A 227889-nucleotide genomic window follows, 5' to 3' on the forward strand; every position below is an offset into this window, starting at 1 on the left:
GGGGGGCCGCGGCCTGGCGGGCCGGGGGCCCCGGCGTCTTTGGCGGGGCGCCACAAGTCGCCCCCGCGCCCCCCGGGCTCGGGGGGGGGGGGGGCCCCCCCCCCCCCCCCCCCGCGCCCGTGTCGTCCGGTGCGGGCGGTGGACGTCAGTGCTTGAAGGTGTCCTTGCCCTTCTCCTTCGCCTGACGCGCGTCGCCCTTCATCTGGTCGGCCTTGCCCTCGGCGGTCATCCGCTCGTTGCCGGTCATCCGGCCCATGGCTTCCTTCGCCTTGCCCTTGGCCTGTTCCTTCATGGCCCGGGACTTCTCTTCCTTCGCCACGTTCCTCACTCCTGCAAGGTTCGACGTCGCTGCCATGGATCGGGTGTCCCGCAGGCCGCGGGTCAAACAGCGGGATCGGGCCCCAGGAACTCCGGAACCACCGGCCCTCGCGTGCCGCGAGCACGGGAGCTGGACGTGGTCGATCACTGCTCCTTGCGGGCGACGGCGAAGACGCGGCGAAACGGGAACGGGGTGCCGTGCGGGCCGGGCGGGTACGCCTCGCGCAGCGCGGCCCGGTAGGCGTCCAGGAAGGCGTCACGGCGGCCGGGGTCGTCGGCGAGCGCGGTGAGGACGGGCCGCAGGCCGGTGCCCTTCACCCAGTCGAGGACGGGGTCCTCGCCGGACAGCAGATGCAGATACGTCGTCTCCCACACGTCCGCCGCGCAGTCCAGGGCGGTCAGGCGGGCCAGGTAGTCCCGCGGGTCGTGCACGGCGTCGGAGTGGCGCAGGACGTCCGCGATGCCGTGGCGGGCGGCGAGGTCGCGCATCAGACGGTGGCTGGGGGCGTCGAAGTTGCCGGGGACCTGGAAGGCGAAGGTGCCGCCGGGGCGCAGGCCGGCCACCCAGGAGCCGAAGCGGTCGGCGTGGCCCGGCACCCACTGCAGGGTGGCGCTGCTGACGATCAGGTCGTACGGCTCCTCGGGCGTCCAGGTGCCGACGTCGGCGTGGGCGAAGTCCAGGCGGCCGCCGCCCGAGGTGGGGCCCTCGTGCTCGGTGTGGGCGCGGTCCAGCATCGCGGCGGAGTTGTCGAGGCCGGTGATGTGGGCGGTGGGCCAGCGGGCGGCGAGCAGGGCGGTGACGTTGCCGGGGCCGCAGCCGAGGTCCGCGATACGGGGCCGGTCGCCGGGGAGCGGGGGGATACGCGCCAGGAGGTCGGTGAAGGGGCGGGCGCGGTGATCGGCGTGACGCAGGTACTGGGCCGGGTCCCAGGTGGGGGTGGGGGTGTCGGCTGCGGACATGGCGGGTGCCTCCTGTCTTCCGGGTTCCACCCTGCCTCCCGCTTTATCTTGACGTCAAGAGACTTCACATCGACACAACCACTACACTGATCGTCATGGAGGACGAGGTCGATCGGCTGGTCGCAGCGTGGCGCCGGGAGCGCCCGGACCTCGACGTGGAACCACTCGAGGTGCTCAGCCGGGTGAGCAGGCTGGCCCGGCATCTGGACCGTGCGCGCCGGCTGGCGTTTTCCGAGCACAGTCTGGAGCCCTGGGAGTTCGACGTGCTGACCGCGCTGCGGCGCGCGGGTGATCCGTACCAGCTCTCGCCGGGGCAGTTGCTGACGCAGACGCTGGTCACCTCGGGCACGATGACGAACCGCATCGACCGGCTGGCCAAGAAGGGCCTGGTGGAGCGGCTGCCCGACCCGAGCGACCGGCGCGGGGTGCTGGTGCGGCTCACGGCCGAGGGCCGCGATCGGGCCGACCAGGCGCTGGCGGGGCTGCTCGCGCAGGAGCGGGCGATCCTGGGGGAGCTGTCGGGTGGGCAGCGTTCCGAACTGGCCGGGTTGCTGCGCAGGCTGACGGCGCCCTTCGACAACATCCCGGGGTAGCGCCGGGGCGGCGCCGCCGGGGTCGTGCCGGATGCGATGCCGGGTGCGGCGCCGTCGTGGCTTGTCGCGCAGTTCCCCGCGCCCCTGAGGGGGTTGTCCTTCGCGGCGTCGACGACGTACCCGCGCCGGGGCAGCCAGGGTGCGGCGCCGTCGTGGCTGGGCGCGCAGCTCCCCGCCCCTGGAAGCCGTCAGGCGCTGGTCGTGGCCTCCGGGAGGATGCGGGTCTGGGGGTCCAGGTCGACCGGGCCCACTCCTGCCCGGCGGGCCAGGGCGACCGCCGCCAGGGTGGAGTGGACGCCCAGCTTGCCCAGGACGTTCTGCATATGGGTGCGGACCGTGTGCGGGGAGAGGAACAGGCGTTCGGCGACGGCCTTGCGCCCCAGGCCCGCCACCATGCAGCGCAGCACCTCCCGCTCGCGCGGTGTCAGCGACTCCACCAGCCGCTCGCTCTCCGTACGGTGCTTGCGGGCCGCCGTCAGCTCGCGCAGCACCCCCGTGAGCAGCGCGGGCGGCAGATGCGTCTCGTCCCGCAGCACCCCGCGGATCACCGTGAGCAGCCGGGACAGCGAGCAGTCCTTGGCGACCCAGCCGGACGCCCCGGCCTGGAGGGCCAGCGCGGCCCGGCGCGGGTCGTCCTTCTCGGCGAGGACGACGGTCCGTACGGCGGGCTGCGCGGAGCGGACGCCCGCCACCAGCGAGATGCCGTCGACCAGCCCGTCCTCGCCCACCTCCTGGACGGGCGGGGCGGGCCGTATGCCCGGCATGGCGCCGCCCAGGTCGGCGTCGACGAGCAGCACGTCGAAGCGGCGCCCCTCGGCGGCCGCGCGCTCCAGGCTGCGCAGCGCGGCCGGACCGCTGCCCGCGGCGGAGACCTCGACATCGGGCTCGGCCGCCAGCGCGGCGGCGAGCGACTCGGCGAAGATGCGATGGTCGTCGACGACCAGGACTCGGATGCGAACCACGAAACCCCCTTCCCCAAGCTCCCGAAGAGCAGGGGATACCCCATCGTCATGAGGACGACACCGGGAGACGAACACGGTCGCGGGCGCGACGCCCGAAGCACGTGGGCACGCACGGCCGCCGCCGTGCAGGAACTGCTACCCCCCACTTCGGGCGTCGAACCCGACTGTCTCGCCCCCTGATCAGCACCGGCCCCCACCGGTGCTGCTCATCAGAGTACGGGCGGGGGGCAGGAGCGGAAGCGAATTTGCAGAACTGGTTCGCCGACGCGTTTATGGTGAGCCGCATGTTTCGTCTGGAGACAGAAGTCGACACTTCCCGGCGGGATCTGCTCCGGCGGAGACTGCGGGACACCAACACGGCGGCCTCCCCGGTGCTCCGCGCCCTGCGCGGAACCCCAGGTGAACGCGAACTTCCGCTCCATGTGTGGGCGTTGGACGACGCGGGCGCCGTGGCCGGGGGTCTGGTCGGCCACACCTGGGCGACCTGGCTGCACGTCACGTATCTGTGGGTGGACGAACGCCACCGCGGCGCCCGGCTCGGTTCGCAACTGCTCGCACACGCGGAGCGCGTCGCCCGCGACGAGCGGGGCTGTGCTTCCGTGCGCCTGGAGACATGGGACTTCCAGGCGCCGGAGTTCTACAGGAAGCAGGGGTACGACGTGGTGTGCGTGATCCCCGACTATCCGCCGGGAATCACCGAGTACACGCTCACCAAACGGCTGCGCTGAGCGCTCAGCGCAGCCGCCGCGCGCCCGCCGCCGGCACCGCCTCGAACACGCGCGGCGCGGTGAAGCCGGCCGCGGCGAAGGCGTCCTCGACGGCCTTGGTGACCGCCTCGACGTCCCCGGCCTCGGTCAGCACGATCGCCGAACCGCCGAAGCCGCCGCCGGTCATCCGGGCGCCCAGTGCCCCCGCGGACAGGGCCGCCTCGACGACGAGGTCGAGTTCGGGGCAGGACACGCGGAAGTCGTCGCGCAGCGAGGCGTGACCCTCGGTCAGCACGGGGCCGATCGCCCGGGTCTCGCCGGACTCCAGCAGGGCGACGACCCGCTCGACGCGCTGGTCCTCGGTGACGACGTGCCGGACCAGGCGGCGCACCTCCTCGTCGTCGCCGATCCGGGCGAGGGCCGCGTCCAGTTCGGCGTAGGGGACGTCCCGCAGGGCGTCCACGCCGAGGAGCGCGGCGCCCTTCTCGCAGCCGGCGCGGCGCTTGCCGTACTCGCCCTCGCTGTGGGAGTGCTTGACCTGGGTGTCGACCACGAGCAGCCGCATGCCCTCCGCGGCCAGGTCGAAGGGGATCTGCCGCTGGGAGAGGTCGCGGGTGTCCAGGAAGAGGGCGTTGCCGGCCTCGCAGCAGGCGGACGCCGTCTGGTCCATGATGCCGACGGGGGCGCCGACGTAGACGTTCTCCGCGCGCTGGCACAGGCGGGCCAGCTGCCAGCCCTTCAGGCCCAGGTCGTACAGGTCGTTCAGGGCGAGGGCGACGACGACCTCCAGGGCCGCCGAGGAGGACAGGCCCGCGCCCGCCGGGACGGTGGACGCGAGGTGGATGTCGGCGCCGGCGACGGCGTGCCCGGCGTTGCGCAGCGCCCAGACCACGCCGGACGGGTAGGCGGTCCAGCCGCGGTCGGTCTCGGGGGCGAGGTCGTCGACGCGCAGCTCCACGACCCCGCCGCGCACGTCCTCGGAGTGCAGGCGCAGCACGCCGTCGTCGCGGCGCGCGACCGCCGCGACCGCGGTGTGCGGCAGCGCGAACGGCATCACGAAGCCGTCGTTGTAGTCGGTGTGCTCGCCGATGAGGTTGACCCGCCCGGGCGCGGCCCACACCCCCTCCGGCTCGGACCCGTACAGCTCCCGGAACCGCTCCGCGACCGCGGCCGCCGTGTCGACGCTCATCCCCTGATCCTGACCTTCCCTGCCGAACCGGCCTCGACGGCCGATGAGTTGACCGGCCGCTCAGCCGTAGAACCTAACTGGTGCGCTGCGCGAACTCCCACGCGTCCGCGACGATGCCCGCGAGGTCGGTGCGGGACGGGTTCCAGCCGAGCCGCTCGCGGGCGGTGGCGGCGGAGGCGACCAGGACGGCCGGGTCGCCGCCCCGGCGCGGGGCCACCATCTCGGGCACCGGGTGCCCGGTGACCCGGCGGACCGTCTCGATGACCTCGCGGACGGAGAATCCGTTGCCGTTGCCGAGGTTGCAGATGAGGTGCTCGCCCGGCACGGCGGCCTTCAGGGCGAGCAGATGGGCCTCGGCGAGGTCGGCGACGTGGATGTAGTCGCGGACGCAGGTGCCGTCCGGCGTCGGGTAGTCGTCGCCGAACACGGAGATCGACTCACGGCGGCCCTGGGCGACCTGGAGGACCAGCGGGATCAGGTGCGACTCGGGGTCGTGGCGCTCGCCGTGCTCCCCGTAGGCGCCGGCGACGTTGAAGTAGCGCAGCGACACCGCGGCGAGGCCGTGGGCCGCCGCCTCGCCGGTGATCATGTGGTCGACGGCGAGCTTGGAGGCGCCGTAGGGGTTGGTGGGCAGCGTGGGCGCCGACTCGACGATCGGCACCTCGGCCGGCTCGCCGTAGGTGGCCGCCGTGGAGGAGAAGACCAGGGTGCGCACGCCCGCCTCGCGCATGGCGCCGAGCAGGGCCATGGAGCCGCCGACGTTGTTCTCCCAGTACTTCTCGGGCTTCACGACGGACTCGCCGACCTGGGAGGAGGCGGCGAAGTGCAGGACGCCGTCGAAGGAGGCGTCCAGCCACTTGGCGGCGTCGCGGATGTCGCCCTCGACGAACGTGGCGCCGGCGGGCACGCCCTCGCGGAAGCCGGTGGAGAGGTTGTCGAGGACGACGACCTCGTTCCCGGCCTCGAGCAGGTGCCGGGCGACCACACCGCCGACATAGCCCGCGCCGCCGGTGACCAGAAACTTCCCGCTCATCTAACTCGCTACCTCTCGCAGTCGCTCGGCCGCGCGCTCCGGCGGCACGTCGTTGATGAACACGTTCATGCCGGACTCCGAACCCGCGAGGAACTTCAGCTTGCCGGACGTACGGCGGATGGTGAAAAGCTCGAGGTGCAGCGCGAAGTCGTCGCGCACGACGCCGTCGGACTCCGCCGACCGGCCGAACGGCGCCTGGTGCCAGCCGGAGATGTACGGCGTGGGCGGCTCGCCCTCGCCGAAGATCCGGTCGAAGCGCCTCAGCAGTTCCAGATAGACCTGGGGGAACTCCGCGCGTGCCGCCTCGTCGAGGGCGAGCAGGTCGGGCACCCGGCGCCTCGGGTACAGGTGGACCTCGTACGGCCAGTGCGCGGCGTACGGCACGAAGGCCACCCAGTGTTCACCCTCCAGGACGACCCGCTCCCCGGCGAGTTCGCGCTCCAGGACGGCGTCGAAGAGGTTGCCGCCGCCGGTGGCGGCCTTGTGCCGCGCGAGCGAACGCAGCATCAGGGCGGTGCGGGGCGTGGTGAAGGGGTAAGCGTAGATCTGCCCGTGCGGATGCCCGAGGGTGACACCGATCTCGGCGCCGCGGTTCTCGAAGCAGAACACCTGCTCGACGGCGGGCAGCGAGGACAGCTCCGAGGTGCGGTCGGTCCAGGCGTCCAGGACGAGGCGCGCCTGTTCCTCGGTCAGATCGGCGAAGGAGGCGTCGTGGTCGGAGGTGAAGCAGACGACCTCGCAGCGCCCGGAGTCGCCGGCGAGGGACGGGAAGCGGTTCTCGAAGACGACGACGTCGTAGGAGGAGTCGGGGATCTCGCTGAGCCGGCCGTCGCGGGAGGGGCAGAGCGGGCACTCGTCGGCCGGCGGGTGGTAGGTGCGGCCCTGCCGGTGGGAGGCGATGGCGACGGCGTCCCCGAGGAGGTCGTCGTGGCGGATCTCCGACGTGGTGACGGTGGGCTCCAGCGGGCGGCGGTCGACCGCCTGGCGCACGGTGTCGTCGCGCAGGTCGTAGTAGACGAGCTCCCGACCGTCCGCCAGCCGGGTCGAGGTCTTCTTCACGCGGGACTCCACACTTGTCCGAACCTTCACCCAACAGAATCAAACATAGCAGAACACAACTCACCACGGTCGGTCAACATCACGATCAAACAAAAACCGTCACTCGAAGTGTTCAATTGCTGAACACGGCGGCGTAGGTTCCGCTCTGGATCGATTCGCTAAACGAAGCGAGTACATATGGAAACCCCCACATACCCCCCCACCTACCTCGCCGCGGAGCTACAGCTCCCCACGAACTGGCTCGACTACACGCTGCTGGGCATCTACTTCGCCGTCGTGCTGGGCATCGGCTTCGCCGCCCGACGCTCGGTGAAGACCAGCCTGGACTTCTTCCTGTCCGGGCGCTCCCTGCCCGCCTGGGTGACCGGCCTGGCGTTCATCTCCGCCAACCTGGCCGCCACCGAGATCCTCGGCATGGCCGCCAACAGCGCCCAGTACGGCGCCTACACCGTCCACTGGTACTGGATCGGCGCCATCCCGGCCATGGTCTTCCTCGGCCTGGTGATGATGCCCTTCTACTACGGCAGCAAGGTCCGCTCCGTGCCGGAGTTCCTGCTGCTGCGCTTCGACCGGGCGGCCCATCTGCTCAGTTCGATCCTGTTCGCCTTCGCCGCCATCCTGATCGCCGGGGTGAACCTGTACGCCCTCGCGATCGTGGTCGAGGCCCTGCTGGGCTGGCCGCAGTGGGTGGCGATCGTGGTCGCCGGCTTCTTCGTGCTGGCGTACATCACGCTCGGCGGTCTGTCCTCGGCGATCTACAACGAGGTCCTGCAGTTCTTCGTGATCCTGGCCGCGCTCATCCCGATCACGGTGCTCGCCCTGAAGAAGGTCGGCGGCTGGGACGGCCTGAGCGACACCCTGACCAAGGCCCACGGCGACGACTTCGTCACCGCCTGGGGCGGCACCGGCATCGGCGACGCCAACCCGCTCGGCGCCAACTGGCTGACGATCGTCCTCGGCCTCGGCTTCGTGCTGTCGTTCGGCTACTGGACGACCAACTTCGCCGAGGTCCAGCGCGCCCTGTCCGCGAAGAACCTCTCGGCGGCCCAGCGCACCCCGCTGATCGCGGCCTTCCCCAAGATCTTCATCGTCTTCCTGGTGATGATCCCCGGGCTGGCGGCCGCCGCCCTGGTCCCCGGCTTCGGCACCGAGGAGTCCGGCTACCAGTACAACGACGCCATCCCCTTCCTCATGGAGGGGCTGCTGCCCAACGGTGTGCTCGGCGTCGCGGTGACCGGTCTGCTGGCCGCGTTCATGGCCGGCATGGCGGCCAACGTGTCGTCCTTCAACACCGTGTTCACCACGGACATCTGGCAGAAGTACGTGGTGAAGGACCGCGAGGACACCTACTACGTGCGCTTCGGGCGGCTCATCACGGCCATCGGCGTCATGGCCTCCATCGGCACGGCGTTCCTGGCCTCGTCGTTCTCGAACATCATGAGCTATCTGCAGACGCTGTTCTCGTTCTTCAACGTGCCGATGTTCGTGGTCTTCATCATCGGCATGTTCTGGAAGCGGGCCTCGATGAAGTCGGGCTTCTGGGGACTGCTGGCCGGCACCACGGCGGCGATGGTCAACTACTTCGTCCTCTACAAGCAGGACGTCATCTCCATCCCCACCGACCAGGGCGCGAACTTCGTCTCCGCCATCGCGGGCTTCGTGGCCGGCGCGGTCGTCATGGTCGCCGTCTCCCTGTTCACCGCGCCCAAGCCGGCGCACGAACTGCAGGGCCTGGTCTACGGCACCCGCTCCCCCGGCATGTCGGAGCCGCCCGCCGAGGGCGACGACGCCTGGTACCGCAGGCCCGCCCTGCTGGGCTGGGGCGCCGTGATCCTGGCGGCCGTCTGCTACATCCCGTTCTCGTTCTGACCAGGAAGGTCCTGACCCACCATGACCGACCATCCCGAGCACCCCGACCGCCCGCGCCACCCCGGCTGGTCCGAGGAGGACGTGCAGCGCGAGGTCACCGAGCTGCAGGAGAAGTCCGAGACGGCGGCCCGGCTCTTCGACATCCGGCGCATCATCGGCGGGCTCTTCGTCGTCTACGGCGTCATCGTCACGATCGTCGGCATCACCGACGACGACGCCGCGATCGACAAGGCCGAGGGCGTCAACATCAACCTGTGGACCGGCCTGGGCATGCTGCTGCTCGGCCTGTTCTTCCTGGCCTGGCTGAAGCTGCGGCCCACCGCGCCGCCGCCCCCGCCGGTCGCGCCGGGCGACGAACCGTCCGAATGACCCCGCCGGGGCGAGCGGCGTCCGCCCTCGCCCCCCCCGCGGCCCCTACGGTTCCGGCGGCGCGTGGGGGCGGGGCGGCGGGCCCGCCCGGTCGAGCAGGCCGGTGCGGGCCGCCAGCGCCGCCGCCTCCAGCCGCGACCCGACACCCAGCTTCATCAGGACCCGCTGGACATGGGTGCGGGCCGTCGACGGCGCGATGCCCATGCCGGCGGCGATGAGCCGGGTGTCCTCGCCGTCCGCGACCCGGACCAGCACCTCCACCTCCCGCGGGGTGAGCATCTGGAGCAGCCGCTGCCCCTCGTCGTCCGGCTGGGCCGCCGGGTTGAGCAGCTCGCTGAACGCGCCCTGCAGCAACTGCGGCGCCACCGCCGCCTCACCGGCCCGCGCCTTCATGATCGCCCGCTCGACGCCCTCGATGCGCTCGTCGTGCCGGACATAGCCGGAGGCCCCGGCCGCGAACGCCGCCGCGATCCCCCGCGGGCTCGGCACCGGTCCGAGGACCAGCACCGCCACCTGCGGCCGCTCCCGCTTGATCCGCACCACCGGGTCGAACATGCCCGGCTCCGCCGGTGTCGCCGTCCCCAGCAGACACACCTCGGGCGCCCGCGTGATCACCAGCTCGGCCGCCCCCGCGGCCGGAGCGGCCGCGGCCAGCACCCGATGCCCCCTCAGTTTCAGTGCCGAGGCCAGCGCCTCGGCGAGCAACCGGTGGTCGTCGACCACCATCAGCCGCACTCCCATCGAGCAACCCCCCAGTCCCCCCAATGGATCTCCCGCCATGCCCGGATCGGCTCGTGCCGGTCCGGACGCCCCACTATGGCCGCCCACTGGTCCGCGCGGACAGAAGCCCCCTCCCGGCTCCCCCGCCCTTCATGCCCCCGGAAGCTACACGCTTGTTCGACGTCGCGCGCCCCCTACCGGCGATAAGTGCCCCGGAACGGCGGAATTTCCGGCTTTCCCCGCACGCCGGGGACCGCAGGCGATAAGCCGGCGGCCCCGCTCCTGACCAGGAACGGGGCCGCCGGATGCGGAAGGGGCGCGCGCGTCAGCCCTTCGCGCCGAACGCGATCACATGCCACCGCTGCTCGCCCGAGCTCCCCAGGGAGCTGGCGAACCGGGACGACATGTACAGATGGCCCTGGGAGTACAGGAGTTCGGCGTAGTCCGGCGACATCCGCGTCTCGATGTCCCGGACCGTGCGCGCGGCCGGGTTCTCCAGGAGCCTGGTCTCCTTGAAGCTGCCGCCGTCGATGCTGACGATCTGGCCGCCCTTGTCGTACGGAGGCCGCTTGTAGGCGATCACGTCGCCGCCGTCCATGCGCAGCGGCGTGATCGTGTAGCGGTCGCCGGCGTCGGCGCGCTGCCCGGTCTGCTTGCCGCTGGCCAGGTCGAAGGCGACGATCTCGTTGGTGCGGCCGTACTCGCCGCCGCCGGAGTGCTCCTTGGTGGCCGCGTACAGCCGGTCGTTGCCGACGACGACACCGGTGCACGCCTCGATGGTGGTGACGCCGGAGCAGCGGGCCGAGAACTTGTCGGCGGGCAGCGGGATGCGGATGCGCAGCTTGCCGGTCTTGTTGTCGATGGAGAAGACGTCCGAGATGCCGATGGCGTCGGACTCGCCGACCTCGGCGGCCACCACGAGCGGGTCGGTGGAGACGACGCTGGCGTACTCGACGCCCTCGGCCATCTTGTACTCGGAGATCACCTTCCCGCTCTTCGGGTCGACGGTCTGGATGTGGAGCTGCGGCTGGTCGTAGCTGCCGCACTTGCGCACGGTGACCAGCTTGGGCCCGCCGGCGTAGCCGAGGTCGTAGCAGTCGTCGTCGGCCTTCGGCGACCACAGCTGCCGGCCGGACTCCAGGTCGAAGGCGGCGCCGCCGCTGGTGCCGCCCGCGGCGACGGTGCCGCCGCTGACGGTGAGGTTGTCGAAGCGGAGCTCACGGCTCCCTGTCCTGGCGGTCTTCGTCCACAGCTTCTTGCCGGTGTCGAGGTCGATCGCCGCGACCTGGCTGCAGCCGTGGGACGGCTTGTCCTTGGTCGGCTTCGCGGGCTGGAAGGCGATCGCCGTGAGGTGCCCGTCGGTGATGTGCCGGCTGGCCTGGCAGACCGGTCCGGGCAGCGGGATCGTCCACAGCTTCGTGCCCTTGTCGGGGTCGTAGCCGACGACCTCGGAGACACCGCTCTTGACGTATGCCTTCTCGGTCAGCCACGAGCCGGCGACCACGACGCTGGTGTCCTCGTCGACCTTGGGCGACGGGACCTTGAACAGCACGTCGGCGTTGGCGTCGGAGGGCACCTTCTCGGTGCCGTCGGGGGTGTCCCCGCCGCCGCCCTGCCCGTCGTCGCCTCCGCCGCCGGTGCCGCCGCTGGAGCTGGCCGTCTCGTCCTTGCCGCCGTCGTCACCGTTCTTGAACAGGTAGATCCCGCCGACGACCAGGGCGATCACCACGACCACCGCGGCCGCGATCACCGCGATCCGCGAGCCGTTCGAGCCGCCGCCGGACGCGGTGACGGGCTGCGTCGCGTAGGGCTGCGGCTGCTGCGGATACCCGTAACCGGGCTGCTGACCGTACGGGTTGGGCGTCGGGTACGGCTGGGGCTGCTGGGCGTACGGGTTGGGCTGCTGGCCCGGGTAGCCGTACGGCGGCGTCGGCGGCTGGGGCTGCTGCGGTGCCTGCGGGTAGCCGTAGCCCGGCTGCTGCGGCGGACCGGCCGGCGGCTGCGGCGGGCCCTGCGGCGGCTGCGGCGGCTGGTACTGCGGGCCGGGCTGCTGGGGCGGCTGGTCCTGGGGCGGGCCGAAGCCGCCCTGCGGGGGCTGGTTCGGCGGCGGGGGCGGCGGCTGGGTCATGGCGGGGGCACCTCGGGGAGGGGGGACGGGAGCGCGGCGGACACGGCGGAGGCGCGGGTGCCGGGCACCCGCGCCGAACTCACTTGCCGTAGGCGAGGATCAGCTTCTCCTTGGCGTCGTCCCTGCCGCTGAGGCGGGTGCTCGACAGGTAGAAGCGGCCGTCGACCCAGTCGTACGCCTTGGAGAAGAAGCCGTTCTCGATCCGCGCGGCGCTCACCGGGTTCTGCAGGAGCTTCGCCGGCTCGTGACCGCCGCCGCTCAGCGGGATCGACACGACCTGGCCGCCCGCGTCGTACGACGGCGTGACGTACGCGACGAGCTTGCCGTCCTCGACCTTGACCGGGAGCATCGTCTCCTCGGCGGGCGACTTGGCGCGCCACTTCTCCTTGCCGCTGTCCAGGCTGATCGCGACGATCTCGTTGGCGGCGGCGATGGCCTTGGTCGGCATGTACAGCGTGTCCTTGTCGGCGACCACACCGCCGCAGCCCTGCAGGGCCCGCTCCAGGATGGCCCAGCCGCACTCGGCGCCGATCTCCAGGTCGACGGAGACCTGCGAGCGGCGCTTGCCGCTGGAGGTGTCGAACGTGGAGATGTTCCACGTCTTCTTGTCCTTGTTGGTGCTGTAGACGACCAGCGGGTCGACGGAGAAGACGCGGGCGACCCGCCATCCCTCGTCGATCTTGCGCGTCCACTTGGCCTTGCCCGTCGCCGGGTCGAGGGCCTGGATCTCGTCGTGCTCGCCGGAGCCGCCGGCGTCGCAGGACGCCACGCCGACCAGGGCGTCGCCGCCCGCGAAGGCGTCGGGGAAGCACTTGTCGCCGTAGCGCTGCTTGTCCCACATCTTCTTGCCGGTGCCGACGTCGTAGGCGGTGCCGGACTGCGAGCGGCCCACCATCAGCGTCTTGCCCGTGATGGACATCTCGACCTTGAGGGTGGTGTCGAACAGGCCGCCCTCGGCGACCGTGCCCTTCCAGCCCTTCGCGCCGGTGTTCAGGTCGATCTGCTGGAGCTGGTTGCACTTGGCGCGGTCGCTGCTGCCGCTCATGTAGGCCACGACGACCTTGTCGTCGGACGACTTCTGCGCGGTGACCGAGCAGATCTTCTCCGGGAAGGAGATCGGGTCCCAGGCGGCCTCGCCGTCGGCGACGCGGTAGCCGAAGACCTGCTTGTACGCCGCCTTCACCGCGGTCTTGTCGGTGATCCACATGCCGGGGGCGTCGGCGCCCGAACCGGGGGCGTCGGGGGCGGGCTTGTACCAGAGCACCTTGGCCTCGCCGGCCTGCCGGCCGCCGTTGAGGTTCTCCGGGTCGGCGCCGCCGCCGCTGCCGCCGTCGCCCTCGTCGTCACCGGTCGGGGACGCGGAGCCCTTCGGGTCGTCGGACTTCTGCGCGATCGGCTTCTTCGGGTCGTCGTCGCCGCCGCTGCTGGTCACCGCGTACACGGTGCCGCCGATCACCGCGAGCGCGGCGACGGCCGCGACGACGGCGAGGGCGGGCTTGCCCTTGAACGGGTTGCGCGAGCCGCCGGGCGGCGGGGTGCCGGGCGCGCCCGGGTACTGCGGCTGGCCGGGGTAGCCGTATCCCGGCTGCGGCGGCTGGCCGTAGGGGCCGGGCTGCTGGGGCTGGCCGTACGGGCCCGGCTGCTGGGGCGGCTGGCCGTACGGGCCGGACGCGTAGGGGCCCGGCTGCTGCGGGGGCTGCTGCGGGTAGCCGTAGCCGGGCTGGGGCGGACCCGCCGGCGGCTGCGGCGGGCCCTGCGGCGGAGGAGGCGTCTGGGGGGCGCCCTGCGGCGGGGGCGGAGTCTGCGGGGCACCGGCCGGCTGCGGGGCGCCGAAGCCACCCTGCCGCGGATCCTGCGGTGCGCCGAAACCGCCCTGCGGCGGCTGGTTGGGCGGCTGGCTCATGAGCGGTCCCCCTTGGTGGGCCGGTGCGGTGCCACGTCCTGTGCCGTCGCGATCTCGCCACACCGGCGTTTCTCAGACTGTCCTCAGCGGCCTTTCTATCACCCGTCACCGAGGGCGCACCGGGCCCCGCCCACCCCTGTACCCAAGGGAGGACCGGCCTGTGATGCCCTCGTTATGACCCTTCACGGGCTCTTCACGTGCGGGAGCCCGACTGCTGTGCGACGGCTACGCGTCCTCGGCGAGCTCGAGCCAGCGCAGCTCGAGTTCGTCCCGCTGGGTGGCCAGGTCGCGCAGTTCCGCGTCGAGTTCGGCGACCTTCGCGAAGTCGGTGGCGTGCTCGGCGATCGCCGTGTGCAGCGCGGTCTCCCGCTCGGAGAGCTTGTCGAGCTGCCGCTCGATCCGCTGCAACTCCTTTTTGGCGGCCCGCAGATCGGCGGCGCTGCGCTCCGGTACGGCCTTCTCGGCGGCCGGGGCGGACGCGGCGGCGGCGACCTGGGCGGCCTCCATGCGGTGGCGGCGCTCCAGGTACTCGTCGATGCCGCGGGGCAGCATCCGCAGGGTGGCGTCGCCGAGCAGGGCGAAGACCCGGTCGGTGGTGCGCTCGACGAAGAACCGGTCGTGGGAGATGACGATCATCGAGCCGGGCCAGCCGTCGAGGAGGTCCTCCAGCTGGGTCAGGGTCTCGATGTCGAGGTCGTTGGTGGGCTCGTCGAGGAAGAGGACGTTGGGCTCGTCCATCAGCAGCCGCAGCAGTTGCAGCCGCCGCCGCTCACCGCCGGAGAGGTCCCCGACCGGCGTCCACTGCTTCTCCTTGCCGAAGCCGAACGTCTCGCAGAGCTGACCGGCGGTCATCTCGCGGCCCTTGCCGAGGTCGACGCGCTCCCGCACCCGCTGCACGGCCTCCAGGACCCGCCAGTCGGGGTCGAGTTCGGCGACCTCCTGGGACAGGTAGGCGAGCTTGACGGTCTTTCCTACGGCGATCCGCCCGCCGGCCGGCTGCGTCTCCCCCTCGGTGCGCGCGGCCTCGGCCATGGCCCGCAGCAGGGACGTCTTGCCGGCGCCGTTCACCCCGACGAGGCCGATGCGGTCGCCGGGGCCGAGCTGCCAGGTCACGTGCTTCAGCAGGACCTTGGGGCCGGCCTGGACGGTGACGTCCTCCAGGTCGAAGACGGTCTTGCCGAGCCGGGAGGAGGCGAACTTCATCAGCTCGCTGCTGTCGCGCGGCGGCGGCACGTCCGCGATCAGCTCGTTGGCCGCCTCGACGCGGAACCGGGGCTTGGAGGTGCGGGCGGGGGCGCCGCGGCGCAGCCAGGCCAGCTCCTTGCGGACCAGGTTCTGCCGCTTGACCTCCTCGGTCGCGGCGATGCGCTCGCGCTCGGCCCGCGCGAAGACGTAGTCGGAGTAGCCGCCCTCGTACTCGTGGACGACGCCGCGCTGGACGTCCCACATGCGGGTGCAGACCTGGTCGAGGAACCAGCGGTCGTGGGTGACGCACACGAGAGCCGAGCGGCGTTCGCGCAGGTGCTGGGCGAGCCAGGAGATGCCCTCGACGTCGAGGTGGTTGGTGGGCTCGTCGAGGACGATCAGGTCCTGTTCGTCGATGAGCAGCTTGGCGAGCGCGATCCGGCGCCGCTCGCCACCGGACAGGGGGCCGATGACGGTGTCGAGTCCCTGCGGGAAGCCGGGCAGGTCGAGGCCGCCGAAGAGGCCCGTGAGGACGTCGCGGATCTTGGCGTTGCCGGCCCACTCGTGGTCGGCGAGGTCGCCGATCACCTCGTGGCGGACGGTCGCCTCGGGGTCGAGGGAGTCGTGCTGGGTGAGGACGCCGAGCCGCAGCCCGCCGGAGTGGGTGACCCGGCCGGTGTCGGGCTCCTCCAGCTTGGCGAGCATCCGGATCATGGTCGTCTTGCCGTCGCCGTTGCGGCCGACGACGCCGATGCGGTCGCCCTCGGAGACGCCGAGCGAAATCCCGTCCAGCAGTGCACGGGTGCCGTACACCTTGCTGACGTTCTCGACATTGACCAGATTGACGGCCATTTCTCTCCTGCCCGGTGGATCGATCAGCTCTCCAGCCTAGGCCCTGCCGGGGAGCGGTCGGGACGCGAGGAGACGGTCACTCTTTGTGATGACGCGATCGGAGACGGGCGGCTACCGTAGGTGGCAGGCAGCAGGATCCCGTCCATGGGAGGAATCATGACCGCCGAACCCGTGAAGCACCGCGTCCGGTGGCCGGTGCCGCCGCAGGACGGCTACACCGTGGACGACCTGTTCACGCTGCCCGATCTCCCGCCGCACACCGAGCTGATCGACGGAAGTCTGGTTTTCGTGAGTCCGCAGCGAGATTTCCACAGCGTCGTCATCGACCTGCTGGTCAACGGGCTTCGTCAGACCGCGCCACCCGGGTTCAGGATCAGGCGGGAAATGACCGTCGTCCTTGATCAGCGCAATGGGCCCGAGCCTGACGTGAGCGTCGTCCGCACCGACGCGATCACCGGGTCGGGCCAGACGCGCTACGCGGCGAAGGACGTGCTTCTCGCCGTCGAGGTCGTCTCCCCGGACTCCGAGTCACGGGACCGCACCACCAAGCCACAGAAGTACGCGACCGCAGGCATCCCGAGCTTCTGGCGCGTGGAGGAGAACGGCGCGAGCGGCAAGCCTGTCATTCACGTCTACGAGCTCGATCCCATGACGCAGTCCTATGTGCACATGGGCATGCACCGCGAGCGCATCAAGGTCGACAAGCCCTACTCCATCGACATCGACCTGACGGCCATCGACGAACTCTGAGGGTCGGCCGTCAGACCACCGTGGCCCCCGGCACCGGCCCCGACGCCCTGCGTACATCCCGACAGATGCCGGAGCCTCGCAGCGCCGCCGCGACGGCCTCCGCCGCCTCCGCGCCCCGCGCCAGGAACGCCGTCGTCGGCCCCGACCCCGACACCAGCGAGGCCAGTGCCCCCGCCGCGCGCCCCGCGGCCAGCGTGTCCGCCAGCTCCGGGAACAGCGACAGCGCCGCCGGCTGAAGATCGTTGGAGACGGTGGCCGCGAGCGCTTCCGCGTCACCCTTGGCGAGCGCGCCGAGCAGTTCCTGCGACGCCACCGGCTCCGGGATCTCCCGCCCCTCCGCGAGCCGGTCGAACTCCCGGAAGACCGCCGGTGTGGACAGCCCGCGTGAGGCCATCGCGAACACCCAGTGGAAGGTGCCGCCGACCTCCAGTTCCGTCAGTCTCTCCCCGCGCCCGGTGCCGAGCGCGGCCCCGCCGACCAGGCTGAACGGGACGTCGCTGCCCAGTTCGGCGCAGATGTCGAGGAGTTCCTCGCGTGAGGCGCCGGTGCCCCACAGGGTGTCGCAGGCGAGGAGGGCGGCCGCCCCGTCGGCGCTGCCGCCCGCCATGCCGCCGGCGACGGGGATGTCCTTGGCGATGTGCAGGTGCACGTCGGGGGTCAGGCCGTGGCGGGCGGCCAGCGCCTCGGCGGCGCGGACGGCGAGATTGGTGCCGTCGAGCGGGACCTGCGCGGCGTCGGGGCCGTCGCAGGTGACGCGCGGGCCGCCGGGCGAGGGCGTCGCGGTGACCTCGTCGTAGAGGCCGACGGCGAGGAAGACGTTGGCGAGGTCGTGGAAGCCGTCGGGGCGGGCGGCGCCCACCGCGAGCTGGACGTTGACCTTGGCGGGGACGCGGACGGTGACGCTCACTGCTGGCCCTGCTCCTTGTGCTCGGCGATACGCGCGAACTCCTCGACGGTCAGCGACTCGCCGCGCGCCTGCGGGGAGACGCCGGCGGCGACGAGCGCGGCCTCGGCGGCGGCGGCGGAACCGGCCCAGCCGGCGAGCGCGGCCCGCAGCGTCTTGCGGCGCTGGGCGAAGGCGGCGTCGACGACGGCGAAGACCTCGCGCCGGGACGCGGTGGTGGCGAGCGGCTCCGTGCGCCGCACCAGCGACACCAGGCCGCTGTCGACGTTCGGGGCGGGCCAGAAGACGGTCCGGCCGATGGCACCGGCCCGCTTGACCTCGGCGTACCAGTTGGCCTTCACGGACGGCACCCCGTACACCTTCGAGCCGGGGGCGGCGGCGAGCCGGTCGGCGACCTCCGACTGCACCATGACCAGGGTGCGTTCGATGCTCGGGAAGGTCTCCAGCATGTGCAGCAGGACCGGGACGGCCACGTTGTAGGGGAGGTTGGCGACCAGCGCGGTGGGCGGCGGGCCGGGCAGCTCGGTGACGTGCATCGCGTCGGAGTGCACCAGCGCGAACCGGTCGGCGCGCTCGGGCATCCGGGCGGCGACGGTGGCGGGCAGCGCGGCGGCCAGCACGTCGTCGATCTCGACGGCGGTGACCCGGTCGGCGGCCTCCAGCAGGGCGAGCGTGAGGGAACCGAGCCCCGGGCCGACCTCGACGACCACGTCGTCGGGGCGGACCTCGGCGGTGCGGACGATACGGCGGACGGTGTTCGCGTCGATCACGAAGTTCTGGCCGCGCTGCTTGGTGGGGCGCACACCGAGGGCGGCCGCCAGTTCACGGATGTCGGCGGGGCCCAGGAGGGCGTCGGGGGTGGGGCTGCTCACCCGACAAGGGTACGGGGCGCCGCCGGGCCGGAACGCCGGAGCGGGCCCGGCGCCCGTCTCACCGGTGCAGGCGCTGCCCGCAGTGCGGCCAGGGGCTGGTGCCCTGGCGGACGTACAGCTTCTTGGCCCGCATCGTCTGTTCCGCGGGCGGGGCGTCCTGGGGGCGGCCCCGGCCGCCGAGGCGCTGCCAGGTCTCGGTGTCGAACTGGTACAGGCCGCCGTACGTCCCCGAGGAGTCGACCGCGTCGGGGCGGCCGCCGGACTCGCAGGCGGCGAGGCCCTCCCAGTTCAGCCCGCCCGTGGAGTCCGTGGACACCGGCAGGGGCTTCGTGCCGACCTTGACGATCTGGGTCTGCGGCCGGCGCACCAGCTCGGTGCCGGTGCGCCGCGGCTTCTGCCGCACCCCGTTGACGGTGCGCAGCGTGTACGTGATGCGGCGCAGGCCCGCCCGTCCCGGCTGCTCGACGACCTCGGTGCCCCGGAACACGGTGGGGTCCTCGACGCGCCGTACGTCGAAGGGGATGACCTCGTCACGGATCTCCCGGCCGCCGGTGATCCGCAGCACGGTCACCGCCTGCCCGTCGCGGGGGAAGTCCCCGGCCCGCGCCGAGGTGGTGTCGTCTCCGCGCAGGGTGACTCCGGCCTGTTCGACGACCTCGGCGACGGTCGCGGCGTTGGTGCGGACGGTGCGGGCCCGGCCGTCGGCGAGGACCGTCACCGCGCGTTCGGTGCGCACGTCCAGGGTGAGCCCCTCGCGTCCGATGCGCTTCGAGCGCGGCACCGACAGGTACGCGCCCTCGGTGCGCACCCCGAGCTCCCTCAGCGCCGCCTCCACGGTGTGCGCGGTCGTCCACACCTCGCGCCGGCGGCCGTCGAGGGTGAGCCGCAGGGGGCGCCCGTGGCGCACCGAGACCTCGTCGCCGCTCTCCAGCGCCGATCCGGCGGGCGGGTGCACCACGTCGTGGGCGCCGACCTCGACGCCCTGGTCGGCGAGGAGCTCGGTGACGTCGTCGGCGAAGGTGTGCAGGGTGCGCGGGGTGCCGTCGACGGTCAGCTCGACCGCCTTGTCGCTGGCGACGAAGGCGCTGGTGCCGCCGGCCAGGAACGCGACGACGAGGGCCTGCGGGACCAGCCGGCGCATGGGTCCCTCGACCCGCTCGACGGTCCGGCCGCGCCGGCGGTGCGCGGCCCGCCGCCCGGTCCGGTGGTCCGCGCCGGGCGCGTACGCCCCTTCGGCCACCTCGTACGCCGGGCGGTAGGTGTCCGCGTACGGCTCGGGCCCGCCGCCGCCCCCGTACACGGTGTCGTGACGTTCCGTGTGCGTCTCGAAGGCGGCCGGCGTGCCGTAGGGCACCGTGGGAGCGGTGTACGGGTCGAAGCCGCCGTACCCCGGGGGGTACGGGGACGGGCTCGGTCCATACGTCTCGAACTGCGCGTTGCTCACGACGACGCTCCAGCGGAGGGGTCCGTTCAGGGCCACCAGAACCTAGCGGAGCGCCGGGCGGTCACCAAGGCGACGCGGCTACGCACCGTAATTTTTACGGGCGTTGGGAGCCGGGAGGGCCGTCGGGCGGGTGTCAGTTCGGGTAGGAGAAGGCCCGTGCGGTGTTCGATCCCAGGGCCGCGGCCAGCGTGTCCTCGTCGATGCCGCGCACCTCGGCCATGGCCCGGACCGTGATCGGAATGAGATACGGCGCGTTGGGCCGTCCGCGGTACGGGGCCGGGGTGAGGAAGGGCGCGTCGGTCTCCACCAGGAGCAGTTCCAGTGGGGCCACCGCGACGGCGTCCCGCAGGTTCTGCGCGTTCTTGAAGGTGACGTTGCCGGCGAAGGACATGTGGTAGCCGGCGCGGGCGCACACCCGGGCCATCTCGGCGTCGCCCGAGTAGCAGTGGAAGACGGTGCGCTCGGGGGCGCCCTCCTCCTTGAGGATGCGCAGGACGTCGTCGTGGGCGTCGCGGTCGTGGATGACGAGGGTCTTGCCGTGCCGCTTGGCGATCTCGATGTGGGCGCGGAACGACGCCTCCTGTGCCCGGACGCCCTCGGGGCCGGTGCGGAAGTGGTCGAGGCCGGTCTCGCCGACGCCCTTGACGTGCGGGAGCGCGGCGAGCCGGTCGATCTCGGCGAGCGCCTCGTCGAGCGCCGCCGTGCCCCCGGCCTCGCGCGCGCCCTGCCGGGACCACCCGTCGGGATCGCCGTGCACGATGCGGGGTGCCTCGTTGGGGTGCAGGGCGACGGTGGCGTGCACGGCGTCGTAGGCCGCCGCCGTCTCGGCCGCCCACCGCGAGCCGCGTACGTCGCAGCCCACCTGCACGACGGTGGTCACCCCGACGGAGGCCGCCTTCGCCAGGGCGTCCTCCACGCTGCCGGACTGCATGTCGAGGTGGGTGTGCGAGTCGGCGACCGGCACCCGCAACGGTTCCGGCGCGGGCGGGGCGGCGTGCTTGTCGGCGGCGTTCGAAGGCATGCCCCGATCCTACGGAAGGGGCCCGCCGGGCCGGCCGGGTGCCGGGTCAGCCCGCCTTGCGGTGGAAGACGTGCAGAAGGTCGGAGAGCTGCCAGTGGTGCGGCGCCTCGCCCGCCTGCGCGGGGACGGCCGGGGACGGGGCGGGCCCGGGGCGGCGCAGGGAGTTCTGCGCGGACGACACCCGCCCGGCCCGCATGATCCGCACCACGTGCCCGTCGCAGTTCTGGCAGGCGGGCCGGCTCAGCGGCGACGGCACGACTTGGCCGTCGGCCACGTACCGGACGAACTCCCGGCCGTCCCCGTCGTGGTGGTGCTCTATCTCGTACGACTGCTCCCAGCCGTGCCCGCAGCGCATGCACGCGAACGAGTACGACTCGTGGACGACGGCGGTCGCGGCGCCGTGAAGGCCCGGGATCTGTGCGCTCTCACTCATGCCGGCTCCTGGGGTCCGCTGGGCTGGGACGGTCGGCGTCCCACGACCCAGTGGACTCCCCGGCGGCGGCGAGCGCACGCGATCTGTCCAGTGTTGGCGGTGAATTGGCCGTTCCTTGCAGAAACGCCCGAGTCGCTTTACCCCGGCATGGGGCGCCCGCGCACCCGCGCATACGCCCTGCTCACACCACCTTCACGCCTCCGCCTTCTTGGCCGCCACGACGGCGTCGAAGACCTCCCGCTTGGGCACCCCGGCCTCGGCGGCCACCGCCGCGATCGCCTCCTTGCGCCGCTCCCCCGCCTCCTCGCGGATACGGACCCGGCGCACCAGCTCCGCCGCGTCGACCTCCTCGGCGCCCTTGTCCGGGGCCCCCTCGACGACGACGGTGATCTCCCCGCGCACACCCTCGGCCGCCCACGCCGCGAGCTCCCCGAGCCCGCCCCGCCTGACCTCCTCGTACGTCTTCGTCAGCTCCCGGCACACCGCGGCCCGCCGCTCGGGGCCGAACACCTCGGCCATCGCGGCGAGGGTGTCGTCGAGCCGGTGCGGCGCCTCGAAGTAGACGAGCGTGCGACGCTCCCGCTCGACCTCGGCCAGACGCGAGCGCCGCTCGCCGGCCTTGCGCGGCAGGAACCCCTCGAAGCAGAACCGGTCCACGGGCAGCCCGGACAGGGCGAGCGCGGTCAGCACGGCGGACGGGCCGGGCACGGCGGTGACCCGGATGTCCTTCTCCACGGCCGCCGCGACCAGCCGGTACCCCGGATCCGACACGGACGGCATGCCCGCGTCGGTCACCAGCAGCACCCGCGAGCCCTCCAGCAGCGCCTCGACCAGCTCGGGGGTGCGCGCCGACTCGTTGCCCTCGAAGTACGACACGACCCGCCCGGACGGCTGCACCCCGAGCGCCTGGGTGAGGCGCTTCAGGCGCCGGGTGTCCTCGGCGGCGACCACGTCCGCGCCGGCCAGCTCCTCCGCGAGCCGGGGCGGCGCGTCCTGGACGTCGCCGATGGGGGTGCCTGCCAGTACAAGGGTTCCTGTCACGTTTCCAGTCTCGCAGGGCGCATCCGCGCGACTGTCACAGACGTGTTCCCTACGATGGCGCGGTGACCAGTACCGCGTCCTCCACGGACACCCGGCAGGGCCAGGCATCGCACGAGCAGCGGCCGTCGTGGCAGCAGCGGCTGCGCCGATTCGGCTACTCCGCCGCGCCCGGCGGCGACGTACGCGACCGGCTCGTGCCGCCGTACGTGGCGCCCAGCCCGCGGATGTGGCAGTTCCTCGGCGTCTCGGGCCCGCTGGCCGGCCGGATCACGCGCTGGTCCGGGTGGGGCGGGCCGCTGCTGGTGACGCTGCTGGCCGGCGTGCTGCGCTTCTGGCACCTGGGCAGCCCGAAGGCGGTGATATTCGACGAGACGTACTACGCCAAGGACGCCTGGGCGCTGATCCACCGCGGTTTCGAGGTCAGCTGGGACAAGAACGCCAACAAGTCGGTCCTGGAGCTGGCCGACAAGGTGCCGATCCCGACGGACGCGGCGTACGTCGTGCACCCGCCGGTGGGCAAGTACGTCATCGGGCTCGGCGAGCTGATGTTCGGGTTCAACCCGTTCGGCTGGCGCTTCATGACGGCGCTGCTCGGCACGCTCTCGGTGCTGATGCTGTGCCGCATCGGCCGCCGAATCTTCCGCTCCACGTTCCTCGGCTGTGTCGCGGGCGCGCTGATGGCCGTGGACGGGCTGGCGTTCGTGATGGCCCGCACCTCGCTGCTGGACGGGGTGCTGATGTTCTTCGTGCTGGGGGCCTTCGGGTGCCTGGTCATCGACCGGGACCGGGCGCGCGCGAGACTGGCCGCCGCGCTGCCGGTGGACGCCGACGGGCGGGTCCGCCCCGACGCGCACCTCGCCGAGACCCTGCGGCTCGGCCGGCGCCCCTACCGCTGGCTGGCCGGTCTGCTGCTGGGCCTGGCCATCGGCACCAAGTGGAACGGCCTGTACTTCCTGGCCGCTTTCGGCCTGATGACGGTGCTGTGGGACGTCGGCGCCCGCCGGGTCGCCGGCGCGGGCCGCCCGTACCGGGCGGTGGCCCGCCACGACCTCGGCCTGGCGTTCCTGGCGACGGTGCCGGTGGCGATCGTCACCTACCTCGTGTCCTGGACGGGCTGGATCCTCTCCCCCACGAACGGCAAGGGCGGCTACTACCGCGACTGGGCGACCGCCAACGGACGCACCAGCGACTGGTCGTGGCTGTTCCCCGACTGGTGGCTGAGCCTGTGGCACTACGAGAACCAGGTGTACGACTTCCACGTCGGCCTGTCCTCGCCGCACACCTACCAGTCCAACCCCTGGAGCTGGATCGTCGACGGCCGTCCCGTGTCCTTCTTCTACGAGTCCCCGCTGCCCGGCGCGGACGGCTGCCCCTCCGACGCGGGCGGCAAGTGCGCCCGCGAGGTCCTGGCGATCGGCACGCCGGTCCTGTGGTGGGCGGCGGCCGCGGCCGTCCTGTACGTCCTGTGGCGCTGGCTGCTGCGCCGCGACTGGCGGGCCGGCGCCATCGCCTGCGGCGTCGCGGCCGGCTACCTCCCCTGGTTCCTCTACCAGGAACGCACCATCTTCTTCTTCTACGCCATCGTCTTCCTCCCCTTCCTGTGCCTGGCCGTGGCGATGCTCCTGGGCGCGATCATCGGCCCACCCCGCTCCGGCGACACCCGCCGCGTGATCGGCGCGACGGCGGCAGGCGTCCTGGTCCTGCTGATCGCCTGGAACTTCATCTACTTCTGGCCCCTGCACACGGGCACGTCGATCCCGATCGACGAGTGGCGGTCGCGGATGTGGCTGGATACGTGGGTCTAGCTGCGCAGACACGCCGCGAGGGCACGGCAGTCAGCCGTGCCCTCGCGGTCATTGTTGGTCGTTGATGGCTGTCGTCGGTCACCCTCGGACGGCCCGAGCGCGGCCCGACGCTGAGTCTCGGCAGATTTACAGCGGGCCGGGTTCGGGGCTGAGCTGCGGTTCCTCGCCTCTGGCCGCTCCCGGGGGACATATGGGGCATCAAGTGCACTCCCCCTGCGGCTCTACCTTGCTGAAATCCGTGCCTAGCGCAGGCTGTTGAGCCCATGGTCCATGTATGGACCACGCCTACGCTGTCGAGACGCTCACTGACTTTCTTGAAGACGTAAACGTCCACGTCTCGAAACTAGAAACCGCCAACAGCGACCAGAGCGGCAGCAGGTACTGGCCAGAGTGGCCCCAGGACCTCGCAATCGAGCTAGTGAGTGCTCGCAAGATCATTGATGCCTACGCTCCACAAGCTCTTGCCGAGTTGGGCCAGTACAACCCAGAGGGCATCGGGTACTGGCAACTCGTACGTTTGGCGGCGGCCGAAGCCTTGGGGCACGCCAAGCACGCAGACGAGATTGCGGCGTTCCTGCGGCCCGCGTCACCTCTTATCCAGGCGGACGCGCTCCACCCCTGGGTCTGGGAGCCAGCCGCGCCGCTCTGGGCCGCCGAAGCTCATCAAGACGCCGTCCTCGCCGCCGCTCGCACCGTCAACCGACGCTTCAGCAGAAGCTGGGGCGCCACGACATCGGCGAGAAAGACCTCTGCATGCAAAGTTTCGACATGAAAGCGCCTGAGGAGAGCAAACCGCGCCTCCGTTTCAACGGGGATCGAAGCACCCCAACCTGGAGGGCCCGCCAGGACGGCGCAAAGTACACCTCGGCCGGGGTCTTCTTGGCACTCCGGAACCTCGCGGCTCACGAGGACGAGGTGAACTGGACCCAGCAGGAAGCGTTGGAGTACCTAGCGACCTTCTCGGTCGTAGCCCGCTGGATCGAGGAGTGCGTCGTCGAGACGGCGTCGTGAGCGCTCCGAGTAGGGAAGAGCCGTCACCTGTCGTTGCCAAGCGCCCTCGCAAGGCTCACAGACAGCCCAGCCGTTGGCAGCGAACCGAAGGGCATCCGGCTACTCCTCTGGAGTGCACCCATGCTGTCGATGCCATAGGGCTTCAGCAGTGGAGATATAGGGGGTCAAGTTACCGATCAAATTCGAAAATAATGCAGCCAGAAAGCGTCATGAGTTGTGCGCCGCCAAAACATTCTGCACAAATAGCGGTCTAGCTTCATCATATAGCGCAAGTGTGCAAAAAGCACCCACGGACCTGCAATCATGCTGTTGGCATACCTGTGCGAAGGGACGCAAGCGAAGCATGATTGACCTCCCGGCTCTGCCGATCGGGCCCAAGTACATGACTATCAGTCCAGAAATGGCTGAGCTCTGGCTGACTCACTGCAACCCAGCGCATAACCGAGTCCTCTCCGATACCGTGTATGAACGGTATGCGAAAGCTATGAGCAATGGGGCATGGAGGACAACACACCAGGGCATCGCTTTCGATAAAGATGGAATGCTGCTTGATGGGCAGCATAGGCTGATGGGCATCAAGCTCTCCGGTGTTTCTGTCGAAATGCTCGTCATCCCTAACTGCGAGGCGGAGACCTTCGACGTACTCGACTCAGGGCATCGTCGCCAAGCGGCTCAGCTTCTCAAGATCCCCCACAGGGTCATCGTCGCTGCGGCGGCCCGGATCATCGGGCAGATGTATAAAATGTGGGATCCTGTCACCCTCTTCGATGGTTTCTACGATACGAGAGCCGCCACCTCAGATATCCTGAGAGCTGTTGCGGCATGGCCAGAACTTACGACCATGGCTCCCATCGCCGCCGCATCGTATCGGGCCTCCGGAATTAACCAGCCCACCCATCTGGTGGTTCTTGCTCAAGCGGCACGAACTGAGTACGCAGACAAGATCGAAGATTGGGCCAACGGCCTGATTTCGGGCGCCAACATGGACGCAAAGGATCCTCGCCTAGTACTCAGGAATAGGTTCTTCAGGGATCGCGTGGTGCTTGGCACGAGCGGAGGACGTCGGGCCTCTTACAACTTGATCGCCAAGTCTTGGAACAGTTGGGCGCAGGGGAATCTTATGGGGACCCTTAAGACCCTTGACGGCGAGGGAATTATTCCTGTGATTGGGACTGATAAATTCAGGCCTTGATCAGGTAAAGTAAGTTGTACCACGCTGGGAGCACGACGGTTTCCAACGCCAGTCGGCTCCCCGCGCGTCCATCCCGCGTGACATGCGCCTATCGCCTTTAGCGTGCGCGCGGCCCCAGGTGACCAGAGTTGGCCACGGCGGGAATCGCGGAGCTCCCGTGGCGCCGTCACTTCCGCTCTGCGGTATCTGCCACGAGTCGGCTTGTAAACCCGGCGTCGCGCAGACGCTCATACGCTGCGGCCACGTCATCGGGTACAGGCTGCTCGATCATGAACCCCTGTCGCGGGCTAGATCATGAGCCGCTGCTGCGCGCCGGCCAACATGTCGATGACCAGGCGTGCATCTCCGATCGAGTCGACGTAGTCAGCCAGGGTCATAGGTGTAGACGCGCTGACCCACTCGACTTCGGGCCACAGGTTGCGTGCGGTCGCGTAGGCCCGTCGCTCCTCATACGGCTTGCTAACCAGCAGGACGGAGGACACGGCGGCCCCGCGCTCTTCGAGGAGTGCGCGGGAAAAGCGGATGTTCTCTCCTGTGTTCCAGGCCCGCGGCTCCACGAAAATGGCGTCAGCCGGCACCCCCAGGTCCGTCGCCCGCTCGCGGTAGTGCTCGGCCTCGCCACGCGGCATGCGGTCGCGTGTGGTGCGGCTGGTCGCCCCGGTGAAGACGATCAACGGCATCATGCCGCGGTGGTAGGGATCAGCAGTTGTGTCCGCGACTCCGAGGTCATGACTGCCGAGTCCGATCGCGACAGAGCATGGGCGCAGCTCGTGCCCCATCTGCTGGAAGCCCCAGAGCCGTTGAGCGTCGGCCCATGCCTGTGCTGAGATCACTTGCTCTTGCCCTCCGCTTTCGCTGAGTCGGGGACCTTGAAGTCGTACGTCCAGGCGAAGCGCGTCGCCGCGTGAACGCCGATGGCGAACTCCACCACGGTGCCGTCGGCCGTGTACGTCGTCCGGTGCAACTCCACCACCCATTCGCCTGGCGCGAGCTGGAGCAGCTGGGCTTCGTCCGCCGTGGGGACTCGCGCGAACAGGGTCTCCTGCAAGTGGTCAATCTCGTACCCAGCGTCGTAGAGGACACGGAAGCCACCGCCCCGGCCGGCGAAAGCATCCGGGCTCTGAGCCAGTACCTCGGTCACAGCGATCTGGGCTTCACGCTCCGGACGTACACGCACCTGATGCCGAGCAGCGAGGGACGCACCCGGAAGGCCGTCGACAGCCTCTACCTGGCGTCGAGCACGCATGATCACGGCCCAGGGACGGCCCAAGCCGCCTGATCCGGCCCCGGCCAGAGGTAAACGCCCTGGTCGGAGCCCCAGGGGTCCGGATCATGCAGACTTCATCTACTTCTGGCCCCTCCACACGGGCACGTCGATCCCGATCGACGAGTGGCGGTCGCGGATGTGGCTGGATACGTGGGTCTAGGCCCTCTTCACCCCGTCGATCTTCGGTCACACGTTCGGTAACCGTCGGTCACAAAAGGAAACACCCCCCACAGTTCTCCCCCACGCCACCTACAGTGCGGAGGACGGAACGGGGAGGGGATCATGGCCAAGGGGGTCAAGGTCGCGGTCGTGGGCGGGGTGTTCGCCCTGATGGTGGGCGGGGCCGGGTACGGCGCCTACAACATCGTGTCGGCGTTGGACGGGGGCGGCGCCACCGGTGCCGGCGGGGCGGCGCGGTCCGGGCCGCCGGACGCCGAGGAGGTGGCCGAGACCACCGAGGCGTTCTTCGGCGCCTGGGAGAAGGGCCAGGTCGAGCAGGCCGCCGCACGGACCAACAACGACGCGGCCGCCGGCGTCCTCCTCCACGCCTTCGGCAAGGGCGCGCACATCGGCGACGTGAAGATCACGCCGGGCAAGGCCAAGGGCACCACCGTGCCGTTCACGGTGGACGCGAAGGTGTCGTACGGCGGGAAGTCCGCGCCGCTGCGCTACGCGAGCCGGCTCACCGTGGTGCGCGGGGTGAGCACCGGCAAGGCGCTGGTCGACTGGCAGCCGTCCGTGATCCACCCGGACCTGCGCAAGGGCGACACCCTGGTCACCGGCGAGGCCGCGAGCCCGCCCATCCAGGCCGTCGACCGGAACGGCACCGAGCTGACGAAGGAGAAGTACCCCTCGCTCGGCCCGGTCCTGGACACCCTGCGGTCCCGCTACGGCGACAAGGCCGGCGGCGAGCCCGGTGTCGAGCTGTCGATCCGGCACACCGTCACCGAGGCCCCGGACACCTCGCTGCTGACCCTCTCCAAGGGCAGACCCGGCAAGCTGCGCACCACGCTCAGCGCCAGCGTCCAGGCGGCCGCCGAGAAGGCCGTCGAGAAGTACGGGCAGTCCTCCGTCGTCGCGCTCAAGCCGAGCAGCGGCGAGATACTCGCCGTGGCCAACCACCGTGAGGACGCCTTCGACGCGGCGTTCCAGGGGCAGGTCGCCCCCGGTTCCACGATGAAGATCCTCACCTCGGCCATGCTCATCGACAACGGCCTGGCCACGATGAACGGCCCGGCACCCTGCCCGGACACGGCGGTCTGGCAGAGCCAGACCTTCAGGAACCTGAAGGGCATGAGGCCCGACGAGGGCCCCGGCGCCACTCTTTCGGCCGCCTTCACACGTTCCTGCAACACGGCCTTCATCAAGCTCGTCGGCCGTGACGGGGTCACGGACTCCTCACTGACGGCGGAGGCCGAGCAGCGGTTCGGGATCGGCCGCGACTGGCGGACCGGCATCAGCTCCTTCGACGGCAGCGTCCCCGCCTCCGGCGGCCCGGACCGCGCGGCCAACGCGATCGGGCAGGGCACGGTCCAGATGAACCCGCTGACCATGGCGTCGGTGACGGCGACCGCGATCACCGGCACGTTCCGCCAGCCGTATCTGGTGCCGCGCACGCTCGACGACCGCGACTTCGCGACCGCGTCCGGACTGCGGCCGGGCACCGCGAACCAGATCCGGCAGATGATGCGGCTGACCGCGACGCAGGGCACCGGCGCGGCGGCGATGCGCGGGCTGGGCGGCGACATCGGCGCGAAGACCGGTTCGGCCGAGGTCGACGGAGAGGCCACCTCGGACAGCTGGTTCGCGGCGTTCCGCAACGACGTGGCGGCGTCCGCGCTGGTCCAGCAGGGCGGGCACGGCGGCGACGCGGCCGGTCCGATTGTCGCAGCCGTGCTACGAGCGGCAGGCTGACCTCACCCTCGGCGCCCGGGGACTCTAGGCTGTCGTCGTCGTTGTGCGTGAGGGCAGCGGGGCGCCGGGGACCCTGGGATTCGTGAGGGAACGGAAAGCAGTGGGCAGAAGAAAGCGCGTCGCCGAGCGGCGGAAGACGAACCCGGCCGTGCTCGGCGGGATGATCGCCGTCGTCATCGGTGGCGCCGGGTTCGGCGTCTACGCCCTGTACGGGGGTGGAGCGGCGGCCGACACGCAGTCGGCCTCCGCCGAGCAGCGGGCCAGGAAGGTCAGGACGGGCCCGCTGTCCGGCAAGGAGGTCACCACGGCCGCCGAGGCGTTCCTCACCGCCTGGCAGAAGGGGAAGGTGGCCGAGGCGGCCGCCGCCACCGACGACAGCGCCGCCGCGAAGGCCCTGCTCACCGGCTACTCCAAGGACGCCCGCATCAAGGACGTCACCCTCACGGCGGGCCCCCGCGCCGGCGACAAGGTCCCCTTCTCGGTGAAGGGCACCGTCACCTACAAGGGCACCAGCAAGCCCCTCGCGTACGACAGCGCCCTCACCGTCACCCGGCGGGCCGAGGACGGCAGGCCGCTGGTGAAGTGGCACGCGGCGGTCGTCCACCCGGAGCTGAAGGACGGCGACCGGCTCGTCACCGGCGCGTCCGGCAAGCCCCCGGTGAAGGCGCTCGACCGCGACGGCGGCGAGCTGACCGTGAAGACCTACCCGTCGCTGGGTTCGGTCCTGGACGGGCTGCGCGAGAAGTACGGGGACAAGGCCGGCGGCACGGCGGGCGTCGAACTCCAGGTGGTCCGCGGCAAGGAGTCCCAGAAGGCGGAGCTGTCCGACACCACCGTGCTGGAGCTGAGCAAGGGCACGCCGGGCACGGTGAAGACGACGCTGAGCCCGGCGCTCCAGGCGCTCGCCGAGCAGCAGGTCGCCGCCAAGGAGAAGGCGTCGGTGGTCGTGCTGCGGCCCTCCACGGGCGAGATCCTCGCGGTGGCGAACTCCTCGCACGGCTTCAACACCGCGTTCCAGGGATCGCTGGCCCCCGGTTCCACGATGAAGGTCGTCACCTCCTCGCTGCTGATCGAGAAGGGCCTGGCGTCGGCGGACAAGCAGCACCCCTGCCCGAAGTACTTCACCTACGGGCACTGGAAGTTCCAGAACGACGACAAGTTCGAGATCAAGGGCGGGACGTTCAAGGCGAGCTTCGCCCGGTCCTGCAACACGGCCTTCATCAGCCAGGCGCCGAAGCTGGACGACGACAGTCTGACCAAGCAGGCGCAGCAGGTCTTCGGTCTCTCCCTCGACAACTGGTCGGTGGGCGTGCCCACCTTCGACGGTGCCGTGCCGGTGCAGTCGCAGGCGCAGATGGCGGCCGAGCTGATCGGTCAGGGCGGGGTGCGGATGAACCCGCTGAACATGGCGTCGGTGTCGGCGACCGTGAAGCAGGGCACCTTCAAGCAGCCCTATCTGGTCTCCCCCGAGGTGGACGGGCGGACGCTCGCGAAGGCGTCCCGCACGATGTCCGCGTCCACGCTGGCCCAGCTGCGCGATCTGATGGGGTACACCGCGCGGTACGGCACGGCGGCCGAGGCGATGGCGGGGGTCGGCGGCGACGTCGGCGCGAAGACCGGTTCGGCCGAGGTCGACAACCAGAAGAAGCCCAACGGCTGGTTCACGGCCTATCGCGGCGATCTGGCCGCGGCGGGTGTCGTGCAGGCGGCCGGGCACGGCGGTTCGACGGCCGGCCCGATCGTGGCGGCGCTGCTGAAGGCCGGTGGCTGAGGCTCCGGTGGTTGAGGTTCAGCTGTGCACGGGTTCCGTGGCGGCCAGATAGGTCCGCCGCAGGAACCGCATCAGCGCCTTCGTCTCGAACTGGACGACCGAGACGCCCTGCGGGGAGTGGAACTCGACCACGGCCTGCACCCGGCCGCAGGGCCACACCCGGATCTCACCGCTCCCGGCGGGGGCGCGCAGCCCCTGCTCCAGCAGGGTGCGCGAACACGTCCAGTCGTGGGTGTCGCCGCCGGGCAGCCGGATGTGGACGACGCGCGGATCGGTGTCGGGGTCGTAGCGCAGGACCACGGGGACCGCGTCCTGCTCCGCGGCCAAGGTGTCCGCGTCGGTGACGATGTGGGCTCGTGCGTACTGCTCGACTACGGACATCGGACGGCCCCTAACCCGCGTGACCTGACGCGTGACCTGTGCGAAGGCTGTGCCTCCGCTCCTTCTCCAATGTCGCACATCTTCCCGATTCCGCTCGTCGTAGCCGGATCGGGCTCAGATGTGGGCGGAATCATGCGGCGCCCGGCGGAATCATGCGCCGCCCGCGACCGGCGTGGCCGCAGTGAACACCCACTCGCTCTTGCAACCCGTTCGCATTAAGCCACTATCATCGAACGGTGCACGTACCTGACGGATTCATAGACGCCCCCACCTCCGCCGTGACCGGAGTGGTCGCCGCGGCCGCGGTAGCCGTGAGCCTGCGCGGTGCCCGGCGCGAACTCGACGAACGCACCGCCCCGCTGGCCGGACTCGTCGCGGCGTTCATCTTCGCCGTCCAGATGCTCAACTTCCCCGTCGCGGCCGGCACCAGCGGCCATCTGCTCGGCGGCGCCCTCGCGGCGATCCTCGTCGGGCCCTACACAGGCGTGCTGTGCGTGTCGGTGGTCCTGCTCATGCAGGGCATCCTGTTCGCGGACGGCGGCCTGACCGCACTCGGCGTGAACATCACCAACATGGCGATCGTGACGACCGTCGTCGCCTACGCCGTCTTCCGGCTCCTGGTGAAGGTGCTCCCCCGCGGCCGCCGCTCGATCACCGTCGCCTCGTTCGCCGCCGCCCTGCTGTCCGTCCCGGCGGCCGCCCTCGCGTTCACCCTCATGTACGCGGTCGGCGGCACCACCGACGTCTCCCTCGGCAAGGTCGCCACCGCCATGGTCGGCGTGCACGTCCTGATCGGCCTCGGCGAGGCCACGATCACCGCGCTGACCGTCGGCGCCGTCGTCGCCGTACGCCCCGATCTGGTGTACGGCGCCCGTGACCTGCGGCAGCGGCTGAGGCTGCGGGTGAACGGCGAGCTGGTCGACGCGCCCGCCGCCGAACCCGCCCCGGTCGCCGCGCGCTCCCCCCGCAAGGTGTGGGCCGTGGGCCTGGTCACCTCCCTCGTCCTCGCCGGCTTCGTCAGCTTCTACGCCTCCGCCAGCCCCGACGGCCTGGAGAAGGTCGCCGCCGACCACGGCATCGACAAGAAGGCCGAGGACCACGCCGCCGCCGACTCCCCGCTCGCCGACTACGGCGTCAAGGACGTCACCGACGCCCGGCTCTCCGGCGGTCTCGCGGGCGTGATCGGCGTCGGGGTCACCGTCGTCGCGGGCAGCGCGGTCTTCTGGGCCGTGCGCCGCCGCCGTACGGCCCATCCCGCCGACGTCTCCCCGGCGAGCACGAGCGGCGCCTGACATGGGAGCGGGGCACGCGCACCGGCTCTACCGGCACGGGCACTCGCCCGTGCACGGGCTGCCGCCGCACACCAAGCTGGCCGCGACGTTCGCGTTCGTCGTCGTCGTGGTCTCCACACCGCGCGAGGCGATGTGGGCGTTCGGCCTGTACGCGGTGCTGCTCGCGGCCGTCGCCCGCACCGCGCGCGTGCCCGCCCGGTTCCTGCTGAAGCGGCTGCTGATCGAGGTGCCGTTCGTCGCGTTCGCCGTACTCATGCCGTTCGTGGCGGAGGGCGAGCGCGTCGAGGTGCTGGGCCTGTCGCTGAGCGTCGGCGGTCTGTGGGGCGCCTGGAACGTGCTGGCCAAGGGCACCCTCGGGGTCGCCGCCTCGGTGCTGCTCGCCTCCACCACGGAACTGCGGGAGCTGCTGCTCGGCCTGCAGCGGCTGAAGCTGCCCCCGCTGCTCGTGCAGATCGCGTCCTTCATGGTCCGCTACGGCGACGTCATCGCCGACGAGATGCGGCGCATGCGCATCGCCCGTGAGTCCCGCGGCTTCGAGGCGAAGGGCGTACGGCACTGGGGTGTGCTCGCCAAGTCGGCGGGCGCCCTGTTCATCCGCTCCTACGAGCGCGGCGAGCGGGTGCACCTGGCCATGGTCAGCCGCGGGTACGCCGGGACGATGCCGGTGATCGACGAGGTCACCGCGTCCCGCGCGCAGTGGACCTACGCGCTGACCCTGCCGCTTTCCGCCCTCGTCGTCTGTCTGCTGGGATGGACCCTGTGACCGCTTCCCTCGAGGTCTCCGGCCTCGCCTTCGCCTACCCCGACGGGCATCAGGCCCTGTTCGGCGTGGACTTCTCCATCGAGCGCGGCGAACGGGTCGCGCTGCTCGGCCCGAACGGCGCCGGCAAGACGACCCTGGTCCTGCACCTCAACGGCATCCTGAGCGGCGGCACCGGCACCGTGCGGGTCGCCGGGCTGCCCGTGGGCCGGGAGCACATGGCGCAGATCCGGCGCCGGGTCGGCATCGTGTTCCAGGACCCGGACGACCAGCTGTTCATGCCGACGGTCCGCGAGGACGTGGCGTTCGGGCCGGCCGCGGCCGGTCTCAAGGGGCCGGAGCTGGAGGCGCGCATCGACCGGGCGCTGGAGCTGGTCGGCATGGCGGAGTTCAAGGACCGCCCGCCGCACCACCTGTCGTTCGGGCAGCGGCGCCGGGTCGCGGTCGCCACCGTGCTCGCGATGGAACCGGAGATCCTCGTCCTGGACGAGCCGTCGTCCAACCTCGACCCGGCCTCCCGCCGCGAACTGGCCGACATCCTGCGCTCCCTGGACGTCACCGTCCTCATGGTCACCCACGACCTGCCGTACGCGCTGGAGCTGTGCCCCCGGTCGCTGATCCTGAGCGAGGGCGTGATCGCGGCGGACGGCCCGACCCGTGAACTCCTCGCCGACGACGCGCTGATGAGCGCCCACCGGCTGGAGCTGCCCTACGGTTTCGACCCGCGCTCGGTGCCCACGGGCGCCTGACCGCGGCCCCGCGCGCGAGACGTCGGCCACACTTCGGAATCGAAGGTCGCGCACCCATGTTGGACTGGACACCGCAGGCGCCACGGGGGCGCCGGGTGGTCGGTCGAGGGAGCACGGACGTGGACGTGAACGGCACAGTCGCCGAGGGCTTCGAGCCGGTCAGGGAAGCGTTCGCACGGAACTTCACCGGGCTCGGCGAGCGCGGCGCCGCCGTCGCCGTGTACCGCGACGGGCACCGGGTCGTCGACCTGTGGGCCGGCACCCGGGACGTCGACGGCACCGAGCCCTGGCAGCACGGCACCGCGCAGGTCGTGCGCTCGGCGACCAAGGGCGTCGCCGCCGCCGTGGCCCTGCTGCTGCACCAGCGCGGGGAACTGGACCTGGACGCGCCGGTCGCGGCGTACTGGCCGGAGTTCAAGGCGCACGGCAAGGAGCGGCTGCTGGTCCGGCATGTGCTCGGGCATCGCGCGGGCCTGCCGGTCCTGGACGTGCCGCTCACCCCCGAGGAGGCCCTGGACCCCGAGCGCGGCCCGGCGGCGGTGGCCGCGCAGGCGCCCGTGTGGGAGCCCGGCACCGGCCACGGTTATCACGCGCTGACGTACGGCTGGCTGCTGGACGGGCTGGTGCGGCGGGTCACGGGCCGCTGGGTCGGTGAGTGGCTCGCCGAGGAGGTGGCGGGCCCGCTGGGGCTCGATCTGTGGCTGGGGCTGCCGGAGGAGGTGGCCGGCCGGGCCGGCCGTACCGGGCGGGTGGACGGGCCGGAGCCGGCGGGCGCGCTGCGGGCCCGGCCGAAGCGGTCGGTGACCGCGGCCTACGAGGACCCGCACTCGCTGACCCGCCGGGCGTTCGCCGCGATCAGCCCGTTCCCCGACCAGAACGACCCGGCGTACCGCGCCGCCGCGCTCCCGGCGACGAACGGTGTCGCGACGGCCGACGGGCTGGCCCGTTTCTACGCGGCCCTGATCGGCGAGGTCGACGGGGTGCGGCTCCTCGACCCGGCGACGGTGGAGCTGGCCCGCGCCGAGGAGTCGTCGGGCCCGGACCGCGTCCTGGTCGTCAACACCCGGTTCGGACTGGGGTACATGCTGCACGGCACCGCGTCCCCGCTGCTGGGCCCCGGCTCGTTCGGGCACCCCGGGCGCGGCGGCGCCCTCGGCTTCGCCGACCCGGAGACCCGGATCGCCTTCGGCTATGTGACGAACGGCTTCCGGAAGACGGTGACGGCGGACCCGAGGGCGCAGGCGCTGATCCGGGCGCTGCGGACGTCTCTCGGCGCCTAGGAAACATCCCTCAGACGTGGATCGGGTGCGAGGTGCGCCCGGACGCCGAGTCGATCTCGGTGTGCGCCTTGGTGAGCATCTGCATGGCCAGCTCGTTCAGCGCGCGGGCTCCGGCGATCTCCTCGCCGACGCGGGGCTGGTAGGGGTCCGTGTGGTGCCGGCTGGCGTGCCCGTGGGCCCGTACCTCGGTGCCGTCGGGGAGCCGGACCATGGCGACGGCCCGCGTGTGCTGGTCGTCGTCCTCCATGAACTCCATCTCGACGTGCCATCCCACTGCGGTGTGCATCATGACGACCACCTCCGGAAGACCTGCTTCCAGGGTGCTCCCTCAGGGACGGGCTCGCCAGAAGAGCCCGGCTCAGACGGCGAGGGCGAGGAGCCCGAGGTCGGCCAGGAGAAGGGGTGTGTAGAACAGCAGGAGGGTCGGGGTGAACCAGACCTCCCGCCAGGGCATGGCGCCCAGATGGGAGGCCACGTTCATCGACAGCGGCTCGACGGTGCTGCCGGGCCGGCGGACGTCGTCGTAGAGGCGGCGGTAGGCCCGTTCCTGGCGCAGGAAGAAGCAGTCCAGGTACCAGAAGCACACCAGCGGGACCACGCCGACGGCCGCGAGGTGCCAGCTCAGCCGGCTCGCGGACAGGGCGAGCAGACCGGCGGCCAGGGTGAGGGCCCAGCCCTTCACCAGGAACGAGTTGGTCCCCAGCCGCGTGATGGTGGCCTGGATGAACTCCAGGTGCTTGATCCGGTCGGGATGCAGGGGCTCCCGGTCGCCGACCCCCGCGTCCGACCCCTCGCTCAGCGCCGTCACTGTCCGCCCCCTCGGTGAACCGTCCGCCGGGACGATCGTAGTGCGCAGGCAGGTCCGAGGGGGCCGGTACCGGAGGGTCGAAGGACCGGTTCCGGACGCCGTGTTCGCCCCGGCCGGTCCGCGTTTGAACGAGACGGGTACGGCAACCCGGGATCAGGTGACCTTCGGCACCGGGCGGTGCTGCCTCTCCGCCCATCTCCCCGCCCTCGCCACCCTGTCGGCCCTGCCGGGCCCCGGCGAGGTGCTGCGGTCCGGGGTGCGGCTGGCTCCCGCCCTGCTGCGGTCGGCGGCCATGGCCACCCGGTGGTCGCGCGCCCCGCACCCCGACGACCTGGCGGCCGTCCATCTGGAACTGGTCACGCTCACCGAGGACCGCGCGGTCGTCACCTGGTTCACCGGTGTCCCCGGCACGGACGACGGTGCGGGCCGCCCGCTGCCCGCCGTCACCGAGGGCGAGGTCGTCTACGGCACCCACCCGTCCCGGCTGCACCGGGTCGCGTCCGGTGACCGGCCCACCGCCCACCACCAGGTCGAGCTGACCGGTCTGGAGCCGGGGCAGACGTACTACTACCGGGCCCGCTCGCGCGGGGTCGCCGCCACGCCCACCCCGCTGCACCTGGTGCGCGGCAACGCGGTCGGCACCTCGGCGTTCGGGCTGGGCAGCCGCGGCGGCCCGTACTCCTTCACCACGCCGCAGCCCCCGCCCGGCCGGCTTCTGCTGTCCCTCGCGCTCTGCAACGACCTGCACCTCGGCGAGACCACCGCCGGGCTGGTCGGCGGGCTGCCCCTGCTGCGCGGGGTGCCGCAGCGGGCGGGCGGCGCGCCGTACCCGGAGCTCATGAGCCGGGCGCTGGTCGAGGAGGCCCGGCGGCGCGGGGCGGACGTGCTGCTCGCCGGGGGCGACATCTCGGCCTGCGGGGCGGCGCACGACCTCGCCGAGGCCCGGCGGATCCTCGACGGCTTCGGCACGCACGGGCGGGACTACTTCGTCGTGCGCGGCAACCACGACCGGTCGGCGCAGAACACGTTCGCCGCCGCGTTCGTGGACGGCGGCGGCCCGGGCTACTTCGCGCACGACCTGGGCGGGCTGCGCGTCGTCGGCCTCGACACCTATGCGAAGGCCGGGAACGGCGCCGACGCGGGCGGTCTCGGACCGGAGCAACTGGCCTGGCTGCAGGACCGGTTGAGGGAGCAGCCGGACCAGCCGACGCTGGTGTTCGGGCACCATCCGCTGACCGTGCGGGACTCGGTGTTCCCGGTGACCCGCGGGCACTGCCTGGACCGCCGGCAGGCCGGTGCCGTCCTCGACGCCTACGCGGACGCGCCCGGCGTCTTCCTGCACCACGCCGGCCACACGCACCGCAACAAGCGCACGGTGCTGGCACGGGCCCCGCACGTCACCCAGCAGGAGGTCGCGGCGGCCAAGGAGTACCCGGGCGGCTTCACACTTCTCCGTGTCCACTCCGGCGGCTACGCCCTGAACCACTACAAGGCGGGCGATCTGGCGGCCCGTCAGTGGAGCGAGCGCAGCCGGCGCGTGGCGGCGGGCCTGTGGCCCCACCACTCGCTGGGCCGCTCGGTCGCCGACCGCAACAGCATGACGGTCCGTGACCTGTCGGGGATCGCGGGACGGGCCTGAGGGACCGGCCGGGTCATCCCGCGTGCAGCATCAGCCCGATCCCGGCGACCAGCAGGAACGCGGCCGCGATGCGGGGCGCTCCGAAGCGCTCCTTGAAGAAGACGGCACCGATGGCGGCGCCGACGATGATGGAGGACTCCCGCAGCGCCGCGACCGGCGCCAGTTCGGCCCGGGTCTGCGCCCACAGGACCAGGGCGTACGCGGCGACGGACAGGGCCGCGCCGAGCAGCCCCAGCCTCGCGTACGGCCGGAGCGCGGCCACCGCCGATCCGCCCCGGCGCGCCAGCGTGAACGCGGGGATCACGAGGCCCTGGAGCAGCATCAGCCAGGCGATGTAGCCGAGGGACGACCCGGACGCGCGGACGCCGAGGCCGTCGAGCAGGGTGTACGCGGCGATGGTCAGCCCGGTGGCGAGGGCGGCTCCGATCGCGGCCCAGTCGGGGCGGCGGCCCCGCAGCCCCCACAGGGCGACCCCGGTCAGTCCCGCGCAGGACAGCGCGATCCCGGCGGCCGCCCAGCCGTCCGGCACCTCGTGGGCGAACACGGCGGCGAGGACGGCGACCACGAGGGGCGCGGTGCCCCGGGCGATGGGGTACGCCTGCCCGAAGTCCCCGAGCCGGAACGACGTCATGAGCAGCGCGTAGTACAGGACGTGGACGAGCGCCGAGGCGAGGAGGGACGGCCAGGCGCCGGCGGCCGGGAACGTCCCGAAGGGCATGAGGGCGGTCCCGATGAGCGCGCCGCCGCCCGCGATGAGGGTGAACCCGACCAGCTTGTCGGTGATGCGGTGCGCGATGGCGTTCCAGCCGGCGTGGGTGACGGCCGCGGTCAGGACGGCGGCGGTGACCAGGGGGGTCACTGCTCGCGCACGTCCACGAGGGCGGCGCCGGCGTGGGCGACGAGGTCCTTGGGCTCGATCGGGAAGACGGCGTGCGGGTTGCCGGCGGCGGCCCACACCACGTCGTGCTCCAGCAGCGACCGGTCGGCGAGGACGCGGGTGCGGGTGCGGTGCCCGAAGGGCGGCACGCCCCCGATGGCGTATCCGGTGGTCTCGCGGACGACGTCGGCCTTGGCGCGGGTGACCTTCGCGGCGCCGAGTTCCTCGCGCACCCGGTCGAGGTCGACGCGGGAGGCGCCGTCCATGAGGACCAGGACGGGGACGCCGTCGGCGGCGAAGATCAGGGACTTGCAGATCTCGCTGAGCTCGCAGCCGATCGCGGCCGCGGCCTCGGCGGCGGTGCGGGTGGCGTCCGGGAAGCGGCGCACGCGGGGCAGCAGTTCGCCGAGGCCCAGTTCCCGCAGGGCCTCGGCGAACCGGGGGTGGGCTCCGGAGCCGGTGCTGTCGGTCGTCGTCATGCACGGCACGCTAGCGGTGCGTGTACGGGCCACGCGAGCCCGTTTCGCGAGCCGGACCGGCACGGCGGAGGCCGGTGAGGGCGCCCCGTCCCCACGGAGCCCTCACCGGCCGGTCCTGATCAGTGGCCGCGGGTCACACGAGGGCGGGCGCGCGGTCCGCGTCCTTGCCGTCCCCGGGGGTGCGCAGGCCCTCGCCCTCCACGTCCACGTCGGGCAGGGCGCGGTCCAGCCACTTCGGCAGCCACCAGGCCCGCTTGCCGAGCAGGGCGAGGACCGCCGGGACGATGGCCATGCGGACGACGAAGGCGTCGAAGAACACCGCGATCGCCAGGCCGAAGCCGATCATCTTGACCATGGACTCGCTGGAGCCGATGAAGCCGGCGAAGACCGCCATCATGATCACCGCGGCCGCGGTGACGACCCGGGCGCCGTGCCGGAAGCCGGTGACGATGGCCTGGCCCGGCTTCTCCCCGTGGACGTACGCCTCGCGCATCCGGGTCACGAGGAACACCTCGTAGTCCATGGCGAGGCCGAAGACCACGCCGACCATGAAGATCGGCATCATCGACATGACCGGTCCGGTCTCCTCGACGCCCAGCAGGCTCCCGAACCAGCCCCACTGGAAGACCGCGACGACCGCGCCGAGGGCCGCGAGGACGCTCAGCAGGAAGCCGAGGGCCGCCTTGAGCGGGACGAGGATCGAGCGGAACACCACGATCAGCAGCAGGAAGGCCAGGCCGACGACCAGCGCGAGGTACGGCAGCAGGGCGTCGTTCAGCTTCTGCGAGACGTCGATGTTCATCGCGGTCGAGCCGGTGACCAGCACACTGGCGTCGCTGTCGGCCTGGATGCGGGCGCCCTCGTCGCGGATGGAGTGCACCAGGTCCTCGGTGGTGACCGACGACGGCTTGGCGTTCGGGATGACGGTGATGGTGGCGGTGTCGCCGGCCTTGTTGGGCGCGGCCGGCGTCACGGTGGCCACGTTGTCCAGCCGCTCGATGGTGCTGCCGACGTCGCCGAAGACGGCCTTCGGGTCGTCGGTGCCGCGGGCGTCGACGACGACCATCAGCGGTCCGTTGAAGCCGGGCCCGAAGCCGTCGGACAGCAGGTCGTAGGCGCGGCGCTGGGTGGTGGACACCGGCTGCGAACCGTCGTCGCCGAGCCCGAGCTCCAGGGAGGTCGCGGGGACGGCGGCCGCGCCGAGCCCGAGCACGCCGAGCAGCAGCACGGCGACGGGGCGGCGGACGACGAAGCTGGCCCACCGGGTGCCCATGTTGGGCTTCGCGGTGCCGGACGCGGCCTTGCGCTCTGCGCGCCGGCCACCCATCCAGCGGCTCTTGGCGCCGGCGGGGCGGACCTTGCGGCCGGCGTACCCGAGCAACGCGGGGATCATCGTCAGGGCGATGAGGACCGCGATCACGACGGTGCCGGCGGCGGCGATGCCCATCTTGCTGAGCATGGGGATGTTGACGACCGACAGGCCGACGAGGGCGATGACGACGGTCAGTCCGGCGAAGACCACCGCGGAGCCCGCGGTGCCGACGGCCCGTCCGGCCGCCTCCTCGCGGTCACGTCCCTCGGCGAGCTCGGCCCGGTAGCGGGAGACGATGAACAGGGCGTAGTCGATGCCGACGGCGAGGCCGATCATCGTCGCGAGGATCGAGGTGGTGGAGCCGAGTTCCAGCGCGGCGGCCAGGGCGCCGATCGTGGAGACGCCGATGCCGACGCCGATCAGGGCGGTGAGCAGCGGGAGTCCGGCCGCGACGAGCGAGCCGAAGGTGATGACGAGGACGACCGCGGCGATCGCGATGCCGATGACCTCGGTGGCCCCGGTCTCGGGGGCCGTCTGGAGGGCGTCACCGCCGATCTCGACGGTCAGTCCCGCGTCACGGGCGTCCTGCGCGGCGTCCTCGAGTGCCTCGCGCGAGGTGTCCTCGAGCTCCATGCCGGAGACCTTGTACTTCACCGACGCGTAGGCGATCGTGCCGTCCTTGCTGACGGCGTTCGCGGTGTACGGGTCGGCGACGGAGGCCACCTCGGAGCCGTCGGACAGCTCCCGGACGGTGTCCTTCACAGCCGTCCTGTTCCCGGCGTCCGTCATCTTCTGGCCGTCGGGGGCCTTGAAGACGACCCGGGCGGTGGCGCCGTCGGCGCTCATCCCGGGGAAACGTTCGTCCAGCAGATCGAAGGCCTTCTGGGCCTCGGTGCCGGGGATGGAGAAGGACGTGCTGCCCGCGCTCGGGGCGGTGGCGGCGCCGACCCCCGCGAGGGCGAGCAGCGCGACCCAGATGAGGGCGACGAAGTGGCGTCGCCTGAAGGCGAGCCGGCCGAGTTTGTACAGGAACGTGGCCACGAGGGCGTCTCCCGGTCAGGTCGTGGGTTGGTTCTGGGCAGGGGTGATCAGCCCGACGACGTGAGCGGTTACGTCAGGAAGGGGCTTGCGTGAGGGGACTCGTCAGCTGACGGGGACGCCGAGGGCGGGGAGGACGACGGCGTCGATGTAGGAGGTGAGGAAGGCCTTCGTCGGCGGCATGTCGTCGATCAGCGTGCGCGTGGCGAACGCGCCGACGAGCATGTGCACGACGTAGTCGAGCGCGGGGCGGTCGGCGCGGACCTCGCCGCGGTCGACGGCCCGTCGCACGATCCGCCGGAACTCCTCCATCTCGGGTTCGATGAGGAGTTCCTTGAAGGCCTGCAGGAGGTCGGGGTTGCCATGCACCGCCATGAACAGACCGCGCATGAGCGCGGCGTTCTGCTGCATGGTGCAGTCGTCCTCCTGGGACGTGAGGGTGTGGAGGTCGCCCCGCAGGGATCCGGTGTCGATCTCGGAGACGTTGCCCGGCTTGGTGTGCCGGATCGCCTTGACCACCAGCTCCGGCTTGCCGCCCCACTGGCGGTAGAGCGTCGCCTTGCTGGACCGGGTGCGGGCCGCCACGGCGTCCATGGTGAGGGCGTCGTAGCCGACCTCCCGGAGCAGGTCGAGCACGGCCGCGTACAGCTCGGCCTCGCGCTCGGGGGTGATGCGTGAACGTCGTGTCGTGGACACCTCGGTCATCGCTGCCACCCTCCTCCTCCGAACGATACGGTTTCGTACACCTAAGACGATAGCGCACCTCCTAGCGAAACGAAACGGTTTCGTTCGTGTTCTGGGTCACGGGCGGCGATTCCCGGCCACGCGGGTCCGGCACCCCTCCGAACGGGCGGTATGTCACGAGTTGCCCCTGCCAGTCCCCGGGCGAAGCATGGGGAGGTGAGCTACCTGCGCCTACCGCACCTGAGCGGCGACCTGCTGTGTTTCGTGGCCGAGGACGACCTGTGGCTGGCCCCCCTCGACGCCCCCGGCCGGGCCTGGCGGCTCACCGTGGACCGCGCCAAGACCGGCCACCCCCGCTTCTCCCCCGACGGCCGGCACATCGCGTACACGAGCTGGCGCACCCTCGTCCCCGAGATCCACCTCGTGCCCGTCGACGGCGGCGCCGCCACCCAGCTCACCCACTGGGGCTCCAGCGACACCCAGGTGTGCGGCTGGGACCCCGACGGGAGGATCCTCGCCGTCGGCTCCCACGGCGAGCCCTTCTCCCACTACACCTTCGCCCACCAGGTGCGCCCCGACGGCGACCCCGGCCGCAAGCTCCCCTGGGGCCCCTGCTCCGACATCCAGGTCGCCGACCTCGACGGCGAGCGCCGCACCCTGCTGCTCACCGGCACCCCACCGCACGAACCGGCGTACTGGAAGCGCTACCGGGGCGGCGCCACGGGCCGTCTGTGGCTGCACTGCACCCGCCTGCTCGCCGGCCTCGACGGGCATCTGCACTCCCCCATGTTCGTCGGCGACCGCATCGCCTTCCTCTCCGACCACGAGGGCGTCGGCAACCTGTACTCCTGCGCCCACGACGGCTCCGATCTGCGCCGGCACACCGACCACGACGCCTTCTACGCCCGGCACGCCGCGAGCGACGGCACCCGGGTGGTGTACCAGTGCGCGGGCGACCTGTGGCTCGTCGACGACCTCTCGGCCGGCTCCCGGCCGCGGCGGCTCGACGTACGGCTGTCCGGTCCGACGGCCGGACGCCGCCGGTACCAGGTGCCGGCCGCCCAGCACGTCGACGGCGTCTCCGTGGACGAGACCGGCCGCGCCAGCGCCGTCGTCGTCCGCGGCAGCCTGTACTGGCTGACCCACCGCGACGGCCCCGCCCGCACCATCACCGACACCCCCGGCGTACGGGTCCGCCTCCCCGAGATGCTGGGCTCCGTCGGCCAGGTCGCCTACGTCACCGACGCGGACGGCGAGGACGCCGTCGAGATCGCCCACCTCCCCCGCGCCACCGGCGACCGCGAGCCGCGCCGGCTGGCCTCCGGGGAGCTGGGCCGGGTCCTGGAGATGGTCGCCGACCCCACGGGCGAACGGCTCGCGATCGCCGCCCACGACGGCCGGCTGCTGCTGCTCGACGCGACCGAGGACTCCAACGGGGAGGTCACCGAGCTGATCCGGTCCGTCAACGGTCCCGTGCGCGACCTCGCGTTCTCCCCCGACGGCGGCTGGCTGACCTGGTCCCACCCCGGCATCGGCCGCTCCCTGCGCCAGATCAAGCTGGCCCGGATGAAGGACCGGCTGATCGTCGACGTCACCGACGGCCGCTTCGAGGACGAGAGCCCCGTCTTCACCCGGGACGGCCGCTATCTGGCGTTCCTGTCCTGGCGGGGCTTCGACCCGGTCTACGACGTGCACACAGGCGACCTGTCCTTCCCGCTGGGCTGCCGCCCCTACCTCGTCCCGCTGTCCTCGGCCACCCCCTCACCGTTCGCCCTGACCCCGGAGGGCCGGCCCGCCGCCGGGGGCCTCGACCCGCTGACCGACGAGGAGGGCGGCGACCCCGGCACGACGACCGTGGAGACCGAGGGACTGGCCAGCCGGGTCACGCCGTTCCCGGTGACCGCCTCCAAGTACTCCTCGCTGCACCCGGTCGCCGGCGGCGGACTGGTGTGGCTGCGCTGGCCGATCTCGGGCGCGCTCGGCGAGACCTTCGCCAACCCCGACGACACCAGCGGCCGGCCCACCCTGGAACACTTCTCCATCGGCAAGGCGAAGAAGACCGAACTGGTCGGCCACCTCGACTGGTTCGCGGTCAGCGGCGACGGCACCCGCCTGGTCGTCGTCGACGAGGGCGACCTGCGGGCGGTCCCCGCGAGCGAGTCCGGCGACAGCGACAGCACGGTGTGGATCGACGTCCGCCGCATCCTGCACGAGGTCGACCCGGCCGCCGAGTGGCGCCAGGCGTACGCCGAGGCCGGACGGCTGACCCGGGCGTACTTCTGGGACCCCGGCATGTGCGGCATCGACTGGGACGCCGTCCTCGACCAGTACCGCCCGCTCGTCGAACGCGTCGCCACCCCCGACGAGTTCGCCGACCTCCTCCGTGAGGTCCTGGGCGAGCTCGGCACCTCGCACGCCTACGTCACCGCCGCCCGCCGCAACGAGGGCCCGCCCCACTACCAGCGCCGGCAGGGCCTGCTCGGCGCCAACCTCGTGCGCCGCGACGACGGCTGGGCGGTCCGGCGCATCCTGCCCGGCGACTCCTCCGACTCCAAGGCCCGCTCCCCGCTGGCCGGCACCGGCATCCGCGAGGACGCTGTCCTCACCCATGTCGACGGCCGCCCGGTCGACCCGCGCACCGGCCCGTACCCCCTGCTCGCCGGAGCCGGCGGCACCACGGTGGAGCTGACCTTCACCCCCGCCGAGGGCGTCGCCGGCCGCGCCCGCCGCGTCGCCGTCGTCCCCCTCGTCGACGAACGGCCCCTGCGCTACCAGGACTGGGTCACCAAACGCCGGGCCGTCGTCCGGGAACTGAGCGGCGAACGCTGCGGCTATCTGCACATCCCCGACCTCGGCGGCTCGGGCTGGGCCCAGTTCAACCGCGACCTGCGCAGGGAGATGTCCCGCCCCGCCGTCATCGTGGACGTGCGCGGCAACGCGGGCGGCCACATCAGCGAACTCGTCGTGGAGAAGCTGACCCGCACCATCCTCGGCTGGGACCTCACCCGCAACGCCCAGCCGGTCTCGTACGCCTCCAACGCGCCGCGCGGCCCGATCGTCGCGCTCGCCGACGAGGCGACCTCCTCCGACGGCGACATGATCACCGCCGCGTTCAAGCTGCTGCGCCTCGGACCCGTCGTCGGCCAGCGCACCTGGGGCGGCGTCGTCGGCATGACGGGCCGTCACCGCCTCGGCGACGGCACGGTGATCACCGTCCCGATGAACGCGGCCTGGTTCGACGCCTACGGCTGGTCCGTCGAGAACAAGGGCGTCACCCCCGACGTCGAGGTCCTGCGCACCCCCCTGGACTGGGCGGAGGGCCGCCACGCCCAGCTCGCCGACGCCGTCGAACTCGCCCTGGAACTCCTGGAGTCGCATCCGGCGGCGACACCCCCGGACTACTCCCACGTACCGGACCGGTCCCGGCCGAAGCTGCCACCGAGGACCACGCCCTGAGAGCGCGCGAACGCGGGGCACCCACCAGAGCCGGGGGCACCCCGCGTGTCAGCGAACCGACCGACTACCGGTCGTAGTCGAGGTCGAAGCGCTCGTCGTCCTCGCGCTCACGCATGCGGTCCGGCTCCTCGTCCCGCTGGGGCCGCTGCGGACGGCCCCGCTCCGGCTGCTCCTGCGGACGGCCGCGCTCCTGCTGCCCGTGCTGGCGCGCACGCTCCTGGAGCTGCTCGGACTTCTCCTTGAACTGGTCCTTCATGCCCATGTGGGTTCACTCCCGTAGTGGGTCGGATCGGCCCCTCGCTGGGGCCTCGACCAGATTCACACGGGCCGTGACCCTGCGCATGTCGATCAGTCACGCCGCGTAGTGCTGGCCTGTTCGTCGGCCGCGCCACCCGCCCCGACCAGCCCCGTCCGCATGCCGTCGAGCCGGTCCGCGAACCGCCGCATCTCCCGCTGGCCCACCGTCCCGATGAGCGCCGGCAGATACCCGCGCACCCCCTGCATCCCGCGCAGCCACCACTGCCCGTACACATGACTGGAGCGCCGCTCGATACCGGCCACGATCCGGTCGACCGCCGGGCCCAGCGGGTACGTCTTGTTCGACGGCCACGGCAGCCGCTGCCTCAACTCCCGCATCACGTCGTTCTGATCGGCGCCGCGCACCATGTCGGTGTCCGTCCACGACAGATAGCCGACACCCACCCGCACGCCCCTGTAGCCGACTTCGGCCCGCAGGCTGTGCGCGTACGCCTCCACACCGGACTTGGACGCGCAGTACGCCGACATCATCGGTGCCGGGGTGATCGCCGCGAGCGAGGCGATCTGCAGCAGATAGCCACGGCTCTCCATCAGCAGCGGCAGGAACGCCCGCCCCGTCACCGCCGACCCGATCAGGTTGACCTCGATGACCCGCCGCCAGGACTCCGGGTCGGACTCGACGAACGGCCCGCCCGTCGCCACACCGGCGTTGGCGACCACGATGTCGACCTTCCCGAACCGCTCCTTGACCTCCCGCGCGACCCGCGCCATCGCCTCATGGTCGGTGACGTCGGCGTGCCAGTGGTCGCTGTCGCCGTGCAGCCGCTCCGACACCTGCTTGAGCTCGTCCGGCTCCAGACCCACCAGCGCCACCGACGCGCCCCGCGCGGACAGCTTGCGCGCGAGCAGTTCCCCGACCCCGCGCGCCGCTCCGGTGACGACGGCGACCTGGCCCTCAAGGCTCACCCTGCTCATGCACCCTCCTTGACCTGCGTGACCTGCGTGACCCGCGTGACCTGCTCGGCCCGCGCGTACGTCGTGACGAGTTCGCGTATCTTCCCGGTGACCAGCTCGGGTGCCTCGATCGGCGTCATGTGCCCGAGCCCCTCGAGCTCGGTCACGCCGATGCAGTGCGGCAGCGCGGCGGCCAGCGACCGGGCGTGCACCGGCGGGGTGAGCCGGTCGGCGGTGCCGACGACCACCGCCGCGGGCACGGTCAACTCCCGTATGCCGTGGTCGAGATCGAGCAGGGCCAGCACCTGCGACCAGGCGTGCCGCACGGTCCGCGGGCAGGCGTGCACGATCCGCGCGCACGCCTCCACCATCTCCGGAGCCGAACGCGGGCCCATCGTCGCGTACTTGAGGATCGCCCGGGCGACGGCCGTCACCGGGCCGAGCGGAGCCCGCGACCCGAGGAGGCGCCCGGTCAGCCGGGTCCGCAGCCGGCCCGCCCGCAGCGGCAGCACCGTCGACTCGGCGACCAGCCGCGACGCGCCGGTGCTGCACAGCAGGACGGCGGCCGCGTGCTCACGGAAGGCCGGGCGGGAGGCCGCCGCCAGCACCGTCATCCCGCCCATCGAGTGCCCGGCCACGACGGCCCGCTCGCCGGGGGCCAGTGTGGCCCGCAGGACGGCTTCCAGGTCGTCGGCGAGGACGTCCGTGCCGCACACCGCGGCGGCAGGGCTGCGTCCGTGACCACGCTGGTCGTACGCCACGACCCGCAGGTCCACGGCGAGTGCGCGTATCTGCGCCGCCCAGAAGGCCGTCGAGCAGGTCCAGCCGTGCGCGAGCACCACGGCCGGCGCCCCCTCCGGACCGTGCACCTCCACATGCAGCCGGGCCCCGTCGGCGGACTCCACCGTCAGCTCACGGACGGGCACAGGCGGCGCGTACGGCCCCTCGGCGACGCTCGTCCGGCGGCTCACGCGGACACCTCCGCGCTCTCGCCGCTCTGCGCGCGCTCCGGCGCCGAGGGCCGGACGACGGCGTACTCCGCGAGGTCCACGCGGCGGGTGGCCCGCCGGAACTCCGCCGTCGTACCGGGCCACACCGTGGTGTTGCGGCCGTTGGCGTCCAGGTACCAGCTGGTGCAGCCGCCCGTGTTCCAGACGGTCCGCGTCATCCGCTGCTGCACCCGCCGGTTCCAGGCGTGCACCGCGCTCGGCCGGGCGTCCAGCGCCACCCGCCCGCCGAGGACGTCGAGCTGGCGCACGAAGTCCGCCAGGTAGTTCAGCTGGGACTCGATCATCAGGATCATCGACGAGTTCCCCAGACCCGTGTTGGGCCCGATGATGGTCATCCAGTTCGGGAACCCGGCGGCGGACGCGCCGCGCAGCGCCTCCATCCCGCCCTTCCACACCTCGGCGAGCGTCCTGCCCTCCGCCCCCACCACGCGCTCCGCGATGGGCATGTCGGTGACGTGGAACCCGGTGCCGAACACGATCGCGTCGACCTCGGCCTCGCTGCCGTCGGCGGCCACGAGCGTCGAGCCCCGGATCTCACCGAGCCCGCTCGCGACGACGTCCACGTTGGGCTGGGCGAGCGCCGGGTAGTACGAGCTGCTGAGCAGGATGCGCTTGCAGCCGATGCGGTAGTCGGGGGTCAGCTTGGCCCGCAGCTCCGGGTCCTTGATCGCACGGCCCATGTTCCGCTTGGCCAGGCCCTCGATGAAGCCCAGCTCGTTCGGGTGCTTGGTGAACGCCTGCACCTGGAGCTCCCGGATGCCCCACAGCAGACCCCGGCGCACCCGGCTGGTGAACGGCAGCGCCCGGTGCAGCGACCGCTCGGCCCCGCTGATGGCCCGGTCCATACGGGGCATGACCCACGGCGGGGTGCGCTGAAAGAGAGTGAGCCGCTCCACCTCGGGCTGGATGGACGGCACGATCTGGATGGCGGACGCGCCCGTGCCGACCATGGCGACCCGCTTGCCGCGCAGGTCGTAGTCGTGGTCCCAGCGCGCCGAGTGGAACACCTTGCCGGGGAAGGAGTCCAGGCCGGGGATCTCGGGGATCTTCGGGTCGGACAGCGGCCCGGTGGCGGAGACGACGAGGTCGGCGGAGAGGTCCCCCTGACTGGTCTCGATGTCCCAGCACAGCCGCTCGCCGTTCCACGTCATCCGCTTCACCTCGGAGTCGAAGCGGATGTGCGGCCGCAGCCCGAAGGTGTCGGTGACGTGCTCCAGATAGGCCCGGATGTGCTCCTGCCCGGAGAAGGTGCGCGGCCACTCGGGGTTGGGCGCGAACGAGAAGGAGTACAGATGGGACGGCACGTCACAGGCGCAGCCCGGATAGCTGTTGTCCCGCCAGGTGCCGCCGACGCTGCTCGCCCGCTCCAGGACGACGAAGTCCGTGACGCCCTCGCGCCGCAGCCGTACGGCCGCTCCCAGCCCGCCGAACCCGGACCCGATCACCGCGACCCGCACATGTTCGCGTTCGGCCATGCGTGTGCCTCCCTGCTCCACCGGAACCATGCCAGTGAACACTGGCATGGTGGGGAGCGTAGAGCAGCGCCGTACCGACCGGTAGGGGGCGGCCGAGGAAAGTTACCGCCGGTACGAATTAAGGTGCCCGAGTGACCGAGAAGCGTGAGTACCGCATGGAGGAGCTGGCCCGGCTGGCCGGCATCACGGTGCGCACCCTGCGCTTCTACCGCGAACGCAAGCTCATCCCCCCGCCCCGCCGCGAGGGCCGCATCGCCTGGTACGACGACCACCACCTGGCCCGCCTGCGCACCATCGCGGCCCTCCTGGAACGCGGCCACACCCTCACCGGCATCGCCGAACTCGCCGAGGCCCTCGACCACGGCCGCGACGTCGCCGACGTCCTCGGCGTCACCCCCACCGAGGAGGAGCCGGTCCGCCTCACCCCCGAGGAACTCGCCGCCCGCTTCGAGGGCCAGGTCACCCCCGAGAACCTCGCCGCCGCCCTCGACCTCGGCTACCTCGGCACCGACGGCGACGAGATCGTCCACATCAGCCGCCGCCTGCTCGACGTCTCCTCGGCCCTCGTCCGCGAGGGCATCCCCCTCGCCGAGGTCCTCGACGCGGGCCGCCGGGTCCGCGAACACGTGGACGCCATGGCCGACATGTTCGCCGACCTGGTCCTGCGCCACGCCGGCGAATCCGACCTCCCCCGCCTGCGCCCCCTGGCCCGCAGCGTCGTCGAGGCGGAACTCTCCCTGGCCCTGGACCGCCGGCTGCGCAAGCAGAGCTCCAGCGACACCTGACACATCCCTGGCGCCTCGATCCCTCTTTTCCCGGACATTCACTCCATCGAGGCCGAATCACGGAAACGGCGGACGGACACGGGTTCGCACTCCGAAGGTGGGAACGAAAGACCCCGGCGGCTGTCCTACCAGCCCCGGGGCGTGGCCGACACCGCTAGGAGTGCCGACATGGCCGAGCCTATCCCCCTGCCCATCTCACGCCCGTCACTTTCGGAACCCATCCCAGAGCGCCCGCGGGCAGTGGCCGTTCTCCGCCTGAGCAACCTCACCCGCGCGACCACCTCGCCCGGCCGCCAACGCGCGGTCATCCAAAGCTGCGCTGATCGGCTCGGCTACGCGCTGATCGCCGAAGCGGTGGACTTCAACGTCTCCGCCCGCACCACCACCCCCTTCGAACGACCCTCCCTAGCGACCTGGCTGCGCTCCCCTGACGACTACGACGCCGTCGTGTGGTCACACGTGGACCGGGCCACCCGATCCGTCGCCGACATGACGAAGTTGATCGCATGGGGACGTCAGAACGACCGAACCCTCGTCTTCGCCACACCTGACGAAAAGGGGCCGCTCGTGGTGAGTCCCGCGACGAACGACGCCACGATCCGCCGATGCCTCCGACTCGCCCGGATCGCCGAACAGGAAGCGAACACCCTGTCGGCGCGCCTCACGAGCAGCCACGAAGCCCTGCGCGCCGCCGGCCGCTACGGCGGCGGACTCGTGCCCTTCGGATACCGCAAGGCACCACACCCCTCCGGCATCGGATGGGCTCTGGCCCCCGACCTCGAAGCCGCCGCCATCGTGCACACGATCGTGGACGAGGTACGGTCCGGGCTCTCCCTCGTCGCCATCGCACGCAAGCTCAACGAGGCTTCGGTACCCGTACCTCGCGATCGCCACGCCCAACTCCAAGGTCGCCCCATGGGGGGCCGACGTCACGGGCGCCACTTCGAACGGTTCCGCTGGACGGCGGGCACACTCTGCAAGGTGCTGCGCAGCCCTTCCCTGATGGGCCATCGCGTGCACAACGGCCAGACCGTGGGCGACGCCGCCGGACTGCCGGTCATGATCGGCCTCCCCCTGCTGACAGCGGACGAGTTCCGCACCCTTCAGGACACGCTGCGCACCCGCTCCAACGGCTCACACCCCAAGAGCCGTCCGACCGCCCTGCTGACGGGCGTAGTCCACTGCGCGGCGTGTGGCGGGCGCATGTACTTCGCCGCGCGCAAGAACAAGCCGTACGGCGACTACGCGTGCCGTGCGACCGCACGCGGCGAGCTGTGTGCCTCACCCGCCGGGATGCGCTCGGACTGGCTCGAGGACTACACCGTCGACCACTACCTCCGGACCCTCGGCCCGACGGCTCCCGTCTCCCGCGCCGATCTCCTTCGCCACGGCGTCCGCGTCACAGTCTCCAAGAGGGCCCGCGATGAAGCGCTCGCAGGGCGGACCGGACCGGACACCTCTCGTCTGACCTTCACGGCGGCGGTGAGCCACGCGGACGCACAACCTCGCTGAGGTCTGCCGGGCATAGGCGCGGGCGCCCTTTCGGGCCGGCCCGCGCCCTCGCTCAGCTCTCGAACACCACGCTCACCGGAGCGTGGTCGGACCACCGCTCCTCATGGGTGGCGGCCCGCTCCACGTACGCCTTGACCGCCCGCCGGGCCAGCCCAGGAGTCGCGACGGCGAGGTCGATTCTCCATCCCGTGTCGTTATCGAATGCCCGTCCCCGGTACGACCACCACGAGTACGGGCCCTCCACGTCCGGGTGCAGGGCGCGGACCACGTCGACGTAGCCGCCCTCGGACGGGTCGAAGACGCGGGTGAGCCAGGCGCGTTCCTCGGGGAGGAAGCCGGAGCTCTTCTGGTTGCCCCGCCAGTTCTTCAGGTCGGCCTTGTCGTGCGCGATGTTCCAGTCGCCGCAGACCAGGACCTCGCGGCCGTCGGCGGCGGCGCGTTCGCGCAGGTCCTTCAGGTGGGCCAGGAACTCGGTCATGAAGCGGTACTTCTCGTCCTGCCGCTCGGTGCCGACCTCGCCGGAGGGGAGGTAGAGGGAGGCGATCGTCACACCCGGCAGATCGACCTCGGCGTAGCGGCCACTGGCGTCGAACTCGGTGGAGCCGAAGCCGACCCGCACCCGGTCGGGCTCGCGGCGTGTGTAGAGGGAGACCCCGGCGCGGCCCTTGGCGGCCGCGGGCGCGTGCAGGACGTGCCAGCCTTCGGGGGCGCGGACGGGCTCCGGAAGCTGCTGCGGCTCGGCCCGGACCTCCTGGAGGCACACCACGTCGGCATCGGTCGCGGCCAGCCACTCCACGAAGCCCTTCTTCGCGGCGGCCCGCAGTCCGTTCACATTCACAGAGGTCACAGTGAGCACCCCGGCACTTTACCGGCACACTGGACGCTGTCCGGTTCTGGAATGTCCCAATCTTGAATTGATATACGGTATTCAGCATGCATATTCGCCCGGTTCCCTTCGACCACCCCGACGCGGTCAAGCTCAACGACCAGGTCCAAGCCGAGTACGCCGTCCGCTACGGCGACGACGGTGACGCCACGCCGCTCGCGGCGGCCGACTTCGCGCCGCCGCGCGGCCTGTACCTGATCGCGTACGACGCGCTCGGCGTCCCGGTCGCCTCGGGCGGCTGGCGGTCGCAGGACGAGAACGGCGAGGGCAACCAGGACGGCGACGCCGAACTGAAGCGCATGTACGTGGTGGAGGACATGCGCGGACGCGGGATCGCGCGGCGCATCCTGGCGGCGCTGGAGGAGGACGCCCGGGCGGCGGGGCGCCGGCGGATGGTGCTGGAGACCGGGGCGAAGCAGCCGGAGGCGGTGGCCCTCTACACGTCGAGCGGCTACGAGCCCTGCGGGAAGTTCGGCTACTACCGCTTCCACGAACTGAGCCTCTGCTACGCCAAGGCGCTGTGAGCCCTGGCACACACGGCGGGTGACCGGGGGTCAGACCCCGGCGCCCGCCGCCTCGTCCGCCCCCGAGACATGTCAAAGCCCCGGTCGGGAGATCCCTACCGGGGCTTTGAGCTGCGTGGACCTGAGGGGATTTGAACCCCTGGCCCCCTCGATGCGAACGAGGTGCGCTACCGGACTGCGCCACAGGCCCTTGCAACGAGTGAAACTTTAGCACCCCGATCGGGGTGCTCGGAAATCCGTTGCCGGGTGGTCACTCGTTGGCCGCGCGCGGCCGGTCGCCGTCCTCGTACTGGTCGAACAGCGGGGTCCGGCCCCGCTCGCGGGCGCGGCGGGCGGACGCGGCCCGGCGGGCGTCGCTGCGCTCGCCGCCCTCGGCGCGGTCGTCCTCGGGAGCGGCGGGGGCGTCGGCGGCCAGGGCCTCGTGCTCGTGGCCGACGGCGCTGGAGCGGGCCGAGCTCCACGCGTCCGGTGCGCCGAGGTCGACGTCGGAGGTGGCGCGGGGGGCGACGGGCGCGGTCACGTACGTCGGCAGCGGGACGGGCACCGGGTCCCAGCTGTCGCCGTGTCCGGGACGCCGCTGGCGCTCGCGCTGCTGGTCGACCCACTCGGCGTGGTCGGTCTGCTCGACGAGGGCGCGACGGTCGGCGGCGAGCGCGGACAGGTCGGTGCCGGTGTCGGGTCCGGCCCCTTCGTCGGACTCGGCGGGGCCGGGTGCGGCGTCACTGGGTCCCCGGCGGCGGTTCTGGCGGGCGTGTTCGCGTACCCGCTGGGCGGCGGCCTCGGCGTGGCGCCGGTCCATCTGGTAGGCGAAGCGGCGCCGCTCCTGGGAGCGCAGGTAGGCGATGTACCCGCTGAGGAGGACGGCGGGGACGCCGGGTGCCCACAGGAAGGCGAGTCCGCCGACGGCGGCGACGATCGCGCCGAGGGTGAACGCCATGAAGAGGAGGACGGTGGTGCGCCGGCGGCGCGCGAGGACCTTCAGGCGCCGGGCCCGCGCTGCGGCCGCCTCCTCGGAGGGGGACCTCCGGGGGGCCGGTACGCGCTTGCGGGCCTGGGCCTCGGGCTCCCGGGGGGTGTCGCGGGTGGGGTCGGGGTGGGCCGGGTCCGGGCGTGCCGGTGCCTGGGCCGCCGCGCCCGCCTGGGTGTGCGGGCGGGTCGGGGGCACGGCGAAGGCCCGGACGTCCACCGACTCGGTGACGTCCGGGTCGTCCGCGCCGGGCTCCCCGTCGCCGGTGGAGCGGGCGCGCAGGTCCTTGGCGTACCGGCGCTCCATGCCCGCCCGTCCGGACAGCAACCGGATGGCCGTGCTGAAGCGTTCCGTCGGACGGGCCTCGTTCAGCTCGTCCTGCCTACGGAGCCACATCGGCACCAGGTAGGCGGCCCAGGCCCCGACGATGACTGCGTAGATGAGGCCGCTGCTGCTCACGCCTCACACGGTAGAGGGGTTTGCGTGAGGCCATCCGCCAATTGAGCCGGTGTGTCGCACGATCTGGCTGATATTTCGAACTTTTTTTGTGACCGATGCGATCAGCAGCCCACCGTGGGCGCGAATTTCACGCCCTCAGCCGGTCATCCACCGATCAATTTCGAACATATATTCAATTCCCGGGGTTACGCGGGATTCCCTCGTGTGTTCTGCGGCTTGGCGGGCGGGGTGGCCTGCGCACGGGTGCGGTGCCACCGCCCGAGCAGTCCGTCCGGGACCTCTTCCGCAGTGAGGGCGAAGACGAGGTGGTCGCGCCAGGCTCCGTCGATGTGCAGATAACGCGGGCGCAGTCCCTCTTCACGGAATCCGAGTTTCTCCACGACCCGGCGGCTGGGCCTGTTCTCGGGGCGAATGCAGACCTCGATGCGGTGCAGCCCGACGGTACGGAAACAGTGGTCCACGACGAGCGCGACGGCGGTCGGCATGACCCCGCGGCCCGCGACGGACTCGTCCACCCAGTAGCCGACGTGCCCCGAGCACATCGATCCCCAGGTGATCCCGGCGACCGTCAACTGCCCGACGAGGCGCCCCTGGTACTCGATGACGAACGGCAGCATGCGGCCCGCGTTCGCCTCGGACCGCAGATGCCGGACCATCTGGCGGTAGGTCGGCCGGTGCACGATCGGCCCGCTGGGCGTGGGCGGCGGGATGGTCGCCTCCCAGGGCCGCAGCCAGTCCCGGTTGCGCCGGTTGACCTCGCGCCAGACCCGCTGGTCGCGCATCTTTATCGGCCTGAGGACGACGTCGCCGTCCCTCAGTTCGACGGGCCAGGTTGGGCTGTTCAGCTCGCACCCCCACTGCTCGGTCCGGGGTGGTCGCCGCCGCGGAGCTGGTCGACGGCGTGGATCAGGAGGGGTTCCAGGACGGCGAGACCGTCCTTCACCCCGCCGCTGGAGCCGGGCAGGTTCACGATCAGCGTGCGCCCCGCGACCCCGGCCAGTCCCCGGGACAGGGCGGCGGTGGGCACCTTGTCCCGGCCGTACGCCCGCACGGCCTCCGCGATGCCGGGGACCTCGCGGTCGATCACCGCCCGGGTCGCCTCGGGGGTGCGGTCCGTGGGCGAGATGCCGGTGCCTCCGGTGGTGACGATCAGGTCGTACCCGGCCTCGACGCCGGCGCGCAGCGCCGCCTCGACCGGATCGCCGTCGGGCACGACCTGCGGGCCCTCGACGGTGAACCCGAAGCGCTTCAGGCCGTCGGCGATCAGTGGTCCGCCCCGGTCCTCGTAGACCCCGGCGGCGGCCCGGTTGGACGCGGTGACCACGAGAGCGCGATACGTCATGGCCGGCTCCAGTCGCCCGACTTCCCGCCTGTCTTCTGCTCCACCCGTACGTCCGTGATGACCGCTCCCTTGTCGACCGCCTTGACCATGTCGATCACGGTGAGCGCGGCGACGGTGACCGCGGTCAGCGCCTCCATCTCGACGCCCGTGCGGTCCGTGGTCCGCACGGTGGCCACGATCTCCACGGCGTCGTCCGCGACCGACAGGTCCAGTTTCACACCGGAGAGCGCGAGCGGGTGGCACAGCGGGATCAGGTCGGGGGTGCGCTTGGCGCCCATGATCCCCGCGATCCGGGCGGTGGCGAGGGCGTCGCCCTTGGGCATCCCCTCGCCCCGCAGCAGTTCGACCACGCGCGGCGAGACCAGGACGCGTCCGGCGGCGCGTGCCGTGCGTGCGGTGACGTCCTTCGCGGAGACGTCGACCATCCGGGCGGCGCCGGCCTCGTCGAGGTGCGTGAGGTGGTCCTGCGGGGGTGGGTTCTGCGTGCTCATGCTGGTGTGGCGCTCCCGGTCCGGGCCCGTCGCGGTGCGGCGCACGGGCCTGCTGTGCGCGACACGGTACCGCCAACCAGGGACGGTCAGCCGAGCAGGACCACCTCGACCTCACCGCCCGGTTCGACGCTCTCGGCGTCCTCGGGGACGACGATCAGCGCGTCGGCCTGCGCGAGGGCGGCGACCAGATGGGAGCCGGCGCCTCCGACGGGCCGGACCTCTCCGTCGGCGTAGGTGCCGCGCAGGAACTGCCGGCGCCCCTTGGGTGAGGTGAGCGCCTGGTCGGCGGCGAGGGTGGCCCGGGTGCGCGGCCGGTGGACGTCGGTCAGCCCCATCAGGGTGCGGATCGCGGGGCGCACGAACAGCTCGAAGGAGACGTACGACGACACCGGGTTGCCCGGCAGGGCGAGCAGCGGGGTGTGGTCGGGGCCGATCGAGCCGAAGCCCTGCGGCTTGCCGGGCTGCATGGCGAGCTTGCGGAACTCGACGCCGCTGCCGGGCTCGTCCTCGTCGCCGACGTGCGCCAGCGCCTCCTTGACGACGTCGTACGCGCCGACGCTGACGCCTCCGGTGGTGACCATGAGGTCGGCGCGCACGAGCTGGTCCTCGATGGTGTCGCGCAGCGTCTCGGCGTCGTCGGCGACGGCTCCGACGCGGTAGGCGATGGCTCCGGCGTCGCGGGCGGCGGCCGTGAGGGCGAAGCTGTTGGAGTCGTAGATCTGGCCCGTGCCGAGGGGTTCGTCGGGCTGGACGAGTTCGCTGCCGGTGGACATGACGACGACCCGGGGGCGGGGCCGCACCCGGACGGTGCCGCGGCCGATGGCGGCGAGCAGGGCGATCTGCGGCGGGCCGAGGATGGTGCCGGCGCGCAGGGCGCGGTCGCCGGCCTGGACGTCGCTGCCCGCGGCGCGGACGTGCGCGCGGGCCTCGGCGGGCCGGTGGATCTGCACGGTGCCGGTGGCGCCCTCGGGGGCCTGGCTGCGGGCGCGCATCCCGCTGACGGGGCCCTCGCCGAGCCCTCCGTCGGTCCACTCCACGGGGACGACGGTCTCGGCGCCGGGCGGCAGCGGGGCGCCGGTCATGATGCGGACGGCCTGGCCGGGGCCGACGTGGAGCAGTTCGGCCTGGCCCGCCGCGGCGTCCCCGACGACCTCCAGGACGGCCGGGAACTCCTCGCTCGCGCCCGCGACGTCCGCGACCCGCACCGCGTACCCGTCCATGGAGCTGTTGTCGAACGGCGGCAGGGAGACCGGCACCGTGACGTCGTCGACCAGGACGCAGCCCTGGGCGTCGAGGAGCTGCAGCTCGATGGGTTCGAGGGGGCGGACGGTGGCGAGGATGTCCTGAAGGTGTTCGTCCACGGACCAGAGCTGGTCGTGGCCGGCGGGACGGGGCGCGGCGGTGCTCAACTCGCTACATCTCCTCGGCTACGTAACTGCGGAGCCAGGTCCGGAAGTCCGGGCCCAGGTCCTCACGTTCGCATGCGAGTCGGACAATGGCACGCAGGTAGTCGCCGCGGTCGCCGGTGTCATAGCGGCGGCCCTTGAAGACGACGCCGTGCACGGGTCCGCCGACCTTCTCGTCCGCGGCCAACTGCTGGAGGGCGTCGGTCAGCTGGATCTCGCCGCCGCGGCCGGGCTCGGTCTTGCGGAGTATGTCGAAGATGTGCGGGTCGAGGACGTAGCGGCCGATGATGGCGTAGTTCGACGGGGCGTCGGCGGCGGCCGGCTTCTCGACGAGGTCGTGGACCTTGACGACGTCGCCGTCCTCGGTGGGGTCGACGGCGGCGCAGCCGTAGAGGTGGATCTGCTCGGGCTCGACCTCCATGAGCGCGATGACGCTGCCGCCGCGCTGCTCCTGGACCTCGACCATCCGCTGGAGCAGCAGGTCGCGGGGGTCGATCAGGTCGTCGCCGAGGAGGACGGCGAAGGGCTCGTGGCCGACGTGCGGGGCGGCGCAGAGCACGGCGTGACCGAGGCCCTTGGGGTCGCCCTGGCGTACGTAGTGCATGGTGGCCAGGTCGCTGGACTCCTGGACCTTGGCGAGCCGTTCGGCGTCGCCCTTCTTCTGCAGGGCGGACTCGAGTTCGTAGTTGCGGTCGAAGTGGTCCTCGAGCGGCCGCTTGTTGCGGCCGGTGATCATGAGGACGTCGTCGAGGCCCGCGGAGACGGCCTCTTCGACCACATACTGGATCGCGGGCTTGTCGACGACCGGCAGCATCTCCTTGGGAGTGGCTTTGGTGGCCGGCAGGAAGCGGGTTCCGAGACCCGCTGCGGGGATGACAGCCTTGCTGATCCGAGGGTGGGACTGAGTCATGCCGGACACCTTATCCGGAGCCTTGGTATGGAATCTGAGGCTCCGGTTATTTGGCTCTCATATGAGCACATTGGGAAGGGTACGGGAGCGAGCTTTGACTCACTTCGGACAGGGCACCGAGTCTGCCAAACGGACGTTGCGGCGAGAGCTCCTCGCGGTAAGGGGCAGGTTGACGGCGGATGACGTGCGGGAATCGGCTCAGGCGCTGGCCCGGCGCGCGCTGGAGCTGCCCGAGCTCGCGCGGGCCGGCACCGTGGCCGCGTACGTGTCCGTGGGAAGCGAACCCGGCACCCTCGCGCTGCTCGACGCGCTGCGCGCGCGGGGCGCGCGCGTCCTGCTGCCCGCCCTGCTCCCCGACAACGACCTGGACTGGGGCGTCTACACCGGCCGGGACGACCTCGTCCGCGTCCAACACGGCGGGAGGATGGCGCTCTTGGAACCCGCCGCCCCGCACCTCGGCCCGGACGCCGTGACCGAGGCCGACGTGGTGCTGCTGCCCGGCCTCGCCGTCGACGTGCGCGGGATGCGCCTCGGCCGCGGCGGCGGCTCGTACGACCGGGTCCTCGCGCGGCTGGAGAGCGCGGGCGTCCATCCGGCGCTGGTGGTGCTGCTGTACGACGCGGAGGTCGTCGGGCGGGTCCCCGAGGAGCCGCACGACCGTCCGGTGGACGCGGTGGTGACACCGTCCGGGGTGCGCCGCCTCCCGGGGTCCTGACCGGCACCCCCACACGCGGACGGGCCCTCCACGCGCGCGTGGAGGGCCCGTCCGTGTCACCGGCGGGTCAGGGCCGCAGCACCAGGGTGTCGCTGGTGGCCTTGTCGACCGCCTGCTTCGAGAAGGACCAGTCGAGCAGCTCGCCGTCGGCCCACTTGTCCGTCTGGTCGGTGTAGTGGGAGTGGTAGGCGTGCCCGGAGGCGCCGGTGAGGTTGATCCACTTCGACTTGTCCAGGTCGCCGAGGTTGACGACCATCCGCATCGACGGCACCCACACGACCCCGTAGCCGCCGGCCGCGTTCCAGCCGCTCGCGTTGACCGTGGCCTCGCCGCCGCTGAGCTTCCAGGGGCCGCGGTTCAGGGCGTACTGAAGGAAGCCCGGGCCCTCGGTGCCGAGGGTCTGGTTCTTCAGGAACAGGCGGTGCAGCCGGCCCCAGCTCCAGGTGTCGATGTCCTTGCCGAGCTTGGCGGTCAGCTCCCAGCGGGCGTCGACCATGGCCCGCGCGAACAGGTCGTCGCGGTTGCGGTCGGCTCCGACGCGGGGGCCCGCGTCCGGCGTCGTCCACCAGTCGCTGTCCGGGTCGTCCATGAGGTTGCGTACGACCTCGAACCAGCGGTCGCCGCCGTCCGGCTGCGCCTGGTCGGCGTCACGCTCGCCGCACTCGCGGACCTTCTGCACCTCGTCGGCGGGGCCGGTGGTGTTGACCGGGTCGACGTACAGGCACTGGCCCTTGACCCGCAGCTCCTTGGGCAGCTTGTTGCCGAAGGCCAGCTTGAGGATGTTGCGCCACACCGAGTTGAAGTAGGCGGCTGCCGCCGAGTCGGCGTCCTGGGTGTAGTCCCAGCCCTCGAGCAGCTCCTGCGCCTCACGGACGTCCGGGTCCGCTATGTCGATCTTCAGGAGCTGGGGCACCAGCAGCTTGGCCATCTCGCTGCTGTTGTCGAGCTGCATCTGCCGCATGTCGTCGGTGGAGATCTTGCCGCCGCCGTCGATCTTCGACTGGATCAGGTCGTTGATGCGCTGGCTGCGCGCGCCGTAGCCCCAGTCCGTGGTGAGCGTGTAGGGGTACGCCTTGTCGACGACGGCCTGGTTGGCGGTGACGATGTAGCCGCGCTTCGGGTTGTACTCGTACGGCAGTTCGTCCTGGCCGATGTAGCCGGTCCAGCGGGACCGGGGGTCCCAGCCGGGCGCCGGCACCGAGCCGTCGTAGCCCTTCGCGCGCGTGGGGATCTTGCCGGGCAGCGTGTAGCCGATGTTGTCCTCGCGGTCCGCGTAGATCAGGTTCTGCGAGGGGACGTCGAACAGGGCGGCCGCGGAGCGGAAGTCCTTCCAGTTCTTCGCCTTGTCCATGGCGAAGACGGCGTCCATGGTGGTGCCCGCGTCCAGCGCGGTCCAGCGCAGCGAGATGCCGTAGCCGTCGCCCCGGTCGGGGGCCGCGGTGTCCACGGTGGCCTTCTTGCCGACCTTGACGAGCTCGGAGCTGCGGTCGGACAGCAGCGGGCCGTTCTTCGTGGCGCGGACGACGATCTTCTTCGATTCGCCGCCGGCGACCTTGATGGTCTCCTGGCGGGTGGTGAAGGGCACCGTCTTGCCGCCGTACAGGTAGCCGTCGCCGGACAGCTTCTCCAGGTACAGGTCGGTGACGTCGACGCCGGAGTTGGTCATGCCCCAGGCGATGTCCTGGTTGTGGCCGATGACCACGCCCGGCATGCCCGCGAAGGTGTAGCCCGCCACGTCGTACTGGCAGGAGGCGGAGACCGCGCGGCAGTGCAGGCCCATCTGGTACCAGACGGACGGCAACGAGGCCGACAGATGCGGGTCGTTCGCCAGCAGCGGCTTGCCGGTGATGGTGTGCTTGCCGCCGACCACCCAGGAGTTGGAGCCGATGCCGTTGCCGTTCACGCCGACGGCGGTGGGCAGCCCGTCCAGGACGTCCTGGAGGCCGGCCAGCTGGCTCTGCAGGCCCGTGGTGCCGGACGACCCGGAGGTGCCGGCCGTGCCGCCCGCGGTGCCGGTGGCGCCGCCCGTGGTGTCCTCCGGCCCGTACGTCCCGGTGACCTCGTCGTAGCGGCCGGTCCGCACGATCGGCTTGTTCCGGCTGTACGGGTACTGCGGGTACAGCTCGGCGATCTGCTTGGGGCCGAGGCGGCTGGTCATCAGGGCGCGGTCGATCTCGTCCTGCATGTTGCCGCGCAGGTCCCAGGCCATCGCCTTCAGCCAGGCGATCGAGTCGACCGGCGTCCACTGCTCGGGCGCGTAGTCGTTGGTGAACCCGAGGGCCGCGTACTCCAGGGAGATCTCGGCGCCGTCCTTGCCCGCCAGGTAGGCGTTGACGCCCTTGGCGTACGCCTGGAGGTACTTCTTCGTGGCGGGCGACAGCTTGGTGTCGTACTCCTGCTTGGCGATCCGGTCCCAGCCCAGGGTGCGCAGGAACTCGTCGTTGTCGACCTGCCCCTTGCCGAACATCTCCGACAGGCGCCCGGAGGTCATGTGCCGGCGGACGTCCATCTCCCAGAACCGGTCCTGCGCCTGCACGAAGCCCTGCGCCATGAACAGGTCCTCGTCGGAAGAGGCGTAGATCTGCGGGACGCCGTAGCCGTCCCGCTTGACGTCGACCGGCCCGGACAGGCCGTCGAGCGTGATCGAGCCCTTCGTCTGCGGGAACGACGCGCGGACGGTGCTGATGGACCAGTAGGCACCGCCGGTGACACCCGCGATGACGGCCAGCACCAGGACCAGGACGAGCAGACGCGCTCTGCGCCCCTTCTTCCTGCCGGACTTGCCGGGCTGCTGACCCGTGGAGGCGGTGGTGTTCGGGGGCATCGCTGTCCTTGCTGTCCTAACGCGAGCGGCAGACGGTCCTGGAGTGCTGGAGCAACCATAGGCGCAGGGCCCGGTCGGACTTGACGCGGAGTGGGCAACCCGAGCGGACGGACGTTCGATCATGCCCCCATGAGCGTCAAGAAATCGTCAAGAGTTAGGTAAGGTAATGAAGTAGTTGGGTGCGGAGCACCGCCACTTCGTGTCCTATGTTCATGAGCCCCCGCGCACGTACACGTGGGCCAGGGAAGGGAACGGCCGCTGACTGTCCACGACCTCAACCAGCTTCTGCTCGTCTGCTCGCTCGTGCTGCTCAGCGCCGTCGCGGCGGTCCGCATCTCCTCGCGCAGCGGTCTCCCCAGCCTGCTCGTCTACCTGGGCATCGGCGTCCTCATGGGCCAGGACGGCATCGGCATCCGCTTCGACGACGCCGAGCTCACCCAGGTCATCGGCTACGCCGCCCTGGTCGTGATCCTGGCCGAGGGCGGACTCGGCACGAAGTGGAAAGAGGTCAAGCCCGTCCTGCCCGCCGCCTCCGCGCTCGCGCTGGCCGGCGTCACCGTCAGCGTCGGCGTCACCGCGTCGGCGGCGCACTACCTGGTCGGACTGGACTGGCAGCAGGCGCTGATCATCGGGGCCGTGGTCTCCTCGACCGACGCCGCCGCCGTGTTCTCCGTACTGCGCCGCATCCCGCTGCCCTCCCGTATCACCGGCACGCTGGAGGCCGAGTCCGGCTTCAACGACGCCCCCGTGGTCATCCTCGTCGTCGCCTTCTCCCACCGCGGTCCCATCGAGCACTGGTACGTGCTGCTGGGCGAGATAGCGCTGGAACTGGCGATCGGCGCCGCCATCGGCCTCGCGGTCGGCATGCTCGGCGCCTGGGGTCTGCGGCATGTCGCGTTGCCCGCCTCCGGCCTCTACCCGATCGCCGTCATGGCCATCGCCGTCACCGCCTACGCGGCCGGCGCCATGGCCCACGGCAGCGGATTCCTCGCCGTCTACCTCGCCTCGATGGTGATGGGCAACGCGCGCCTGCCGCACTGGCCGGCCACCCGCGGCTTCGCCGAAGGGCTCGGCTGGATCGCCCAGATCGGCATGTTCGTCCTGCTCGGGCTGCTGGTCACCCCGCACGAACTGGGCGACGACATCATGCCCGCCCTGATCATCGGCCTCGCGCTGACCATGCTGGCGCGCCCGCTCAGCGTCGTCGTCTGCCTGACCCCGTTCCGGGTGCCCTGGCGGGAGCAGGCCCTGATGTCCTGGGCCGGTCTGCGCGGCGCCGTGCCCATCATCCTCGCGACGATCCCCGTGGTGAGCGGCGTCGAGGGCAGCCAGCGTGTCTTCAACATCGTCTTCGTGCTGGTCGTCGTCTACACCCTGATCCAGGGGCCGACCCTGCCCTGGCTCGGCCGCAAGCTGAACCTCGGCGAGGGACCGGAGGCCGCCGACCTCGGCATCGAGTCGGCACCCCTGGAGCGGCTGGGCGGGCACCTGCTGTCGTTCGTGATCCCCGAGGGGTCCAGAATGCACAACGTCGAGGTCGCCGAGCTGCGCCTGCCGCCCGGCGCCGCCGTCACCCTCGTCGTCCGCGACGGAAGATCGTTCGTCCCGCAGCCGACGACCGTGCTGCGGCACGGCGACGAACTCCTCGCCGTCGCCACCGACCCGGTGCGCGACGCGGCCGAGCGCCGGCTGCGCGCCGTGAGCGCCGGCGGCAAGCTGGCCGGCTGGCTGGGGACGGACGGGCTGCGCCGCTCCTGAGTCGCGTCCGGCCCGTTCCGGGGATGCGCAGGCAGGGGGCCGGGACGTGCTGGCTTTCACAGGGGCACGGGGTGAACGCCCTGTACAATGCAGGTGACCCAGATCGAACCAACTCTGCCTGACGCAGAGCTGGCGCGACCGTATGGCGGCCGGGACGCCCCTCCTCATCGTGGGCGCCGGTATCTACCGCAGTTCCGCGCAAGAGGACAGCTCTCGGCGCCGCCCCCATCCGGGGGTGCCGCGCTACCAGGCGGCAGAAAGGCACGGGCCGTGGCATCCACGGTCACCGGAGAGCCGTCGAAGGACTCGGCCTCCACCCGCCCGGGATACGGGCAGCTGCTGCGCACCCGCGGCGCCTGGACGTTCCTGCTCCCCGGCTTCGCGGCACGCCAGCCGTTCGCGATGCTCACCATCTCCATCGTGCTGCTGGTCCAGCACACCACCGGCTCCTACGGCGCGGCGGGCGCCGCCGCGGCCGTCACCGGCGTCTCCATGGCGGTGTTCGCGCCCTACAGCGGCCGGCTCGCCGACCGCTACGGACAGCGCGCCGTGCTCGTCCCCGGCGTCCTCGTGCACGCCGTGTCCGGACTGACCCTGACCGCTCTCGCCCTCGCCCACGCGCCGCTGTGGGCCCTGTTCGCCGCGGCCGTGCCCACCGGCGCCTCGGTGCCGCAGGTCGGGCCCATGGTGCGGGCCCGCTGGGGCGTGAAGCTCCAGGACTCGCCCCTGATGACGACGGCCGCCGCCTTCGAGTCCGTCACCGACGAACTGACCTTCGTCGTCGGGCCGCTGCTGGCCACCGCCCTGTGCACGGCCGTCGACCCGGCCGCCGGCCTGGTCACCGAGGCCACGCTCACCCTGGTGGGCGGCCTGCTGTTCGCCGCGCAGCGGGGCACCCAGCCGGCCGTCACCGGAGGCGGGCACACGCGTGTGGAGCACGGTTCGGCGCTGCGCGTCCCCGGGGTGCGCGTGCTGATCGTGACCTTCCTCGGCATCGGTTCGGTCTTCGGCGGCATGCAGGTCTCCCTGGCCGCCTTCACCGAGTCGATCGGCCGCCCCGGCCTGAACGGCGTCCTGTACGGCACCTTCGCCGCGGGCAACATGCTCGCCGGCCTCGTCTGCGGCGCCATCGCCTGGAAGGTCGCGCCGCAGCGCCGCCTCCTCGTCGGGTACGCCGCGCTCGCGCTGGCCGCGTCCGGGCTGTGGGCCGCGCACTCGGTCCTCGTGCTGGCCGCCCTGGGCCTGCTGGTCGGCATGTGCATCGCGCCGTCCCTGATCACCGGCTACACGCTCGTCGAGAGCCTGGTCCCGGCCGGGGCCCGCACCGAGGCGTTCACCTGGCTGACCGGCGCCGTCGCGCTCGGCCAGGCCGCCGCCGTCACGGTCGCCGGACAGCTGGAGGACCGCCTGTGGGGCGGGGCCGGTTTCCTGGTGCCGATGGGCGGCACACTGCTGGCCCTGGTCACCCTCGTCGCCCTGCGCTCACGGCTCTCGGCGCGGGCCGCCGGCCGCACGGTCGCGCGTGGCGTGGGTCACCGCGTGCCGGTGGCAGTGGACTGAGAGGCCGGAATACGTCACTATGGATCGTCGTTAGCACTCATCGAGTGAGAGTGCCAGGAGGAAGACAGTGCCGACCTACCAGTACCAGTGCACCGAGTGCGGCGAGGGCCTCGAGGCGGTGCAGAAGTTCACCGACGACGCCCTGACCGAGTGCCCCAACTGCCAGGGCCGCCTCAAGAAGGTGTTCTCGGCGGTCGGCATCGTCTTCAAGGGCTCCGGCTTCTACCGCAACGACAGCCGCGGCTCCTCGTCGAGCAGCTCGCCGGCGTCGACGAAGTCGTCGTCCTCCACGTCGTCCGACTCCTCGTCGTCGACGTCGTCCTCCTCGTCCTCCTCGGACAAGAAGGCGTCGAGCAGCGGCACCTCGTCCAGCAGCTCCGCCGCGTAGCGCGGACCACTTCTTACGGGACCCTGTCGTCGTACGGCGGCGGGGTCCTCGGCGTGTCCGGGGGCCGTCGGGGGCGGTTAGGGTGCGGACATGGCGAACAAGGTGAACGCCGAGCTCGGCGTGATCGGCGGCTCCGGTTTCTACTCCTTCCTCGACGACGTGACCGAGGTCCAGGTCGACACCCCGTACGGACCGCCCAGCGACTCCCTCTTCCTCGGCGAGATCGCCGGCCGGCGGGTCGCCTTCCTCCCCCGGCACGGCCGCGGCCACCATCTGCCGCCGCACCGCATCAACTACCGCGCCAACCTGTGGGCGCTGCGCTCCGTCGGTGTGCGCCAGGTGCTCGGTCCGTGCGCGGTGGGCGGTCTGCGGCCCGAGTACGGCCCCGGCACGCTGCTCGTGCCGGACCAGCTGGTCGACCGCACCAAGTCCCGGGTCGCCACCTACTTCGACGGGCTGCCGCGCCCCGACGGCACCGTGCCCAACGTGGTGCACGTGTCGCTGGCCGACCCCTACTGCCCCACCGGCCGCGCCGCCGCGCTGAAGGCCGCGCGCGGACGGGACTGGGAGCCGGTGGACGGCGGCACCCTGGTCGTCGTCGAGGGGCCGCGTTTCTCCACCCGCGCCGAATCACTGTGGCACCAGGCGCAGGGCTGGTCCGTGGTCGGCATGACGGGCCACCCGGAGGCCGCGCTCGCCCGTGAGCTGGAGCTCTGCTACACCTCGATGACCCTGGTCACCGACCTGGACGCGGGCGCGGAGGCCGGCGAGGGCGTCTCCCACGACGAGGTGCTGCGCGTGTTCGCGGCGAACGTCGACCGGCTGCGCGGAGTTCTCTTCGACGCGGTGGCGGCCCTGCCGTCGAACGGCGAACGGGACTGCCTGTGCGCCGGGGCGCTGGGCGGGATGGATCCGGGGTTCGCGCTGCCGTAGGGGGCCTGAGCAGGGGGCGGAACGCCTCCTTCGGGGGGCCGGGTTTTCCACAGGTCGTGGGCTGTCCACGGGCTTCGGCGGGCGGCGGCGGAATACCGGATGGTGGCTTCGCAAGCCGTTCCGTCCGGTCCGTCCGGTCCGTCCGCACCGTTCCCGCTGGTGGTGATCCCGTGTCCGTCGCTCCCCCTGCCCCCCGATCCCCCTCCTCCCCTTCCTCCCCGTCCTTCTCCTCCCGCTCTTCTTTCTCCTCCCGCTCCTCGTCGCAGCGCTCCGCGCTGCCGCCGGGGCCCGACGCTCCGGCCACCCGTGAGGTGCCGTACTTCGAGCCGGTGCGGGTCCGCGGCTCGGGCGCCCGGCTGCGCCGGCTCGTACGGCACCGGCGGCGGGCCGTCGCGGCCGGGCTGGCCATGACCGCGGCCGCCCTGGTGGCGGCGGGACCGCGCGAGGCCAGCGACGGAGCGCGCGGGCATCCGGCGCAGGGCCCGGCGCGACCGCACCCGGTCGCCGAGCGGGTGTCGGCGCCGGTGCGGATCGCCGACGCGGCCACCGTGCGGCTGCTGCGCCCCGGCGACCGGGTCGACGTGATCGCCGCCGAGGAGAACGGGCCCGGCGGGGACGCCGAGGTGGTCGCGCTCGGGGCGCGGGTGACGGAGGTACCGGAGCCGCTGGACGCCGCCGGGGAGAGCGGGGCGCTGGTGGTGCTGTCCGTGCCGCGTCCCACGGCCGCCCGGCTGGCGGGCGCGAGCGCCACGGCACGGCTGGCGGTGACGCTGTGCTGAGCCCGGTCAAGCGTCGGAGCGGGTCCCGTCCCCCCGAAGAGGAGGCCGATTGGACAGAATGGCCGAACGCTGACGTAGGTTGCGGAGCGATCCGTTCCCCAAGTCGCGTGCCCGAGGAGTGCCCCCCAAGTGAGCGAGAACAAGGAACCGAGCGTCTGGCAGGGCTTCAAGACCTTCCTGATGCGCGGGAACGTCGTCGACCTGGCGGTCGCGGTGGTCATCGGCGCGGCCTTCACCAACATCGTGAACGCGGTGGTGAAGGGCATCATCAACCCGCTGGTCGGCGCGATCGGCACGAAGAACCTCGATCACTACAGCTCGTGCCTGACCGGCTCCTGCAAGGGCGACGAGGGCATCCAGATCCTGTGGGGCTCCGTCCTCGGCGCCGGCCTCAGCTTCGTGATCACCGCGGCCGTCGTCTACTTCCTGATGGTCCTGCCCATGTCGAAGTACCTGGCCCGGGTGGAGGCCCGCCGCAAGGCGAAGGAGGGCACGCAGGAGGTCCTCGAGGTGACCGAGCTGGAGGTGCTGAAGGAGATCCGCGACGCGCTGATCGCGCAGCGCGGATCGGGCCACGACCAGCGATAGCGCGGCGGCGCCCGGGCGGCGCGGCCCCGGTTCGCGGGCCTCAGATGTGGTGCGGCGGCTTCTCGTCGAGGAAGCGCTTGAGGTCGGCCGCGCTGTCCCCGGCCGGCCGGTCGCCCCACCCGCGGTCCGTGTCGTCCGTGGACTGCTGGTCCAGCGGGTCGTCGAAGATCAGCGCGGGCTTCGGCTCGCGCGGCTCGGAGGCGGGGGTGCTGCTCATGACTCCAGGGTACGGCCCCGCCGTCGCGGGCCCACGGCCCCGGCGGCGGGGGCGTTCGTCCGGGCCGATGGTGAAGTCCTGCGGGGGCTTGTGCGCGGGTCGTGCGCCGCGGACGCGTATCCGCGCCCCATCTGCTGTGCTTGACCCCATGACGACCAGTTCGAATCCCGCGCCGGACTCCCGCCGCCCGCCACGACCCGGGCGGCCGCTGCGCCGGCTCTCGGCCCGGGGCCGTGGTGAGGCACACCGGGTCGCCACCCCGCTGGAGCTCTTCTTCGACCTGTGTTTCGTCGTGGCCATCGCCCAGGCGGGCGTCCAGCTGGTCCACGCGGTCGCCGAGGGGCACGCCGGTGAAGGCATCCTCGACTACGCGATGGTGTTCTTCGCCATCTGGTGGGCGTGGATGAACTTCACGTGGTTCGCGTCGGCCTACGACAACGACGACGTGCTGTACCGGATCGTCACGCTGATCCAGATCTCCGGCGTGCTGGTCCTGGCCGCCGGGGTGTCCGAGACGTTCCAGGACCACGACTACGCGGCGGTGCTCGTCGGGTACCTCATCATGCGGCTCGCCCTCGTCTGGCAGTGGCTGCGGGTGGCCAGGTCGAGCTCAGGTCCCGAGCGGATGATGGCCCTGCGGTACGCCGGCGGTGTGCTGCTCTGCCAGATCGGCTGGGTGGGTCTGGTGGTGCTGCCCGAGGACGCCCGGGGCTGGTGGTTCCTCGTCATGGTCGTGCTGGAGCTGTGCGTCCCGGCGTACGCGGAGAGGATCCATCCGACGTCGTGGCATCCGCACCACATCGCCGAGCGGTACGGGCTGCTCACCATCATCGTGCTGGGCGAGACCATCGCGGCGGCCACGGTCGCCGTGAAGACCGGCATCGACGAGAACGACGCGCTGGGCGAGCTGCTGCCCATCGCGGCGGGCGGCCTGCTGATCATCTTCTCCGCGTGGTGGATCTACTTCGTGGTCCCGATCCACGGGCATCTGCGCTCCAACCGGCAGTCCTTCCTGTGGGGTTACGGCCATTACGTGGTGTTCGCGTCGGCGGCGGCGATCGGCGCGGGCCTGGAGGTGGCGGTCGAGCAGACCCTCCACGAGGCGCACATCTCGACGCTGGCCGCGACGGCGGCGGTGACCCTGCCGACGGCGCTCTATCTGCTCACCGTGTGGGCGCTGCACGCGCGGCACTTCAAGGTGGGCATCGCCCAGCAGCTGGTGCTGCCGACGACGGCCCTGCTGGTCATCTGCTGCACGTTCCTGCACGACTGGGAGGTGTTCGCGGCGGGGCTGGTGTCGGCGGTGGGCGTGGCCGTCGGCGAGACCCTGACGGCCCGCGGAACGGCCCGCCCGCGCGCGACGGCGACACGGGAGCCGGCCGCCTGACGGTCCCGGCGCGGCGGGCCGGGCCTGGACGACACTGGGCGCATGACAGTTGACGCTCTGACGGATGTCTCCGGACTGCGGGTGGGCCACGCGACGCGCACCGGGGACGGCTGGCTCACCGGCACGACGGTCGTCCTCGCCCCGGAGGGCGGGGCGGTGGCCGCCGTGGACGTGCGCGGCGGTGGTCCCGGCACGAAGGAGACCGACGCCCTGGACCCGCGCAACGTGGTGCGGAAGGTCGAGGCGATCGTCCTGACCGGGGGCAGCGCGTACGGGCTGGACGCGGCGACCGGGGTGATGGCGTGGCTGGAGGAGCACCGGCGCGGTGTGCGGGTCGGGCCGGATCCGGCGCACGTCGTGCCGGTGGTGCCCGCGGCCTGTGTCTTCGACCTGGGGCGCGGCGGCGACTTCCGGGCGCGGCCGGACGCCGGCACCGGGCGCGCGGCCGTGGAGGCCGCGGCGGCGAGCGAGGCCGGGGCCCCGGTGCCGGAAGGCTGCGTGGGCGCCGGGACCGGTGCCACCGTGGGGCCGGTCAAGGGCGGGGTCGGGACCGCGAGCACCGTCCTCGACTCGGGGATCACGGTGGCCGCGCTGGTCGTGGCCAACGCGGCGGGGTCGGTGGTGGAGCCCGGGACCGGCGCCCTGTACGGGGAGTTGCTGCGCGGCCGGGTGGACCTCCCGGACGCCGGTGTGCACGAGGCCGCGCGCCGACGGCTCGCCGAGCTCGCGGAGACCAACGCGCCGCCGCCGCTGAACACCACGCTCGCGGTGGTGGCCACCGACGCCGACCTGTCGAAGGCGCAGGCGCAGAAGCTGGCCGGCACCGCCCACGACGGCATCGCACGGGCCGTGCGGCCGGTGCACCTGCTCAACGACGGGGACACGGTGTTCGCCCTCGCCACGGGTGACCGCCCCCTCGATCCCGAGCACCCGCTCGCTCTCAACGACCTCCTCGCGGCGGCCGCGGACACGGTGACCCGGGCGATCGTCCGGGCCGTCCGCGCGGCCGAGTCGGTGACGGGCCCGGGCGGAGTGTGGCCGTCGTACAGGGAGTTGTACGGGCGCTAGGTGGAGGCGCCGCGCCTCCCCTTCGAATGGCCACATCGCGCTCACGATTGTCGCGGTTCTGTCACGTGATGGCGTTCACGGCGCACAGGGGGAACCCGGTTCCGAGCGGTGGCCTCTTCCACCCTGATACGGAACGGAACCAAACAGAACTCGCGAACGCCGAAAGAGGGAGCAGATCGTGACAACGCCGGACATGACAGCGCGACGCACAGTGGGGGCCTGTGCCGCCCTGGTGATCGGCGCCCTGACCCTCACGGCCTGCGGTGGCGGCGACGGCGGCAGCGGGGCCGGCGGCGACGGCAAGGGCGGCAAGGGGTCGTCCACGGCGTCCGCGGCGAAGATCGTGATCTCGGCGAAGGACGGTTCCACGGGGGCGTCCATCAACACGACCGGTGTGCGGGTCAGCGGGGGCAAGCTGACGGCCGTACGGATGAAGGACGCGAAGACCGGGCGGGACGTGCCGGGGTCGCTGTCCTCCGACGGGACCGGCTGGCACCCCGGCAAGCAGCTGGAGCGCGGCACCAGGTACGAGATAACGGCCACCGCGAAGGACGCGGACGGCCGGGGCGCCACCGCCGACTCGACCTTCACCACGGTCACCGCCGCCGACAGCTTCATCGGCACCTACACCCCCGACAACGGCACCACGGTCGGGGTGGGGATGCCCGTGTCGTTCACCTTCGACAAGGCGATCAGCGACCGGAAGGCCGTGCAGTCGCACATCACCGTCACCTCCAGCAGCGGGCAGAAGGTGGTCGGGCACTGGTTCGGCCAGAAGCGCCTGGACTTCCGGCCCGAGGACTACTGGAAGGCCGGTTCCAAGGTCACGATGAAGATAGACCTGGACGGCGTCGAGGGCGCCGACGGCGTGGTCGGCGTGCAGAAGAAGACCGTCGCCTTCACGATCGGCCGCTCGCAGGTGTCGACGGTCGACGTGAACACCCAGACCATGACGGTCGTCCGGGACGGCAGCACGATCAAGTCGGTGCCGATCTCGGCGGGCAGCTCGGAGTTCTCCACCTACAACGGGCAGATGGTGATCTCCGAGAAGTTCAAGCAGCTCCACATGGACAGCCGGACGGTCAACCTGGCCGACGCGTACGACATCAAGGACGTGCCGCACGCGATGCGGCTGACCCGGTCGGGCACCTTCATCCACGGCAACTACTGGTACAACCAGGGCAACCCGCCGTTCGGCCGCCAGGGCACCAGCCACGGCTGCGTCGGCCTGCGGGACGTGAAGGGCGGCCAGGGGGACACCCCGTCCAAGTGGTTCTACGACAACTCGATGCTCGGGGACGTGGTGATCGTCAAGAACTCCCCCGACAAGAACGTGACGCCGGACAACGGCCTCAACGGCTGGAACATGCCGTGGAGCGAGTGGACCGCGGGCAGCGCCGCCTGATCGGCCCGCCCCGCCCTGAACCGCACGTCGGACAGGGTTTCTTGACGGTTCGACGGGCCGCGCGGGAACTTCTCGCGCGGTCCGCGCGTTTCACCGGACGTACGTTTTCTCGGTTCCCGGACATGATGTCCGACCGAGGGGCTACGGTATGCACCCACAAGGTGACATGCAGCAACGCCGGGAGAAACCTTGAGCGTTCCGTACGAGACCACAGCGTACGAACCACCCGAGTCGCCGGAGTCTCCGGAGGAGCACCTCGCGCGACTCCTCGGCCGTGCCCTGAACTCCTTCGAGCTGCCCGACGAGACCCTGCGGCGCCTGGACTGCGCGCTCGCCCACGACAGTTCGCTGCACTCCGCGCACCACAGCGCGGGGCTGCACCGCGAGACGTACCGGCACACCTGGCTGCTCGCCGACGGCTCGGCGCTCACTCTGTGGGAGCTCGTGCACAACACCGCGCGTGGCGGCGCCCCGCAGAACGAGGTGTACGTGGACGAGGAGGAGCTGCGTGCCGCGACCGAGCGGCTTCCGCTGCCCCCGGACGCACCCGACTTCGAGCTGCCGGTGACCGTGCAGCTGACGCCGTCGGCGGCGCCCCGGCGCGGATATGTGCCGGAGGACTCGGCGGACCACGCGCGGCGGCTGCTGCGCCGCGCGGAGAACGCGGACCGGCCGGGCCGTGAGACCGCCGCCCTGCTGGCCACGGCGTGCGGGCACCGGATCATGCAGGCGTTCGGGCGCCCCTGGCGGTCGGCGCGCGCGGGCCTGAGCTTCTCGCTCTACGAGCACGCGTTCCTGCTGCGGGACGGGGCGGAGGTCTCGCTGTGGGAGGTCGAGCACACGGCGACGCCGGACGGGCGGCACATGTGCGAGGTGTACGTCAGCGAGGAGGCGGCGCGGGCCGCGATGCGGCGGCGGGCGGCGCAGGTCTCCTGAGAAACCCGCGGGCAGCCCACGGCGCGCTCAGCGGCCGGTGTTGAGCCGGTGGACCAGGCCGGCGAAGGCATCGCGTTCCGCCGGGGTGAGTTCGACGGCCTCCCGGTCGGGGGCGGTCTGCCGCTGCTGCGGAAGCCCTGCGAGCGGCTGGTCGGGGGCCCACCGCGGGTTCACGGGTCGGTAGCGGCGCAGCAGGCGTACGAGGCCCGTCACCCACAGCACGGCCGCCAGGGCGAGGACGACGGGACCCAGGAGCTGGAGGATCGAGACGTGCTCAGGCATGCCTCCCAGTAGACACCACGGTCCGGGCCGTATGACCCGGACCGTGACGTATCTCGCAGGTGCCGTGAACGACGCACAGCGCCTCAACTGGGGCAAGCGGCGCCCCTCTCCGCCGCTGGCCCCTTCCTCTCAGGCCACGACCGGCCGCTGCCCGGCGCCGGTGTCCGAGGTGCCGGGGGCACCGGCGGCCGGGGCGCCGTCGGGTGCCGTGCGGCGCATGCCCTTGAGCAGGACGACCAGGCCGGCCGTGACCGCCGTACCGGCCGCGATGGCCAGCAGGTAGAGGAACGGCTTGCCGATGAGGAAGGTGACCCAGACGCCGCCGTGGGGTGCGCGCAGGGTCGAGCCGAAGGCCATGGTGAGGGCGCCGGTGACGGCGCCGCCCGCCATGGAGGCGGGGATGACGCGCAGGGGGTCGGCGGCGGCGAAGGGGATGGCGCCTTCGCTGATGAAGGAGGCGCCCAGCACCCAGGCGGCCTTGCCGTTCTCCCGCTCCGTCGGCGTGAACAGCCCGCGGCGCAGGGTGGTGGCCAGGGCCATGCCCAGGGGCGGGACCATGCCGGCCGCCATGACGGCGGCCATGATCTTCATGGCGGAGTCGCTCGGGTCCTGCACGGCGATGCCCGCGGTGGCGAAGGCGTAGGCGACCTTGTTGACGGGGCCGCCGAGGTCGAAGCACATCATCAGGCCGAGCAGGACCCCGAGCAGAACGGCGTTGGAGCCGGACAGACCGCTGAGCCAGTCCGTCATGGCCTTCTGCGCCTCGGCGATGGGCTTGCCGATGACGACGAGCATCAGGAAGCCGACGACCATGGAGGACAGCAGCGGGATCACGACGACGGGCATGATGCCGCGCAGCACCGGGGGGATGTCGACGCGCTGGACGGCGAGGACGACACCGCCGGCGAGGAGGCCGGCGACGAGGCCGCCGAGGAATCCGGCGTTGATGGTGAAGGCGATCATGCCGCCGACGAAGCCGGGGACGAGTCCGGGCCGGTCGGCCATGCCGTAGGCGATGTACCCGGCGAGGACGGGGATCAGGAAGCCGAAGGCGACGCCGCCGATCTGGAAGAGCAGGGCGCCCCAGCTGTCGGCCTGCCCCCAGGCGAAGTGCTCGGTGACGGGTGCGGCCTCGTCGATCCGATAGCCGCCGATGGCGAACCCGAGGGCGATCAGCAGGCCGCCGGCGGCCACGAACGGGACCATGTAACTGACGCCGGACATCAGCCATTTGCGCAGCCGTGTGCCGTAGCCGTCACCGGGTTCACCGGCCCGGTCGACGGGGGCGCCCGGCCGGGCCTCCCGGGTGGTCTCGCCGCGGGCGGCCTTCTCCCTGACCTCCGCGATGAGTTCGGCGGGCCGATTGACGCCGGCCTTGACGCCGACGTCGACCGTGGGCTTTCCGGCGAACCGGTCCTTCTCGCGAACGGCGACGTCGTGGGCGAGGATCACGCCGTCCGCGGCGGCGATGACGGCGGGGTCGAGCCGGGTGAAACCGGCCGATCCCTGGGTCTCGACGACGAGTTCGACGCCCGCGTCCCGGCCGGCGCTCTCCAGGGCCTCGGCGGCCATGTAGGTGTGGGCGATGCCGGTGGGGCAGGAGGTGACGGCGACGATCCGGAAGGGCCGCTCGGCGGTGCCGGCCTCGTCGCCGGCCTCGTCGCCGGCCGAGGTGTCGGTGGCGGGGGCCTGTTCGCCGCGGATCAGCGCGGCCGCCGACTCGGCGTCCCGGGCGGCGCGCAGGGCGTCCGTGAACGCGCTGTCCATGAGCTGGCGGGCGAGCGACGACAGGATCGTGAGGTGGGCGTCGTCCGCTCCGGCCGGGGCGGCGATGAGGAAGATCAGGTCGGCGGGCCCGTCAGCGGCGCCGAAGTCGACACCGGCGGCGCTGCGTCCGAAGGCGAGCGTCGGCTCGGTGACATGGGCGCTGCGGCAGTGCGGGATGCCGATGCCGCCGTCGAGGCCGGTGGGCATCTGGGCCTCGCGGGCGGCGACGTCGGCGAGGAAGCCGTCCAGGTCGGTCACCCGGCCCTGGGCGACCATGCGCTCGGCGAGGGCGCGTGCCGCGGCCTCCTTGGTGTCGGCGGTCAGGTCGAGGTCGACCAGCTCCGCCGTGATCATGTCGCTCATCGCGGGCTCCTTCGCACGCGTATCGCCCCGGGAGTCCGGTGGGCGGGGGTGGGGACGGGGAGGAAGAGAAGTGCGGTCGTGCCGTTCATGACGCGGGCTCGGTGAGGGCGCGGCCGGCGGGGATGTCGGCCGTGACGGTGACGGCCGTCGGATCGAGGTCGGCGGGGGTGGGCATCACGCTGCCGGGAAGCCGTACGGCCGCGGCACCGTGCGCGACGGCGGAGGCGAGGGCGTCGGGGCCCTGGCCGCCCGCGATGAGGAAGCCGGCCAGGGAGGCGTCCCCGGCGCCGACGTTGCTGCGGACGGTGTCGACGGGTGCGGTGCCGAACCAGGTGCCGGCGTCGTCGACCAGCAACTGCCCGTCGGCGCCCAGGCTGGCGAGGACGGCGCGGGCGCCCAGCTCGCGCAGCCGCTCGGCGGCCTTCACCGCGTCGCCGAGGGTGGTGAGGGGGCGTCCGACGGCCCGGGCGAGTTCCTCGGCGTTGGGTTTCACCACGTCGGGCCGGGCCCGTACGGCTTCGAGGAGGGCCGGTCCGGAGGTGTCCAGGGCGATCCGGGTGCCGTCGGCGTGCGCCCGGGTGACGACGTCGGCGTACCAGGTGGCGGCGAGGCCACGGGGGAGGCTGCCGCAGCAGGCGATCCAGTCGGCGGCGCGGGCCTGGGCGCGGACGGCGTCGAGGAGGGCCTCACGCTCGGCGGGGCTCAGTTCCGGGCCGGGGGCGTTGATCTTCGTGAGGACGCCGTCGGTCTCGGCGAGGGCGATGTTGGAGCGGGTGGCGCCGGCGACGGGGACGGGGGCGACGTCGATGCCCTGGGCATGGAGGAGGTCGGCGACGAGGGCGCCGGGCGCGCCACCGAGGGGCAGCACGGCGACCGTCCGCCGGCCGGCGGCGGCGACGGCACGGGAGACGTTCACACCCTTGCCGCCGGGGTCCATGCGTTCCCCGGTGGCGCGGACGACCTCGCCGCGGTCCAGGGCGGGCACCTCGTACGTGCGGTCGAGGGACGGGTTCGGGGTGACGGTGAGGATCATGCGCTCGTTTCCAGGCCCGGGTGGGGGGACGTTCTCAGACACGCTGCACTTCCGTGCCGCCGTGCTCGATGGCCGCGGCGGTCTCGGGTGCGAGGCCGGTGTCGGTGATCAGCAGGTCCACGTCGCCGAGGCCGCCGAAGCGGGCGAAGTGCTCCTGGCCGTGCTTGCCGGAGTCGGCGAGCAGGACGACGCGGCGGGCGGCGGCTACGGCGGCGCGTTTGACGGCGGCTTCGGCGAGGTCGGGGGTGGTCAGCCCGTGCCCGGCGGAGAAGCCGTTGGCGGCGACGAACAGCACGTCGGCACGGATCTCGGCGTACGCGCGCAGCGCCCACGCGTCGACGGCGGCGCGGGTGCGGTGCCGTACGCGCCCTCCGACGAGGTGGAGCTGGATGCCGGGATGGTCGGCGAGGCGGGCGGCGATGGGCAGGCTGTGGGTGACGACGGTGAGGGACGCCTCGAGCGGCAGGGCGGCGGCGAGCCTGGCCACGGTGGTGCCGGCGTCGAGGATCACGGTGCCGTCGGTGGGGAGTTCGGCGAGGGCCGCCTTCGCGATCCTGTCCTTCTCGTCGGCCGCCGTGGACTCGCGTTCGGTGAGGTCCGGTTCGAAGTCGAGGCGCCCGGCGGGGATGGCGCCGCCGTGCACCCGCCGGACGAGCCCGGCCCGGTCGAGCGCCTTGAGGTCCCGCCGGATGGTCTCGGCGGTGACCTGGAACTCCTCGGCGAGCGACAGCACGTCCACCCGGCCACCGTCCCGGGCCAGCCGGAGGATCGCCTGCTGCCGCTCCGGTGCGTACATGTCCGTTCTCCTTCGCCGCATGCCCGAGTGTGTGGTTTCGAAGGTGAGATTACGCCCGGACTCCGAGGAAGTAAACGGATTCGGATGCGAACGGGCATGATCGGGCACGATGAGCTATCCGGCGGCGGGAGGGGAGACGACGAAGGGCCCGCCCAGGTCGCTCGCGCCTGGACGGGCCTTTCGCATCGGTGACTCAGCCGACGAGCTGGGGAGCCCTCTCGCCGGACCGCTCGTCCTCCAGGACCTCGGCCCCCGGGCCTTCGCCCTCCCCCGCTCCCGCGGGCCGCGCCGGCAGCGCCCACATCAGCAGGAAGATGACCGCCATCACCGCCGCCACCCATCCCAGCGCGTGCTGGAAGCCGTCGGCGAAGGCGGTGCCCGCCGCGGTGGGGGTCGTGGCCTCGGTCAGGCGGTCGTCGACGACGCCGTAGAAGACGACGGAGACCAGGCCGAGGCCGAGGGCGTTGCCCATCTGCTGGACCGTGTTGATCAGGCCGGACGCCGAACCGGCGTGCTCGCGCGGCACCTCGGAGAGGATCGCGTCCGTCAGCGGGGCCACGATCAGGCCCATGCCGGCGCCCATCACGATCAGGGGCAGGGCCATCTGCCACGGGGCGATGGCGAGGCCGTAGCGGCCGGCCTCCCAGATGTAGAGCAGGATGCCGGTGCCCATGAGCAGCGCGCCCGCCTGGAGCACCGTGCGGCCGAAGCGCGGGACGAGCTGCTGGACGGACAGACCGGCCGCCGTGGAGACGGCGATGGAGAACGGGATGCCGGTGAGGCCGGCCTTCAGCGGGCTCCAGCCCAGCCCGAACTGCATGTACAGCGTCCACACCAGGAAGAAGATGCCGAGCGCCACGCCGAACACCGTCTGGACGGCGATACCGGCCGCGAAGCTCTTCACTTTGAACAGGGAGAGCTCGACCAGCGGGGAGCCGTCACGGGCGCCCTTGCGCCGCTCGTACGCCACCAGCGCCCCCAGCACGACGAGCGAGCCGCCCATCGACAGGTACCCCCACAGCGGCCAGCCCAGCTCGCGGCCCCGGGTCAGCGGGTAGAGCAGCATCAGCAGGCCGAGGGTGACCAGGGCGACGCCCACCAGGTCCAGCTTCAGGGCCTTCGGGGCCTTGGACTCGGTGATGAAACGGCTGCCGAGGATCAGGCCGGCGATGCCGACCGGCAGGTTGATCAGGAAGATCGGGCGCCAGGCCAGCCCGAAGAGGTCGCCCTCCGTCAGGAGCGCGCCGAGGAGCGGGCCGCTGACCGCGCCGAGGCCGACGATCGCGCCGAACAGGCCGAACACCTTGCCCCGTTCGTGCGCCGGGAAGGTGGCGTGGACGATCGACAGCACCTGCGGCACCATCAGCGCGGCCATGGCGCCCTGGAGGATGCGGGAGGCGACCAGCATCTCCGGGTTCACGGCGAAGCCGCACAGCGCGGAGGCGAGGGTGAAGCCGCCGATGCCGATCAGGAACAGCCGCTTGCGGCCGTGGATGTCGCCGAGCCGGCCGCCCGTGATCAGGCCCGCGGCGAAGGCGAGGGCGTACCCCGCGGTGATCCACTGGATCTGGCTGAAGGTGGCCCCGGCCTCGCGCTGGATCGACGGGATGGCGATGTTGACGATCGTGACGTCCACGAGGTCCATGAAGGCCGCGGTCATCACGATGGCCAGCGCGAACCAGCGGCGCCGGTCGGCCGGGGCCGTGGTGCCCTCGGTCCCCGTGGCCTTGGCCGTGGGCCCGTCCGTCGTGGCCTTCGCCGCCGGCCCGTCCGTCGTCGTCGTTCGCGTCGTTCGCTGTCGCGGTGTCGCTGTGGTGCGCTCGCCTGAGGTCATGTTCCGAAGCTACGGGCCGATTAGGTCAGATCGTGTCCTAGACGTGCGGCATCCTCGAACTCATGACGACGGACACTCCGGCACGGCTGCTGACCCTCCTCTCCCTCCTCCAGACGCCCCGTGAGTGGCCCGGCGGTGAACTCGCCGACCGGCTGGGGGTGTCCCGGCGCACGGTGCGGCGGGACATCGACCGGCTGCGGGAACTGGGCTATCCCGTGCAGGCGACCAAGGGGTCCGACGGGGGCTACCGGCTCGTCGCGGGCAAGGCGATGCCGCCGCTCGTACTGGACGACGAGGAGGCGGTGGCGATCGCGGTGGGGCTGCGGGCCGGCGCCGGGCACGCCGTCGAGGGCGTCGAGGAGGCGTCCGTGCGGGCGCTGGCGAAGCTGGAGCAGGTGCTCCCGGCGCGTCTGCGGCACCGGGTGAGCACGTTGCAGGCCGCCACCACGCCGCTGGCCAGCGGGGACGGGGCGAGCATCGCGCCCGAGACGCTCACCGTGATGGCGTCGACCGTGGCGGGACGGGAACGGCTGCGGTTCGCCTACCGGGCGAAGGACGGCACCGCGTCACGGCGCCTGACCGAGCCGTACCGGCTGGTGTCGACCGGGCGGCGCTGGTACCTCGTCGCGTACGACCTCGACCGGGGCGACTGGCGGACGTTCCGGGTGGACCGGGTGAGTGAGCCGTTCGCGACGGGGGCGCGGTTCGCCCCGCGGGACCTGCCCACGGGGAGCGCCGCCGAGTATCTGCGGCAGTCCATGTGGGGGTGGGCGGAGTCGTACGCGTTCTCCGTGACGTTCGCCGCGCCCGTGGAGTTCGTCGCCGCGCGGCTGCCGGGGTGGCTGGGCGTGCCGGAGCCGCTGGAGGACGGGCGGGCCTGCCGGGTGCGGGGGACGAGCGGGGGCGCCCCGGAGTGGACGGCGGTGCGGCTGGCGATGGTGGGCTGCGAGTTCACCGTCGAGTCGCCGGAGGAACTGGTGCGGTCCGTGGCGGAGTTGGGCGGACGGCTGAGCCGGGCGGCCGCCGGCTGAACGGGGTTGCAAGAAGGCCGGGTGCCGGGCGGCTCCGCTAGCGGGCCTCGCGGCCCCTCCCCCACGGGAAGCCCTTCAGCGCGTCCAGGTTGGCCAAGGCGCGCGCTCTCGGCCCCTCCGGGCCGTTGGCCGGGGCCTCTCCCGTGGCCCAGGTCTCCACGGCCACGCGGACCGCGGCCGCGGCCACCGCCGAGGGGAAGGCCAGGTCGGCGGCAACGTTGTCGCCCGGGCAGCGCTCCGCCAGCACCTCGGCAAGGCGGGCCTCGGTGGCATGACAGACCTCCGCCCACACCCGGTGCAGGGCGGGGTCGTGGAGGGCGAGGCGGACCAGGGTGCGGGTCCACTCCCAGGAGGCGCCGGAGACGCCCTCGCCGGGAGTGAGCGTGTACCGGACCGCGTGCTCCAGTGCCTCCGGCACCGACAGGGCGGCGGGGGCGTCGCGGACGGCCCGGGTCCAGCGGTCGGCGCCGTCCGTGTAGAGCGGGGCGACCGCTTCCTCCTTCGTGGCGAAGTAGCGGTAGAAGGTGCGCGGCGCGACTCCCGCGGCCTGCGCGATGTCCTCGGCCCGGGTCGCCTTCAGTCCCTGCCGGACGAAGAGGCCGGCCGCGGCCCGGGCGATGTCGGCTCGGGTCGCCGCCTTGCGTCGTTCCGTGAGGGAGGCGGTGGCCGGGGGCGGTGCGGGGGTGGGGCTGCTCACGTCCTGCAGGCTATGCCTGTGTGACACAATCTGCCATCCGAGGGGTCACCCCGTGGTTCAGGTACGGGGTGGCCCTTTGTCCGCTCGCTCGCACACGGGGGGCGGACATGGGTGGAGCCGGGCCCCGGCACCCAGGGGGGATGGGCGCCGGAGCCCGGCTCGGGGAAAGTCCCGGCGCCGGGGGGAGTGCGTCGGGACGCGGTCCGCGGGCGGGAGTCGAACTCCCTTGCCCTGAGGTCTTGTTCCCTGGGCCCTGGGGGTTGAAGCAGCGTTCCGCGGCCATGTTTGCGCGGTCTTTCGCCACCCGGCGCACGCCCCTCGGCGGCGCCGCCCCCACGGCCGCGTGCGTTACGCGGCCGCGTCGAAGCCGGTGCTGCGCGCCAGCTTCTTCAGCTCCAGCAGGGCGTGCTTCTCGATCTGGCGGATGCGCTCGCGGGTCAGGCCGTGCTCCTTGCCGACCTCGGTCAGCGTGCGCTCGCGCCCGTCCTCGATGCCGTACCGCATCTTGATGATGGACGCCGTGCGCTGGTCGAGGCGGCCGATCAGGTCGTCCAGCTCCTCGCTGCGCAGCAAGGTCAGGACGGACTGCTCCGGCGAGACGGCGGAGGTGTCCTCGAGCAGGTCGCCGAACTGGGTCTCGCCCTCGTCGTCCACCGACATGTTCAGCGAGACGGGGTCGCGTGCCCAGTCCAGGACGTCGGTCACGCGCTCCGGGGTCGAACCGAGCTCGGCCGCGATCTCCGCGGGCTCCGGGTCGCGCCCGTGCTCGCGGTTGAACTCGCGCTGCACGCGGCGGATGCGGCCCAGTTCCTCGACCAGGTGGACGGGGAGGCGGATGGTCCGGGACTGGTCGGCTATGGAACGGGTGATGGCCTGGCGGATCCACCACGTGGCGTACGTGGAGAACTTGAAGCCCTTGCGGTAGTCGAACTTCTCGACCGCGCGCACCAGGCCGGCGTTCCCCTCCTGGATCAGGTCGAGCAGGGGCAAGCCGCTACGGGGGTAGCGGCGGGCCACGGCGACGACCAGACGGAGGTTGGAGCGGATGAAGACGTCCTTGGCCCGCTCGCCCTCGGCGACGAGGGCCTCCAGTTCCTCACGGGTGGCGTCCGCCTTGGACTCCTCGTACCCGTCGAGGACCTGCTGTGCGAACACACCCGCCTCGATGATCTGCGAGAGCTCGACCTCCTTCGCCGCGTCGAGCAGAGGCGTACGGGCGATCTCGTCGAGGTACATGCCGACCAGGTCGCGGTCCGCGATCTCGCCGCCATGGGCGCGAACACTGCTGGCCGCGTCGACGGCCTCGCCGGTGGCGGACTGACGACGGGCGACGGCACGGGTTGCCATGCGTGCTCCCTTGCGATTGGGCTGGCGGGTGGTCCTTGAACGCTTGGGACTCTTCTCGAGTGCCCTGCATTCGATGGGAACAACGACTTGAATCAGGACAGAATTCCCAACCCGCCCCCCTATTTATCTGATCTTGCAGTATCCTGCCGGGCCACACGTGCGGCCCCTCGCCGTCCGGGCCGCGGAACCGCAGGTCAGACGGGATTCGCCGGGTTTCCGTGCCGTCGCCGCCGCCCTCGGGGGCGAGCTGATGAGATCTCGCTCACACCGGCGCCGTCGGCCTTTCGGGGGAAGGGCCGACGCCGTCGTCCGCCCTCGCACCCCTGAAGACGGTCCGCGCCCGCGGAAGGTTGCCGGGCCGAAGGGCCCGGCTCCGCCTCAGCCGAACTGCACCGAGCGTTTGGCCAGCCCCATCCAGAAGCCGTCGATCACCGACTTCTGCCCGTCCAGCTCCCCGGCCGCCTCGGCGGCGCCCATGGTGACGAAGAGGGGGGCGAAGTGCTCGGTGCGGGGATGGGCGTAACGGCCGGCGGGGGCCTTGTGGAGGAAGTCGAGGAGCGCGTCCCAGTCGCGGTGCTCCAGGGCGCGTCGTCCCCAGTCGTCGAACTCCACGGACCAGGCCGGTATTCCGCCCTGGCGCAGGGCCGCGAGGTTGTGGGTGAAGAAGCCGGAGCCGATGATCAGCACGCCCTCGTCGCGCAGCGGGGCCAGCTTGCGGCCGACCTCCATGAGCCGCACGGGGTCGAGGGTCGGCATGGAGATCTGCAGGACGGGGATGTCGGCGTCGGGGTACATCTCGACGAGGGGGACGTAGGCGCCGTGGTCGAGGCCGCGGTCGGGGATGTCCTGGACGGGGACGCCGGGGGCGCGCAGCAGCTTGCGGACGGACTCGGCGAGCTCGGGGGCGCCGGGGGCCGGGTAGGTCACCCGGTAGTAGTGCTCGGGGAAGCCCCAGAAGTCGTACACGAGCGGCACGGGCGCGGTGGCGCCGAGGGCGAGCGGGGCCTCCTCCCAGTGCGCCGAGACGACGAGGATCGCCTTGGGGCGCGGCAGCCCGGCGGCCCAGGCGGCGAGTTCGCCGGGCCAGACGGGGTCGTCGGCGAGCGGCGGGGCGCCGTGGCTGAGATAGAGGGCGGGCATGCGCTCCTGGGCGGCGGCGGACATGGCGGGCACTCCCTCCGAGCCCCGGCGGGAGCCGGGTCTCCTCTCCGTCGAAGCACTCCGGCCACCGGGAACGGACGCCCCGGCCGGCCGAGTGCTTCAAATCTAAAACGTTTGTCTCCCTGACCGTACGCCGAGATAGTTCAAAGTTCAAGAAGAGTGCTCGTACAGTGGAAGGCATGAACAGCGCATCGACGTCCGCCTCCGTGGAGGAGTCCCCCTGGCTCACCGACGACCAGCAGCGCGTGTGGCGCTCGTACGTGGAGGCGACCACCCTGCTCGACGACCATCTGGACCGTCAGCTCCAGCGTGACGCGGGGATGCCCCACCTCTACTACGGGCTCCTGGTCGCGCTCGCCGAGTCCCCGGAACGCCGGCTGCGGATGACCGAACTGGCGAGGTACGCGAAGATCACCCGCTCCCGGCTGTCGCACGCCGTCGCCCGGCTGGAGGGCAACGGGTGGCTGCGCCGCGAGAACTGCCCCGACGACAAGCGCGGCCAGTTCGCGGTGCTCACCGACGAGGGCCTGGAGGTACTGCGCCGGACGGCGCCCGGGCACGTACGGGCCGTGCGGCAGGCCCTGTTCGACCGGCTGAGCCCGGAACAGCAGAAGGCCCTCGGCGAGATCATGAAGATCGTCGCCGAGGGCCTGCAGCCGAGCGAAGCGGGTGCGGACCTGCCCTGGCTGCGCTGAACCGCTCGTTCCAGCGAGCCGGGGCAGGTCCTTCGCGGCGTACGGACGGGGCGTCCCCTTCCCCGTACGCACGCCTGGTCCCTTCGGGGTACGGCCGTCACGGCCGCGGTCACGCGAGCGTCAGTGCGTCAGTGCGCGACGACCGGCACCGGGAGGTCCTCCTCGGCGCCCTCCTCGGAGGACGCCACCGCCGTGCCGCCCGGACGGCCGGCGTTGACCAGGGTCAGGGCGATGACCGCGGCCGCGGCCAGGATGCCGACGGCGAACCAGATGGCGCTGGTGTAGCCCTGCACCAGGCCCTGCGCCTGGACCAGCTGCTGCTGGGACCGGCTGGAGGCGCCGGCGATGTGGTCGGCGATGTAGGACGTGGTCGCGGAGGCGGCGATCGTGTTCAGCAGGGCCGTACCGATCGCGCCGCCCACCTGCTGCGAGGTGTTGACCATGGCCGAGGCGACACCGGCGTCCTGCGGCTTGACGCCGAGGGTGGCCAGCGACATGGCCGGCATGAACGCGGTGCCCATGCCGAGGCCGAGCAGCAGCATCGCGGGCAGCAGGAGCGCGGCGTACGAGGAGCCGATCTCCAGCTGGGTCAGCAGCAGCATGCCGACGGCGGCCACCAGGAAGCCGGGGCCCATCAGCAGCCGCGGCGCGACCCGGGTCATCAGCCGGGCGCCGATCTGCGTCGACCCGGTGATCATGCCCGCGATCATCGGCAGGAAGGCGAAGCCGGTCTTGACCGGCGAGTAGCCCTTCACGATCTGCAGGTAGTAGGTCAGGAACAGGAACAGGCCGAACATCGCGATGATCGCGAGGCCGAGCGAGAGGTAGACACCGCCGCGGTTGCGCTCGGTGACCACGCGCAGCGGCAGCAGCGGGGCCTTGACCCGGGACTCCACGACCACGAAGGCGAGCAGCAGCACGCCGGAGGCGACGAACATGCCGATCGTGGTCGGGTCGCTCCAGCCCTCGGACTCGGCACGGGTGAAGCCGTAGACCAGCGAGACCAGGCCGAGCGTGGACAGGATAACGCCGGGGATGTCGAGCGTGGAGCGGTTGCGGCCGCCCTGCGGCTCACGGATGACGTACCAGGCGCCGAGCGCGGCGACGACGGCGAACGGGATGTTCACGAAGAACGTCCAGCGCCAGTCCAGGTACTCGGTCAGGAATCCGCCCAGGATCAGGCCGACGGCACCGCCGCCACCGGCGATCGCGCCGTAGATGCCGAACGCCTTGGCACGCTCCTTGGCGTCGGTGAACATCACGGCGAGCAGGGAGAGCGCGGCCGGGGCGAGCAGCGCGCCGAACGCGCCCTGCAGCGCGCGGGCGCCGAACATCATGGCCTCGTTGGTGGCCGCACCGCCGAGGGCGGAGGCGGCGGCGAAGCCGCCCAGGCCGACCACGAAGGCCCGCTTGCGGCCCCAGAGGTCGGCGATGCGTCCGCCGAACAGCAGCAGGCCGCCGAAGGCGAGGGCGTAGGCCGTGACGACCCACTGCCGGTTGCCGTCGGAGATGCCCAGGTCCTGCTGGGCGGAGGGCAGCGCGATGTTCACGATGGTCGCGTCCAGGACGACCATCAGCTGGGCTATCGCGATGAAGGCGAGCGCCTTCCATCGGTTCGGATCGACCGCGCCGAGGGCGCCGCCGGGAGCCTTCACGGTTGTTTCAGACATGGGTGTACCCACTTCGGGACTTCGTGACGGAAAAAGTGAAAGGAAAGGGGACGGCTCGTCGGCTGTGACGGCCGCTGGACTACGGCTGTGCGGGTGTCGACCCCCGTGGTGCCCCGGACTCATCGGCCGGTGTGCCGGCGGGGCGGGCAGGTCGGAACGAACGATTCGGGTCGGTCAGGACTCGGTCAGGACATGGGCTTCGGTCGGAACATGTGCGTGTGCTTCGGTCGCAACCTGTGCATGTGCTTCGGTCGGGACATGTCCTTCGGGACGGGTCGCGTCAGGCCTTGCGCAGGTCCTCCATGGTCAGTGCCGTACCGGGAAGGACGGAGCGGGCCGGGGCCCGCAGCCCGTCCAGGAACAGCTGCAGATGGCGGTGGACGTAGCGGTCCGCGATGCCGCAGCCGGTGCCGGCCGGGGGCCGGCTGAGCTGGGCCGCGGCGATCATGACGTCGCCGACGTCCACGTCGGACCGGAGCTGCCCCGCCGCCTTCGCGCGGTCCATGATCGCTGCGACGAGGCTCTCGCACCGCTCGCGCGATGCCTCCAGGTCCGGATGGTGCTGGTCGAAGGCGCTCTGGACCATCGGGCACAGCGCGCTGATCCGCTCGTCGGCGGCGGTGTGCACGAAGCGCTCCAGAGCCTCGAAGGCATCCCCTGTCTGCGCGAGCGCCAGCTCGGCCGCCGCCACCGTACGGTCCATGACGGAGCAGACGACCTCACGCACCAGCGCGTCGCGGTCGGGGAAGTTGCGGTACACCGTGGCGTTGCCGACGCCGGCCCGGCGGGCGACGTCGTCGAGCGGCACGTCGGGGCCGTGCTCGACGAACATCTCGCGGGCGGCGGTGACGATCCGCTCCCGGTTGCGCAGGGCGTCGGCACGGGGCCGGGTTGCCTTGCGCACTGCGGGGGTGGCGGTCTCCACGGTGTCCTCCTCGTCTCCTGTGATGCTTGGCGTCCGGTTCCCCCGGGGTTTCCTGCCCCCGTTTCGACGATCCGGGGAAGTGCTCCCCGTTTCGCACGGACACAGGTCTAAACGGGGAGACGGTCCCCGGTTATTTCCCGCCCCCGCCTCTTATTCCTGTGACCTGGGTCACATCTCCGAACCCGCCAAGCGGCGCCTGGCCACAAGGCCGCCGAGCGGCGCGGAACCCACACGTTCGGTCTCCTCCAACGCGCGCGCCCGCATCCCCCGACACAGGGTGATCGAGAGGGTGCAGCGCGCGGTCCGGCGGGCTGCCATGGACTGAGAGGGCCCATGCATGCAGCCGTACCGCCGGATACGTCCCCGCCGTGTGGCCGCCCTCGCCTCCGTCACCGCCCTGATCATGGCGGTCGGCACCTCGGCAGGCACCGGGCACCTCACGGCGGGCACCTCCACGGTGGCCGGGGCCGGACCCATATCCCCGGAGCACTCCACAGCGCTCGGCCCCTGCATGATCAGCGGCCCGCCGGCGGTCCAGATGTCGGAGGGCGTGCCCACCCCGCGCGGCTACGCCCGCTCCACCGGTACCGTCCGGGCCCTCACCCTCATGGTCGACTTCCCCGACGCCCCCGGCACCGGCAGCGCCCTCGACCGCTACGGCGAGTTCTTCCCGCAGACCCAGAAGTGGTTCCGCACCAGCTCCTACGGCCGCCTCGACTACCGCGCCGAGACGCCGGTCACCGACTGGCTGAGGATGCCCAAGTCGTTCCGCGAGTACGGCATAGAGCGCGGCGCCCCCTTCGACCCCGGGTACCGCCGGCTGGTCCAGGACATCGTGGTCGCCGCCGACGCGCGCGTCGACTTCACGTCGTACGACTTCCTGAACGTCCTCGTCACCCCGAACGCCGGCCCCTCCGCCCTCGACACGGTCCTGTCGGTGACCTTCGCCGGCAACGTGGAGGCCCCCGTGGCCGACGGCGTCTCCGTCACCAACGCCTCCTTCGTGTACTCCCGCCAGGACGACGGCTCCGGCTCCTACCACCGCACCGGCTACCGGGTCCTCCCCCACGAGAACGGCCACGTCTTCGGCCTGCCCGACCTCTACACCGCCGAGGGCGGCGGCGCGGTCGGCCACTGGGACATCATGAGCGAGGACTGGGGGGCCAACAACGACCTGCTCGGCTGGCACAAGTGGAAGCTGGGCTGGCTGGACGACACCCAGGTCCGCTGCGCGGCCGCCCCCGGCACGGACGAGTACACCCTGACCCCGCTGGCCCGCGAGGGCGGCCCCAAGCTGCTGTTCGTCCCACTGGGCCCGCACTCCGGCTACGCCCTGGAACTGCGCACCCGCGAGGGCAACGACGAGGCCGTCTGCCGCCCCGGCGTCCTCGTCTACCGGGTCGACGCGGACGTCGACACCGGCATGGGCCCGGTGAAGGTCCAGGACTCCCAGGAGGACAGCGGCGGCTGCACCCGCAGCCCGAACGTCCACGCCGAACTCTCCGACGCGACCTTCACCCCGGGCGAGGAGTTCCGTGACGACAAACGGGGGGTGCGGGTCGCGGTGGTGGGGGTGGAGGAGGACGGGGGGTACCGGGTGCGGGTGACGCGGGAGCGATGACGTACGGCGGTGACTCATGGCGGTGCCGCATGGGGTGGCGACCCTCCTCCCCCTCCGAGCTGAACGGCTCACCCGTCGTAGGGCCGGACGGCGCGGCCCTCCCGGAGGGTGAACCCCCACCAGGCGAGCTGGTCGAGCAGCACGGCGGCGGCCTTGGCGGTGCCGTCCTCGTCGTGCGGGCGCCCGTCGTCGTCGAACCGCTCCCAGGCCATGTGGAAGCTGACGGTGTCGCGCAGGGTGACGGCGTGCAGCTCGGCGAAGACCTGCCGCAACTGCTCCACGGCCCGCTGCCCGCCGGCCATCCCGCCGTACGACACGAACCCGACGGGCTTGGCGCGCCACTCCCGGTAGACGTAGTCGATGGCGAGCTTGAGGGCGGCGGGATAGCCGTGGTTGTACTCGGGCGTGACGACGACGAACCCGTCGAGCCCGCCGACGCGCCGGGCGAGGGTCGGGGCGTCGGACTGCTCGAGGGTGAGCTTGAGCTCGTCGGCGAGCACGGGTTCGGACAGATCGATGACATGCGTCTCCATGTCGTCCCGCCGCCCGATCTCGGACAGGAACCACCGGGACACCTTGTCGGCGAACCGCCCGGGCCGAACACTGCCGATGAGCACACCGATCTTGAGGGGCGCGTGGGACATGGGTCTCCTCGTTTCTCGTGGGCCCTCTGGTGGGACCGACACGAGAAACGTAGAAACTCAACTTAACTTGAGGTCAAGCGCCCGGGCCGGCGCCATGCTCGCGCACCCAGGAACCCGACCCTGACCAGCGGAAACAAGAACGCTCCCACGAGGGATCGAGCATCCGCTAGGCTAGTCGCCGGATCTTCCACGATCCGCGCCTTCGTAGCTCAGGGGATAGAGCACCGCTCTCCTAAAGCGGGTGTCGCAGGTTCGAATCCTGCCGGGGGCACCAGCCAAAAGGCCCCGGACCGATCATGGTCCGGGGCCTTTGACATCCACTTCTGACATCAACGAGGGCGGTCACTGACGACCGGGACGCCTCCGCAGCAGTCGGTCCATGTGGCTCATGGCCTCGCGCTGGGTGTCCTGCACGACGTGCGTATACACGTCCATGGTGATGCTGATCTGGGAATGGCCCAGGATCTCCATCACGACGCGGGGCGCGACTCCAGCCGCCGTAAGGAGAGTCGCGGTGCCGTGCCGGGCGTCGTGCAGTCGGATCACGCGGAGGCCGGCGAACTGGGCGATGCGGGTGAAGGAGCGATAGACGTTCCGCGGCTCGACCGGGCGGCCGGTGCGGGTGGTGAAGACGTAGTCCGACTCACGCCAGGTCTCCCCCGCCTTGGCGCGAGCAGCTGTCTGCCGCCGTCGGCCGCCCTCTTCCTGACCGGTCGCGTCGCGCAAGGCGGCACGCGATCGCCGCCCTGGTCGACGACCTCGATGCGCACGAGATCGTCACCGAGGCCGATCACGACAAGGAACCAGCCGCCGACCGATCCGCTCAGCGTGTGCCGCACGGCGTTGGTCGCGAGCTCGCTCACGACCAGGACGGCGTCGTCGACAGGCCCTGTTCTTGCAGCAGGACAGCGATGAAGTGACGGGCATGCGCCACTTGCTCAGGCAGCCCAGGGAAGGCGCGGCACCACTTGGAACGCATGGGACTCTCCTCACCTACGTCTAGGGGGCTAGACAGCCCAGCGGAAGAGAATTCCTATGCGCGACCAACAGGCCAGGCATCATGAGGAATTATTCCTCTAAGGGGTGAGGACGTCTCCCAAGTCGCGGGACTCCCTCATCAACCGCACCAGCAGCTCCCGCACCTCACCGCCGAAGACCGCAGCCCGCTCGAAGTGGCCGAACGTCTCCTCATACGTGGCAACTACATCGGCATCGTCGGACACGCGCTCACTGTTGAAGGCCTCCAGCACGACGGCCCGCCGATCGCACAACGTGAACCCGTGGCGAGGCAGGACAGGCACCGGCCGCCGCCACGGGATGACCCCAAGCTTCACCGTGCTCAGACTCTCGACCGCCAGCAACCGGTCGAGCTGGGCCAGCATGAGGGCCGGAGTCCCCGGCCAGGTCCGCAACACAGCTTCCGTCAGCACGAACACCGACTTCCGCCCAGGCTCGTACCGGACGCTCTGCCGATCCACGCGAGTAGCGATGGCCCGGCCAACTTCTCCAGGCATCGCAGTCGGCGCGCTCTCGAAGACGTGACACGCATACTCCGCGGTCTGCAGCATGGCCGGGAGAACGACACATTGGAACGAGCGCACCAGTTGAGCGGACCGAACCTCTTCATCAACCGTCATGCCGACCGGCGTAGCGCCGCTCGTCGGTTGGTCAGGGTCGGACGCAGCTTCCACCGCGGCCAACAGCTCCCGGACTTCACCCGCAGTCGGCTCGTCGAGCCCGAGAGCACGCGAGAGCCTGTCGAGTACATCGACACTCGGAACCATGCGCCCGGTCTCGACTTTGGACACGGTCGGTTATCCCACCCCAGCCCGCTGCGCCAACACGGCACCCGTAAGGCCGGCCTCTGCACGAAGCCCACGAGACGCGCGCCGAGTAACTTCGTTCGCTCCCGCCGTTCACTCCCCATGCCCAGGGTTCTACACCACTTGCCAGTAGCAACCGGGACTGCGAGCCGCTCCAACCGTCGGCAGGGGCCGAACTGTCAAGCATCTACCGGGACCGGACACGCCCGTAGCCCGAGTATGATTCAAACTTTCTCTACTGGTTCAAGGCGGCTCGCTCCGCCCCCCGCGCGCGGCACGGCCCCCGGCCGGGCCTGCGCTCCTGTCTACGCCCCGCTCCAGCCCGTCCGGCGCCCGTGCCGCGCTCAAAGCAGGCAGCCACCTGATGCCAGAGAAGAGGTACGTCGTGGCTGCAGCGGTCGGCTCCGCGGCTTTACGGAGCCACTTTGGCGCGAGCCTCGAAGATCATGGCCCCAACGTCGTGCTTTACCGGGCAGGTCCACAGACTGCCCGACGCGCCGGAAGCTTACCGGGTCATGATCACTCGCGCCAAAGCAGCGCCATCCCAAAGCCGCTCCACCGACCTCGTCACGCTATAAGAGCCTAGCTTTCAAGAGCGGCAAAGACCCTTCGTAGCATTTCGGCGAGTTCCGAAGTATCACTGCGAGTCATTCGCCCTGGGAACCATTCAACAAAGACCTCGTAGGTTCCACGCTGGCCGGGATGCCGCGTCGCCTTATTCCGGTAAGGCTGGATCGCCTGATCAACTCTTCTATTCAGGATCCTCCTCATTCTGTCGTTCTTTACGTTCTCCATGGAGACGCGGCTAGTCGGCGCTATGCGCAGGACCAGCAGTGGGCGATACTCGCGCCCGGCAAGCTTTTCACGCCATTCAATGGACGCTTCCCATGCGCCCGACGCGCTAAGAAACGACGCGACTTCATCTTGCCTTTGGGCTTTGCGGGTAATCTGGAACGCAAGCTCCTTTGCGTACTGACTAGTGCTAATTTTGGCGTCCAGCTCTGTATGCTGGAGATCGTTATAAACCTCCCCGAGGCGGCCCACCACTTCGGAGAATTCCTGAATACGCTGACGAGGATCAAAGCTCACGCAATCCTCATAAACTTTCATGAGCTTCGACGCCGACTCATTCGAACAGGAACCTTTAATTGCATTATTAAGGTTCTCTGCATTCCCTGTCACATTGAGCGGATCGGGATCACGATTAATGAAACAGAAAGCAAGAAGCTGCCCGAATGAGAAGATATCAAGAGTTGGCTCGCGACTGTAAGCCGCCTTAGGGTCGAATGCAATGTACTGCTCCGGGGCGGCGTAGTATACGACTCCCATTGCACTCTTGGTTGCTCGCTGAGTCTGGGTGCTGAACCAAGCTAGATCAAAATCAGTAAGGTAAGGGAGGTATTCGCCGTCATCCGTGTACCGGCAGACAATATTCTCCGGCTTAATGTCGCGGTGAATTACACCATGTGAATGCGCATGCTCGATAGCCTCAGCCGACTTCAGAAGAATAGCCAGAATTTCTGCGGGAGAGAGGAACGTGCCGGGCTGCAATTCTCGCAAATTGCTGCCGTCGACATAGTCCATGACGAAGCCAGTCGGACAGTCGCTGTACCGATGCACTCTCACAATCTGAGGGTGAGCCAGCAGCTGCATGGCGTCGTAACCGTTTCGGAACCGCTTCACCTTCTCGCGGTCATGCAGCTCGTGTGGATGGTAGACCTTGTAGGCGTAGACGGAGCCCTCGCCCTCTTGATCCTCCACCTTAAAAACCGAACCGAACCCTCCCGCACCAATTTGTTTTGTTACGATCCCTTCTCTGGTCTTCGTCCCGGCTTCAATCAAGCCAAGCTCGGTCTGGTAACGCGTGAGTGTATCGCGTGCCTGCTTATACTTCACGCGAGTGGCGAGGCCTTGAATTCTATCCTTTTCATCGAACCACTTTGAGATGTTCTCTAGCCTGCGGCATGAGGCGTAGTGCCCAGTACTCCGCCAAGTGTTGATATCAAATCCGGACTTGAATTTATTGTAAGAGTCCAGGAACTCCTGAGCCTCCAGCTCATAACGCTCATACTCCGACTCTGGAGGGGGAGGTGCGAGTTCCGGCGTGAACCCACTACCAATCAGGAGACGACCACGAACCCGGCCTCCAAAAATGGGCAACTGGTCGTGATCCGAGCTACTTTGGGACATTTCACGCGAAATCACTTCATAGATGCTGTGAGCAGTTACGCTACCTGTATGGTCCGCCGCAGCGCCAGTCAACGCATAAAGCAGGTAATAAGTGAAGATGCCATGCCCGAGGTTATTCACTTCCCAAGCGGTTTGATTTTCAGAACAGGCTGCAACTACAGCCGACGACGATTCGGTCTGCCGCACGACCTCCAAAATTTCCGAATTACGCAGATTCGAGACATGCATAACCGATCCACTGCGACTGGTCACCGCTCCACCTGAGTGACAGCAGTCAAGAAGCACGAAAACTTGAGAGTCTTGAGTGCCACTTGGTTCTAGAATCCGGAGGACATCTGGAAGGGGGACGCCTTCATCAAAATCTCGATTATCAAAAGTTACGATGTAGTGTCCGAGCTCCGTAGAGGCTCCGTGGCCGGAGAAGTAAAAAAGAAGCTTGTCTGCTCCAGAGTTTTTGGCATCGACAAGCCATCTCAAAATATTAGTTTTTGTGGCTTGCTCATTTTGGAGGAGCGTCACATTGAATCCGTACTCCGGCATCTCCAGAATTGCTGCGACCTGATCCGCGTCATGAGCGCAGCATGAGAGCTTCGGCCAGCGATCTTTGTAGGTGTCGATCCCCACAACCAAAGCGAGTGCCAGCCCCACTACCCCTCCTTGTGATGTATGACACATCACTCTAGTGCGCTGCGCGCCGTGTGACTAGGTACTCCGATTCAGGGATGTCGCAGCCATGGACGGCCAGCCGAGCGCAGCGGGGCCAGACAAGCGGTACCTCGCCGCGTACTGCTGCCCGTCGGCGCCTCAACGCTGCGGAGCGAGTGGATGGCTCCGCTGACGGCTGCTCACCGCCGCACCACAACCGCACCAGATCGAGCGGGGAACAGTGGGGAATCACGGTGAACGCAGCCAGGCTCGATGGGAACGCTCGGCAAGCGTTCGCAGCTTCACAAGCTGAGGTCTGACCGCTCACGTGGCCCTTCAGTCCAGCCAGACGAGCATCGCGTTGTCCGCCCTGGCAGCAGCCTCGAAGAACTGTGTGAGGCCGTCGTACCAAGGACGCCCCGCACTCCCGCGAGCCCGGCTCACTCCATTCGAACGGATACACCTCAGCGCTGGTCAGTTCGGTAGGGTCCACGCCGCTGATGAGCTGGCCATAGTTGGTAGCCCGCAGAGCTTCCGCCGCGAGCCGGACCCGCTCAGGCCGCAGGTACCTCGGAGGCCCGTAGCCCCAATCCTCGTCCTCGGCGAACAGCTCCTCCCCGTAGCCTACGTTCACGGGGAACCCGGTGCGTGCCAGGAGGAAGCGGAGCATGCCCCAGGTCTTGTACGTGGTGAAGTGGCGTGCTTCGGCCGGCACAGGCTCCGTCTCCTCCTCGGTGTCCTGGACCTCTTCGACGAACTCCAACGCCCAGTCAGGGTCTTGGATCGCTCGGTCGAGCTCAGTAGCCGTGACACGCAGGTACTCACCGATCATGCTCATGGCCGGAGACTAGGCGAGGCCACTGCCAACGGCCGTCGGACGGACTGTCTCAGTTTCCGTCCCATTCAGCCTGGTTCACCGGCGTTCAGCCGAAACCCGGAGCAACTCCAAGCCTGGTGCCGAGCCGTCGATGAACGCAGGTGAACGCCCCTGCACACAACCCACCGCCTCACCACCAGAGTTGGAAGGCGTGCGCCCAGCACCGAGAGCGCGTCAGTGACACGGGCCTCAGTACCGGTGTCAGTCCTGGCCTGTACGGTCCTGCCCATGGCTGAGAGACTGACTACGAACTGGCGGCACGGCATAGCCGAAGAAGCCGAGGAGCTGCTTACGGCGACCAACGCAGTCCTCGACGCCTTTGAGCACGAACTTCCGGGACTTGGCGAGGCCAGCGATGAACCGGTCTTTGCGGTGGTGGAACGCTTCGTCTTGGCCCTCAACGAGGTGAACGACCCAACAACGGCGGCGCCTTCGAAACCGACGAACGAGAAGAGCTGTGCGATTTCATCGACGAGTCGCTCACCGAGCACGGCGTCGATGTGGTCGCCTTAACCGCCCGCCACGGCCTCGGTCGGTATCAGCTCACAAACAAGTGGCGGAAGTGGTAATGCGACTCAGCCGCACGATCCGCTGAACATCGCATGACTCCGCACCACAAGCGCACCAGATCGGGCGGGGAACAGCGGGGAATCACGGTGAAGGCAACCAAGCTCGACCGGAGCGCCCACCATCCGTCCGCCCAGGTCAGCGCCCGGGACCGTTCGCATGTGATCGCAGCTTCCCAAGCTGGTGGTCTACCGCCCGCCTTGACCTCGTGTGTACGCCCTGATCGGCTGGTCCCATGGCCACCGGCCCGAGCGAGTACGACAAGGCGATGCCGATAGTGGCGGCCCATCTGGCGAAGGTCGAGCGGGCAGTCAGCCGGACCGTTCCTCTCACGCCGGGCAGCCATACGCGACGGTCCGGCAAGCCCTCCTCGAAGCACTACGGCAGGAAGAGGCCCAACGAGTCATACCGCAGGTCGTCGACTAGTTCGCCCGGCGGATCTCTGAGGAGGCGGAGCAGCTCCCGTTCTGACATCCACAGCTGACATCAACGACGGTGGTTAACAGCAGCCCTGAGCGGCTGACGACGGCCTCAAGTCGCGCCGTTCCAAGTGCTGTAAGGCCCCGGTGATCGAACCTCTAAAGCGGGTGTCGCAGGTTCGAATCCTGCCGGGGGCACCAGCCAAAAGGCCCCGGACCGATCATGGTCCGGGGCCTTTTGACGGCACCGATGGACGGCAGGGGCGCGACGCCGACAGCCGTCAGGCCGCATGGCAGTGCCGTGCCGGGCATCGCGACAGACACAGTGCGTCAGTAGCCGGTGCCGCGTTTGACCTGGGTCCGCTCGGTGGTGTGGGTCGCTCCCTTGTCGTCCAGCGTGCGGCATGCGTCGGCGATGTCCTGGGCCAGGCGGTCGATCTGTTCGCGGCTCAGAGTCTCCTTGACCAGGGCCCGCATGATCTTCACCCGTTCCGCGTTGGGCGGGAGGGTGTAGGCCGGCACCATCCAGCCACGCTCGGCCGAGAGCTGCCAGGCGAGGTCGGACTCGTCGTAGGAGTGGTCGCCGGCGAGACGGAAGGCGACCAGGGGCAGCTGTTCGAGGTCGCTCCCGATCACTTCGAAGCGGCCGCTGCCGCGCAGGTTGTCCGCCAGTGCGCGGGCGTTCTTCTGCATCATCTCCATGACGTAGGTGTAGCCCTGGCGGCCCAGCCGCACGAAGTTGTAGTACTGCGCGAGCACCATCGCAGCACCGGTGGAGAAGTTGAGCGTGAACGTCGCGTCGGTCTTGCCCAGGTAGTTCTCGTGGAAGACGAGGTCCTTGGGGAGGTCGGCCTGCTCGCGGAAGACCAGCCATCCGATACCGGGGTAGACCAGTCCGTATTTGTGTCCCGAGACGTTGATCGAACGGACTTGTTCGAGCCGGAAGTCCCATTTCGAGTCCGGGTAGAGGAAGGGCCACACGAATGCGCCGCTGGCACCGTCGACGTGGATCGGAATGTCCAGGTCCCGCTTTTTGCGCACGTCCCGCAGGAGTTCGTCGATCCCGGCGACGTCGTCCTTGTGGCCGGTGAAGGTGGTGCCGAGGACGGCGACGACGCCGATCGTGTTCTCGTCGAGGTGTGGCTCCACGTCCTCCGGGCCGATCGTGTACTTGTCCTCCGCAAGCGGCACGATCCTGGGCTCGACGTCGAAGTAGCGGCAGAACTTCTCCCACACGACGTGGACGTCACCGCCGAAGATCAGGTTGGGCCGGTCGGTCGAGAGGCCCGCGGCCTGGCGGCGCTCGCGCCACTTCCACTTCAGCGACAACGCGCCGAGCATGATCGCTTCCGAGGAGCCCTGGGTCCGGCATCCAGTCGTCCTGCCGGGCGCGTGGAAGAGGTCGGCGAGCATGCGCACGCAACGCTGCTCGATCTCGGCGGAGATGGGGTATTCCGCATGGTCGATGAAATTGCGGTGCAGGTTCTCGGCGATCAGCCGTTGGGCTTCCGGCTCCATCCAGGTGGTGACGAACGTGGCGAGATTGCGCTGCGGGTCGCCCTCCATGGCGAGATCCACGTCCACGAGCCTCATCGCGTCCGTCGCCGTCATGCCTTCCTCGGGGAAGGTCTCGGAAGGAGCGGCCACCGTCAGGAATCGGTTACCGAAAAGTTCCGAGTTGTCACGTTTAGTCATACAGTGGATTCAACAGCGCGGGCCCCGCCTCAGCGGCGAGACACACCGCGTGGTCAGCGACGCCAGCCCTGCTGAGGGCGCCCGCCCCGCAGGCCCGGGCTCCCCGAAGAGTCAGAGAAGGTCACGCCAGAAGAGGGCGGTCGCTCGCGGGTTCCAGCTCTCGTCGACTTCACCCCGCACCTCGTCGAACTCCTGGTGCATGTAGTCGGCCAGATCCAGGCCGTAATAGATGATGTCGGTCTGCCACACCGAGAGCACCGGATGCCCGAGTGTGCCCGTCCTCCGGAGGGACGTTGACCGGGAGCCCGTTCACCGTAGTCGTGCTCAACGCTGGCAGTGGTGGCTCACGCATGACCGCGGTGGGCCGTCCGGCTTTCCCTCCGGTGATCATCACGGGCGGCCCTCACAGTGATGGGGTGGGGTCAGGGGTTACGCAAAGGGGTAGGGCTCGCTTGTCAGGGCTCGCCAGGCTCGGCGGATGCGGCGCGGGCGTCGGTTGTGCAGGTCTGCCAGAACCTCCAGGACGACCAGCTTGAGGGCGTCGTCCTGCGCGGTCAGTGCCGCGTGCCAGGCCCTGGTCAAGTCTTGGACGGCGGACCTGTGGTCCCCGGCCCTTACGGACGCCCGCGTCGCGAGGGCGTGAACCAGTGATTGCCCGTCGTCCTCCTCGCGGAGAGTGCTTGCCAGGTCCACCGCCTCGTCGGCCTGGACCAGTGCTTCGGCGTGGCGCTCGAGGTCGTTGAGCGTGTCCGCCAGGTTGTTCAGCGACTGGCACAGGGCGAGGCGATGGGTGGGCTGGGTCTGATCCAGCCCCCGCCGGATGTGGACGGCATCCGAGATGCGCGTGAGGGCCTCCTGGTGCTGCCCCAAGGCACTCGAGCTCATGGCGTGCTCGTGCAGCACCGCGCCGAGCAGATCGCGGTGAGCGGCTTCGTCCGCTTCCCGAAGCAGGGCGCGCAGTACCTCCGCCGCCTGCGTGAAGGGTTCGACCGCGCGGTCCGGGTGGCCGTTCCCGTCGAGGACCCGTCCATGGGTGAAGAGTGCGGTGGTCCAGTCGCCGCGCAGGTCCGGAAGGTCCTCGGGCGTCGACGCGACCAGCTCGGCGAAATGCCCGGCGGCGCTCTCCGCGCAGTGGATGGCCTCGGGGCCTCGGCCCATGTCGTCGTGGATCAAGGCGAGCAGGTGCAGGGCCTTCGCCAGCTTGCGGCGCAGGACCGCACCGCCGGACTCGACCAGCCTCTGGAGGATCGCGGCAGCTTCCGCCGCGAAAGCCATGGCCTCCTCGTACTCCTCCAGTTCGTGCAGGACGTCGGCTTGGGCCAGGAGGGTCTCGGCGAGGTCGGGCTCAGTGGCGTCCGGGCGAGGGTCGGCAAGCTTGCGGTAGATGTCGATCGACTCGTCGTAGACGTCGTGCGCCTTGTACAACTGCCGGCTGTCGAGCAGGCAGTCGCCCAGGTTGTGGAGCGCGCCGGCGAGCGCGGGCAACTCGACGCCCGGGGAGAAGGCGGAGAGGGTCCGATAGAGCGCCACGGCCTCTGTGAGCCGCTCGACGGCCTCGTCGTGGCGGCCGAGTCGCCGAAGCGCCGCCCCGCTGTTGTTCAGTACGTCCGCCAGGAGGTGGAGGTAGCCCTCGCCGTGGCGTTCCACCAGGTCACGAGCCAGGCGCAGGGCTGTCTCCGCGACCTCGGCCGCCTCCTGCGCCTGCCCGAGCTCGGAGTGGGCGGCGCTGAGGTTGCCCAGGGCCCGCACGAAGGCGTCCCGGAACCGGTCGCCGTCGTGGGCGTCGAGGTCCTGGAAGGCGCGCACCGCCTCCTCGGCGGCAGTCAGTGCGCCGGCGTGGAGGCCGGCTCCGGCGCGGATCGCCGAGAGGTTGTGCTGAGCGTTCGCCAACCGGTACAGACATTCCACCCGGTCTTCGTCGGGGGCCTCGTCGTGGAGTGCTGCCGTCAGCTCCAGCGCGTGTTCCGCGGCGTCGACGGCCTCCCGGTGACGGGACAAGTCGTTCAGCACGTTCCCGAAGTTGGTCAGGGCGGTGGCGTAGAGCTGCCGGTGCTCAGGAGGGCCGAGGTCGACCCGGCTCAGCAGATCGCAGCTGCGGGCCGCCGCGTCGTGGCCTTCCTCGGGGAAGCCGGCATGGGAGTAGGCGCAGGCGAGGGTGTTCAGCGCCGAACCCAGCTCCGGGTTCGACTCCGGGTCCGCATCCGCCAGTTCCTCGTACATCGCGACCGCCTCGGCGGCGTGCACGAGGGCCGTGTCGTGCTGGTTGACGGCGGACAGCCGCAGCGACAGGTTGTGCGTCAGCTGGGCGACCGTCTCCGTGTCCGGTTGCTCCTTGCCCCGCTCCGCGTCGAGGGCCGCCCGAGTGCTGACCACCGAGAAGGCGGCCAGGGTCAGGCTGCTGTCGGGCAGATGGTCGAGGACGGACTCCTCCAGATCGAGCCCCGACCCGACGGCGGCACCGCTCACCTCGCTCAGCACCTCGACCAGCATGGTGTCCTGCAATTGCGTCGCGACACCGATCGCCGGCGGCAGCCTGGTGGCAGGGTCGGCAGCCAGCAGGGCAGCCATCGCCTGCCTCACGTGGGGGTACCGCGGCGCGGCCCGTCCCAGCACCGTCAGCGCGCGCGTGACCTGGGTCCCCCGCACGACCGGTGCGACCCACTCGACGAACTCCGGCTGGTCGAGGAGTGTCGCCGCCACCAGATCCTCGCCGAGCCGGTCCGGCCGCAGCGGGTTGAGGGCTTCCGGACCGGGATAGAGGGAGCCGAGCCAGCGCAGGTGGCGCTCGACGACCTCGTAGCCTTCGCCGTCGAACGTGGGCAACGCGGTGAACAGTTCACGGGCCTGTGCTGTGCTGTGCGCCGTGAACAGTGTGGCGGCCGAGACCACCTGGTCGTGACGCAGTCGACCGGGGGTCGGCAGCTCGTGCGGCACCGCGGCTGCCGCCCAGTAGCGTCGCTCGTGGTCGAGCACGCGCAGCAGCGGATCGCGCCGCGCCCGCGCCCCGTCCGGTGCGGCTTCGTCGAGGAGAGCCGCCAGCGCGGCGGCGTGCACGTCCAGCACGCGGTCGTACCGCGGCGAACCGAGTGCGTCGGGGGCGGTGGTCGACGGCACGGGGTACCCCAGCCGGGCGGCGAAGGCCTCCAGGGCCCGGACGTACTCGGCGAGTCGATCGGTCGGCTCGGTGACGACCGGCGGCAGGGCTCGCTCGGTCAGGTCGGTGAAGAGCAGCGAGACGCGGTCGTCGCGGTGGCGGCGGAGCAGATGCGGCCACACGCCGGAGGACCTGGCGAGCAGGAGCAGTCGCGCCGGTCCCTGCTCGACAGGCCGGGCGATCAGTTGTGCCGCGACGTCCGCGATCTGCTCGGTACGGGCTTCGGCGTAGTCGATGACGACGAGGACGGGACCGCGGAACTCGCGGACGCGGTTGAGCACCGGCGCGGGTACTTCCTCGGCGAGCAGACCCGCCGTCCATCCGTCCGCCTTCGCACGCTGGACGACCTCGTTCGCCAGCCGGGTCTTGCCCTGGCCGCCCGGGCCGGTCAGCAGGCGGGCGGCGAGGCGGTCCGGCCCGGCCAGCCAGTCGCTCAGCCGGTCCAGTTCGTCATCGGTCCGCCGGAAAGGGACCACGCCGTAGTCGGCATGGAGGAGCAGGCTGGGCAGAGGGTCGGGGGGCACGTCGCGCTGAGGGGGAAAGAGGTCGGGGAGCAAGAGCTCCGGAACCAGATCGGTGACGCCCTCCACTAGGCGCCTGACGTCGTCCCCGAGGGCCCGGTGGGTCACGTGTGCCGCCTGGCAGTGGGCCAACCGCGCGATATCCGATGGGAGTTCACGGTCCTCGACGGGCGGTGCCCCGTCGAGGAGGACCTGTACCACGGGGATGCCGCGCGCGAACGCACGGCGGATCTCGCGGCGGACCCAGTCGTCCTCCCGGTCCACCAGTCGTCGGTCGCTGTCCGGGTCGCGAGCGAACCAGTCCGGTCCTATGAGGACCAGCAGGATCCGCGTCTCCTCCAGGGCTTGCCGGATCGCCTCCGGGTAGAGGTCGCCGGGCCGCATGGACACACAGTCACGGAAGACGCGTTCCGGGCCGAAGGCACGCTCCAGCAACTCGTAGCACGCTGCGGCGGCGTATCCCGCGTCGGCTGTGCGGTAGTTGACGAAGACGTCGACCACTGAGGGCTCCGTTCACTCGCCCCCATGGTGGCACTGGCGAGGCGATGACCGGACCGAAAACCGCCTGCCCCCTACGGGTCCTGCGCGACCGGTGGCAGCGGCCAGCCGGCGCAGGCCACCAACTCGCCGCCGTCCTCGGTGAGGAAGAGCAGGGTGGTCCACGTCCGGTCGGCCGCGTCGATCAAGCCCGTGCGTACGGGTCGGCCGTGTTCGCGGACGCGTTGCACCGCCCGTTCCAGGCCGAGGGGTTCGATTCCCCGCCTCCGCATGCGCTGAAGACGGAGGTTGAAGACCCCCGCGTGTCGACCTGCCGGCTGTGCCTCGTCCGCCACCCAGTAGGTGCCGCCGGCGCGCAGGGTGGCCAGAGCTTTCGCGGACGCCTCGTCGGCACCGGACAGGAGTGCCGCCAGCTCATGCCGTTCCATGGTGTCTTTCGCTCGGGCCGCAGGAGGACATCAGTTGCTCGCCAGGACGACGAAGAGGCTCACCGCCACCACGGCCAGCCAGAGGAGCGCCGCGGTGATCAGCGCGCAGCCCAGCGCTCCCGTGGTGCAGCCGATCGCGGTCCAGCCGAGTTTCGTCGCTCTCCTCGCTCGCTGGGCGGCCTCGCGTTCGGCGCGGTCGTCCGTCCATGAGCTTTCTCGATCGATCATGCGTCCCCCCTTCCGGCGGACCCTACCTGCCGAACTCATCGGTCGGTCGGGCCAGTACGGTCATGTTCGGTCCCACTCCCGGGGCTTTCGAGTCCAGTAGGGGGACCTCTTGAACCCGTGGGTGTCTGGCCGTGCCGTGTGCGCGTGTGCCGTTGTCGTCGCGGCGGGATTTCTGCTCGTCTCGTGCAGCGGGGGTGAGGGGGGTGACAGGGGGCGGTCTGCCCCCTCGGGCTCGGCCTCGGCGCCTTCCGCACGGGGCGGCGATTCCTCGGAGGCGTTCGAGGAGCAGGCTCGGGCCGCGCTTGCCGCCGTTGGGGAGGGGGCGGCGCCCGTCGCCAGTGGTGTCGAGCGTGTCGTGGACGGGGTGCATACCGAGCCGGGGCTGGATGAGGGGCGGACCTACGCGGTCAGTCTTGTGTGTTTCGGGGAGGGGGGCGGGCGTGAGGTCGTGACCTTCGTGCCGCCGCAAGGTGGGGCTGAGGTCGCCGTGCCCTGCGACGGGGCCGTCGTGCGGCAGCGGGTCGTGGCCCGGGGGACGGGACGTCTCGATGTTCAGGGGGTCGCCGGGGCGGCCGGGGCCATCGCATGGAGTATCGACCGCGTGCAGTGAAGAGCGGCGTTCCCACAATATCTGTGTTCGCCGCGACAGATATGCGCGGGTCAATCGGGATAGGAATTCTGACGCTTCCGTCCGTTCCGGGATATTGGCTCCGCATCGGCAGCTTCGGCGTGCTACTGTCGTTATCAGTTGCAGGTGTGGTTGCCAGTGGATTTGTTTCCGACGGGGTGATCGACACGGCGACATGGAATGCGCACAGGGCGTTTTCCTGCCACCGCCTCCGAAGGAGAAACAAAATGGCTACCGGTACCGTGAAGTGGTTCAACGCGGAAAAGGGCTTCGGCTTCATCGAGCAGGACGGCGGCGGCGCCGACGTCTTCGCCCACTACTCCAACATCGCCAGCCAGGGCTTCCGTGAGCTGCTGGAGGGCCAGAAGGTGTCGTTCGACATCGCGCAGGGCCAGAAGGGCCTGACGGCGGAGAACATCGTCGCCGCCTGACGTCGGCACCGACGCATACTTCGCAGCTGGGGCCCGCACCTCTGGGGTGCGGGCCCCAGCTCGCTGTTTTTCGACTGAATTTCTTCGTCTTTCTTTTCGGCGATCGCCGTTGATGGGCCCCTTTTGCGCCCGTCCGGCTCGCCCCTCGACTTTCGGCTCGTATCGAGATTCTCTGCGCCGCTTCTGTGCTGCGGGAATTCCTTGCCGCGTGCCCCGAACGGAAGGTTCCGCATGCAGCGTTCCCGCATGTCCAGCACACCCCGCACATCCAGCGCCTCCCGCACGTCCCGCACCCCTGACCGTTTCCGGCGTGGCTCCGGTCCCCGGCGTCCCGGCGGGCGTCGGAGCGACGAGTTCGCGGTGCCGGTGACCAGGACGCCCGCCCTGCCCGCCGTCACGTCGTTCACCGACCTCGACATGCCGGGCCAGTTGATGGCCACGCTCAGCCACGAGGGCGTGTCCGTGCCGTTCCCGATCCAGGCGGCCACCCTGCCGAACTCCCTCGCCGGGCGTGACGTCCTCGGCCGGGGCCGCACCGGCTCGGGCAAGACGCTCGCGTTCGGCCTCGCCCTTCTGGCCCGCACGGCAGGACGGCGTGCCGAGCCGAAGCGGCCGCTCGGCCTCGTCCTCGTCCCCACCCGTGAACTCGCCCAGCAGGTCACGGACGCCCTCGCCCCGTACGCCCGTTCCGTGGGCCTGCGCATGGCGACGGTCGTCGGCGGGATGTCCATCGGGCGGCAGGCCGGTGCGCTGCGTGCCGGTGCCGAGGTCGTCGTCGCGACGCCGGGACGGCTCAAGGACCTCATCGACCGGGGCGCCTGCCGTCTGGACGACGTCGCCGTCACCGTCCTCGACGAGGCCGACCAGATGGCCGACATGGGCTTCATGCCCCAGGTCACCGCGCTGCTCGACCAGGTGCGGCCCGACGGGCAGCGGCTGCTGTTCTCGGCCACCCTGGACCGCAACGTCGATCTGCTGGTGCGCCGCTATCTGAGCGACCCGGTCGTCCACTCCGTCGACCCGTCCGCCGGCGCGGTCACCACGATGGAGCACCACGTCCTCCATGTGCACGACGCGGACAAGTACCGGACGACGACGGAGATCGCGGCACGCGACGGCCGCGTCATCATGTTCCTCGACACCAAGCACGCCGTGGACAAGCTGACCAAGCACCTGCTGAGCAGCGGCGTGCGGGCCGCGGCGCTGCACGGCGGCAAGTCCCAGCCGCAGCGCACCCGGACCCTGGCCCAGTTCAAGAACGGGCAGGTGACCGTGCTGGTCGCGACCAACGTCGCGGCGCGCGGCATCCACGTCGACAATCTCGACCTGGTCGTCAACGTCGATCCGCCGACCGACCACAAGGACTATCTGCACCGCGGCGGACGGACGGCCCGTGCCGGTGAGTCCGGCAGTGTCGTCACCCTGGTGACGCCCGGCCAGCGCCGGAGCATGAGCCGGCTGATGGACGCGGCGGGCATCAACCCCCGGATCGCCCAGGTGCGCTCGGGCGAGGCCGAGCTGAGCCGGATCACCGGGGCACAGGCGCCTTCCGGTGTCCCGGTCGTCATCGCCGCGCCCGAGGCGTCCCGCCCGCGCGGTGCGTCCTCCTCGTCCCGTGGCCGCCGGGGCCGTACCGGGCGCGGTGGTCCCGTGAAGAGCCCGGACGCGCGCCGGCGCGCGTCCGGGTTCGGTTCAGCCGCGTAGGAGGACCCCCGCCCGTTCACCCCGGTGCCTCGGCGCCGTGACCGCCCGCCCGACCCCCACACCCGCAGGAGCAGCCATGACGACGGTCCAGCCGCAGTACCGGACAGCACACCGCTCCCCCGTGGCCGGGGCCGACGGGCAGGACACGGCCGGGCCCCGGGTCCGGGACGACATGACGGTCGAGGTCGCGCTGTCCCTCATGGCCGGCGCCCGCGTCGACCACCTCGTCCTGTGCGACGCGGACGACCAGAGCACCGGCCTGGTCACCCTGGCCCGGCTCGCCGTGCTGCGGCGCAGCCCCGCCTACACGGACCGGGTCCGGCTGCGGGACCTCCCGGAGGCGTCGGTCGCCGCCTAGGCGGGGCGGACGGGGTCGTCCACACCTCGACGTCCCCCGCGCCCCGAGCCGAACGGAGCCGTACCAGCCGTACGACGCTGCGCAAGGGCGGCGGAGCATCGGGGCGGGCTCATGGTGTTACATGTGATGCGGGGCCCTGGTGCCGGTCGGCGCCGGGCCCCGTGACGCGTTGTACATCGAGGTGACATGGCAGATTCCCCGCTCAGCGACCGGCTGGACGACGACGACTACCCCGCGTACACCATGGGCCGGGCCGCCGAGATGCTCGGCACCACACCGGGTTTCCTGCGCGCGCTCGGCGAGGCGCGGCTGATCACGCCGCTGCGCTCGGAGGGCGGGCATCGCCGGTACTCGCGCTATCAGTTGCGGATCGCGGCCCGCGCCCGTGAACTCGTCGACCAGGGGACGCCGATCGAGGCCGCGTGCCGGATCATCATCCTCGAGGACCAGCTCGAGGAAGCGCAGCGCATCAACGCCGAGTACCGGCGCGCCGCCGAGGAGGCGTCCGGCGGCTCCGCGGGCTGACCGCCCGGGGAGGGGTCAGCCCAGCGGGTTCGTCGTGGCGCGCAGGGTGGACAGGACCGGGCCGTACATCCGGGCCTTGATGGTGCCGACGGTGTCGCCCGCCTTGTTCACCTGGGCCTGGGCGAGTTCGATCGCCGTGGAGCGTACGGCGTCCTCGGGGACCGCCCGGTCGACGATGCCGGCGGCGGCCGCGTCGGCGCCTCCGTAACGGCGGGCGGTGACCATCGCCTCGTGTGCCGTCCGGGGCGTGAGCCGGGACTGGATGAGGGCGGACATGCCGGGCGTGAAGGGGATGCTGATGTCCGCCTCGGGCAGGCACCAGTAGCCGCGGTCGGCGCGCATCACCCGGAAGTCGTGCGCGAGGGAGAGCATCGCGCCGGCGGCGAAGGTGTGGCCCTGGAGGGCGGCCACGGTCACCAGGGGCAGGGACAGCACGCGCGCGAACAGCTGGTGCACGGAGACGACGTAGTCGTGGTAGTCGTCGGCGTGGGCGGTGAGCCACTCCAGGTCGAGCCCGTTGGACCAGAACTTGCCCGTCGCGGCGGTGACCAGGGCGCGCGGGCCGTCCGCCTTCTCCACCTCGTCGAGTGCGGTGCCGACCGCGGCGATCCAGTCGGGGTGGAAGCGGTTCTCGCCGTCCCCGAGGTCGAGGACGAAAACGTTTTCCTGGCGGTCGAGCGACGGCATGGCGGCTCTCCTTCGAGGCGAGCGGGAGGGGCGGGAGGGCGAACGGCGTGTGAGCGACCGCTTAGTAACTTATGGCGGGCGGCATAGCCCGCGCAAGGGGCGGGACCCCGCGCGACGCGGACAGGCCGCCGGCAGCGCCGACCCCCAGAACGCCGACAAGGGGCCCGTCCGCTCGCGCGGGTCGGGCCCCTGGTCGGTCTTCGGGGGTGATCGTGGAGTCGATCGCACCTCGGGCGCTGACGCGCCCTCTCGGTGGACCGGCCTGGGGCCGGGTGTTCCTCACGGCCCGCACTCCACCGGCCGGTCGCCGCCCCGAGGGGCGTGCCGCGGAAAGCCGTTCCTCCGGCCGGACCTCAGAACGCGCTGTTGTTGCAGCCCATGGACGAGCCGAGGTGGGTGTTCTGCGCGCCCGCGTCACCCTCGCCGTTGAGCGCGTTGGCCAGGGCACCGTTCAGGATGCCGACCTCACCGAGGACGTCGAGGTTCAGGTCGTGCGAGCGGCAGTTGGAGCTCTGCAGGACGCTGACCTTGTCCCCGCCCTTCTTGCCGCCGTGGCCGTCGAGACCCTGGGCGGAGGCGGTGCCACTGGCCAGGATTCCGGCGCTGCCGAGGGCGACGACCACGACGGCGGCCTTGCGAAGCTTGTGCATGTCATCTCCGGAGAGGTGAGGGGGGTGCGATCCGCGAGAGATCGACTTCGTACAGTTACGAGAGGCTAATGTGACGAAATACGACATGTCGGTACGACTCGCCGGTGATCGTCATCTTTCATCACCCGCTCGGAGAGGCTGCCCACGGCCTCGTCGCGCTCCTCGCGGACCCGGAGCGTGGAGATGACCTCGGCGTCCACCGCGGTGCAGCGGCTCGACCTCGTGGCCGTGGGCGCCGGGGAGACGGATCAACCCGCCCCTCAGGAGGAAGTGGAAAGTCCCCTCTTCGGCGCCCAAGTGCCGCTCCCGGTCAGGGAGTAGCCGTGGCCGTCACCTTCTCCCGCGAGCGGTGGTGGGCCGTCGCGAGGGCTAGGGTGATCGTGAGGGAGGCCAGGGCCATGCAGGTCATCGCCGTCGCCGGGGTGGTGAGTTGGGCGAGCGTGCCCGCCAGGGCCGCGGCGACGCCCTGCATGGTGAGCATCCCGGCGCCGCGCAACCCCAGGGCGTGCCCGGCGAGTTCGTCGGGGGTGAGGGCCATCAGGCGTTCCTGCTGGGCCAGGGTGGCGCCGAAGCCGACGGAGGCGACGCACACCGCCAGGGCGGACCAGGGCAGGCCGGGGCGCAGGGCGAACAGCAGGTACGGGGTGGCCAGCAGGGTCAGGAGCGGGATCGGCAGGCGCGGGCGCAGGGCCGGCGGCACGAGGCGGCCGACCGTCAGATCGCCGGTGAACATGCCCAGCGCCGCACAGGCGAAGAGCGCACCGGCCGCTCCGGGGTCGTAGGAGACGTAGAGGGACTCGCAGCCGACGATCAGGCCGTTGGGCAGCCACATGCCGAGGTAGGCGAGGCGGCGGGGGCGCGAGGACCACAGCAGGGCGTTGGTGCGCCAGGTCTCCGCGACGGACGGGCGGCCCGCGGCGCGCGGCGGACGGGCGGTCAGGCCCAGCCGCAGGACGAGCGACGCGAGGGCGTACAGCACGGCCGCGAGGAGCAGACAGGCACGCGGGGACAGGACGGCGAGGAGGGCGCCGCCCGCCGCGAAGCCGACGATCTGCACCAGCCCGAAGACCATGTTGAACACCGAACGGCCCAGGACGAAACCGCCCTTGGGCAGGATCTCGTTGAGCAGTCCCCCGCTCACCCCGCCACCCAGCGAGGAGACCAGCCCCTGGACGAAGACCACGCCGAAGGCCGCCCCGAGCGGCAGGCCGGGCAGCGCCTGCACGGCCGCGCAGACGGCGAAGGCCAGGGCGATGCCGCTGAGTGCCGCGCGCGGCGGGAGCCGGTCGGCCGCCGACAGCAGGAAGGTCGCCCCGAGCATCTGCGCGAGCTGCGGCCCGAACATGCTGACCGCCGAGAGCAGCGGCGAGTCGGTGGCCCGGTAGACGAGCGTGGCGAGCGCGAGCCCGCCGATCGTCAGGGCCGCGCCCTGGGCGGCGGAGCCGAGGAAGAACGGCGTGAACTCACGGGTCCGGAAGAGCTCGCGGTAGCTGCGCATACGGGGAGTCTGCGAGGGTGCGCGCGGCGGCCGTACTGTTTCGCGCGCACGCGAAACGTCGGGAGGGTGCTCGTGGGGTGGTGGCAGCTCAACGCGGACACGCTGGCGCGCAGCCGGTTCGTGCTCTCCCCGTTCGCGGAGACGTTCGCGAGTCTGCGGCTGCTGCACGCCGGCACCCCGGCGCACCCCGGTGAGCGGGCGTGGCTGCGCGCCCACCTGCCCAGCTACCGGGCGCTCCTCGCGGCGGACCCGACGACCGCCCGGCTGGTGGGCGCCGCGCTCGGCCGGTCCTGGATCGCCGACTTCGTCACGCCCACCCCGCGCCACGGGGAGGGCTTCGAGGACGTCGTCGCCCGGGTGCGGTCCGCCGACCCGGCCGCCGCGCGCGCCCACCTCGCCGTCTCCCTCGGCGGGCCGCTCCCCGCGGAGCTGGACCGTGACGACCTGCCCGAGCGGGCCGCACGCCTTCTGGAGCACGTCTGGACCCGGACCGTACGGCCCACCTGGGAGCGGCGCCGCCGCGTCCTGGAGGCCGACGTGGCCGCCCGGACCGCGCGGGCCGGCGAGGGCGGCTGGGCGGCGGTGCTGGACTCCCTGCGGCCCGGCCAGACCCGCTGGCTCGGCGGGAACCGGCTCCAGGTGAACCTCCAGGAGTACCCGCCCCGCGAGATCTCCGGCGCGGAGCTGGTGTTCATGCCGGTGACCCCGCGCACCGGCTGGGTCTCCTGGGAGGAGCCCGAACGGTACGCCCTCGTCTACGCCTGTTCCGGCCCTCTCACCGACCCGGGTGCCCGGAGCGTCCCCGCGGGCCTGTCCGCCCTGCTGGGCCCGGCCCGCGCCACCGTCCTCGTGCTCCTCGGTTCCCCGCTGAGCACGAGCCATCTGGTCGCGGTGACCGGGCAGGGCCTGGGCTCGGTCGGACGGCATCTGCGGGTCCTGCGGGACGCGGGACTGGTGCAGCGGCGGCGGGCGGGCCGGTCGGTGCTGTACGCGCGGACGCCGGCCGGTCACGCCCTCGTCGACGCCTCGCGCCGGCCCGGAGCGGACCGGAGTTAGCATCCGGTTCATGACGACCCACAACAGCACCTCCCCCCTCGACGTCGACATCGACGCCCTCACCGGCGGCCCCGCCGACCTCGCCCAGTACGCCGGCAAGGCCGTGCTGGTCGTGAACGTCGCCTCCAAGTGCGGCCTGACCCCGCAGTACAACGGCCTGGAGAAGCTCCAGGAGCGCTACGCCGAGCGCGGCTTCACGGTGCTCGGGGTGCCCTGCAACCAGTTCCTCGGGCAGGAGCCCGGCTCCGCCGAGGAGATCGCCGAGTTCTGCTCGGCCACGTACGGCGTGACCTTCCCGATGACGGAGAAGGTCGAGGTGAACGGGGACGGCCGGCACCCGCTGTACGAGCGGCTGGTGGGCTTCGCCGACGCCGAGGGGCACACCGGCGACATCCGCTGGAACTTCGAGAAGTTCCTGATCGGCCGGGACGGCACGGTCGTCGCCCGGTTCTCGCCGCAGACCGAGCCGGAGGCCGCGGAGCTGGTGGCGGCCGTCGAGGCCCAGCTCGCCTGACCGCTTGACCTTGCCCCAGGGGCAGAGCCGAGCGTCGTCGTCGCCGGGCGGGAGGAACCGCCCGGTGACGGAGGATGAGGCCGTGGACGAGGAACTGCTCACCATCGGCGCGTTCGCCGCGCGGGCGCGGCTGTCCGCCAAGGCCCTGCGGCTGTACGACCGGCTGGGACTGCTGGTGCCGGCCCGGGTCGACGAGGCCAGCGGGTACCGCTACTACCGGGCCGAGCAGGTCGCACGGGCCCGTACGGTGGCGTTGCTGCGCCAGCTGGACATGCCGCTCGCGCGGGTCGCGGAGGTGGTCGGCGCCCCGGACGGGGCCATGGCCGCCGACCGGCTCGACGCCTACTGGGCGCAGGTCGAGGCGCGGGTGGCGGGGCAGCGGACGCTGGCCGAGTACCTCCGTGGACGGCTGTCGGGGAGGAGCTCCGAGATGTACGGGAAGTTCGTGGTCGAGACGGTGGACGTGCCCGAGCAGGTGGTGATCGGGGAGGCCCGCCATGTGCTGGCGGACGAGCTGCCGGGGTGGATCGGGTCGGCGCTGGGCCGGCTGGAGGCCGCGGGCCGGGAGTGCGGCGGGATCACGGCGCCGCCGTTCGTCGTGTACCACGCCGAGGTGTCGGCGGAGAGCGACGGGCCGGCCGAGGCGTGTGTGCCGGTCGCGGACGAGGCGGCGGCCCGTGCCTGGCTCGCACGGACCGGCCGGACGCACACCACCACGGTGCGGGTGGAGCCCGCACGGCGGCTGGCCTTCACCCGGATCACGAAGGCGCAGGTCGCGCATCCGCAGATCCTGGCGGCGTTCGAGGCGGTGGAGGAGTGGATCGCCCGGGAGGGACTGGAGCAGGCGGGCCCGTGCCGCGAGGTCTACTTCGCGGACTGGGAGGCGGCGGGAGCCGGGGACCCGGTGTGCGACGTGGCCTTCCCGGTGAGGTGATCCGAGGCGGGGTGATCGGGGGGGCCGGCGGTCTTCGCGCCGGTCGCCGTGCCTGACGGGTGTGGCCGAGCCCTCTCGGCAAGGACGGCGGACTGGTCGAGAGGGCTCTTCCTGGTACTGCCTGTTGTGCAGTCGTGACGCGTACGGCCGGTGGAAGGGGAGGTCAGAAGGACCCGCCCCTCACGCCTTGACCGACGCCACGAAGGTGTTCCACGCGTCGGCGGGGAACGCCAGGACGGGGCCCTCGGGCACCTTGGAGTCCCGTACGGCCATGGCCGCCGTCACCGGCGACTTGACCTCGACGCACGCGCCGTTCCCTGTCGAGTACGAGGACTTGGTCCACGTGTCCGTGGAACCCTGACGAATTGCCATGTTCGCTCCGCAATGCTGATGGTGAGTGCTGTCATCACGCGGCGCGGCCCAGGCCGGACCGGCAACGCGATTCACGCCAACCTTCTTGCTCGGTGGCGTGATCGACGCTACTCGCCACCCCCGGCCGACGAAGCGACTATTCACTCGGCCGGGTGGCATATTCCAATGGAGTCTTCCGTCCTGACGGGTGACGGTGTACCGTGCGGCTCTTTCAGCGCGCATACTCCTTGGCGATGTCCGCGATGAACTGCCTCGACTGCTCGACGTTCAGGGCCTGCGCCCGCAGGTGCTCGTACATCACGCTGTACTTCTGGACGTCGTTCGCCTTCTCCAGGTACAGGTCGCTGGTGACGCCCTCGATGTAGACGACGCTGGAGTCGGCCGCGTCCGGGAACTCCAGGATCGCGTACTGCCCGTTGAGGCCCGGATGGGCGCCCATGTCGAACGGGATCACCTGCACGGTGACGTGCGGCAGCAGGGACTGCTCGACGAGCTGCTCCAACTGGTCCCGCATCAGGGAGCGGTTGCCGACGACGCGGCGCAGGGCGGCCTCGTCCAGCACGGTCCACAGCCGCAGCGGGTTCTCCTCGGTGGAGATTCGTTCCTGTCGGCGCATCCGCACCTGGACGCGCTTCTCGATCTCCGTCGGCGCGGTCTCGGGCAGCGCCCCGGCGATCAGGGCCTCCGCGTACTGCTTCGTCTGGAGCAGACCGGGCACGACCTGCGGGTCGTACACGCGCAGGCTGGCGGCGTCGGTCTCCAGACCGATGTAGACGCTGTAGGGGATGTCGCCGAAGGAGTGCCACCAGCCCTGCTGGCGCGAGTCCTTGGCCATCTGCATCAGGGAGTCGACGATCCGGTGGTCCTCCACCTCGTAGACCCCGCACAGGTCGCGGACGTCGCGCTGGCTGATGCTGCGCCGCCCGTTCTCCAGGCGGCTGATCTTCGACTGGGAGACCAGCAGCCGTTCGGCCACTTCCTCGGCGGTCATGCCCTTGAGCTCACGGAGCCGGCGCAACTCCTGGCCCAGCCGGCGCCGCCTGACGGTGGGATTGACATTGGACGCCACGGGACGTGCACCTCCGGCTGCCTGCCTTGTGATCGGCACTTTGCGTATCTGCTGTTCAGCAGATTGCCACCAAGGCGCTCACCACCGCTGGGAAACGGTGGATATGCGCAGGACGCACACCGTCGGGCCTCCGCGCGGGCACACGCGGCCGCGCGGGGCGACGGAACCGGTGTCCCTGTCCGCGCGGTTCAGCACGGACGTACGGTTCCGTCGCCCCGCGCGGATCAGCGGCTCCCGAACCGGTCTTGGGGACGGTGCGGCGCTGCACGTGGCGTGCGTGTGGTGCGGGTCGAGCGGGTCGAGCGGTCTCTCAGTGGGCCACGACGCGTGCCATGGACCCTCGGTGCGGCTGTGCCGGGACGGCGCGCGCGGGTTCCGCCGGCGACCTGCCGCCGGGGCCCGGCTGCCGGCCGGACGGTGCCTGGCCCCGACGCGGCTGTGCGGCCGCGCCGTTCTGGACGTCCATCACCGCGTGCGCGACGAGACCGCCCATGGGGTCGTGCCGGATCAGGTCCCGCAGCCGGGAGCGAGAGGAGCGTCCCTCGTTGCCCGGATACAGGTGCTTGCCGAGACCGACCGCGTGGGCCAGGGCGGCGAGCGCCGCGGTCCGCGGGTCCGGCGGTACGCCGGTGCGGATCGCGGAGTCCAGCCGGGCCCTGATCTCCCGGCTGATCTCGGTGTCCGTCGCCTGGTAGCGCGTCGTCGGAAGCACTCCGCACATCTGGCCCGGCACGGCGGCGACCATGCCGCACCTCTCCAGATGCGAGAGATAGGTCTGGCGCAGCCCCAGCCGGGGCCCGCCGATCCAGTGGACGGCCCGTACCGGAGCGCCACGCCTTCGCAGCAACTCCAACGCGCAGTCCAGAGTCGGATCTCCTGTCGGCCGTGGTGCCACCACGGCGATACGATCCCCGTCTGGGGCTATCCGTCCGGCCAGCGCCAGCTCCACTAGCTGTGCTCCGGCCAGACCGAGGTCGAGCGACTGCGGCTGCGCGGTGGTACCCGTGGCCGGGTCCAACGCCAGCAGCAGAAGCTCCTCCGGAAGTGTTCTGCGGCTCCTGCCCATCCATGCCTCCCCGCGTGGATGAAAGACAGGGTGACCCCTCTCACATTGGTCTGTCGAGAGCACGTGACCGGTTCGTAGTGGAACCGGTAGGTATGTCGTTCTCGTCTACCGCGTCAGATGGGGGTCGCGCACCGGACACTGGTATCTGGTTCGGACAGCGGCACGGGGGTCGTGCGGACACAGTGTCCGGGCGACGGCCCACGGTTCGGCAGCCGTACGGTGGCGTGCGGCGGCACATGGAGGAGGCATCGGTGGCGGGCGAGTCCCCCGACAGGTCGAAGCAGCGCGAGTCGTCGGCAGAACCGACGTCGGGGAGCGCGGTCCCGGTTCCCGAATCCCGGCCCGAGCCCGAGGCCGGCACCCGGCCGGCCCAAGGCGCGGGCGGTGACCCGCGCCTGGCGATGGCCCGTGCGTCGTCGCAGCGCGGCGGCGTGGACACGGCCACGCGGGTGCTGTCCCGCCAGGATCTGGACGAGGCGCGGGAGGAACCGGCGGCCGACGGCGAGGAGGAGGCCGGCGGCGACGAGGCGAGCGCCTCCGCCGAGGGCTCCGACGGCGCCGAGAGCGACCGTCAGGACGCCGAGGACGCCCCCGGCGACAACGATGACACCGCCGAGGCGGCCGACGCCTCGGGCGACTCCGAGGCCGCCGACGACTCCGGCGACCCCGCGGACGAGGCCCCCGGCAAGGGCGAGGACCGGCTGAGGAACGCCGTCGCGGCCTGGGTGGCCTCCGACGCCAAGGGCTCCTCGGACGACGGCAAGAGCGAGGCGAGCGCGGAGGGCACCGCCGAGGAGTCCGCGGAGTCCGAGGAGTCCGAGGAGTCCGAGGAGTCCGAGGAGTCCGAGGAGTCCGAGGAGGACGAGGAGGACGCCGACGAGGCCCCGGGCGCCGACGCGAAGGCCGACACCGAAGCCGACGCCGACGCCGACGACACCCCCGCCGAGAGCACCGGCGTCGACCAGGCGACCGCGATCTTCCGCACCCGCCCCGCCGAGCCCGAGAAGGCGCCGAAGGCAGCGAAGGCACCGAAGGCCGAGGACGACGCGGAGGACGAGCCCGCCGACCAGGGCACCGGCAGTCCCGACGCCGGCAAGGGCGTCGACCAGGCGACCGCGGTCTTCCGGACCCGCCCGGCCAAGCCGCACGTCGACCAGCCGACCACCATGCTGAAGGCGCCCAAACCGGAGACCCCGAAGCCGGAGTCACCCAAGCCGGAGTCACCCAAGCCGGAGGCCCCCGAGGCCGACGCGCCCAAGCCCGAGGCCCCCGCCGAGCGCACCAGCAAGTTCGTCGCGCTCAAGCCGGACATCCCGCAGACGGCCCCGAAGGCGCCCGAGGCCCCCCGGCCGCCGGCCGACGTCACCGCCGCCGTCCCGCAGATCGGGCCCGAGCGCACCACCCAGCAGCCGCTGCCGCCGAAGCCCCCGCTGGACCTGCTCGCCGAGCTGACGAACACCCCGCCGCCGCCGGAGACCCCGGTGCGGACCCTGGTGCGGCGCGTCAAGATCTGGACGCCGCTGGTGATCCTGCTGGCGATCGTCTTCGCGATCGTGCAGAGCGTGCGCCCGCTCCCGGCGCCCACCCTGGACCTGACCGCGCAGGACAGCTTCACCTTCGAGGGCGACAAGATCGACATCCCGTGGCCGGCCCAGGGCCAGGCCGCGCTGGACGTCGACGGCATCGGCAGCTTCGGCTCGTCGGGCGACCAGAAGCCCGTGCCGATCGCGAGTGTCGCCAAGGTCATGACGGCGTACCTGATCCTGCGCGAGCACCCGCTGAAGAGCGGTGCCCAGGGCCCGAAGATCAAGATCGACCAGGCCGCCGAGGACCAGTCGAAGGCGGGCCAGGAGTCCACCGTCGACGTGACCGAGGGCGACTCGATCTCCCAGCGGGAGGCGCTGGAGTCCATCCTGATCGCGTCCGCGAACAACGTGGCGCGGCTGCTGGCGCGCTGGGACGCCGGTTCGGAGAAGGACTTCGTGGCGAAGATGAACGCCACCGCCGAGAAGCTCGGCATGACGAACACCACGTACACCGACCCGTCCGGCCTCAACAACACCACCGTGAGCACGGCCGTCGACCAGGTGAAGCTGGCCAAGGCCGCGATGAAGGAACCCGCCTTCCGCGAGGTCGCCGCGATGATGTCGTACGACGACTACAAGGGCGTCAACCACTCCAACTGGAACCAGCTGGTCGGCAAGAACGACGTGGTGGGCATCAAGACCGGCACCACCACCTCCGCCCTCGGCAACCTCGTCTTCGCGGCGAAGAAGGAGGTCGGCGGCGAGACGCGCACCATCGTCGGCGCCGTCGTCCGCCAGCCCGCGGGCGGCCCGGAGAACACCATCCTCAGCGCCGCCCTGTACGGCGGCGACCAGCTGATCCGGGCCGCGCAGGGCGCCCTGGAGCCGGCGACCGTCCTGAAGAAGGGGGACGTCGTCGGGTATGTGGACGACGGACTGGGCGGCCGTACCCCGGTGGTGGCCACCAAGGACGTCACGGCGGTCGGCTGGGCGGGTCTGAAGGTGAAGCTGACCTTCGCGCCCGACGAGGTCCCGCACACCGCGAAGGCCGGCACCGAGGTGGGCACGCTCACCGTCGGTGACGGCACCAGCGGCGCGGTGAAGATCCCGGTCGCTCTCCAGACGGACCTCACCGAGCCGGGCTTCACGGACAAACTCACCCGTATCGGCTGACCTGGGGGCGCGACGGCGTCACCGCACCGCAGCCCGCCGGCCGCGCTCGCCGGCGGGCTGCGTGCTAGCGTCACGAATCGGGCAGGTCGTCGCCCACGGGGCACGGCCGCAGCACCTTGACCTACCGGGCCGAGACACGCGGGACACGGGACGCGGCCGGAACAGAAGACAGCACGGGGAGTGCCTCAGACGTGGCCACTGCGGAGCCGACACGCGCCGACGACGCCGATCCCGGACGGGGAGCCGGTCCGCGAATACGCGTACCCGCGCCGCGCGCGGAGGAGGGTCCGGGCGACACCCGGACCGGGCCGTCGTCGCGTCCGACGAGGGCCGTCCACGCCGTGCGCGAGCGCCTGCTGCGTCACCCGGTGCTGTCGGTCACCGCGCTCTCCGGGCTCCTCCACATCATCTGGTTCTTCACGTTCGCGAACAGTGGCGGCGACCTCGCGGCCCAGGACGCCTGGGCCGAGTTCGTCGGCCGGCACCCCGACTCCGCGTACAACCTCGCCTGGTACGGCGGGATGCACCCGGTGTCGTACAGCGTCGTGTCGCCGTATCTGATGTCGGTGCTGGGCGTCCGGACGACGATGATGATCGCCGGCACGATCTCGGCGGGGCTGCTGATGCTGGTCCTGCTGCGCAGCCGGTCCGTGCGCAATCCGCTGTGGGCCGCGCTCGCCGGGATCTTCGGGCTGATCGCCAACGCCATCTCCGGGCGTGTGACGTTCGCGCTGGGCACGATGTTCGCGCTCGGCGCGGTCGCCGTCGTCTTCTGCTGGCCCTACCGCTGGCGCTACAAACGCTGGGCGAAGGCGCTGTGCGCGGCGCCGCTCGCCGCGCTCGCCACGATGGCGTCGCCGGTCGCGGGACTCTTCGTCGGGCTCGTGGCCGTCGCGCTGTTCCTGCAGAAGCGGCGTCCGGGCGCCTGGGCGCTGGGCCTCGCGCCGGCCGCCGTCGTGGGGCTGTCGGCGTGGCTGTTCCCGTTCTCCGGCACCCAGCCGATGGTGTTCGGCTCGGTGCTCATGCCGCTGCTGATGGCAATCGCCGTCTATGTCGCGGTGCCCGGGGACTGGAAGACGGTCCGGCTGGTGTCGGCGGTGTACGGCGTCTCGGTCGTCCTCGTGTGGGTGGTCAGCTCGCAGATCGGCTCCAACATCACCCGGCTGGCGATGCTGTTCGCCGGGGTGACGCTGGTGGCGGCCCTGCCGTTCACGGTGCCGCGCACGCGCAAGTGGTACGCGGTGGTGACGGCCCTGCTGACGTTCGTCGGGTGGATCGGCTACAAGACGGTCGACGACATCATCCACGCGGCCCCCGAGGCGTCCTGGGCGCGTGAGCTGGCCCCGCTGGTCAACGAGCTCCAGGAGGTCGGCGCCGAGAAGGGGCGGGTGGAGGTCGTGCCGGCCCGCTCGCACCGGGAAGCCTCCGCGCTCGCGCCGTACGTGAACCTGGCGCGGGGCTGGAACCGGCAGGCCGACATGGAGCGCAACCCCCTCTTCTACGACGACACCCTCAACTCGGCGAACTACCGGGAGTGGCTGCGACGCTGGGCGGTGCACTTCGTGGTGCTGCCCAAGGACGAGCCGGACCCCTCGGCGGCGCAGCGCGAGCGGGAGCTGGTGCAGCGCGGTCTGCCGTATCTGAAGCAGGTGTGGGGCGACGCGAACTGGCAGCTGTTCCAGGTGACCGACCCGACGCCGCTCGCCGAGCCGAACGCCGTGGTGGACCGGGCCGAGCAGGGCGAGATGACGATGCGGGTGAGCAGGCCGGGCCGCGTCCTGATCCGCATCCCCTACTCCCCGTGGCTGAGCATCGTGGACGCCGAGGGCAGGAAGCTCGACCCGCCGAAGGAGACGGAGGCGTCCCGCAAGCGTCCCGACGGCGAGCCGAAGACGTACGCCAACGTCAACGGCTGCCTGATGGAGACCGAGGAGGACGCCGAGGGCGACCGCTGGACGACGCTGGTCGCCCCGCGGGCGGGCGTGTACCGGCTGGCGGCGCCCTACGACGTGCCGCGCGGCACGCCCTGCCCGGAAGAGCTGCGCTGACGGACCCGGTCAGCGCAGCTCGTCGACGCCGGGGATTTGATGCGCTGACGTACGGGTTCCAGCGGATTTCGCGGTTCATATGCATGAACTGAGGTCACCAAGTAGAACGATTTTACTGTCTGTTGACCCTACCCGCGCTTGTCGTGTCCTCATCCACGCGTCGACCATGGGCGGGCCGTTCACAGGGCGGAACCCTGGAAGGGGTCACATGAACAGTCTCGACTGGGCCGTGCTCATCGGCTACTTCGGCGTGATGGTCGCCATCGGCGTCTGGTCCCACAAACGTGTGGACAACGTCAGCGACTTCTTCACCGCGGGCGGCAAGATGCCGTGGTGGCTGTCCGGCATCTCGCACCACATGTCCGGCTACAGCGCGGTGATGTTCACCGGGTACGCGGGCATCGCCTACACCTACGGCGTCACGTCCTTCGTCACCTGGTCCTTCCCCATCGCGCTCGGCATCGCCATCGGGTCGAGGCTGTTCGCGCCGCGCATCAACCGGCTCCGGTCACGGCTGCACGTGGCCTCTCCGCTGGAGTACCTGAAGAACCGCTACGACCTGCGGACCCAGCAGGCGCTGGCCTGGTCCGGCATGTTGCTGAAGATCGTGGACGTGGGCGCCAAGTGGGCCGCGATCGCGACCCTGTTGTCGGTGTTCACCGGGGTCTCGCTCAACCAGGGCATCCTCATCACCGGGTGCATCACCGCCGTCTACTGCACCATCGGCGGCCTGTGGGCGGACGCCCTCACCGAACTCGGCCAGTTCGTCATCCAGTTGCTCGCCGGGCTCGCGATGTTCTTCGCCGTGGTGATGAAGCTGAACGACAAGGGCATCGGCTTCCTCGGCGCCTGGGACGAGCCCGAACTCCAGGGCCACGGCGAGCCGCTGGTCGGGCCGTACGGCACGGTGTTCCTGCTGGCGTTCCTGTTCATCAAGCTCTTCGAGTACAACGGCGGCATGCTCAACCAGGCCCAGCGGTACATGGCCACGGCCACCCCGCACGAGGCCCGGCGCTCCGCACGGCTCTCGGCGATCCTGTGGCTGGTCTGGCCCGTCGTGCTGTTCTTCCCGATGTGGATGTCGCCGCTGCTGGTCGAGTCGCAGAAGCCGGACGGCTCCGACTCCTACGCCCTGATGACCGAACAGCTGCTGCCGCACGGCCTGCTGGGCCTCGTCATCGTCGGCTTCTTCTCGCACACCATGGCCATGTGCTCCTCCGACGCCAACGCCATCGCCGCCGTCTTCACCCGGGACGTGGCGCCGGTGCTGTCGCAGCGGGCGCGGGCCTGGAACGAGCGCTCCGGGCTGGTCGCGGCCCGCGTGACGACCGTCGTCTTCCTCGGTCTGTCGATGGCGGTGGCCACCCAGGTCGACTCCCCCACGTTCAAGGACATCATCACCGTCGTCATCAAGTGGGTCGCCGGTCTCATGGGGCCCATCGCGATCCCGATGATGCTGGGTCTGCTGCGGCCGTTCCGCCGCTCCGGGCCGACCGCCGCGCTCACCAGCTGGGCGATGGGCCTGCTCGCCTTCTGGCTGGTCAACTACCCGATCAGCTGGAACGTCGAGGGCGGGGTGCCACTGCAGTACCAGGTCTCCATCCCGCTGGCGGTCTCGCTGGTCCTCTACATCCTCATCGGCCACCTGAAGCCGGAGGACACCCCGGAGCGCCTCGCCGTGGTGGAGAGCGTCAACACGGACGACGACGGGGCGGCGGCCGCCGCGGTGCCGGCGCCGGCCGGTCCGGCGGACGACGTGGTGCGGGCGAAGGACTGAGCGCGGGAGCGGACGGCGGGGCTCAGGCGCGCGGATAGCGCGCCAGCCAGCCCGGCGCGGAGGCGCCCGGCCCGTGCAGGGCCGGGCCCTGCGTCATCTCCATGGCGAAGTCGTCGGCGAGTTCCAGGATCGTGGGACGGCCCTCCAGCTCGGCCAGCCAGGCCGGCGGCAGGGCCGTCTCGCCGTGCAGGGCGCCCAGCAGACCGCCGGTGAGGGCGGCCGTGGCGGCGGAGGGGCCGTCGTGGTTCACCGCCAGGCACAGTCCCTGCCGGACGTCCTCGCCGACCAGGGCGCAGTACACGGACGCGGCGAGCAGCCCGTCCGCCGAGCCGTCGGCCGCCAGCTCCCCCACCCGCGCCGGCGTCGGCATGCCCTGGCGCACCGCGCCCAGCGCATGCTGCAGGGCGTCCGACACCGGTTCGTGCCCGGGGCGCACGGCGAGCAGCGCGAGGGCCCGCTGCACCGCACCGTCCAGGCTCTCCCCGCAGGCCAGCCCGTGCACGATCACGGCGTACGCGCCCGCCGACAGATAGGCGACGGGGTGCCCATGGGTCTGCGTCGCGCACTCCACGGCGAGCTGGACGACGAGCTGCGGCTCCCAGCCGACGAGCAGCCCGAACGGCGCGGAGCGCGCGGCGGCCTCCGGTCCGAGCTCGGCGGTGTTCTTCGGCGTCTCCAGGGTGCCCATGGTCTCGTCGCCGAGGCCGAGCAGCAGGGAGCGGGTGGCGTCCCGGCGGGCGTACAGCCACTCCTCGCGGGCGAGCCAGCCGTCGTCCTTGCGGCGCTCGTCGGGTCCCCAGTCCCGCTGGGTGGCGGCCCAGCGCAGATAGGCGCGGTGCAGATCGGTCGGCGGATGCCAGGCGCCGGTGTCCCGGCGCACCTGGGCCCGTATGAGCCCGTCCACGGAGAACAGGGTGAGCTGGGTGAGGTGGGTCACGGCTCCCCGGCGCCCGTAGCCGGGGGCCAGGTCCAGCAGGCCCTCGGCGCCGTGCCGCTCCTGGATCTCGGCCAGGCCGAGCGCGTCGACCGGCGCCCCGAGGGCGTCCCCGACGGCCGTGCCGAGCAGCGTCCCGCGCACCCGGCTGCGGAAGTCCTGCTGCTCGGTACGGCCCCAGACGGGTCCGCCGGTCGCCCCCATCAAGACCTCCCCGTGGCCATCCGCTCGTACGACAGTTCGCCACTGTAATCGACCGGGGACCGTGGGTTCAGGGGGCGGATCGGTATGGGGTGTGTGACGGGAGTGGTCCGGAACGGCCCCCTTCGCGCCGTTCGCCGGTCAGCGCCGGTGACGTGCCAGGATCGCCTCCGCCACCGCCGTGACCCGCTCCAGGCGCGGGGTGAGCCGCGCCGCGTCGGCGCCGGGGCTCCTCAGGAGAGCGCCGAGGATGGAGGCCAGGTTCGCCGTGTCCGCCCAGCCGGGTTCCAGGGCCAGGAAGGCCGCCAGTCCCCGGTCGGCGAGGGTCCAGTCCCCGAGGGCGCAGCCGAGGAAGCAGTGGCCCTGGGAGCGCTGGATGTCCTCCATTCCGGTCTCCGCCTCCAGCATCCCCGCCAGCTCCCGCCACCGGGGCTGGGCGGCGGCCAGGCCCTCCGCCAGGCCGGTGACCACGGCCGTCTCGAACACGCATTCAAGGGGCTCCGGCTCCCGCAGCCGTTCCGCGCAACGCCGGGCCTGCTCCCACTCCTCGCGGTGGGCGTGCCACTCGGCCCGCAGGCCGTCCAGGTCGCCGTCGGACAGCCCGGCCGCCTCGGCCGCGCGCAGCCGAACCCCCGCCTCGTCCCAGCGTCCGCACAGCATCAGCAGGTCGATGGCCATCCAGCGGGCCCAGACGGGCTCCCAGTCCAGGGCCACGCACCGGTCCAGGTCGGTCAGGGCCTCCTCGCACCACCCGAGGTCCATCGCCGCACGGGCCCGCTGGGCGCGGACCCGGCCGACGTCACCGCCTGTTTCGAGGGCGCGCCCGAAGCAGCGGTACGCCTCCTCGTGGTCCTTGAGCGCGCGGTGGACGGCCCCGAGGGTGGCGTGGGCGTAGTCGTACTCCGGGTCCTGGGCCACGGCCTGCTCCAGGGCGGCGCGCGCCTCCTCGTAGCGGCCCTCCTGCCGGTACGCCTCCCCCAGCTCGGCGGCGGCCCAGCCGTCCGAGGTGTCCGCGGCTGCGGCCCGCCGCAGATCGTCGAACCTGCCCTCCTGGTCGCCCGTGCGCGCCTTGACATGGGCGCGGGTGACCAGCGCCCACGCGTAGTCGGGGACCAGGTCGACGGCCCGGGACAGATCGGCCAGCGCCTCCTCGTCGCGGCCCAGTTCGTACTGGGCGAGGCCCCGGCCGGCGAGCGCCGAGGCGTAGTCCGGCTTGAGGGCGACGGCCCGGCCGAGTTCGGCGACGGCGTCCTCGAAGCGGCCCGCGAGCCGGTAGGCGTCGCCACGCTCGGAGGCGACCCAGGGGTTGTCGGGCGCCTTCTCCACGGCACGGTCGAAGTCCGCGAACGCCTCGTCCCACTCGGAGCGGACGCGGCGCAGCCGGGCCCGGCGCACCAGTGGCCACAGGTAGTCCTCGTCGAGGGCCACCGCCTGGTCGAGGTCGGCCAGCGCCTCGTCGTACCGGCCCAGCTCCTGACGGGACACCGCCCGGCCGGCGAGGTACTCGGGGTCCGCCGGGTCGAGGGCGACGGCCCGGTCGTAGTCGGCGAACGCCTCCTCGTAGCGGCCCGCGAGGCGGTAGGTCTCGGCGCGCTCGGAGATGACGAACTCGTCGTCCGGGGCGAGCCGGTCGGCGGTGTCGAAGGCGGCGAGCGCGGCCGGGAAGTCGCCGAGCGAGCGCAGGGCGAGTCCACGGCCGTAGTGCGCCGACGACAGTCCGGGGTCCAGCTCGACCGCCCGGTCGGCGTCCGCGAGGGCGAGCTCGTACCGGCCCTCGCGGCGCAGCTCCCGCGCCCGGAAGGCGTAGGCGGCCGCCCGGGTGCGCCGGTCGGGCCCCGGACGGGACAGGACCAGGTTCGCCACCGCGGTCATGGCGGTCGCGTCGTCCGCGAGCGCCTCGCCCAGCGCCGCGCCCCAGTCGCCGAGGGCCGGGTCGCCGGTGGCCGCGCCCGCCTCCACCAGCATCTGCGCCCAGCGCCGGCCCGCCGCCTCGTCGGCGCCGCAGACCAGGACCACGTCCCACAGCGCCTCGTTCAGCGCGGTGCGGGGACGGGCGCACAGCGCGTGGTAGGTCTCCTCCAGCCGCAGCTCGCGCCACTCCTCCTCCAGCCACTCCTGGAAGGGGCCGAGGCCCTGGCCCGCCTCCTCCCGCCAGCGGCCGTAGACGGCGGCGAACCGGTCGTGCCGTTCGGTCCAGCCGCGCGGGGAGCGCCGCCGCTGGAGGCGGAGCATCGGCTCGCGCACCAGGTCGTGGTAGCGCAGCCGGTCGCCCCGCTCGTCCACGAAGGCCAGGCCGCGCAACCAGGCGAAGAGCGCCTCGACGTCGTCGTCCGGGCAGTCCACGGCGGCCCGGAACACGTCCATGTCCACCCGCCGGGGCAGCGCGCAGGCGAGCGCCACGGCCCGGCGTACGGGGTCCTGCTCCCACTTCAGGAAGCGTTCGACGGCGGTGGCGCTCGGGTCGCCGATGTCGTCCGGGCGGGCGGGGCGCTGTTCGGCGAGCGTCGAGACGAGGACGGGCAGGCCGCCGGTGAGCCGCAGGACCTCCTCGACGACCGGCTCGGCGACGACGCCCCGGTCGGCCAGCAGTCCGCGCGCCTCGGTCTCGGTGAACGGGCCGAGTGGAATGTCGGCCATGAAGTCGGTGAAGCCGCCCCAGCGGGCGGTGTCGAAGGGGTGCTGGCCCGCGGTGACCACGACGACGGTGGCTGGCAGCGCGCCGTACCGGTCGCTGGTCATGACGTCGTGCAGCCAGCCGTCGAGGAAGGGGCCGGTGCGTTCGTACGTGTCGAGGAACAGGACGATCCACGGGGCGTGTTCCGCGGCGCCGGACAGCTCGGTCAGCAGCACGGGCGTGAGCACCCGCTCCGGGGAGAGCACCAGCTGCACGTCGTCCTGGCTGCGGAACCGGGCGCTGAGCCCGGCCCGCAGCCGGTCGGCGCTCTGGGCGAGCTGGGCGGCGTCGAGGGCTCCCGCGAACGGGCCGATGCCGGGGACCATGCCGAGGCCGACGAGTCCGGCCCGCATCACGGCGGTGCCGGCGGCCGACGGCCCTTCCGGTTCGGTGCCCAGGGCGGCGGCCGCCGCCTCCGCCTCGTGCCGTCGCTCCCGGTGGGTGGCGAGCGCCCGGTCGAGGTCCTTGAACCGGTGTCCCTGGGCGGCGAACCGGTGACTGATCGCGGCCATCACCTCCGGGACGCTGCCGACGGACTCGTCCACGGACGCGGTCAAGGCGCCCTTTTCGCGCGCCAGTTGCTCCAGCTCCCGCAGCAGGAAGGACTTGCCGACGCCGGCCTGGCCGTGCACATGGAACAGGAAGCGGTGCCGCTCGTCCTGCGGCGGCAGCTCCAGGTTCTCCCGGAACGCGGCGCGTTCGGCTCCCCGGCCCACGAAGCCGGCGCGGCTGCGCTGCCGGATCAGCTCCTGCATCGACGGCTGCGCCTGCGCCACCGTACGTCCCCCTCGTCCGCCCGCCCTCGAAGTCCGTCCGCCCATTGTGGCGCAATGACGCCCGAACACCCGCGCGACGCGGGGAAGATGGCCTCCATGTCGACCACACCCCCACGCACCCCCCTGCACCTCGCGGCCACCCTCCTGACCGGGACCGTGGCCCTCTACATCGCGCTCGTCGCCTTCGGGAACATCACGGACTTCGGTACGAACCAGCAGTTCGTGCGGCACGTCCTCGCGATGGACACCACCTTCAAGGACGACGATCTGATGTGGCGGGCCGTCACCGGCAAGGGACTTCAGGACGCGGCGTACGTCGCGATCATCGTCTGGGAGACCGTCGCCGCGCTCGTGCTCATATACGGCACCTGGCTCTGGGCGCGCCACGACGACGTGCGGGCCCGCCGCTTCTCCACGTACGGGCTGCTGATGCTGATGCTGCTGTTCGGCGCCGGGTTCATCGCGATCGGCGGTGAGTGGTTCGCGATGTGGCAGTCCTCGGACTGGAACGGGCTCGACGCGGCGACCCGGGTGTTCCTGCTGAGCGGTGTCGTGCTGATCGTGAACCACCTGCCGGCCGGGCAGGTGAGGTCCCCCGGCGCCTGACCCCCGTCGGGCGCCGGGGTCAGTCGACGACGACCACCGGCGTCCCCGTCTCGCCGAACGTCCACAGCGCCGCCCCGTCCGCCGCGCGCATCCGGACCCCGCCGGTCTTCTTGCCGGCGGCGGGCGGGGGCGAGGAGCCGTCCACGGCGTTGGAGAAGGCGATGGAGATGCCGGACTTCGAGGCGAAGTACACGATGTTCTCGATCTGCACGCCGTCGGAGCCCTTCGTGGCCATGGTCCGGGACGACACCGCGTAGCGGCCGGGGTCCGGGCTGACCGTGCCGGGCCAGACGGTGAAGGTCCGCCGGGCGGCGTCGCTCGCGTCGACCAGCCAGACCCGCTTGTCGCCGAGGTCGTAGACGATGCGGCGGCCGGTGCCGGAGCCGTCGGGCACCTCGGCGGCCCGGGCCGGCTTCGACGGCGCGGGGCTCGCCTGCGGGGACGCCGACGCGCTCGGGCGGGCCTTGTCCGCCGTCGGGTGGGGGCCCTTGTCGGCCTGCACGGCGAGGGCGGCGACGGCGGCTATCGCGCCCACCGTCAGACCGGTCACCCAAACCTTGGTAGCAGGCACGGGCACGCATCTCCTCGGCTACGGAAAGCTATGGACGGCCCTCGGCGGCCACGGAACGCGCCGACGGCTACGGAACGCCGGCGAGTCCACCAGCGAGGGTCGGATCATCGTACCGACCCCCGCGGGCTCCCCCTCAGTCCAGGACGGGCAGCAGGTCGGGCAGATGCCCGTCCGACGCCGCCGCCGCCCGCTGCCGCTCCTCGGGCACCTCGCCGTACAGGGTGGTACGCGGCTTCGCCGGGCGCCCGGCCGCCTCCGCGACGGCCACCAGGTCCCGTACGGACTTGTAGGAGCCGTACGACGAACCCGCCATCCGCGAGATCGTCTCCTCCATCAGCGTGCCGCCCAGGTCGTTGGCGCCGGAACGCAGCATCTCCGCCGCGCCCTCGGTGCCCAGTTTGACCCAGCTCGTCTGGATGTTGGGGATATGGGGGTGCAGGAGAAGCCGGGCCATGGCCGTGACCGCGCGGTTGTCGCGGATCGTCGGGCCGGGGCGGGCGATGCCCGCGAGGTAGACCGGCGCGTTGGTGTGGATGAACGGCAGCGTGACGAACTCCGTGAAGCCGCCCGTGCGCTGCTGGATGCCGGCCAGGGTGCGCAGATGCCCGAGCCAGTGCCGGGGCTGGTCGACGTGCCCGTACATCATCGTCGAGGACGAGCGGATGCCCAGCTCGTGGGCGGTGGTGACGACCTCGATCCAGGTCGCGGCCGGCAGCTTGCCCTTGGTGAGGACCCAGCGGACCTCGTCGTCCAGGATCTCCGCCGCGGTGCCGGGGATCGAGTCCAGGCCGGCCTCCTTGGCGGCGGTCAGCCACTCGCGGATGGACAGGCCGGTGCGGGTGGCGCCGTTGACGACCTCCATCGGTGAGAAGGCGTGGACGTGCATGCCGGGGACGCGTTCCTTCACGGCCCGCGCGATGTCGAAGTACGCCGTGCCGGGCAGGTCCGGGTGGATGCCGCCCTGCATGCAGACCTCCACCGCGCCGACGTCCCACGCCTGCTGGGCGCGGTCGGCGACCTGGTCCAGGGAGAGCGTGTAGGCGTCGGCGTCGGTGCGGCGCTGGGCGAACGCGCAGAAGCGGCAGCCGGTGTAGCAGACGTTCGTGAAGTTGATGTTCCGCGTGACGATGTACGTCACGTCGTCGCCGACCGCCGTTTTCCGGACGTCGTCGGCGACGCGGCACAGGGCGTCCAGGGCGGGCCCGTCCGCGTGCAGCAGGGCCAGCGCCTCGTCGTCGGTCAGCCGGGTCGGATCGTCGGCGGCGACCTGCAGCGCCTGGCGGACGTCCGTGTCGATGCGCTCCGGGGCCATGCCGGGCGCGGCGGCCTCGCGCAGGGCACCCCAGTCGCCGTACACCTCGTCGAAGTCGTCACGCCGGTCGGACGTACGGCCCTCGGTGTCGATGGCCGTGTGCAGGTCGGTGCGCCCGGAGGAGACGAACGCCTCCTCGGGCTCCTGCCACGGGTGCCCCTCGACCACGGCGTCCGGCCGGGCGAGGCCGGTCTCCGGGTCGGCGAGGGCGCGGACGTGCGGCAGCAGCCGGGGGTCCAGCCAGGGCTCGCCGCGCGTCACGAACTCCGGGTACACGCAGAGCCGTTCGCGCAGCTCGAACCCGGCGTCGGCGGAGTGCCGGGCCAGCTCCTCGATGCGCGGCCAGGGGCGCTCGGGGTTGACGTGGTCGATGGTGAGCGGGGAGACGCCGCCCCAGTCGTCGATGCCGGCCGCGATCAGCCGGCCGTACTCGTGGTCGACGAGGTTGGGCGGGGCCTGGATGTTGCCGGCCGGGCCCATGATGAGGCGGGCCACCGCGACCGCGGCGACGAGGTCGTCCAGCTCCGCGTCCGGCATGCCGCGCATCGCGGTGTCCGGCTTGGCGCGGAAGTTCTGGATGATCAGCTCCTGGACGCCGTGGTAGGCGCGGGAGATCCGGCGGAGGGCGAACAGGGACTCGGCGCGCTCCTCGTAGGTCTCGCCGATGCCGATCAGAATGCCGGAGGTGAACGGCACCGAGGAGCGGCCCGCGTCCTCCAGGACGCGCAGGCGGACGGCGGGTTCCTTGTCCGGGGAGCCGTGGTGCGGGCCGCCGGGCTCGGACCACAGGCGGGTCGCGGTCGTCTCCAGCATCATGCCCATGGAGGGCGCGACGGGCTTGAGGCGCTGGAAGTCGGTCCAGGTCATGACGCCCGGATTGAGGTGGGGCAGCAGGCCGGTCTCCTCCAGGATGCGGATGGAGATGGCGCGGACGTAGGCGATCGTGTCGTCGTAGCCGTGCGCGTCGAGCCACTCGCGGGCCTCGGGCCAGCGGTCCTCCGGCTTGTCGCCGAGGGTGATGAGGGCTTCCTTGCAGCCGAGGGCCGCGCCCTTGCGGGCGATGTCCAGCACCTCGTCCGGGGACATGAACATCCCGTGCCCGGCGCGGCGCAGCTTGCCGGGGACGGTGACGAAGGTGCAGTAGTGGCACTTGTCCCGGCACAGCCGGGTGAGGGGGATGAAGACGCTCTTGGAGTAGGTGATGACCCCGGGCCGGCCGGCGGCCGCGAGACCCGCGTCCCGGACCCGGGCGGCGGACGCGGCGAGGTCGTCGAGCGCCTCGCCGCGGGCCTGGAGCAGCACGGCCGCCTCGGACACGTCGAGGGCGACGCCGTCCCGGGCGCGTTTGAGGGCGCGACGCATGGAGTTCTCGGTCGGGCCGGTTCCGGGGGTCGCGGGAGTCGTCATCCTTCGAGCATACGAGCGGCCTGATCAGCGGCGGCGCTCAGGCGACGAAGGGCGCGTATCCGTCCAGGGCGCGCAGCACCTCGGCGTCGCCGGCCGGGGGCAGTTGGACGACGACCTCCTCGATGCCCAGTTCGGCGTAGTGGGCGAGTTTGCCGGGGGTGGGGAAGACGGCGTACGGCACCACCTGGAGGGTGGCCGGGTCGCGTCCGGCGTCGGCCCAGACGGTTCGCAGCCGGGGCAGGCTCCCGGACAGTCCGCGTCCGCCGATCGGCAGCCAGCCGTCGGCGTACTCGGCGATGTCGGCGAACAGTTTCGGCCCCGCGGCGCCGCCGACGAGGGTGCGGGGCCCGTTGAGCTTCGGGCCGCGCGGCTTCCGCACCGGCTTGGGGTGGGCGAAGCTGGCCCGGACGGACCCGAACTCGCCGTCGTAGGCCGTGGGTTCGTCGGCCCACAGCGCCCGCATCAGGGCCATCCGGTCGCGGACGAGGTCGCGGCGCGAGGACCAGTCGACGCCGTGGTCGGCGGCCTCCTCCACGTTCCAGCCGAAGCCGACGCCGAGGGTGAAGCGCCCGCCCGACAGGTGGTCCAGGGTGGCGATCCGCTTGGCCAGGTCGATGGGGTCGTGCTGGGCGACCAGCGTGATGCCGGTGCCCAGGCCGAGGCGCTCGGTGACGGCGGCGGCCTGCCCGAGGGCGACGAAGGGGTCGAGGGTCCGGCCGTACTCGGGCGGCAGGTCGCCGCCGGCCGGGTACGGCGTGGTCCGCTCGACGGGGATGTGGGTGTGCTCGGGCAGATACAGCCCGGCGAATCCCCGCTGCTCCAGCTCACGGGCCAGCCGGGTCGGGGTGATCGTCTCGTCGGTGAGGAAGATCGTGGCGGAGATGCGCATGCCTGCATCTGTACCCCCGGCACGCCACGATGTCCATACCGACCGGTCGGCACATCCGGGACGGCCGGCCGCTCCGTGTTTGTCCGCCGATCGCCTTCCCCTCGAGGGAAGTTCACGGCTGAATACAAGAATCGCAAGGACCGCAGGCACCACCCCCGCACCACCCCGCCATGGCACTCACGACGAACCGGGAGCAGCAGCATGTGCGAGGACGACCACGCGGGCCCGGCCCGGCGCGCGCTGTTCGTGACGGGCGCCGCCGCCGCGCTTACGTTGGGAAGCGTGACCTTCGCGTCAGGCGCCGAGAACCCCCGGGGCACGCGGACCCGCACCGTGCGGGGCACCCTGCCGCCCGGGGCCCCCGACTATGTGTACGTACCGGTCGAAGTCCCGCCCGGCGTACGGGAGATCAAGGTCTCCTACACCTACGACAAGCCGTCCGTCCCGGCCGGCACCGCGGGCAACGCGCTCGACATCGGCATCTTCGACGAGCGCGGCACCGAGCTCGGCGGGCGCGGCTTCCGCGGCTGGTCGGGCGGGGCGCGCACCGAGTTCTTCATCCGGACGGACGAGGCGACACCGGGCTACCTGCCGGGGCCCGTCCGCGCGGGCACCTGGCACATCGCGCTCGGGCCGTACACGGTGGCCCCGCAGGGGCTGGCGTACGAGCTGACGATCACGCTGACGTTCGGTGAGCCCGGCGAGGCCGTCCGGCCCGTGTACCCGCCGGAGCGGGCCAGGGGGCGGGGGCGCGCCTGGTACCGGGGCGACTGCCATCTGCACTCCTGGCACTCCGACGGCCGCCGCACCCCGGCGGAGATCGCGGCGCTGGCGCGGGCGGCGGGCCTGGACTTCATCAACTCCTCCGACCACAACACGCACGCCTCGCATCCGCACTGGGCCGAGGCGGCCGGGGACGACCTGCTGATCATGCTGGGCGAGGAGGTGACCACCCGCAACGGGCACGTGGTGGCCCTCGGCACCGACCCCGGCACGTTCGTCGACTGGCGCTACCGGGCGCGGGACAACCGCTTCGGGCGGTTCGCCCGGCGGATCCGCGAGGCGGGCGGCCTCGTCGTGCCCGCGCACCCGCACGCCACCTGCGTCGGCTGCAACTGGAAGTTCGGCTTCGGCGAGGCCGACGCGATCGAGGTCTGGAACGGCCCGTACACCCCGGACGACGAGGTCGCCCTGGCGGACTGGGACAGCACGCTGGTGGCGTCCGCGCGCTCGGGCTCGCGCTCGTGGATCCCGGCGATGGGCAGCAGCGACGCCCACCGCGACCCCGACCGGGTCGGCAGCCCCCAGACGGTCGTCCTCGCCGACGACCTGACCCGCACGGCCGTCCAGGAGGGCATCCGCGCGGGCCGCTCGTACGTCGCCGAGTCCCAGAACGTCTCCCTGACGTTCGGCGCCTTCGGCGGCAGGGCCCGGCACGCGGGCATCGGCGAACGCCTGGAGGTGGACCCGGACACCCCGGTGACGGTCCGCCTGGAGGCGTCGGGCGCCCCGCGCTGCACGATCCGCTTCGTCACCGACCAGGGCGTCCTCCTCACGACGGACCCCCTCCCGGTCTCGGGCACCGGCACCGCGGAATGGCACACGACCCCGGCGAACGCGGCGTACGTCCGAGCGGAACTCCGCCACGAGACGGCGGCGGGGCCGTTGCCGGGGGCACTGGCGGCGTTCACGAACCCGATTTTTCTGGGGCGGGCGTAAGCGCCACGGCGGCGGACCGGGCCGTCAGTCGGCCAGTTCCGCGAGTACCGCCATGTGGTCGGACGGCCAGGTGCCGGCGATCGGGGTGTCGCAGGCGCGGTGGACGGAGCGGACGTGGCCGAGGCCGTCCTCGCCCGGGGGACCGACGTGGATGTAGTCGATGCGGGCGCCCGGCTCCAGGGTGGCCGCCGCGTAGGGGTTGGCGGGATCCCAGGTGAGGGCGGGGGCGGCCGGGTCGGCGTACTCCCAGGCGTCGAGGAAGACCTGGCCCGGCACGGGCGGCGCGGTGCGCAGGCCGTTGAAGAGGCGGACCTCGTCGGAGTCCGGGTGGGCGTTGAAGTCGCCGGTGACGACGGCCGGGAAGGGCGTGTCGCCGCGGTGCTCGGCGACGAACCGGGCCAGGGCGGTGACCTGTTCGACGCGGACCGCCGAGGCGTACGGGACGGAGGTCAGGTGGGTGGTGAAGAACGGGATGTCGTAGCCGGGCGCGCCCAGCCGGGCGTACAGCGCGAGGCGGCCGTCGTCGAGGTCGGCGGGTACGGGCAGGCGCAGGGTCTTCCGCGCGACGACCGGCCAGCGGCTGAGGACGGCAACGCCGATCCCGGCCGACGGGTCGCCGATCCGCGCACGCCAGCGCTCCGGGGCCGGGAAGGGCGCCCACGCCCAGTGCAGGCCGAGTTCGCCGGCCAGCCACTCGGCCTGGTTCTCGCCGTCGGCGGCCCAGACCTCCTGGAGTCCGACGACGTCGGGGCGCAGGTCGCGCAGTGCGGCGAGGATGGCCTTGCGGCGGTCCTGCCAGGGGCCGAACCGCCACCACAGGTTCCACGTCACGACCCGCATCAGCTGCCACCCGCTCTCGTCCTGGCGTGCCGGGGCCCCGAAGGCTACGGTCCGGCCCCACCTCGCCGGTCGCGCCCCGGCTTCCCCGAGGGAGACAGGAGACTAGCCGTCATGTCACGTCTCGACGACGCCAGGTTCCGCGCCGCCACCGCGTTCCAGCGCCATGTGGGGAATCCGGTACTGCGGCGCCTGCCCTTCCAGACGCTGCTGGAAACAACGGGCCGGGTCTCCGGCCTGCCCCGGCGGACGCCGGTGGGCGGGCGCCGGGACGGGGACGTGTTCTGGCTGGTGTCGGAGTTCGGGGAGCGGTCCCAGTACGTGCGCAACATCAAGGCCGACCCCCGGGTGCGGGTGCGTGTGAAGGGCCGCTGGTACACCGGTACGGCCCAGTTGCTGCCGGACGACGATCCGGTGGCCCGGCTGCGGCGGCTCCCGCGCTTCAACAGCACGGCCGTACGGGCCCTCGGGACGGACCTGCTGACGGTCCGGGTGGACCTCACCGACCGACCTCGGCCGGGCCGGACGATCGACGGCACCTCGCTGTAGGCGTGCGGGGCGTACGAGCCGGCGTCCCGGCCGACCCCACTTCTCCCGAGACCTCCGAACGGCTCCTCCGATGATCGGCGGGAACGTCGCCCCGGTGCCCATGCCGGCCACCGGAGAGCCGACCTGATGGACCGTCAGCTACGCGCGTGGGGGTCCGCCGTGCGAAGGGCGCGTGAGGGTGGTGTGACATCCCGCGCGCCGGACCGCCGACCCCCGTTCCAGAGCTGACGCATCGGCCGGAACAAGGCAAACTGACGGAGTTGCAAACGGTCTGAGGGAGACGGCGATGGACGGGGAACCGCGAGTGCCGGAGCAGAGGCGTCCCGGCTCCTCGGCGGATGCGGCGGCGCCGGTGACGGCCCTGCGCTTCGGCGTGCTCGGCCCGGTGCGCGCCTGGCGCGGCGAGGAGCCCGTCCCCACCGGCTCACCGCAGCAACGCGCCCTGCTCGCGGCCCTGTTGCTGCGCGAGGGCCGCACGGCGACCGCGGCGGAGCTGATCGACGCCCTGTGGGGCGAGGAACCGCCCTCGCAGGCGCTCGCCGCCGTCCGCACGTACGCGTCGCGGCTGCGCAAGGCGCTGGACGCCGGGGTCCTGGTCAGCGAGTCCGGCGGCTACGCGATCCGGGGGCTCGGCGAGGGCGCGCTGGACCTGGCGCGGGCGCAGGAGCTGGCCGCCGACGGCGAGAAGGCCCGGGCCGCCGGGGACCTGTGCCGGGCGCGGGAGCTGCTGGGGCGGGCGCTGACGCTGTGGGACGGCGAGGCGCTGGCCGGGGTGCCCGGCCCGTACGCGGAGGCGCAGCGGGTCCGGCTGGAGGAGTGGCGGCTGCAACTCCTGGAGTCCCGGCTGGACATGGACCTGGAGCAGGGCTGCCACGCGGAGGCCGTGTCGGAGCTGACCGCGCTCACCGCGGCGCACCCGCTGCGCGAGCGGCTGCGGGAGCTGCTGATGCTCGCGCTGTACCGCAGCGGCCGGCAGGCGGAGGCCCTGGCCGTGTACGCCGACACCCGGCGGCTGCTCGCCGACGAGCTGGGCGTGGACCCGCGGCCCGGTCTGAAGGAGCTCCAGCAGCGCATCCTGCGGGCCGACCCGGCCCTCGCCGAGCCGTCGTCCCCGGCGGCCGAACCGGCGGCGGCGCCCGTGCGTCCGGCCCAGCTCCCGGCCACGGTGCCCGACTTCACGGGGCGGGCGTCGTTCGTGTCCGAGCTGAGCGACGTGCTGTCCTCGGCCGAGGGCCGGGTGATGGCGGTGTCGGCGCTGGCCGGCATCGGCGGCGTGGGCAAGACGACGCTCGCCGTGCACGTGGCGCACCAGGCGCGGGCCGCGTTCCCCGACGGGCAGCTGTACGTCGACCTCCAGGGCGCCGGTCCGCGCGCCGCCGAGCCGGAGACCGTGCTGGGCTCCTTCCTGCGGGCGCTCGGCACCGCGGACACGGCGATCCCCGACTCGCTGGAGGAGCGGGCGGCGCTGTACCGCTCGGTGCTGGACGGACGGCGGGTCCTGGTCCTGCTGGACAACGCCCGGGACGCCGCCCAGGTACGGCCGCTGCTGCCGGGCACCGACGGGTGCGCGGCGCTCGTGACGTCCCGGGTGCGCATGGTCGACCTCGCGGGCGCCCACCTCGTGGATCTGGACGTGATGTCGCCGGAGGAGGCGCTGGCCCTCTTCACGAAGATCGTCGGCGAGGAGCGGGTGGCCGCCGAGCGGGAGGCCGCGCTGGACGTGGTCGCCGCGTGCGGGTTCCTCCCGCTGGCCATCCGGATCGCGGCGTCCCGGCTGGCGGCGCGGCGCACCTGGACGGTGTCCTCGCTCGCCGCGAAGCTCGCCGACGAGCGGCGCCGGCTGGACGAGCTGCAGGCCGGGGACCTCGCGGTGAAGGCGACGTTCGAGCTGGGCTACAAGGCGCTGGAGCCCGCGCAGGCCCGCGCGTTCCGGCTGCTGGGCCTCGCGGACGGCCCCGACATCTCGCTGGCGGCGGCCGCGGCGGTGCTGGACCTTCCGGTGGAGGACGCGGAGGACCTGCTGGAGCCGCTGGTCGACATGTCCCTGCTGGAGTCGGCGGCCCCGGGCCGCTACCGCTTCCACGACCTGGTCCGCCTCTACGCCCGCTCCTGCGCGGAACGCGACGAGCACCCTCCGGGGGAGCGGGAGGCGGCTCTGTCGCGTTTGCTGGACTTCCATCTGGCGACGGTCTCCGGGGTCTACCTGATCGAGCGGCCCGGCGACCGGCTGGTGGACCACCTGGAGCGCACCGCGTATCCGGGGCTGACGTTCGACAGCCGGCGGGCCGCGCAGGACTGGCTGTACTCCGAGGCGGTGTGCCTGCTGGCCGCCGTCCGCCAGGCGGCGCGGCCGGCGACGCTGCGCCGGGCCGTGGACGTGCTGTGGGCGGCGGTGGACCTGGCGGAGTCCGGCGCCAACTCCAAGGAGTACGAGACGGTCGCCGCCCTGCTGCGGGGCGTCGCCCAGCGCGCCGGCGACGCGCGTTCGGAGGGCCGGGCGCTGACCGCGCTGGCCTTCGTGCACCACATCTCGGGCAGCCGCTTCGACGTGGCGCTCCAGGAGGCGCGGCGGGCGACCGAGCTGGCCGGGCAGGCGGACGACCCGCTCACCGGCTGCTGGGCGTCCAACATCAGCGGCGTGGTCGAGCTGTACCAGAGCCGGCACGACGAGGGCGAGGCACACTTCACCGCCACCATCGAGAACTTCCGGGCGCTCGGGGACCGTCCGGGCGAGGCGAGCGCGCTGTGCAACCTCTCGCGCATCCACCTCGCCACCGGCCGCACCGCGAGCGCGGTGGCCCTGGCCCGCCAGGGCACCGAGATGTACGACGCGATGGGGCACGCCCTCAAGGGCGCCAACGGACGCTACGCGCTGGGGCTCGCCCTCACCCAGAGCGGTCAGCTCACGGAGGCCACCGAGTGCCTGCGGCGGGCGCTGCGGGTGTTCCGGGACAGCCGGCAGCGGCTGTGGGAGGGCATGACGCTGTTCCGCCTGGCCGAGGTCGATCTCACCGCGGGGCGGTACGCCCACGCGGCCGCCGACGCGGAGACGGCGCTGACCCTGTTGCGCGGCATCGGCGGCGAGTGGCGGCACGGCAACGTCCTCACCGTGCTCGGCCGCGCCCTCGACGGCATCGGGCAGCCCGGCCGCGCCCAGGTCTGCTGGCGGGAGGCGCTCGCCCTGTTCGAGGCGCTCGGCGCGCCGGAGGCCCTGGAGGTGCGGGGTCTGCTGGCGCCGTCGGCGGCGGCCTGATCCCGCCGACTCCGCCCGCGCGCGCGGGCGTTCATCGTTCGTTTATCGCGGCCCGGCACTGTGAGGGGTGCCGGGCCGTCGCGTCGGGGGGCAGACGGAACGGCGGGGGGCCGGGACCTTAGGGTGAACCGGCCCAGCAGGGCCCGCCCGGCAGCCCGCGGGGGAGCTGCCGGGCGGATCCTGCCGCACACAGCACCGAGTTCCGTCTCTTTTCAGGGGAGAAACCGAGATGTCCGACGAGAACAGCACCGACAACGTCCACGCGACCGGCGAGCCGATCGACACGACGGACAACGTCCACGCCACCACCGAGCCGCTCACCACGAAGAACGTGCACGCCACGAGCGAGCCGCTCAAGCTGAAGGGCGACAGCGGCGACGCGTCGGCGGACAACGTCCACGCCACGGGCGAGCCCGTCTGATCCGGACCACACCCCACGGGGAGACGACCGCGGCGGCGCGGAGGGGGAGCCGTCGCGGTCGTCGGGGTGTCAGGGGGTGCGGCGGCCGTGCCCCCGCCGCCGACCAGCCCGGTGAGCGGCGGGGCTAGTACGAGTCGTCCATGCGCAGGGCCTCGCCGAGGACACAGGTGCCGCTCCCGGTGGTGCTCGTGCGGGCCACGACGTCGACGGACTCGGTGGCGCCGGGCTCGACCGTCAGGATGCCCGAGGTCGCCTTGTCCAGCTCGCGGCCGCCGGAGTCCTTGAACGTGACGGTGAACGTGTACGAGTAGGTGCGCAGCGCGTCGCTGTTGGTGGCGCTCACCCGGGCGACGAGGCCGCGGTCCGGGTCGTTCTCGCACCGGTCGATCTTGACGTCACGGGTCTCGGCGGCGCCCGGCCCGTCGCTGCTGCGCGTACCGCCCGAGGTGGACCCGGTGCCGTAGTCGTCGTCATCGTCGTCGTAGTGGTGGGTGCTGCCGCCCCCGTAGCCGCCGGAGCCGGAGGAGGAGCTGTGCGAGTCCGAGCCGCTGCAGCCGCCGCCGTGCGAGTGCCGGGCCCCGGTCAGTGCGACGACGACGCCGACGCAAACGGCCACAGCGCGGACATGACGAAGCTTCACTGGTGTCAACCCCCGTTGATTTGAGCGTGAGCACGTCACGGTAGCAGCCGATGTGCGGCAGCAAGCGCTCACTCGGCGTGACCCCGCGCGCAGGACCCGTGAAGGCCCTTATGCCGTACGGGCGGTTCCGGTTCCCTTCTCCGCGTCCAGCGCGTAGACGCAGCGGTCCTTGCTGCACGCGTACACGACTCCGTCGCGCACCACCGGGGAGCCGGTGATCTCGCCGCCGGTGGCCAGCTTCCACCGCAGCCGGCCGTCGTCGGCCTTGAGCGTGTAGAGCAGGTGGTCGGTGGAGCCGAAGTGGATCCGGCCCTCCGCCACCGCGGGGGCGCCCACGATGTCGCCGCCCGCCTGGAAGCGCCACTTCGGCGTCCCGGTGACCGCGTCCAGCGTGTACAGGCCCTTGCCGCTGCCGACGTGGACGTGACCGGCGGCCACCAGCACCGGCTCGGTCGAGGCGCGGGCCTCGGTGGCGATGCGCCAGCGGTCCCGGCCGTCGGTGGCGTCGAGCGCGTACACCGTGCCGAGGTAGTCGGCGAGGTACACACCGCCCCCGGTCACCGCGGGCCCCGGCACGAAGGCCGGCGGGCACAGGAAGACCGCCGGGGCCTCGAAGTGCCAGCGGACGTGCCCGCCGGCCGCGTCGAGGGCGAGCACCCGGGTGCCGGCCGAGACGTACACATAGCCGTCGTGGGCCTTCGCCACCCGTACCGGCACCCCGCCGCAGGAGGCGGCGTCGCCGATCAGGTACGACCAGCGCTCCTCGCCGGTGCGGGCGTCCAGGGCGCGCAGCCGGGCGTCCTGCCAGACGTACGCGGTGCCGTCGAACAGCGCGGGGCCCGCCTCCGGGGTCTCGAAGTCGGTCTGCGCGCCGGTGATCTCCCAGAGCTTCTGGCCGTTCGACGCCTCCCACGCCTGGACGCCGCCGCCGCGGGTGCCGGTGAGGACCGTGCCGCGCTCGGCCTTCAGGGAGTACACCCAGGCGTCCGTCTGGAGCCGCCACAGGTCGGCGCCCTCGCGGCACTCCAGGGCGAACAGGGTGGGGCCGTCGGAGGCGTGGATGCGCCCGTCCGCGACCGCCATGGACCAGGCCACGTCCCGGGTCTTGAAGCGGCGGCGGCCGGTGGCGACGTCCAGGGCGTGGACCTCGAAGGAGGTGACGTAGACGAGGTCACCGGCGACGGAGGGGGTGCCCCAGACGTCGTTCGACATGCGGAAACGCCAGGGCCGCCAGCCGCCCGGGCCCTCGGCGGGGGCCGGGGGCGCGGCCGGGAGGGCGGGGTCGGCGCCGTTGACGCCGGGGCGGGGTCTGGACCAGGAGGCGACCAGGGCGGCCTCCGCGGGCGGTGCCTTCATCGCGGCGGCGCGGGCGTCGGCGACCCGGGGGCCGGGGCCGATCGGGACGGCGGCGCCCGCCAGCTGGACGGGGCCGGTGTCGGGGGCGCCGACCGGCACGGGCGCGGCCTGGGGGCCCGGGACGACCGGATCGTGCGGGGGCGGGGGCGGCACGGGCGCGGGGACGCCGCGGCCGGGGGCGGGCGCGGGCTTGGGGGTGGGGCGGCCGCCGCGGCGCGTCTCGATCAGGCTGACCGCCCGCTCGGGCAGCCAGGCGGAGGCGGTGCCGCTGTCGTCGGTGCCGGAGCCGAAGAGATGCGGGGCGAGCTGGGCCTGGAGGTCGGCCGGGTTGGGGCGGGCCGTCGGGTCCATCTGCATGCAGGACTCGATGAGGGGGCGCAGCTCGTCGGGCAGGCCCTCCAGGTCCGGACCCTCGCGCAGCAGCATGAAGACCGTCTCGACCGGGTTGGCGCCGTGGAAGGGCGGGTGCCCAGTGGCGGCGAAGACCAGCATCGAACCGAGCGAGAAGACGTCGCTGGCGCCGGTGACGCTGCGGGAGTCCTTCGCCTGCTCGGGGGACATGTAGGCGGGGGTGCCGACCGCGACGTTGGTCATGGTCAGACGGGTGTTCGACACGCCGGACGCGATACCGAAGTCGATGACGCGCGGCCCGTCCTCGACGACGAGCACGTTGGACGGCTTGAGGTCACGGTGGACGAGCCCGGCACCGTGGATCGACTGGAGGGCCTCCGCCACACCCGCCGCCAGCCAGCGCACCGCCTGGGCCGGGAGCGGCCCGCACTCGTTCACTATCTCCTCGAGGGAGGGGGCGGGGACGTACGCGGTGGCCAGCCACGGCACGGCGGCGCGCGGGTCGGCGTCGACCACCGCGGCCGTGTAGAAGCCGGAGACCGCCCGGGCCGCCTCCACCTCGCGGGTGAAGCGCACGCGGAACAGCTGGTCCTCGGCGAGCTCCGTACGGACCGTCTTGATCGCCACGCGCCGGCCCGAGGCCGACCGCGCGAGATAGACCAGCCCCATGCCGCCGGCACCCAGCCGCCCGAGCACCTCGAACGGCCCGATCCTGCGCGGATCGTGCTGCGTCAGCTGATCCACCACTCTGCCTGCCACCTCCCCGTACGGGCCCCGTGCACCCACATATGTACGTGACCCCGTGCAGCGTCTCACCACCGCACCGCCTCGGCGGCACGCACCCCGATTCTTCCTGGCCGAGCGCCCGGTGGCGAACCCGGGTTCAAAAAGGGGTGTCTCCGGACAAACCGGCACACGCATCTCGCCCCACACCCCGCCCACCTGCCGGAACGCCCCCCTCAGCGCTCCAGGAGGGCGAACGACGCCCCCTGATTGTCGGTGACGACGGCGACCGTGCCGTACGACGTCTCGAAGGGCGGGACCTGCACCCGCCCGCCGAGCCGGGCGACCGGGCCGAGGGCGGCCGCGCAGTCCGCGACCCGGAAGTGGACGACGAAGTGGGGCGGCATCATCTCCGCGAACACCTCCCCGACCGCCGCCCGCCCGAAGTCCGGCTCCGCCCCGGGACCGAACAGGGCGTCGTGGAACAGCCCGCCGTAGAAGGTGTTGGCGGCCTCGGTGTCCCGGGCGTACAGCTCGGCCCAGGCGAACGTCCCCGGCTCGTGCCGGCGCCCGAACCCGGTGTGCGTGCCCGCCTCCCACAGCCCGAACACCGCACCCTCCGGATCGGTCACCAGCGCGGCCGTACCCAGCCCCTCGCCCACTTCCACGGGCGCGGTGACCACCTGGCCGCCGGCCTGCCGGATCCGCCCGGCCAGCGCCCGGGCGTCCGGGGTCGCGAAGTACACCGTCCACACGCTGGGCATCCGCCCGTCCGTCTTCGGCGCGAGCGCCGCCACCCGCTCGCCGTCCAGCAGGGCCCATACGGCGGAGCCGTACGCCTCCTCGAAGGCCCAGCCGAAGAGCTCGCCGTAGAACCGCTTGCCCGCTTCCACATCGGGGAGCTGCGCGTCCACCCAGCACGGAACGCCCTCCACCTGATCCATTCCGTCTGCGGATGCCCTGTTTTCGGCCATACCGCCAACGTAACGGCCTCCCGCGCACCGCGCAGACCAGGCACATCAGCCCTCGCACCCGGGTGCACCCCATTTGCAGTCGGCCGAATCGCGCCCCGATGCCGCCTCGGTAAGCTGACGACATGACAGGACAAGTGCGTACCGTCGACGGCCGCGTGGCCGGCCGGCGTGGGCAGGCGACCCGGCAGAAGCTGCTCGACTGCCTCAGCGAGATGCTCAGCTCTTCCCCGTACCGGGACGTCAAAGTCATCGATGTCGCCCGGAAGGCAGGCACTTCGCCCGCCACCTTCTACCAGTACTTCCCGGACGTCGAGGGCGCCGTCCTGGAGATCGCCGAGCACATGGCCACCGAGGGCGCGGAGTTGACCGCCCTGGTCGAGGGCCGCAGCTGGGTGGGGAAGGCGGGCTGGCAGACCGCGCAGGAACTCGTCGACGGATTCCTGGACTTCTGGCGGCGCAACGACGCGATCCTGCGGGTCGTCGACCTCGGCGCGTCCGAGGGCGACAAGCGCTTCTACAAGATCCGCATGAAGATCCTGAACTCGGTCAACAACTCCCTGGCGGACGCGGTGACTCAGCTCCAGTCGAAGGGCCGGGTCGACAAGGACGTCAACCCCGCGGCCGTCGCCGGATCGCTCGTCGCGATGCTCGCCGCGGTGGCCTCGCACCAGAAGGGCTTCCAGAGCTGGGGCGTCAAGCAGGCCGAACTCAGGCCGAACGTGGCCCTGTTGGTGCATCTGGGCGTGACCGGCAAGAAGCCCACGAAGTGACGCCCGAGCGGCCGTCGGGGCCGCCCCCGGCCGACTAGCGCCCCCAAGTCCTGTCTGGCAGGCGGTGGTCCACCCGGGTGGGCCACCGCCTGCCGTACGTCACGGCCCGGTCCGGCCGGGCAGCGGGCGGTCCTTCACCACGTGCTTCATCACGAGCGTCGACGTCAGCCGCTGCACGCCGGGGAGCGTGGCCAGCCGCTCGTCGTACAGACGCTGGTAGGCCGCGAGATCGGCGGCGACGACCCGCAGCAGATAGTCGGGCTCCCCGAACAGCCGCTGCGCCTCCAGCACCTCCTCCACCTCGCCGAGCGCCCGCTCGAACCCGGCGACCGTGTCCCGGTCCTCCTGCCGCATGGAGACGAAGACCAGCGCCTCGAAGGCGAGCCCGACCGCGGCCGGGTCCACCACCGCCCGGTAGCCGCCGATGGCGCCGGACCGCTCCAGCTCGCGCAGCCGCCGGTGGCACGGCGAGACGCTGAGCCCCACCCGCGCGGCCAGCTCCGTCACGGTCAGGCGGCCGTCCTGCTGCAGCTCGGCGAGGATGCGTCTGTCCACGTCGTCCATGGGACGGATCCTCCCCCGCAGGACCGGGCGCCGGGCAAATGCCACCGTCGTTTTCGGGTCAGCTCGCCCGGGACCGGGGGACGAGCCGGCTTCTGCGCCGAGGGCGAGGGCGGGGAGCGCCAGGTGGCCCGGCGGGGCCGGACGGGGGAGCCGCCTCGGCTGGGCGTGGTGCCGGCGACGGGGGATGGTTCTGCCCGTCGGGGACGTTGGTAGGGGGAAGGGAGTGAACCGACCGAAGGAGACGGTATGGCACTGACCCGTGAAGAGCGTGAGCAGTTCCTCGCCGAGCCGCATGTCGCGGCGCTGGCGGTCGACGGGGGCGACGGGCGGGCCCCGTTGACGGTGCCCGTCTGGTACCAGTACGCGCCGGGCGGCGACGTGTGGGTGCTGACCGGCCTCGACTCCCGCAAGAACCGCCGCATCCAGGAGGCGCGCCGCTTCTCCCTGCTGGTCGACCGGCTCGAACCGACGATCCGGTACGTCTCGGTCGAGGGCCCCGTCCTGCGGACCGTCCCGGCCACCCTGGAGGACCTCCGGGAGATCTCGGCCCGCTATCTGCCGCCGGAGAAGGTCGACGGCTATGTCGACTTCGCCTGGAAGAACCACGGCGAGCAGGTCGTCGTCCACATGCGGCCCGAGCACTGGCTGTCGACGGACCTCGGACAGATCTGACGACCGACCCGACACGCGCCCGGCACAATCGCGGCATGGGAACGGATCTTCACGACCTGCTGAGGTCGCTGCGGGTGTGGGACGTCGAGCTGCCCTCCTTCGACCCGTCGGGCGCGCCCGACGCTCCGCTGGAGCTGTTCACCGCCTGGTTCGCCGAGGCGGTCGCGGCCGGGCAGACCGAGCCGCACACGATGTCCCTCGCGACCGCGGACGAGGAGGGCCTGCCGGACGTGCGGACGGTGATGCTGCACGGCGCCGACGCGTCCGGCTGGTCCTTCGCCACGCACCGGGACAGCCGCAAGGGCCGCCAGCTCGCCGCCCGCCCTTACGCGGCCCTCGGCTTCTACTGGCCGGCGCAGGGGCGCCAGGTGCGGGTGCGCGGCCCGGTGACGGCGGCCCCGTCCGCCGAGGCGCGGGCCGATCTGCACGCCCGCTCGACCGGCGCGCTCGCGGCGGCCCTGACCGGCCGGCAGAGCGAGGTGCTCGCCTCCCCCGGGGAACTGGCGCGCGCGTCGGAGGCCGCCTGGCGGCGGGCCCGCGAGGAACCGGACGCGCCGGTGCCGACCTGGACGCTGTATCGGTTGCGCCCCGACGAGGTGGAGTTCTTCCAGGGCGACGCGCGGCGCCGGCACGTACGGCTCGTCTACCGGCGTACGGAGGCCGGATGGGCCAGGGAGCTGCTCTGGCCGTGAGGGGCGGGCGTCAGCGGGCGCGGTGGAGGTCGTACGCGGTGAAGTCGGCGACCGGGCGGTAGCCGATGCGCTGGTACAGGCCGTTGCTCGTCGGATTGGACAGGTCGGTGAAGAGCAGCACCTCGCGCACCCCTGAGGTGAGCACGGACCGGGTGACCGCGGCGGTGGCCGCGCCGCCGTAGCCGCGTCCACGCAGGGGGGCCGGGGTGTAGACGGGGGCGATGCGGACCTGCCCGGCGATCAGGGGCGTCACCCCGGCCATGGCGAGGGGCGTGCCGTCCTCGCCCTCCCACAGGGTGACGCCGCCGTAGGAGACGCGCGCGTCGGCCCAGGCGCCCGGATCGCGCGCGGGCGCGTGCCCGGTGGCCTCGGTGAACTCGCCGTACCACTGGGCCAGCAGCTCCCGGTCCTGGGGGCCGGCCACCCGGGCGCGGCCGGCCGGGACCGGCTGCGGGAGGGTGAGATTGCCGAGCCGGTACAGGCGCTGGCGCTGTCCGACGGTGCCGCGCGCGCCGGTCTGCCGCTGCCAGGCCGCGACGAACGCCTCCGCGGTCTCCTGCGCGGCGATGACGCCGGGCACCGCGTGCCCGAGGGCGAGCAGATGGGCGGCGAGGGCGTCGGCCTCGTCCGGGGTGAGCGGGGTGACGTTCAGACGGTAGGGCGGGGTGCGGAAGTAGGCGGCCCGCACCTGCCCGTCCCGTTCCAGCGCCCCGAACACCGGGGCCTCGTCGCCGTACGCGCGCGGCCCGTTGGTGCGCAGCGTCTCGGTGACCGTCAGGGCGACGGTGTGCAGGTCGGGGCGTGAGCGCAGGAAGCCTCCGGCGTGGGACAGGAAGCCGTTGAGGTCCTGGGTGGAGTACCAGTCGTCCGGGCGCATGCCTCATGATCCCGCGCACCGCCGGGAGTTGTGCACTTTTCTCCGCCGTGGACACGAAGACGGCACAAGTCCTCACACCGGCGCGGGCGTTGGGGTAAAGGGGCGGTCGGGCTCCGGGTCGGTGGCGAGCCGGGCGTGCAGGTGCACGTCCCGGTAGGCGTCGTGCCGTCCGGCCTCCCACATCGCGCCCCGCAGAGTGCCCTCGGCGGGGAAACCGCACCGCTCGGCGACACGGCAGGAGGCGTCGTGGCCCACGGCGTGCCCGAGTTCGAGGCGGTGCAGACGGGGGCCGTCCGGCGCGGTCAGCGCCCAGCGGGCGGCGAGGGCGAGCGCGCGGCCGGCCACACCGTGTCCGCGTGCCTCGGGCAGGACCCAGTAGCCGACCAGGCCGTAGTCCATGCGCCGGCTGACGACCGTCACGCCGACATGGCCGAGGACCACTGCGGACCGGGCGTCGGTCACGCAGTACGCCGCCGAGCCGTCCGCCGTGTCGGCGGCGGTCCGCAGGGAGTCGAGGGCGCCCTCGCGGTCCGTGGCCAGCGACAGCGGGGTGTTCCAGCGCCGGAACTCGGGGTCGGCGCGGCCCCGGAACCAGGCGTCCAGGTCGGCCTCGGAGTCCGGGTCCCAGGGGCGCAGCCGCAGTCCGTGGCCGTGCAGGTCCGGGAAGGGGCGGGGCGCGGGGCGTATCGCGGAGTCGGTCATGAGGCCATTGAAACCCGGAGGGTCAAGGGGCCGGGCCGAACAGGGGCACGCCGTCCGGGAAGGCGGCGGTGAGCGCCCGGCCGGGCCGCGGCCGGGCGGGGTCCGGGCGGTCCACGAGCCCGGTCGTCGTCCGGGGGCCCTCGGCGAGGTCGACGACGGCGGCGAAGTACGGGACGCGCGTGTCGAAGGGCGGCAGGTCGCTGCGGTGCACGACGGACCAGGTGGAGAGGGCGGCCCGGCCGCTCGCGGCCTCCCGGACGACGTCCTCGCTCCTGGCGACCGTCCGGGCGCCCCGGCCGTCTCCCGGCCGGGGCACGCCCCCGGGGCGGCTCAGGCGGCCGCCTCGGCCGGGGAGACGGCGGCGTCGGGACCGGCAACCACCCGGCGGCGGCGCAGCGGCATGCCCATCCCCGGGTTGCCGACGTTCCAGGCGGCGCCTTTGCAGATCAGCTCCTTGTAGAAGGCGGCGATCCGGCCCCTCAGGACCGCGCGGACCGGACGGTCGTCCCCGGTGACGTACTGGATCAGGCCCTGCTTGCGGCCCAGCGAGATGCACTGGTTGAAGTAGCGCAGCGGAACCTTCGGCAGCTTGCCCCCGGTCAGCCGGGCCACGATGGCGTCGGCGGCCTGCCAGGCGGTGAAGCCGCCCGAGGCGCACGACATGCGCAGCGGCTTGCCGCCGACGCCCCGTGCGAGGGCCGCGTCGCCGATGGCGTAGACGTCCGGGTGGGAGACCGAGCGCATGGTCTCGTCGACCACGATCTGCCCCCGGTCGCCGACCTCCAGGGTGGTGGCCAGGGCGATCGGGTGGACGGCGAAGCCGGTGGTCCACACGGTGACCGCGGCCGGGAGTTCCGCGCCGCCCGCGGTGCGGACCCGGTCGGCCTCCACCCCGGTGGCGGTGGTGTCCTCGTGGACGGTGATCCCGAGCCGGCCGACGACGTCGCGCAGGTGGCGGCGGCCCTTGTCGGAGAGCCAGTCGCCGAGTCCGCCGCGCACGACGAGGGAGACGTCGAGGTCCGGGCGGGCCTCGGCGATCTCGGTCGCGGCCTCCACGCCGGTGAGGCCGCCGCCGACCACGACCACGGGCGCCCCGGCGTCCAGCGCGGCCAGGCGGTCGCGCAGCCGCAGCGCGCCGGGGCGGCTCGCGAGCTCGTAGGCGTGCTCGGCGACGCCGGGGACGCCCTGGTCGTCCCAGCCGCTGCCGAGCGCGTAGACGAGGGTGTCGTACTCCAGCTCCTCGGTGCCGTCCGCGTCCTCGACGGCCACCGTCCTGCGGTCGGCGTCGACGGCGGTGACCCGGGCGATCCTCAGGTCGACGCCGGTGCCCCGGAAGATCTCGGCGAACGGCCGGGGCCTGAGGGTCTGCCCCACGGCGAGCTGGTGCATCCGGACGCGCTCGACGAAGTCGGGCTCCGCGTTGACCAGGGTGACGGTGACGTCGTCGCCGTGCAGGCGCCTGGCGAGCCGCCCGGCGGCGAACGCTCCGGTGTAGCCGCCGCCGAGCACGATGATGCGGTGCTGCATGTCCTTGCTCCTGTCTTCAGCGGGTTCGCCACCTGAACCGGGCGGCCCGCCGATTCCTGACAGGAACGCGATGTGAACCACGTCACATCGAGGGCAACGACGTCGTACGCCGGTCAGAACGCGTCGCGCACCAGCGGTTCCCCGTGGTCGCGGGCCTGCCAGACCCGGGTCGCGCGCTCCAGCTTGTCGGGGTTGACCTGGCTGCGGAACGCGGCGAGGCCGTCCTCGGCGACCTCCACGCACATCACGCCGATGACCCGGCCGTCGACGACCGCCACGAGGGCGGGCCCGCCGTTGGCGGTGGCCGCGTAGTACTCGGGCGACCCGCCCACCAGGGCCCGCTTCGCGTCGCTGGGCTTGAACAGGCCCCGCAGGAACTTCGCGACCGCCAGGGCGCCCTCGACCGCCTTGGCCCGCGCCGGGACCTTCCCTCCGCCGTCGCCGACCACGACCGCGTCCTCGGTGAGCAGCCGCACCAGCGGCTCGGTCCGGCCGCTGATGGCGGCGGTGAGGAACTCGTCGACGATCCGCCGGGCCGCCGCCTCGTCGACCTCGGCCCGCGCCTTGCCCCGCGCGACGTGCTTGCGGGCCCGGTGCAGGATCTGCTGGCTGGCGGCCTCGGTGATGTCCAGGATCTCGGCGATCTCCCGGTGGCTGTAGTCGAACGCCTCGCGCAGCACGTACACGGCCCGCTCGCTGGGCGAGAGCCGCTCCAGCACGACGAGCACGGCGTACGAGACCGACTCGCGCTGCTCGGCGGTGTCGGCCGGGCCGAGCATCGGGTCCCCGGCGAGCAGCGGCTCGGGCAGCCACTGGCCCACATAGGTCTCGCGGCGGGCGCGGGCCGAGGTGAGCTGGTTGAGGCACAGGTTGGTGAGCACCTTGGTCAGCCACGCCTCGGGGACCTCGACGCGCTCCACGTCGGCGGCCTGCCAGCGCAGGAACGTCTCCTGGACGGCGTCCTCGGCCTCGCTCGCCGAGCCGAGCAGCCGGTAGGCGATGGCTTCCAGACGGGGCCGGGCCGCCTCGAACCGTTCCACGTCGTTCACCGTGAGGGCCATGGGCCCGGATCCTAACTCCCGGAGCGCGCAAGGGCAGGTGGAGACAGGCCGCCCGACGCCGCTCCGGGCCACCGCGCACCCGCATCCGGGCCACCGCGCCCACAACCAGGAGAGCTACGTCACAGACCTCACCCAGGTCTCCTACAGTCGTGATCGATCCGCAATCAATTCCGGGCTTGACCGAGACCCATCAACGAATCGCGTGATTACGCTCCGAATCATGGCCGACACCCCCCATCTCCCGGAACGCCCCGTCTACGTCGTCGGGGGCGGCCCCGGCGGGCTCGCCGTCGCGTACGCCCTGCGCGCCCGCGGCATACGGGCCGTCGTCCTGGAGCGGTCGGACGCGGTCGGCGCCTCGTGGCGCGGGCACTACGACCGGCTCCATCTGCACACCACCCGGCGGCTCTCGGCGCTGCCCGGCCTGCCGATGCCGCGCCGCTTCGGGCGCTGGGTGTCCCGCGACGACATGGTGCGCTACCTGGAGAAGTACGCCGAGCACCACGACCTGGAGATCGTCACCGGCGTCGAGGTCTCCCGCGTCGACCCCGCGCCGGACGGCTCCGGCTGGCTGCTGCACGCCACCGGCGGCCGGGAGCTGGCGGGCGCCGCCGTCGTCGTGGCCACCGGGTACAACCACACACCGCGCATCCCCGACTGGCCCGGACGCGCGGGCTACGGCGGTGAGCTGCTGCACGCCGGTGAGTACCGCTCCCCGGCCCCCTACGCCGGCCGGGACGTCCTGGTCGTGGGCGCCGGGAACACCGGGTCCGAGATCGCCGTGGACCTCGTGGAGGGCGGCGCGGCCCGGGTGCGGCTCGCGGTGCGGACGGTGCCGCACATCGTCCGCCGCTCCACCGCAGGGTGGCCCGCGCAGTTCACGAGCATCCTCGTACGGCGGCTGCCCGTGCGGCTCGTCGACCGGCTGGCCCGGCCCGTGGCCCGGCTCAGCGTCCCCGACCTGTCGGAGCACGGGCTGCCCCGCCCCGACACCGGCCTCTACAGCAGGGTGAGGGAGGGCGCGATCCCCGTCCTGGACGTCGGGCTCGTCGACGCGGTGCGCCGGGGGCGGATCGAGATCGTCGCCGCCGTCGAGGGGTTCGACGCGGACAAGGTGGTCCTCGCGGACGGCAGCCGGATATCGCCGGACGCCGTCGTCGCGGCCACCGGCTACGCGCGTGGCCTGGAAGGGCTGGTCGGCCATCTGGGGGTGCTCGACGAGCGCGGGAGACCCGGCGTGCGGGGCGCCCGGACCCCGGCGGACGCGCCCGGTCTGTACTTCACCGGCTACACCAACCCCATCAGCGGCAATCTGCGGGAGATGGCGCTCGACGCGCAGAAGATCGCCCGGTCCGTCGCCCGCGACCGGCGCCGGGTGGTCGCCCGGCTGCCCGTCTGACCCGGCCCGTCCACGAGCCCGGACGGGAGGCGTCCGCCCGGCTTCCGTGCGCACGACGGTTCCTGACGTGGCGTCAGCTCCCTTGACCGCTCTTCCACCGGGGCCGGTTCCGGTGACCGCGGGTCAGAGGGCGGGGACGGCCGGCGCCGGACGCCTCCGGATCACCAGGGCCATCAGCGCCGCCGCCGCGCACAGCGCGCCGGACGCGTACCAGACCATGTCGTAGGTGCCGAACACGTCCCGCGCGACCCCGCCGAGGAACGCCACCAGCGCCGCGCCGACCTGGTGGGAGGCGAGGACCCAGCCGAAGACGATCGCGCTGTCGTCGCCGTACTGCTCCCGGCACAGGGCGACGGTGGGCGGGACGGTGGCCACCCAGTCGAGGCCGTAGAAGACGATGAAGAAGAGCATCGGCGGGTGGACGCTCGGGGCGAGCAGCATCGGCAGGAACAGCAGCGAGACACCGCGCAGGGCGTAGTACACCGCGAGCAGCCGGCGCGGTTCGAAGCGGTCGGTGAGCCAGCCGGAGAACACCGTGCCGACGACGTCGAAGACGCCGATCACCGCGAGCAGGGAGGCGGCGGCCGTGATCGGCATGCCGTGGTCGTGGGCGGCGGGCACGAAGTGGGTCTGGACGAGGCCGTTGGTGGAGGCTCCGCAGATCGCGAAGGTGCCCGCGAGCAGCCAGAAGGGACCGGTGCGGGCAGCGGAGAGGAGGACGGTCACGGCCCGGCGGGCGGCGCCCCGCGCGGGCGGCGGCTTGGGCACGAACTCCGAGGCGCCGTAGGGCGCGAGGCCCACGTCCGCCGGGTGGTCGCGCAGCAGCAGCCAGACGAAGGGGACGACCGCGAGCGCCGTGAGCGCGACGGTGACGACGGCCGGCCTCCAGGTGTGCTCCTCGACCATCCAGGACAGCAGCGGCAGGAAGATCAGCTGACCGGAGGCGGAGGCGGCGGTGAGGATGCCGGTGACCAGGCCCCGGCGCTCGGTGAACCAGCGGTTGGTGACCGTGGCGGCGAACGCCAGCGCCATCGAGCCGGTGCCGAGGCCCACCAGCAGGCCCCAGCACAGCAGCAGTTGCCAGGCCGCCGTCATCCAGTAGGTCAGCCCCGACCCGGCCGCGATCAGCACCAGGGCCACGGCGACGACCCGCCGGATGCCGAACCGGTCCATCAGCGCGGCGGCGAAGGGCGCGGTGAGGCCGTACAGCGCCAGGTTGAGAGAGACGGCGGCCCCGATCGTGCCGCGCGACCAGCCGAAGTCGGCGTTGAGCGGGTCGATGAGCAGACCCGGCAGGGAACGGAAGGCGGCGGCACCGAGGATCGTCACGAAGGCGACCGCGGCGACGAACCAGGCGCGGTGCACACGCGGCCGGCGCGGCGACGGCGACCCGGCGGCGGAGGCGCCCGGGGCGGCGTTGTCGGAGAGTGCGGGGGTCGTCTGAGTCACGTCCTCGAGCTTCGGGCCTGCGCGCTTCCGGTTCCATTGGCCCGAAGGACAGCATTCGTTAGGATCGGGCCATGCCTTCTGAGCCGAGCTCCCGCCCCCCGGCGGACTCCCGCCCGGGGCCGGAGCCCCACCGGGTCGCCGTGCTCGCCCTGGACGGGGTGATCCCCTTCGAACTGGGCATCGCACACCGCGTCTTCGGCCGCCCCCGGGACGCCGGGGGGCGGCCGCTGTACGAGGTCGTCACCTGTTCCGTCCGGCCGCCCGGACCGGTGCGCACCGACGCCGACTTCGCCATCCAGGTCGAGCACGGCCCGGAGGCCCTGGCCACCGCCGACACGGTGATCGTCCCGGCGTCGTACGAGCGCGGACCGGTCTTCGAGCGGGGCGTCCTGACCGACGAACTGGCCGCCGCGTTCGCCCTGATCCGCCCCGGCACCCGGATCGCCTCCATCTGCACCGGCGTCTACGTCCTCGCCGCGGCCGGCCTGCTGGACGGCCGCCCCGCGACCACGCACTGGGCGGACGCGCGCCGCTTCCAGGAGCTGTTCCCGGCGGTCGACGTCGACGCCGACGTGCTGTTCATCGACGACGGCGACCTGCTGACGTCGGCCGGGGTCGCCGCCGGGATCGACCTGTGCCTGCACATGGTCCGCCGCGACCACGGCACCGCGGTCGCCAACGACGTGGCCCGCCGCATGGTGGTGCCGCCGCACCGGGACGGCGGGCAGGCCCAGTACATCGAGCGCCCGGTCCCCGACCCGCAGCAGTCGTCCACGACCGCCGCCCGCGCCTGGGCCCTGGCCCACCTCCACGAGCCGATCCAGCTGCGCGACATGGCCGACCAGGAGTCCATGTCCGTGCGCACCTTCACCCGGCGCTTCCGCGAGGAGGCCGGTGTCAGCCCCGGCCAGTGGCTGACCCGGCAGCGGGTGGAACGGGCCCGGCATCTGCTGGAGACCACCGACCTCTCCGTGGACCAGGTCGCCGAGCGGTCCGGCTTCGGCACCGCCCAGTCGATGCGCCAGCACCTACAGGCCGCGCTCGGGGTCACCCCCACCAGCTACCGGCGCACCTTCCGCGCGGGCGGCGGGGCCTGCCTCCAGGTCGCCGGGAGCCGGTGACCGGTCCCGCCGGGCCTCCCCCCACCAGCCCACCGCGGTCAGCAGCAGCGTCACACCGACACCGGCCAGCACGGCCGTGGACGGCTCGACCACCCGGAGCAGGGCGCCCGCCAGCGACCCCGTCGCCGCGTACCCGGCGCCCGCCGCCGCGTACAGCACGGAGTAACCGGCGGCCAGCGCGCCCGGCGGCAGCGCGTCCCGCAGCGACAGATTGCGGGTGATCAGCGCGCCGGACTGCAGGATGCCCGCGAGGATCAGGGCGACCGCCATGCCCGGCCCGTCGGGTATCAGCGCGAGCAGTGCCACGAACACCGACATGCCGCACATCAGGACCACGCTGCGCGAGCGCAACCGGCCCGGCCACGACCGCAGTCCGTACACGAACGCCCCGGCGCCCGCCCCCAGCGCCATGCCCGCCAGCAGCGGACCCGACCAGCCCACGCCGATCCCGCGCTGCTCCAGCAGGGCGGGCAGGGTGAGTTCGGTCAGGCCGAGCAGGGTGATGCTGGCCGCGCCCGTGACGTACACCGGCCAGGCGCCCAGGAGCACACGGGTCCGCACCCGGTTCGCCCGGCCGCCCTGCCCCTCCTTCGCCCAGCCCGCGGGCAGCAGCCGGTGACCGGCCACGGACAGCGCCATGAGGACGGCCGCGAGGAGCAGCGGCACCCGGGGCGCCCAGGCGAGGGCCAGCCCGGCGACCGCGACCGGCGAGACCGCCCACACACCGGACATCAGCATCGACTCCGCGGACAGCGCCTGCGCCACGGCACGCTCCGGCACCAGGAAGGTCAGCAGCGCGCGCTGCCCTCCGGCGGCCGCGGACGGGGCGGCCCCGGCGAGGAACGCGAACGCGCCGAGCACCACGGCGTGCGACCCGGCGAAGACCCCGAGACCGGTGAACCCCAGGGCGCCGCCCGTGAGTCCGGCGGTCAGCTGGCGCCGGCCGCGCTCCGGGTCCAGACGGGTGCCGAGGACCGGCGCGGCGACGATCTCGCCGAGCACATAGGCCGCCGCGAGCGCCGCGCCCAGGCTGTAGCCGCCGGGCCGCTCCCTCACCAGGAACACCAGCGCCAGCGGGGTCATGGCGACCGGCATCCGCGCGGCGACGGCGGTGCCGGCCCACACCAGGACCTGCCGGGAGGCGATGTCTCGATAGGTCATGCAGTCGACGGTAAGTCCGGGCACCGACAACGAGGCAGCCGTTTTCCGGGCCTGTGGAAAACTCCCCCGCACCCTGCGGGGCGAGACGAACCACCCGTCCCGGGGCGGAGTTCGGGCATGCCGCAGGGCCACCAGAACCGGAGTCCCGAAGCGTTGTCCACAACCTGTGGAGAAGAGGGCCGCTTCCCGTTCCCGCTGCCGGCGACGCCCGAGCCCTTCGTCGGCGGCACGGGTGGCCCGGTCGCCCCCGTGGCGGTTCTTCGACGGTCTCGATGAGGCCGGCTGGCGGCGCGGCCTCCCCCACTCCCGGCTCCACCGGGCGGGGATGCCCCGACCGCCCCGAGCACGGCACGCGCGCCGCCATCCGGCTCCGGCGCGCCTGCCCCTCCTGGCCCTGGAGAACCGACGCCGGAACACGACCCACACTCGGCAAGGGCCTCCGTCACCGAAGCCCTCGCCGTCCCCTCGCGGCGAATCGCTGACCACAAGCGTGATCAAACGGACACGACTCGTCAACACCCCGTTGGGGATTTGTTACTTACGTCCCATTTGTAAATGCCCGCGCACGGAAGCATGCACGGGCGCATCGAGGGCCGCCGTCCCGGACGAGGGGGCGCCTCCTGCATCCGTGCTCCGCGGACCACGACGGCGACCGCGGTGTGCGCCGGTCACACCGCCTCGTACGCGAACCCCTCGTAGGCGGAGACCCCGCCGCCGCAGGCGGTGACGGCGGCATCCTGCTCGCCGCCCCGGTCGAGTTCGCACCAGATGCGCTTGCCGGAGCCCTCGGAGGCCCAGCCCCACCGGTCCGCGAGCCCGTCGACGAGGGCGAGCCCGCGCCCGCCCGTCGCGTCGCCGTCGGCACAGCGGGGCACGGGCGCCCGGCCGCTGCGGTCGGCCACCTCGAGCCGGACGGTGGCGGAGTCCTGCGGCGCCTCGGGCAGGGAGAGCCGCAGCACGGCCGGACAGCCGGTGTGCACCACGGCGTTGGTGACGAGTTCGGAGACGAGCAGGATCAGCGTCTCGGCGAGCGGCTCGTCGGCCCCTATCCCCGAGCCGGCGAGCCGTGAGCGCGCCCAGCGCCTGGCTCGCCCCACCTCAGCGGGATCGGGCCGGATCTCCAACTGCACTTGAAGCACCTGCACCGCTCACACCATCCGAACCGGCGGACACTTGACCCCGCGCCTCACGAGGGCCACGATCCTAGCCATTTTTTTCATGGCCAGAACAATGGCCAAAGCCAGGGTCACGGAACGTGAATCCCTTGACTGACAGCATGGTTGACGTACAGTCACCCCAACAAGCGCTTCGGGCATATTCCAGCGCGAAGGATTACCTCTGCTGCATACTGTGCGACGCTTGCCGTGGAGAGTCGAACAGGCGGGGGCGAACAGCCCATACGCCGGGCGAGCAGCGGCGAGCACCGCCGGATACGAAGCCGCCTCGAAGGCGGCTCCGGCATGGCTCGTACTCGGAACCACTCGCATCCCACACAAGGTACCGGAGCGAACGCCCGACTCCGCCCCGTGACGAGTCACACTCCGGACACAAGGCGATATCAACGCTCCGTGATTCCGGTGTGCCACAATCCGCGACATCATTGCGGCCCTTTTCCGCGACCGCGCAGTCCACGGCCATTCGGACTTCTTCTGCGGGCAATACGGCCGCCACCAGCTCCTCACATTCCGTAGCGAGCCCGGCACGGTAGGTGCGGGGACCCGGGCCCGCTTCAGATCCGGATGGACCTCGAACTCCCAGGTGGATCCCATGCCGCCGCGCACCCGGAGACGGTCACGGGCGCCTCGCGCGGCGGCTCGTCGGCGAGCAGCCGCGCGGTGTGGACGCCGGCCGGGCCGGCGGTGACGGCCGCCGCGTGGACGGCGGCCCCGCGCGGTCCGGGTCCGCACGGGCGGGTCCGTGCACAGGTGCCGCACCGCCTGGAAGTCCCCGATCGGCCGTCCGAACTGCTCACGGGTCCGGGCGTGTTGCACGGCCGGCTCGCACGTGCGCCCGGCACCGCGTCCGGCGCGGGACGCGACCCGCCGGCCGCGTCGGAGGCATCGGCCTCAGGGCCGGACGCTCACTCCGGGACGGTGAAGTAGCGGGCGAAGGCGGTCACGACGTCGTCCTCCGTCACCGCGCCGTCGCCGTCGGCGTCGAGGCCGGCGGCGGCCGTGCGGGCCGTGTCCTGCGGGACGCCGAGCCGGACGAGCACCCGCGCGGTGTCGTCGACGGTGACCTTCCCGTCGTCGTCGGTGTCGGACACGGCGAGGGCCGCGTGCAGGAAGGGGCGCGCGATCTCCGCGAACCGGTCGGGGTTGTCGCGCAGCCGCTTGACCGCGCCGGTGACGAACTCCTCGCGGGTGATGCGCTGGTCGCCGTCGCGGTCGGCGATCCCGGCCATGCCCTGCCAGAACGCCTCGGCGCCGATGTACAGGGCCTGGCCCTTGTCGCACCGGGCGGGTGTGCCGAACTCGGCGAGCAGCGCCTTGGCCGCCGCGCTGAAGTCCTCCCGGTCGATGTACCCGTTGCCGTCCTGGTCGAAGGTGGCGAACCGGGCCGCGATCCTGCGCTCGTACTCGCTGCTGACCATGTTGTGTCGCGCCGCCTAACGTCACGTGGGGTGCTTCTCGCACGGAGCGTACGACGCCGCGGGCCGCCGGGGCGCCGCGCGGCGGCGGTTGTGGCAGAACCGGGCACGTACCGGTACGGGGATGTGGCCGTCCCCCGGGTGCGGGGGGGGGAAGCGCTCAGGCCGACAGGGGGCGGGCGTCGTCCGCGACCGCCGCCGCCACGTCGGGGTAGACCTCGAACAGCCGGCGCACGCCGAGCGCACCGAGCACCCGGTTGACGTGTGAGCCGTCCACCGCGCCCTGGGCGGGCAGTATCAGCCGCAGACTGCCCCGGCAGGAGCGGATGAGCCGGCGGGCCGCGATCAGCACGCCGACGCCGGAGGAGTCGCAGAACAGGACCTCGGACAGGTCCAGGACGAGGCTGTGGCGTCCCTCGGCCACCGCGTCGTGGACGTGCTGACGCAGTACCGGCGAGGTCACCAGGTCCAGTTCGCCCGACACCTGGAGGACGGCCCAGTCGCCCCGCTCGTCACCGGTCACTTTCAAGGTCACCACCACGCCCCTCGGCCGTCGAAACGGAAGCCATTCCTACGCTTCCTTGCAGCGCGGCTGCCCAGCGGCTGTTCCCTGAAACTCCCTGCAGAAAACGGTCACCGATCAGAAAAGGCTTGTTTCCATCGCATTCGATCCTGTTCGATCGTGTCCGATCACACGAGACGGGTAGCCGACCCGAGAGCGAGCCCTCTACCACGAGAGCGAGGTGTGTCACCAGCCATGACGCTGCAAGGGGCGCACATTGCCACAAAGGGGCGTGTGCCGCCGGACGTGCCGACTACATTCGTGAAGACGGCGGACGCACGCTGGACAGGGACGGACCGGTGAGAGCCTGTGCACAGGCTCCGGAGGGGGGCCGTATGGCGAAGAAGGACGCACCGCCCCGCTGGGACCGCAAGATGCAGCAGCGGCTGGCGCGCGGCGAGGCGGCCGCCCTCGGCGAGCTCTACGACCGGTTCGCCTCGCTCGTGCACGGACTCGCGCACACCGTGCTGGGCGACGAACGCGCCGCCGACCGCGTCACCCGCGAGGTCTTCACCCACGTCTGGGAGCACCCGGGCACCTATGACCCGCGGCAGGGTCCGCTGCGCTCCTGGGTCGCCGCCCTGACCCACCGCCTGGCCGTGCAGCGCCTGCGCGCCACCGAGACCGCCGCGCTGGTGCGGGCCGGACAGGGCTCCACCGAGGAACTGGAGCGCAAGGTGCGCCACGCCTCGGTCGCCGCCCGCGCCGACTACATCGTCCAGTCCATGCCCGCCCCGCTGCGGGCCGCGCTGGAGCTGGCCTACTTCCAGCGCCGCGACTACCGCCAGACCGCGGCCGATCTCGGCGTCACCGAGGAGGAGGCCCGCCGCCGGCTGCGCCTCGGCCTGCAACTGCTGTCCACGGCCCACGACGCCGGGACCGGACCCGGGGCGCCACCGGAGTACGGGGGCGCCGCATGACCGGGGCCGAACCGTACGAACCCGACGACCCGCACGAGGAGGAGAACGGCCCCGCGGACAGCGCCCGCGGAGCCGACGGCATGAACAGCGGCGACGGCGACGACCAGCACCCCACCCCCCAGCCCGGCCGCGGCGGGCCGCCCCGCATACCGCTCCCCCGGCTCTCCGTCGAGGACACCGGGCGCCCGCTGCCCGACCTGCCGGACGCGCCGGTGCCCGTCCTGGAGCACCGGGTCCTGAAGTCGCTGCTCGGCGCCTGGGCGCTGGCCGCCTGCTCACCGGAGGAGACGGCCGCCGTGGAGGAGCACCTCGGCGACTGCGGCCGCTGCGCGGACGAGGCGCTGCGGCTGCGCGAGGCCGTCGGCCTGCTGCATCCGGCGGAGAGCCTCGACCTGGACCCGTCGCTGCGCGCCCGTGTCCTGCAGGGCTGCCTGGAGCGGCGTCCGCCGCGCGTCCCGGTGCCCGAGTGGGCCGCGCCCTACGACGCCGAGACCGCCCGGCTGGACGCCCTGCTCCAGGACTTCGGGGACGCCGAGTGGCACGCGCCCGTGCGGCTGCGGTGGTTCCGCAAGGACGAGCCCACCAGCCGCCGTACGACCGTCGCCGGGGTGATCGCCCATCTGCTGACCGTCGACGGGATGGTGGCGGCGGCGCTCGGGCTGCCCGATCCGCTGGGCGACGTGCCCGCCGACCGGCCGACCCCGTCCGCGCGGACCGAGGCGTACTGGCGGGCCTCGCACTTCCCGCCGACCCGTGCCGTGCGGGCGCCCTGGCGGGAGCAGGCCCACGACCTGGTCCGCACGGTCTCCTTCACGGGCGGCGGCACCGGTGCGCTGTCCGTGCCGTACGGCGACTTCGCGCTGCCGCTGCGGGACGCCATGCTGGACCGTGCGTTCGAATGCTGGGTGCACGCCGAGGACATCGCCGAGGCGGTGGACTACCCCTACGAGCCGCCGTCCGGCAGCGATCTGCACCACATGGTGGACCTGGCGGCGCGTCTGCTGCCGAGCGTGCTGTCGGCCCGGCGGCAGGCCGGGCTGGCCGCACCGGCGCCCGCGGGCCGCCGCCGGCTCGTGCCCGCGGGGGAGCCCGGCCGGAGCCTGCGCCTGGAGATCGAGGGGTCGGGCGGCGGCGAGTGGCTGATCCCGCTCGACTCCCCGGCCGCCGTGGGCTCCGCCGAGCACGAGGTGGCCCATGTCGCCCTGGACGGCGCCGAGTTCTGCCGGCTGGCCGCCGGCCATGTGCCGCCCGCGGAGGCGGCGGCCGGACAGCTCGGCGATCGCGAGGCGATCAGGGACGTGCTGTTCGCGGCGGCGAGCCTCAGCCGGATGTAGGCGCCGTCAGGCGAAGACGACCGTGCGGCGGCCGTTCAGCAGGATCCGCCGCTCGGCGTGCCACTTCACGGCCCGCGCCAGCGCCTGGCACTCCACGTCGCGGCCGATCGCGACGAGCTGGTCCGGCGTGACGTCGTGCCCGACCCGCTCGACCTCCTGCTCGATGATCGGGCCCTCGTCGAGGTCGGCGGTGACGTAGTGCGCGGTCGCCCCGATGAGCTTCACCCCGCGCGCGTGCGCCTGGTGGTAGGGCTTGGCGCCCTTGAAGCTCGGCAGGAACGAGTGGTGGATGTTGATGATCCGCCCGCTCAGCTGCTTGCACAGGTCGTCCGAGAGTACCTGCATGTAGCGGGCCAGCACGACCAGCTCCACGCCCTCCTCGCGCACGATCTCCAGCAGCCGCGCCTCGGCCTCGGCCTTGGTGTCCTTGGTCACCGGGATGTGGTGGAAGGGGATGTTGTACGACCCCACCAGCTCGGCGAAGTCGGTGTGGTTGGACACCACGGCGGTGATCTCCACCGGCAGCGCGCCGATCGAGGCCCGGAACAGCAGGTCGTTCAGGCAGTGCCCGAACCGGCTCACCATGAGCAGGACCCGCATCTTGTCCTCGGCGCGGTGGATCTGCCAGTCCATGTGGAAGGAGTCGCCGATCGCCGCGAAGCTCGCGCGCAGCTTCTCCACCGTGACGGGGGCGTCCGCCGAGAAGTGGACGCGCATGAAGAACAGTCCCGTGTCGTGGTCACCGAACTGCTGGCTGTCCTCGATGTTGCAGCCGGTCATGAAGAGGTAGCTCGACACGGCGTGCACGATGCCCTGCTTGTCGGGGCAGGACAGCGTGAGGACGTACTGGTCGGCGGGGACCGCGGCTCCGGTGGACTGCTCGTTCATGCAGGACAGGGTCCCATACGACGGGTGCCGCGCGGGCGGTCGTCCCGCTACGCGGACCGCGTCATGATGCGCAGCACCTCGAGGGTGCGCGGCGGCGCGTCCGGGTCCTCCCCGTCGGCCGTCGCCATCCGCACGTGCGCGTCCCGTGCGGCCCGCACCGCCTCGGGCCAGCCCTGGTGGTCGACGTAGGCGGAGACCGGGGCGTCCGGGCCGACCTGGTGCATGATCCGCAGCACGCGCAGCACGGCGGTGTCGACGAGGGCCGCCTCCTGGGAGTCCCGGAAGATCGTGCCGACGTACTTCTCGGCGGACCAGTTGTCCAGCCAGGTGTCCTCGACGAGGCGGTAGACGGCGTCGGTCACGTCGCCGTAGCCGTCCACGCCTGCCAGCCAGACGTCCCGCTGGAACACGGGATCGGAGAGCATGTGCAGCGCGGAGCGCACATTGCTGCGCCAGCGCCACCACGGCATGTCGTTGAGTGGCATGCCGCCCATGGTGGAGGAGCGACGGCCGCGACGGGAAGAGCTATCCGAACCTTGCACAGTCATCGATCGTACGTTCCCCCTCATAGGGGCCTCACCGGCCCCCGCAATTCACCTCGACGTCACCAGAGGGTAACCGAGGGTCACGCTCGGGTTAGCGGTGTGACGGAAGTGTGCGGGCCATGAGCGGAGCGCGACGCATCTGTGGCCCCTTCCTTCCCACCGGTCCCGCCCGGGCCGCGACGGCCCTGGTGGCGTGCGCCGCGCTCGCCGCCGGGTGCGGGGTCGTCCCCGGCACCGCGGAGGGCTCCGGGGACGATCCGATCACCGTGATGACCTGGGCGCCGGAGGGCACCAAGGCGACCAACAAGCCCGGCATGCCCGCGCTCGCACAGGCGTACGCCCGCTGGGTCGATGCCGAGGGCGGGCTGGGCGGCCGTCCGCTGCGGGTGCTGACCTGCAACGACCACAACGACAGCCTGTCCGCGGCCCAGTGCGCCGAGCGCGCCGTCGAGGAGGACGCTGTGGCGGTCGTCGGCTCCTACAGCCAGTTCGGCGACACCTTCCTGCCCACCCTGGAGGCCGCCGGCATCCCCTACATCGGCGGGTACGGCGTCACGGAAGCCGAGTTCACCAGCCCGCTCTCCTACCCGGTCAACGGCGGCCAGCCCACCCTCCTCGCGGGCCTCGGCCGCGAACTGGCCCGCGACTGCGGCCCGGTGTCCCTGGTGCGCCCCGACAACATCGCGGGCGACGAACTGCCCCCGCTGCTCGACGCCGGCCTGCGCGCGGGGGGCCACGCTCCCTCCGACGACCAGCCGGCCCGCGAGGACGCCACCGAGTACGGGGGCCCGTCGTCGCGCGCGCTGGAGCACGCCGGCACCGGCGTGGCGGACCCCGGCTGTGTGGTGCCCGCCCTCGGCGATCGCACCGCCACCTTCATGGACTCCTTCCGGCGCGCCCGCCAGGAGTACCCCTCGGTGCGCACGGCGACCGTGCTGGGCGGCGTCGACCAGACCGTGATCGACGCGACCGGCGGCGCACGGGTGTACGACGGCGCCTACGTCACCGGCTGGTACCCGGTCGCGGGCGATCCGCGCTGGAAGCCGTTGCGGAAGGTGATCGACGACTACGCCTTCGGCGACAACCGCATCGACCCCGCGGACGCCGGGGTGCAGACCACATGGATCGCCTACACGGTGTTCCGCGCGGCCGCCAAGTCCCTCGGAGACGGCGAGATCGACGCCGCCGGCGTGCGCAAGGCCCTCGACGGCGGCCTGAAGGTCTCCACGGGCGGTCTCACCCCGCCCCTGCGGTGGCCGTTCCAGAGCGAGCTGGCCGCCGTCGGCCGCCCCCGGCTGGTCAACGGCGAGGTGACGTTCCAGGTCGTGCGGGACGGTCGGCTGGTGGCCGCCCGCAAGGGTGCCGTCGAGGTGACGGACATCCTGCGCGAGGCCCGCCCGGACTGAGAGTTCGGAGTTCTTGAGCGGGCCGACACGCTCACAGCTGGGTCGGCTGGCGCTCCGTCAGGCCGTACTCGCGGGCGATCGCGTTCCACAGCTGGGAGGCGGTCGCCTTCTGCTGGCTCGCCGTACCGCTGTCGCGGTTGCCGGCCCTGGTCTCGTCGGTCGCCCGGGCCTGGCCCTTCTTGCACAGCTTCTTGTTGCCGGCGACCTGGTCCGCCCAGGCCGCGTAGTGGTTGTCGGCGGACGCCGACGCCTGCCACGCACGGTTCAGGGCGGTCGTCAGCCGGGCGTGGTCGGGGAGCCGGTCGACCTTCAGCTTGGCGAGGTCGGCGACCAGCCGGTTGCGCTGCCCGGCCGCGTCCCGCAGGTTCTGCGCGGCCTGCTGCAGGTTCCCGCAGGACTTCACGTCGGCCACTGCCTTGATCACCGCGCTGCGGCTGTCGCCGCTGTCGGCCAGCAGCTTGTCCAGGGCGACCGCCTGCTGCTCCGCCGGGTCGGCGGACGGGGACGCGGACTCTTCGGCCGCGGGAGCCGTCGCCGAGACGGGCTGGTTGGCGTCGGCCTTGTCGTCGTCGCCGCCCCCGCCGGCGAGCAGCGCGCCCGCGCCGATGCCGAGGGCGACGATGCCGACGCCCACGGCGGCGATCAGCGGCACCCGCGAGCGGCGGCGGCCGCCGCCGTGCCCGCCGTCGTCGTGCGGCCCGGGCCGGCCGGGCGGCGGGTACCCGCCCTGGTGCGGGCCCTGCGGCTGCTGCTGGTACGGGGGCAGGTGCTGGGTCGCCGGGGCGGGGCCGGAGCCCTCGCTGCGGAAGAGGTTGTCGAAGTCCGAGTGCGGCTGACGCTCGCCGGAGCCGCCCGGCACGGGCGGCAGGAACTGGGTGGGGTCGGCGTCGGAGGCCGCCGGCATCGGACCGGCCCCGTGCCGGGCCCGGCCCAGCACATGGGTGCTCTCCCCGTGCGTCTCGGGCGGCAGGGCGCCCGGGCCGACCGGCGGGATCACCTGGGTCGCGCCCTCGTCGGCCGCCGGGACGGGCGGTATGAAACGGGTGGCCTGCTCGTCCGGGTGCGCGGCGACCGGGGGTATGTACTGGGTCGCGCCCTCGTCGGCCGGGGGCATCGGGGCGCCGTAGCCGCCGGCGGCGGGCGGCATGGGCGCGCTCCCGCCGTGACCGCCGTAGGCCCCCTGGCCCTGGGCCGCGTCCTGCCCGTACTGCTGCTGACCGTACGACTGCTGCTGCGGCGCCTGGTACTGCTGCTGCGGCGCCTGGTACTGCTGCTGGTCCTGGCCGCCCCAGCCCTGGTCCTGCGGCGCGCCCCAGGGCTGGCCCTGCGCGGCGGGCGGGGCCTGGGTGTGCTGCTCGGGTCCCCAGGGGGTGTCCCAGGACCGGCCGCCGGGCGGCGCCGAGGGCGGAGGGGCGGCCGGGGGCGTCCCCGGGCGGCCGGCGGGGCCGCCCGTCATCCCCGGAAGCAGCGGCTCCCCACCGTCGGAGGGCAGCACGATGCCTTCGCGCGCGGGCCGCGCCGAGGGCTCCTCGCCCTGTCCACTCTGCGTCACCGGGACTCCTACGAATGGGGGACCTTGTGAATCGTCGGCTCACGCTACCGGCTCCGCCGACGCCGGTGCCACGCAGCCCGGTGCGTGACCGGCGCCCCTGTGACCGCCGTTACAGTCCCGGCCCCTCATCCGCCCGGCAAGTCCCCTTTCGCCACCCGCGCTTCGCGTCCCCCCTCTCTTCACCGCGTCTTCACGCCCAGCCGCCCGAGGCGTCAGGCGGCCACCTGGAGATCGATCCGCTCCCCGAAGTCCCTGACCACGGGCTCGTCCCGGTACGGCTCCAGGCGCTGCTGGAAGTCCTCCAGATACTCGGCGCCCCGGTTGGAGCGCAGGGTCTCCAGCAGCTCCACCGCCTTCAGCCCGGTGTGGCAGGCCTGTTCGATCTCCCGCTGCTGCACCTGGGCTGTGGCGAGAAGCACATATCCGATGGCCCGGCGGCGCGCCTTCGTCTCCGGAAGCCCGGCCAGCGACTCCTGCGCGCACCGCGCCGCCGCCTCCGCCTGCCCGAGGTCGCGGTGACAGTGCGCCAACTCGTCGGCGAGGTACGCCTCGTCGAAGTGCCCGATCCACGCCGGGTCGTCACCGGAGGCCGGATCGGCCGCCTCCAGCGCGGCCACGGCCCGCCCGGACGACAGCTGGGCGGCGCGCGCGTCGCCCAGCAGCGCGTGCCCGCGCGCCTCGGCCGCGTGGAACATCGCCTCGGCCCGGGGAGTCACCCGCCCGCGTGCGCCCTCCTGCGCCGCCCGCGCCAACTGGGCGATCTCCCTGGGGTTCCCGAGCTGGGCGGCGAGGTGGCTCATCGAGGCGGCCAGCACATAGCCGCCGTACCCGCGGTCCCCGGCCGCCTGCGCGAGGCGCAGCGCCTGGATGTAGTAGCGCTGGGCGAGGCCCGGCTGCCCGGTGTCCACGGCCATGTAGCCGGCGAGCTCCGTCAACCGCGCGACGGCGGCGAACAGTTCACGGCCGACCGCCTCCCGGTACGACCCCGCCAGCAGCCCGGAGACGACGCTGTTGAGGTAGTGCACCACCACTGGGCGCACATGCCCGCTGCCGTACTGGTGGTCCAGGTCCACGAGGGCCTGGGTCATGGCGCGCACCGCCGCCACGTCGGACGGGCCCACCCGCGGCCCGGCCGAACGCGCCACCTGCGCGTCGGGTGCCGAGATCAGCCAGTCCCGGCTGGGCTCGACGAGCGCGGACGCGGCGACGGACGAGCCGGACAGGAAGTCCCGCCGGCCGACGTCGCTGCGCCACAGCTCACACACCTGCTCGATCGCCCCGAGCACGGTCGGGGAGAACTGGAGCCCCACACCGGAGGCGAGGTTCTTGCCGTTGGCCATGCCGATCTCGTCGATGGTGACGGTCCGGCCCAGCTTGCGGCCGAGCGCCTCGGCGATGACGGCGGGCGCCCGGCCCCGCGGCTGCTGTCCGCGCAGCCAGCGGGCCACGGACGTCTTGTCGTAGCGCAGGTCGAGACCGTGTTCGGCGCCACACATGTTGACCCGGCGGGCCAGCCCTGCGTTCGAGCAGCCCGCTTCCTGGATGAGCGCCTGGAGCCGTTCGTTCGGCTGCCGCGCGACGAGAGGCCTTGCGGCCATGGCGTACCCCCTGTGACTGCGGTGCCTGCCCGCGCACCGAGTTGACGTCCCTGTCACCGCCGGGTCCCGGCCCGGGGCACTGGCTGCGCCCCGGCGGTTCCCGGCCGTGAAGATCAATGCCCCGTCCGTATACGGAAAATGCGAGGCTTGTGAGGATTGCCGGGGTCACGACCGGAGCCGGCCCCCCAGGGGGCTACCCCGCGCCGGCCGGGGTTCCTCCCGCGCGCCCCCACCCGTGCACCCATGCGCCCCGGCGACGGGTGCGGTGCTCCTCCCCCGCGCGCGCGGCGGCCGTAACCCCGGGTGGACGCGGGAGTTGTGCTGAGCGTGGAAGAGACGATCCCGGCCACCGAAGCCGCACAGATTCCGAAGCAGCGCGGGGATTCGCTGCTGGAGACCGCCGTCCGCTACGCCGAGGAGCGTCACTGGGACGTGTTTCCGGGGACCTGGCTGGAGGCCGTCGACGGAGTGCCGTACTGCTCCTGCGGCGACGCGGCGTGCCCCGCGCCCGGCGCGCACCCCGCGCGCCCCGACTGGGCGACGCAGGCGACGGGGAGCGCAACGGTCGCGCGCCGCCTGTGGCAGAAGCAGCCGGCCGCGTCGATCCTGCTGCCCACGGGGCGGACCTTCGACGCGCTGTCCGTCCCCGAGACGGCCGGGTTCCTGGCGCTGGCCCGTATGGAGCGGATGGAGCTGACGCTCGGCCCGGTGACGCTGGCGCCGGACCGCCGGATGCACTTCTTCGTGCTGCCAGGCGCCGCCGTGAAACTGCCCGAGCTGGTCCGCCGGCTCGGCTGGTCGATGGGCTCGCTGGACCTGGTCGCCCTCGGCGAGGGGGCCTGGGTCGCCGCCCCGCCCACCCGGTTCGGGTCCCGGGGTGCCGTGCAGTGGGCGTGCCGGCCGACCCCCGCGAACCGCTGGCTGCCGGACGCCGAGGAGCTGATCTCGCCGCTCGCGTACGCGTGCGGCCGCGACCGGTAGCCCCACCGCTCCCACCCGGCCCGTAGGGTTTTCCGCATGACGTCAGCAGCCGTACGCGTTCACGGGCTCTGGAAGCGGTTCGGGCAGCAGGTCGCCGTCGCCGGGATCGATCTGGAGCTGCCCGCCGGGAAGTTCATCGGGCTCGTCGGCCCCAACGGAGCGGGCAAGACCACCACCCTGTCCATGGTGACCGGGCTGCTCAGACCCGACCAGGGGTCCGTGGAGGTGGTCGGGCACGACGTGTGGCGCGACCCGGCGGAGGTCAAGGCGCGTATCGGTGTGCTGCCCGAGGGGCTGCGGCTCTTCGAGCGGCTGTCCGGGCGGGAGCTGCTCGGCTACACGGGACGGCTGCGCGGGCTCCCCGGGACCGAGGTCGACAAGCGGGCCACGCAGCTGCTCGACGTCCTCGACCTCGCCGGGGCCCAGCACAAGCTGGTCGTCGACTACTCGACGGGCATGCGCAAGAAGATCGGGCTCGCCGCCGCCCTGCAGCACAATCCCGAAGTGCTGTTCCTGGACGAGCCGTTCGAAGGGGTGGACCCGGTGTCCGCCCAGACCATCCGGGGCGTGCTGGAACGGTTCACCGCCTCCGGCGCCACGGTCGTCTTCTCCTCCCATGTGATGGAGCTCGTCGAGTCGCTGTGCGACTGGGTCGCCGTCATGGCCGCCGGACGCATCCGCGCCCACGGGCCGCTCGCCGAGGTGCGCGGGGAGGCGCCCTCGCTGCAGCAGGCGTTCCTCGAACTGGTCGGCGCGCACGGCCGGGACGCCGGGTCCGACCTCGACTGGCTGGGCGGCGGGGCCCGATGAGCACCGACGTGACCGGGGTCTTCGTCCGGCTGAAGCTGTCGTTGCTGCGCAACGGGCTGCGCCAGTCCGGGGGCCGGCGGGCCGCCTGGATCGCCTCGGCGGTCGTGGCGCTGCTGTTCGCCGTCCTGCAACTGCTCGGCCTGATCCTGCTGCGGGGCACCGCGCACGCCGACGCCCTGGTCGTGCTGCTGGTCGCGGTGCTCGCGCTGGGCTGGGCCGTGATGCCGCTGTTCTTCCCCGGCGGTGACGAGACCCTCGACCCGACGCGGCTCGTGATGCTGCCGCTGCGGCCCCGGCCGCTGGTGCGGGCGCTGCTCGTGGCCTCCCTGGTCGGCATCGGGCCGCTGTTCACGCTGTGCCTGCTCACCGGGTCGGTGATCGCGGTGGCGCACGGGGCGGCGGCGTTCGCCGTCGGTTTCGTCGGTATCGCGCTGGCCCTGCTGGTGTGCGTGGCGCTGGCGCGCGCGGTCGCCGCCGCCAACATCCGGCTGCTGACCAGCCGCAAGGGCCGCGATCTGGCCGTTCTGAGCGGACTGGTCGTCGCGATCGGCGCGCAGGTCGTCAACTTCGCGGCGCAGCGCATCGGTTCGGCGGGGCTCGGGCGGCTCGACCCGCTGGCGGACGTGCTGCGCTGGGTGCCGCCGGGGTCCGCGATCGGGGCCGTACGGTCCGTGAGCGAGGGCTCCTACGGCGCCGCCGCGCTGCAACTGGGCCTGTGCGCGCTGGCGTTGGCGGGCCTGATCGCGCTCTGGGCGCGGCATCTGACCCGGCTGATGACCGCCCCGGACGGTTCGACGCTCCAGGCGGCCGGCGAGAGCGCCGTACGGGAGAAGGGCGCGGGCGGCCCGGCCCGGCTGCTGCCGGCGGGGCGCACCGGCACCGTCATGGAGCGCAGTCTGCGCTATGTCTGGCGGGACCCGAAGACCAAGGCGGCCTGGGTGACCTCGCTGGCCATCGGCCTGATCGTGCCGGTGTTCAACGCCGTGCAGGGCACCGGGTCGATCTACTTCGCCTGCTTCGCGGCCGGGATGCTCGGCATCCAGATGTACAACCAGTTCGGCCAGGACACGTCCGCGTTCTGGATGGTCGCGATGACGATCTCCTCGCCGCGGGACGCGTATGTGGAGCTGCGCGGCCGAGCGCTGGCCCTGCTGCTGATCACCCTGCCGTACGCCACGCTGGTCACGGTGGTGACGACGGCTCTCATCGGGGACTGGCGCCGGCTGCCGGAGGTGCTCGGGCTGTCCCTGGCGCTGCTCGGCGCGATGCTCGCGACCGGCGCCTGGACGTCGGCCCGCTTCCCGTACTCCATCCCGCAGGAGGGCCACAAGAACGTCGCCCCCGGGCAGGCGGGACTCGCGTGGATCTCGATCTTCGGTGGCATGGTCGCGGCGGCCCTGCTGTGCGCCCCGGTGATCGCGGCGGTGATCTGGCTGCGGGTCAGCGAGGGCGGCGAGGCGTGGACCTGGCTGCTGCTGCCCGCCGGGGCGGCCTACGGGGCGGCGATCACGCTGCTGGGCCTGCGGCTCGCGGCGCCCCGGACGGCGGCCCGCCTCCCGGAGATCCTCACCGCGGTCAGCAAGGGCTGAGCCGCCACCGCCTGGCGTCGCTTCAGGACCACACCGCGTCCAGGAACGGCTCGACGGCCGTGCGCCACCCCTCCGGCTGGTCGTAGTGGACCAGGTGGCCGGCGTCCGCGACCTCCGCGTACTGCCCGCGCGGCAGGACGCGGACCATCTCCTGGGCCTCCGCCCGCCCCAGCTCGCCGTCGAGTCCGCGCACGACGAGCGCCGGGCACCTGACCTGCGCCAGCTCCTCCCAGTGCGCGTCGTACACCCAGGTCTCGCGGGTGCGCAGCATCTGCTCCGGGTCGAAGACCGGACGCCAGCCGTCCTCGCACTCGTGCATGACCTCGGCGTAGAACTCGCCGCGGGCGGCGTTGGGGCGCTCGACCCACGGGTCGTCCTCGCCGAACCACTTGCGGACGTCGGCGAGCGTGGCGAAGGGGACCGGCCAGGCCTTGAACCACTCCGCCCACTCGCGCTGGGAGGCCGCGCCGAGCGCGGAGGCCCGCATGTCGCAGATGACCACGCCGCTCACCAGGTCGGGGCGGCGGGCGGCGAGCTGCCAGGCGGTCAGGGCGCCCATGGCGTGCCCGATGAGGACGGCCCGGCTCAGGCCGAGCTGTTCGAGGGCCGCCTCGGCGTCGTCGACGTACGCCTCGCGGGTGTACGCGGCCCCGGCGGGCTTGTCGCTGCGGCCGTGACCCCGCTGGTCGAGGGCGATCGCGCGATGCCGCTCGGAGAGCCAGCGGGCGGTGGGGGCCCAGTGGGAGGCGCGGCCCATCAGGCCGTGCAGTAACAGCACTCCGGGGGTGTCCTGGGGACCTGGATGGACGTCGGGCTTCGGGGGGTCGCCGAACTCCCAGGCCGCGAGACGTACGCCGTCCGTCCCGGTCACGTCGATGCGCCGCGCCATTGGTCCTGGCACCCCCCTAGCTCCACTCGGACCGCTCGCGTGGGCCGGTCCTGTGCTCCGCGTCCGCCTGCTCCGTCTGTGCCTGCCGTATCCGCCGTCACCCGTTCGCGCGTCGCCGCCGCCGTCCGCGTGCCCCGCGGCGACGGCCCCCTCGCGAACGATGTGCATGCCGTGTGTGTCCGACGTGATCTTATGCGCACATCTCTGCAGCGCACGGTCCGCCCGACCTGTCACCGCAGACTATCGAACTCTTATTCGAAAATGCGGTTCTCGCGGGCAACACCCCACCTTCGGGTGACCCCTCGCCACGATTGATCGCCGTCGCCGGGGGGAGACCTTCATCGGGAGGCGGACCGCTCGGGGAAAACGGTCCGAGGGGGATGACCCTGGGAGCTCGGGGCTCCGGGTCAGCAGGGGAGGACAGGCCCCGGCGCCACACGGCGCCGGGGCCCTCTCCACGGCGACGGCACATCTCCTCCCGCCCCTTCCCCGGCCGGACACGGCGGCGCCGGGTCACGGCCAAGAGCTCTCAGGTGGATGCCTCAGCCGACAGCCTCGCACGCGCGCGGGCCCCGCGCTGCGATTCGGAGCACTGGATCTTGCCGGACGGTGTATACGGTCAGCGCTTCGCGACGAACACGTGGGAGGCGACCTCCGAGTCCAGCTCGGCCGCCTCACCGCTGCTGCCGACCAGGACACCGCCCGCCGACTCGGTCACGCTCACCACCGAGCCGGGCTGCACGCCCGCCCGGCGCAGCGTGTACATCAGCTGCGCGTCGGTCTGGATCGGCTCGCCGATCCGGCGCACCACCACCGTCTTGCCGTCGGCGCCCGGGTCCAGGTCGGCCAGCGAGACCATGCCCTCGTCGAGGAAGGGGTCGGCGCCGTCCTTCTCGCCCAGCTCCTCCAGGCCCGGGATGGGGTTGCCGTACGGCGACTCGGTGGGGTGGCGCAGCAGCTCCAGCACCCGGCGCTCCACGGCCTCGCTCATCACGTGCTCCCAGCGGCACGCCTCGGCGTGCACCTGCTCCCACTCCAGGCCGATCACGTCGACGAGCAGACACTCGGCCAGGCGGTGCTTGCGCATGACACGCGTGGCCAGCCGGCGCCCCTCGTCGGTGAGCTCGAGATGCCGGTCGGTGGCGACGGACACCAGGCCGTCCCGCTCCATCCGCGCCACGGTCTGGCTCACGGTCGGCCCGCTCTGGTCCAGCCGCTCGGCGATCCGGGCGCGCATGGGGACCACACCTTCCTCCTCCAGCTCGAGGATGGTGCGGAGATACATCTCCGTGGTGTCGATCAGTCCGGACATACGTGCCCCTCGATTAGCTCTGCGTTTGGCTCAGCCGGAAGCGAGACAGCTCCGCGGCGCGTGCGCTGGCCCTGACTCAATTCTGCCGGATGGCACTGACAACCGTGCCGCGCCGCCGAAACCCGGACACCGCCCGGCCCGCGCGGGGCAGGCCATCGCGCCGGCACCCCGTATTGACACCGCAGTGGTCCAGACCGCACGGTGATCCGCGACACACCCCGACGCACCACCGGCACCCCGGAGGGCCCCGCATGAGCGACAGCACGCCGGCCGAGCAGTTCCTCGACGCCGCGATCGGCCTGCTCCAGCGGGTCCGCGCCGAGGAGGCCGAGGCCGTCGAGGCGGCCGGCACCCTGCTCGCGGACACCGTCGCCGGCGGGGGGCGGCTGTTCGCCTTCGGCGCCGGGCACTCCTCCCTCGCCGCCCAGGACGTCGTCTACCGCGCGGGCGGTCTGGCCCTGATGAACCTGCTCGCGGTGCCGGGTGCCGTGGGCGTGGACGTCGTGCCCGCCACGCTGGGCTCCGCCCTCGAACGCGTCGACGGGCTCGCGACCGCCGTGCTGGACAGCTCGCCGCTGCGCGCGGGCGACGCGCTCGTGGTCGTCTCCCTGTCCGGCCGCAACGCGCTTCCGGTGGAGATGGCCCTGCACGCACGCTCCCTCGGGGTGCGGGTCGTCGGCGTGACCTCGGTGGCGTACGCCGAGCAGACGACGTCCCGGCACTCCTCGGGCACCTTCCTGAAGGACCACTGCGACGTCGTCCTCGACTCCAAGATCGCCATCGGCGACGCGGAGCTGACCCTCGACACCATCCCGGCGCCCTTCGCCCCGGCGTCCACGGTCGTCACCTCGGCGCTGATGCAGGCCGTCATGGCGACCGCCGCCTCCTCACTGGCCGCCCGCGGCATCGAGGTCCCGCTGCTGCGCTCGGGCAACGTGGACGGCGGCCACGAGTGGAACCGCCGGGTCTTCGAGGAGTACGGCGACCGGATCTTCTACCGGCACTGACCGGGAGCCCTCTAGGGGGTGCCCCCCGCCAGGTCCAGGGCGGCGGCGATGCGTACCGCCACGTCCTCCGCGTACACGGCGTCGCTCCGCTCGAACGCGGTCCGGCCGGCGCCCCGCAGGAACGTCACGACGCCCAGGGTCCGGCCCCGGCTGCGCAGCACCGCGCACAGGGCGTACACCGCGTCCGCCGGCCACTGCCGGCTCACCGCCCAGGCGCGCGCCCGCTCGGGCGGCACGTCACCGGCCGCCGCACGCACCGACCCGGTGCGGGCCACGCACTGGAGCGCGGGGTGCCCCTCGCCGTAGCGCACGGGCAGACCGGCCTCCCCGCCGAGCCGGGAGGGGCCCGGAGTGCCGGACGGCGTGACGGCGACCCGGACCAGCCGGACCGGGTCCGCGGCCTCCGCGTCGCGCAGCGCGCCGCCCGCGACCCGGTCGACCAGGGCGTGGTCGGCGAAGCCGGCGAGCGCGAAGTCCAGATGGACGGTCGCCGCCTCGGCGGGGTCCTCGCACTCCGCGGCGGCCCGCGCCGCGCGGTGCAGCTGGTTGGTCCGGAACCGCAGCAGCGCCGCCTCCTGCTCGGTCTGCTTGGCCTCGGTGACGTCCTGGAAGAACCAGCCGACGCCGAGCGGCACCGGCTCCTCCGCGAGCGGCGAGGCGAGGCGCACGAAGCCGCACCGCCAGCAGCGGCGCCGGTCGCCCTCGGGAGTGCGCACGCTCACCCAGATCTCGGCCGGGGCGGGCGGCGCCCCCTCCGCCAGCACATGGGTGAGCGCGCTCTCCAGCTCCTCCACGCCCTGGGCGAGCAGGTCGCCGAGCGGCCGGCCGAGCACGGAGGTGCGGCCGATGCCGAGGGCGCGGGCCGCGTGCGCGTTCACGACGGCGGGACGCAGGTCGGCGTCGACGAGCACCACGCCCCAGGACGCGTCCTCGAAGAGCGCCTCGCTGAGCGCGATGGACCGCTCCAGGTCGATCTGCGTGTGCACCTCGCTGAAGGCGCAGTACACCCCGGCGGGCTCGCCGTCCGGTCCGCGCACGGCGGCCGACTGGGTGCGCACCAGGACCCGGCCGCCGTCCTTCGTCAGCAGCGCGAACTCGTGCACCTGGCGGCCGGGGGAGCGCATCGCGGACATCAGCCGCGTCTCGACCTCCTCGGCGTCCGCCGGGCGCACCGCCCAGCCGGCGAAGCCGCGCCGGCCGACGGCCTCGGCGGCGGTCCAGCCGAGGATGCGTTCCGCCTCACGGTTCCAGTGGGTCAGGACGCCGTCCGCGTCGAAGGCGCACAGGGCCGCGTCCATGCCGTCCAGCAGGGCGGCCAGCAGATCGGACCCGCCCGCCGAACCCTCGGCACCGGCCGACGACTCGTCCGGACCGTCCCGCTCGGGTTCGTCCGGTCCCAGCTCGTCGGTGGTCCCACTACGCCGGGAAGCACTCACCTGGACCCCCTGCCAAGCCGCGCCGCCGGAACGGCGCGCCGGTTCGCTCACTCACCCTCATCTAACTGGAACGAGACTCAGCGCACACCGGGTTCCCGCAAGATTGAAGGAATCGTTGTACCGGCCGTCTCCAGCCGGTCCAGCCGCAGGTCCACCCACTCCTCGGTGGCGCCGTCCAGCACATAGCGGTCGGTCTCGGCGAAGCCCCGGGCCCGCGCGAACCGCAACCCCTCCTCGTTGACGGCGAGCACGCACGTCTCGACGGCCCGGGCGCCGAGCGCCCGCGCGTGGGCGAGCCCGTGCGCGTAGAGGGCCGTGCCGTACCCGCGGCCCCGGTGGCCGGGCAGCACGCGTGCGATGACCGTCGCGACCGCGTCCCCGTCCCGCGGCGGACGCACGGTCGAGCAGCCGACGAGGACGTCGCCCACGTACGCGTTGCGCAGGCGGTACCGCCCGGCGCGCTCGCGCACCTCGTCGAGGCTCAGGGCGGCGGGCGGCACGATGACGTTGTGGACGTGCCGCCACTCCTCCAGCGCCTTCTCGCCCTCCACCGGCACGATCCTCGCCTCAGACATCCGCCCCACTCCCGTTCCGCGCACCGGCCTCGACCTCGATACGCATCCGCGGGTCGGCGAGCCCGCACACCGTCGTCGTCGCCGCCGTCCGCGCCCCGCCCCGTTCCGTCATGCGCGGAACGCTAGGTCAGGGGGGTCGCCGGCGTCCAAGAAAAAAAGGGGTTGAGCGAGGCGGACGAGGTTCCTAGGGTGGGGTGTACTTCGGAAAGGAGGTGGTTCGGCAGATGTATGCATACCGGACGGAAGAGGTGGCTGCGGGCTAGCGGCCCGTCACCCACCACGTGCGGTGCCGGACCAGCGTGTGAGCGAAACACGCAGCCGGCCAATTCCACGCAGTCACCCGACCCGCGAGCTCGCCGGTACGTCCGGCCGGCTCCCCCGCCCCGGCGGAGGGACCAGAGCTCGCGGGTCGCTGCGTCTCCCGGGCCGCCCCGACCGCTCGGGCCCCGACCGCTCGGGACCGGACCGCTCAGGGACTGAGCCGCTCCACCCGCCAGCCGCCGTCGGGTTCCGCCACGTACCGCAGCCGGTCGTGCAGCCGGTTCTCCCGGCCCTGCCAGAACTCGACCGTGCTCGGCGCGACCCGGAAGCCGCCCCAGTGCGGCGGCACCGGCACCTGTTCCGCGCCCTCGGGATAGCGGGCGGCGAGCTCCGCGTACGACGCGTCGAGCTCGGCGCGGGAGGCGATGACGGACGACTGGGCGCTGGCCCAGGCCCCGAGCTGGGAGCCGTGCGGCCGGGTGCGGAAGTAGGCGGCCGTCTCGTCGCGGCCGGTGCGCCGCGCCACGCCCGTGACGATGACCTGCCGTGCCATCGGATGCCAGGGGAACAGCAGCGAGACGTACGGGTTCTCGGCGAGGTCGCGGGCCTTGCGGGAGTCGTAGTTGGTGTAGAAGACGAAGCCCCGCTCGTCGAACTGCTTCAGCAGCACGGTGCGCGAGCTGGGATGCCCCTCGCCGTCGGCCGTGGAGACGATCATGGCGTTGGGTTCGAAGAGGTGGGCCTGCGCCGCGGCCTGCCGGAACCAGCGCGCGAACTGTTCCACCGGGCCGCCGGCCAGGTCGCGCTCGGCGAGGCCCTCGGCCCGGTAGTGCTTGCGCATCGCGGCCGGGTCGAGCTCGGGCGCCGCGGGATCGAGGGAGGCGTCTGGGTCGGTCACGCGGTCATCTTGCCGTATGAGGGACGCGCCGCAGGGGACGGTCGCCGCCGGGTCCCCGCATGGCACTGAGTGCCGCGAGACCTCCCCAAGCGTGGCACTCGGGGATATCGTCGGGGATGTGGCCCGGGTTGGATGAGCTCCGGGCGCACGGGGCATCACAGGGATACGCCCCGGACCGCGAGTCCGACGAGGCCCGTGGCACCCGGACGATCCGGGAGCGGGTCCGTGACCGTGGATCCGCCGGGGGCGCGATCCCGTCTCAGCAGCCGCACCAGGGTCGTTCCACCACCACAACACCATCCGCCGCAACCGTCACGAGGAGCCGCCTGATGTCCGACTTCGTACCCGGGCTCGAGGGAGTCGTCGCGTTCGAGACGGAGATCGCCGAACCCGACAAGGAGGGCGGCGCGCTCAGGTACCGCGGCGTCGACATCGAGGATCTCGTCGGTCATGTCTCGTTCGGCAACGTCTGGGGGCTGCTCGTCGACGGCGCCTTCCGTCCCGGGCTGCCGCCCGCCGAGCCCTTCCCGATCCCCGTCCACTCCGGGGACATCCGGGTCGACGTGCAGTCGGCGCTCGCCATGCTGGCGCCCGTGTGGGGCCTGAAACCGCTCCTGGACATCGACGAGGAGCAGGCCCGCGACGACCTCGCCCGGGCCGCCGTCATGGCCCTGTCCTACGTCGCCCAGTCCGCGCGCGGCCAGGGCCTGCCCATGGTGCCGCAGCGCGAGATCGACAAGGCGCAGTCCGTCGTCGAGCGCTTCATGATCCGCTGGCGCGGCGAGCCCGACCCCCGGCACGTGGCCGCCGTCGACGCCTACTGGACGTCCGCCGCCGAGCACGGCATGAACGCCTCCACCTTCACGGCCCGCGTCATCGCCTCCACCGGCGCCGACGTGGCCGCGGCCCTCTCCGGCGCGGTGGGCGCCATGTCCGGTCCGCTGCACGGCGGGGCGCCCTCCCGGGTGCTGCACATGATCGAGGAGATCGAGCGCACCGGGGACGCCGAGGCGTACGTCAAGCAGACCCTCGACCGGGGCGAGCGCCTGATGGGCTTCGGGCACCGCGTCTACCGCGCCGAGGACCCGCGCGCGCGGGTGCTGCGCCGCACCGCACGGGAGCTCGGCGCGCCCCGCTTCGAGGTCGCCGAGGCCCTGGAGAAGGCGGCCCTGGCCGAGCTGCACAGCCGCCGCCCGGACCGGGTGCTCGCCACCAACGTCGAGTTCTGGGCGGCCATCGTGCTGGACTTCGCCCAGGTCCCGGCGCACATGTTCACGTCGATGTTCTCCTGCGCCCGTACGGCGGGCTGGTCCGCGCACATCCTGGAGCAGAAGCGCACCGGCCGCCTCGTCCGTCCCTCCGCGCGCTACGTGGGCCCGGGCCCGCGCGATCCGCGCGAGGTCGAGGGCTACGCCTCGATCGCGCACTGACCGCACCCGCGCAGGGCGGGCCGGCGGGAGGCACCCCCGCCGGCCGCCTCGCGCGGACGGCGCACGCGGCACCGGTGATCCACTGCGCCAGTATGCTGGGGCGGCTGCGGCACCCCCAGTCATCGCCCTTCGCCACAGGGCGAGTTGTGGCCGCGGCGACCCACACGTCCCCCGGCATGAGGATGGGAACAGGTGCTGATAGCGGGCCGCTACCGGCTGATCGAGTCGATCGGGCGCGGGGGCATGGGGGAGGTCTGGCGGGCCTACGACGAGACCCTGGACCGGCAGGTGGCCGTCAAGCTGCTGCTGCCCCAGGACTCCGACCCGACCGCCGCCTCCCGGTTCCGGCTGGAGGCCCGGACCGCGTCACGGATCGACCACCCCAACGTGGTGGGGGTCCGGGACTTCGGCGAGCACGACAACCAGCTCTACCTGGTGATGGAGCTCGTCGAGGGCGACAGCCTCGCGCGGGTGCTCACCCGGTCCGGCGCCCAGCCCGCCGACCGCGTGGCCAGGATGGCCGCGCAGGCCGCCGCCGGACTCGCCGCCGCGCACCGGCAGGGCGTCGTCCACCGGGACATCAAGCCCGGCAACCTGCTGCTGGACGCCGACGGCACCCTCAAGATCGGCGACTTCGGCATCGCCCGCTTCCTCGACGACCCCGGCGCCGCGCTGACCGCCACCGGACAGATCGTCGGCACCAGCCTCTACCTCGCCCCGGAGCGGGCGCTGGGCAAGCCCGCGGGGCCCGCCTCCGACGTCTACGCGCTGGGCTGCGTGCTCTACCAGCTGCTCACCGGGCGCCCGCCGTTCAACGCCGACACGGCCGTCGCCATCCTGCACCAGCACCTGGACGCCACCCCCGTGCCGCCGCGCGAGCTGGGTGTCACCGGGCTGCCGCCCGCCTTCGAGAACTATCTGCTGGGCCTGCTCGCCAAGGACCCCGAGCACCGGCCGGGCGCCCAGCAGGCCGCCGACTGGTTCGCCGCCGGCGCCTGGCAGGGCCGCCCCGAACCGCTCCCGGAACCGGTCGCACGGGCCTCCCGCCCGGCACCGGCGGCCCCGGCCCCCGCACCCACTCCCGCCCCCGCCTCCCGGCGGCGCGGCACCGGCGGCGCGACCACGTACATGCTGCCCTCGGCCCAGGCGGCCCCCGAGCCGCGCCCCCGCTCCCAGGCCCCCGTGCGCTCGCGCGGGCGGGCCCGGAGCCGGCCCGCGCCCCCGGCCGCGTTCGGCGCGCGCCGTATCGCCGCCACGGCCGCGGGCGCCCTGCTGTTCATGGCCGCGATGCTGCTCGGCATGAAGTGGTTCGCCCCGGACGACACCGGCGGCTCCGGGACGACGTCGGAGGCCCCGCCGACCACGGGTGCCTCGGACCCGGCGGCTCCGCCGTCCCCGGCCGCCGCGCAGGACGACGACGACTGAGCGTCGCCCGGCGGCGCTCAGTCCAGGGCGTCGTCCAGCAGCCGGGCCCACTGCGCCACCACCCGGGCCCGGCGGCCGGTGTCGTCGGTGAGCAGGTTGGCCAGGCCCAGGCCGCGGGCCATGTCGAGCAGACCCTGCACGGACTCCCGGACACCGGGCCGCGACTCGTCGGCGTCCAGCAGCTCCACGGCGATGCGATGGGTCTCCCGGCCGACACGGGCCTCCAGCTCGGTGACCCGGGTACGCAGCTGCTCCTCGTCGGACGCGGCCACCCACAGGTGCAGGGCGGCACGGAACAGCGGGCCGGTGTAGAGGTCCACGAGGGCGGCGACGACCGCCTGCCGGTCACCGGACGCGCCCTCCGGGAAGAGGGCGCGCAGGGCCGTGGAGCGCTCCTCGGCGACGTACTCGACGGCCGCCGTGAACAGGTCCTCGCGGGTCGGGAAGTGGTGCTGGGCCGCGCCCCGGGAGACGCCGGCCCGTTCGGCCACGACGGACACCGTGGAGCCCGCCCAGCCGTGCTCGGCCAGACAGGCCACGGCGGCCTCCAGGAGCCGCTGCCGGGTGACGCGGCTGCGGTCCTGCTTGGGCACGCGGTCCACCCGGTCGCCGGCCGTGCTCACACCACCCATTCCGGATCCCGTCGTTCGAGGAAGGCCGTCATCCCCTCACGGGCGTCGGAGGAGGCGAACAGCCGGGCCGAGAGCGCAGTCAGTCCGGCCGCGTCCCGGTCGAAGGTCTCCAGCACCTTAGCCGCGAGCAGCGCCTTCGTCTCGGCGAGGGCCTGGGGGGCCGCCCTGCGCAGGCCGTCCAGGACGGGGTCCAGCACGGCGTCCACGTCGTCGCCCTCGGCCGTGAGCAGGCCGACGCGGACCGCCTCCGGCGCGGTGAACCGCTCCCCCGTGAGGTAGTAGCGGGCGAGGGCGCGCGGATCCGCGCGGGGCATCACCGGCAGCGAGATCACCGCCGGGGCCACCCCGATGCGGACCTCCGTGAACGCGAACGTGGCGGTGCGGGCGGCGGCCGCGATGTCGCAGGCCGCGAGGAGCCCGAGGCCGCCCGCGCGGACATGGCCGGTGACGCGGGCGACGACGGGTTTCGGCAGGGCGACGATCGCCCGCAGCAGCGCCACCAGCGCGTCCGGGTCCGGCGGGTCCCGCAGATCGGCGCCCGCGCAGAAGGTGTTCCCGGTGTGGGTGAGCACGACCGCGCGCACCTCGGGGTCCTTGCCGCACTCCTCCAGCGCGGCCGCCAGCTCGCCCACGAGGGCCGCCGACAGCGCGTTGCGGGTGTCCGGGGAGTCGAGGCTCAGGGTGTGCACACCGCGCGCGTGGGCGCGGCCGACCATCGTCATGCGCTCTCCTTCGGCGTCCGCAGTTCGCGGCGCAGGATCTTGCCGGAGGCGGCCCGCGGGACGCCGTCGATGAAGGTGACCCGGCGGACCCGCTTGTAGGGGGCGACGCGTTCGGCGACGTACATCATGACGTCGCCCTCGCTCAGGTCCGGCGCGGACGGCTGGCGGACCACGTACGCGTGCGGGACCTCGTTGCCCTCGTCGTTGTAGAAGCCGATGACCGCCGCGTCCGCGATGCCGGGATGGGTGAGCAGCAGCGCCTCCAGTTCGGCGGGGGCCACCTGGAAGCCCTTGTACTTGATGAGCTCCTTGACCCGGTCGACCACGAACAGCCAGCCGTCGGCGTCCACATGGCCCACGTCCCCGGTGTGCAGCCAGCCGTCCGCGTCGATCATGGCGGCGGTGGCGTCGGGCCGACCCAGGTAGCCCTTCATGACCTGGGGCCCGCGGATCAGGATCTCGCCGGACTCGCCGACGCCGAGGTCCTTGTCCGGGTCGTCGAGGGAGACGATGCGCATCTCGGTGCCGGCGATGAGCTTGCCGACGGTCCCGGGCGGCGCGTCGGCCATGGCGCCCAGCGGGACGACATGGGTGCCGGGCGACAGCTCGGTCATGCCGTACGCCTGGCCGACCGGCGGCAGGCCGAGCCGCCGGGAGCAGGCGGCGGCGAGCCCCGCGTCCAGGGGCGCGGCGGCGCTGACGATGTGCTCCAGCGACGACAGGTCGTAGTCGGCGACCAGGGGGTGCTTGGCGAGGGCGAGAACGATGGGCGGGGCCACGTAGAGGCCGGTGATGCGGTGGTTCTGGATGGCGGCGAGGAACGTCTCCAGGTCGAAGCGGGGCAGCACGACGACTGTGGCGCCGACCCGCAGGGGCGCGTTCATCAGCGCGGTGAGGCCGTAGATGTGGAAGAACGGCAGCACGGCGAGGATGCGGTCGCCGGGCCCGGCCGGGATCGCCGGTTCGAGCTGGGCGAGGTTGGTGGCGATCTGCCGGTGGGTGAGCATCACGCCCTTGGGGATGCCGGTGGTGCCGGAGGAGTACGGCAGGGCCGCGACGTCCTCCGCCGGGTCGATGGAGACCTGCGGCTCGGGGGCGGTGGAGCCCAGCATGTCGATCAGCGACCGATGTCCGGGCGCGCTGTCACACACGAGGATCTCCTGAACGCCGCCCGCGAGTTCGGCGGCCCGGCGCGCCGACTCAAGCAGCGGGGACACGGTGACGATCCACCGGGCCGCGCTGTCCTTGAGCTGCTTGGCGAACTCCTCGGGGGTGGCGAGCGGGTGCACCGTGGTGACGGAGGCACCCGCGCGCGTGGCCGCGTAGAACGCGGTGGGGAAGGCGACCGTGTTCGGGCTGTGCAGGGCGAGCACGTCGCCCTTGCGCACACCCGCCTCGGCCAGACCGGCGGCGACCCGCCGGTGGAAGCGGTCGAGCTGTTCGTAGCTGAGGGTGGTGCCGTCGGTGCCGTCGATCAGCGCGGGGGCGTCCCCGAACTCTGCGGCCCGGCCCAGCACCGCCTCGTGGATGGGGAGTTCTACGGCCGGGACGTCTGCGTACTCGCTGCGGAACACGGTTCCTCCTCGCGACACGGTGCCGGTCGGCTGCCGGTCAGTACGACTTGGGCAGACCCAGGGTCTGGTGGGAGACGTAGTTGAGAATCATCTCCCGGCTCACCGGGGCAATACGAGACACGCGCGCGGCGGTTATCAGCGAGGCGATGCCGAACTCGCGCGTGAGGCCGTTGCCGCCGAGGGTGTGCACGGACTGGTCGACGGCCTTCACACAGGCCTCCCCGGCCGCGTACTTGGCCATGTTGGCCGCCTCGCCCGCGCCCATGTCGTCCCCGGCGTCGTACAGGTACGCCGCCTTCTGCATCATCAGGCGCGCCATCTCCAGGTCGATGTGCGCCTGCGCGAGGGGATGCGCGATGGCCTGGTGGGCTCCGATGGGTGTCTTCCACACCGTGCGGTCGCGGGCGTACTCGACGGCGCGGGCCAGCGCGAAGCGGCCCATGCCGATGCCGAAGGCGGCCGTCATGATGCGTTCGGGGTTGAGGCCGGCGAACAGCTGGAGCAGACCGGCGTCCTCGTCGCCCACCAGCGCGTCGACCGGCAGCCGCACATCGTCCAGGGTCAGCTCGAACTGCTTCTCCACCGCGCTGAGTTCCATGTCGATCATCCGGCGCCCGAAGCCCTCGGTGTCGCGCGGGACGATGAACAGGCACGGCTTCAGCTTGCCGGTGCGGGCGTCCTCGGTGCGGCCGACGATGAGGGTCGCGTCCGTGATGTCGACGCCGGAGACGAACACCTTGCGTCCGTTGAGGATCCAGTCCCCCGAGTCCGGGTCGCGGCGGGCGGTGGTGGTGATGCGGTGGCTGTTGGACCCGGCGTCCGGCTCGGTGATGCCGAAGGCCATGGTGAGGGAGCCGTCGGCGAGGCCGGGCAGCCAGTGCCGCTTCTGCTCCTCGGTGCCGAAGCGGGCGATGACCGTGCCGCAGATCGCCGGGGAGACGACCATCAGCAGCAGCGGGCAGCCCGCGGCGCCCAGTTCCTCCAGGACGATGGAGAGTTCGGAGATGCCGCCGCCCCCGCCGCCGTACTCCTCGGGCAGGTTGACGCCGAGGTAGCCGAGCTTGGCCGCCTCCGCCCACAGGGTCTCCCGGTCGTACTCACGGCCGTGGCGTTTGCCCAGGGCGGCCACGGCGGCCCGCAGGGCCTTGTGCTCGTCGGTCTCGATCATGGCCATGTGACTCCTTCGTCGTGGCTGACCGTGCGGTGGAGGCCGTCAGCCGGACGGCTGGACGACCGCCAGGAGGGCGCCGACGGACACCTGCTGTCCGGCGGCGGCGTGCAGGGCGGTGAGCGTGCCCGCGCCGGGTGCGATGATCTTGTGCTCCATCTTCATCGCCTCCAGCCAGAGCAGCGGCTGACCGGCCTCCACGGCCGACCCCTCCGCCAGGCCGTCGGCGACCCGGACGACCGTCCCCGGCATGGGGGCCACCAGGGACCCCGGGGCGAGCTGTGCCGTGGGGTCGGGGAAGCGGGGCAGCGCGGTGAGACGGGTGCCGTTCACATGCACCTCGTCGCCGTACCGCGCCACGTCGAACGTCCGCCGCACACCGTCCGCCTCGAGGACGACCCGGTGGGCGTCGGCGTACAGGACGCGTACGCCGTCGGCCTCCGGGCCGGTGCGGGTGTGCCGGTAGCGGACCTCGCGCTCCTCGTCGCCGACGGCGTACCGCTTGAGCTGCGGCTGGGAGGGGACGTTGCGGAAGCCGCCGAACCGGGAGCGGCCGTGCGCGTCGGCGAGGGCGGCGGCGAGCGGGGCGTACGGGTCGGGCGCGGGCGCGGTCAGGGCGGCCAGGTGCCGGTCGTAGAAGCCGGTGTCCATACGGGCCCGCGTGAACTCCTCGTGGCGCAGGGAGCGCACGAGGAGGTCGCGGTTGGTGACGGGGCCGTGGATCACCGCGCGCTCCAGCGCCGCCGCCAGCCCGCGGACCGCCTCGGCGCGGGTGGGGGCGTGGGCGATCACCTTGGCGAGCATCGGGTCGTAGTGGACGCCGATGTCGTCGCCGTCGGTGAAGCCGGTGTCCAGGCGGACGGCGCCGGGCACGGCGAGGCGGTGCAGGCGCCCGGTCTGCGGCGCCCAGTCGCGGGCCGGGTCCTCGGCGTACAGGCGGGCCTCCACGGCGTGCCCGCGCGCGGGCGGCGGCTCGGGGTCCAGGGCGTGGCCCTCGGCGATCCGCAGCTGCTCCGCGACCAGGTCGACGCCGAACACCTCCTCGGTCACCGGGTGTTCGACCTGGAGCCGGGTGTTCATCTCCAGGAAGTGCGCGGTGTCGCCGGCGACCAGGAACTCGACGGTGCCGGCGCCCACGTAGTCGACGGCGCGGGCGGCCCGGACGGCGAGGGCGTGCAGCTCGGCCGTGAGGGCGCCGGAGAGCCCGGGTGCCGGGGACTCCTCGATCACCTTCTGGTGGCGGCGCTGCAGCGAGCAGTCCCGGGTGCCCAGCGACCACACCGTGCCGTGGGTGTCGGCGAGGATCTGCACCTCGACATGGCGGCCGTCCTCGACGTACGGCTCGACGAACACCTCGCCGTCGCCGAAGGCGCTCGCGGCCTCCGCGCGGGCGCTCGCGAGCGCCGCGTCGAGCTCGTCCAGGCGGCGCACGATCCGCATCCCGCGCCCGCCGCCGCCCGCCGCGGCCTTCACCAGCACGGGCAGGTCGGCCTCGGTGACCTCGCCGAGCGGGGCGAGGCCCATCAGCTCCTTGGCCCGGGTCTTGGACGCCATCGCCTCGATGGCCTCCGGCGGCGGGCCGATCCAGACGAGGCCCGCGTCGAGGACGGCCCGCGCGAAGCCGGCGTTCTCGGAGAGGAACCCGTAGCCGGGGTGCACGGCGTCCGCGCCGGAGGCCAGCGCCGCCTTCACGATCAGGGCGCCGTCCAGGTACGTCTCGGAGGGCGCCGCCCCGGGCAGCCGTACGGCGGTGTCGGCCTCCCGGGTGTGCAGGGCGTTCGCGTCCGCGTCCGAGTACACGGCGACCGTGCGGACGCCCAGGTCGCGGCAGGTGCGGAAGACACGGCAGGCGATCTCGCCCCGGTTGGCGACGAGGACAGAAGTGATCACTGGTGGTTCCCTCACATCCGGAAGACGCCGAAGCCGCCGCGCGCGCCCTCGTAGGGGGCGGTGTGGACGGCCGACAGGCACAGGCCGAGGACGGTGCGGGTGTCGCGGGGGTCGATGACGCCGTCGTCGTACAGCCGCCCGGACAGGAACATCGGCAGCGACTCGGACTCGATCTGCTGCTCCACCATGGCCCGCAGCGCGGCGTCCGCCTCGTCGTCGTACGGCTGCCCCTTCGCCGCCGCCGACTGACGGGCGACGATGGACAGCACCCCGGCGAGCTGCTGGGGGCCCATCACCGCCGACTTGGCGCTCGGCCAGGCGAACAGGAAGCGCGGGTCGTAGGCCCGGCCGCACATGCCGTAGTGCCCGGCGCCGTAGGAGGCGCCCATGAGGACGGACAGGTGCGGGACGCGGGAGTTGGAGACCGCGTTGATCATCATGGCGCCGTGCTTGATGATGCCGCCCTGCTCGTACTCCCGGCCGACCATGTAGCCCGTGGTGTTGTGCAGGAACAGCAGGGGGATGTCGCGCTGGTTGGCCAGCTGGATGAACTGGGCGGCCTTCTGCGACTCCTCGCTGAACAGCACCCCCTGGGCGTTCGCCAGCACCCCGACGGGGTAGCCGTGCAGGGCCGCCCAGCCGGTCACCAGGCTGGTCCCGTACAGCGGCTTGAACTCGTCGAAGTCGGAGCCGTCGACGATCCGCGCGATGACCTCGCGCGGGTCGAACGGCGTCTTCAGGTCGCCGGGGACGATGCCGAGGAGGTCCTCCGGGTCGTACTCGGGCGGCTCGGCGGGGCCCGGATCCGGGTACGCCTTGCGGTGGTTGAGCCGGGCCACGACCCGCCGGGCCCGGCGCAGGGCGTCGGGCTCGTCCACGGCGAAATAGTCGGCGAGACCCGACACGCGCGCGTGCATCTCGGCGCCGCCCAGCGACTCGTCGTCGCTCTCCTCGCCCGTCGCCATCTTCACCAGCGGCGGACCGCCGAGGAACACCTTGGCGCGTTCCTTGACCATGATCACGTGGTCGGACATGCCGGGTACGTAGGCGCCGCCCGCCGTCGAGTTGCCGAAGACGACGGCGACGGTGGGGATGCCGGCCGCCGACAGCCGGGTCAGGTCCCGGAAGATGGCGCCCCCGGGGATGAAGATCTCCTTCTGGGAGGGCAGGTCGGCGCCGCCGGACTCCACGAGGTTGATCACGGGCAGCCGGTTGGCGAGCGCGATGTCGTTGGCGCGCAGCGCCTTCTTCAGCGACCACGGGTTGCTGGCCCCGCCGCGCACGGTCGGGTCGTTGGCGGTGATCAGGCACTCCACGCCCTCGACCACGCCGATGCCGGTGACCAGGGAGGCGCCGACGGTGTAGTCGCTGCCCCAGGCGGCCAGCGGGGACAGCTCCAGGAACGGCGTGTCCGGGTCGAGGAGCAGCTCGATCCGTTCGCGGGCGAGCAGCTTGCCGCGCTTGCGGTGCCGCTGGACGTACTTCTCGCCGCCGCCCGCGAGGGCCTTGGCGTGCTCGGCGTCCAGGTCGGCCAGCTTGGCGAGCATGGCCTCCCGGTGGGCCCGGTGGTCGGGGCCCGTGGGGTCCAGGGCGGAGGGCAGGACGGTCACAGCAGACTCTCCGGGATGTCGAGGTGGCGGCTGCGCAGCCATTCACCGAGGGCCTTGGCCTGCGGGTCGAAGCGGTGCTGGGCGGCGACGCCCTCGCCGAGGATGCCCTCGACGACGAAGTTCAGGGCGCGCAGCTCCGGCAGGACGTGCCGGGTCACCTTCAGATCGCGGCTCTCCGGGATCAGCTCCCGGAACCGGTCCACGGTGAGTGCGTGCGCGAGCCAGCGCCAGGCGTCGTCGGTGCGGGCCCAGACGCCGACGTTGGCGTCCCCGCCCTTGTCCCCGCTGCGGGCGCCGGCGACCAGGCCGAGCGGGGCGCGCCGGGTGGGTCCGGCGGGCGGCGGCTCGGGCAGCGCCGGCTCCGGGACGGCGTCGAGCACGGCCGTCTCCTGGGGCGGGGGCACGCTGATCCGGCGTCCGTCATAGAGGACGGCCACATGGTCGACGGCACCATGGGGGACGTACACACCCTCGAATACCCCATAGGGGGTGCCCTTTCCGGGTGGCGCGAGCACATGGAAGCCGGGGTAGCTGGCGAGCGCCAGCTCGATGGCCGCCCCGCTGAGCGCCCGTCCCACCTTCTCCTGGGCCGGGTCCCGCACGACCAGCCGGAGCAGGGCGCTCGCCGTCTCCTGTGTCGGCGCGTCGGGCCGGTCGGTGCGGACGAGGTCCCACCGCGCCTCGGCGGGCCGGGACGTGGCGAGCGCGTCGTCCATCTGCCGCCGTACGAGCGCCGCCTTGGCCTCGACGTCCAGTCCGGTGAGCACGAAGACGACCTCGTTGCGGAAGCCCCCGAGCCGGTTCACGCCGACCTTGAGGTCGGGGGGCGGGGCCTCGCCGCGCACCCCGTCGATCCGCACCCGGTCGGGGCCGTCCTGGGTGAGCCGGGCGGTGTCCAGCCGGGCGGTGACGTCGGGTCCCGGGTAGCGGGCGCCCGCCGTCTCGTAGAGCAGCTGGGCGGTGACCGTGCCGACGTCGACGAGGCCGCCGGTGCCGGGGTGCTTGGTGATGACGCAGCTCCCGTCCTCGTGCAGTTCGGCGAGGGGGAAGCCGGGGCGGGTCGCGGCGGCCGCGTCGAAGAAGGCGTAGTTGCCGCCGGTCGCCTGCGCCCCGCACTCCAGGACGTGCCCGGCGACGACGGCGCCCGCGAGCCGGTCGTGGTCGCCGGGCCCCCAGCCGAAGTGGGCGGCGGCGGGACCGGTCACCAGGGCCGCGTCGGTCACCCGGCCGGTGACCACGACGTCCGCGCCCTCCCGCAGGCAGGTGGCGATCCCGAAGCCGCCGAGGTAGGCGTGGGCGGCGAGCGCGCCGGGGTGGCGGGCGGCCAGGTCGTCGCCCTCCACATGGGCGACGCGCACGGGCACCCCGAGCCGGTCCGCGAGGGCCCGTACGGCGTCGGCGAGCCCGGCCGGGTTGAGTCCGCCCGCGTTGGCGACGATCCGCACGCCCCGCTCGTGGGCGAGGCCGAGGCACTCCTCCAGCTGCCGCAGGAAGGTGCGGGCGTAGCCGGCGCCGGGGTCCTTCAGCCGGTCGCGGCCGAGGATGAGCATGGTCAGCTCGGCGAGGTAGTCACCGGTGAGGACGTCCAGTTCGCCGCCGGTCAGCATCTCGCGCATGGCGTCGAAGCGATCGCCGTAGAAGCCGGAGGCGTTGCCGATCCGCAGCGGCCGGGCGGCCGCCGTCACCGGGCGTCCCCCTTCGGGCCGCGTCCGGCGCCGGGCGGGCCTGCGAAGACCTGGGCGATGTCGAACCAGCGGTCGGCGTCCGGGCCTTCGGCGCGCAGGTCCAGGTCACAGCGGTGGGCGCGCTGGGTGACCAGCCGGCAGAAGTCGACGGCCGAGCCGGTGACGCGCTGGTCGGCGTCCTCGGGGCCGTAGGTCCACAGTTCGCCGGACGGGGCGGTCAGTTCGATGCGGAACGGCTCGAACGGCACGGGCAGGCCATGGACGCCGAAGGCGAAGTCACGGGTGCGCACCCCGATCCACACCACATGCCTGAGCCGGTCGGTGGGTGGGCGCACCACACCAAGGGCGTCGGCGACGTCCAGTCCGTGGGCCCAGGTCTCCATGAGCCGGGCCGTGGCCATGGAGGGCGCCGACATGGGCGGGCCGTACCAGGGGAACTTGGCTCCCCGGGGTGCCGCGCGCAACGCCTCGGTCAGGGCGGCCCTGCCCGCGCGCCAGCGCGCCAGCAGCTCGGCGGGCGGCAGCGCGGCCCCCTCCTCGGCGCCGTCGTCGACGAAGGAGCCCGGCGAGACCAGCGCCTTCTCCACCAGGGTGTGGAAGGCGTCCGTGTCGGTCGCGGCGAGCAGCGCCGAGTGGTCCGTCCAGGCCAGGTGCGCGATCTGGTGGGCGACGCTCCAGCCGGGCGCCGGGGTGGCGAGCGCCCACTGCTCGGGGCTCAACTCGGCCACCAGCCGGTCGAGTTCCTCGCTCTCCTCGCGCAGGTCGTCGAACACGGGCGTCGGATCGGACACGGGACGCTCCCCTCGGGGCACGGCGGTGTGCGGCGTGCTGAGGAGCATGGCAGCGCCGAAGAAAACAAGCAAGCATGCTTGCATAATTGCGTTCGTTCGGTGCACGACCCGAGGTGAGGGCTGTGCGGACCTTGTGTGCTCAATACACTCGGCGATCGCGCCCCTCGCGGCGCACACTCGCATATCGGGGGACGGACGATGAGCAACTGGAACCCGGGCGGACAACCGCCCCAGGGGCCCCAGCCCTACCAGCCGCAGCCACCTCAGCCCTATCCGCCGCAGCCCTACGCGCCCCGGCCCTATGTGCCGCCGCAGCCCCAGCCGCCCCACCCGGGGCCGCCGGTGCCGCCGCCGGGCGGGCCGATCACCCGGCTGCGGCGGCGGATCGGGCCCATCCACACCGCGCGCAGGGTCTTCACACCGTCACGGCCGGGCATCGTCTCGGACCCCGAGGTGGCCCGGATGCGGAGGATCAGGACCTGGGTCGGCGTGGCCGCGTTCCTGTGGATGTCCTACACGTACAAGCTCTCCACCAAGATCAGCGATACGGCGAGCGACCAGGTCGACAAGTCGTGGACCAGCGCCCTCGCGCTGGCGGCGACCCTCCCGGTCCTGGTCGGCGTCCTGTACGGCCTCGCCGCCCCGGCGGCGCGGCGGGACCTGCTGCGCCGGGCCGGCCGGTGCTTCGGCGCGATCGTGGCGATGATGGCGGCGGCGTCCGTGTTCCCGGTCATCGTGCTCTCGGGATTCTTCGAGGGCGAGGAACCCCTCGTCGAGGGTCACTTCACCGCGACGAAGGGCCTCATGCTCGCGGTCCTCCTCCTCGTGACCTTCTGGGTGCTGCCGTTCGTCGTCTGGGGCGTGGGACTCGCCGTACAGCACGTGTTCCGCACGGCCGACATCCACGAGACGGTGCCGCCGCTGCTGATCATGGCTCTGGCGTGGGAGATGGCGCTGATCGACGTGTTCACCGGCGCCCACGAGGGCGTGCCGACGGTGGTCCGGTACGTGTTCATCCTGGGATCCCCGCTCTCCGTCACGGCGGTGGGCCTGTGGGAGCTGCGCCGGTTGCGGGTGCGCTACGGGCTCGGGATGCGCGGCCTGCTGATGCGCTAGGCCGGCCCACTCAGGCCGTACTCAGGCCGTACTAGGCCGCGTCGCCCACGGGGGACGCGGCCTTCGCCTTCCTCCCCCGCCCCACCTGCGTCCGCACGGCCCCCATGGTCGCCGCGATGACGAGCGCGATGGCGAGCGCCTGCGTGGTGGACAGGGCCTGGTCCAGGACGAGGAACCCGGCGGTCGCGGCGATCGCCGGTTCCAGGCTCATCAGGATCGCGAAGGTGGCGGCGGGCAGGCGGCGCAGAGCGAGGAGTTCGAGCGTGTACGGCAGGACCGAGGAGAGCATCGCCACGGCCGCGCCCAGCCCGATCGTCACCGGGTCGGCCAGCTTGGCGCCGGACTCGGCCAGCCCCAGGGGCAGGAACAGCACCGCCCCCACCGCCATGGCCAGCGCGAGACCGTCGGCCTGCGGGAAGCGCCGGCCCGTACGGGCGCTGAAGACTATGTAGGCCGCCCACATGGCGCCGGCACCCAGGGCGAAGACCACACCGAGCGGGTCGAGGCTGCTGAAGCCGCCGCCTCCGAGCAGGAAGACACCGGCGAGCGCCAGTCCGGCCCACACGAGGTTGAGGGCGCGTCGCGAGCTCAGCACGGACAGGGCGAGCGGGCCGAGCACCTCCAGGGTGACCGCAGGACCGAGCGGGATGCGGGCGACCGACTGGTAGAAGAGGCCGTTCATCGCGGCCATCGTGACGCCGAAGACGACCACCGTGCCCCAGTCGGTCCGGGAGTGGCCGCGCAACCGGGGCCGGCAGACCAGCAGGAGGACGACGGCCGCGACCAGCAGCCGCAGCGCCACGACGCCGAGCGCACCGGCGCGCGGCATCAGGCTCACCGCGAGGGCGCCGCCGAACTGGACCGAGATGCCGCCGGCGAGCACCAGGCCCACCGGGCCGAGGGAGCCGCGGCGGCCGGGGGTGCCGGCGGCCGGCGTGGAGGGGGCCGGGGCGCCGGTGTGCGCGGGGGCGGCTGCGGCTTCGGGGAGGCTCACGGGCGGTCCTGGGCTTGGCTGGGAAGGCGGAGTCGTTCAGCATGCTGTACTACCAAGTCCAGAGTAATGGACTCGGTCAGGCGTGTGAACTCCTTATGCCACTGTCCCAGACCATGGACGGCCGGGCCGCCCCGGCCCTGGCCTATCTGCGGGCCATGTACAGATGCAGGGCCCGGTGCAGCAGCCGGTTGAGCGGGAGGTCCCACTCACCCAGGTACTCGACGGCCTCGCCGCCCGCGCCCACCTTGAAGCGCAGCAGGCCCAGCAGGTGGTCGGACTCCTCCAGGGTGTCGGTGATGCCCCGGAAGTCGTAGACGGCGGCGCCCGCCGCATGCGCGTCGGCGATCATCTGCCACTGCATCGCGTTGTTCGGCTGGACCTCGCGCCGGCGGCCGGTGGAGGCGCCGTACGAGTACCAGACGTGCTCGCCGACGGTGAGCATGGTGGCGGCGGCCAGGACCTCGCCGTCGTGGTGGGCGAGGTAGAGCCGCATCCGGTCCGGGTGCTCGGCGGTGAGCGCGGTCCACATGCGCTCGAAGTAGGGCAGCGGACGCGGGACGAACCGGTCGCGCCCGGCGGTCTCCACATACAGCTCGTGGAAGACGGGCAGGTCCTCGCGGCCGCCCCGCACGATCTTGACCCCCGCCTTCTCCGCCTTCTTGATGTTGCGCCGCCACTGCTGGTTGAGCCCTCGCTGCACGTCGTCCAGCGACCGCCCGGCCAGCGGCACCTGGCAGACGTACCGGGGCTGGCCCGCGGCGAAGCCCTCCTCGCCCGCCGGCTCGGACCGCCGCCATCCGGCGGCCCGCAGCCGCTCCTCGACCTCGGCGGCGCGCGGGTCGTACGCCGTGGGCTCCACGTCCCGCAGCCGGTGCGCGGCGGGGTCGGCGATGGCCGCCTTCACCGCGTCCGGGCTCCAGCGGCGCGAGACGACGGGCGGGCCCATCCGCACCGAGAAGGCGCCCTTGCGCCTGAAGTGCGCGACCATCGGCGCCAGCCACCGCTCGGCCAGGTCGGGCGCGTGCCAGTCGATGAGCGGGCCCTCCGGCAGATACGCCAGGTACCTCTTCAGGCGGGGCAGCGGCCGGTAGAGCACGAGGCCGGCGCCCAGCAGCCGCCCCTCGTCGTCGAACCAGCCCAGGCTCTCCGCCGTCCAGTCCGGCTTCACCTCGCCCCAGGACGGGACCTGGGTGTGGCTGGCGGAGCGGCGGGCCGCGACGAACGCCAGATGCTCGTCGCGCGTGATGGGCCGGAGGAGGAGGGGCATGGGGGCTCCTGTCGACGACCGGACGGACGGTCCGGGAAAGGGGTGCCTGGCCCCACCGGGGGCGGCGGTCCACTGATCAGCCAGCCTAGGCGCGGCCCGCGTCCCGCTCATCTCCTGCGGGTCCGTCCGCTCCCGGACGGCCCAATCCCCGCGTTTCCAGCGCGTCCGCGAGGACCTCGGCCAGATGGCGGCCCCGCACGCCCGCGAGCTGCGCCAGCTGGGTCCGGCAGGAGTAGCCGTCCGCCAGGACGACGGCGTCCTCCCCGGCGTCCCGCACCGCCGGCAGCAGCTGCTCCTCCGCGCACGCCACGGACACGTCGTAGTGCCCCTTCTCGAACCCGAAGTTCCCCGCGAGGCCGCAGCAGCCGCCGCTCAGCCCGCCGGTGAGCCCTGCGGCCTCCCGCAGCCGCCGGTCGGGCGCGTCCCCGAGGACGGCGTGCTGGTGGCAGTGGGTCTGCCCGACCGCCGGCCGCCCGATCCGGGGCGGCGCCCAGCCGGGCGCGTACCGCTCCAGGGCCTCCGCGAAGGTCAGGACGCGGTCCGCGAGGCGCCGGGCCCGGGGGTCGTCGTGCAGCAGCTCGGGCAGGTCCGTGCGCAGGGACGCCGCGCAGCTGGGCTCCAGGACGACCACCGGGGTGTCCCGCTCCAGCAGCGGCTCCATGAGGTCCAGCGTGCGCCGCAGCACCGCGCGGGCCCGGTCGAGCTGGCCGGTGGAGACGTACGTCAGTCCGCAGCAGACCCGCTCCCGGCCGCGCAGCACGGACAGCGGGTCCATCGCCACCGCCACCCCCTCGCTCCGCCCGGACGCCGTCATGCGCACTGTCGGCGGCAGCGCGACCCGCAGCCCGGCCGCCTCCAGCACCCGGACGGCCGCCCGTCCGACGGACGGCGACAGATGCTCGGTGAAGGTGTCCGGCCACAGCACGACCAGGTCCCCGCCCGCCGGGGTCGCGGGCCTCTGCCGCGTCTCCCACCAGCGGCTGAACGTGCGGGTCGCGAGCTTCGGGAACCGCCGCTCGGGCGCGATCCCGCCGAGCCGTTTCGCCAGCCACGCCAGCGGCCGGACGGCGGCGAGGGAGTTGACCAGGGCCGCCGTCCGCGTCCGGTCCACCAGGCGCAGCCACCGGGGCAGCCGGCCCATGCTGTGGTGCGCGGCGGGCCGGCGCCGGCCGGCGTAGTGGTGGTGCAGGAACTCCGCCTTGTACGTGGCCATGTCCACCCCGACCGGGCAGTCGGAGCGGCACCCCTTGCAGGCCAGGCACAGGTCCAGCGCGTCACGCACCTCGTCCGAGCGCCACCCGTCGGTCACCAGTTCCCCGGCGAGCATCTCGTGCAGCAGCCGGGCACGCCCGCGCGTGGAGTGCTCCTCGGCCCCGGTCGCCCGGAACGACGGGCACATCACGGCGGACCCGGACACCGACGTCGTACGGCACTTGGCGACGCCGACGCAGCGCCGGACGGCCGCCGAGAAGTCACCGCCGTCCGCCGGGTAGCCGAAGGCGACGTCCACCGGTTCGCGGGGCAGGACAGCGAAGCGCAGGTTCGCGTCGAGCGGCGCCGGGCGCACCAGCATCCCCGGGTTGAGCAGGCCGTCCGGGTCCCAGACGCCCTTGGCGCGCTCGAAGAGACGGACCGTCTCCTGCCCGTACATCCTCGGCAGCAGTTCGGCCCGCGCCTGCCCGTCGCCGTGTTCCCCGGACAGCGAGCCGCCGTGCGCGACGACCAGGGCGGCCAGCTCCTCGGAGAAGCGCCGGAAGCGGCCGACGCCCCGCTCGGTGAGCAGGTCGAAGTCGATCCGGACGTGGATGCAGCCGTCCCCGAAGTGCCCGTACGGCGCCCCGCGCAGCCCGTGGGCGGCCAGCAGCGCCCGGAACTCCCGCAGATACGCGCCGAGTCGCGCCGGGGGCACCGCGCAGTCCTCCCAGCCCGGCCAGGCCTCCGTGCCGTCCGGCATCCGGGTCGCCGTGCCGCTGGCGTCCTCCCGCAAGCGCCACAGGGCCCGCTGCCCGGCCGGGTCGGTGACGACCGCCGCGTCCACCACGTCGGCGGCGCGCACGATCGCCTCCGCACGCGCGCGTGCCTCGCCCGCCGACTCCCCGCCCGTCTCCACGAACAGCCACGCGCCGCCCCGGGGCAGCGCGGCCGACGCCGGCACGAGGTCGGCGGCCATGCCCTCCACGGTGAGCGGCCCCAGCGGCAGCAGCCCGGCGGCCGCCTCGGCGGCGGCGCTCTCGTCGGCGTACGCCAGCACCGCGAGCGCCCGCGCGCGGGGCGCCGGCACGAGCCGCACGACCGCCTCGGTGAGCACGCCGAGGGTGCCCTCGCTGCCGCAGAACGAGCGGGCCACGTCGGCGCCGTTCTCGGGCAGCAGCGCGTCGAGCGCGTACCCGGAGATCCGGCGGGGCAGCTCCGGGAAGCCGGTCCGCAGCCGCGCCAGGTCGCCCTCCACGAGGTCGCGCAGCCCCTCGGGCGCGCCCGCCCAGTCCCGGCCCGGACGCAGCCGCTCGCCGCGCGCGGTGACAACCTCCAGCTCGCGCACGCTGTCGGCGGTCGTCCCCCACGCCACGGAGTGCGAGCCGCAGGAGTTGTTGCCGATCATGCCGCCGAGGGTGCAGCGGCTGTGCGTGGACGGGTCGGGCCCGAAGCGCAGTCCGTGCGGGGCGGCGGCCTCCTGGAGCCGGTCCAGGACGAGTCCGGGCTGCACCACGGCGGTGCGTGTCCCCGGGTCCAGCGACACCAGCCGGTCCATGTGCCGGGTGAAGTCCAGGACGATCCCGGTGCCGGTGGCCTGCCCGGCGATGGACGTGCCCCCGCCCCGCGGCACCACCGGCACCCCGTGTTCCCGGCACACCGCCAGCGCGGCGGCGACGTCGTCGGCGTCCCGGGGGGCCACCACCCCCAGTGGGACACGCCGGTAGTTGGACGCGTCCATCGTCGTCAGCGCACGGGACGTGACGTCGAACCCGACCTCGCCCCGGACCGCCGCGCGCAGCTCCGTCTCCAGTTCGGTCATGCGTCCACTCAACCAGTCCCGCCGTCTCACCGGACGGACGAGGTTTCACCCGGGTTTCCTCCACCGGCTACCCTCCGTGTCGTGGCTGAGATCCAGATTCCCGCTGACATCAAGCCCGCCGACGGACGTTTCGGCGCGGGCCCCTCCAAGGTGCGGACGGAAGCGCTGGACGCGCTGGCCGCGACCGGTACGTCCCTCCTCGGCACCTCCCACCGCCAGGCCCCGGTGAAGAACCTGGTCGGCCAGGTGCGCGAGGGCATCAAGGAGCTGTTCTCCCTGCCCGACGGGTACGAGGTGATCCTCGGCAACGGCGGCTCCACCGCGTTCTGGGACATCGCGACGCACGGCCTGATCGAGAACAAGTCGCAGCACCTCACGTTCGGCGAGTTCTCCTCCAAGTTCGCCAAGGCCGCGAAGCTGGCCCCCTGGCTCGCCGAGCCGACCGTCGTCGCGAGCGACCCGGGCACGCACCCCGAGGCGGCCGCCGAGGCCGGCGTCGACGTGTACGCCTTCACCCACAACGAGACCTCCACCGGTGTCGCCATGCCGATCGAGCGCGTGGCCGGTGCCGACGAGGGCGCGCTGGTCCTGGTCGACGCCACCTCCGGCGCCGGCGGCCTGCCGGTCGACATCGCCGAGACGGACGTCTACTACTTCGCCCCGCAGAAGTCCTTCGCCTCCGACGGCGGCCTGTGGATCGGCGTGTTCTCCCCGGCCGCGATCGAGCGCGCCGAGCGGATCCACGCGAGTGGCCGCCACATCCCGGAGTTCTTCTCGCTGCCGACGGCGATCGACAACTCCCGCAAGAACCAGACGTACAACACCCCGGCGCTCGCCACTCTGTTCCTGCTGAACCAGCAGCTGGAGTGGCTCAACGGCCAGGGCGGCCTGGACTGGGCGGTCCGCCGCACCGCCACCTCCGCCCGTACCCTGTACGGCTGGGCCGAGGACAGCAAGTACGCGAACCCGTTCGTCACCGACCCGGCCAAGCGCTCGCAGGTCATCGGCACGATCGACTTCACGGACGAGGTGGACGCCGCCGCCGTCGCCAAGGTGCTGCGCGCCAACGGCATCGTCGACACCGAGCCCTACCGCAAGCTCGGCCGCAACCAGCTCCGCGTCGCGATGTTCCCGGCGATCGACCCGGCCGACATCGAGGCCCTGACGAAGTGCGTCGACCACGTCATCGAGAAGCTCTGACCTTCTCCCGTACGTGACGAAGGGGCGCCCGGCGGATGCCGCCGGGCGCCCCTCTGTCGTTCCGTCAGGAGCGGGTCACCGCCCGGAACCCAGCAGGGCGCGCAGGCTGTTGCCCGCCGCCGCCTTCTGCGCCGCCGGCTGCGGCGTGGGGTCGGGGAGCTTGTTGCACACCGCGTCGGCCACACCCTTGCCGTGCGGGACCTTGCCGCTGGTGAGGTACGTCGCGAGGTGCTTGTCGAGGCAGGCGTTGCCGCTCAGCGTGATGCCGTGGTTGCCGCCGCCCTGCTCCACCACCAGGCTGGAGTTCTTCAGCAGCCGGTGCATGGTGACACCGCCCTGGTAGGGCGTGGCCGCGTCGTCCGTCGCCTGGAACAGCAGCACCGGCGGGAGCTTGCTGTTGGCGACGTTCACCGGCTTCAGCGTCTTCGTCGGCCAGAACGCGCACGGCGCGTTGTACCAGGCGTTGTTCCACGCCATGAACGGGGCCTTCTCGTGCACCGCCCAGGTGTCCTTGCGCCACTGCTTCCAGTCGCGCGGCCAGGAGGCGTCACGGCACTGCACGGCCGCGTAGACGCTGTAGCCGTTGTCACCGGAGGCGTCGATGGCGGCGATGTTGTCGTACGCCTCGACCAGCGCCGCCGTGTCGTGGTCGTTGACGTACGCCGAGAACGTCTTGGCGAGCGTGGGCCAGTACCCGTTGTAGTAGCCGCCCGGTATGAAGATGTCCTCCAGCTCGGAGGCGCCGACCTTGCCACCGGCCGGCTTCTTGGCCAGGGCCGCCCGCATGGCGTACCACTTGGCCTCGATCTTCTTCGCGTTCGTGCCCAGCTTGTACGTGGAGTCGTACTTGGCGACCCACGCCGTGAAGGCCTTGTGGCGCTTGTCGAAGGCGTAGTCCTGCTGGATGTTGTCCTCGTACCAGACACCGGTCGGGTCGACGATCGAGTCCAGCACCAGGCGCCGCACCCGCTCGGGGAACAGCTTGGCGTAGACGGCGCCGAGGTAGGTGCCGTACGAGTAGCCGAAGTAGTTGATCTTCGACGCGCCGAGGCCCTTGCGGATCGAGTCCATGTCCTTCACGGCGCTGACCGTGTCGATGTAGGGCAGGACGGCCGCGTACTTCGTGCCGCAGGCCTTGGCGAAGGCCTTGGTGCGCTCCAGGTTGGCCTTCTCCAGTGCCGGGGTGCTCGGCACGGCGTCGGGGCGCACGGGGTCGAAGTGGCCCGGCTTGCAGTCGATGGCGGGCTCGCTCTCACCCACGCCGCGCGGGTCGAAGCCGATGACGTCGTACTGCGCGGCGACGTCCTCGGGCAGCGAGGAGGCGACGAACTCGGCCAGCCCCAGGCCGCTTCCGCCCGGGCCTCCGGGGTTGACCAGCAGCGGGCCCTGGGACTTGCGTGCGGTGTGCGGCACGCGGGAGAGAGCCAGCGTGATCTGCTTGCCGTGCGGCTTCGCGTAGTCGAGCGGCACCTTGATCGATCCGCACTGGAGTGTCGGGGTGTCGTCCGTCCCGCACTTCTTCCAGGTGACCTTCGCCGCGGCGGTGGCCAGGGCGGTGTTCGCGGACTGCGACGCGCTGGCGCTGGCGGGGACGGCGGTGAGCGTCCCGGCCAGGACGACCGTGGCGCCGCACAGTACGGCTGCGCTTCTTCTCATGGAATCTCTCGCAACGGTGAGGGGACAGACCCGCGAGTGACGCGGGCCGACCGGCATCGTCGCGGAAGAGCGCACCGCGTATGGGCGAATTCGAGCAAGACTTGACCAAATCGAGGCACAGTCAGCTCTCAAGAACCCCTCAGGAACGGGGAGTTCCCGCCATACCCGGACAGACTGCCGACCCTCGCGGCCTCACGCCCGCCGGAACAGCCTCCGCAGGGCGAGGAACACCACCAGGACCGCCACCGCGGCCACCGCGCCGACCTTGAGGGTGCCGTCCGTGCCGTCGTCGCCCTCCGAGGAGGCCGAACTGCCGCCGGACGACGACGCGTCGGACTCCGCGCCCCCCGGCGCGTCCTTCGCCACCACCGCGCTGTTCACGCCCTCGCTGCCCAGCATGATCCTGCTTCCGTCGGGCGAGTACGACACCGACTCCCCCTGCCCGAGCGGCACGCCGACCCGCTCCAGGCGCTTGAGCTTCCCGCCGTTCCAGTCGTAGGCGAGACCCCCGAAGTAGCCGCGTACGACGAGCCGCTCGCCGTCCGGGGAGAAGGCGGCATCGGTGGCCCACAGGTCGACAGGCGTGGTCGGCTCGAAGACGTTCGCGCCGGACGGGGAGAGCTCCGCCGGCCCCACGTACAGGTGCCCACCGTCCTCCTGCTTGTCGATGATGTAGACGCGCCCGGTCTTCGGGTGCACCACCATCGACTCGGCGTCGCGGGTGCCGTCGGAGTACTTCACCACGTACTGCGTGGCACGGATCGTCTGGTCCTTCAGGACCTTCGGCTCGGGCAGCTTGTAGATCCACACATAGGGCCACTCCACACCGTCGTTGTCCCCGATGTCACCGACGTACAGCTGGTTGTCGGGGCCCATGGAGATCGCCTCCACGTCCCGCGGGGTCCCCACGCCGGTCATCGTGATCCGGGCGACCGTCCTGCCGGTGGCGCTGTCGACGGCGTACAGGTAGGCGCCGGTGTCCTGGTCGTTGTGCGTCCAGTAGACGCCCTTGTGCTGCCGGGAGGCGGCCAGGCCGCTGGACTCGGTGATCCGCGGGTCCTTGATCGTGAAGTCCTCGTTCCCGGCTCCGTCGGCGGCGGACGCGGGAAGCGTCAGCCAGCCGGTGAGCAGGACCCCGGCGAGTATGGCGAGCGGTCGGCGCATGCCCCAAGCCTGCCATCCCGCCGAGGCGTTCGGAGCCGGGGTCCAGGGGGCCCGGCCCGCGCGGGGCGCCGCGTGGCGGGCTTCACACCCCACCGGCTCCTCGCGCCCCCCGGAGATCGTCCATCATGAGCGGATGCTCAGGTTCATGCCCGTCGGCGACTCCATGACCATCGGCAGCGCCGGCGAACACACATGGCGCTACCGCATGTGGCAGCACCTGCGGGACACCTACGGCGGCCCCTTCGCCCTCGTCGGGCCGCGCGAGACGCTGTACGACAAGGCCATGGAGGCCCCGAGCTCGTACGAGTACGCCGACCCCGACTTCCCCCGCGCCCATCTGGCCGGCTGGGGCGAGGGCTGGCAGCACATGGCCCCACTGATCGCCGACGCGGTCCGCGCACACCGGGCCGACGTGCTCCTCGTCTCGCTGGGCCTGATCGACCTGGGCTTCTACACGAACGCCGAGCAGACGGCCGAGAACGTCCGGGCCTTCGTCGCCGAGGCGCGGACGGGCAACCCGCGCGTGCGGATCGTCGTGCTGCCGGTGATCCCGAACGTGCGGGCCACGAACGACGCCCCCTTCGCCGCGCAGGTCACCCGTTTCAACGAGCTCCTGGCGAAGGCGGTCGCCGACCTGGACCAGCCCCGCTCCCCCCTGCTGCTGGCGTCCCCGCCGCCGTCGTACGCCATCGACCTGGACACGTACGACGGCACCCACCCGAACGCGAGCGGCGAGCACAAGATCGCCGCGGCCTTCGCGGACGCGATGCACCAGGCGTGGGACCTGGGCGAGCCGTACACCGCTGTGTGAGCTTCGTCTCCGTACCGAGGTCACCGTGCGTATCGTTGTACAGCGCGGCCGCACCGACCGTGGACGACCGGGGAGGAGCGCCACGATGACCGTCCTCGAAGACAGGATCGCGATGGCCGACGACAACGCCCAGCGCCTCGACCAGTGGTTCGAGCTGATTGAGCGGATGGTCCCCGAGGGTTACAAAGCCGAGGTCGTCGAGGGGGCCGTCCACATGGTGCCGCAGCGGGACACGCACTGGGAGATCAGTCGCCGGATCATCCACGCGCTGGAGGACAGGTTCGGCAGGGACATCAACGTGAAGTCGGATGTACGCATCGACTTCCCCGGCTTCGAGAACGGCTTCTGCCCCGACGTGATGAAGCTGCGTGACGACGCGGAACGCGACCCGGAGCGCGGCTGGCGCCACGAGGACGTCGAATTCGTCGCCGAGGTCATCTCCCGTGGGACCGGCATGAACGACTACGGCCCGAAGAAGGCCGCGTACGCGGAGGCCGGGGTTCCCGTCTACCTCGTCGCCGATCCCTACCAGGGCCGCTGCCACCTCTTCACCGACCCCAAGGACGGCGAGTACCGCACGGAGTCCAGGTACGACTTCGGCGAGCGGATGGATCTGACCCACACCCCGCTCGACCTCGCCTTCGACACGGCCACGTTCCCCCGCGACTAGAACCTACGCCCTTGCCTGGAGCGCACTCCAAGCCGTTGGCTAGGTGGTCATGAAGTACACGCAGCTCGGACGCACGGGACTCAAGGTCAGCCGACTCGTCCTCGGCACGATGAACTTCGGACCGCAGACCGACGAGGCCGACAGCCACGCGATCATGGACGCGGCGCTGGACGCCGGCATCAACTTCTTCGACACCGCCAACGTCTATGGGTGGGGCGAGAACAAGGGCCGCACCGAGGAGATCATCGGCAACTGGTTCGCCAAGGGCGGCGACCGGCGCGACAAGGTCGTCCTCGCCACCAAGGTGTACGGCAACATGGGCGCCGACGGCGAGGCCTGGCCCAACCACGACAAGCTCTCCGCGCTCAACATCCGGCGCGCGGTCGACGCCAGCCTGAAGCGGCTGCAGACCGATCACATCGACCTCTACCAGTTCCACCACATCGACCGGGACACCCCGTTCGACGAGATCTGGCAGGCGATCGACGTACTGGTCCAGCAGGGCAAGATCCTCTACGCCGGGTCCTCCAACTTCCCCGGCTACAAGATCGCCCAGGCCAACGAGACCGCCGCCCGGCGCGGCGGTGGCATCGGTCTGGTCAGCGAGCAGTGCCTCTACAACCTCTTCGAGCGCCGCGCCGAGATGGAGGTGATCCCCGCCGCGCAGGACTACGGTCTCGGGGTCATCCCCTGGTCGCCGCTGCACGGCGGACTGCTGGGCGGGGTGCTGAAGAAGCAGGCCGAGGGCGGGCGCCGGGCGTCCGGGCGAGCGGCGGACACCCTCGCCGACCCGGCGGCCCGCGCCCGCCTCCAGGCCTACGAGGACCTGCTCGACAAGCACGGTCTGGAGCCCGGCGAGGTCGCCCTGGCCTGGCTGCTGACCCGGCCCGGCGTCACGGGCCCGATCGTCGGCCCCCGTACGGCCGGTCAGCTGGAGTCGGCACTGCGGGCCGTGGAGCTGGAGCCGAGCGGCGAGCTGCTGGACGCGCTGGACGAGGTGTTCCCGGGCCCGGGGCCGTCGCCGGAGGCGTTCGCCTGGTAAGACCGCCCCAGGCGAAGGGGGGCGGCGTGAGGGCGTCAGCGTCCGAGCGCCGCCGCCAGGGCCACGAGGACGAACATCAGCACGAGCGCACCGGCCATGATCCGGTTACGGGTTTTCGGGTCCACGCCATCGAGGTTAACCGGCGCCGCCGAACGGCCGGCGGGCGACCACCTCGTAGCGGGGCTGCTCGCCCGGCACGCCGGAGGTGGGCAGGTGGCTGCGGACGAGCGCCAGCTCCGTCACCGTCCAGGTGCGGCCGGCGAAGTCCGCGAGGGCCGTCACATACGGCCGGGTGTCCACGGCGGTACGGCTGCGGGCCAGCGTCAGATGGGCCTTGTACCGGCGGTGCTCCCCCATCGGCACGCCCGCCTTCACGGCCGCCGCCTCGCAGCGCCCGGCCAGCACCCGCAGGGCGGGCACATCGCCGCGTGCGCCCGTCCACAGGGCCCGCCCGTGCCCGAACTGGCCCCCTCCGTGCAAGGCGAGCGGGAAGGGGGCGGTCCGGTGGGCGGCGCGTTCCAGACGGGCGGACAGCTCGGGGAGGAGGGCGTCGTCGACCTCACCGAAGAAGGCGAGGGTCAGGTGCCAGCCGGGGCGGGCGGTCCAGCGCAGCCGGTCGGCGCCGGGCAGCTTCCGCAGGGCGGTGACCTCGGTGTCCAGTTCCCGTACGACGTCGTCCGGGGGCAGCACGGCGGCGAAGAGTCTCATGGGGAGAGTCTCGCCGCCGTGCCCGTGTGCGTCCCGGGGACTCAGGCGGCCGTGGCCAGCTGCTCGCGCTCGCGGGGCACGAACCGCACCTTCGGGTGGCCGTGGCACCAGCCGACGGCGAGGCGCAGTCCGCCGAGGCGGGCCAGGACCAGGGCGACCGCGACGGCCGCGGCGGCGGTCACGGCGCCGCCCGAAGCGAGGCCGGCCCGGACGCCGTACGCGTCCGTGACCCAGCCGGCGATCGGCGCGCCGATGGGGGCGCCGCCCATGAAGACCATCATGTAGAGGGCCATCACCCGGCCGCGCATGCTCGGGTCGGTGCCCATCTGGATGCTGCTGTTGGCGGTGACGTTGACCGTCATGCCGAACATGCCGATGGGCACCATGAGCACGGCGAACAGCCACATCGAGGGGGCGACGGCCGCCACGATCTCCATCGTGCCGAAGGCCACGGCCCCGGCGATCAGCACCCGCATCCGGGCCGTGCCGCGCCGGGCGGCGAGCAGTGCCCCGGCGAGCGAGCCGACGGCCATCAGGGTGTTGAAGAGGCTGTAGGAGCCGGCGCCCGCGTGGAAGACGTCGTCGGCGAAGGCGGACAGGAAGACGGGGAAGTTGAAGCCGAAGGTGCTGACGAACCCGGCGAGGACGATGGTCCAGATCAGGTCCGGGCGTCCGGCGACGTAGTGCAGGCCCTCGCGCAGCTGTCCCTTGCGGCGCGGCGCCCGTTCGACGACGTGCAGCTCGCGGGCCCGCATCAGGAGCAGCCCGGTGATGGGCGCGACGAAGGACAGGCCGTTGGCGAGGAACGCCCAGCCGGTGCCGACGCCGGTGATCATCAGGCCGGCCACGGCGGGGCCGACGAGCCGGGCGGACTGGAAGTTGGCGGAGTTGAGGCTGACGGCGTTCTGGAGCTGGCCGGGGCCGACCATCTCGGAGACGAACGACTGCCGGGCCGGGTTGTCGAGGACGGTCGCGAGGCCGACGAAGAGGGCGGCCAGGTAGACGTGCCAGACCTGGACGTGCCCGGTGAGGGTGAGGGCGGCCAGCGCGATGCCGGTGAGGGCCATCGCGGACTGCGTGGCGATCAGCGTGGGGCGCTTGGGCAGCCGGTCGACGAGGACGCCGCCGTACAGTCCGAGCAGCAGCATGGGCAGGAACTGCAGGGCCGTGGTGATGCCGACGGCGGTGGCGGAGCCGGTGAGGCTGAGCACCAGCCAGTCCTGGGCGATGCGCTGCATCCAGGTCCCGGTGTTGGAGACGACCTGGCCGAGGAAGAACAGCCGGTAGTTGCGGATCCTGAGCGAGCTGAACATCGAGGAACGGCGCTGGGGGACGGGCGGGGAGTCGTGGGTGGTCGGTGCGGGGGCGGAGTCTGCTCCGGGTCCCGAACTCAAAAGTGGTCGCCTCCTTGGTGACTGCTTACAGGTGTGCGAGCTTCTCCAGCACGGGGGCGGCGGCGCGCAGGGTCGCCCACTCCTCCTCGTCGAGGCCCTCGACGAGGGTGGCCAGGAAGGCGTTCCGCTTGGTGCGGCTCTCGGCGAGCATCGTCTCGGCCTGCTCGGTCTTCGAGACGACCTTCTGGCGCCGGTCCTCCGGGTGCGGCTCCAGCCGGACCAGGCCCTTGGCCTCCAGCAGGGCGACGATGCGGGTCATCGACGGCGGCTGGACGTGCTCCTTGCGGGCCAGCTCACCGGGGGTGGCGCTGCCGCAGAGGGAGAGGGTGCCGAGCACCGACATCTCGGTGGGGCTCAGCGACTCGTCGACCCGCTGGTGCTTGAGCCGGCGGGAGAGGCGCATGACCCCGGAGCGCAGGGAGTTCACGGCGGCAGCGTCGTCGCCATGGGTGAGGTCCGACATGTTCATTAGCGTAACTCATTACTCTGGCTAAATACCACTGGGGACGCCCCGCATCACCCGTGACTCCCGCCACGTCACCCCGCAGTCACTCATATGGGTGATACAGCGGCGGAACGTGACACGTCGCACCGGAAGGTGCCGCGACCCTCGTGTGCATGGGGACCAGCGTGCTCAGCCTGCGGATGGACCACGAGCTGCTCGACCGGCTGCGCGAGCATGCCGCGAAAAGAGGAATGAGCGTCCAGGACTATGTCGTCCGGACGCTCATCCGCGATGACTTCGACGAGCGGTTCAAGACCGCCGTCGAGGAGACCGAGAGGTTCTACGGCGTCACGTGAGGCCCAGCGCCGGCATCAGGTAGTAGAAGCCGAACACCGCCGCCACCACGTACATCGCGGCCGGGACCTCCCGGCCGCGGCCGGCGGCCAGCCGCAGGACCGCGAAGGTGATGAAGCCCATGCCGATGCCGTTGGTGATCGAGTAGGTGAACGGCATCATCACCATCGTGACGAAGGCCGGGATCGCGATCGTGTAGTCGGCCCAGTCGATCTCCTTGACGGAGTTCGCGAGGATCAGGAAGCCCACCGCGAGCAGGGCCGGGGTGGCCGCCTGGGACGGCACCATCGTGGCGATCGGCGTGAGGAACAGCGCCACCCCGAACAGACCGCCGGTGACGACGTTGGCCAGGCCCGTCCGGGCGCCCTCGCCGACGCCGGCCGTGGACTCCACGAACGCCGTCGTGGCCGAGGAGGAGCTGGCGCCGCCCGCGGCGACGGCGAGGCCGTCGACGAACAGCACCTTGTTGATGCCCGGCATCTGGCCGCGGGCGTCGGTCAGCTTCGCCTCGTCGCTGACGCCCATGATCGTGCCCATGGCGTCGAAGAAGCAGGACAGCAGGACGGTGAAGACGAAGAGGACACCGGTCAGCACGCCGACCTTGCCGAAGCCGCCGAACAGGCTGACCTCGCCGATCAGGCCGAAGTCGGGGCTGGCGACCGGGTTGCCGGGCCACTTCGGGGTGGTGAGGCCCCAGGACGGCACCTTCGCGACGGCCTCGATGACGACGGCGACCACGGTCATCGCGACGATCGAGATCAGGATCGCGCCGGGGACCTTGCGGACGATGAGCGCGAGGGTGAGCAGCGCGCCGAGGACGAAGACGAGCACGGGCCAGCCGTTGAGGTGCCCACCGGTGCCGAGCTGGAGCGGGACCGTGGTCTGGGCGACGTCGGGGATGCGGGTGACGAAGCCGGAGTCGACCAGGCCGATCAGCATGATGAACAGGCCGATACCGATGGAGATGGCCTTGCGCAGGCCGAACGGCACGGCGTTCATGACGCGCTCGCGCAGACCGGTGGCGACGAGCAGCATGACCACGAAGCCCGCGAGGACGACCATGCCCATCGCGTCGGGCCAGGACATGCGCGGGGCGAGCTGGAGGGCGACGACGGAGTTCACGCCGAGGCCGGCGGCGAGCGCGATCGGCACGTTGCCGATGACGCCCATCAGCAGGGTGCTGAAGGCGGCGGTGAGGGCGGTCGCGGTGACCAGCTGGCCGTTGTCCAGCTGATGCCCGTACATGTCCTTCGCGCTGCCCAGGATGATCGGGTTGAGCACGATGATGTACGCCATCGCGAAGAAGGTGGCGAGACCGCCGCGGATCTCGCGCGGCAGGGAGCTGCCGCGTTCGGAGATCTTGAAGAAGCGGTCGAGTGCGCCGTAGGTGGGCCCGGCTCCCGGCTGTTCAGGGGTGGGGGCCTTGGCAGGAGCCGAGGTGGACATGCTTTTGGTGTTTCCTACGAAGAGAAGTGGTCAGACTCAAACCGTTTCAGTATGAACATATAAAGCCCGGAAGAGCCATCTCCGCGCGTAGACCTGATCACCTCGTAAGCTGTGTCGCATGGCGAAGTGGACCCCCAAGCACGAGGCGCCGGAGCCCCTGGAGGGCCCCGTGGTCGCGACCATCACCGGCGGCACCATCATCTGGTTCGTCCTCTTCGTCGTGCAGCTGCCGTTCTACGGCTGGTTCGACGACCACGGGCACACCTGGTGGGTGTGGACCTGCCTGGCCGGCGCCGGACTCGGCCTCATCGGCATCTGGTACGTCCGCAGGCGCGACGCGGCCCTCAAGCGGGCGGCGGCGGAGCGGGACACCCCCGGCACGCGCGCCGAGCAGCCCACGGCCCCCTCCGCCGAGTAGCGTCCGTACACCCCTGGTACGAACCCGCTCCTCCCCCGGTCGGATCTTCCGCGCACTCGGCGGGTGAACTCCCCGCTCCGCACGTACCGTCGAAGGCATGACGCATGCCGACGCGGGCACCGATGTCAACCATCCCGTGCAGAGCGCCTCCGTCACCGTCGCGGCGAGCGGACTCACCGCGGCCCAGGTGGCCGAACGGGTCGCGCGGGGGGCCGTCAACGACGTACCGGTGCGCAGCAGCCGGTCGATGGCGGAGATCGTCCGCGCCAACGTCTTCACCCGGTTCAACGCGATCATCGGCGTGCTCTGGCTGATCATGCTCTTCGTCGCGCCGATCCAGGACAGCCTGTTCGGGTTCGTCATCCTCGCCAACACCGGCATCGGGATCATCCAGGAGTGGCGGGCCAAGAAGACCCTCGACTCGCTCGCGGTGATCGGCGAGGCACGGCCCACCGTGCGCCGGGACGGGGTGTCGGCCCAGATCGCGACCTCCGGGATCGTCCTGGACGACCTGGTGGAGATCGGGCCCGGGGACAAGGCCGTCGTGGACGGGGTGTGCGTCGAGGCCGACGGGCTGGAGATCGACGAGTCCCTGCTCACCGGCGAGGCCGACCCGGTGGTCAAACGGCCCGGCGACCCCGTCCTCTCCGGCAGCTTCGTCGTCGCCGGGGGCGGCACCTTCCAGGCCACGAAGGTCGGGCGCGAGGCGTACGCCGCCCAGCTCGCCGAGGAGGCGTCCCGGTTCACGCTCGTCCACTCCGAGCTGCGCTCGGGCATCTCGACGATCCTCAAGTACGTGACGTGGATGATGGTCCCGGCCGCGATCGGCCTGATCATCACCCAGCTGTTCGTCAAGGAGAACGACCTCGACGACTCGATCGCCCGGACCGTCGGCGGCATCGTGCCCATGGTCCCGGAGGGGCTGGTGCTGCTGACCTCCGTCGCCTTCGCCATCGGCGTCGTCCGGCTGGGCCGCAGGCAGTGCCTGGTGCAGGAGCTGCCCGCCATCGAGGGTCTGGCCCGCGTCGACACCGTCTGCCTGGACAAGACCGGCACCCTCACCGAGGGCGGCATGGACGTCACCGCGCTGCGCACGCTGGACGGCTTCGACGAGCCCTACGTCCGCACGGTCCTCGGTGCCCTCGGCGAGACCGACCCCCGCCCCAACGCCTCGCTCAGGGCGGTCATCGCCGCCTTCCCGGACGCGGAGGACTGGCGCTCCACCGCCGCCCTGCCCTTCTCCTCCGCCCGCAAGTACAGCGGCGCCACCCTCAGCGAGGGCGACGGGCGGACCGGCACCTGGCTGCTGGGCGCGCCCGACGTCCTGCTCGCCGACGGGCACCCGGCGCTGGCCGAGACCGACCGGCTGAACGAGCAGGGCCTGCGGGTGCTGCTGCTCGCCCGCACCGGCCGTGAGCTCGACGATCCCGAGGTCGCCCGGGACGCCGAGCCCGCCGCCCTCGTCGTCCTGGAGCAACGGCTGCGGCCCGACGCCGCCGACACCCTGCGCTACTTCGCCGAGCAGGACGTCGAGGCCAAGGTGATCTCCGGGGACAACGCGGTCTCGGTGGGCGCGGTCGCGTCCAAGCTGGGGCTGGCCGGTACGACCGTCGACGCGCGCCGGCTGCCCCGGGAGCGGGACGCGATGGCGGGCGCCATCGAGGAGGCGACCGTCTTCGGGCGGGTCACCCCTCAGCAGAAACGGGACATGGTGGGGGCGCTCCAGTCGCGCGGGCACACCGTCGCGATGACCGGCGACGGCGTGAACGACGTGCTGGCCCTGAAGGACGCCGACATCGGGGTGGCCATGGGCTCGGGGTCGGAGGCGACCCGGGCCGTCGCGCAGATCGTGCTGCTGGACAACAGCTTCGCGTCGCTGCCGTCGGTGGTGGCCGAGGGGCGGCGGGTGATCGGCAACATCACCCGGGTGGCGACCCTGTTCCTGGTCAAGACGGTGTACTCGGTGCTGCTGGCGCTGCTCGTGGTGTTCTGGCAGGTGGAGTACCCGTTCCTGCCGCGCCATCTGACCCTGCTGTCCACGCTCACCATCGGGGTCCCGGCCTTCTTCCTGGCCCTCGCGCCGAACCGGGAGCGGGCGCGGCCCCACTTCGTACGGCGGGTCATGCGCTACGCGATCCCGGGCGGCGTGGTGGCGGGTCTGGCGACGTTCGCGACGTATCTGATCGCGCGTCACCACTACACGGGGCCCGACAGCCTGCCCGCGGAGACCAGCGCGGCCACCCTGACCCTGTTCCTGATCTCGATCTGGGTGCTGGCGATCATCGCCCGCCCGTACACCTGGTGGCGGATCGCGCTGGTGGCCGCGATGGGCTTCGCGTTCCTGCTGGTGCTGGTCGTGCCCTGGTTGCAGGAGTTCTTCGCGCTGCGGCTGGTGGGGATGATGCTGCCGTGGGTCGCGGTCGGCATCGCCGCGGTGGCGGCGGTCGCCCTGGAGTTCCTGTGGAAGTGGGTCGACCGCCGGGTCCCGTGCTGAGTCGCGGGATGTGCTTCTACCGCACGTCGACGTAGTCGCCCGCGGCGGTGGCCGCCGGGGTCGTCGAGGTGCCCGCGAAGGTGTAGCGGAAGTAGCCGTCCACGGTGGCGGTGACGGTGGCCTTCAGCTCGCCCGTCCCGTTGGTGGTGACGGTCTTCAGCGTGGTGTAGGTGCTGCTGTTCTTCTTGCGGAACTGCAGCTTCACGGGCTGGGCGGTGTACCCGTGGTACTTGTTGTCCTCCCAGTTGGCCCGGGAGAGCTTGCCGGTGACCGTGAGGGTCTTGCCCTTCTTCACCGGCTCCGGCGAGGCGTTCACCGTCTGCTTGGAGTAGCGCTGCAGGAGCGTGGTGCCCAGGCCGCCCTGGCTCGTGTAGCCGACCTTGGTGATGTCGAAGACCTCGGCGTCCGGGTCCTCGCCGTTGAACGCGGTGGCCTCCGCCGACGCCTTCCAGCCGCCGGCGTCGGAGTTGATCAGCTCGCTCTGGGCCGGGTAGACGTCGATGGTGCCCTTGCAGGTGGCCGTCGTCGCGGAGGTGGCCGTGCAGGTGGCGGGCTTGTCGCCGTACAGCCGGTTCTCCGGGGCGGTGAAGGAGCCCTTGTAGAGGATCGGGTCGGTGAGGAAGTCGGCGGCCTCGATGTCGACGTCCGCGCCGTGGGTCAGCGTGTAACTGACGCTCGTGGAGACGCGGTTGGTGGTGCCCACCTCGACCGTCTTGGCGATCTTGAAGTTCGAGAAGGAGACGTTCAGGGCGTACGGCTCGCCCTCGGCGGCCGCGGCACGGCCGGTGGCGGCGAGAGCGGCCCGGCGGACCTTCGCCACGTCCGCGCGGTCCACGGAGGAGCCGTCGGCCTGCGCGGCCGGGACGGCGAGGGCGGAGAGGGCCAGGGCGCCGGAGACGGCGGCCACGGTGGCTCTGATGCGCATGCGTTCCCCTGGTACGGAAAGGGGCCCCGCTCGGTCGCGACGGGGCCCGGGTGATCGGGGGCCTGTTGACCCATGTGATCAGATACGCGCCCGCCGGTGCCGGTTGTCTCACCGGCGGGCCGATTCAGTGACCTTCGTCACCAACCCCCGGACGGCTCCCGGGGGTTGGCGCACATCCGGCTAGCGGACGTCGACGAAGTCACCCGCGGCGTTGACCGCCGGGGTGGTCGTGGTGCCCGCGAAGGAGTAGCGGTAGTAGCCGTCCACGGAGGCCGTGACCGTGGTCTTCAGCTCACCCGTCGAGTTCGACTTGATGGTCTTCACCGTGGTGTAGGTGCTGCTGTTCTTCTTGCGGAACTGCAGCTTCACCGACTGGTTGGTGTAGCCGTGGTACTTGCCGTCGTCCCAGTTGGCGCGCGACAGCTTGCCGGTGACCGTGAGGGTCTTGCCCTTCGTCACCGGCTCCGGCGAGGCGTTGACCGTCAGCTTCGAGTAGCGCTGCAGCCGGGTGGACGCCAGGTCGCTCTGCATGGTGAAGCCGACCTGGTCCCAGTCGATGTCGTCCGCCATCGGGTCCTGGTCGTTGAAGTCGTAGGCGTAGCCGCCGGCCTTCCACGACGTGGCGTCGGCGTTGCTCAGCTCGTACTGCGGGTAGATGTCGAGCGTGCCCTTGCAGGTGGCGGTCGTCGACGTGGTCGCCGTGCACACCGGCCAGTCGTCGCCGAACAGCACGTTCGTCGCGTCGGCGTAGGACGAGCCGCGGTAGATCTCGACGTCCAGGAAGACCTCCGGGGCGTTGAGGTCCAGGTCCGCGGCGTGCGTGACCTTGTACGTCACCGGGACGGTCACCGTGTTGGTGGTGCCCACGACGATCGGCTTGCCGTTGTTGACCTTGACGTTGGAGAAGCTGACGTTCAGGGCGTAGGGCTCGCCCGTGTCCCGGGCGGCGAAGGTGCTGCGGCCGGAGTGGCCGGCGGCCTGGCGTGCCGCCTGCACGGCCTCGCGGATCGCGTCCTTGCCGTGCGAGGGACCGCCGTCGGCCTGCGCGGCCGGCACGGCGAGGGCGGAGAGGGCCAGGGCGCCGGAGACGGCGGCCACAGTGGCTCGAATGCGCATGCGCTCCCCTGGTGGGAAGAGGGCCCGGCCGCGACCGTCCTCACGGAAGGAGGACGCCGCCGGCCGGCCCAGGTGATCGTGGAGCCTGTTGACTCGCGTGATCAGATCGACAGCGGATGCGAATGGTTGTACGGGCGGTGAAGATTTTGTGATCGCATGACCTTCGGCGTCCGTCAGTCGAACCAGCGGTCCCGCGCCAGCTCCCCCGTCCGCGACGGATCCTCCAGCAGCGCCGCCACCTCGAAGCGGCGCGGCCACTGCCCGGCCGCCCAGGCGAGCCCGGCGGCCACACCCTCCAGGGTGGCCGCGTGCAGGACACCGTCGCCGGTCAGCCGCCAGTCGATCTCCACGCCGTCCACGACGAGTTCCTCGTGCTCGACGTACGACGCCGGGGTCCGCGCCCCGAGCAGCACCCGGACCGCCTCCGGCACCTCGTGCTCGGTGCCCTCGGAGTCCACGCCACCGGTGACGGACTCGCTCAGCCGCCGCACCTGGAACAGCTCGGCCAGCTCCGCCGCCCTCGCCGGCCGCACCGGCAGCAGCGGCACGCCCGCGGTGAACGGCAGCAGGTCGGGCGAGTCGACGACCACCGCGTCGGCCGCGTCGACCACCTCCACCCGCCCGTCCACGACGGCCCGCAGGTCGTCCGGCAGGGTCACCTGGTCGGGGTCCAGCTCGGCCAGCGCCCCGTACAGGGCGTGGAGTTGGGCCGCGGTCACCGTCCGCTCCGGATCGGCGAGGCGGTCCAGGAGTTCGGCGGCGCCGCCCGGCTCGTCCAGCAGCGCGGCGACCGAGGTGCGTACGCCGAGGGCCCGCAGCACCTGCTCGTCGTCGAAGCCGGTCGCGTCGGCCTCCTCGTACAGGCCGCGCAGGAGCGGGTCGCCGCCGGCGGCCAGCAGGCCCGCCGGGCGGCGGCCGTCCAGCACCGGGTGCCCCCGCAACCACCAGGCGGTGTACGGCCGTACGACCTCGTGGGTGCCGTCGGGCAGCAGGATCCGCACCGGCTGGGTGAGGGCGTCCCGCAGCGGCGGTCGCGCGAGCAGGGCGAGGGCCCGCGGCCACTTGTCGTCGTCGACGAGCTCCAGATCGCGTACGGCGACGAGTTCGGTGGCGACGGGCGGCACCGGGGTGTCCGGGAACCGGTCCAGGACGTCCTCGCACCACACGTCGACGGCGTCCAGCAGGCCGGCGTCGTCGGGCTCGGCGAAGTCGCCGTCCCTGGGCTCCAGTTCGTCCGGGTCGAGGACGACGTCGGTGGCGCGCACCAGGGCGAACCCGGCGAGCACCCCGCAGGCGGCGAGCGGCTGTTCGCCCCAGCGCCCGGCCAGCTCCGCGTCCACGAAGGGCAGTTCGCCCTCGCGCATGACCTCGGCGAACGCGCTGCCGGGCATCACGAGTTCACCGGCGGCGGCGAGCTCCCCGTCCTCGTCGGGCAGGGCGAGCGCCCCCAGCCACGGCTCCTCGCCGGGTTCCAGCCCGGCGTCCCGGACGAGGGCGAGCACGGTGTCGGCGAGTTCCTCGGCGTCGGGCGCGTCCTCCTCCCAGCTCGGCACGGCGTCGTCGTCGAGGGAGGCGGCGACGGCGGCCCGCACCTGAGGCGTCGTCAGGACCGCGCGAGGCGTGGCCGCGAGGGCGCCGAGCTTCTCCAGGAGGGGGTGCGCGGCGTCCGGGTGGGCGACCTTGAGGCCGAGGCGGGCCAGGACGTCCGGGGCGACCGAGGTGCCGCCGGGGGTGGGCAGCAGGACCTGCCGGGGACCGATGGTCGTCCGGCCGTCGGCAAGGGGCACGGGCAGCCCGGACAGCCGGTCCGGGTCGACCCCGGCGAGGCTGTCGTAGAGGCGGTGCCACCAGCCGGGCTCCTTCTCCAGCCCCGCGAGCCGGTCCACGGCGTCGGCGAGCGGCACCCGGGCGACCCCGAGGGTGCGCAGCTCCACCCGTCGCTCGAGACCGGCGGGCAGCAGGGTGGGCAGGACCTCGGCCAGCACCCGCACGGTGTCGGCGCCGGCGCCCTCGACGACCTCGGCGTCCCGGGGGCGCAGCGACTCGGGCAGCTCGGAGTCCGGCTCGGACGGGCGCAGGGCGGGCGGCAGGAACGAGGTCCGCGGGAGGCGCTCCAGGATCGCCTGGCGCAGGGCTCCGTCCAGTTCCCCCTTGCCGAGCGGGCCGGGCACGAGCGCGATGACGCCCTCGTCGACCGGGCGCCAGCCGGCGAGCAGTTCGGCGTAGGCGTCGGCCGCGCGCTGCACGAGGAAGTCGGTGAGCGGGCCGGGCGCGGCGTGCCGGCGGGTGGTGTCGAGCGGGAACGAGGCGATGAGCAGCGCGGGCACGCCGAGCGGTTCGTCGCTGGGGGTGGGGGCGTGCACGACGGGCGCGGTGCTTGGGCGGGCGGGGCCGCCGCCGGCGGCGTCCACGGGGACTGCCCAGGTCAGGGACCAGTGCGGGCGCAGCCGTTCCTCGACGGGGCGGTCGGCGAGCAGGTCGGGGGTGAGCGGGCCGTGGGCGGTGGCCGTGCGCCAGCGGGTGACGCCGGACGAGGAGTCCTCCACGACGGTGAGGGGACCGTCGGCGCCGCGGCGCAGGGTGCGCGGCGGGGCGTCGCCGATCTCCACCACGACCTCCTCCAGGCCGGGCAGGGCGAGCAGCAGCGCGTCGTCGACGCCGCCCAGCAGCCGCTCCGCGAGGTCGGCGGCGGCGGTGTCGCGCAGCGGCAGGATGACGACGGTGTCGTACGGGTCGGGAGCGGTGCCCTCGGCGGCGAACGGCAGCCGGAGCAGCGGCACATGACCGTCCCGGCGCCGGATCTCGTCGCCCAGCCCGGGGCTGTGACGGGCGGTGTCCCGGGCCAGCTCCCGGGCCTCGGCGAGCGACCAGCGCACCCCGCCGTGCCGTCCGACGACGGCGGGCTCGTCGGTGACGGCGAGGACGGCGGCGAAGCCGACGCCGAACCGTCCCACGGCCTCGCTGTCGCGTTTCGCGGAGGCCCGCAGCGTGGACAGCGACTCGACGCCGGCCGCGTCCAGCGGCGCACCGGTGTTGGCGGCGACGAGCACACCCTCGCGCAGGGTCAGCCGCAGACGTCCGGGCACCCCGGCCCGGCCGGCGGCGTCGGCGGCGTTCTGCGCGAGCTCGACGACCAGCCGGTCCCGGTACCCGCCGAGGACGAGGTCCTCCTCGGCGTTGGCGTCCTCCCGGAACCGGGCGGGGCTGGTCGCCCACGCGTCCAGCACTCCACGCCGCAGACGCGCCGTACCGAACGGGTCGGCGCCCTCGGCCGCGGGCCGCACGAACTTGCTCACGTTGACACTCCTCATCGCCGTCGCGACGAAGGTACCGCTCATGGACGGCCGATGCGCGGGGCGTCCGACCAGGCCCTCCGAGGAGGCCGCAGGCCCGGTCAGGAGTGGCCGAGCTCCGCCGAGTCCTCGTCCGTCGTGGCCGGGACCGAGCCCGAGTCCGGGGACGGGCGGAGCGGGAAGGGGTCGACGCGGGTCTCGTCGACGACCGGCGGGGCCGGGCGGGGCGGCTTGGGCATGACGGCCGCCTCCGAGTGCCCGCCGCAGCCGTAGGTCAGGGAGACCACATGGCCGTCGGCCGGGGAGAACTCGTTGGCGCAGACGCCGAAGGCCTGGCCGAGGGAGCCGCCGATCGGGGTGAGGAAGCCGCAGCTGACACAGGTGGCCGGGGCCGCCTGCGCCATGGGCGTCTTCGCGCCGAACGCCTCCTCCCAGCGGTCGGCGGCGATGTGCAGGCCGTAGCGGGACAGGACGCGGGCGCGGCGCAGGCCCAGTTCGTCCGCGAGGGCCGCGATCGAGCCGCGGGACGGGGCGACCGGCAGGTTCGCCGGGGTGCCGCCGGTGACCTCGGCGTCCTCCGCCTCGACCAGCTCGGCCATCTCGTCGGAGACGGGCGCGTTCGGGCCGGGCTCGTCCACCCCCGTGTAGCCGGGCTCCAGACGCAGGTCGTCGGCGTCGGTGGGCAGCAGGTCACCCGGGCCCATGTCGCCGGGGCGCAGCCGCTCGCTCCACGGCACCCACTCGGGGGCCAGCAGGGCGTCGGGACCGGGCAGCAGCACGACCTCGTCGAGCGTGACGACCTTGGCGCGCGAGGCGCGGGCCACCGTCACCGCCCAGCGCCAGCCGCGGTACCCGAGCTCCTTGCACTCGAAGAAGTGCGTCACCACACGGTCGCCCTCGGACACCACGCCCGCGTGCTCGCCGACGACACCGGGCGCGGCGGCCTCCTCGGCGGCGCCGCGGGCGAGGTCGACGGCCTCCGCGCACAGACGATCGGGGGTGCGGCTTCGCGTGGTCGCTGCGCTCACAGGTATCGCTTCTCTCCTACGCCGTCTTACGGGTGCGGGTGCCTCAAGGCGGCGGAGCGGACGGAGCGGACCTGTGGGCCGCGTCGACGTCCGCGTCCGAATCGCGCTCGGGCGCACCTACGTCATCCATTGTGCGGGATGGCTGAGATACGCACGCTACCTGTTCGCGGCCGCTGGGCCTACACCGACGGTGCTTCTCGGCGCTCCGCGATGCCCGCCGAGCGGCCCCGCGTGCCCTCCATACGCGCCGTAACCGCACTAGCCACCCCCATTACGGGGCACTATTGCGTCGTGGCGACCGCGAGGCAGCCCGAAGGAGCCACCGGTGTCGGTGGGCCCGAGGGAGGGCGCAATCTACGTGGCGGATCGGGCCGGAGGCGCGGCTCCCTCCGCACGATCGGCCGTGCCCTGCACTTCCCCTTCACCGGACCGGCGCGCGGCATCCGCAAGGCCACGCACGCGCACGGGGCGGGCGAGTCGGGCCTCGGCAAGCTGATCGAGCTGCACGGGGTGAACGGCGCGGGCGACGTCATGATCACCGTCGCGCTGGCCTCCACCGTCTTCTTCTCCGTCCCCACCGACGAGGCTCGCGGCCGGGTCGCGCTCTACCTCGGCATCACGATGGCCCCGTTCACTCTCCTGGCCCCCGTGATCGGTCCGCTTCTCGACCGCCTCCCGCACGGCCGGCGCGCCGCCATGGCGGGCGCGATGCTGGCCCGCGCGCTGCTCGCCCTGGTGCTCTCCAGCGCGGTCGTCAGCGGCGATCTGCAGCTGTATCCGGCCGCCCTGGGGGTGCTGGTCGCCTCCAAGGCGTACGGCGTGGTCAGAAGCGCCGTCGTGCCCCGGCTGCTGCCACCGGGCTTCTCACTGGTGAAGGCCAACTCGCGGGTCACCCTGGGCGGCCTGCTCGCCACCGGCGTGGCGGCGCCGATCGGCGCGGGCCTGCAGTCGATCGGACCGCGCTGGCCGCTGTTCGGCGCCTGCGCGATCTTCATCGCCGGTACGGTCCTGTCGTTCACGCTGCCCCGCAAGGTCGACTCGGCCAAGGGCGAGGACCGGGCTCTGCTCGCCGCCGACGAGCAGCATCTGCACGGCCCGCACCGGCAGCCCGTCAAACGCCCGAACCTGCGGACCGTCGGCATCGCGGTCACCCACGCCCTGGGCGCCAACGCCGCCCTGCGCTGCCTCTCCGGGTTCCTGATCTTCTTCCTGGCGTTCCTGCTGCGGGAGCACCCCATGTCCGGGCAGAGCGCCGCCGTGTCCCTCGGCATAGTCGCCGCCGCGGCCGGCACCGGCAACGCGCTGGGCACGGCGGTCGGCGCCTGGCTCAGATCCCGGGCGCCGGAGATCATCATCGTGACCGTCGTCGGCCTGGTGATGGCCGTGGCGCTCACGGCGGCGGCCCTGTTCGGGGCGGTCATGGTGGCCTGCCTCGCGGCGGTCGCCGGGTTCGCGCAGGCCCTGGCCAAGCTGTCCCTGGACGCCCTCATCCAGCGGGACGTCCCGGAGTCGGTGCGCACCTCCGCGTTCGCCCGCTCCGAGACGCTGTTGCAGGTGTCGTGGGTGCTCGGCGGGGCCATCGGCATCGTGCTGCCGCTGCGCGGCTCGTTCGGGCTGCTGATCGGCGCCGCCATCGTCGCCGCCGGCTGGCTGACCACCGCCAAGGGCCTGCTCGGCTCCGCCCGGCACGGCGGGCACGTCCGGGCGCGGGTCGAGTGAGCGGGCCCCGGCGACCCGCCGCGCCGCGCCCGCGACACGGCACGCCGCCCCCGCATGGAGAGAGCACCACACACGCCCGATAGCCTTCGCCCATGACCACGCTGCAATCCGTTGTGCGACGCCGCCGCGCGCTCGCCGCCGCCGGCGCCGTTTCCGCCGGACTGCTCGTCCTGTCGGCCTGCGACAAGCCGACGCCGCTCGCCACGGTGACCGTAGGAACCGACTCCGTCCACGCGGAGGCCACCTGCGGCGGCGAGAGCGGTGAGACCGTGAAGACCTCGGACCTCGCCAAGTGCCTGAAGGACAAGGACATCAAGTCCATCAAGGTCGACCCGGACGAGACCGTGCGTTTCGGTGTCGACCCGGACATCGCCGACGAGGGCTGGACCATCCTCATGAACGGCCAGCCGCTCACCGACTCCAGCACCAAGACCTACCGGACCGTCCCGGGCAGCGTGTTCTTCAACGCCCAGTACGGCGCCAGCGGCAACTCCACGCTCGTCTCCATCAAGGAGGGCGAGCGGGGCGTCACCGGCCTGTGGTCCTTCAAGCTGAAGAAGGACAGCTGATCACGTCCGCTGCACGGATCCTCGTGGCCACCGCGGTCCCCGCCGAGCGGGACGCGGTGGCCCCGGCGCTCGGCCTGCCGGACGCGGAGGTGATCGCCGCCGGTGTCGGCCCGGCCCTCGCCGCCGCCTCCACCGCCACGGCCCTGACCACCGCCGCCCTCGGCGGCCGCCCCTTCACGCTGGTCGTCTCCGCGGGCATCGCCGGCGGCTTCGCGCCGCACGCGCCCGTCGGCTCCCTCGTCGTCGCCGACGAGATCACGGCCGCCGACCTCGGCGCCGAGACCCCCGACGGCTTCCTCCCGGTCACCGAGCTGGGCTTCGGCACCGTCACCCACCGCCCGCCCGAGGCCCTGGTGCGCGAGGTGGCGTCCGCGACGGGCGCCCGCCCCGGCGCCGTGCTGACCGTCTCCACCGTCACCGGCACCGCCACCCGCGCCGCCCGCCTGCGGGAACGCCACCCCACCGCCCTCGCCGAGGCCATGGAGGGCTTCGGTGTCGCCGAGGCCGCGGCCGCGCACGGCACGCCGGTGCTGGAACTGCGCGCCGTCTCCAACCCCGTCGGCCCGCGCGACCGCGCCGCCTGGCGGATCGGGGACGCGCTGGCCGCGCTCGCCGAGGGCTTCGGGAAGATCACCCCCGTCCTCCGGAGTTGGAACCCACATGACCGGTGACCCCTTGCAGATCGCGTACTCCCCCTGCCCCAACGACACGTTCGTCTTCGACGCCCTCGCCCACGGCCGCGTCCCCGGCGCCCCCGCCCTGGACGTCACGTTCGCCGACATCGACGTCACCAACGGCATGGCCGAACGCGGCGAGTTCGACGTGCTGAAGGTGTCGTACGCCGTGCTGCCGTACGTCCTCGGCGAGTACACCCTGCTGCCCTGCGGGGGCGCGCTGGGCCGGGGCTGCGGGCCGCTGGTGCTGACCCGCGAGCCCGGCACCGATCTGGCCGGGCGCACGGTCGCGGTGCCGAGCGAGCGGTCGACGGCGTATCTGCTGTTCCGGCTGTGGGCCGCCGACACGGTGCCCGGCGGGGTCGGGGAGATCGTGGTGATGCCGTTCCACGAGATCATGCCCGCCGTGCGCGACGGGAAGGTGGACGCGGGACTCGTCATCCACGAGGCCCGCTTCACGTACCAGAACTACGGGCTGCACAAGCTCGCCGACATGGGCGAGCACTGGGAGGACACCACCGGGCTGCCGATCCCGCTCGGCGCGATCATCGCCAAGCGGTCGCTGGGCGCCGAGCGGCTGACCGCCCTGGCGGACGCGATCCGCGCCTCGGTGCGGGCCGCGTGGGACGACCCGGAGATCTCCCGGCCCTATGTCATGGAACACGCGCAGGAAATGGACCCGGCGGTCGCGGACCAGCACATCGGTCTGTACGTCAACGAGTTCACGGCCGGTCTCGGCGAGGACGGATACGCGGCCGTGCGCGGACTGCTGACCCGCGCGGCGGCCGAGGGACTCCTTCCGCCCCTCGACCCGCACGCACTGGATTTCCCCTAGAAATCCCCGAATCCCGCCCGTGCCGCCTATACGTCGAGCTGGTCGGCGACGGCCCGGAGCAGGCCCGCGATCTTCTTGCCGGAGTTCTTCTCCGGGTAACGGCCCTTCTCCAGCATGGGCGTGATGTTCTCCAGGAGGGTCGTCAGGTCCTGGACGATGGACGCCAGTTCGTCCGGCTTCTTGCGCTGGGCGGCCGCGACGGACGGCGTCGGATCGAGCAGGACGACCGACAGCGCCTGGTCCCCGCGCTGACCGGCGACGACACCGAACTCCACCCGCTGGCCCGGCTTGAGCGCGTCGACGCCGGCGGGGAGGACCGAGGAATGGACGAAGACGTCACCGCCGTCGTCACGGGAGAGAAAGCCGAAGCCCTTCTCACTGTTGAACCATTTGACTTTGCCGGTGGGCACGTCTGTCCTCGTCCTCGTACTCGTCGGGAAACTGCTTCTGAAAAAACGGCTCTTGACAGCACTGCAGCGGGTCGGCCCCGACCCGCCGGTACCCAGGCTAATGGTCCCCGGGCCGGTGACAAGACGTCGCCGGGTCGTTCCCTCGGGCAGGGAACTACCCTGGTCCGGTGCGTGACAAAACCCGAACGGATTCCACCGCGCCCGGAGACCGGCTGATCCGGGCCGGCGCGATCGTCTTCTTCATCGGCGCCGTGGCCACACTGGTCACGGTGGCCCCGTTCCTGCTCGGTACGACGCCCTTTCCGACCTTCATGTTCGGTCTGAGCATGCTCATGGGCGTCGGATTCCTCGTCGCCGGTGCCGGGGTGCTCCGGTCGATCGCGGCCGGCCGGCGCCAGGCCCGTCAGGCCGCGCGGTAGCCGGCGAGCCAGTCCGGGAAGCCGGTCAGGTCCGCGAGGACGACGTCCGCGCCCAGCTCGGCGAGCTGCGCGGCGTCGAACGGCCCGGTGGCGACGGTGACCGACAGCGCGCCCGCCGCGCGCGCCGCCCGGATGTCCCCCTGGTGGTCGCCGACGTAGACGCTCGCCCCGTGTTCGCGCAGGGCGACGGCCTTGCGCTCGGCCCACAGGTCGCCGACCACGGCGTCGGGTTCGAGGCCGAGGTGCTCCATGTGCAGCTTCGCGTTCGGCTCGTGCTTGGCGGTGACGACGATCGCCCGCCCACCGGCCTCCTGTACGGCGGCTATCGCCTCGCGGGCGCCGGGCAGCGCGGTCGTGGCGGTGACGGCGAACGCCGGGTACATCGCCCGGTACTCCTCGGCGACGGCCGCGACCCGCTCGGCCGGGAACCAGTTCGCCAGCTCCTCCTCCAGCGGCGGCCCGAGCCGGGTGACCGCGAGGTCGGCGTCGATGTACGTCCCGGTCCGCTCGGACAGCGCCCGGTAGCAGGCGTGGATCCCGGGGCGGGAGTCGATGAGGGTCATGTCGAGGTCGAAGCCGACGGTGAGTGCCATATGCACCATTGTGCCGAGCCGCCGCGCGCGGCCGTCCCGCGGGGACGCGTCAGGTGCGCCGCTGGGAACGCCAGACGATGAACAGGGCGGACGCCACGGCCGCGCCGCGCACCACCCAGGGCCAGGTCTCGACGACCGCCGCGTTGGTCTCGCCCGGCAGCAGTGCCTCGCCCCAGCGTCCGGTGGCGCGGCCCCAGAGCCAGGCGACCCCGGCGGTGAGCGAGAGGCCCGGCAGGATCACGACCGCCCACTTGGTCTCGGTGTCGCTCAGCCGCCGGGAGCCCCAGGCGATGAGCCACCCCAGGAGCAGGACGAGGACGTTGCCGAGGACCGCCCCGGCGACGAGCAGGGCGGCGGCGGCCAGCAGCAGCGGGTTGTTCCAGCGGCTCTCGGGGAGGGCCGGGCGGCGCAGCAGGCGGCGGCGCTTGGGTGCCTCGTCCACCACCGTGTCGTCGTCGGCCTGCTCGACGGCGGCCGGTGCCGGGTCCTTCGTGCCGGGGGCGTCCTTCGCCGGGGGGCGGCGGAGCATCTCGGGGATCTCGACGCCGCCGACGAACCCGGGGATGTCCTCGCCCGGCCCGAGCGGGGTGCTGTCCACCTGCCACCAGTCGGGCCGCAGCGCGCTGCCGCCCAGGTCGGCCGCGGTCGCCAGATGGGGCGGCGGGGGCACGTCGGGACGGGCGGCGGGCTCGGCGGGACGCGGGCGCGGCACGATCCGGCGCAGGCCCTTGGGGCGCCGGGCCGTGGACGCGGTGTCGTCGGCGGACGGCTGGGCGGGTACGGCGGTGACGGGGCCCTGCGGGGCGGCGGCGGAGGAGGGGGCGCCCCCGGCGGCGGTGACGACGTCGTCGGGGCTGCCGAGCCGGTCGATGATGCGCCGGACGGCGGCGGGGCTGTCGACGGGTGCCTTGGCGCGGCGCCGGTCGATCTCGCCGCGCAACTCGTTCACCAGGCGCATCCGGGTGGCCGACGGCAGCTGCCGCTGCTGGGCCACGTCCCCGACGCGGCTCAGATACTCGTAGACGACCTGGTCGCTCTCGATCCCCACGAAGTCCCCTCCGGGGCGGACGCGTTGTGATACCCCGTGGGACGACGGTAGCGCAGGGCGCGCGCGGCGCCCGGGACGCGGGGGCGGTGCCGTCGGCGCCGCCGGCCCCGGCCGCCGCGCGCGATCCAGGGGTTCGCCGCCTCCCCTGCGCCGGCCGCGCACCCGCTAGATTGGGTCGGATGAGCGAACCGGCTACACCGCCCCGTTCCCTCGCGGAGGCGCTCCGCGCGCGGGACGACGCCTCGCTGGCCGTGCTCCTGCGCAGCCGGCCCGACCTCATCACGCCCGTGCCGACCGATCTGACGCAGCTCGCGACGCGGGCCGGTACGCGGGCGTCCGTGGTGCGCGCCTTGGAGCGGCTGGACCGGTTCGCGCTGCAGACGGCGGAGGCGCTGGCCGTGGCGCCGGACCCGGCGACGTACGCGGAGCTGCTCGGGCTGATGGCCGGTGACGACGGCGACCCGGCGGTCGAGGGCGCGCTGCCGCAGGCGCTGGGGACGCTGCGCGACCAGGCGCTGGTGTGGGGCGGCGACGACCGGCTGCGGCTGGTCCGCACGGCCCGTGAGCTGCTGGCGCCTTCGCCGCAGCATCCGTCGCCGACGGGGCTGGGGCCGACCGTGCGGGAGGCGGCGGCCGGGATGTCGCCGGGCCGGATCCAGGAGATCGTGACGGCGGCGGGGCTGCCGTCCACGCACGACGCGGTGTCCGCGCTGGACGCGCTCACGGCGCTGTTCACCGACCGGCGGCGGATGGCGGCGCTGCTCGACGAGGCGCCGGCGGACTCCGTGGAGGTGCTGTCCCGGCTGGTGTGGGGGCCGCCGTACGGACAGGTGACCGCGGATCCGGCGCCCCGGCTGCGCTGGCTGATGGACCGCGGGCTGCTGCTGCCCACGGCGCCGGGGACGGTCGTGCTGCCCCGTGAGGCGGCGCTGCATCTGCGCGGCGGGCGCGCGCACCGCGCCACCGAGCCGCTGCCGCCGTCGGTGGAGCCGGCGGCCACGCACCGCGCGGGGATCGTGGACGCGACGGCGGCCGGGCAGGCGTACACCGCGCTCGCCACCGTCGAGGAGCTGTTGAAGGACTGGCACGAGGGCGGGCCGCCGGTGCTGCGGGCGGGCGGTCTGAGCGTGCGTGACCTGAAGCGGACGGCTGTCGCCCTGGACGTGCCGGAGCCGGTCGCCGCGTTCTGGGTGGAGCTCGCCTACGCCGCCGGGCTGGTGGCCTCCGACGGCGAGGCCGACGAGCGGTACGCGGCGACCCCGGCCTACGACGAGTGGCTGGAGCGGCCGGCCGCCGAGCGCTGGGTGGCGCTGGCCCGCGCCTGGCTGACGGCGACCCGGACGGCGGGCGTGGTCGGCGGGCGGGACGCGAAGGACCGCACGTTGTCGGCGCTGGGCCCGGGCCTGGACCGCTCGGCGGCGCCGGAGGTACGGCACCGGGTGCTGGCGCTGCTCGCCGCGCTTCCGGAGGGGGCGGCCCCGGCACCCGACTCGGTGCTGGCCCGGCTGCGCTGGGAGCGGCCCCTGCGCGGGCCCCAGCGCGACGACGATCTGCGCGCCCGGCTGGCCCGGTGGACGCTGGACGAGGCCGAGCGGCTGGGTGTGACGGGACGCGGCGCGCTGTCGTCGCACGGGCGTGCCCTGCTGGGCGCGCCCGCGGCCCGGCCCGCCGGGACGGCACCCGCCGCCGCGGGTCCCTCGGCCACCGGCCCGACCGCGGACGGACCCGCCGGGGCCCCGCACGGCGCTCCGGCCGGGGAGCCCACCGGGCCCGGCGACAAGTTGCCCGTGCACCACGAGCAGCCGCGCCCCGTCCCGCCGCTCGATCCGCTCGCGCCGGCCGAGCAGGCCGCCGCGGCGGCCGCCGCCGCCCGGCTCCTCGCGCCCCTGCTCCCGGAGCCGCTGGACCACGTCCTGCTCCAGGCCGACCTGACGGCGGTGGCGCCCGGCCCGCTGCGGCGGCCGCTCGCTGACATGCTGGGGGTTCTCGCGGACGTCGAGTCAAAGGGCGGCGCGACCGTGTACCGGTTCACGCCGGGGTCGGTGCGCCGGGCCCTGGACGCCGGGCGCAGCGCCTCCGACCTGCATGCCTTCCTGGCCCAGCACTCCCGTACGCCGGTGCCGCAGCCGCTGGCGTACCTGATCGACGACGTGGCGCGGCGGCACGGGCAGCTGCGGGTGGGGGCCGCGTCGGCGTACGTCCGCTGTGACGACGACGCGATGCTGAACGAGATCCTCGCCGACAAGCGCGCGGCCGGGCTGCGGCTGCGCCGTCTCGCGCCGACCGTGCTGGCCGCGCAGAGCGACCCGGCGACGCTGCTGGAGGGGCTGCGCGCGATGGGGTTCGCGCCGGCCGCCGAGTCGGCCGAGGGGGACGTCCTGATCACCCGCGCCGACGCCCACCGCACCCCGCCGCGCTCGGCCCCCGAGCCGGTGCCGGACGGCCCGCCCGCGCCGGACGCCACGCTGCTGGCCGCGGCGATCCGCGCCATCCGCGCGGGCGACCTGGCGTCCACGGCGCCGCGCAGGCCGAGCGGTGCCGCCCCGGCCGTGGGCGGGGGCGAGCTGCCCCGCACGACCTCCGCCGAGACGCTGGCCACCATGCAGGCGGCCGTGCTGACCGGGGAGGCGCTGTGGATCGGGTACGTCAACGCCGAGGGCGCCGCCAGCCAGCGGGTGATCGCGCCGGTCCGGGTCGAGGGCGGGTTCGTGACGGCGTACGACCACACCGCGGACGAGGTGCGGACGTATCCGCTGCACCGGATCACCGGGGTCGCCGAGCTGGCCGACGACGAGATCTGAGAGCGGCCGGGAAGCGATCAGGCACACTGGACGTTTGGCCGAGTGGTGAGCGGAAGGACGGACCCACGTGAACGGACCACTGATCGTCCAGTCGGACAAGACCCTGCTCCTGGAAGTGGATCACGAGCAGGCCGACGCGTGCCGTCGGGCGATCGCGGCCTTCGCGGAGCTGGAGCGGGCACCCGAGCACATCCACACCTACCGGGTGACGCCGCTCGGCCTGTGGAACGCGCGCGCGGCCGGGCACGACGCCGAGCAGGTCGTGGACGCGCTGGTGACGTACAGCCGTTATCCCGTGCCGCACGCCCTGCTGGTCGACATCGCCGAGACGATGGACCGCTACGGCCGGCTCACGCTGTCCAAGCACCCCACGCACGGCCTCGTCCTGACGACCACCGACCGGCCGGTCCTGGAGGAGGTGCTGCGCTCCAAGCGCGTCGCGCCGCTGGTCGGCGCCCGCATCGACCCGGACACGGTCGCCGTGCACCCCTCCGAGCGCGGGCAGATCAAGCAGACCCTGCTGAAGCTGGGCTGGCCCGCCGAGGACCTCGCCGGGTACGTGGACGGCGAGGCGCACCCGATCGAGCTGGCCGAGGACGGCTGGGCGCTGCGGCCGTACCAGCGGCAGGCCGTGGAGAACTTCTGGCACGGCGGCAGCGGTGTCGTCGTCCTCCCGTGCGGCGCGGGCAAGACCCTGGTCGGCGCCGGGTCGATGGCGCAGGCGAAGTCGACCACGCTGATCCTCGTCACGAACACCGTCTCGGCGCGGCAGTGGAAGCACGAGCTGGTGAAGCGGACCTCGCTGACCGAGGAGGAGATCGGCGAGTACAGCGGGACGCGCAAGGAGATCCGCCCGGTCACGATCGCCACGTACCAGGTGCTGACGACCCGGCGGAAGGGGGTCTACCCGCATCTGGAGCTGTTCGACTCCCGGGACTGGGGCCTGATCGTCTACGACGAGGTGCACCTGCTGCCCGCGCCGGTCTTCAAGTTCACCGCCGACCTCCAGGCGCGGCGGCGGCTCGGGCTGACCGCGACCCTGGTCCGTGAGGACGGCCGCGAGTCGGACGTGTTCTCCCTGATCGGCCCGAAGCGGTTCGACGCGCCGTGGAAGGAGATCGAGGCGCAGGGCTACATCGCGCCCGCGGACTGCGTGGAGGTCCGGGTGAACCTCACGGACTCCGAGCGGCTCGCGTACGCCACCGCCGAGCAGGAGGAGAAGTACCGCTTCTGCGCGACGACCGACACCAAGCGGAAGGTCACCGAGGCGCTGGTGCGCCGGTTCGCCGGGCAGCAGATCCTGGTGATCGGCCAGTACATCGACCAGCTCGACGAGCTGGGCGAGCATCTGGACGCGCCGGTGATCAAGGGCGAGACGTCGAACGCGCAGCGGGAGAAGCTGTTCGAGGCGTTCCGGCAGGGCGAGATCAACGTGCTGGTGGTGTCGAAGGTCGCGAACTTCTCCATCGACCTGCCGGAGGCGACGGTCGCCATCCAGGTGTCGGGGACGTTCGGCTCGCGTCAGGAGGAGGCGCAGCGGCTCGGCCGGGTGCTGCGGCCCAAGGCGGACGGGCACCAGGCGCACTTCTACTCGGTGGTCGCGCGGGACACGCTCGACCAGGACTTCGCCGCCCACCGCCAGCGCTTCCTGGCGGAGCAGGGCTACGCGTACCGGATCGTGGACGCCGACGAGATCCTGGCGGAAGGCGCCGAGGGCGCCGAGGGCTGAAGGCCCGGGAGGGACGGGCGGTTCCGTACGGTCACGGTCGCTGACGGTATGTCACCGTGACCGGCGGGTCCGTCACTTGTGGCGGACGCCCGCCTCCTCCCGGTACTCGCCGAGGACGATCACGTCGAAGGCGGCGCCCACGAACACCTTGACGGCACGCAGGGCTTCACCGAGTCGATGACGGTGGCTCCCCTGGAGCGCGGTCGCTCCGCGGGGGGCCGCGGGGGCCGAGTGGATGGTTGCTGCGCTCATGTCTCCATGATGCGTTCGTGTCCGTGAAGTCCGCATCGGTCCAAGGGCCGAAGCCGGGGGCCGCCCGTGTACGCCTCGGGACGGACGGGCCGCCCTCAAGGAGGACGGCAACCCTTAGGGGGCAGTGGTCTTCGGTCGGGGCCCGGTTATTGGTTGGCGTCCATGGCAGGCGCTCACCTAAAATCTCCGCTCTTGCCCGCCTCCCCTCGCGGAGTGCCGCCGCCCGGACGGAAACCGGACGGCTCTCTCTCGTCCACCTGCTCACAGGTCATCCGGAGGCACCCCCTTGTCCAGGCCCGTCGACGACAGCCTCGATCCGCTCGAGCGTGAGCGCTCCCATCTGGCGTCCTCGCGTGCCGCGCTGCGCGCCATGCGCGAGGACGTCGAGTCCCTCGACATCCGCGACGTCACCGCGAACTGGGTCAACGCGGAGGTCCTGACCCGGCAGATCGACGAACGCATCAAGGCGCTGGCGGACCTCAGCGACACTCCGCTGTTCTTCGGGCGGCTGGACTATCTGCACGCCCCCGGCGCCGAGGGGGCGGAGGGCGCCGAGGGCGAGCGCTTCTACATCGGGCGCCGGCATGTGCACGATGCGGACGGCGACCCGATGGTCATCGACTGGCGTGCGCCGGTGTCCCAGCCGTTCTACCGGGCCTCCAAGAAGGACCCGATGGACATCGCGCTGCGCCGCCGCTTCGGCTACACCGGCGGCGACCTGACCGCGTACGAGGACGAGCACCTGTCGGACCCGGCGGAGGCGGCGCGGACCAGCAGGCTGCTCCAGCAGGAGATCGAACGGCCGCGTGTGGGCCCGATGCGGGACATCGTGGCGACGATCCAGCCCGAGCAGGACGAGATCGTACGGTCCGGGCTCGGCGGGACCGTGTGTGTGCAGGGCGGCCCGGGCACCGGCAAGACGGCCGTCGGCCTGCACCGGGTGGCGTATCTGCTGTACGCGCACCGGGAGCGGCTGGCCCGCACCGGGACGCTGGTGATCGGGCCGAACCGGTCCTTCCTGCACTACATCGAGCAGGTGCTGCCCGCGCTCGGTGAGCTGACGGTCCGCCAGGCCACGGTCGACGATCTCGTGGCCCAGGTCGAGGTGCGCGGCACCGACGACGCGGCCGCCGCGGTGATCAAGGGGGACGCGCGGATGGCCGAGGTGCTGCGGCGGGCGGTGTACGCGCATGTGAGCATGCCGGCCGAGGCGGTGGTCGTGGTGCGGGGATCACGGCGGTGGCGTGTCCCGGCGTACGAGGTCGAGGAGATCGTCCGCGAGCTGCTGGACCGCGACATCCGGTACGGCGCCGCCCGGGAGGCGCTGCCGCAGCGGATCGCGCACGCGGTGCTGGTGCAGATGGAGCGGTCGGGCGAGGCGCCGGACGACCGGGTGCAGGACGCGGTGGCCCGCAACGCCGCCGTGAAGGCGGCCGTCAAGGCGATCTGGCCGCCGGTGGACCCGGCGAAGCTGGTGCTGCGGCTGCTGTCGGACGGTGAGTTCCTGGCGGAGCACGCGGACGGCGTCCTCGACGAGGACGAGCAGCGGACGATCCTGTGGGCGAAGCCGGCGCGGTCGGTGAAGTCGGCGAAGTGGTCGGCGGCGGACGCGGTGCTGATCGACGAGGCGAGCGACCTCGTGACGCGGACGCCGTCGCTGGGACATGTGGTGCTGGACGAGGCGCAGGACCTTTCGCCGATGCAGTACCGGGCGGTGGGGCGGCGCTGCACGACCGGTTCGGCGACGGTGCTCGGCGACCTGGCGCAGGGTACGACGCCGTGGGCGACCCGCAGCTGGGAGGAGGCGCTGACGCACCTCGGCAAGCGGGACGGGGTGATCGAGGAGCTGACGGCCGGTTTCCGTGTGCCGACGGACGTCATCACGTACGCGTCGCGGCTGCTGCCGTCGATCGCGCCGGGGCTGACGCCGGTGGCGTCGATCCGTGACAACCCCGGGCTCTTCGAGATCCGTGAGGTCGCGGAGGCGGCGGAGGTGGCCGCGGCGTGTGTGGAGTCGCTGCGGCACGAGGGGTCGGTCGGGCTGATCGCCGCGGACGCGCGGGTGCCGGTGCTGGCGGAGGCGCTGAAGGCGGCGGGGCTCGAGTATCTGGCGCCGGGTGAGGAGACGACCCGGCAGGCCCGGCTGACGCTGGTGCCGGCGTCGCTGGCGAAGGGTCTGGAGTACGACTACGTGGTCCTGGACGAACCGGCGGCCGTGGTGGACGGGGAGCCGGACGAGCGGACGGGGTTGCGGCGGCTGTATGTGGCGCTGACGCGGGCCGTGTCCGGGTTGACCGTGACCCACACGGAGGCGCTGCCCGCGCAGTTGGGGTGAGGGGGTGGGGGGTTCGGCTGGTGTGCCGGGTGCCGGTGGGTGGGGGTTGATCGCGCAGTTCCCCGCGCCCCTGAAAAGCACCTGCACGCGCCCCTCGAAGAGGAGGTCCCCCCGCCCCCGGGCAGCTATGCCGGGGTGTCCAGCACCGTTCTCCATCGCGATACCGCCTCCGTCGAGACCGGGCCCGTCCAGCCGTCCGGGCGGGCCGCGCCGCCGATGTGGAAGGCGTCGATGCCCGCCGCCAGGAGGTCCGGGACGTGGTCGAGGCGCAGGCCGCCGCCGACCAGGACGCGCTGTTCGTAGCCGGGCTCGCCGTCCCGTGCCGCCTCCGCGAGCAGCGTGGGCAGGCCGTCGTCCACGCCGCCCGCCGCCCCCGCCGTGAGGTATGTGTCCAGGCCCGGCATCCCGTCGAGCTGCTTGCGCAGGGCGTCCCGGTCGGCGGCGCGGTCGATCGCCCGGTGGAACGTCCACCGGCACCCGTCCAGCTCCGGCACGACCCGCTCCATGGCGGCGAGGTCCACGCAGCCCTCGGCGTCGAGGAAGCCGAGCACGAACTCCTCGGCCCCGGCGTCCCGCAGTTCGCGTGCCGCGCGGACGACCCGTTCGACGTCCCCGACCGCGAACCCGTCGGCCAGCCGCAGCATCACGCGCAGATCGATGTCGACGGCGGCGCGGATCCCGGTGAACGTCTCGACGGGCGGGGTGAGCCCGTCCGCCGCCATGTCGGTGACGAGTTCGAGCCGGTCCGCACCCCCGGCCTGGGCGGCGACCGCGTCCTCCACGCCGAGGGCGATCACCTCCAGGACTGCACGCTCGCTCATGGGACCCCATTCCTCGGCATTCGACGGCGACTGGTGACGACTACAGGTCTAGTCCAATCAAAGCCTACGCCTGCCCATCCGGGGTCCCGCTCAACCCCGGGCCCGGAACGGGGTCACGCGAAGATGTTCAGCTCCCCCGGTTCCGCCCCGGCCAGCTCGTACGACGCCCCTGCCGCCGGGCGCCCCGCGTAGAGCCGTACGAGCGTGGTGGCGTCCCCGATGAAGCGCGCCGGGGGCCGGGGCGCGACGGGGTCGCCCAGCCGCAGGGGCTCGTCCACGTCGTCCAGGTCGGCCTGGAGCGGCACGTGCCGGCGCTCACGGGTGAGCCACGCCAGCAGGGCCAGCGCGTCGGGCAGCCCCGCCCCGGCGTA

Annotated in this window: 197 protein-coding genes, 2 tRNA genes and 6 pseudogenes (1 of these 205 only partly in view); 82 read left to right on the forward strand and 123 right to left on the reverse strand. The window is 72.3% G+C overall.

Annotated elements, in window-relative coordinates:
- Window positions 1-145 precede the first annotated feature (145 nt).
- Both ACFV46_RS04950 and ACFV46_RS04955 read right to left on the reverse strand, forming a co-directional pair.
- Window positions 146-319: a CsbD family protein gene (locus tag ACFV46_RS04950; RefSeq protein ID WP_086866624.1), complete on the reverse strand. Its 174-nt coding sequence runs from the start codon at window positions 317-319 to the stop codon at window positions 146-148.
- Between the two features lie 143 nt (window positions 320-462).
- Entirely contained in the window at window positions 463-1278 is an 816-nt protein-coding gene (locus tag ACFV46_RS04955; RefSeq protein ID WP_361923451.1) for a trans-aconitate 2-methyltransferase, read from the reverse strand.
- A 95-nt stretch (window positions 1279-1373) separates the two neighbouring features.
- On the opposite strand from ACFV46_RS04955, the gene tamR reads away from it, so the two are divergent.
- On the forward strand, window positions 1374-1871 hold the full coding sequence (tamR, locus tag ACFV46_RS04960) for a MarR family transcriptional regulator TamR (RefSeq protein WP_062673950.1): 498 nt from the start codon (window positions 1374-1376) through the stop codon (window positions 1869-1871).
- 188 nt (window positions 1872-2059) lie between these two features.
- Here tamR and ACFV46_RS04965 read toward each other — a convergent pair whose 3' ends face one another.
- The gene (locus tag ACFV46_RS04965) at window positions 2060-2833 is read right to left on the reverse strand and encodes a response regulator transcription factor (protein WP_361923448.1); all 774 of its coding nucleotides are present in this window, start codon (window positions 2831-2833) and stop codon (window positions 2060-2062) included.
- Between the two features lie 272 nt (window positions 2834-3105).
- On the opposite strand from ACFV46_RS04965, the gene ACFV46_RS04970 reads away from it, so the two are divergent.
- Window positions 3106-3561, forward strand: coding sequence for a GNAT family N-acetyltransferase (locus ACFV46_RS04970; RefSeq protein ID WP_361923699.1), 456 nt, complete (start codon window positions 3106-3108; stop codon window positions 3559-3561).
- 4 nt (window positions 3562-3565) lie between these two features.
- On the opposite strand, the gene galK is transcribed toward ACFV46_RS04970, so the two are convergent.
- The 3 genes from galK to galT all read right to left on the reverse strand — a co-directional run bounded on the left by galK (window position 3566) and on the right by galT (window position 6821).
- On the reverse strand, window positions 3566-4729 hold the full coding sequence (galK, locus tag ACFV46_RS04975) for a galactokinase (protein WP_385497025.1): 1164 nt from the start codon (window positions 4727-4729) through the stop codon (window positions 3566-3568).
- 73 nt (window positions 4730-4802) lie between these two features.
- The gene (galE, locus tag ACFV46_RS04980; RefSeq protein WP_385497026.1) at window positions 4803-5762 is read right to left on the reverse strand and encodes a UDP-glucose 4-epimerase GalE; all 960 of its coding nucleotides are present in this window, start codon (window positions 5760-5762) and stop codon (window positions 4803-4805) included.
- Window positions 5763-6821, reverse strand: a complete 1059-nt coding sequence (gene galT, locus ACFV46_RS04985) for a galactose-1-phosphate uridylyltransferase (protein ID WP_361923440.1) — start codon at window positions 6819-6821, stop codon at window positions 5763-5765.
- A gap of 177 nt (window positions 6822-6998) precedes the next feature.
- Between galT and ACFV46_RS04990 the strand changes: the two genes are divergently transcribed.
- Entirely contained in the window at window positions 6999-8690 is a 1692-nt protein-coding gene (locus ACFV46_RS04990) for a sodium:solute symporter family protein (protein WP_361923437.1), read from the forward strand.
- Window positions 8691-8711: 21 nt separating this feature from the next.
- Window positions 8712-9059 (forward strand): hypothetical protein, encoded by a 348-nt coding sequence (locus ACFV46_RS04995; RefSeq protein WP_361923434.1) that lies wholly within the window; start codon window positions 8712-8714, stop codon window positions 9057-9059.
- Between the two features lie 45 nt (window positions 9060-9104).
- Here the strand turns inward: ACFV46_RS04995 and ACFV46_RS05000 are convergent, their stop codons facing one another.
- From ACFV46_RS05000 to ACFV46_RS05015, 4 genes are all read right to left on the reverse strand, one after another.
- Window positions 9105-9800, reverse strand: coding sequence for a LuxR C-terminal-related transcriptional regulator (locus tag ACFV46_RS05000; RefSeq protein ID WP_376727228.1), 696 nt, complete (start codon window positions 9798-9800; stop codon window positions 9105-9107).
- A 304-nt stretch (window positions 9801-10104) separates the two neighbouring features.
- Window positions 10105-11907, reverse strand: a complete 1803-nt coding sequence (locus tag ACFV46_RS05005; protein WP_385497028.1) for a PQQ-binding-like beta-propeller repeat protein — start codon at window positions 11905-11907, stop codon at window positions 10105-10107.
- A 79-nt stretch (window positions 11908-11986) separates the two neighbouring features.
- A complete protein-coding gene (locus ACFV46_RS05010; protein WP_385497029.1) occupies window positions 11987-13810 on the reverse strand; it encodes a PQQ-binding-like beta-propeller repeat protein in 1824 nt (607 codons plus the stop codon).
- 225 nt (window positions 13811-14035) lie between these two features.
- Window positions 14036-15847, reverse strand: a complete 1812-nt coding sequence (locus tag ACFV46_RS05015; protein WP_361923426.1) for an ABC-F family ATP-binding cassette domain-containing protein — start codon at window positions 15845-15847, stop codon at window positions 14036-14038.
- Between the two features lie 156 nt (window positions 15848-16003).
- On the opposite strand from ACFV46_RS05015, the gene ACFV46_RS05020 reads away from it, so the two are divergent.
- Complete coding sequence (locus ACFV46_RS05020; protein ID WP_361923423.1) at window positions 16004-16597, forward strand: Uma2 family endonuclease; 594 nt, start codon at window positions 16004-16006, stop codon at window positions 16595-16597.
- Between the two features lie 10 nt (window positions 16598-16607).
- On the opposite strand, the gene ACFV46_RS05025 is transcribed toward ACFV46_RS05020, so the two are convergent.
- The 6 genes from ACFV46_RS05025 to rsmI form a co-directional block, all read right to left on the reverse strand.
- Window positions 16608-17504, reverse strand: coding sequence for a 4-(cytidine 5'-diphospho)-2-C-methyl-D-erythritol kinase (locus tag ACFV46_RS05025; protein WP_385497030.1), 897 nt, complete (start codon window positions 17502-17504; stop codon window positions 16608-16610).
- On the reverse strand, window positions 17501-18373 hold the full coding sequence (gene rsmA / locus ACFV46_RS05030) for a 16S rRNA (adenine(1518)-N(6)/adenine(1519)-N(6))-dimethyltransferase RsmA (protein WP_361923417.1): 873 nt from the start codon (window positions 18371-18373) through the stop codon (window positions 17501-17503). Before rsmA ends, ACFV46_RS05025 begins: the two co-directional genes overlap by 4 nt.
- Before the next feature lie 58 nt (window positions 18374-18431).
- Entirely contained in the window at window positions 18432-19817 is a 1386-nt protein-coding gene (locus ACFV46_RS05035) for a ubiquitin-like domain-containing protein (protein ID WP_385497031.1), read from the reverse strand.
- A gap of 133 nt (window positions 19818-19950) precedes the next feature.
- Window positions 19951-20838: a TatD family hydrolase gene (locus tag ACFV46_RS05040; RefSeq protein ID WP_361923411.1), complete on the reverse strand. Its 888-nt coding sequence runs from the start codon at window positions 20836-20838 to the stop codon at window positions 19951-19953.
- 46 nt (window positions 20839-20884) lie between these two features.
- Window positions 20885-21271 carry a hypothetical protein gene (locus ACFV46_RS05045; RefSeq protein WP_376727224.1) on the reverse strand — a complete coding sequence of 129 codons (387 nt, stop codon included), beginning with the start codon at window positions 21269-21271 and terminating at the stop codon, window positions 20885-20887.
- 192 nt (window positions 21272-21463) lie between these two features.
- On the reverse strand, window positions 21464-22312 hold the full coding sequence (rsmI, locus tag ACFV46_RS05050) for a 16S rRNA (cytidine(1402)-2'-O)-methyltransferase (RefSeq protein ID WP_385497032.1): 849 nt from the start codon (window positions 22310-22312) through the stop codon (window positions 21464-21466).
- Between the two features lie 62 nt (window positions 22313-22374).
- Here rsmI and ACFV46_RS05055 point away from each other — a divergent pair, with 62 nt between their 5' ends.
- The 4 genes from ACFV46_RS05055 to ACFV46_RS05070 all read left to right on the forward strand — a co-directional run bounded on the left by ACFV46_RS05055 (window position 22375) and on the right by ACFV46_RS05070 (window position 26320).
- Window positions 22375-24117 (forward strand): dolichyl-phosphate-mannose--protein mannosyltransferase, encoded by a 1743-nt coding sequence (locus tag ACFV46_RS05055; RefSeq protein ID WP_376727223.1) that lies wholly within the window; start codon window positions 22375-22377, stop codon window positions 24115-24117.
- A 274-nt stretch (window positions 24118-24391) separates the two neighbouring features.
- The gene (locus ACFV46_RS05060) at window positions 24392-24889 is read left to right on the forward strand and encodes a hypothetical protein (protein ID WP_385497033.1); all 498 of its coding nucleotides are present in this window, start codon (window positions 24392-24394) and stop codon (window positions 24887-24889) included.
- Window positions 24871-25128: a TIGR02391 family protein gene (locus tag ACFV46_RS05065; protein ID WP_385497034.1), complete on the forward strand. Its 258-nt coding sequence runs from the start codon at window positions 24871-24873 to the stop codon at window positions 25126-25128. The genes ACFV46_RS05060 and ACFV46_RS05065 overlap by 19 nt, the downstream gene beginning before the upstream one ends.
- A 568-nt stretch (window positions 25129-25696) precedes the next feature.
- Window positions 25697-26320, forward strand: coding sequence for a hypothetical protein (locus ACFV46_RS05070; protein WP_385497035.1), 624 nt, complete (start codon window positions 25697-25699; stop codon window positions 26318-26320).
- A gap of 166 nt (window positions 26321-26486) precedes the next feature.
- Here the strand turns inward: ACFV46_RS05070 and ACFV46_RS05075 are convergent.
- Window positions 26487-27153: pseudogene (locus ACFV46_RS05075) on the reverse strand (YdcF family protein).
- A pseudogene (locus ACFV46_RS05080) lies at window positions 27150-27425 on the reverse strand (UTRA domain-containing protein); the annotation flags it as partial. The pseudogenes ACFV46_RS05080 and ACFV46_RS05075, both read right to left, overlap by 4 nt.
- A 444-nt stretch (window positions 27426-27869) precedes the next feature.
- Here ACFV46_RS05080 and ACFV46_RS05085 point away from each other — a divergent pair.
- Complete coding sequence (locus tag ACFV46_RS05085) at window positions 27870-29501, forward strand: penicillin-binding transpeptidase domain-containing protein (protein WP_385497036.1); 1632 nt, start codon at window positions 27870-27872, stop codon at window positions 29499-29501.
- Between the two features lie 100 nt (window positions 29502-29601).
- Window positions 29602-31272, forward strand: a complete 1671-nt coding sequence (locus ACFV46_RS05090; protein WP_376727221.1) for a penicillin-binding transpeptidase domain-containing protein — start codon at window positions 29602-29604, stop codon at window positions 31270-31272.
- 18 nt (window positions 31273-31290) lie between these two features.
- Here the strand turns inward: ACFV46_RS05090 and ACFV46_RS05095 are convergent, their stop codons facing one another.
- Window positions 31291-31653 carry an SsgA family sporulation/cell division regulator gene (locus ACFV46_RS05095; protein ID WP_361923393.1) on the reverse strand — a complete coding sequence of 121 codons (363 nt, stop codon included), beginning with the start codon at window positions 31651-31653 and terminating at the stop codon, window positions 31291-31293.
- Between the two features lie 236 nt (window positions 31654-31889).
- Here ACFV46_RS05095 and ACFV46_RS05100 point away from each other — a divergent pair, with 236 nt between their 5' ends.
- From ACFV46_RS05100 to ACFV46_RS05115, 4 genes are all read left to right on the forward strand, one after another.
- Entirely contained in the window at window positions 31890-32945 is a 1056-nt protein-coding gene (locus ACFV46_RS05100; RefSeq protein WP_361923390.1) for an energy-coupling factor ABC transporter permease, read from the forward strand.
- A gap of 1 nt (window position 32946) precedes the next feature.
- Complete coding sequence (gene cbiQ, locus ACFV46_RS05105) at window positions 32947-33708, forward strand: cobalt ECF transporter T component CbiQ (protein WP_151784471.1); 762 nt, start codon at window positions 32947-32949, stop codon at window positions 33706-33708.
- Window positions 33696-34454: an energy-coupling factor ABC transporter ATP-binding protein gene (locus ACFV46_RS05110; protein ID WP_385497037.1), complete on the forward strand. Its 759-nt coding sequence runs from the start codon at window positions 33696-33698 to the stop codon at window positions 34452-34454. The genes cbiQ and ACFV46_RS05110 overlap by 13 nt, the downstream gene beginning before the upstream one ends.
- A gap of 119 nt (window positions 34455-34573) precedes the next feature.
- A complete protein-coding gene (locus tag ACFV46_RS05115; RefSeq protein WP_361923381.1) occupies window positions 34574-35734 on the forward strand; it encodes a serine hydrolase domain-containing protein in 1161 nt (386 codons plus the stop codon).
- A gap of 10 nt (window positions 35735-35744) precedes the next feature.
- On the opposite strand, the gene ACFV46_RS05120 is transcribed toward ACFV46_RS05115, so the two are convergent.
- Window positions 35745-36023, reverse strand: a complete 279-nt coding sequence (locus tag ACFV46_RS05120) for a DUF1876 domain-containing protein (protein ID WP_385497039.1) — start codon at window positions 36021-36023, stop codon at window positions 35745-35747.
- A 69-nt stretch (window positions 36024-36092) separates the two neighbouring features.
- Complete coding sequence (locus ACFV46_RS05125; RefSeq protein WP_385497040.1) at window positions 36093-36542, reverse strand: hypothetical protein; 450 nt, start codon at window positions 36540-36542, stop codon at window positions 36093-36095.
- 157 nt (window positions 36543-36699) lie between these two features.
- On the opposite strand from ACFV46_RS05125, the gene ACFV46_RS05130 reads away from it, so the two are divergent.
- Window positions 36700-38181 carry a metallophosphoesterase gene (locus ACFV46_RS05130; RefSeq protein ID WP_385497041.1) on the forward strand — a complete coding sequence of 494 codons (1482 nt, stop codon included), beginning with the start codon at window positions 36700-36702 and terminating at the stop codon, window positions 38179-38181.
- Between the two features lie 13 nt (window positions 38182-38194).
- On the opposite strand, the gene ACFV46_RS05135 is transcribed toward ACFV46_RS05130, so the two are convergent.
- The 4 genes from ACFV46_RS05135 to ACFV46_RS05150 all read right to left on the reverse strand — a co-directional run bounded on the left by ACFV46_RS05135 (window position 38195) and on the right by ACFV46_RS05150 (window position 42592).
- A complete protein-coding gene (locus ACFV46_RS05135) occupies window positions 38195-39040 on the reverse strand; it encodes an EamA family transporter (RefSeq protein WP_385497042.1) in 846 nt (281 codons plus the stop codon).
- The gene (locus tag ACFV46_RS05140; protein ID WP_361923369.1) at window positions 39037-39537 is read right to left on the reverse strand and encodes a YbaK/EbsC family protein; all 501 of its coding nucleotides are present in this window, start codon (window positions 39535-39537) and stop codon (window positions 39037-39039) included. Before ACFV46_RS05140 ends, ACFV46_RS05135 begins: the two co-directional genes overlap by 4 nt.
- A gap of 133 nt (window positions 39538-39670) precedes the next feature.
- Entirely contained in the window at window positions 39671-41890 is a 2220-nt protein-coding gene (locus ACFV46_RS05145; protein ID WP_385497043.1) for an MMPL family transporter, read from the reverse strand.
- A gap of 102 nt (window positions 41891-41992) precedes the next feature.
- Window positions 41993-42592: a TetR/AcrR family transcriptional regulator gene (locus ACFV46_RS05150; RefSeq protein ID WP_361923363.1), complete on the reverse strand. Its 600-nt coding sequence runs from the start codon at window positions 42590-42592 to the stop codon at window positions 41993-41995.
- Between the two features lie 195 nt (window positions 42593-42787).
- On the opposite strand from ACFV46_RS05150, the gene ACFV46_RS05155 reads away from it, so the two are divergent.
- Window positions 42788-46027 (forward strand): S41 family peptidase, encoded by a 3240-nt coding sequence (locus ACFV46_RS05155; RefSeq protein WP_385497044.1) that lies wholly within the window; start codon window positions 42788-42790, stop codon window positions 46025-46027.
- Between the two features lie 64 nt (window positions 46028-46091).
- On the opposite strand, the gene ACFV46_RS05160 is transcribed toward ACFV46_RS05155, so the two are convergent.
- The 4 genes from ACFV46_RS05160 to ACFV46_RS05175 form a co-directional block, all read right to left on the reverse strand.
- The gene (locus tag ACFV46_RS05160; protein WP_376727213.1) at window positions 46092-46283 is read right to left on the reverse strand and encodes a hypothetical protein; all 192 of its coding nucleotides are present in this window, start codon (window positions 46281-46283) and stop codon (window positions 46092-46094) included.
- Between the two features lie 92 nt (window positions 46284-46375).
- Window positions 46376-47260, reverse strand: coding sequence for an SDR family oxidoreductase (locus ACFV46_RS05165; protein WP_385497046.1), 885 nt, complete (start codon window positions 47258-47260; stop codon window positions 46376-46378).
- Window positions 47257-48210 (reverse strand): alpha/beta hydrolase, encoded by a 954-nt coding sequence (locus ACFV46_RS05170; RefSeq protein WP_361923351.1) that lies wholly within the window; start codon window positions 48208-48210, stop codon window positions 47257-47259. The genes ACFV46_RS05165 and ACFV46_RS05170 overlap by 4 nt, the downstream gene beginning before the upstream one ends.
- Window positions 48207-49724, reverse strand: a complete 1518-nt coding sequence (locus ACFV46_RS05175) for a flavin-containing monooxygenase (protein ID WP_385497047.1) — start codon at window positions 49722-49724, stop codon at window positions 48207-48209. The genes ACFV46_RS05170 and ACFV46_RS05175 overlap by 4 nt, the downstream gene beginning before the upstream one ends.
- Before the next feature lie 131 nt (window positions 49725-49855).
- On the opposite strand from ACFV46_RS05175, the gene ACFV46_RS05180 reads away from it, so the two are divergent.
- Together ACFV46_RS05180 and ACFV46_RS05185 are read left to right on the forward strand one after the other, a co-directional pair.
- The gene (locus ACFV46_RS05180; protein WP_361923345.1) at window positions 49856-50509 is read left to right on the forward strand and encodes a MerR family transcriptional regulator; all 654 of its coding nucleotides are present in this window, start codon (window positions 49856-49858) and stop codon (window positions 50507-50509) included.
- Between the two features lie 168 nt (window positions 50510-50677).
- Window positions 50678-52021, forward strand: a complete 1344-nt coding sequence (locus ACFV46_RS05185) for a recombinase family protein (RefSeq protein WP_385497049.1) — start codon at window positions 50678-50680, stop codon at window positions 52019-52021.
- A 52-nt stretch (window positions 52022-52073) separates the two neighbouring features.
- Here the strand turns inward: ACFV46_RS05185 and xth are convergent, their stop codons facing one another.
- Window positions 52074-52877 (reverse strand): exodeoxyribonuclease III, encoded by an 804-nt coding sequence (gene xth, locus ACFV46_RS05190; protein WP_385497050.1) that lies wholly within the window; start codon window positions 52875-52877, stop codon window positions 52074-52076.
- 77 nt (window positions 52878-52954) lie between these two features.
- Here xth and ACFV46_RS05195 point away from each other — a divergent pair, with 77 nt between their 5' ends.
- On the forward strand, window positions 52955-53431 hold the full coding sequence (locus ACFV46_RS05195; protein ID WP_361923336.1) for a GNAT family N-acetyltransferase: 477 nt from the start codon (window positions 52955-52957) through the stop codon (window positions 53429-53431).
- Between the two features lie 116 nt (window positions 53432-53547).
- Here the strand turns inward: ACFV46_RS05195 and ACFV46_RS05200 are convergent.
- From ACFV46_RS05200 to galU, 7 genes are all read right to left on the reverse strand, one after another.
- A tRNA-Ala gene (locus tag ACFV46_RS05200) sits at window positions 53548-53621 on the reverse strand.
- A gap of 60 nt (window positions 53622-53681) precedes the next feature.
- The gene (gene glpR / locus ACFV46_RS05205) at window positions 53682-54857 is read right to left on the reverse strand and encodes a gephyrin-like molybdotransferase receptor GlpR (RefSeq protein ID WP_385497051.1); all 1176 of its coding nucleotides are present in this window, start codon (window positions 54855-54857) and stop codon (window positions 53682-53684) included.
- Window positions 54858-55042: 185 nt separating this feature from the next.
- On the reverse strand, window positions 55043-55639 hold the full coding sequence (locus ACFV46_RS05210) for a GNAT family N-acetyltransferase (RefSeq protein WP_385497052.1): 597 nt from the start codon (window positions 55637-55639) through the stop codon (window positions 55043-55045).
- Window positions 55640-55698: 59 nt separating this feature from the next.
- Window positions 55699-56199 carry a molybdenum cofactor biosynthesis protein B gene (locus ACFV46_RS05215; RefSeq protein ID WP_385497053.1) on the reverse strand — a complete coding sequence of 167 codons (501 nt, stop codon included), beginning with the start codon at window positions 56197-56199 and terminating at the stop codon, window positions 55699-55701.
- Window positions 56196-56690, reverse strand: a complete 495-nt coding sequence (gene moaC, locus ACFV46_RS05220; RefSeq protein ID WP_376727206.1) for a cyclic pyranopterin monophosphate synthase MoaC — start codon at window positions 56688-56690, stop codon at window positions 56196-56198. The genes ACFV46_RS05215 and moaC overlap by 4 nt, the downstream gene beginning before the upstream one ends.
- Window positions 56691-56776: 86 nt before the next feature.
- Window positions 56777-58099 carry a gephyrin-like molybdotransferase Glp gene (gene glp, locus ACFV46_RS05225; RefSeq protein ID WP_385497054.1) on the reverse strand — a complete coding sequence of 441 codons (1323 nt, stop codon included), beginning with the start codon at window positions 58097-58099 and terminating at the stop codon, window positions 56777-56779.
- A gap of 4 nt (window positions 58100-58103) precedes the next feature.
- A complete protein-coding gene (gene galU / locus ACFV46_RS05230) occupies window positions 58104-59006 on the reverse strand; it encodes a UTP--glucose-1-phosphate uridylyltransferase GalU (protein ID WP_283292733.1) in 903 nt (300 codons plus the stop codon).
- Between the two features lie 61 nt (window positions 59007-59067).
- Here galU and ACFV46_RS05235 point away from each other — a divergent pair, with 61 nt between their 5' ends.
- Window positions 59068-59721: a 5-formyltetrahydrofolate cyclo-ligase gene (locus tag ACFV46_RS05235; RefSeq protein ID WP_385497055.1), complete on the forward strand. Its 654-nt coding sequence runs from the start codon at window positions 59068-59070 to the stop codon at window positions 59719-59721.
- Between the two features lie 67 nt (window positions 59722-59788).
- Here the strand turns inward: ACFV46_RS05235 and ACFV46_RS05240 are convergent, their stop codons facing one another.
- Complete coding sequence (locus tag ACFV46_RS05240) at window positions 59789-62545, reverse strand: penicillin acylase family protein (RefSeq protein WP_385497056.1); 2757 nt, start codon at window positions 62543-62545, stop codon at window positions 59789-59791.
- A 234-nt stretch (window positions 62546-62779) separates the two neighbouring features.
- On the opposite strand from ACFV46_RS05240, the gene ACFV46_RS05245 reads away from it, so the two are divergent.
- The 6 genes from ACFV46_RS05245 to mscL all read left to right on the forward strand — a co-directional run bounded on the left by ACFV46_RS05245 (window position 62780) and on the right by mscL (window position 68551).
- The gene (locus tag ACFV46_RS05245; protein WP_361923316.1) at window positions 62780-64303 is read left to right on the forward strand and encodes a potassium/proton antiporter; all 1524 of its coding nucleotides are present in this window, start codon (window positions 62780-62782) and stop codon (window positions 64301-64303) included.
- 270 nt (window positions 64304-64573) lie between these two features.
- Window positions 64574-65863: an MFS transporter gene (locus ACFV46_RS05250; protein ID WP_376727202.1), complete on the forward strand. Its 1290-nt coding sequence runs from the start codon at window positions 64574-64576 to the stop codon at window positions 65861-65863.
- A gap of 67 nt (window positions 65864-65930) precedes the next feature.
- Complete coding sequence (locus tag ACFV46_RS05255) at window positions 65931-66251, forward strand: FmdB family zinc ribbon protein (protein ID WP_361923311.1); 321 nt, start codon at window positions 65931-65933, stop codon at window positions 66249-66251.
- Window positions 66252-66341: 90 nt separating this feature from the next.
- Window positions 66342-67184, forward strand: coding sequence for an S-methyl-5'-thioadenosine phosphorylase (locus ACFV46_RS05260; RefSeq protein ID WP_385497057.1), 843 nt, complete (start codon window positions 66342-66344; stop codon window positions 67182-67184).
- A gap of 170 nt (window positions 67185-67354) precedes the next feature.
- Complete coding sequence (locus tag ACFV46_RS05265) at window positions 67355-67963, forward strand: hypothetical protein (protein WP_385497058.1); 609 nt, start codon at window positions 67355-67357, stop codon at window positions 67961-67963.
- 129 nt (window positions 67964-68092) lie between these two features.
- Complete coding sequence (mscL, locus tag ACFV46_RS05270) at window positions 68093-68551, forward strand: large conductance mechanosensitive channel protein MscL (protein ID WP_376727200.1); 459 nt, start codon at window positions 68093-68095, stop codon at window positions 68549-68551.
- A gap of 40 nt (window positions 68552-68591) precedes the next feature.
- Here mscL and ACFV46_RS05275 read toward each other — a convergent pair whose 3' ends face one another.
- Entirely contained in the window at window positions 68592-68768 is a 177-nt protein-coding gene (locus ACFV46_RS05275) for a hypothetical protein (RefSeq protein ID WP_151784485.1), read from the reverse strand.
- Between the two features lie 148 nt (window positions 68769-68916).
- On the opposite strand from ACFV46_RS05275, the gene ACFV46_RS05280 reads away from it, so the two are divergent.
- The 4 genes from ACFV46_RS05280 (at window position 68917) to ACFV46_RS05295 (ending at window position 73564) form a co-directional block, all read left to right on the forward strand.
- Complete coding sequence (locus ACFV46_RS05280; RefSeq protein ID WP_385497059.1) at window positions 68917-70155, forward strand: low temperature requirement protein A; 1239 nt, start codon at window positions 68917-68919, stop codon at window positions 70153-70155.
- A gap of 42 nt (window positions 70156-70197) precedes the next feature.
- Complete coding sequence (locus ACFV46_RS05285; RefSeq protein ID WP_376727197.1) at window positions 70198-71223, forward strand: P1 family peptidase; 1026 nt, start codon at window positions 70198-70200, stop codon at window positions 71221-71223.
- 178 nt (window positions 71224-71401) lie between these two features.
- Window positions 71402-72628 carry an Ig-like domain-containing protein gene (locus ACFV46_RS05290; RefSeq protein WP_385497061.1) on the forward strand — a complete coding sequence of 409 codons (1227 nt, stop codon included), beginning with the start codon at window positions 71402-71404 and terminating at the stop codon, window positions 72626-72628.
- A gap of 189 nt (window positions 72629-72817) precedes the next feature.
- Window positions 72818-73564, forward strand: coding sequence for a DUF6227 family protein (locus tag ACFV46_RS05295; protein WP_385497062.1), 747 nt, complete (start codon window positions 72818-72820; stop codon window positions 73562-73564).
- A gap of 27 nt (window positions 73565-73591) precedes the next feature.
- Here ACFV46_RS05295 and ACFV46_RS05300 read toward each other — a convergent pair whose 3' ends face one another.
- From ACFV46_RS05300 to ACFV46_RS05320, 5 genes are all read right to left on the reverse strand, one after another.
- Window positions 73592-73846 carry a hypothetical protein gene (locus ACFV46_RS05300; RefSeq protein ID WP_361923287.1) on the reverse strand — a complete coding sequence of 85 codons (255 nt, stop codon included), beginning with the start codon at window positions 73844-73846 and terminating at the stop codon, window positions 73592-73594.
- Between the two features lie 129 nt (window positions 73847-73975).
- On the reverse strand, window positions 73976-75976 hold the full coding sequence (locus ACFV46_RS05305; RefSeq protein WP_385497063.1) for a fructose-specific PTS transporter subunit EIIC: 2001 nt from the start codon (window positions 75974-75976) through the stop codon (window positions 73976-73978).
- Window positions 75977-76061: 85 nt separating this feature from the next.
- Window positions 76062-77009 (reverse strand): 1-phosphofructokinase, encoded by a 948-nt coding sequence (pfkB, locus tag ACFV46_RS05310; protein WP_361923695.1) that lies wholly within the window; start codon window positions 77007-77009, stop codon window positions 76062-76064.
- A 34-nt stretch (window positions 77010-77043) separates the two neighbouring features.
- A complete protein-coding gene (locus ACFV46_RS05315) occupies window positions 77044-77805 on the reverse strand; it encodes a DeoR/GlpR family DNA-binding transcription regulator (protein ID WP_376727192.1) in 762 nt (253 codons plus the stop codon).
- Between the two features lie 193 nt (window positions 77806-77998).
- The gene (locus ACFV46_RS05320; RefSeq protein WP_385497064.1) at window positions 77999-79639 is read right to left on the reverse strand and encodes an MFS transporter; all 1641 of its coding nucleotides are present in this window, start codon (window positions 79637-79639) and stop codon (window positions 77999-78001) included.
- Between the two features lie 62 nt (window positions 79640-79701).
- On the opposite strand from ACFV46_RS05320, the gene ACFV46_RS05325 reads away from it, so the two are divergent.
- Entirely contained in the window at window positions 79702-80670 is a 969-nt protein-coding gene (locus ACFV46_RS05325) for a YafY family protein (RefSeq protein ID WP_361923278.1), read from the forward strand.
- A 37-nt stretch (window positions 80671-80707) separates the two neighbouring features.
- Here the strand turns inward: ACFV46_RS05325 and ACFV46_RS05330 are convergent, their stop codons facing one another.
- The 3 genes from ACFV46_RS05330 to ACFV46_RS05340 form a co-directional block, all read right to left on the reverse strand.
- On the reverse strand, window positions 80708-81367 hold the full coding sequence (locus ACFV46_RS05330; protein ID WP_385497065.1) for a TetR/AcrR family transcriptional regulator: 660 nt from the start codon (window positions 81365-81367) through the stop codon (window positions 80708-80710).
- A 348-nt stretch (window positions 81368-81715) separates the two neighbouring features.
- Entirely contained in the window at window positions 81716-82714 is a 999-nt protein-coding gene (locus ACFV46_RS05335) for a sigma-70 family RNA polymerase sigma factor (protein ID WP_361923271.1), read from the reverse strand.
- Between the two features lie 378 nt (window positions 82715-83092).
- On the reverse strand, window positions 83093-83878 hold the full coding sequence (locus ACFV46_RS05340; protein ID WP_361923269.1) for a class III extradiol ring-cleavage dioxygenase: 786 nt from the start codon (window positions 83876-83878) through the stop codon (window positions 83093-83095).
- 176 nt (window positions 83879-84054) lie between these two features.
- On the opposite strand from ACFV46_RS05340, the gene ACFV46_RS05345 reads away from it, so the two are divergent.
- Window positions 84055-84570, forward strand: coding sequence for a MarR family winged helix-turn-helix transcriptional regulator (locus ACFV46_RS05345; protein WP_385497066.1), 516 nt, complete (start codon window positions 84055-84057; stop codon window positions 84568-84570).
- Between the two features lie 128 nt (window positions 84571-84698).
- Here ACFV46_RS05345 and ACFV46_RS05350 read toward each other — a convergent pair whose 3' ends face one another.
- Together ACFV46_RS05350 and ACFV46_RS05355 are read right to left on the reverse strand one after the other, a co-directional pair.
- Entirely contained in the window at window positions 84699-86240 is a 1542-nt protein-coding gene (locus ACFV46_RS05350; protein ID WP_376727188.1) for an MFS transporter, read from the reverse strand.
- Window positions 86241-86520: 280 nt separating this feature from the next.
- Window positions 86521-87165 carry a TetR/AcrR family transcriptional regulator gene (locus tag ACFV46_RS05355; RefSeq protein WP_376727187.1) on the reverse strand — a complete coding sequence of 215 codons (645 nt, stop codon included), beginning with the start codon at window positions 87163-87165 and terminating at the stop codon, window positions 86521-86523.
- A 337-nt stretch (window positions 87166-87502) separates the two neighbouring features.
- Between ACFV46_RS05355 and ACFV46_RS05360 the strand changes: the two genes are divergently transcribed.
- On the forward strand, window positions 87503-88786 hold the full coding sequence (locus ACFV46_RS05360; RefSeq protein ID WP_385497067.1) for a M6 family metalloprotease domain-containing protein: 1284 nt from the start codon (window positions 87503-87505) through the stop codon (window positions 88784-88786).
- Window positions 88787-88854: 68 nt separating this feature from the next.
- Here ACFV46_RS05360 and ACFV46_RS05365 read toward each other — a convergent pair whose 3' ends face one another.
- The gene (locus ACFV46_RS05365) at window positions 88855-89430 is read right to left on the reverse strand and encodes an NAD(P)H-dependent oxidoreductase (RefSeq protein ID WP_361923255.1); all 576 of its coding nucleotides are present in this window, start codon (window positions 89428-89430) and stop codon (window positions 88855-88857) included.
- Window positions 89431-89628: 198 nt separating this feature from the next.
- Here ACFV46_RS05365 and ACFV46_RS05370 point away from each other — a divergent pair.
- Window positions 89629-89704, forward strand: a tRNA-Arg gene (locus ACFV46_RS05370).
- 68 nt (window positions 89705-89772) lie between these two features.
- Here ACFV46_RS05370 and ACFV46_RS05375 read toward each other — a convergent pair.
- The 5 genes and pseudogenes from ACFV46_RS05375 to ACFV46_RS05395 form a co-directional block, all read right to left on the reverse strand.
- Window positions 89773-90123, reverse strand: a pseudogene (locus ACFV46_RS05375) (tyrosine-type recombinase/integrase); the annotation flags it as partial.
- Window positions 90121-90409 (reverse strand): annotated as a pseudogene (locus tag ACFV46_RS05380) (ATP-binding protein); the annotation flags it as partial. The pseudogenes ACFV46_RS05380 and ACFV46_RS05375, both read right to left, overlap by 3 nt.
- Window positions 90410-90506: 97 nt before the next feature.
- Entirely contained in the window at window positions 90507-91238 is a 732-nt protein-coding gene (locus ACFV46_RS05385) for a helix-turn-helix domain-containing protein (RefSeq protein ID WP_385497069.1), read from the reverse strand.
- Window positions 91239-91835: 597 nt separating this feature from the next.
- A complete protein-coding gene (locus ACFV46_RS05390; protein WP_385497070.1) occupies window positions 91836-94091 on the reverse strand; it encodes a caspase family protein in 2256 nt (751 codons plus the stop codon).
- A gap of 31 nt (window positions 94092-94122) precedes the next feature.
- Complete coding sequence (locus tag ACFV46_RS05395; RefSeq protein WP_385497071.1) at window positions 94123-94926, reverse strand: YfbM family protein; 804 nt, start codon at window positions 94924-94926, stop codon at window positions 94123-94125.
- A 267-nt stretch (window positions 94927-95193) separates the two neighbouring features.
- Here ACFV46_RS05395 and ACFV46_RS05400 point away from each other — a divergent pair, with 267 nt between their 5' ends.
- On the forward strand, window positions 95194-95478 hold the full coding sequence (locus ACFV46_RS05400) for a hypothetical protein (RefSeq protein ID WP_385497072.1): 285 nt from the start codon (window positions 95194-95196) through the stop codon (window positions 95476-95478).
- A gap of 803 nt (window positions 95479-96281) precedes the next feature.
- On the opposite strand, the gene ACFV46_RS05405 is transcribed toward ACFV46_RS05400, so the two are convergent.
- From ACFV46_RS05405 to ACFV46_RS05425, 5 genes are all read right to left on the reverse strand, one after another.
- Window positions 96282-97646 carry a glutamate decarboxylase gene (locus ACFV46_RS05405; RefSeq protein ID WP_361923093.1) on the reverse strand — a complete coding sequence of 455 codons (1365 nt, stop codon included), beginning with the start codon at window positions 97644-97646 and terminating at the stop codon, window positions 96282-96284.
- A 111-nt stretch (window positions 97647-97757) separates the two neighbouring features.
- Window positions 97758-97895 (reverse strand): hypothetical protein, encoded by a 138-nt coding sequence (locus tag ACFV46_RS05410; protein WP_385497073.1) that lies wholly within the window; start codon window positions 97893-97895, stop codon window positions 97758-97760.
- Between the two features lie 180 nt (window positions 97896-98075).
- Complete coding sequence (locus tag ACFV46_RS05415) at window positions 98076-101822, reverse strand: tetratricopeptide repeat protein (RefSeq protein WP_385497074.1); 3747 nt, start codon at window positions 101820-101822, stop codon at window positions 98076-98078.
- A 71-nt stretch (window positions 101823-101893) separates the two neighbouring features.
- Window positions 101894-102247: a hypothetical protein gene (locus ACFV46_RS05420; protein WP_376727169.1), complete on the reverse strand. Its 354-nt coding sequence runs from the start codon at window positions 102245-102247 to the stop codon at window positions 101894-101896.
- A 30-nt stretch (window positions 102248-102277) separates the two neighbouring features.
- Window positions 102278-102475, reverse strand: coding sequence for a hypothetical protein (locus tag ACFV46_RS05425; protein ID WP_385497075.1), 198 nt, complete (start codon window positions 102473-102475; stop codon window positions 102278-102280).
- A gap of 855 nt (window positions 102476-103330) precedes the next feature.
- Here ACFV46_RS05425 and ACFV46_RS05430 point away from each other — a divergent pair.
- The 4 genes from ACFV46_RS05430 to ACFV46_RS05445 all read left to right on the forward strand — a co-directional run bounded on the left by ACFV46_RS05430 (window position 103331) and on the right by ACFV46_RS05445 (window position 106121).
- Window positions 103331-103534 carry a cold-shock protein gene (locus ACFV46_RS05430; protein WP_062668528.1) on the forward strand — a complete coding sequence of 68 codons (204 nt, stop codon included), beginning with the start codon at window positions 103331-103333 and terminating at the stop codon, window positions 103532-103534.
- A gap of 231 nt (window positions 103535-103765) precedes the next feature.
- Window positions 103766-105238, forward strand: coding sequence for a DEAD/DEAH box helicase (locus ACFV46_RS05435; RefSeq protein WP_385497076.1), 1473 nt, complete (start codon window positions 103766-103768; stop codon window positions 105236-105238).
- Window positions 105239-105314: 76 nt separating this feature from the next.
- Window positions 105315-105596 (forward strand): CBS domain-containing protein, encoded by a 282-nt coding sequence (locus ACFV46_RS05440; protein WP_385497077.1) that lies wholly within the window; start codon window positions 105315-105317, stop codon window positions 105594-105596.
- Window positions 105597-105782: 186 nt separating this feature from the next.
- A complete protein-coding gene (locus tag ACFV46_RS05445) occupies window positions 105783-106121 on the forward strand; it encodes a helix-turn-helix domain-containing protein (RefSeq protein ID WP_361923074.1) in 339 nt (112 codons plus the stop codon).
- A 15-nt stretch (window positions 106122-106136) separates the two neighbouring features.
- Here ACFV46_RS05445 and ACFV46_RS05450 read toward each other — a convergent pair whose 3' ends face one another.
- The 3 genes from ACFV46_RS05450 to ACFV46_RS05460 all read right to left on the reverse strand — a co-directional run bounded on the left by ACFV46_RS05450 (window position 106137) and on the right by ACFV46_RS05460 (window position 108956).
- On the reverse strand, window positions 106137-106808 hold the full coding sequence (locus tag ACFV46_RS05450; protein ID WP_361923071.1) for an enoyl-CoA hydratase-related protein: 672 nt from the start codon (window positions 106806-106808) through the stop codon (window positions 106137-106139).
- 353 nt (window positions 106809-107161) lie between these two features.
- Complete coding sequence (locus ACFV46_RS05455) at window positions 107162-107458, reverse strand: hypothetical protein (protein ID WP_361923068.1); 297 nt, start codon at window positions 107456-107458, stop codon at window positions 107162-107164.
- 310 nt (window positions 107459-107768) lie between these two features.
- Window positions 107769-108956, reverse strand: a complete 1188-nt coding sequence (locus tag ACFV46_RS05460; protein WP_385497078.1) for an MFS transporter — start codon at window positions 108954-108956, stop codon at window positions 107769-107771.
- Window positions 108957-109028: 72 nt separating this feature from the next.
- Between ACFV46_RS05460 and ACFV46_RS05465 the strand changes: the two genes are divergently transcribed.
- From ACFV46_RS05465 to ACFV46_RS05475, 3 genes are all read left to right on the forward strand, one after another.
- On the forward strand, window positions 109029-110012 hold the full coding sequence (locus tag ACFV46_RS05465; protein ID WP_385497079.1) for an ArsR/SmtB family transcription factor: 984 nt from the start codon (window positions 109029-109031) through the stop codon (window positions 110010-110012).
- Between the two features lie 10 nt (window positions 110013-110022).
- Window positions 110023-110526, forward strand: coding sequence for a glutathione peroxidase (locus ACFV46_RS05470; RefSeq protein ID WP_361923060.1), 504 nt, complete (start codon window positions 110023-110025; stop codon window positions 110524-110526).
- Between the two features lie 64 nt (window positions 110527-110590).
- Window positions 110591-111460 carry a MerR family transcriptional regulator gene (locus tag ACFV46_RS05475; RefSeq protein ID WP_385497081.1) on the forward strand — a complete coding sequence of 290 codons (870 nt, stop codon included), beginning with the start codon at window positions 110591-110593 and terminating at the stop codon, window positions 111458-111460.
- 180 nt (window positions 111461-111640) lie between these two features.
- Here ACFV46_RS05475 and ACFV46_RS05480 read toward each other — a convergent pair whose 3' ends face one another.
- The 3 genes from ACFV46_RS05480 to ACFV46_RS05490 form a co-directional block, all read right to left on the reverse strand.
- Window positions 111641-111832, reverse strand: coding sequence for a DUF397 domain-containing protein (locus ACFV46_RS05480; protein ID WP_361341241.1), 192 nt, complete (start codon window positions 111830-111832; stop codon window positions 111641-111643).
- A 211-nt stretch (window positions 111833-112043) separates the two neighbouring features.
- On the reverse strand, window positions 112044-112901 hold the full coding sequence (locus ACFV46_RS05485) for a helix-turn-helix transcriptional regulator (RefSeq protein ID WP_055623570.1): 858 nt from the start codon (window positions 112899-112901) through the stop codon (window positions 112044-112046).
- 310 nt (window positions 112902-113211) lie between these two features.
- On the reverse strand, window positions 113212-113967 hold the full coding sequence (locus ACFV46_RS05490) for a GPP34 family phosphoprotein (protein ID WP_361923054.1): 756 nt from the start codon (window positions 113965-113967) through the stop codon (window positions 113212-113214).
- Between the two features lie 251 nt (window positions 113968-114218).
- Between ACFV46_RS05490 and ACFV46_RS05495 the strand changes: the two genes are divergently transcribed.
- The 3 genes from ACFV46_RS05495 to ACFV46_RS05505 all read left to right on the forward strand — a co-directional run bounded on the left by ACFV46_RS05495 (window position 114219) and on the right by ACFV46_RS05505 (window position 120491).
- Window positions 114219-116666, forward strand: coding sequence for a D-alanyl-D-alanine carboxypeptidase (locus ACFV46_RS05495; RefSeq protein ID WP_385497082.1), 2448 nt, complete (start codon window positions 114219-114221; stop codon window positions 116664-116666).
- Between the two features lie 191 nt (window positions 116667-116857).
- Complete coding sequence (locus ACFV46_RS05500) at window positions 116858-118714, forward strand: MFS transporter (RefSeq protein ID WP_385497083.1); 1857 nt, start codon at window positions 116858-116860, stop codon at window positions 118712-118714.
- A 208-nt stretch (window positions 118715-118922) separates the two neighbouring features.
- Window positions 118923-120491 carry a sodium:solute symporter family protein gene (locus ACFV46_RS05505; protein ID WP_385497084.1) on the forward strand — a complete coding sequence of 523 codons (1569 nt, stop codon included), beginning with the start codon at window positions 118923-118925 and terminating at the stop codon, window positions 120489-120491.
- A gap of 22 nt (window positions 120492-120513) precedes the next feature.
- On the opposite strand, the gene ACFV46_RS05510 is transcribed toward ACFV46_RS05505, so the two are convergent.
- Entirely contained in the window at window positions 120514-121629 is a 1116-nt protein-coding gene (locus tag ACFV46_RS05510; RefSeq protein WP_361923042.1) for an ADP-ribosylglycohydrolase family protein, read from the reverse strand.
- Window positions 121630-121767: 138 nt separating this feature from the next.
- Window positions 121768-125076 carry a tetratricopeptide repeat protein gene (locus ACFV46_RS05515; protein ID WP_385497085.1) on the reverse strand — a complete coding sequence of 1103 codons (3309 nt, stop codon included), beginning with the start codon at window positions 125074-125076 and terminating at the stop codon, window positions 121768-121770.
- Between the two features lie 96 nt (window positions 125077-125172).
- Here ACFV46_RS05515 and ACFV46_RS05520 point away from each other — a divergent pair, with 96 nt between their 5' ends.
- Complete coding sequence (locus ACFV46_RS05520; RefSeq protein WP_361923036.1) at window positions 125173-125682, forward strand: DUF2165 domain-containing protein; 510 nt, start codon at window positions 125173-125175, stop codon at window positions 125680-125682.
- Window positions 125683-125701: 19 nt separating this feature from the next.
- Here the strand turns inward: ACFV46_RS05520 and ACFV46_RS05525 are convergent, their stop codons facing one another.
- From ACFV46_RS05525 to ACFV46_RS05535, 3 genes are all read right to left on the reverse strand, one after another.
- On the reverse strand, window positions 125702-126253 hold the full coding sequence (locus ACFV46_RS05525) for a hypothetical protein (RefSeq protein ID WP_361923033.1): 552 nt from the start codon (window positions 126251-126253) through the stop codon (window positions 125702-125704).
- A 133-nt stretch (window positions 126254-126386) separates the two neighbouring features.
- Window positions 126387-128972 carry a bifunctional FO biosynthesis protein CofGH gene (locus ACFV46_RS05530; protein ID WP_385497086.1) on the reverse strand — a complete coding sequence of 862 codons (2586 nt, stop codon included), beginning with the start codon at window positions 128970-128972 and terminating at the stop codon, window positions 126387-126389.
- A 37-nt stretch (window positions 128973-129009) separates the two neighbouring features.
- Window positions 129010-129861 (reverse strand): LLM class F420-dependent oxidoreductase, encoded by an 852-nt coding sequence (locus ACFV46_RS05535; RefSeq protein WP_361923027.1) that lies wholly within the window; start codon window positions 129859-129861, stop codon window positions 129010-129012.
- Window positions 129862-130062: 201 nt separating this feature from the next.
- Between ACFV46_RS05535 and ACFV46_RS05540 the strand changes: the two genes are divergently transcribed.
- The gene (locus ACFV46_RS05540) at window positions 130063-131580 is read left to right on the forward strand and encodes a CehA/McbA family metallohydrolase (RefSeq protein ID WP_376727156.1); all 1518 of its coding nucleotides are present in this window, start codon (window positions 130063-130065) and stop codon (window positions 131578-131580) included.
- A gap of 24 nt (window positions 131581-131604) precedes the next feature.
- Here ACFV46_RS05540 and ACFV46_RS05545 read toward each other — a convergent pair whose 3' ends face one another.
- On the reverse strand, window positions 131605-132420 hold the full coding sequence (locus ACFV46_RS05545; RefSeq protein ID WP_385497087.1) for an endonuclease/exonuclease/phosphatase family protein: 816 nt from the start codon (window positions 132418-132420) through the stop codon (window positions 131605-131607).
- A 111-nt stretch (window positions 132421-132531) separates the two neighbouring features.
- Between ACFV46_RS05545 and ACFV46_RS05550 the strand changes: the two genes are divergently transcribed.
- The 3 genes from ACFV46_RS05550 to ACFV46_RS05560 all read left to right on the forward strand — a co-directional run bounded on the left by ACFV46_RS05550 (window position 132532) and on the right by ACFV46_RS05560 (window position 136640).
- The gene (locus tag ACFV46_RS05550; RefSeq protein ID WP_361923019.1) at window positions 132532-132966 is read left to right on the forward strand and encodes a nitroreductase/quinone reductase family protein; all 435 of its coding nucleotides are present in this window, start codon (window positions 132532-132534) and stop codon (window positions 132964-132966) included.
- Window positions 132967-133252: 286 nt separating this feature from the next.
- Window positions 133253-136219 (forward strand): BTAD domain-containing putative transcriptional regulator, encoded by a 2967-nt coding sequence (locus ACFV46_RS05555; RefSeq protein ID WP_385497088.1) that lies wholly within the window; start codon window positions 133253-133255, stop codon window positions 136217-136219.
- Window positions 136220-136448: 229 nt separating this feature from the next.
- Entirely contained in the window at window positions 136449-136640 is a 192-nt protein-coding gene (locus ACFV46_RS05560; RefSeq protein WP_385497090.1) for a hypothetical protein, read from the forward strand.
- A 124-nt stretch (window positions 136641-136764) separates the two neighbouring features.
- On the opposite strand, the gene ACFV46_RS05565 is transcribed toward ACFV46_RS05560, so the two are convergent.
- From ACFV46_RS05565 to ACFV46_RS05575, 3 genes are all read right to left on the reverse strand, one after another.
- On the reverse strand, window positions 136765-137256 hold the full coding sequence (locus tag ACFV46_RS05565; RefSeq protein ID WP_385497091.1) for a hypothetical protein: 492 nt from the start codon (window positions 137254-137256) through the stop codon (window positions 136765-136767).
- Window positions 137257-137388: 132 nt separating this feature from the next.
- The gene (locus ACFV46_RS05570) at window positions 137389-139734 is read right to left on the reverse strand and encodes a PQQ-binding-like beta-propeller repeat protein (RefSeq protein WP_385497092.1); all 2346 of its coding nucleotides are present in this window, start codon (window positions 139732-139734) and stop codon (window positions 137389-137391) included.
- Window positions 139735-139946: 212 nt separating this feature from the next.
- Complete coding sequence (locus tag ACFV46_RS05575; protein ID WP_385497093.1) at window positions 139947-140684, reverse strand: VOC family protein; 738 nt, start codon at window positions 140682-140684, stop codon at window positions 139947-139949.
- A 134-nt stretch (window positions 140685-140818) separates the two neighbouring features.
- On the opposite strand from ACFV46_RS05575, the gene ACFV46_RS05580 reads away from it, so the two are divergent.
- Window positions 140819-141454, forward strand: coding sequence for a TetR family transcriptional regulator (locus tag ACFV46_RS05580; protein WP_385497173.1), 636 nt, complete (start codon window positions 140819-140821; stop codon window positions 141452-141454).
- Between the two features lie 99 nt (window positions 141455-141553).
- Here the strand turns inward: ACFV46_RS05580 and ACFV46_RS05585 are convergent, their stop codons facing one another.
- The gene (locus tag ACFV46_RS05585) at window positions 141554-142018 is read right to left on the reverse strand and encodes an Lrp/AsnC family transcriptional regulator (protein ID WP_055623597.1); all 465 of its coding nucleotides are present in this window, start codon (window positions 142016-142018) and stop codon (window positions 141554-141556) included.
- Between the two features lie 246 nt (window positions 142019-142264).
- On the opposite strand from ACFV46_RS05585, the gene ACFV46_RS05590 reads away from it, so the two are divergent.
- The gene (locus ACFV46_RS05590; protein ID WP_376727151.1) at window positions 142265-142690 is read left to right on the forward strand and encodes a pyridoxamine 5'-phosphate oxidase family protein; all 426 of its coding nucleotides are present in this window, start codon (window positions 142265-142267) and stop codon (window positions 142688-142690) included.
- Window positions 142691-142725: 35 nt separating this feature from the next.
- On the forward strand, window positions 142726-143382 hold the full coding sequence (locus tag ACFV46_RS05595; RefSeq protein ID WP_361922997.1) for a pyridoxal 5'-phosphate synthase: 657 nt from the start codon (window positions 142726-142728) through the stop codon (window positions 143380-143382).
- Window positions 143383-143392: 10 nt separating this feature from the next.
- Here ACFV46_RS05595 and ACFV46_RS05600 read toward each other — a convergent pair whose 3' ends face one another.
- The 5 genes from ACFV46_RS05600 to ACFV46_RS05620 form a co-directional block, all read right to left on the reverse strand.
- Window positions 143393-144259 carry a GNAT family N-acetyltransferase gene (locus ACFV46_RS05600; RefSeq protein WP_385497094.1) on the reverse strand — a complete coding sequence of 289 codons (867 nt, stop codon included), beginning with the start codon at window positions 144257-144259 and terminating at the stop codon, window positions 143393-143395.
- A gap of 72 nt (window positions 144260-144331) precedes the next feature.
- On the reverse strand, window positions 144332-144961 hold the full coding sequence (locus tag ACFV46_RS05605) for a GNAT family N-acetyltransferase (RefSeq protein WP_385497095.1): 630 nt from the start codon (window positions 144959-144961) through the stop codon (window positions 144332-144334).
- A gap of 22 nt (window positions 144962-144983) precedes the next feature.
- Window positions 144984-145277, reverse strand: coding sequence for an OB-fold domain-containing protein (locus ACFV46_RS05610; RefSeq protein WP_385497096.1), 294 nt, complete (start codon window positions 145275-145277; stop codon window positions 144984-144986).
- Between the two features lie 14 nt (window positions 145278-145291).
- A complete protein-coding gene (locus tag ACFV46_RS05615) occupies window positions 145292-146488 on the reverse strand; it encodes an FAD-dependent oxidoreductase (protein ID WP_361922986.1) in 1197 nt (398 codons plus the stop codon).
- 113 nt (window positions 146489-146601) lie between these two features.
- Window positions 146602-147549, reverse strand: coding sequence for an RNA polymerase sigma-70 factor (locus ACFV46_RS05620; protein WP_361922983.1), 948 nt, complete (start codon window positions 147547-147549; stop codon window positions 146602-146604).
- A 220-nt stretch (window positions 147550-147769) separates the two neighbouring features.
- On the opposite strand from ACFV46_RS05620, the gene ACFV46_RS05625 reads away from it, so the two are divergent.
- Window positions 147770-148948 carry an NAD(P)/FAD-dependent oxidoreductase gene (locus ACFV46_RS05625; RefSeq protein ID WP_361922980.1) on the forward strand — a complete coding sequence of 393 codons (1179 nt, stop codon included), beginning with the start codon at window positions 147770-147772 and terminating at the stop codon, window positions 148946-148948.
- Between the two features lie 123 nt (window positions 148949-149071).
- On the opposite strand, the gene ACFV46_RS05630 is transcribed toward ACFV46_RS05625, so the two are convergent.
- Window positions 149072-150397, reverse strand: a complete 1326-nt coding sequence (locus tag ACFV46_RS05630; protein ID WP_385497097.1) for an MFS transporter — start codon at window positions 150395-150397, stop codon at window positions 149072-149074.
- A 71-nt stretch (window positions 150398-150468) separates the two neighbouring features.
- Between ACFV46_RS05630 and ACFV46_RS05635 the strand changes: the two genes are divergently transcribed.
- Entirely contained in the window at window positions 150469-151518 is a 1050-nt protein-coding gene (locus ACFV46_RS05635) for a GlxA family transcriptional regulator (RefSeq protein WP_385497098.1), read from the forward strand.
- Here the strand turns inward: ACFV46_RS05635 and ACFV46_RS05640 are convergent.
- Window positions 151426-152679, reverse strand: a complete 1254-nt coding sequence (locus ACFV46_RS05640) for an MFS transporter (protein WP_385497100.1) — start codon at window positions 152677-152679, stop codon at window positions 151426-151428. The genes ACFV46_RS05635 and ACFV46_RS05640 overlap by 93 nt on opposite strands.
- A gap of 114 nt (window positions 152680-152793) precedes the next feature.
- Between ACFV46_RS05640 and ACFV46_RS05645 the strand changes: the two are divergent.
- A pseudogene (locus ACFV46_RS05645) lies at window positions 152794-152955 on the forward strand (cyclase family protein); the annotation flags it as partial.
- Window positions 152956-153347: 392 nt separating this feature from the next.
- On the opposite strand, the gene ACFV46_RS05650 reads toward ACFV46_RS05645, so the two are convergent.
- From ACFV46_RS05650 to ACFV46_RS05665, 4 genes and pseudogenes are all read right to left on the reverse strand, one after another.
- Window positions 153348-153809, reverse strand: coding sequence for an ATP-binding protein (locus ACFV46_RS05650; protein WP_283292931.1), 462 nt, complete (start codon window positions 153807-153809; stop codon window positions 153348-153350).
- Window positions 153810-154329: 520 nt separating this feature from the next.
- Window positions 154330-154694 (reverse strand): annotated as a pseudogene (locus ACFV46_RS05655) (acyl-CoA dehydrogenase family protein); the annotation flags it as partial.
- A gap of 65 nt (window positions 154695-154759) precedes the next feature.
- Complete coding sequence (locus tag ACFV46_RS05660; protein WP_361922971.1) at window positions 154760-155272, reverse strand: EF-hand domain-containing protein; 513 nt, start codon at window positions 155270-155272, stop codon at window positions 154760-154762.
- 157 nt (window positions 155273-155429) lie between these two features.
- A complete protein-coding gene (locus ACFV46_RS05665; RefSeq protein ID WP_151784572.1) occupies window positions 155430-155810 on the reverse strand; it encodes an STAS domain-containing protein in 381 nt (126 codons plus the stop codon).
- A gap of 356 nt (window positions 155811-156166) precedes the next feature.
- Here ACFV46_RS05665 and ACFV46_RS05670 point away from each other — a divergent pair, with 356 nt between their 5' ends.
- Together ACFV46_RS05670 and ACFV46_RS05675 are read left to right on the forward strand one after the other, a co-directional pair.
- Window positions 156167-156751 carry a sigma-70 family RNA polymerase sigma factor gene (locus ACFV46_RS05670; RefSeq protein ID WP_385497101.1) on the forward strand — a complete coding sequence of 195 codons (585 nt, stop codon included), beginning with the start codon at window positions 156167-156169 and terminating at the stop codon, window positions 156749-156751.
- Window positions 156748-158085, forward strand: coding sequence for a maleylpyruvate isomerase N-terminal domain-containing protein (locus tag ACFV46_RS05675; RefSeq protein ID WP_385497103.1), 1338 nt, complete (start codon window positions 156748-156750; stop codon window positions 158083-158085). The genes ACFV46_RS05670 and ACFV46_RS05675 overlap by 4 nt, the downstream gene beginning before the upstream one ends.
- Before the next feature lie 6 nt (window positions 158086-158091).
- Here ACFV46_RS05675 and purU read toward each other — a convergent pair whose 3' ends face one another.
- The gene (purU, locus tag ACFV46_RS05680; protein ID WP_361922967.1) at window positions 158092-158973 is read right to left on the reverse strand and encodes a formyltetrahydrofolate deformylase; all 882 of its coding nucleotides are present in this window, start codon (window positions 158971-158973) and stop codon (window positions 158092-158094) included.
- A gap of 47 nt (window positions 158974-159020) precedes the next feature.
- A complete protein-coding gene (locus tag ACFV46_RS05685; RefSeq protein WP_062668977.1) occupies window positions 159021-159521 on the reverse strand; it encodes a hypothetical protein in 501 nt (166 codons plus the stop codon).
- A 116-nt stretch (window positions 159522-159637) separates the two neighbouring features.
- On the opposite strand from ACFV46_RS05685, the gene ACFV46_RS05690 reads away from it, so the two are divergent.
- Window positions 159638-160924 carry an ABC transporter substrate-binding protein gene (locus tag ACFV46_RS05690; protein ID WP_376727140.1) on the forward strand — a complete coding sequence of 429 codons (1287 nt, stop codon included), beginning with the start codon at window positions 159638-159640 and terminating at the stop codon, window positions 160922-160924.
- 31 nt (window positions 160925-160955) lie between these two features.
- On the opposite strand, the gene ACFV46_RS05695 is transcribed toward ACFV46_RS05690, so the two are convergent.
- Together ACFV46_RS05695 and ACFV46_RS05700 are read right to left on the reverse strand one after the other, a co-directional pair.
- A complete protein-coding gene (locus ACFV46_RS05695; RefSeq protein WP_385497104.1) occupies window positions 160956-162476 on the reverse strand; it encodes a hypothetical protein in 1521 nt (506 codons plus the stop codon).
- Window positions 162477-162688: 212 nt separating this feature from the next.
- Window positions 162689-164074 carry a transcriptional regulator gene (locus ACFV46_RS05700; protein ID WP_361922958.1) on the reverse strand — a complete coding sequence of 462 codons (1386 nt, stop codon included), beginning with the start codon at window positions 164072-164074 and terminating at the stop codon, window positions 162689-162691.
- Window positions 164075-164392: 318 nt separating this feature from the next.
- Between ACFV46_RS05700 and ACFV46_RS05705 the strand changes: the two genes are divergently transcribed.
- Genes ACFV46_RS05705 through ACFV46_RS05715 form a run of 3 tightly spaced genes read left to right on the forward strand, consistent with a single transcriptional unit; the run spans window position 164393 to window position 167454 of the window.
- Complete coding sequence (locus ACFV46_RS05705; protein WP_151784578.1) at window positions 164393-165055, forward strand: bifunctional DNA primase/polymerase; 663 nt, start codon at window positions 164393-164395, stop codon at window positions 165053-165055.
- Between the two features lie 36 nt (window positions 165056-165091).
- Window positions 165092-165865 (forward strand): ABC transporter ATP-binding protein, encoded by a 774-nt coding sequence (locus ACFV46_RS05710; RefSeq protein WP_385497105.1) that lies wholly within the window; start codon window positions 165092-165094, stop codon window positions 165863-165865.
- Entirely contained in the window at window positions 165862-167454 is a 1593-nt protein-coding gene (locus ACFV46_RS05715) for a transporter (RefSeq protein ID WP_385497106.1), read from the forward strand. The genes ACFV46_RS05710 and ACFV46_RS05715 overlap by 4 nt, the downstream gene beginning before the upstream one ends.
- Before the next feature lie 22 nt (window positions 167455-167476).
- Here the strand turns inward: ACFV46_RS05715 and ACFV46_RS05720 are convergent, their stop codons facing one another.
- Both ACFV46_RS05720 and ACFV46_RS05725 read right to left on the reverse strand, forming a co-directional pair.
- A complete protein-coding gene (locus tag ACFV46_RS05720) occupies window positions 167477-168343 on the reverse strand; it encodes an alpha/beta hydrolase (protein ID WP_361922949.1) in 867 nt (288 codons plus the stop codon).
- Window positions 168344-168962: 619 nt separating this feature from the next.
- A complete protein-coding gene (locus ACFV46_RS05725) occupies window positions 168963-169655 on the reverse strand; it encodes a metal-dependent transcriptional regulator (RefSeq protein WP_062668983.1) in 693 nt (230 codons plus the stop codon).
- A 251-nt stretch (window positions 169656-169906) separates the two neighbouring features.
- Between ACFV46_RS05725 and ACFV46_RS05730 the strand changes: the two genes are divergently transcribed.
- Window positions 169907-170662, forward strand: a complete 756-nt coding sequence (locus tag ACFV46_RS05730; RefSeq protein WP_385497107.1) for an SIS domain-containing protein — start codon at window positions 169907-169909, stop codon at window positions 170660-170662.
- 11 nt (window positions 170663-170673) lie between these two features.
- Here ACFV46_RS05730 and ACFV46_RS05735 read toward each other — a convergent pair whose 3' ends face one another.
- From ACFV46_RS05735 to pdxH, 3 genes are all read right to left on the reverse strand, one after another.
- On the reverse strand, window positions 170674-172098 hold the full coding sequence (locus tag ACFV46_RS05735; protein WP_385497109.1) for a PAS domain-containing protein: 1425 nt from the start codon (window positions 172096-172098) through the stop codon (window positions 170674-170676).
- Window positions 172099-172175: 77 nt separating this feature from the next.
- Window positions 172176-172673, reverse strand: a complete 498-nt coding sequence (locus tag ACFV46_RS05740) for a GNAT family N-acetyltransferase (protein WP_385497110.1) — start codon at window positions 172671-172673, stop codon at window positions 172176-172178.
- A 469-nt stretch (window positions 172674-173142) separates the two neighbouring features.
- Window positions 173143-173775: a pyridoxamine 5'-phosphate oxidase gene (gene pdxH, locus ACFV46_RS05745; RefSeq protein WP_376727295.1), complete on the reverse strand. Its 633-nt coding sequence runs from the start codon at window positions 173773-173775 to the stop codon at window positions 173143-173145.
- A 386-nt stretch (window positions 173776-174161) separates the two neighbouring features.
- Between pdxH and ACFV46_RS05750 the strand changes: the two genes are divergently transcribed.
- Both ACFV46_RS05750 and ACFV46_RS05755 read left to right on the forward strand, forming a co-directional pair.
- Complete coding sequence (locus ACFV46_RS05750) at window positions 174162-175262, forward strand: citrate synthase 2 (RefSeq protein ID WP_361922938.1); 1101 nt, start codon at window positions 174162-174164, stop codon at window positions 175260-175262.
- 192 nt (window positions 175263-175454) lie between these two features.
- Window positions 175455-176687 carry a serine/threonine-protein kinase gene (locus ACFV46_RS05755; RefSeq protein ID WP_385497112.1) on the forward strand — a complete coding sequence of 411 codons (1233 nt, stop codon included), beginning with the start codon at window positions 175455-175457 and terminating at the stop codon, window positions 176685-176687.
- 17 nt (window positions 176688-176704) lie between these two features.
- Here ACFV46_RS05755 and ACFV46_RS05760 read toward each other — a convergent pair whose 3' ends face one another.
- Genes ACFV46_RS05760 through ACFV46_RS05795 form a run of 8 tightly spaced genes read right to left on the reverse strand, consistent with a single transcriptional unit; the run spans window position 176705 to window position 186759 of the window.
- On the reverse strand, window positions 176705-177319 hold the full coding sequence (locus ACFV46_RS05760) for a TetR/AcrR family transcriptional regulator (protein WP_385497114.1): 615 nt from the start codon (window positions 177317-177319) through the stop codon (window positions 176705-176707).
- Window positions 177307-178041, reverse strand: a complete 735-nt coding sequence (locus tag ACFV46_RS05765; RefSeq protein WP_361922931.1) for an enoyl-CoA hydratase family protein — start codon at window positions 178039-178041, stop codon at window positions 177307-177309. Before ACFV46_RS05765 ends, ACFV46_RS05760 begins: the two co-directional genes overlap by 13 nt.
- Window positions 178038-179615, reverse strand: coding sequence for a 4-coumarate--CoA ligase family protein (locus ACFV46_RS05770; protein ID WP_385497115.1), 1578 nt, complete (start codon window positions 179613-179615; stop codon window positions 178038-178040). The genes ACFV46_RS05765 and ACFV46_RS05770 overlap by 4 nt, the downstream gene beginning before the upstream one ends.
- A gap of 37 nt (window positions 179616-179652) precedes the next feature.
- Window positions 179653-180789: an acyl-CoA dehydrogenase family protein gene (locus ACFV46_RS05775; RefSeq protein ID WP_385497116.1), complete on the reverse strand. Its 1137-nt coding sequence runs from the start codon at window positions 180787-180789 to the stop codon at window positions 179653-179655.
- A 39-nt stretch (window positions 180790-180828) separates the two neighbouring features.
- Complete coding sequence (locus ACFV46_RS05780) at window positions 180829-182673, reverse strand: acetyl/propionyl/methylcrotonyl-CoA carboxylase subunit alpha (protein WP_385497118.1); 1845 nt, start codon at window positions 182671-182673, stop codon at window positions 180829-180831.
- Between the two features lie 11 nt (window positions 182674-182684).
- The gene (locus ACFV46_RS05785; protein WP_385497119.1) at window positions 182685-184283 is read right to left on the reverse strand and encodes an acyl-CoA carboxylase subunit beta; all 1599 of its coding nucleotides are present in this window, start codon (window positions 184281-184283) and stop codon (window positions 182685-182687) included.
- Entirely contained in the window at window positions 184280-185968 is a 1689-nt protein-coding gene (locus ACFV46_RS05790; RefSeq protein ID WP_385497120.1) for an acyclic terpene utilization AtuA family protein, read from the reverse strand. The genes ACFV46_RS05785 and ACFV46_RS05790 overlap by 4 nt, the downstream gene beginning before the upstream one ends.
- Window positions 185965-186759, reverse strand: a complete 795-nt coding sequence (locus ACFV46_RS05795) for a TIGR03084 family metal-binding protein (protein WP_385497121.1) — start codon at window positions 186757-186759, stop codon at window positions 185965-185967. The genes ACFV46_RS05790 and ACFV46_RS05795 overlap by 4 nt, the downstream gene beginning before the upstream one ends.
- Window positions 186760-186957: 198 nt before the next feature.
- Between ACFV46_RS05795 and ACFV46_RS05800 the strand changes: the two genes are divergently transcribed.
- The gene (locus tag ACFV46_RS05800) at window positions 186958-187875 is read left to right on the forward strand and encodes a hypothetical protein (protein ID WP_361922910.1); all 918 of its coding nucleotides are present in this window, start codon (window positions 186958-186960) and stop codon (window positions 187873-187875) included.
- Between the two features lie 31 nt (window positions 187876-187906).
- Here ACFV46_RS05800 and ACFV46_RS05805 read toward each other — a convergent pair whose 3' ends face one another.
- From ACFV46_RS05805 to ACFV46_RS05815, 3 genes are all read right to left on the reverse strand, one after another.
- Entirely contained in the window at window positions 187907-188869 is a 963-nt protein-coding gene (locus ACFV46_RS05805; protein WP_361922907.1) for an EamA family transporter, read from the reverse strand.
- A 142-nt stretch (window positions 188870-189011) separates the two neighbouring features.
- Entirely contained in the window at window positions 189012-190136 is a 1125-nt protein-coding gene (locus tag ACFV46_RS05810; protein ID WP_385497122.1) for a lipid II:glycine glycyltransferase FemX, read from the reverse strand.
- 85 nt (window positions 190137-190221) lie between these two features.
- Window positions 190222-193149 carry an FAD-binding and (Fe-S)-binding domain-containing protein gene (locus ACFV46_RS05815; RefSeq protein WP_385497124.1) on the reverse strand — a complete coding sequence of 976 codons (2928 nt, stop codon included), beginning with the start codon at window positions 193147-193149 and terminating at the stop codon, window positions 190222-190224.
- A gap of 81 nt (window positions 193150-193230) precedes the next feature.
- Between ACFV46_RS05815 and serC the strand changes: the two genes are divergently transcribed.
- Window positions 193231-194349, forward strand: coding sequence for a phosphoserine transaminase (serC, locus tag ACFV46_RS05820; protein ID WP_385497125.1), 1119 nt, complete (start codon window positions 193231-193233; stop codon window positions 194347-194349).
- Window positions 194350-194424: 75 nt separating this feature from the next.
- Here the strand turns inward: serC and ACFV46_RS05825 are convergent, their stop codons facing one another.
- Window positions 194425-196005 carry an alpha/beta hydrolase gene (locus ACFV46_RS05825; RefSeq protein WP_385497127.1) on the reverse strand — a complete coding sequence of 527 codons (1581 nt, stop codon included), beginning with the start codon at window positions 196003-196005 and terminating at the stop codon, window positions 194425-194427.
- Window positions 196006-196197: 192 nt separating this feature from the next.
- Entirely contained in the window at window positions 196198-197169 is a 972-nt protein-coding gene (locus ACFV46_RS05830; protein ID WP_385497128.1) for a WD40 repeat domain-containing protein, read from the reverse strand.
- A 133-nt stretch (window positions 197170-197302) separates the two neighbouring features.
- Here ACFV46_RS05830 and ACFV46_RS05835 point away from each other — a divergent pair, with 133 nt between their 5' ends.
- The 3 genes from ACFV46_RS05835 (at window position 197303) to ACFV46_RS05845 (ending at window position 199692) form a co-directional block, all read left to right on the forward strand.
- Window positions 197303-197980, forward strand: a complete 678-nt coding sequence (locus tag ACFV46_RS05835) for an SGNH/GDSL hydrolase family protein (protein ID WP_385497129.1) — start codon at window positions 197303-197305, stop codon at window positions 197978-197980.
- An 85-nt stretch (window positions 197981-198065) separates the two neighbouring features.
- Window positions 198066-198650, forward strand: coding sequence for a Uma2 family endonuclease (locus ACFV46_RS05840; protein ID WP_376727119.1), 585 nt, complete (start codon window positions 198066-198068; stop codon window positions 198648-198650).
- Between the two features lie 49 nt (window positions 198651-198699).
- On the forward strand, window positions 198700-199692 hold the full coding sequence (locus ACFV46_RS05845; RefSeq protein WP_361922883.1) for an aldo/keto reductase: 993 nt from the start codon (window positions 198700-198702) through the stop codon (window positions 199690-199692).
- Window positions 199693-199827: 135 nt separating this feature from the next.
- Here the strand turns inward: ACFV46_RS05845 and thpR are convergent, their stop codons facing one another.
- The 3 genes from thpR to ACFV46_RS05860 are packed head-to-tail and all read right to left on the reverse strand — an operon-like array spanning window position 199828 to window position 202257.
- Window positions 199828-200400 (reverse strand): RNA 2',3'-cyclic phosphodiesterase, encoded by a 573-nt coding sequence (thpR, locus tag ACFV46_RS05850; protein ID WP_385497130.1) that lies wholly within the window; start codon window positions 200398-200400, stop codon window positions 199828-199830.
- Window positions 200401-200441: 41 nt separating this feature from the next.
- Window positions 200442-201794 carry an MFS transporter gene (locus tag ACFV46_RS05855; protein WP_361922877.1) on the reverse strand — a complete coding sequence of 451 codons (1353 nt, stop codon included), beginning with the start codon at window positions 201792-201794 and terminating at the stop codon, window positions 200442-200444.
- 25 nt (window positions 201795-201819) lie between these two features.
- Window positions 201820-202257, reverse strand: coding sequence for a MarR family winged helix-turn-helix transcriptional regulator (locus tag ACFV46_RS05860; RefSeq protein ID WP_151784607.1), 438 nt, complete (start codon window positions 202255-202257; stop codon window positions 201820-201822).
- A 155-nt stretch (window positions 202258-202412) separates the two neighbouring features.
- Between ACFV46_RS05860 and ACFV46_RS05865 the strand changes: the two genes are divergently transcribed.
- Complete coding sequence (locus tag ACFV46_RS05865; protein ID WP_151784608.1) at window positions 202413-202595, forward strand: ribbon-helix-helix protein, CopG family; 183 nt, start codon at window positions 202413-202415, stop codon at window positions 202593-202595.
- Here ACFV46_RS05865 and ACFV46_RS05870 read toward each other — a convergent pair.
- Entirely contained in the window at window positions 202588-204039 is a 1452-nt protein-coding gene (locus tag ACFV46_RS05870) for an NCS2 family permease (RefSeq protein ID WP_361922873.1), read from the reverse strand. The two genes, ACFV46_RS05865 and ACFV46_RS05870, sit on opposite strands and share 8 nt — an antisense overlap.
- 118 nt (window positions 204040-204157) lie before the next feature.
- On the opposite strand from ACFV46_RS05870, the gene ACFV46_RS05875 reads away from it, so the two are divergent.
- Entirely contained in the window at window positions 204158-204457 is a 300-nt protein-coding gene (locus ACFV46_RS05875) for a DUF2530 domain-containing protein (RefSeq protein ID WP_376727116.1), read from the forward strand.
- Between the two features lie 97 nt (window positions 204458-204554).
- Window positions 204555-206951, forward strand: a complete 2397-nt coding sequence (locus ACFV46_RS05880; RefSeq protein WP_385497131.1) for an HAD-IC family P-type ATPase — start codon at window positions 204555-204557, stop codon at window positions 206949-206951.
- A gap of 16 nt (window positions 206952-206967) precedes the next feature.
- On the opposite strand, the gene ACFV46_RS05885 is transcribed toward ACFV46_RS05880, so the two are convergent.
- From ACFV46_RS05885 to ACFV46_RS05900, 4 genes are all read right to left on the reverse strand, one after another.
- Window positions 206968-207876: a hypothetical protein gene (locus ACFV46_RS05885; RefSeq protein ID WP_385497133.1), complete on the reverse strand. Its 909-nt coding sequence runs from the start codon at window positions 207874-207876 to the stop codon at window positions 206968-206970.
- Between the two features lie 180 nt (window positions 207877-208056).
- Window positions 208057-208992, reverse strand: a complete 936-nt coding sequence (locus ACFV46_RS05890; RefSeq protein WP_361922861.1) for a hypothetical protein — start codon at window positions 208990-208992, stop codon at window positions 208057-208059.
- A gap of 173 nt (window positions 208993-209165) precedes the next feature.
- Window positions 209166-212288: a sacsin N-terminal ATP-binding-like domain-containing protein gene (locus ACFV46_RS05895; RefSeq protein ID WP_385497134.1), complete on the reverse strand. Its 3123-nt coding sequence runs from the start codon at window positions 212286-212288 to the stop codon at window positions 209166-209168.
- A 98-nt stretch (window positions 212289-212386) separates the two neighbouring features.
- A complete protein-coding gene (locus ACFV46_RS05900; RefSeq protein ID WP_361922856.1) occupies window positions 212387-213313 on the reverse strand; it encodes a DUF3027 domain-containing protein in 927 nt (308 codons plus the stop codon).
- Between the two features lie 291 nt (window positions 213314-213604).
- Here ACFV46_RS05900 and ACFV46_RS05905 point away from each other — a divergent pair, with 291 nt between their 5' ends.
- From ACFV46_RS05905 to ACFV46_RS05920, 4 genes are all read left to right on the forward strand, one after another.
- On the forward strand, window positions 213605-215032 hold the full coding sequence (locus ACFV46_RS05905; protein WP_376727112.1) for an MFS transporter: 1428 nt from the start codon (window positions 213605-213607) through the stop codon (window positions 215030-215032).
- 92 nt (window positions 215033-215124) lie between these two features.
- Window positions 215125-215601, forward strand: coding sequence for a DUF2771 domain-containing protein (locus tag ACFV46_RS05910; protein WP_361922850.1), 477 nt, complete (start codon window positions 215125-215127; stop codon window positions 215599-215601).
- A complete protein-coding gene (locus ACFV46_RS05915; protein ID WP_385497136.1) occupies window positions 215571-216272 on the forward strand; it encodes a futalosine hydrolase in 702 nt (233 codons plus the stop codon). Before ACFV46_RS05910 ends, ACFV46_RS05915 begins: the two co-directional genes overlap by 31 nt.
- Window positions 216262-217110, forward strand: coding sequence for a 1,4-dihydroxy-6-naphthoate synthase (locus ACFV46_RS05920; protein ID WP_385497137.1), 849 nt, complete (start codon window positions 216262-216264; stop codon window positions 217108-217110). Before ACFV46_RS05915 ends, ACFV46_RS05920 begins: the two co-directional genes overlap by 11 nt.
- Window positions 217111-217136: 26 nt before the next feature.
- On the opposite strand, the gene ACFV46_RS05925 is transcribed toward ACFV46_RS05920, so the two are convergent.
- Complete coding sequence (locus ACFV46_RS05925; RefSeq protein WP_062669018.1) at window positions 217137-217520, reverse strand: cold-shock protein; 384 nt, start codon at window positions 217518-217520, stop codon at window positions 217137-217139.
- 167 nt (window positions 217521-217687) lie between these two features.
- Between ACFV46_RS05925 and ACFV46_RS05930 the strand changes: the two genes are divergently transcribed.
- The gene (locus ACFV46_RS05930) at window positions 217688-217939 is read left to right on the forward strand and encodes a hypothetical protein (RefSeq protein WP_361922841.1); all 252 of its coding nucleotides are present in this window, start codon (window positions 217688-217690) and stop codon (window positions 217937-217939) included.
- Here ACFV46_RS05930 and ACFV46_RS05935 read toward each other — a convergent pair.
- Window positions 217924-218532, reverse strand: a complete 609-nt coding sequence (locus ACFV46_RS05935; protein ID WP_376727108.1) for an HAD family hydrolase — start codon at window positions 218530-218532, stop codon at window positions 217924-217926. The genes ACFV46_RS05930 and ACFV46_RS05935 overlap by 16 nt on opposite strands.
- 49 nt (window positions 218533-218581) lie before the next feature.
- Window positions 218582-219580: a hypothetical protein gene (locus ACFV46_RS05940; protein ID WP_385497139.1), complete on the reverse strand. Its 999-nt coding sequence runs from the start codon at window positions 219578-219580 to the stop codon at window positions 218582-218584.
- Window positions 219581-219759: 179 nt separating this feature from the next.
- On the opposite strand from ACFV46_RS05940, the gene ACFV46_RS05945 reads away from it, so the two are divergent.
- On the forward strand, window positions 219760-222381 hold the full coding sequence (locus ACFV46_RS05945; protein ID WP_361922832.1) for a helicase C-terminal domain-containing protein: 2622 nt from the start codon (window positions 219760-219762) through the stop codon (window positions 222379-222381).
- 67 nt (window positions 222382-222448) lie between these two features.
- Entirely contained in the window at window positions 222449-224110 is a 1662-nt protein-coding gene (locus ACFV46_RS05950) for a DNA repair helicase XPB (RefSeq protein ID WP_361922829.1), read from the forward strand.
- Between the two features lie 72 nt (window positions 224111-224182).
- Here ACFV46_RS05950 and ACFV46_RS05955 read toward each other — a convergent pair whose 3' ends face one another.
- Window positions 224183-224362: a hypothetical protein gene (locus ACFV46_RS05955; protein ID WP_361922826.1), complete on the reverse strand. Its 180-nt coding sequence runs from the start codon at window positions 224360-224362 to the stop codon at window positions 224183-224185.
- Between the two features lie 286 nt (window positions 224363-224648).
- On the opposite strand from ACFV46_RS05955, the gene ACFV46_RS05960 reads away from it, so the two are divergent.
- Window positions 224649-226697, forward strand: a complete 2049-nt coding sequence (locus ACFV46_RS05960; protein ID WP_385497140.1) for a HelD family protein — start codon at window positions 224649-224651, stop codon at window positions 226695-226697.
- 125 nt (window positions 226698-226822) lie between these two features.
- Here the strand turns inward: ACFV46_RS05960 and ACFV46_RS05965 are convergent, their stop codons facing one another.
- Complete coding sequence (locus ACFV46_RS05965) at window positions 226823-227518, reverse strand: copper homeostasis protein CutC (protein WP_361922820.1); 696 nt, start codon at window positions 227516-227518, stop codon at window positions 226823-226825.
- Window positions 227519-227631: 113 nt separating this feature from the next.
- Window positions 227632-227889, reverse strand: the final stretch of a protein-coding gene (locus ACFV46_RS05970) for a maleylpyruvate isomerase family mycothiol-dependent enzyme (RefSeq protein WP_385497141.1). The gene runs 417 nt beyond the window's last position; 258 of the gene's 675 nt are visible here — the last part of the coding sequence; the start codon falls outside the window, past its right edge — the gene reads right to left on this strand; its stop codon occupies window positions 227632-227634.

Origin of the sequence: Streptomyces sp. NPDC059852 (assembly GCF_042731455.1) — a bacterium.
Classification (GTDB): domain Bacteria; phylum Actinomycetota; class Actinomycetes; order Streptomycetales; family Streptomycetaceae; genus Streptomyces.

Bases quoted from the DNA above. Each gene is read 5' to 3' on its own strand.
- ACFV46_RS04955 (WP_361923451.1), bottom strand. From the start codon at position 1,278: ATGTCCGCAGCCGACACCCCCACCCCCACCTGGGACCCGGCCCAGTAC.
- tamR (WP_062673950.1), top strand. From the start codon at position 1,374: ATGGAGGACGAGGTCGATCGGCTGGTCGCAGCGTGGCGCCGGGAGCGC.
- ACFV46_RS04970 (WP_361923699.1), top strand. From the start codon at position 3,106: ATGGTGAGCCGCATGTTTCGTCTGGAGACAGAAGTCGACACTTCCCGG.
- galK (WP_385497025.1), bottom strand. From the start codon at position 4,729: ATGAGCGTCGACACGGCGGCCGCGGTCGCGGAGCGGTTCCGGGAGCTG.
- galE (WP_385497026.1), bottom strand. From the start codon at position 5,762: ATGAGCGGGAAGTTTCTGGTCACCGGCGGCGCGGGCTATGTCGGCGGT.
- ACFV46_RS04990 (WP_361923437.1), top strand. From the start codon at position 6,999: ATGGAAACCCCCACATACCCCCCCACCTACCTCGCCGCGGAGCTACAG.
- ACFV46_RS04995 (WP_361923434.1), top strand. From the start codon at position 8,712: ATGACCGACCATCCCGAGCACCCCGACCGCCCGCGCCACCCCGGCTGG.
- ACFV46_RS05000 (WP_376727228.1), bottom strand. From the start codon at position 9,800: ATGGGAGTGCGGCTGATGGTGGTCGACGACCACCGGTTGCTCGCCGAG.
- ACFV46_RS05005 (WP_385497028.1), bottom strand. From the start codon at position 11,907: ATGACCCAGCCGCCGCCCCCGCCGCCGAACCAGCCCCCGCAGGGCGGC.
- ACFV46_RS05010 (WP_385497029.1), bottom strand. From the start codon at position 13,810: ATGAGCCAGCCGCCCAACCAGCCGCCGCAGGGCGGTTTCGGCGCACCG.
- ACFV46_RS05015 (WP_361923426.1), bottom strand. From the start codon at position 15,847: ATGGCCGTCAATCTGGTCAATGTCGAGAACGTCAGCAAGGTGTACGGC.
- ACFV46_RS05020 (WP_361923423.1), top strand. From the start codon at position 16,004: ATGACCGCCGAACCCGTGAAGCACCGCGTCCGGTGGCCGGTGCCGCCG.
- ACFV46_RS05040 (WP_361923411.1), bottom strand. From the start codon at position 20,838: ATGCCTTCGAACGCCGCCGACAAGCACGCCGCCCCGCCCGCGCCGGAA.
- ACFV46_RS05045 (WP_376727224.1), bottom strand. From the start codon at position 21,271: ATGAGTGAGAGCGCACAGATCCCGGGCCTTCACGGCGCCGCGACCGCC.
- ACFV46_RS05060 (WP_385497033.1), top strand. From the start codon at position 24,392: ATGGACCACGCCTACGCTGTCGAGACGCTCACTGACTTTCTTGAAGAC.
- ACFV46_RS05065 (WP_385497034.1), top strand. From the start codon at position 24,871: ATGCAAAGTTTCGACATGAAAGCGCCTGAGGAGAGCAAACCGCGCCTC.
- ACFV46_RS05070 (WP_385497035.1), top strand. From the start codon at position 25,697: ATGGGCATCAAGCTCTCCGGTGTTTCTGTCGAAATGCTCGTCATCCCT.
- ACFV46_RS05085 (WP_385497036.1), top strand. From the start codon at position 27,870: ATGGCCAAGGGGGTCAAGGTCGCGGTCGTGGGCGGGGTGTTCGCCCTG.
- ACFV46_RS05095 (WP_361923393.1), bottom strand. From the start codon at position 31,653: ATGTCCGTAGTCGAGCAGTACGCACGAGCCCACATCGTCACCGACGCG.
- cbiQ (WP_151784471.1), top strand. From the start codon at position 32,947: ATGGGAGCGGGGCACGCGCACCGGCTCTACCGGCACGGGCACTCGCCC.
- ACFV46_RS05110 (WP_385497037.1), top strand. From the start codon at position 33,696: ATGGACCCTGTGACCGCTTCCCTCGAGGTCTCCGGCCTCGCCTTCGCC.
- ACFV46_RS05120 (WP_385497039.1), bottom strand. From the start codon at position 36,023: ATGATGCACACCGCAGTGGGATGGCACGTCGAGATGGAGTTCATGGAG.
- ACFV46_RS05140 (WP_361923369.1), bottom strand. From the start codon at position 39,537: ATGACGACGACCGACAGCACCGGCTCCGGAGCCCACCCCCGGTTCGCC.
- ACFV46_RS05150 (WP_361923363.1), bottom strand. From the start codon at position 42,592: ATGACCGAGGTGTCCACGACACGACGTTCACGCATCACCCCCGAGCGC.
- ACFV46_RS05160 (WP_376727213.1), bottom strand. From the start codon at position 46,283: ATGAAGGACCAGTTCAAGGAGAAGTCCGAGCAGCTCCAGGAGCGTGCG.
- ACFV46_RS05165 (WP_385497046.1), bottom strand. From the start codon at position 47,260: ATGAGCAGGGTGAGCCTTGAGGGCCAGGTCGCCGTCGTCACCGGAGCG.
- ACFV46_RS05175 (WP_385497047.1), bottom strand. From the start codon at position 49,724: ATGGCCGAACGCGAACATGTGCGGGTCGCGGTGATCGGGTCCGGGTTC.
- ACFV46_RS05185 (WP_385497049.1), top strand. From the start codon at position 50,678: ATGGCCGAGCCTATCCCCCTGCCCATCTCACGCCCGTCACTTTCGGAA.
- ACFV46_RS05195 (WP_361923336.1), top strand. From the start codon at position 52,955: ATGCATATTCGCCCGGTTCCCTTCGACCACCCCGACGCGGTCAAGCTC.
- ACFV46_RS05210 (WP_385497052.1), bottom strand. From the start codon at position 55,639: ATGCGCGACCAGCGGGTCTGGCGCGAGGTCAACCGGCGCAACCGGGAC.
- ACFV46_RS05215 (WP_385497053.1), bottom strand. From the start codon at position 56,199: ATGACGTATCGCGCTCTCGTGGTCACCGCGTCCAACCGGGCCGCCGCC.
- moaC (WP_376727206.1), bottom strand. From the start codon at position 56,690: ATGAGCACGCAGAACCCACCCCCGCAGGACCACCTCACGCACCTCGAC.
- galU (WP_283292733.1), bottom strand. From the start codon at position 59,006: ATGACTCAGTCCCACCCTCGGATCAGCAAGGCTGTCATCCCCGCAGCG.
- ACFV46_RS05235 (WP_385497055.1), top strand. From the start codon at position 59,068: ATGAGCACATTGGGAAGGGTACGGGAGCGAGCTTTGACTCACTTCGGA.
- ACFV46_RS05240 (WP_385497056.1), bottom strand. From the start codon at position 62,545: ATGCCCCCGAACACCACCGCCTCCACGGGTCAGCAGCCCGGCAAGTCC.
- ACFV46_RS05260 (WP_385497057.1), top strand. From the start codon at position 66,342: ATGGCGAACAAGGTGAACGCCGAGCTCGGCGTGATCGGCGGCTCCGGT.
- ACFV46_RS05275 (WP_151784485.1), bottom strand. From the start codon at position 68,768: ATGAGCAGCACCCCCGCCTCCGAGCCGCGCGAGCCGAAGCCCGCGCTG.
- ACFV46_RS05280 (WP_385497059.1), top strand. From the start codon at position 68,917: ATGACGACCAGTTCGAATCCCGCGCCGGACTCCCGCCGCCCGCCACGA.
- ACFV46_RS05285 (WP_376727197.1), top strand. From the start codon at position 70,198: ATGACAGTTGACGCTCTGACGGATGTCTCCGGACTGCGGGTGGGCCAC.
- ACFV46_RS05300 (WP_361923287.1), bottom strand. From the start codon at position 73,846: ATGCCTGAGCACGTCTCGATCCTCCAGCTCCTGGGTCCCGTCGTCCTC.
- ACFV46_RS05305 (WP_385497063.1), bottom strand. From the start codon at position 75,976: ATGAGCGACATGATCACGGCGGAGCTGGTCGACCTCGACCTGACCGCC.
- pfkB (WP_361923695.1), bottom strand. From the start codon at position 77,009: ATGATCCTCACCGTCACCCCGAACCCGTCCCTCGACCGCACGTACGAG.
- ACFV46_RS05315 (WP_376727192.1), bottom strand. From the start codon at position 77,805: ATGTACGCACCGGAGCGGCAGCAGGCGATCCTCCGGCTGGCCCGGGAC.
- ACFV46_RS05320 (WP_385497064.1), bottom strand. From the start codon at position 79,639: ATGACCTCAGGCGAGCGCACCACAGCGACACCGCGACAGCGAACGACG.
- ACFV46_RS05325 (WP_361923278.1), top strand. From the start codon at position 79,702: ATGACGACGGACACTCCGGCACGGCTGCTGACCCTCCTCTCCCTCCTC.
- ACFV46_RS05335 (WP_361923271.1), bottom strand. From the start codon at position 82,714: ATGGCAACCCGTGCCGTCGCCCGTCGTCAGTCCGCCACCGGCGAGGCC.
- ACFV46_RS05340 (WP_361923269.1), bottom strand. From the start codon at position 83,878: ATGTCCGCCGCCGCCCAGGAGCGCATGCCCGCCCTCTATCTCAGCCAC.
- ACFV46_RS05345 (WP_385497066.1), top strand. From the start codon at position 84,055: ATGAACAGCGCATCGACGTCCGCCTCCGTGGAGGAGTCCCCCTGGCTC.
- ACFV46_RS05350 (WP_376727188.1), bottom strand. From the start codon at position 86,240: ATGTCTGAAACAACCGTGAAGGCTCCCGGCGGCGCCCTCGGCGCGGTC.
- ACFV46_RS05360 (WP_385497067.1), top strand. From the start codon at position 87,503: ATGCAGCCGTACCGCCGGATACGTCCCCGCCGTGTGGCCGCCCTCGCC.
- ACFV46_RS05365 (WP_361923255.1), bottom strand. From the start codon at position 89,430: ATGTCCCACGCGCCCCTCAAGATCGGTGTGCTCATCGGCAGTGTTCGG.
- ACFV46_RS05395 (WP_385497071.1), bottom strand. From the start codon at position 94,926: ATGAGCATGATCGGTGAGTACCTGCGTGTCACGGCTACTGAGCTCGAC.
- ACFV46_RS05400 (WP_385497072.1), top strand. From the start codon at position 95,194: ATGGCTGAGAGACTGACTACGAACTGGCGGCACGGCATAGCCGAAGAA.
- ACFV46_RS05405 (WP_361923093.1), bottom strand. From the start codon at position 97,646: ATGACTAAACGTGACAACTCGGAACTTTTCGGTAACCGATTCCTGACG.
- ACFV46_RS05420 (WP_376727169.1), bottom strand. From the start codon at position 102,247: ATGGAACGGCATGAGCTGGCGGCACTCCTGTCCGGTGCCGACGAGGCG.
- ACFV46_RS05425 (WP_385497075.1), bottom strand. From the start codon at position 102,475: ATGATCGATCGAGAAAGCTCATGGACGGACGACCGCGCCGAACGCGAG.
- ACFV46_RS05430 (WP_062668528.1), top strand. From the start codon at position 103,331: ATGGCTACCGGTACCGTGAAGTGGTTCAACGCGGAAAAGGGCTTCGGC.
- ACFV46_RS05435 (WP_385497076.1), top strand. From the start codon at position 103,766: ATGCAGCGTTCCCGCATGTCCAGCACACCCCGCACATCCAGCGCCTCC.
- ACFV46_RS05440 (WP_385497077.1), top strand. From the start codon at position 105,315: ATGACGACGGTCCAGCCGCAGTACCGGACAGCACACCGCTCCCCCGTG.
- ACFV46_RS05445 (WP_361923074.1), top strand. From the start codon at position 105,783: ATGGCAGATTCCCCGCTCAGCGACCGGCTGGACGACGACGACTACCCC.
- ACFV46_RS05450 (WP_361923071.1), bottom strand. From the start codon at position 106,808: ATGCCGTCGCTCGACCGCCAGGAAAACGTTTTCGTCCTCGACCTCGGG.
- ACFV46_RS05455 (WP_361923068.1), bottom strand. From the start codon at position 107,458: ATGCACAAGCTTCGCAAGGCCGCCGTCGTGGTCGTCGCCCTCGGCAGC.
- ACFV46_RS05460 (WP_385497078.1), bottom strand. From the start codon at position 108,956: ATGCGCAGCTACCGCGAGCTCTTCCGGACCCGTGAGTTCACGCCGTTC.
- ACFV46_RS05470 (WP_361923060.1), top strand. From the start codon at position 110,023: ATGACGACCCACAACAGCACCTCCCCCCTCGACGTCGACATCGACGCC.
- ACFV46_RS05480 (WP_361341241.1), bottom strand. From the start codon at position 111,832: ATGGCAATTCGTCAGGGTTCCACGGACACGTGGACCAAGTCCTCGTAC.
- ACFV46_RS05490 (WP_361923054.1), bottom strand. From the start codon at position 113,967: ATGGGCAGGAGCCGCAGAACACTTCCGGAGGAGCTTCTGCTGCTGGCG.
- ACFV46_RS05505 (WP_385497084.1), top strand. From the start codon at position 118,923: ATGAACAGTCTCGACTGGGCCGTGCTCATCGGCTACTTCGGCGTGATG.
- ACFV46_RS05510 (WP_361923042.1), bottom strand. From the start codon at position 121,629: ATGGGGGCGACCGGCGGACCCGTCTGGGGCCGTACCGAGCAGCAGGAC.
- ACFV46_RS05520 (WP_361923036.1), top strand. From the start codon at position 125,173: ATGTCGACCACACCCCCACGCACCCCCCTGCACCTCGCGGCCACCCTC.
- ACFV46_RS05530 (WP_385497086.1), bottom strand. From the start codon at position 128,972: ATGACGACTCCCGCGACCCCCGGAACCGGCCCGACCGAGAACTCCATG.
- ACFV46_RS05535 (WP_361923027.1), bottom strand. From the start codon at position 129,861: ATGCGCATCTCCGCCACGATCTTCCTCACCGACGAGACGATCACCCCG.
- ACFV46_RS05540 (WP_376727156.1), top strand. From the start codon at position 130,063: ATGTGCGAGGACGACCACGCGGGCCCGGCCCGGCGCGCGCTGTTCGTG.
- ACFV46_RS05545 (WP_385497087.1), bottom strand. From the start codon at position 132,420: ATGCGGGTCGTGACGTGGAACCTGTGGTGGCGGTTCGGCCCCTGGCAG.
- ACFV46_RS05550 (WP_361923019.1), top strand. From the start codon at position 132,532: ATGTCACGTCTCGACGACGCCAGGTTCCGCGCCGCCACCGCGTTCCAG.
- ACFV46_RS05555 (WP_385497088.1), top strand. From the start codon at position 133,253: ATGGACGGGGAACCGCGAGTGCCGGAGCAGAGGCGTCCCGGCTCCTCG.
- ACFV46_RS05560 (WP_385497090.1), top strand. From the start codon at position 136,449: ATGTCCGACGAGAACAGCACCGACAACGTCCACGCGACCGGCGAGCCG.
- ACFV46_RS05575 (WP_385497093.1), bottom strand. From the start codon at position 140,684: ATGGCCGAAAACAGGGCATCCGCAGACGGAATGGATCAGGTGGAGGGC.
- ACFV46_RS05585 (WP_055623597.1), bottom strand. From the start codon at position 142,018: ATGGACGACGTGGACAGACGCATCCTCGCCGAGCTGCAGCAGGACGGC.
- ACFV46_RS05590 (WP_376727151.1), top strand. From the start codon at position 142,265: ATGGCACTGACCCGTGAAGAGCGTGAGCAGTTCCTCGCCGAGCCGCAT.
- ACFV46_RS05595 (WP_361922997.1), top strand. From the start codon at position 142,726: ATGGGAACGGATCTTCACGACCTGCTGAGGTCGCTGCGGGTGTGGGAC.
- ACFV46_RS05600 (WP_385497094.1), bottom strand. From the start codon at position 144,259: ATGCGCCCGGACGACTGGTACTCCACCCAGGACCTCAACGGCTTCCTG.
- ACFV46_RS05605 (WP_385497095.1), bottom strand. From the start codon at position 144,961: ATGACCGACTCCGCGATACGCCCCGCGCCCCGCCCCTTCCCGGACCTG.
- ACFV46_RS05615 (WP_361922986.1), bottom strand. From the start codon at position 146,488: ATGCAGCACCGCATCATCGTGCTCGGCGGCGGCTACACCGGAGCGTTC.
- ACFV46_RS05620 (WP_361922983.1), bottom strand. From the start codon at position 147,549: ATGGCCCTCACGGTGAACGACGTGGAACGGTTCGAGGCGGCCCGGCCC.
- ACFV46_RS05625 (WP_361922980.1), top strand. From the start codon at position 147,770: ATGGCCGACACCCCCCATCTCCCGGAACGCCCCGTCTACGTCGTCGGG.
- ACFV46_RS05635 (WP_385497098.1), top strand. From the start codon at position 150,469: ATGCCTTCTGAGCCGAGCTCCCGCCCCCCGGCGGACTCCCGCCCGGGG.
- ACFV46_RS05640 (WP_385497100.1), bottom strand. From the start codon at position 152,679: ATGACCTATCGAGACATCGCCTCCCGGCAGGTCCTGGTGTGGGCCGGC.
- ACFV46_RS05660 (WP_361922971.1), bottom strand. From the start codon at position 155,272: ATGGTCAGCAGCGAGTACGAGCGCAGGATCGCGGCCCGGTTCGCCACC.
- ACFV46_RS05670 (WP_385497101.1), top strand. From the start codon at position 156,167: ATGGCGAAGAAGGACGCACCGCCCCGCTGGGACCGCAAGATGCAGCAG.
- ACFV46_RS05675 (WP_385497103.1), top strand. From the start codon at position 156,748: ATGACCGGGGCCGAACCGTACGAACCCGACGACCCGCACGAGGAGGAG.
- purU (WP_361922967.1), bottom strand. From the start codon at position 158,973: ATGAACGAGCAGTCCACCGGAGCCGCGGTCCCCGCCGACCAGTACGTC.
- ACFV46_RS05685 (WP_062668977.1), bottom strand. From the start codon at position 159,521: ATGACTGTGCAAGGTTCGGATAGCTCTTCCCGTCGCGGCCGTCGCTCC.
- ACFV46_RS05690 (WP_376727140.1), top strand. From the start codon at position 159,638: ATGAGCGGAGCGCGACGCATCTGTGGCCCCTTCCTTCCCACCGGTCCC.
- ACFV46_RS05700 (WP_361922958.1), bottom strand. From the start codon at position 164,074: ATGGCCGCAAGGCCTCTCGTCGCGCGGCAGCCGAACGAACGGCTCCAG.
- ACFV46_RS05710 (WP_385497105.1), top strand. From the start codon at position 165,092: ATGACGTCAGCAGCCGTACGCGTTCACGGGCTCTGGAAGCGGTTCGGG.
- ACFV46_RS05715 (WP_385497106.1), top strand. From the start codon at position 165,862: ATGAGCACCGACGTGACCGGGGTCTTCGTCCGGCTGAAGCTGTCGTTG.
- ACFV46_RS05720 (WP_361922949.1), bottom strand. From the start codon at position 168,343: ATGGCGCGGCGCATCGACGTGACCGGGACGGACGGCGTACGTCTCGCG.
- ACFV46_RS05725 (WP_062668983.1), bottom strand. From the start codon at position 169,655: ATGTCCGGACTGATCGACACCACGGAGATGTATCTCCGCACCATCCTC.
- ACFV46_RS05730 (WP_385497107.1), top strand. From the start codon at position 169,907: ATGAGCGACAGCACGCCGGCCGAGCAGTTCCTCGACGCCGCGATCGGC.
- ACFV46_RS05740 (WP_385497110.1), bottom strand. From the start codon at position 172,673: ATGTCTGAGGCGAGGATCGTGCCGGTGGAGGGCGAGAAGGCGCTGGAG.
- pdxH (WP_376727295.1), bottom strand. From the start codon at position 173,775: ATGCGCAAGCACTACCGGGCCGAGGGCCTCGCCGAGCGCGACCTGGCC.
- ACFV46_RS05750 (WP_361922938.1), top strand. From the start codon at position 174,162: ATGTCCGACTTCGTACCCGGGCTCGAGGGAGTCGTCGCGTTCGAGACG.
- ACFV46_RS05760 (WP_385497114.1), bottom strand. From the start codon at position 177,319: ATGGGTGGTGTGAGCACGGCCGGCGACCGGGTGGACCGCGTGCCCAAG.
- ACFV46_RS05765 (WP_361922931.1), bottom strand. From the start codon at position 178,041: ATGACGATGGTCGGCCGCGCCCACGCGCGCGGTGTGCACACCCTGAGC.
- ACFV46_RS05775 (WP_385497116.1), bottom strand. From the start codon at position 180,789: ATGGCCATGATCGAGACCGACGAGCACAAGGCCCTGCGGGCCGCCGTG.
- ACFV46_RS05800 (WP_361922910.1), top strand. From the start codon at position 186,958: ATGAGCAACTGGAACCCGGGCGGACAACCGCCCCAGGGGCCCCAGCCC.
- ACFV46_RS05810 (WP_385497122.1), bottom strand. From the start codon at position 190,136: ATGCCCCTCCTCCTCCGGCCCATCACGCGCGACGAGCATCTGGCGTTC.
- ACFV46_RS05815 (WP_385497124.1), bottom strand. From the start codon at position 193,149: ATGACCGAACTGGAGACGGAGCTGCGCGCGGCGGTCCGGGGCGAGGTC.
- ACFV46_RS05825 (WP_385497127.1), bottom strand. From the start codon at position 196,005: ATGAGAAGAAGCGCAGCCGTACTGTGCGGCGCCACGGTCGTCCTGGCC.
- ACFV46_RS05830 (WP_385497128.1), bottom strand. From the start codon at position 197,169: ATGCGCCGACCGCTCGCCATACTCGCCGGGGTCCTGCTCACCGGCTGG.
- ACFV46_RS05835 (WP_385497129.1), top strand. From the start codon at position 197,303: ATGCTCAGGTTCATGCCCGTCGGCGACTCCATGACCATCGGCAGCGCC.
- ACFV46_RS05840 (WP_376727119.1), top strand. From the start codon at position 198,066: ATGACCGTCCTCGAAGACAGGATCGCGATGGCCGACGACAACGCCCAG.
- ACFV46_RS05845 (WP_361922883.1), top strand. From the start codon at position 198,700: ATGAAGTACACGCAGCTCGGACGCACGGGACTCAAGGTCAGCCGACTC.
- thpR (WP_385497130.1), bottom strand. From the start codon at position 200,400: ATGAGACTCTTCGCCGCCGTGCTGCCCCCGGACGACGTCGTACGGGAA.
- ACFV46_RS05860 (WP_151784607.1), bottom strand. From the start codon at position 202,257: ATGTCGGACCTCACCCATGGCGACGACGCTGCCGCCGTGAACTCCCTG.
- ACFV46_RS05865 (WP_151784608.1), top strand. From the start codon at position 202,413: ATGGGGACCAGCGTGCTCAGCCTGCGGATGGACCACGAGCTGCTCGAC.
- ACFV46_RS05870 (WP_361922873.1), bottom strand. From the start codon at position 204,039: ATGTCCACCTCGGCTCCTGCCAAGGCCCCCACCCCTGAACAGCCGGGA.
- ACFV46_RS05875 (WP_376727116.1), top strand. From the start codon at position 204,158: ATGGCGAAGTGGACCCCCAAGCACGAGGCGCCGGAGCCCCTGGAGGGC.
- ACFV46_RS05880 (WP_385497131.1), top strand. From the start codon at position 204,555: ATGACGCATGCCGACGCGGGCACCGATGTCAACCATCCCGTGCAGAGC.
- ACFV46_RS05885 (WP_385497133.1), bottom strand. From the start codon at position 207,876: ATGCGCATCAGAGCCACCGTGGCCGCCGTCTCCGGCGCCCTGGCCCTC.
- ACFV46_RS05890 (WP_361922861.1), bottom strand. From the start codon at position 208,992: ATGCGCATTCGAGCCACTGTGGCCGCCGTCTCCGGCGCCCTGGCCCTC.
- ACFV46_RS05910 (WP_361922850.1), top strand. From the start codon at position 215,125: ATGACCACGCTGCAATCCGTTGTGCGACGCCGCCGCGCGCTCGCCGCC.
- ACFV46_RS05920 (WP_385497137.1), top strand. From the start codon at position 216,262: ATGACCGGTGACCCCTTGCAGATCGCGTACTCCCCCTGCCCCAACGAC.
- ACFV46_RS05935 (WP_376727108.1), bottom strand. From the start codon at position 218,532: ATGGCACTCACCGTCGGCTTCGACCTCGACATGACCCTCATCGACTCC.
- ACFV46_RS05945 (WP_361922832.1), top strand. From the start codon at position 219,760: ATGAGCGAACCGGCTACACCGCCCCGTTCCCTCGCGGAGGCGCTCCGC.
- ACFV46_RS05955 (WP_361922826.1), bottom strand. From the start codon at position 224,362: ATGAGCGCAGCAACCATCCACTCGGCCCCCGCGGCCCCCCGCGGAGCG.
- ACFV46_RS05965 (WP_361922820.1), bottom strand. From the start codon at position 227,518: ATGAGCGAGCGTGCAGTCCTGGAGGTGATCGCCCTCGGCGTGGAGGAC.